Here is a 195,383-nt window from a genome sequence, read left to right as displayed (position 1 = left end):
GTCCGCTACAACACTCGACGAGGCCACTCCGCCCTCGGCGGACACCCACCCATCACCCGACTGACCGCCTGAGAACAACGTGTCAGGTCACTACACCTAGCCGGCGTCGAAGTAGGAGGTCTCCAAGTAGTCGTGCACCGCCTTCGCGTGCACTCGGAACGAGCGGCCCACCCGAACGGCCGGCAGCTCGCCACCGTGCACCAAGCGGTACACGGTCATCTTGGACACCCTCATCAACGACGCCACTTCGGCCACCGTGAGGAATTGCGTGCCGGCCACGGCCGGTCCTCCGTCGTGCGACGAGTTCTTCGAACCCGACCCGGACGGCTTGTCCACTGATTCCATGAAATTCACATACCTCCGGCACGTCCGCGCCGCCGGCTTCCCCTCCGGCGGAACAGACACGCACGTGCTGCGACCGAGCTTAGCGGGACACCTGTGACTTCTGCGACGGGTGGGGGTGGATTTCGTCCGAATTACCGACGGGGCCGACCCGATCAGCCGAGGAGCGGAGTCCCGTCGGGCGGGATCCCCAGCACCACGCTGCGTGCCTTGGCCGCCTCCACGGCGTCCAACACCGCGGCGCGGAACCCGCGTCGTTCCAGTTCGGCGAGGGCGGCGGCCGTCGTTCCCCCCGGCGAGGTGACCCCGGCGCGGAGCTCGGTGGCCGACTCGTCGGACCGGTCGAGCATCGCGGCCGAGCCCACCATGGTCTGCGTCACCAGCGTCGTCGCCGTCTCGCGTGTCAGACCCAGCCCGACGGCCGCGTCCACCATGGCCTCGGCCATGAGGAAGAAGTAGGCGGGCCCGGAACCGGACACCGCCGTCACCGCGTCGATCTTGTCCTCGGCGACCACGGCGGTGCGGCCGACGGTGCCCAGCAGCTTGCGGACGGCCTCGATGTGCTCTGACCGCGCGTGCCGACCCGGGGCCAGCACGCTCATCGCCTCGCCGACGAGCATGGGGGTGTTGGGCATGACCCGCACGATCGGGATGCCCGCGGGCAGCTTGGGCTCGTACCGCGACGCCGGCACTCCCGCGGCCATCGAGACCACGATCTGCTCGCGCTCGCCGTTGAGCTCGGCCTTCGACATCTGGGTGACGACGGAGTCCACGTCGTCCGGCTTGACCGCGACGACGATGACGTCGGCGCCCTCCACGGCGTCGACCACGCTGGTCGCACGGATGCCGAACTGCGTCGCCACGGCCTCGGCGCGCGCCGGATGCTTCTCCGCCAGCACCACCGAGCCCGTCGGCAGTCCCCCCTCGATCAGCCCGGCGATCAACGCCTCTCCGATTCGGCCGCCACCGATCACCGCGATTCTCGTCATGGGTGACAGGTTCTCACGGCGCCGATCAGGCCTGCGGGAGCGGCACCATCGCCAGCTGACGGCTCTGCACCACCAGCGCGCCGGTCTCGTCGACGACGGTGTGGTCCTCCTCGAACCACTGTCCCCCGACGACGGCCGACGAGGACGTCACGCGCAGCCATCCCGGCGTCGGGGTGCGGCGCAGGTACGTCGTCAACTGCACCGTCGGCGCCCACCCGAACAGCCCGCGGTTCATCGTGACCGGCGGGCAGATGTCGCCCGTCATGACGGCGAAGAGCGCGGCGGTGGCGGGATCGTCCTCGTCGTCCGGTCGCGGGCGCACCCACATGCGGATCTCGGCGGATCCCTGTGCGCCCGTGAGGAAATACGCGGCGGTCGGATCGAGCCGCATGTCGCAGCCGCGGGCGACGTGGACGACGTCGGCCATCGGATGTCCGGGCGCGACGCGGGCGGCGGCGTCCGGCGGGGTCGGGTCCATCGCCAGGGCGGACGCGAGCGGCCCGTCGTGCTCCCGGTGAACCGGCGCGGCGGTGTCCGGTGTGCCCAGGGTGACGACGCACCGCACGGCGGGTCGGTCGCCCTGGCTCAGGACGGCGTCGACGTGGGCGACGCGGCGACCGCGCTTGTGGATCGTCGTGGTGACGGTCACCGGACCGGGATCGGGCGCCGCGAGGTAACTCGCACTCACCGCGAGCGGCGAGAGCACGGCCGGGTCGTCGTCACTCGCGAGACGCTGCGACGCGGCCGCGGCACACACCGCCATCATCGCGCCGCCGTGCACCTTGGGTCCGATGGTCCACGTCGGATCGATCGTGCCCGCGAAGACGTCGGTCTCGACCCGCTCCAGCGTCGTCAGGTCTCGGAACGGGGCATCGGTCACGACGTACTCGGTTCTGCCGGGGCGGACCGTGAGGGCCGGCCGAGGTGGGTGCGGGCGAAGGCGAGCGACCGTTCGAGGGCGGTGGAGCGCTCGGCCGCCGTGCGGGCGTTCTGGGTGTTGATCTCCACCACCGCCTGCCCGTCGAAGCCTCGCTCGGCGACGCGGCGCAGGACCTGCGCGACGGGCTGGGTGCCGTCACCGGGCACCAGGTGTTCGTCGACGGACGCGCCGCGGCCGTCCGCGAGATGGAAGTGTGCGAGCCCGCGACCCATGCGGTCGGCGAGGTCGACGGCGTCGAGTCCCGACGTCGCGGTGTGCGAGAAGTCCAGTGTGTAGTGCGCGAAGCCGACGTCCGTCGGGTCGTACGACGGCGCGAAGGCGGATACGCCCAGTCCCGGCCGACCGCCACGCCGCTCCAGGCGCCGCGCCGAGCCGGTCACCGCGCCGAACAGTCGATCGAGCCGCATCGGGAACATGTTCTCCACGGCCACCACGACACCGTCGGACGCCTCCTCGAGCTCCGCCGTCTGCTCGGCGAAGCCATCGACGTACGCGCGCTGCCACCGGAACGGCGGGTGCACCACCACGGTGCGCGCACCCAGCGCCTCGGCGGCGTGGACCGTCTTGGCCAGCTTCGCCACCGGGTCCGACCCCCACACTCGCTGGGTGATGAGCAGGCACGGCGCGTGCACGGCCAGCACCGGAACGCCGTAGGTGCGGGAGAGACGGCGAATCGCCGCGGGGTCCTGACTGATCGGCTCGGCCCACACCATCAGCTCGACGCCGTCGTACCCGAGCTCGGCGGCGAACCGGAACGCGGACTCGGTGTTCTGCGGATAGACCGACGCCGTCGACAGCCCGACCGGAGTCGTCGGCCGACTCGGTGGCACCGTCATGTGGACAGCATGAAGGCCAGCGGGCCCAGCGTGACGAACACACCCACCACCACCGCGAGCAGGATCGAGACGATGTCGTCGGTGCGGCGCAGCACACGCACCACGGCCACCAGACCGACGATCACGAAGAACGCCAGCACCAGCGCGACCCACGGGAGCATCTCCCACAGCCGCTCGAAGCCCTTGAACAGCAGCGCGCCGAGCACGATCGCGACGGCGCCCTGCCCCACCAGCGACAACCACTGCCGGACCGGTCCGCGCGACCGGGCGGGAGCGGGGGTGTCCGCCGCCTCGTCGGGCGCGGTCTCGCTGTCCGTCTCTGCGTCGGCAGCTGCCTCGACGTCGGCGTCGACGCGGGTGAGCACGGTGGTCTCCGGCTCGGCGTCCTGCTCGAGGCCGAGATCCAGCTCGGGCTGGGGTTCGGGCTCCGGCTCGAGCTCCGGTTCAGGCTCCGCACGCCGGTCCGGGCGCGCGACGGAGTCGCGCAGCCGGTCCCCCGCCACGCTGGGGGCGCCCGAGAAGAGGGCGGGCTCCTCCTGCGGGACGAAGGCCGGGGTGGGACGACGACGGGTCTCCGTCTCGGCCACCGGCTCCGGTTCGGGCTCCACCACCGGCTCGGGCTCCGGCTGGGACTCCGCCACCGGCTCGGTCTCCGGCTGGGACTCCGCCACCGGCTCGGTCTCCGTCTCGACCGGGTGCTCCTCGGCGACGGCCGGGGTCTCCTCGGTGCGGTCCTCGTCGACCCTGTTCTCGTCGGCCCGGTCCTCGTCGGCCCGGTCCTCGTCGGCCGGCGCCTCGTCCCGGATGACGGGAATCTCACCGGTCAGCTCGGCGACCGAGATGCCGCCGGCCATGCCGCGGCGGCGGCGGCCGCCCGTGCCCACGGTCGCGCCGTTGCGGGCGAGCAGTTCCGCCACCGACACCGGGCCGGTGGTGCCGCCTGTGTTGTCGTCGGTCATCTCGCGCCCTGTCTCACTCACCTGGTCGTTCTCGTCGGTCGGTCTCGGTCGTTCGGTTCCGGTGGGGCCACTCGCCCGGTCACGTCGCCGTCGTCGGCACGACGTCACCGAACGACTCGGTGTCCAGCTTGCGCAGGATCAGCCCCTCACGCAGCGCCCACGGGCAGATCTCGAGGGTGTCGAGTGACAGCGCGCGCATGGCCGCCTCGGCCACCAACGCGCCCGCCACCATCTGCCGTGACCGGTCGGCGCTGACTCCCTCGAGCTCGGCGCGATCCGCCGCCGTCATTCTCGAGATGAAGGAGATCACCTGACGGAGGCCGTCCGCGGTCAGCGTGCGCTTGACCCGCGGGCCGGCCGCCGACGGTGCCGCTCCGGTCAGTCTGGCCAACGAACGGAAGGTCTTCGACGTTCCCACGGCACGGTCCGGCAGCCCGGGGGCGAGGACGGCCTTCGCCGGTTCCACCAGTTCGGCGTCGAGCCAGTCCCGCAGGACGGCGACGCGACGTTTGCCCGGCGGGTCCTCGTCCAGCCAGTCGCGGGTGAGGCGCCCGGCGCCGAGTTGGAGGGACATCGCGACGTCGGGGTTCTCGTCGATACCCGTGCTGAGTTCGAGCGATCCGCCGCCGATGTCGAGGTCGAGGATCCGGCCGGCGCTCCAGCCGAACCAGCGGCGCACGGCGAGGAACGTCAGACGCGACTCGTCCTCGCCGGAGAGAACCTGCAGGTCGACACCGGTCTCGTCGCGCACGCGGCCGAGCACGGCGTCGGAGTTGCGCGCGTCGCGCACCGCGGACGTCGCGAAGGCCATGAGTTCACCGCAGCCGGACGATCGGGCGATTCCGGCGAAATCGGCCACGGTCCGCATGAGTCGGTCGGCGCCCTGGGCGGTGATGTCGCCCGCGTCGTCCGTGTTCTCCGCGAGGCGCAGCGCAGCCTTGGTGGAGCTCATCGGTGTCGGGTGACCACCACGATGGGCGTCGACCACGAGGAGATGAACGGTGTTGCTTCCGACGTCGAGCACCCCTAGCCGCACATCGAACACCGTACTGGGTCTAGCGTCGTGGCCTGTGACACGTGCTCCGAAGGATGTCACCGAGCGTCCGGCCGACGTGCTGGAACCGGTGGCGACGGCCAAGCTGGATCCGGCGCCCGAGGTGCCGCCCGACTTCCCGCGCGAGTGGGTGGAGTTCACCGATCCCACCGACCCCGCCCACCTCGTTCGCGTCGACATGACGTGGTTGCTGTCGCGGTGGACCTGCGTCTTCGACACCCCCGCCTGCCAGGGCACGGTGCCGGGCCGGCCGGACGACGGCTGCTGCTCGCACGGCGCGTTCCTCTCCGACGACGACGATCGGGCCAAGCTCGATCGGTCCGTGGCGATGCTGACGGAGGAGGACTGGCAGTTCTTCGACAAGGGCCACGGCAAGAAGGGCTACACCGAGATCGACGACCTCGAGGGCGAGCAGGCGGTGCGCACCCGGAAGTACAAGGACGCGTGCATCTTCCTCAACCGGCCGGGCTTCGCCGGCGGGATCGGCTGCGCCCTGCACCGCATGGCGCTGCGCACCGGCGTCGAACCGCTGACCGTCAAGCCCGACGTCTGCTGGCAGTTGCCCGTCCGACGCACCCAGGACTGGGTCACCCGCCCCGACGGCGTCGAGATCCTGCAGACCGTGGTGGGCGAGTACGACCGGCGCGGCTGGGGCGAGGGCGGCGCCGACCTGTCCTGGTACTGCACCGGGTCCCCCGACGCGCACGTGGGCAGCAAGCCCGTGTGGCAGTCCTACGCTCCGGAACTCACCGAGCTCCTCGGCATCGACGTCTACACCGAGCTCGCGGCGCTGTGCCGTCGGCGGGAGGGGCTGGGCCTGATCGCCGTCCATCCCGCCACGCGCGAGGCCTCCCGGACCTGAGGCCGCACCTGCCGGGCTACTCCTCGAGCTTGTAGCCCAGTCCGCGCACGGTGACCAGGTGCACCGGCTTGGCCGGGTCCGCCTCGATCTTCGAGCGCAGCCGCTTGACGTGCACGTCGAGCGTCTTGGTGTCGCCGACGTAGTCCGCGCCCCACACCCGGTCGATCAACTGACCGCGCGTCAGCACACGACCGGAGTTGCGCAGCAGGTACTCGAGCAGGTCGAACTCCTTGAGCGGAAGGGTGATCGTCTCACCGTTCACCTGCACCACGTGCCGCTCGACGTCCATCCGCACCGGGCCGGCGGACAGGACGGAGGTGTCGTCGATCTCCTCGGTGTCGGCGCCGCGGCGCAGCACGGCCCGGATCCGCGCGATCAGCTCGCGCGAGGAGTACGGCTTGGTGACGTAGTCGTCCGCTCCCAGCTCGAGGCCGACGACCTTGTCGATCTCGCTGTCGCGGGCGGTGACCATGATGACCGGCACGCCCGAGCGGCTCCGCAGGTGCTTGCAGACGTCCGTGCCGCTCATGCCGGGCAGCATGAGGTCGAGCAGGACGATGTCCGCCCCGGACCGGTCGAACTCGGCCAGTGCGGACGGGCCGTCGCCCACCACCGTCGCCTCGAACCCTTCCTTGCGCAGCAGGAAGGCCAACGGGTCGGCCAACGATTCCTCGTCCTCGACGATCAGCACACTCGTCACGGGATGTCCTTTGCGGTCATGACGGTTCTCCGTCGTCTTCGATGTGAGCGGGGATCAGCAGGGTGAAGGTGGACCCGGTGCCGGGCTTGCTCCACAGCTCGATGCGGCCGTTGTGATTGGCCATGACGTGTTTGGCGATCGCGAGTCCGAGGCCGGTCCCGCCCGTCGCACGCGACCGGGCCTTGTCCACGCGGAAGAAGCGTTCGAACACCCGCTCCTGATGCTCCTTGGCGATGCCGATGCCGCGGTCCGTCACCGACAGCGCCACCATGCGCTGGCCGTCGACGTCGCGCTGGGAGCGGGTGACCGTGACCGGCGCTCCCTGCGGGGAGTAGGCGATGGCGTTCTCCACGAGGTTCGACAGGGCCGTCACCAGGAGTGTCTGATCCCCCAGCACCTCGAGCCCGCTGGGGTGATCGGTGGTGACCGTGATGCCCGCGGCCTGGGCCTTCAGCTCCGAGCGGGCGAGGGCGTTGCGCACGACGGTGTCGACGTCGACCACGTCGAGATCGGGCAACTTCTCGGCGCCCTGCAGCCGGGAGAGGGAGATCAGCTCGCTGACCATGTTGCCGAGCCGGGTGGACTCGTCGAGCATGCGCTCGCCGAAGTGATGCACCGACGCCGGATCGTCGGCCGATTCCAGCAGGGCCTCCGCCAGCAGGCCGATGGCCCCCACCGGGGTCTTGAGCTCGTGACTGACGTTGGCGACGAAGTCCCGACGGGTCGCCTCCATCCGCACCTGCTCGGAATCGTCGTCGGCGAACAGGACCACGAAGCGTCTGTCTTCCCGACTGAGCAGCTGCGCGGTGCCGCGGACCGCGATGCCGGGCCGGCCTCGCTGATCGAGGACCGTGAGGTCGACCTCGACGCCCTCCCCCGTCTCGAGGACGCGGGTCGCGGCCTTCCACGCCCGCTCGTCGAGCGAGCGAGCCCGCACCAGGCCCAGTTCCTCCGCGCGCGGGTTGAAGAGCACGACGTCGTGGAACTGGTCGACCACGGCGATCCCGCTCTGCGCGGCGAGCACGATGAGGTCGAGGACCTGGGACATCGTCAGCCCGTTCTCGCGCTTGAGCCGCTGCGCCCGCACGGACGTCAGATAGGGCACCAGCACGCCACCGACCAGGTAGCCACCGAACGCCGCGACGGCGACGAGGATGACGACGGTCGGGGTGTTCACGGGCGAATCGTACGGCGGTCGGAACGGGCGTCGTCGCACGGTGGGCCGGGTTTTCCCGACGTCACACGGCGTCCGACGCCCGTTCGCGCAGCGTTCACGTGGGGGCTACTTTCCGCCCTGGTTCGCCACGGCGGCCGCGCCCGCCGCAGCGGCCTCCGGATCGAGGTAGACGCCACCGGGCGTCGTCGGGACGAGCTTGTCGCCGGACTCGGTGAGGTCGTACTGCAGCGGGATGCCGGTGGGGATGTTGAGCGCGGCGATGTCGGCGTCGGAGATGCCGTCGAGGTACTTCACCAATGCGCGCAACGAGTTGCCGTGCGCGGCCACCATGACCGTGCGACCCGCACGCAGCTCGGGGACGATCGTCTCCTCGTAGTACGGAACGAACCGCTCGACGACGTCCTTCAGGCACTCCGTGAGCGGGACCGTCTCGAGGTCCGCGTAGCGGGGATCGGCGTCCTGGCTGTACTCGCTGCCGGCCTCGATCGGCGGGGGCGGGGTGTCGTAGCTGCGGCGCCACAGCATGAACTGCTCGTCGCCGAACTTCTCCTTCGTCTCCGCCTTGTTCAGACCCTGCAGCGCGCCGTAGTGGCGCTCGTTGAGACGCCAGTCGCGCACCACCGGGATCCAATGCCGATCGGCCGCGTCCAGCGCGAGGTTCGCGGTGCTGATCGCGCGGCGCAGCAGCGAGGTGTACAGCACGTCCGGCAGCACCCCGGCGTCCTTGAGCAGTTCACCGGCGCGCCGCCCCTCGGCCTCGCCCTTCTCGGTCAGGCGCACGTCCTGCCACCCGGTGAACTGGTTGGACGCGTTCCATTCGCTCTCGCCGTGGCGCAGAAGGATCAGAGTTCCGATGCTCATGGCGTCAGTTTCTCACGAGCGCCGACCGGCCACGTCGTACGCACGGACGCTCGTTCGACGAACGCATGGACTTCGCACGAACACTGTCACCGGACGCCGTCCCACACCTCCCGCGTCGCCGCGCGCGGATCGTCGACCGTGGTGCCGGGGAACATCTTCACCGTCCGCGCCGTGCCGTACCGCCCCCAGCCGGGGTTGCCGGTGCGGACGAAGTCGACCCAGGCGCGGTGCATCTCGTCCGCCAGCGCCTGCGGCGGTGTGGGGCCGGTGATGCGGGCGGTCTCCGGCTTGTCCAGCACGTCGAACACGAACGGCAACTCCAGCGCGTGGCAGGCCCCGAGGTTCCCGTCGAAGAGCGGCGAACGCCAGGTGAACTCGTAGACGTGCGCGGGGTGGGCCTCCGCGATCCGCACGGCCGGCATCCGGAAGAACCAGTCCGTCATGATCGCGATCATCAGCTCGCCCGGCGAGGCGTCGGGCAGCTGCGCGCGGTAGACGTCCAGAGCCGCGGGGTTCAGTCGGTACCCCGCGAGGATCGCCGCGAGATAGTCCTCGGTGATGTGCGGGACGATGCCCGCGGGCACCAGGAAGAAGGCGTGCTCCTCGCTGGTGGTACCGATCAGGATCTCCACCTCCGCACCCGCGCCGTCCGCGATGCGCGAGTACGGCTCCGCCGGGACCACGTCGCCGTCGACGTAGGGCTGGAAGGCCATCATCTTCAGCGCCAGCTCGCCCCACGCCCCCGACGCCGCCTCCGCCGCCACCCGGTCCGACAGCGACCGCTGCGCGTCCAGCAGTGCATCCACCGAGACGGATCCGAAGCCGTCGACCGAGGGCTCCACCGACAGCGACGACGCGAGCGCCGCGGCCACCCTGCTCGCGGTCTCCTCCGCGATCACGTTGTGTCCGCCGCCGCTCTGCAGGATCGCGCGGCGGAACAGGCCCTCGGCGCGGGGCATCGCGAGCAGCGTGGCGACGCTCATCGCCCCCGCCGACTCCCCCGCCACGGTCACCTGCGCCGGGTCGCCGCCGTAGGCCGCGATGTGATCGCGCACCCACTCGAGGGCCGCCACCTGATCGAGCAGACCGCGGTTGGCCGGAGCGCCGTCGATCCGCGCGAACCCGTCGACACCGAGGCGGTAGTTGATCACCACCGCGACCACGCCGTCGCGAGCGAACGCCGATCCGTCGTAGGCCGGAACGGCGTTGCTGCCGTTGACGAACGCCCCGCCGTGGATCCAGACGTACACGGGCGCGGACCCACCCGGGTCCGGGGTGTACACGGCGACGTTCAGACAGTCGTCGCCGGCGACCTCCGGCTCGCTGAGGATCTCGCTGGTCGGCGGCCGGTACCCGACCTTAGGAACCGTGGCGCCGTGATCGAGAGCGTCCCGCACCCCGTCCCACGAGGGCGGCGCCGTGGGTGCTCGAAACCTGTTCGGTCCGAACGGCGCCGCCGCGTAGGGCACCCCGAGGAACGCGGTGACACCGTTCTCGGTGCGTCCGCGCACCTGGCCCTGGGGTGTGTCGATCGTGGTCGTGTCCATGGCTCATTACTACCGTGCCGCGCGAGTTTTCCCACGGAATCGAGCCGAGATCGACGATCTCGCAGAAGCGGCCACAATACTGTGTCGAAACGCGCACCACCCCCGCCCGCACGAGGCGGACGGGGGTGGCGGGAGGAGAAACGGTTCCTAGACGGTCTCGGCGGCCCGCAGGTCCTTGCGCAGGATCTTGCCGGAGGCCGACTTGGGCACCGTGTCGATGAACTGCACGCGGCGAACCTTCTTGTGCGGCGCGACCTTCTCCGCGACGAAGGAGATGACGTCGTCCTCGGTGAGCGACGCGCCCTGCTGCAGCACGACGAACGCCTTCGGCACCTCCTCGCCCTCGTCGTCGAGCACACCGATGACGGCGGCGTCGGCGATGTCGGGGTGGGTGAGAAGGAGCGACTCGAGCTCGGCCGGCGGGACCTGGTAGCCCTTGTACTTGATGAGCTCCTTGAGGCGGTCGACGATGCTGACGTTGCCGTTGCCGTCCACGACGGCGATGTCGCCGGTGTGCAGGTAGCCGTCGGAGTCCAGGGTGTCCGCGGTGGCCTGCTCGTTGCGCAGGTAGCCGACCATGACGTTGGGTCCCTTGATCCACAGCTCGCCGGGCGCGCTGACCTCGGCGGACCCGGCCGCCGGGTAAGCGACCTCCTCGCCGGTGGCGGGATCGACGATCTTGTTCTCCGAGTTGGCCACGGCCGCACCGCAACTGCTGAGCGGCACGTCGTCGCCGTCGAACGGGATGGCGTGCGAGACCGGGCTCAGCTCGCTCATGCCGTAGCCCTGGCGGACCTTGGTGTGCAGCCGCTGCGCGACGGCGTTGCCCAGGTTCTCGTCGAGCGCTGCGGCGCCGGAGAAGACGCAACGGACGCTGGAGATGTCGTACTGCTCCACCAGCGGGTGCTTGGCCAGCGCGACGGCCACCGGCGGTGCGATGAAGAGGAAAGTGATCTTCTTCTCGGTGGTCAGGCGCAGGAACATCTCGAGGTCGAACTTCGGCATGGTGACCAGCGTCGCGCGGACCTTCAGGCCGAGGTTCAGCAGCACCGTCATGCCGTAGATGTGGAAGAACGGCAGCACGGCGAGCAGGACGTCGTCCCGGCCGGCGCCCATGCGCGGCTGGACCTGCGAGACGTTGGCGACGAGGTTGCGATGGGTCAGCATCACACCCTTCGGCCGCCCGGTGGTGCCCGAGGAGTACGGCAGCACGGCCAGGTGGGTGGCGGGGTCGAAGCTCACATCGGGAGCCGAGTTGCCCTCCGTCAGCAGGTCTTTCAGCGACTCGTGCCCTTCCGCGCCGTCGAGCACGACGATCCGGTCCGCGGCGAGGCCGACCTGCTCGGCGGCGGCCTTCGCCTGCGGCAGCAGCGGAGAGACCGTGAACAGCATCGTGGCCTCGGAGTCGGTGAGCTGCTTGGCGATGTCGTCGGCCGTGTACAGCGCGTTGACCGTGGTGGCGACGGCGCCGGCGCGCAGGATGCCGTGGAAGACCGAGGCGAAGGCCGGCACGTTGGGCGAATGCAGCGCGACGACGTCCCCGACCTGCACGCCGCGGGCGGCGAGTGCGCCGGCGACGAGGTCGATGTGGGCGACGAGGGTGCGGTAGTCGGTGACGGCGCCCGACGGTCCGTCGATCAGGGCGGGACGCGACAGGTCGTCCTCGCTCAGGTCGCCGAAGAGGAATTCGTGGACGCTCTTCTCGGGGATCTCGACGTCGGGATACGGGCTGCGGAAACTCATGGATCTCCTCGATACGGCGCGGGGACGACTACGGGGTGAATCTTAGTGTGCACGCCCGGTCACACCAACGGTGATTGCCTCCGTCGGGTGACAGGTGTCACAACCGCAGCGTAGTCGAGGGATGTCCGATTCGAGGACCGGTCCGTCGGGATACGACCGGCCCGGTCCGTCGGGATACGACCGGCCCGGTCACCGCGGATTCGGCCAGCCCCCGGTCGACTCCTGCGGCTCCACCAGGTGACGGAACGCCTCCAGGTTGTGCAGCGACTCGCCGCGGGAGACGCGCCACTCCCACTCGCGGCGGATCGACGCGGCGAATCCGAGCTCGAGCAGGACGTTGAAGTCGCCGTCGGCGGCCTCGAGGACCTGACCCAGGACGCGGTCGATCTCCTCGCCCGTCACCGCGTGAGTGGACATCCGACCGACCAGGTAGACGTCGCCGATCTTGTCGATCGTGTAGTGCACGCCGTACAGACGTCGGTTGCGCCGCAACAGGTATCGGTAGACACCCTCGAAGTTCTCGTCGGGCTTGCGGCAGACGAACGCCTCGACGCGCACTCCGTGGTTCCCGACGGTGAGCAGCGTGGTGGTCTTGAGCTTGCGCTCGCCGGGCAGTTCCACGACGAACTCGGTGGCCGACGCCCGGTGGTGATCCAACTCGCGGTCCGCGAGCACGTCGGCGATCAGCGCCGCCGTCCGCTCGATCGTCCCTGCCCGGTCGTTCGTTCCGTCCTGTGTCGTCATCGCGCTCCCACCGATCCCGCTCGCCGCATCCTCCACAGCCCGCGCGGGCGGCGGGGGGAGAACTCTCCGGTCGGCCGGTCCACGCCGCCGGTGCGGCCGAACCGCCACGCCGCGCGCTCGTACGTCTCGAGCAGCCCGTCCGCGGTGTGGTCCCACGAGAAGTTCCGTGCGTGCCGTGAAGCATTCGACGCCAGGTGCCCGCGCAGATCGTCGTCGCGCAACACCGAGTCGAGGGCGTCGGCCCACTGCGTGACGTCGTGCCCGTCGACCAGTACCCCGGTCTCACCGGACCGCACGGCCACGCCGAGGCCACCGACGTCGGCGGCGACGACGGGAACGCCACAGGCCTGCGCCTCGATCGCCACGAGCCCGAAGGATTCCGAATAACTGGGCACCGCAACCAGGTCGGACGCGCGGTAGACGTCGGCGAGTCGCTCCGGCGGCTGCGGCGGCAGGAACGTCACCCGATGCGCGATACCGAGGGAGCGAGTGAGGTCGATGAGCGAATCCGGCCGCTCGAGACCGGTTCCCGACGGGCCCCCGACGACGAGCACGCGCAGCGGCCGTCCCGGGTCGCGATCGACGAGCACGGCGGCGGCCGCGACGAGGACGTCGGGCGCCTTGAGCGGCTGGATGCGTCCCACGAACGTCACGACGATCTCGTCCTGCGCCAGACCGAGACTCGCGCGGGCGGCGCCCCGGTCCCCGGGCGAGAACAGCGTGAGATCGGCTCCGGGAGCGACGATGTCCACGGTGTCCTCGTCCGCTCCGTAGGCGGCGACGAGCGCCTCCTTCTCGTCGGCGGTGTTGGCGGTCAGGCGGTCCGCCTCGGCGACCACCTGCCGTTCGCCGATCTCCCGCGCCGCGGGTTCGGGACGATCGCCCGCCGCCACCGACCGATTCTTCACCGCGGCGAGCGTATGGGCGGTGTGCACCAACGGAATTCGCCACCGATCGCGGGCGAGCCAGCCCACCTGACCGGACAGCCAGTAGTGGGAGTGGACGATGTCGTAGTACCCGGGCTCGTGCCGCGCCTCCTCGCGCAGGACACCGGCCGCGAACGCGCACAGCTGCGTCGGCAGGTCGTTCTTGTCGAGTCCCTCGAAGGGCCCCGCCGCGATGTTGCGGACCAGGACACCGTCGGCCGCCTCGACCACCGGCTCGTCGCGGGACGACGTGGCCCGGGTGAAGATCTCCACCTCCACGCCCCGCGCGGCCATGGCCTTCGCCGTGGCCAGGACGTAGACGTTCATGCCGCCCGCGTCCCCGGTACCCGGCTGCGCCAGGGGAGACGTGTGCAGCGACAGCACGGCTACCCGGTCGGGACTGCGTCGGCGGACCACCGTTCCAGTGTGCCCTGTCCGGTTCCGGCGGGGCGCCACGGGCCGTTCCGGTGGGACGCCCGGCCCGGTTCCGGGCGGACCGCACCGGCGCGGTCAGAGGCGGCCGAGCGCCTCGGTGAACGCCGTCGTCTCGGCCAGGAACCGCGCCGGATCCGCCACGAACGGGCCGTGGTCGACGCCGTCCCACCACGACGTCGTCGCACCGGGAACGAGCTCGGCGGCGTGGCGACCCGAGGCGACGTCGACGACGGTGTCCGCCGTGCCGTGCAGGACCAGCGTCGGCACGTCGAGGGCGCGCAGGGTGGCGTCGTGATCGACGTCGCGGGCGAAGACGGCGGACCGGACCCGCGGCCGCGTCGTCAGGGACGTGCCGAACAGCGCCTGAGTGGCGACGCCGCTCGCGTCGGGACCGGTCAGTGCGGTACCGAAGCTGCCGAGCGCGCGAATCGCCACGCGCGCGTCCTCGCTGGTCGCGCCGGGGATGGCGGCCCGCATGGCGCGGCCGACGGTGCCGCCCGGCTTGTCGCGGCCGATCGAGGTGATGGCACCGACGAGAATCACGCCCGCGACGGCGGCGGTGCCGTGGACCGAGAGGTAGTCGCACAGCACGAGCCCGCCGTAGGACCACCCCAGCAGGACCGCGCCGGAGCGAACGCCTTCCTGTTCGAAAATCGCGTGCAGGTCGCCGGCCCAGAGCGCGCTGTCGTCGTAACCCGACTCGGGGGCGCCCGAGTAGCCGTGTCCGCGCAGGTCCACGGCGATCACCCGGTGGCGCTCGGCGAGGTCAGCGAGCAGCTCGTCGCCCCAGCACGCGGAGTTCTGCGCCCAGCCGTGGACCAGCACGAGCGGCCGAGCCGCCGCATCGCCGGTCACCCGATACACCAGCGACGTGCCGTCGCGCCCGAACGCTTCTCGTATGGCCATGCCACCAACCTAAGGGGACCGACGTTGTGGGATCTCAGGAAGCCCGGCCGGGCGGGTCGACCGGTCGGTGCAGCGTCGTAACGTCGCTGGCTGCACACGAATTCTCGCAGGGGGTCTGTCGTCGTGACCGAGGTGCACCAGCGTTCCGTCTCACCGAAGACCGGTGAGTGGCGCGATCTGAACCGGTACTACTGGCCGTGGGCGCTCATCGCGCCGATGCTGCCGGCCATCGCCGTCGGCCTGGTCTACGGCCTGCAGTGGTGGGCGCCCGACGTCTCGCAGATCGCGTGGTGGTCCGGGCCGATCTTCCTGTACGTGATCGTGCCCATCGCGGATCGCCTCGTCGTGCCGTTCGACGAGAACCCGCCCGAGGATCTGGTGGAGGCCCTCGAGGCCGACTTCTGGTACCGCGGCTGCGTCTACGCCTACATCCCCATGCAGTTCTTCGGGGTGATCTTCTCGAGCTACCTGCTCACCGCGGACAGCCTGACCTGGCTCGGCCTCGAGGACGGGTTGCCGCTGGTGTCGAAGATCGGCCTGGCCCTGACGGTCGGCCTGGTCGGCGGCATCGGCATCAACACCGCCCACGAGCTGGGGCACAAGCGCGTCGACTACGAGCGCTGGCTCTCGCGCATCGTGCTGTCGCAGACCTTCTACGGGCACTTCTACGTCGAGCACAACCGCGGCCACCACGTCCGGGTGGCCACGCCCGAGGACCCGGCGTCGTCCCGCCTCGGCGAGACGCTGTGGCGGTTCTACCCGCGCTCGATCGTCGGCGGCTTCCGCTCCAGCTGGACCCTGGAGAAGGAACGCCTGGCTCGGGAGGGCAAGCGCACGTTCTCGTGGTCGAACCAGAACCTCACCGCGTGGCTCATGAGCGCGGTGCTGTGGGCCGCCCTGTGCGCGATCTTCGGCCCGGACCTGCTGCCGTTCCTGGTGCTGCAGGCGGTGTACGGCATCTCGCTGCTCGAATCGGTCAACTACCTCGAGCACTACGGTCTGCTGCGCCGGACCAAGGAGAACGGCCGCTACGAGCGGTGCACCCCGGAGCACAGCTGGAACAGCGACTACGCCGTCTCGGACATCTTCCTGTACCACCTGCAGCGGCACAGCGATCACCACGCCAATCCCACCCGTCGCTACCAGGTGCTGCGCAGCATGCCGGAATCGCCGCAGCTCCCGGCCGGTTACGCGCCGCTGATCCTGGTGGCGTACTTCCCGCCGCTGTGGCGGGCGCTGATGGACCGCCGGGTGGTGGCGCACTACGACGGCGACGTCACGCGCGCCAGCATCCAGCCCGGCAAGCGGGAGAAGTACCTGCGCGCCTTCCCGCCCGCCGGGACCTGAATCAGGCGCCCGCGCCGATCTTGCGCATCGTCCCCACCGGATCGGCGTAGATCGGCCCAGGGACACCGCCGCGGCGGCGTAGTCCTGCACGCGCTTGCCGAAACCGGTCACTCTGATCGATCCCGTGGTCGACCCCGTCGTGGCCAGGGCGCTGTGCCGGGCGAACGACGCCTCCACGCGCTCCATCGCGGGCGGGTAGGCCGTGAACGCCTGCCCGCCCACCTGCACGCTGTCGGGATTGAGGACGTCGTGCACCAGGGCGAGAGCCCGGCCCAGCGCGTCCGCGCGCTCGTCGAGCAGCTGCTGCGCCGCCGCCACACCGGTGCGCGCGGCCAGGTACACCGCGGCGATGGACCGCTCCGTGGGCGGGAGGACATCCGCGCGGTGGGCCGCGGCGACGATCGCCCGGTCGCTGACCGTGGCGTCGAGGCATCCCGTCCGGCCGCAGTCGCACACCGCCGACGAGCCCGTCGGCAGGTGCGCGATCGAGCCGGGACCGCCCGACGGCGTGTGGACCCGTCCGTCGATGCTGATGGCGAGACCGCTGGTCTCGCGCGCGTAGAAGTACAGTGACGTGCCGCTCTCGCGGGCCGGTCCGGCCGGCCCACCGAGCAGCAACTCCGACGCCGCCATGGCCTCGACGTGGGGTGCGACGGAGACGACGCTGCCGAGGCGTTCGCCGAAGGCGGCGCCCACGGGGGCCTGAGTCCAGCCGAGTCGCGGGTGGTCCACCTTTCCGGTCCGGGTGTTCACCCGGCCGCCGATGGCCACGCCCACCAGCAGGATGCGCCGCCGATGCCAGCGTCCGACGAACGCCGCCGCACTCTCGGCGAGCGATCGCAACGCGCCCGGGGCCGCGCCGGCGGGCGTCGCCACCTCGACGCCGCCCAGCACCACACCGCGCAGGTCGACGGCGACGATGCGAGTGGTGGTGGCGCCGATGTGGACGCCGAGCGTGCACTGGCCCTCGTGATCGATCTCGACCGGAATGCGCGGACGACCCACGGCGCCGGCCGTGGACAGATCGGCACGCTCACGGAGCAGGCCGGCGCCGATCAGCGCTGTGACGTGGCGGTTGACGGTCGCGGTGGAGATTCCCGTGTCGCCGACGACGACGTCACGAGAGACGGGTCCGCGGCGGACGACGGATCGGAGGACGACGGACGCCGGTGCGTCGGACACCCGCATCTCGGGCGCGATGACACGGGCGGGACTGCGCCGTAGCGGGTGCGCTGCGGCAGTGCGGGAACGGGAGCGAAGCGACGCCGCGGAACGGGCGTGCACGGTCGGAACAGACATGGGTCCCTCGTCGGTACTGGAGGTGGACGGGCTGACAGGCCGGTCCACGACCGGCCACCGATGGCCGATCCGTACGCGAGGAGCGCGCGGTCAGGCCGAGAAGCCGCCGCGACAACACAGTTCACGAGCAAGGGGCAGACGGGAGCCCAGCGCCGCGGTCACATACGTGACCCGGGGAGCGGAGGTCCGAGGGGCTGCCATGTGGCCGAAACTAGCACCGAAACCGGCGACCTGCAGCACCACCGGTTCCGCTCGAGGTGATTCCAACCGTCGACACACCCCTGGTCGGCACCGATCATCACGCCATGGAGATCGTGAAGCTCGGCGCGAACATCGGTGCACGTATCGACGGTGTGACCGTGGCCGGAGACCTGCCCGACGACGTCGTCGCCGCCGTGTACGACGCCCTGCTCGAGCACGAGGTCGTCTTCTTCCGTGATCAACATCACGTCGACGAGCAGGTGCAGTACGCGTTCGCCGAGCGTCTCGGCGTCCCCACCACCCCGCACCCGACGGTGCGCTCGCGAGGCGTCCGCACGCTCGCCATCGACTCCACGTACGACAAGGCGAACAGCTGGCACACGGACGTCACCTTCGTCGATCGCATTCCCAAGGCGTCGATCCTGCGGCCGGTCGCCCTTCCGCCCTACGGCGGCACCACCACGTGGGCCTCGACCACCGCGGCCTACGAGCAGATGCCGCCCGCGCTGCAGGCCCTGGCCGACTCCCTGTGGGCCGTCCACACCAACGTCTTCGACTACGCCGCCACCGCCGCGGAGAAAGCGATTTCCCCCGAGGCCGCGCGGTACCGGCAGGAGTTCCGCAGCGAGTACTTCGAGGTCTCCCATCCGGTGGTGCGCGTGCACCCCGAGACCGGCAAGCGGTCCCTCGTGCTCGGCCACTTCGCCAAGTCCTTCGACGGTCTCTCCTCGAAGGAATTCCGGGCCGTATTCGACCTGATCCAGGACCGCGTCACCCGGCTCGAGAACACCGTGCGGTGGTCCTGGCAACTCGGCGACCTCGCCATCTGGGACAACCGCTCCACCCAGCACTACGCCGTGGCGGACTACGACGACCAGTACCGCCGCCTCGAGCGCATCACCCTCGCCGGCGACGTTCCGGTGTCGGTCCACGGCGAGTACTCACGCGTCGCGGCGGGTGACGCGTCGGGATACAGCGCGCTCCCGGGCCCCGACCGGCTGGCCGGCTGAGCGGTCCTACGCTGAACTCATGACTGCACCCGACCCGTCCACCACCCCCACCGCCGTCGTCACCGGAGCCAGCTCCGGCATCGGCGAGGCCACGGCACGAAAGCTCGCGGCCGACGGGTACCACGTCGTCGTCGGCGCCCGGCGCGTCGATCGGCTCGAGACCTTGGCGGAGGAGATCGGTGGCACGGCCCTCGCGCTGGACGTCACCGACGACGACTCCGTGGCCGCGTTCGTCTCCGTCCTCCCCCGCGTCGACGTCCTGATCAACAACGCGGGCGGCGCCAAGGGCCTCGCCCCGGTGGCCGACGCGGACCTCGACGACTGGCGCTGGATGTGGGAGACCAACGTGCTGGGCACGCTGCGCATGACGCGGGCCCTGCTGCCCAAGCTGATCGACTCCGGCAACGGTCTGATCGTGTCGATCACGTCGATCGCCGCGTTCGAGACCTACGACAACGGCGCCGGCTACACCTCCGCCAAGCACGCCCAGGGCGTGTTGCACCGGACCCTGCGCGGCGAGTTGCTCGGGCAGCCGGTGCGGCTGACGGAAATCGCGCCCGGCGCCGTCGAGACGGAGTTCTCGCTCGTGCGTTTCGACGGCGACGCCGATCGCGCCGCCGAGGTCTACCAGGGCATCGACCCGTTGGTCGCCGCCGACATCGCCGAGATCATCGGTTTCGTCGCGTCCCGTCCGTCGCACGTCGATCTCGACACGATCGTCGTGCGGCCGCGCGATCAGGCGTCGGGCGGCCGCTTCGCCCGTCGGGAGTCCTGAGACCGATCAGGCCAGCGCGCTCCACGACTGCCAGGTGGCCCAGTCCACCGCCCAGTCGTAGATGTCGCCGTCGGCGGCCGACAGATCGATCCGCGTGCCGCTGACCTCCACGGGGTCGCCGTACATCGCCATCTGGAAGTACGTCTGCGCGTCCTCCGTCGAGAGGTTGATGCAGCCGTTGGTGACGTTCGACGAGCCCTGCACGCCGGTGGTCAGCGGGTTCGCGTGGATGAACTCGCCGTTGTTGGAGATGCGCGTGGCCCAGCGTTCCCGCACGTTCTCGTAGTACGGCGGGTTGGACATCAGGAAGTCCTCGTACTTCTCGGTGACCACGTGGATGCCGCTGCGGGTGACGTTGCGGTCCTCGTTGCCCTGGCCGTAGCTCACCGGGATGTCCATGACGGTCTCGCCGTCGCGAACCACCTGCATGCGGTGGCTGGTCGCGTCGGCGATCACCACCTGGTTGCGGCCGATGGAGAAGTCGAGCGTGACGTCGGACTCGCCGTAGGCGCCGTCGCCGTAGTTCACGCCGTACAGCTTGGCGTCGACGTGGACGGCGGTGCCGGGCGCCCAGTAGTTCTGCGGGCGCCAGTGCAGTCGGGAGCCCTGCTCGTCCGGCAGCCAGGCCCACGATCCGACCGTCGGCGGCGTCGTGGTCACCGTGATCGCCTTCTCGACGGCCGCCTTGTCGGCGACGACGTCGTCGAACGTGAGGATGATCGGCGCCGCGACGCCGACGGTCTGGCCGTCGCCGATGTTGGTCGACACGGACGTGACCGACGACGGTTGCACCGTGGTCACCGTGCCTTCGACGGGCACCGTCTTACCGTCGGTGCCGACGGCGGAGCCGGACCAGGTGTACGTCGCGCCGTACCCGAGGGGCTCGCCGACGGTGAACGCGGTGGACGACGGATCGAGCGAGCCGGTCACCGCGCGCCCGTCGGCGGTGGTGAGGGCGACGCCCTGCAGGGTCCCGCCGGTCACCGACACCGAGATCGGCGCCGTCGGCGCGACGTCCGTCGCATCGGGTCCGGGGGTGTACGTCACCTGCGCGACGGGCGCGGCCCCGGTGGTCGGGGCGGCCGCCTGGCCGCCGCCCGACGAGCCCCCCACGGTGCAGCCGGCCACCAGCGCGACGACGGCGAGCAGCGCCGTGATCACGAGAGCGACCGCGAAACGAATCCTGTTCACTCGGACCAGAATACCGCCGGGTACGACACGGTCAGTCCAGCGAGCAGTTCACCAACCGGCATTCCGGCGTGAGCGTGATCCCGTACTTCTCCCGCACTCCGGCACGTACGTGCGAGGCGAGAGCCACGACGTCGGCCGCCGTGGCGTCGCCCCGATTGGTGATCGCGAGGACGTGGCGGGTGGACAGCGTCGCCGTCCCGCGCCCGAAGTGCGCGCCGTAGCCCCGGTGGAAGCCGGCGTGCTCGATCAGCCACGCGGCACTGAGCTTGATGCCCTTGGGGTCCGTGAACTGGGGCGATCCGAGCGCGTCGGTGGGAACGGACTCGACGATGGGGTTGAGGAAGAACGATCCGACGCTCCAGGAGTCCTGGACGGCGACGTCCCACACCATGCCGCGGTCGGTCCGCAGGGCGACGACGGCGTCGCGGACCTCGCGGGCGGACACACTGTCGCCGATGCGCACGCCGAGGCGCTCCGCCAGGGCCGCGTACCGCACCGGTGCCGACATCTCGCTGCGCTGGAACCGGAACGTGACATCCACCACGACGTAGCGATCGGTGTACTTGAAGGCCGACGATCGGTGCGATCCGAAACCGCAGCGGGCGTTGTCCCAGACCTCGACCTCGCCGGTCTGCCGGTCGAGGATCGTCACCGTCTCGAGCCATTCCGACGTCGACGTTCCGTACGCGCCGACGTCCTGCACCGGGGTACCGCCGGCCGTGCCGGGGATGCCGGACAGCGCTTCGGGACCGGCGAGGCCGTGGTCGAGTGCCGTTCGAACCACCAGGTCCCACTCCACGCCGGCGTCGACCCGGATGCGGGTGTCGTGGACCTCGAGGCCCGTCGTCGCGATCCGGACCACCGTGCCGTCGAAACCCTCGTCGCCGACCAACAGGTTCGATCCGCCGCCGAGCAGCAGCATCGGGGTGCCCGCGGCGTCGGCCTCCCGGACCGCACGCACCAGCTCGGCGGACGTCGTCGCCGTGACGAGAGTGCGGATCGGGCCACCCACCCGGATGGTGGTGAGGTCGCGGAAGCACACGGGATCGCCGGTGCTCGGGCCCGTCGCGAGGGGGGCGGTACTGCTGGTCACCGGTGTGACGGTACCCGGCCGGTCCGGAGCATCGCATCGTCGCACCTACCATGGAGGAGATTCAGCGTCAGCTTTTCGGGAGGATCACGTGCAGGTCACCAGCGTCGGACACGCCGGGTTCCACATCACGACAACGGCCGGAACCATTCTGTGCGATCCGTGGGTGAACCCCGCCTACTTCACCTCGTGGTTCCCGTTCCCGGACAACTCGCAGCTCGACTGGGACACCCTCGGCAACTGCGACTACCTCTACGTCTCGCACCTGCACAAGGACCACTTCGACCCGAAGCACCTGGCCGCGCACGTGAACAAGGACGCCGTGGTGCTGCTGCCGGACTACCCGGTGCCGGATCTGAAGACCGAGCTCGAGAAGCTCGGTTTCCACACCTTCGTCGAGACGACCGATTCGGTGAAGCAGACGGTGTCGGGGCCGAAGGGCGAGCTGGACGTCATGATCGTGGCGCTGCGGGCGCCCGCCGACGGGCCCATCGGCGACTCCGGCCTGATCGTGAGCGACGGCGAGACCGTCGCGTTCAACATGAACGACGCCCGTCCGGTGGACCTGGACATGATCACCGAGGCCTTCGGACACGTCGACGTGCACATGCTGCAGTACTCCGGGGCCATCTGGTACCCGATGGTCTACGACATGCCGCAGCGCGCCAAGGACGCCTTCGGCACACAGAAGCGGCAGCGGCAGATGGACCGGTGTCGGCAGTACATCGAGCAGGTCGGCGCCACCTGGGTCATCCCGTCCGCCGGCCCGCCCTGCTTCCTCGACGACGAGCTGCGCGGCCTCAACGACGTCTACGACGACCCGGCCAACATCTTCCCGGACCAGATGGTCTTCCTCGATCAGATGCGCAAGCACGGCCACGACAAGGGTCTGTTGATGATGCCCGGGACCACCGCCGACTTCACGGGGTCCGAGCTGAACGAGCTGGTCCACCCGCTGCCCACCGATGAGGTGGAGGCCATCTTCACCACCGGCAAGGCCGACTACATCGAGGCGTACGCGCAGCGTCAGGCCGACGTGATCGCTGCCGAGAAGGCCGCGTGGGCGCCCGCCGATGGCGAGCCGCTGCTCGGCCCGTTGCGCGAGCTGTTCGAGCCGATCATGGCCCAGACCGACCAGATCTGCGACGGCATCGGCTACCCGGTGGAGCTGGCTCTGGGCGGCGAGACCGTCGTGCTCGACTTCCCCAAGCGGATCGTGCGCGAGCCGATCCAGAACGAGAAGTTCCGCTACTCCTTCGAGATTCCCGCCGAACTGGTGCGCACGGTCGTGCGCGACGACGAGCCGGACTGGGTCAACTCGATCTTCCTGTCCACCCGCTTCAAGGCCAAGCGCGTCGGCGGCTACAACGAGTTCCTCTACACGTTCTTCAAGTGCCTCACCGACGAGCGCATCGCCTACGCCGACGGGTGGTTCGCCGAGGCCCACGACGACTCGGCCACCATCGTCAAGGACGGCTGGGAGATCCAGCGTCGCTGCCCGCACCTCAAGGCGGATCTGGGCAAGTTCGGCGTGATCGAGGGGAAGACGCTCACGTGCAATCTGCACGGGTGGGACTGGAACCTCGAGACCGGCAAATGCCTGACCTCCAAGGGCCACGAGCTGCGGTCGCAGAAGGTCTGATCCGCACGGCCGTTCGACGCGCTAATCTCACCGAATGCCACGCAAGTTCGACCACACCGTCCCGTCCACGCTCTCCGCAGCGCAGGTGCACGCCGCGCTGACCACCGAGGGGTACTGGCAGGCCCGGCTTGATGCGATCGGTGGGCCCAAGGCGACGCTCGACGAGGTGGTCGTGCAAGGCGACACCCCGGACACGCGCACGGTGCGGGCGGCGATGACGCAGGCCATCGCCGAGGAGTTCCTCCCCAGCGCGCTCACCAGCATTCGGTCCGGCGACTTGGTGATTCGCCGCGTCGAGTCCTGGGGGTCGCTGGACGCGCAGGGCTCGGCCGGGCGCTTCGAGGCGAAGGTCGAGGGCGCCCCGGCCACCATCACGGGCACGCTGACTCTTCGGTCGACGGGATCGGGTTGCACGATGACCGCGACGGGCGCCGCAGAAGTCAAGGTCCCGCTCATCGGCGGGAAGATCGAGTCCGCGGTGATCGAGCACATCCTCGCCCTCATCGACGCCGAGCAGGAATTCACCGACACCTGGGCTCCCGAGCACACCTGATCGGTCGGGCTGTCTCGGCCCGGCTTCGTGACGGACCCCATGCACCCACCGGAAAGCCGGATGACCAGCGCAGATTTCCCGCGCCTCGAGGCCACCGGTAGCCTTGCCGCTCATGGCACGACGCATGAACTACTCCGCACGTCTCCCGTTCACCACCGAGCAGGTGTACGGGGCGCTGACGTCGCAGAGCTACTGGGACGCGATCGTCGAGGAGTTGCGCAAGTACTCCGAGAACGAGATGACGTCGTTCACGGTGTCGGATGCCGGCATCGACGTGACGATGCGCCACATCATTCCGCGCCACACGCTGCCGGACATCGCGCAGACGGTGATGAAGAAGGACATGGTCATCACGCGCAACATCCATCACGATGCGTACGGCGAGACCACCTCGGGCAAGTACGACGCGTCGATTCCCGCCGGGCCGGGGTCGCTCACCGGCGTCACCGAGCTGTTCGCCACGGAGACCGGATCGACTCTGCGCACCACCAGCGAGGCGAAGGTCTACATCCCGTTCGTCGGCGGCAAGCTCGAGCAGCTCATGCTGGTCAACCTGCGCGACCTGTGGAGCGGTGAAGCCGAGGTCACGCACGACTGGCTGAAGAAGAACGCCTGACCCGTGCCCGGCGCCGGGTCCGGTCCGCAGGGTGTCGTCACCCGTGGCACCACCAACATCAACCGGCTGAGACGGAGCGACCGTCGCCTGGTCCACCACCCGACCGTGCGAGCTGTGCTCCGCGCGCCTGCGCACCCCTTGGTGGTCGACCTCGGCTACGGCGCCAGCCCGGTCACCACGGTGGAACTCGCGCAGCGGCTCCGCACCGTCCGTCCGGACGTCGCCGTCGTCGGCCTGGAAATCGATCCCGGCCGGGTGGTGCCGGACCGTGACGGTGTGCGCTTTCGGCACGGAGGGTTCGAGCTCGCGGGATTGCGTCCACACCTGGTCCGCGCCTTCAACGTGCTGCGGCAGTACCCGGAGGACGCGGTGTCGGGTGCGTGGGCGCGGGTGACGTCGTCACTCGCGGAGGGCGGGCTCCTGATCGACGGCACCTGCGACGAGCTCGGCCGACGCGCCGCGTGGGTCACCGTCGGCGCGGACGGTCCGCGGTCACTCACCCTGGCGTGGGACCCGTTCGATCTGCCCCGCCCCTCCGACATCGCGGAGCGGCTGCCCAAGGCGTTGATCCACCGCAACGTGCCCGGCGAGCGCATCCACGACGTCCTCCTGCGGGCCGATCGCGCGTGGGACGTCGCGGCCCCTCTCGCCGTCTACGGTCCGCGGGTGCGCTGGCGCCACGCGGCCGATCTGCTGGCTCAGCAGGGCATGCCGCTGCGGCCGTTCCGCCGGCGGCTGCGGGACAACGTGCTCGAACTGCCCTGGTCGGCGGTGGCACCGGCGTAGGTCCCCCGTCGACGCCTCAGCGCAGGGACGCCTCCACCCGATCCCGCACGCGGTCCCCGGCCTCGTCCGCGCGTCTGCGCAGGGTGGTGGGGTCGAGCCGGCCGAGCATCAACCCGTCGGCCACCACCTCGTCGAGGGTGAACTGGGAGATGCCGCCGGCGGCAAGGTCGAGCACCGTGCGGGTGGGGGTGGTCATCCGGAAGGTGCCGGTGAACTCGATGTCGTCACCGACGAGCCGACCGCGGTGCAGAGCGAGCCGCTGATCGTGCGGACCGGCGGTGCCCGCGACCCGGACGTGGACGAACTGCGGATGCAGGCTGCCCATGCCGTGCAGTTCGGACGCGCTCTGGTGCGAGATGACCGCCGACGCACCGAGCCAGGCACACCACTTGGAGAATTCCTCGAACGCGTGCCGCGGCCAGTCCGCCACGCGCAGCAGGTCCGCCTCGACCACCGTCCAGGACCCCTCGCTCACGCGGGTGGCGATGTCGGCCGAGCGGTACCCGGCGTCGAGCGCCTGGGCGCGGGTGAAGAACCCGTCCTGCTCCGTCACGAGGCAGTCGAGCCGCTCCACCACGTCGTCTCCGGACATGGTCACAGACTACCCGCGATGTGTCGCCTGTCACAGCGCGGGGCGCCTCACGTGTGGTCGTGTCACCCATCCCGTCCTCAGAGTTGCCACACCAACGTCCCGCACAATGGTCTGCATGACGACTTCCGCTCCCCGGCGACGCTCCCGGCTCCCTCTCGTCGCCGCCGTGGTGGTGATCGCCTTGGTCGCCGCGCTGATCGGCGGTGAGGTGTACGCCCGTAACCGCGTGAGCCAGTGCCTGGCCACACAGTTCCAGAACGACCTGGGGTCCAAGGTCGACGTCGACCTCGGTTGGCAACCCGTGTTGCTGTCCCTGGTCACGAAGTCGTTCTCGTCCGTCGACATCTCGAGCGACGACTCCCGCTTCGGACCGGCACAGGACATGCAGGTGCGCGCGACCGTGAACGACGTCGACCTCGAGACGTCGGAGACGTCCGGCGGCACCATCGGGTCCTCGACCGCGGACGTCGTCTGGTCCACCGACGGCATCCTGGCGACGCTGCAGCAGCAGGGCATCGGCTCCGTGGTCTCGGGCGTCACCGCGGACCCCGGCGCCGGGACGCTCCGCTTCGACATCGTCGGCGGCCTGGCGGCGTTGACCGTCGCACCCACCGTGTCCGGCGACACCATCGACGTCCGCACCACGGACGCGTCGATCCTCGGCATCGGCATCCCGACGGATCTGGCGGACAGCGTCGTCGGCATCCTCACCGACAGCCTGACCACGTTCCCGCTGGGCATGACGCCGGACACCCTGACCGTCACCGACACCGGGATCGAGCTGACCCTCTCCGGCGGGCAGTACCAGATCCCTCCGGCGCAGGCGGACAGCGGCGAGCAGGCTCTCAGCTGCTGACGGGGAATCCGTCCAGCACCGCGCGGGTGCCCGAGAGCCCGAGGCGGGTCGCGCCGGCCTCGATCATGGCGTGCGCGGTGTCGGCGTCGCGGATGCCACCGGACGCCTTGACGCCCAGGCGTCCCCCGACGGTCTCGGCCATGAGCTCGACCGCCCGGACCGACGCCCCGCCGGCGGGATGGAAGCCGGTGGACGTCTTGACGAAGTTCGCACCGCCGCGCTCGGCGGCCCGGCAACACTCGACCACGGCGGTCTCGCCCTGCGGCGACGCGAGCAACGCGGCGGACTCGATGATGACCTTGAGGACGGCGGTGTCGCCCATGGCCTCGCGCACGGTGATCACGTCGGCCAGCACGGCGTTGAAGTCCCCCGCGACGGCGGCGCCGACGTCGATGACCATGTCGACCTCGGCGGCACCCTGCTGCACCGCCAGGCGGGCCTCGGAGCCCTTGATCAACGAGTGGTGCTTACCAGACGGAAAGCCCGCGACGACGGCGACCACCAGGTCACCGGTGTTCCGCAGCGGCAGCATCGACGGCGACACACACACCGCCAGCACGCCGAGCTCGGTGGCCTCGGTGACCAGCTCCCGCACGTCGGCGTCGGTGGCCTCGGGCTTGAGGAGGGTGTGATCGACCAGTCGGGCAACGGCGTCGCGGGTGAGCTCCATGGTGGCCATGCTCGCATGCGACCGGTGCGAACCAGCTCCGCGCTCGGTGAAAGACTGTCGGGCATGTCGCACGCCTCCCGCTACGTCGTCACCCTCGGCTGTCCCGACCGCACGGGCATCGTCGCGCGCATCGCGACGTTCCTCGCCGACCTGGGCGGATCCATCGTCGAGGCGGCGTATCACGCCGACGCCGACAGCGGCTGGTTCTTCACCCGTCAGGCCGTGGACGCCGCGTCGATCGACATCGGGGTCGACGAGCTCCGGGAGCGCTTCGCCACCGTGGCGGCGGAGATCGGGCCGGACACCGAATGGGCCGTGCACGACTCGTCGATCCGCAAGCGCGTGGTCCTGCTGGTGAGCAAGGAGGGACATTGCCTCCACGATCTGCTCGGCCGCGCGGCCGGCGGCGAGCTGCCGGCCACCATCGACGCCGTGATCGGCAACCACCCCGACCTCGAGGCGGTCACCCGGGCGCACGGGACCCCGTTCCATCACGTGCCGTTCCCGTCCGACCCGGCCGAGCGTGGGCCGTCGTTCGCCCAGCTGCGGGAGTTGGTCGACTCCTACGATCCCGACGCCGTGGTGCTCGCGCGGTTCATGCAGGTGCTGCCCGAGGACCTGTGCGACCACTGGGCGGGTCGAGCCCTGAACATCCACCACAGCTTCTTGCCGTCGTTCGTCGGCGCGCGGCCCTACCACCAGGCGTTCGCGCGCGGAGTCAAGCTCATCGGCGCCACCTGCCACTACGTGACGGCGGAACTCGACGCGGGTCCGATCGTCGAGCAGGACGTCATCCGCGTCGACCATGCCGACGCGGTGTCGGACATGGTCCGTCAGGGCCGCGACATCGAGAAACTGGTCCTCGCGCGCGGACTGCGCTGGCACCTCGAGGACCGCGTCCTGGTGCACGGCCGCAAGACGGTGGTGTTCAGCTAGCGGTCGGCCAACCGGACCAGGGCGGCGTCGAATTCCGCGATCGCCTCGACCGACGCCATGTGGCCGACGCCGGGCAGTTCGATGAGCTCGTCGAGCACGTTCGCGCGGTCGAGCTTCTCTGCTAGACGACGGGACTGGATCGGCGGCGTCAGGCGGTCCTCGGTTCCCACCACCACGACGGTGGGCACGTCGATGTTGGTCACCGCGTCCGCGATGTCGACGGTGCCGAGGACGGCTCCCCACATCCCGCGGGTGCGCGGGGCACACTCCCGGACGACGCGTTCGCAGAACGCCACCTGCGCCGGGGTGGATCGGGCGCCCATCGTGGCGTAACGCAGCGCTCGCGTCGACAGCCGCGTCGCCGGCAACGGCAGGGCCGATCCCAGCACCGACGCCGCGAGACGGGCCGGCACCTGCGGTACGCCGGGCGGCAACGGAATGACGGTCGTCTCGCGGACCAGCGAGTCGCTCGCCGTGTCCGCCAACAGGATTCCCTTGGCCCGCTCGCGTACCTGGGTGGGGTATCGGGATGCCCAGGACATCACCGACATGCCGCCCATGCTGTGTCCGGCGATCACGGCGGGTGCACCCGGGCGCACGGTGGCGGCGAGCACGGCGGCGAGGTCGTCGCCGAGGACGTCGGGGTCCAGTGGACGCGTCCCGACCTCGCTGCGGCCGTGGCCGCGCTGGTCGTAGACGACGACGCGGAACTTGTCGGCGAGGTCGTTGATCTGCGGCGCCCAGAAGTCGGCCGAGCACGTCCACCCGTGGCTGAGGACGATCGGGGTGGCATCGGGATCGCCGTACTCGAGAACGCGGAGCCGGGCACCGTCGTCCGTGACGACGTCGACCGTGCGCGGTGCGACGTCGGGCGCCCGCAGCAGCACGTCGGTGTCCGCGAGCCGCGCGGACGGTGGCGGCGACGAGCGTCGGCGGCGGAGCAGGACGCCACCGATCACGAGGGCGCCCGCCAGCACGGGAACGGCCCGGACGACGGATTTCTTCTCCGTGGACATGGCCGTAACCCTAGGTCACGTCTTTCTCGGCTTCTCGGTGACATCGCTCCCCGCCGCCCGTCGCGCACCGTCGACCAGCCCGTTGACGGTGGCGGTCAGATCGTCGATCCGGGCGACGGCGTCGCGGTAGATCGTGGTGTCGTCCGGGTCGCGTTCCGCGCGATCGAGGCGCTCGCGCAGGTCGGCGAGCGGCTGACGCAGGTCTTCCCCGGCCGCGATGACGAGGTCCTTCTGCGCGCGGTTCGAGGAGTCGACGGCGTCCATCATCGCGTTGAACCGCACCGCGAGCGCCGCCAGTTCCCGGTCGCCGACGACGGCCACCGGCGCGAGGTCCGCCGTGGTCACCACCCGCTCGAACGCGAGCCGCAGCCGCCGGACCGGCCGGAGCCCCGTCGTCAGCACGACGGCGGTGAGCACGTAGGCGACCAGCCACACCGCCGCCGTGAAGATGACCAGCGCGACGTCGAGTCGGCGCAGCTGGGCGTGCAGCGTGTCGAGGGAGTTGGCGACCATGACGACGCTCGCCGGTCCCCCGGCGTCGCCGTCGCTCCCGGTGCCGGGAGCGGTCACGTAGCCGATGGTCCAGTCCCCGACGTCGACGAACGCGACGGTGTCGGTCGCGCGTGACGCGAGCTCGCGGGCGAGGGACGACGGTCCGCCGTCGGAGGCCAGGAACGGGCCGTGGCCGCCCACCGGGTAGGAGGTGAGGAGCGCGCCGTCACGGTAGATCGCGTCGACCGGGGCGCTGCCGTCCATCGGCCGGAACAGGGTGGTGGCCGTCGCGAGGCGTTGTTCCGTGGCGGAGGCGGTGACGATGCCGGTGATGCGCGAGGTGAGTTCGGTCTGCACACGCGAGGAGAGGAGATGCTGGGCGGCGACGTGGGTGCAGAGCGAGAAGCCGGCCAGCAGGACGATGGTCGTGAGGCCGATCTGCACGCGCAGTCGGTGGACCAGGGACCACCGTGCGGTGTCGGGCCACCACCTCCGCCGGACGGTGTGCGGCCACCGGGTGCGCCGGAAGGCGGGCATGGTGGGCAGTGTCCTCCGCGCACCTGAGACCAGCCTGAGCCGGCAATGTTCGGGTAGCCGAACTCTTGCGTCCGGTGTCCCCTACACTGACCGCCATGTCCGATCGACTCGCGTTTCGTGCGGCGGTTCCCGGCCGCACCCGCTCGGTGATGCTGCTGGGCCCGGCGTTCGTCGCCGCCATCGCCTACGTCGATCCGGGCAACGTCGCGGCCAACCTGACGGCCGGCGCGCGGTACGGGTATCTGCTGGTCTGGGTGCTGGTGGCCGCGAACGCGATGGCGGTACTGGTCCAGTACCTGTCGGCCAAGCTCGGCCTGGTCTCCGGGCGCTCCTTGCCCGAGGTTCTCGGCGACCGGATGCGCCCGTGGCCACGACGCGCGTTCTGGGTGCAGGCCGAGGCGGTGGCCGTCGCCACCGACATCGCCGAGGTGATCGGCGGAGCCATCGCCCTGCGGCTGCTCTTCGGCATCCCGCTTCCGATCGGCGGCCTGATCACGGGCGTGGTGTCGATGATCGTGCTGGCCGTCCAGTCCCGACGCGGCCAGCGCACGTTCGAGTTCGTCGTCATCGGCATGCTCGCGGTGATCACCGTCGGCTTTCTCACCGGGCTCTTCTTCTCCGACGTCGACGCCGCCGGAGTCGCGGGCGGCCTGATCCCCGGCTTCGACGGCAGCGGGTCGGTCCTGCTGGCCGCAAGCATGCTGGGCGCGACGGTGATGCCGCACGCCATCTACCTGCACTCGGCGTTGGCGCGAGATCGGCACGGGGTGGAGACGGATCCCGTGAAGCTGGATCGGCTGCTGCGGGTGACCAAGTGGGACGTGACGTTCGCGTTGATCGTCGCGGGCACGGTGAACATCGGCATGCTGCTGCTCGCGGCGTCCTCGCTGCTCGGCCGCGAGGGCACCGACACCATCGACGGCGCGCATGCCGCGATTCAGAGCACGCTCGGGCCGTCGGTGGCCGCGGTCTTCGCCGTCGGACTGCTGACGTCGGGCCTCGCCTCGACCGCCGTCGGCTGCGCCGCGGGAGCGGAGATCATGAAGGGCCTGCTGCGCAAGCGGATCCCGCTGCAGCTCCGGCGCGTCCTGACGTTGATTCCCGCGCTGATCGTGCTGGGTGCGGGTGTCGATCCCACGCTGGCTCTCGTGCTCAGTCAGGTGGTGCTGAGCATGTGCATCCCGTTCGCCCTGATCCCGCTGGTCCGCCTCACGTCGGACCGTGGCGTCATGGGCGACCGGGTGAACTCGCGCACCACCGTGACCCTGGCGACGCTGGCCACCGGGGCGATCGTGGCCCTGAACGTAGCGTTGCTGTGGCTGACCGCGACCGGCCGGGCCTGACCTACCAGCGCGGTCCGCGCTGGATGTCGTCGACCTTCGGGCGGACGTCCACCAGGTACACACCCATGGCGACGACGGCGATGATGCCGATGAAGTTGATGACGGGCACCACGAGAAGCACGAGCAGAGCGATGACGAGGATCGCGATCCATCCCTGCTTGCTCAGCTTGTCCGCGGCGGTGAACGCGTCCCCGCGCTGACGGACGGCGTGGAACAACGCGAACGCGACACCGAACAGCGCGATGAGCTGCAGGACGTACTCGATGGCGCTGGTCGCGCTGGTGGCGAGGGGCATACGTCCGATTCTAGAGCGACCGCGGCCCCCGCGCACGAGCGGTGCGCGGGGGCCGGGACGCGTCGGCGGAGCCGATCAGCTGGTGCTCTTCTTGGCCGGGGTGGCCTTCTTGGCGGGGGTCTTCTTCGCCGGGGTGGTCGACTTCGCGGCCGGGGTGGTCTTCTTGGCCGGCGTCTTCTTGATGGGCGAGTTCGCGTCGTTACGCGTCTTGCCCTCGACCGTGCCGGCGGCACCGGAGACCTTGTCGGAGGCCTTCTGGCCGGCCGTCTTGGCCTTGCTGCCGGCCTCGTCGAGGTTCTCGCTGACCTCGTCGGCGCCGTCCTTGATGGCCTCGGCGGCCTCGTCGGCGCCCTCCTGGACTCGCGTCGAGGCGCGGCCCGCCAGCGCGGCGGCGCGCTCACCGACGGCGCGGGTCTGCGAGGCGACGGTGCCGAGGGTGTCCTCGGTGAGGTCGACGGCGTCGTTGGCGGCCTTGTTGGCGCGCTCGAGGCCCTCCTCGATCTGCGGGTTCTTGCGGATGCGCTCGACGGTCTCCTCGCCGCGCTCCGCGAGGGCGGTGTAGAGGTCGGACGCCACCTTGAGGTACGCCTCGGCGACCTTGCGCAGCTCCTCGGGGGTGAAGCGCTCGCGCAGCTCGGCGATCTCCTCCGGCAGTTCCTGCGGCAGCGCCTCGAGTCGGTTCCGGAGCGTCTCGACGCTCTCGGTCACGTCTTCCTGCAGGTCCGCGAGGCGGGCGCGGGCGGTGTCGACGCGGTCGCCCACGTCGGCCTGCGTGCTCTCGGCGCGATTGCGGACCTGGGCCACCACATCGGCCACGGCCTGCACCACGGCGTCGCCGGCACCCACGGCGGCGTACAGCGGGGTCTTGACGTTGTCGAACTTGGGATCGGTCATGTCACTCTCCTGTGGTCGTTGGGGTCATCGGGGTGCGGCCGGGAGTCTCGTCCTCGGGTCCGGCGTCGTTCTCACGCCGGAACGAGTAGTAGATCTCCAGCAGCACCTGTTTCTGCCGTTCGGTGATGGATTCGTCGCCGTGAACAGCGTCGACGACGGGACTGTGCGGCCGCTCCTCGAGCAGACCGGCGCGCACGTAGAGGACCTCCGAGGACACCCGAAGACCCTTCGCGATCGAGGCCAGTACCTCCGCGGACGGCTTGCGCAGCCCACGTTCGATCTGACTCAGATACGGATTGCTGACACCGGCCGTTTGGGCGAGCTGACGCAGGGACACCTGCGCCGACTCCCGCTGCGACCGGATGAAGCTCCCGATGTCCGACGTCGCGGTGCTGACGACTCGCGCCGCGAGATCGCCGGGAGACGACTGCGCGTCGCCACCGCTGTCGGTGTCCGAGTTCGCCATCGCTGCACCTCCCGTGATCGGCCGTGCCGTGCGAAGACCACGATAACGAGGGGTGCTAGCAAGAGCAAGCACTTTGCTAGCAGTGTGTGCGTAACGCCGATCACACCGGCGCGTCAGTGCCCGAAGAGCAGGTCCGACGCCGTGTAGATGGCCAGTCCGGCGAGCGACCCGACGACCGTGCCGTTGATGCGGATGAACTGCAGATCCCGCCCGACCTGCAGTTCGATCTTCCGCGACGCCTCGTCGGCGTCCCAGCGCGCGACCGTGTCGGTGATGACGGTGGTGATCTCGTCGGTGTAGTTCTCGACGATGTAGCGCACACCGGCGAGCAACCACCCGTCGGCCTTCTCCCGCACGGCGGTGTCGTCCCGCAGCCGCAGCCCGAACTTCTGCACGTTCTGGGCGATAGTCGCGCGCAGCGTGCTGTTCGGATCGTCGACCGAGTCCACGATGAGCCGTTTGGCCACCTTCCACGACGCCGCGGCCAGCCCGGTGACCTCGTCGCGGCCCATGATCTCCGACTTGATCGACTCGGCCTTCGCGATGGTCTCCGGATCGTGCTGCAGATCGTTCGCGAAGTCGACGAGGAACTTGTCGGCCGCCAGACGCAACTCGTGCTGCGGGTTTGAGCGCACCTTCCACGTGAAGTCGACGAGTTCGCGGTGGATGCGCTCGCCGAGCAGCACGTCGACGAACTTGGGCGACCACGACGGGGAATCGCGACTGACGATCCGATCGATGGTCGGCAGGCTGTTCTGCGCCCACTCGTGGGCACGCTCGGCCAGCAGGTCGACGAGCGGCTTCTGCCGGTTCTCCTCGAGCAACGACGCGAGCACTCGCCCGATCGGCGGGCCCCACTGCGGATCGCCGAGTCGCTTGACGATGGTGTTGTCGATGACCTGCTGGATGTCCTCGTCGTCGAGCACGTCGAGCACGCCGCGCAGCACGGTGGCCGTCTCCTCGGCGACGCGCTCGGCGTTCTTCTTCTCGGCCAGCCAGGTCCCGAGCCGCAGGGGAACCCGCGCGGCCTGCACCTTCTGCGTCACGACGTCGACGGCGAGGAAGTTGGTTCCCACGAACGAGCCGAGGCTCGCGCCCAGCTGGTCCTTCTTGCGCTTGATGATCGCGGTGTGCGGAATGGGCAACGCGAGCGGATGCCGGAACAAGGCGGTCACCGCGAACCAGTCCGCCAGAGCACCCACCATGCCCGCCTCGGAGGCGGCGCGCACGTAGCCCACCCAGTCGCCCGCGCCGCGACTTTCCTGCCAGCGGCAGTAGAGGTAGACGACGGTGGCGAACACGAGGAAGCCCGTGGCGACGCCCTTCATTCTGCGGAGATCCCGCCGCTTGACGTCCTCGTCGAAGCTCATCAGTTGCACCGGCCCATTCTGCCCGTCGCCGCGGGCACTAAACTGGACGGGCGCGCCCGACCAGGGCCGTGAGCGTCGAACACGTGCGCCGATCCCGACCGGATCGGATGAGTGCGTCGGATCGGGACGGAGCAACCACGCGTGGCGAGCAGATCGGCAGCCGAGGCCGACGACGGGGACGGAAAGCCGGACGGCCGCAAGCGCCGGTGGCGCGAGCACAAGATCGCACGCCGGGAAGAGCTGGTCGACGGCACCCTGGCCGCCATCCGCGCCCGCGGGCGGTCCATCGGCATGGACGAGATTGCGTCCGAGATCGGCATCTCGAAGACCGTCCTCTACCGGTACTTCACCGACAAGAACGATCTGACCAACGCCACGCTCGAGCGGTACGTGGAGACCACCCTCGCGCCCCGCATCTACGAGGCGATCGCCGTCGACGTCGACGAGTACAACCTGACCCGTCGCGTGGTCACCGCGTACGTCGAGACCGTCGCCGACGATCCCGAGGTCTACCTCTACGCGATGAGCACCAGCTCGGGCCCGAACCGCGACGTCGTGGCCGAGTCCGAGCGGATGATCGCCGAGTTGCTCTCGACCGTGCTCGGGGAACGGCTGCGCCGCATGGACATGGACTCCGGCGGGTCCTTGCCGTGGGCCTACGGCATCGTCGGCGGCGTCCAGCTGGCCACGCACTGGTGGATCTCGAACCGGTCGATGTCGGCGACCGATCTGATCGACTACCTCACGATGATGGTGTGGGGCGGCATCCATGGCGTCGCCGCCGCGGGCGGGTCGCCGGCACGGTTCAACTCGGTCGACCACCCGCTCGTGGACGGCGCCGTCGACGACAGCGCGGGTCAGCCCCGGTCGTAGTCGTCGTCGTCCAGCGGGACGTCGAGATTCTGCTCGACGAAGTCCGCGTCCGACACCTCGAGCCGGGACAGCGACCCGGGCAGGTCGGCGGCGTCGGGGGTCAGGTCTCGCTGCTGCTCGAGAGCATCCTCGATCGGCAGTTCGGTGCTGTTCTCGGTCGGCTGGGTCACGGGGTCGCTCCTCTCGCTCGTCCGGTCACTGCGGCGGTTCGGTCCGGTCTAGCCGGTCCTGTCGATCGGCACGGTCACGGCGATGACCCCGGCCGTGCCGATCATGAGCACTCCGACGAGTGCGCCGAGCGCCACGGAGCTCAGCGCAGCGGCGACGAACAGCGCCATGCCCACGCACAGGGCGAGCAGCACGACGGCGCCCGCGCCGGCGGATTCGAAGAGGCAGGTGGCCTCAGCCGTCTCCGCCGCTCGGGCCGACGATTCTACCGGCGGGGGCACGGTCGTCACCGGGGGTCCTCGTTCACGGGAAGTCCTCATTCGTGTCGCGTTCGGTGTTCGCCATCCCGGTACCCGACGGGGCGGGGCCTCAATCTCCGCACCGGCCGAGGTGGCGGGAGTCACCCGCGGCGGCACGGTCGTGGCCGGGCCGAGGCGCCGTTTCCGGTCCCCCGCGCCCGGGTAGCTCTGCTGACATGACCGAATCGACCGCATCCCCCTCGCTCACCGGCCGCACCGTGGCCTTCCTCGCCACCGACGGCGTGGAGCAGGCCGAGCTCACCGACCCCCGCACCGCCCTCGAGGAGGCCGGCGCCACCACCGTGCTGATCTCCTTGACCCACGGCGAGATCCAGGCCTACGAGTCCGACGTGAACCCCGCGGACACCTTCGCGGTCGACGCCGTGGTCGCGGACGCGTCGATCGACGACTACGACGCGTTGGTGCTGCCCGGCGGCACCACCAATCCCGACGCCCTGCGTACCGACGCCGACGCCGTGGCGTTCGTCCGGGACTTCGTCGGCAGTGGACGTCCGGTCGGCGTCATCTGCCACGGGCCGTGGACGTTGGTCGAGGCCGACGTCGTGCGCGGACGCACCCTGACGTCCTACCCGAGCGTGCGGACCGACATTCGCAACGCCGGCGGCACCGTCGTCGACGAGGAGGTCGTGGTGGACGGCAACCTGATCTCCAGCCGGAACCCCGACGACCTGCCGGCGTTCGGAAAGGCCCTGGTCACCGCGGTGGCCGAGGCGGAGGGGCGTCCGAGCGGGGCCTGACTCAGGACTCGTCCGTGGGGGCCGGGAAACCCCCGGTCGCCACCGGCCCCCAGGTGTCGATCGAGATGCGCAGGATCGACTTGCCCTGGGTGCGCATGGCCTCGCGGTACTCGTCCCAGTCCGGATGCTCGCCGGCGATCGAGCGGTAGTAGTCGACCAGCGGCTCCACCGAATCCGGCAGGTCGAGCACCTCGGCGGTGCCGTCGATCTGCACGTAGGGTCCGTCCCAGTCGTCGGAGTGGACGCACAGCGTCACCGACGACGAGTGGCGGATGTTCACCGTCTTGGCCCGCTGCGGGTAGGTGGAGATCACGATGCGCCCGGCGTCGTCCAGACCGCACGTCACCGGCGAGATCTGCAGGCCACCGGACCGACGATGGGTCACCAGCGTCGCCCGATGCCGGTCGGCGACGAAGCGGTGCAGGGTCTCGAGGTCGACGCGCTCGGCGGTCGCGTACTTCCGTGCCATGCCCCGAGCTTAGGGGGACGGGTTCGAGGCGGCGAGCATCCCGCCCGCGCGCACCAGCTCGGCGACCGAGTCGGCGTCGGTCGGGCGACCCAGCAGATAGCCCTGGGCGCGTCGGCACCCGCAGCGCAGCAGGGTCGCCAGTTGCCTCGGCGTCTCGACGCCCTCCCCGATCACGTCCAGGCCGAACGCCTCGGCCACGGACACCACCGCCCCGATGACGGCCTCGGATCGCGCCACCGGCAGTCCCGCGACGAACGATCGGTCGATTTTCACGCCGTCGAGAAGCGGGAAGCGCGTCACCGAGCCCAGCGACGATTGCCCGACACCGAAGTCGTCCAACAGGATTCGTATCCCACGCTCGTGCAGGCCGCGCAGCGCCGCCCGCACGGTGTCGCTGTCCTCGAGCCACACCGACTCGGTGATCTCGATGCCGAACGTGGACGGATCGAGTCCGGAGTCGGTCAGCGCGTCGTCCACGGTGGCGAGAAACCCCGGCATCCGCAGCTGCAGGGGGCTGACGTTCACCCGCAGGTCGACCGAGGGCGGTCTGCGCTCCGCGCCCGCGCCGAGCAGACGTTGCCACGCGGCGGCGTCCCGGCACGCGCGCCGCAACACCCGCTCGCCGAGCGCGGCGATCAGCCCGGCCTGCTCGGCCGCCGGCACGAACTCGTCGGGACCCAACGGACCGAGTGTCGGCGACGTCCTCCGCGCCAACGCCTCGACGCCGACCAGGACGCCGATCTCGATGTCGAACACCGGCTGGTAGACGACGGTCATCTCGTCCGCGTCGATCGCGGCCCGCAGGTCGGTCGCGACGGCCCAGCGTCGTTGCAACGCGCCACCGGCCGCGGAGTCGAAGACCTCGACGTGGCCCGGTCCGCGACGCTTCGCGGCACTCACGGCGATGTCCGCCTCACGGACCAGGTCGGCGGCGGTTCGGTGGCCGTGCCCGACGGCGACGCCGGCGCACGCGGTGACGACGGTGTCGCGTCCGTCCACGGAGATGGGCTCGGCGAACACGGCGAGCATCGACGCAGCCAGTGCGGTCGCGTCGAACGTGCTGGTGAGGCCGGGACAGACGACCGCGAACTGGTCCGCCCCGAGTCGAGCCACCGCGTCACCGGGTCGTGCGGCGCCGCTGAGGACGGGCGCCACGGCGGCCAGCAGGGCGTCACCCGCCGCGAAGCCGAAGGTCTCGTTCACACTGCGGAACCCGTCGAGGTCGATCAGCACCACCGCCGTCAGACGACCGTCGGCCCGTCCGACGGCCAGAGCGTCGTCGAGACGGCGGTATCCCGACGTGCGGTTGTCCAGCGAGGTCACCGGGTCGACCAGACTGCGGTGCCGCAGTCGGTTCTCGAGGTCCGTGCGGTGCACGGCGGCCCCCAGCACGTCGGCCAGGATGATCAGCACCGTCAGCGCGTCCGGCGTCACCACACCGGTCGATTCGCGGTAGACGGCGAGGACGCCCCAGTTCTCGGGCGACCCCGGAACCGGGACGGCGGCCGCACTGCGCAGGCCGAACTGCTGCATCTCGGAGGTGTCGAATCGCGTCTCGCGGGCCGTGTCGACGCACACGACCGGACCGCCCTCGCGCATCGCGTATCCGGCGATCCCGCTCGCGCGGACCTGCACCCCGTCGAGTTCCTCGGTGGTGCGGCCGGTCGCGCCCAGGACCGCCATCTTCTCGCCGTCCGGGCTCGGCCGCAGGATGAGGACGTGCTCGGCGTCGAACAACGGCGGCACCGTCTCGAGGATCGCGTTGGCCAGGTGATCCGTGCTGCCGGTGACGGAGATGCGATGGAGGGCGGACACCACCCGCTGTTCCAGCGCGCGTCGACGCACGTCGCCGGAGACGTCCTGCAGGTCGACCTCCGCCGGCGGGTCGGGCGAGACGGAGGTGCGGCTGACGACCACCATCGCGACGTCGGATCCCCGGCCGGCGTCGACCATCCAGGCCGACGCGATCAGCTCGCCCGGAACCTCCGCGGGGTCGGTGACGGCGCCGGACCAGAAACCGCTGCGGCGGGCCGCGTCGACGATGGCGGCCAGCACGGGCGAGATCGCGTCCGCTCCCGGCGCCAGCGAGTCCCGCGCCGACGGATTGGCGTAGCGGAGCACACCTGACTCGACGATCATCACCCCGTTGGCGGCGGTGTCGGCCACGGCGGCGACGGCCGCCACCAGCGCGTCGGTCACGGTCGGTCCGCGGTCCAGGCGAGCAACCGGTCCACCGGCCAGGTGGTGACGATGCGCTCCGGCGGGATGCCGACGGCCGCCGCCCTGGCACAGCCGAGTCCCAGCCAGTCGAGTTGGCCGGGCGCATGCGCGTCGGTGTCGATCGCGAACAGGCAGCCGATCTCGAGAGCGAGCTCCATCAGCCGCTCCGGCGGGTCCCGACGTTCCGGCCGACTGTTGATCTCGACGGCGGTGCCGGCGTCGCGGCAGGCCTCGAACACCGCTCGGGCGTCGAACGTCGATTCCGGCCGGGTCCCGCGTCCGCCCTCGACCAACCGGCCCGTGCAGTGGCCCAGCACGTCGACGTCCGGGTCGGTGACCGCGGCGATCATCCGCGCGGTCATGGTGGCGCTGTCGGCGCGAAGGTGCGAGTGCACGCTGGCCACCACCACGTCCAATTCCGCGAGCAGCTCGCGATCCTGGTCGAGGCTCCCGTCGTCCAGGATGTCCACCTCGATTCCGGTGAGGATGCGGAATTCCGGGCCCCCGTCCGCCTCGACCGCGCGCGCGAGGTTCGCGAGCAGCTCGAGTTGGTCTCGCAGACGGTCCGCGGACAGGCCGTTCGCGACGGTCAGGCGCGGCGAGTGGTCCGTGAGCGCCCAGTACTGGCGGCCGAGGCGACGCGCGGTCGCGGCCATCTCCGACGGCGGGCTGCCCCCGTCCGACCAGTTCGAGTGCGTGTGCAGATCACCGCGGACCGCTGCGACGAGCTCGATCGCCGCGGCGGAGAACTCGCCGCCGGCATGCGGGCCGATCGGTTCGGCGTCGGCCCGCAACTCCGCGAGATAGTCGGGCACGTCCCCCGCCGCGGCGGCCGCGGCCACGGCGGCCGTCTTCGGTCCGATGCCTCGGAGCGACGTCCAGTCACCCCGGCGGGCGATCTCCACCCGACGCTCGGGGGTCAGGGCCGCGAGCACGTCGGCCGCGTTGCGGTAGGCCTTCACTCGGCGCGTCTCCGCCCGGGCGCGCTCGAGCCAGAAGGCCACCTCGCGGAGCGCCGCGACCGGGTCCGACGAATCGGGGTTCATGATGGGCCGAGAATACCCGTGGCCCCGACCGGAGGAATCCGATCGGGGCCACGGGCCGGTCCTGCCGGTGCGTTATCCGCGCACGTCGACCACGTGAGCGGACGGCTCCCACCGAGCGGCCCCCATGACGCGAGCGACGGCGTCGCCGACCCGCAGCGTCAGACGGCTGCCCCGGTCCTCGCACGCCACGTCGAGCGCGGCGACGACCGTGAGCGCGGCGGTGCCGAAGAAGTCGACGGCGGTGAGGTCGAGCACCACGTCGTCGGCGGGCGCGTCGCGCAGGGCGTCACGTAGGTCGGCCGCGTTGGCAAGGTCGATGCTGCCGCCGACCCGGTACGTCGTCGTGGTGTCGGTGCGGCTGACGGTGAGGGTTCCGTCGGACAGGGGAAGAACGGTGGTACGGGGATCGGATGCGATCGTCGAAACGGTCATGAGTGACTCCAAGTGCCGATCGAGCTGCTGAGCACGGATCTGCGGGTGCCGCCCGGAGTGGACTGCGAGAAGAGCAGCCCCGGCGGGAGATGTCCGGCCGCGAGAGAAAGGCGGGGGACTCGAGAAAAGGGATCTACGGCAACCATCGACGGTGCTTCGTACGTCGGCTGCTGACTCAACCTGCTGACGAACCTACGCCGGTTGGAACTCGATGCCAACCGGTTTCCCGATTCGGGGCCGCGGGTAGCCCCTCCCGGTACTCCGTCGCGGTGGGCCTGTCGTCCACCGTGGGTACCCGCCGAGGAAGCACCGGTCGGCCACCGATACATTCGCAGCAGAGCGTCCGCCGCGCACCGTCCGCGCGGGGGACCGGAAAGCGGGAAACCTCATGACACGGGCCATCACCACCGACCCCGACTCCGCCGGGTCGGCGTCGACCATCGAGCTGGGAGTGCTCGCCGACCCGAGCCAGCTCTCCGTCACGCGTGCGGTCGCCGCGGCCCTCGCGGCACAGGAGGACTTCGACCTCGACAGCATCGCGGACATCCGCCTGGCCATCGACGAGTCGTGCAGCCGCCTCATCGTCCGCGCCACGCCGGGGGCCCGTCTGGTCTGCGCGTTCACGCCCGGTCCTGACGTGCTCGACGTCGCCGTCACCACCACCACCGAGCCCGGTGCCGATCTCGACGCCAGCGGTTTCGGCTGGCACGTGCTCAACGCGCTGACCGACACGGTGTCCACCTCTCAGACCGAACACGAGGGCGTGGTGTCCACGACCATCGAGTTCTCCAAGCGCAAGCACGGCCTGGACGAGTGACGACCAGCGAACGCAAGCGCAAGTCCCGCCGGTCGGCCGACGAGTACGCCGACGTCGCGGAGAAGTTCTCGGCCATCGGCGCGCTGCCCGAGGGCGACCCGCAGCGCCGCGTCCTCCGCGATCAGCTGGTCACCCGGTGCCTCCCGCTCGCCGAGCACATCGCCCGCCGCTTCGACGGCCGCGGCGAGGCGCACGACGATCTGGTGCAGGTCGCGCGCGTCGGCCTGGTCAACGCGGTCGACCGGTTCGACGTCGAGCGCGGCTCGGACTTCGTGTCCTTCGCGGTGCCGACGATCATGGGCGAGGTCCGTCGTCACTTCCGCGACGCCGGGTGGGCCGTCCGCGTACCCCGCCGCATGAAGGAGCTGCACCTGCAGCTCTCGCGTGCGGTGGCGGACCTGTCGCAGACGCAGGGCCGGTCCCCGACCGTGTCCGAACTGGCCGAGTACCTGGATCTCGACCGGGACGAGGTCGCCATGGGTCTCACGGCCGGCAACGCGTACCAGACCCTGTCCGTGGACAGCGCGTCGAGCGGCAGCGACTCCGAAGGACTCTCCCTCGCGGACACCCTGGGTGACTACGACAAGGAGATGGAGAACGTCGAGAACCACGAGGCGCTCCGTCCCCTGCTCGAGAAGCTGCCCGAGCGCGAGCGAAACGTGTTGTTGCTCCGGTTCTTCGGCAACATGACGCAGACGCAGATCGCGGACAAGATGGGCATCTCGCAGATGCACGTGTCGCGGTTGCTCGCTCGCACGCTCGCGCAACTGCGCGAAGAGCTGCACTAGCCCTTCACGCGCGCCCCACAGTTCTCGCCATGAGTTCGAGCACCGGGTGGTCGGGATCGGCCACCGAGATCCTGCGCGTCGACCCGTCGGTGTCCTTCGCCGACGTCGACACGTACGCCAAGCCGGGATTCACCGGATCGAAGTCGGACGGCAAGGCGTGGCTGGACTCGCGCGCCACCGATCTGCGCGAACTGCAGGAGAAGCTGTACGCGAACGGACGCTCCGGCGATCACCGCTCCGTGCTGCTCGTGCTGCAGGGGATGGACACCTCCGGCAAGGGCGGCATCGTCAAACACGTTCTGGGACAGGTGGAACCGCAAGGTGTGGACCACACGTCCTTTGCCGCGCCCACCGAGGAGGAACGCTCCCATCCGTTCCTCTGGCGCATCGAGAAGGCCCTGCCCGCCGCGGGGCGGATCGGAGTCTTCGACCGCTCGCACTACGAGGACGTGCTGATCGTGCGGGTGCACGACATGGTTCCGCGCGAAGTCTGGGAGGCCCGGTACGACGAGATCAACGCGTTCGAGAAGCGCGTGGTCGAGTCCGGCACCACGCTGATCAAGGTCGCACTGGCGTTGTCGAAGGACGAGCAGCGGGAACGGCTCGCGCGACGCCTGCGGCGGCCGGACAAGTACTGGAAGTTCGACCCGTCGGACGTCGCCGAGCGGGGCTACTGGAACGACTACATGGCCGCCTACGACGCGGTGTTCGAGCGAACCTCCACCGAGTACGCGCCGTGGCACGTGGTGCCCTGCGACCGCAAGTGGTACAGCCGGGTGGCCGTCACCGAACTGCTCGTCGAAGCCCTGCACGGCTTCGACCTCGACTGGCCCGCAGCGGACTTCGACGTCGAAGAGCAGCGCCGCCTGCTCCGGGAGAGCTGACGGCGCTGCCTTCGAACGGTTCGATCCGAGAGTCGCGGTTGCTACGGGCGATCAGAGAGTCGCGGTGTCGATGACGAAGCGGTAGCGCACGTCCGACTTCACGACGCGGTCGTAGGCCTCGTTGATCTTCTCGCCGGGGATGACCTCGATCTCGGCGCCGATGTGGTGCTCGGCGCAGAAGTCGAGCATCTCCTGGGTCTCGGCGATGCCGCCGACCATCGAGCCGGCGAACGAGCGTCGGTTGGCCAGCAGGTTGAACGCCGGCACCTCGAGCGGCTTCTCCGGCACGCCCAGCTCGACCAAAGTGCCGTTACGGGCGAGCAGTCCCAGGTAGTCGCCCATCGGCAGGTTGGCCGAGACGGTGTTCAGGATCAGATCGAACTTCCCGCGCAGATCCTTCAGCGCGGTGGTGTCCTTGGTGGCGTAGTACTCGTCGGCACCGAGGCGCTTGCCGTCCTCCTCCTTGCTCAGCGTCTGGCTGAGCACGGTGACGTGGGCGCCGAGGGCGTGGGCGATCTTGACGCCGATGTGGCCCAGGCCGCCCATGCCGATGATGGCGACCTTCTTGTCGGGGCCCGCACCCCAGTGCTTGAGCGGGGAGTACAGCGTGATGCCGGCGCACAGCAGCGGTGCGGCGACGTCGAGGTCGACGCCCTCCGGGATGCCGAGGACGAAGCGCTCGGTCACGACGATCTGCGTCGAGTAGCCGCCGTGGGTGAACTCGCCCTCGTAGGTCTCCGAGTTGTAGGTCTGCACCACACCCTTGGTGCAGTACTGCTCGTCCCCGTCCTGGCACGCCTCGCACTTGCCGCAGGAATCGACGAAACAGCCGACGCCGACGCGGTCGCCCACCTTGCGAGTGGTGACCTCGGAGCCGACCTCGGCGACGATGCCGGCGATCTCGTGTCCGGGCACGACGGGGTACGTGGTGCCGCCCCACTCGTTGCGCGCGGTGTGGATGTCGGAGTGGCAGATGCCGGCGAACTTGACGTCGATGAGGACGTCGTGCGGGCCGAGCTCGCGTCGCTCGATGGTGGTCTTCTCGAGCGGAGCATCGGGTGCGGTGGCCTGGTAAGCGGTAGCTGTGGACATGTCCACATGCCTACCCGTGCATCGTTGACTCGTAAACAACACCGGGCCAGGGTCACCTCGGAATGTCCGTGTCGTCCGAAAACTCCCGCGTGTCGACGCGGTGTGGTCGGGTCGGTCGCTGGGGTACCGCGCGGTTCTGTCCGGTCAGGCGGTGGCGGCGCGGAATCCCAGGAAGCCGACGTAAACGGCCAGGCCCACCAAACCGATCTTCCGCGTCGCGGGGATCGCGATCGCCGTCCCGATCGCCAGTTCCGACGCCCCGTTTCGGTAGGTCCACGTCCGCGTGTCGTCCGGGAACACCGGCTCGGTGATCGGACGGAAGGCGTCGGGAGCCACGAAGTGCGCTGCGCCCGTCGCCGCCAACGCGACTCCGGCGACGGTGGGGAGGGTGATGGATGCCATGGCCGAACTGTAGTACCCCACCTACCGTGTTCTCATGGCCGACGCGCGCGCTGTGGACCGCACCCGATCGCTCTTCCGTCCCGACACCCCGAGCACCCTCCGCGCCGACGGCGTCCTCGACGTCCGCCGACCCGAGAACGGCCCCACCGAATCACGAGCCGCCCAGCGCCTCATGCGATTCGGTCCCCTCGCTTCGATCTACGAACGGGCCTGGCGCCCGCTCTTTCGTCTCTGGATGGGCGTGAGCGGACCCACCGTCGACGTCGAGCGCACGTTCGCCGTCCGCGATCTGGGACTCGTCGACGACGGCACGCGCGTCGTGCTGGACGTCGCCTGCGGACCGGGCAATTTCACCCGGTTCCTCGCCGATTCCCTCGCCGACGCCGGTCGCCGCGACGCCCTGGTGATCGGCCTCGACGACTCCGAACCGATGTTGGCCCGCGCCGCCTCGGACACGGTCCGCACAGTGCGCACCGACAGCACCGGCAGCACCGATCTCGCCGACCACGTCGCCTACGTCCTCGGCGACGCCCGCGAGCTGCCCTTCGAGGACGGCTCCGTCGACGCCGTCTGCTGCTACGCCGCGCTCTACCTCGTCCCCGAACCGATGCGGGTGTTCGCCGAACTCGTGCGTGTCCTGCGGCCCGGTGGCCGCCTCGCCGTCATGACCACCGTGCGCCGCGGTCCCGCCGTGGTGGCCGACGCCATGGCGACGGCGGTCCGTCCGAGCGGGCTCACGGTGTTCGGTGCCGACGATTTCACCGACGTGCTGCACCGAGCGGGCTTCGAGGCGGTGGAGCAGCGCATCCACGGCGCGGCGCAGTTCGTCACCGGCCGCAAGAGATAGGGACTCCCCGGGAAGCTACGCCGCTCCGGTGTCCGCCCCGTAGTCCGACACCAACCACTGATCGCCGTTCTTCTCCACGGTCACCGTGAGCAGGGTCGGGACGGCGCCCGGCTCCGGCTGCTGCAGGTTCTGCGTGGTCTGCGTGGCGAAGACCTTCACGGTGTACACGTTGCCGTCCTGCGCGGTCACCGTGGCGGCGTTCACGGTTCCCGAGGCCACCACCTGCGAGTCGGTCATGATCTGCGTGAGGACCTCGCGAACGCCGTCGAAGCGTTCCCGCAGCGCGTCCGTCGTGCCCTCCTCCACACCGGCGAAGAAGCCGTCGATGTTCGTGTGGTCGTAGGTCAGGGACCGTTCGGTGTACCCGCGGGCCACGTCCACGGCGGCGGCGCGGTCGGCGTCTGCCGCCCGCTCGGCGTCCAGCGCTCCCGCGGCCGACCGCCACTGCCAGGCGGCGAGCGCGGCGACGATCACCTCGAGCGCGGCGACGACGGCGAGCACCACGGTCAGACGACCCCCGCGGGTGCGGCCCGTCGGACCGCCGGTCGATTCGGCAGGGGTGGTGGACTCGGCGGCGGCCGACTCGGCCGTGGATTCCCCGGCGCCGTCGCGGTCGACGAAGTCGGACTCGGAGAGGTCGGTGTCGACTCGAGTGGTCATGGTTGTCCTTTCGATCCGGAAACGGGGCGGCCGGATCACGTCTGCAGTGGGTCAGTTCGGCGGCAGGGTGACCGCGACGCGGGCGGGACCACCGCGCGGGAACACCTGCTCGAGCATGGTCACGAGGGAACCCGCGTCCACGCGCACGGGGCGGATGGTCCGGGTGGCCGGGCCGAGAACGGTGGCGATGTACCCGATGTCGGGAAGGAGCGGGCCGAGGTACTCGGAGATCTTCGGCACCAGTCGGGCGAGTTCGCCGTCCCACACGGTCTCGCCCACGTAGGAGTAGTCCTGATAGGAGCCGATGAGGTGCTCGAGTCCGCTGCCCGAGAGCTCGAGCTCCGGCACGATGTCGGCGAGGCGCGGACCCAACGAGTCGGCGTAGGCGTTCTCGCCGAGAACCTGCAGGTTGTAGTACAGGCTGCGGGCCACGTCCTGCTTGTCGCGCAGGGTGAGCGAGAGCAGGCGCAGGACCTCGACGATGTTGTCGATCTCCGGCTCCCGTCCGCGCGTCGCGGTGTCGAGCGTGTCGACGATGCCGCCGATCGCCTCCGAGTCGATCTCCCGAGTCAGCGCCTCGGCCACAGCCAGGGTGTCGCTGACGCTCGGCGAGACGACCACGTTGCCGGTGTCGACCGTGTCACCGTCGGCGAGGTACGGCCCGTCGGCGGTGCGCGGACGGAAGTCGAGGAACTGCTCGCCGGCCGCGGAGAGGTTCGACACGCGCACCTCCGTGTCCTGCGGGATCGGCTCGGCGGCGTCGACCCGCACCACGGCCTCGAGACCGTCGCGGCCGGCGTCGATGCGTTCGACCCGTCCGATCGCGGCACCGCGCAGGGTGACCTGCGAGGTGTCGATCAGGCCACCGGAGGTGGTGAGCGGCACGGTGATGCTCAGGTGGTCCCGCCGCGGATCCATGTCCAGCACTCCGAGCGCGAGATAGGCGACGCCCAGCACGGCGACCGCCGTCAGCGCGCCCACGGACAACAGTGACTTCATCGCACGAATCCGATCCCGCGGAGGACCGCGATCATCTCGTTCGCCCGGTCCACCGGCGCCGCGCCCGGTGCGGGCGGACCGGACACCGACGCGATCCGCACGTTCGGCGCCCCGGAGAAGAACGGCACCAACCGCTCCCGCAGGAGGGCGTCCATGCGCGACGCCAGCATCGGCGCGGTCAGGTCGGCCGTGGCGAGCGTGCGCACCATCGGCTGGATCGTCGAGATGACGGAGCGCAGGTCGCCGTACACCGGGTTGATCACGCCCCCGATGCTCCGGGACATGTAGCCGAGGTCGATGAGGGAGTCGACGACGACGAGCAGCGAGTCAGCAAGGCCGCCAACGCGATCGGGCCCGGTGGTCAGCATCGTGTCGAGCGTGTCGGTCCGGGCCCGGAAGGAGTCGAACACCGTCTCCGCGGCGCCGAGGATGCGGTCGAGTTCCGCGTCGCCGTTCGACAGGTCGGTCAGCGCCTGACGTGCCTTCTCGTTGATGAGATCCACCGTCTCGGGTGGGGGGATCGCGCGGTTGAACCGGTCGATCGACCGCTGGAAGTCGACGATGTTGCCGCCGGCCACCACCTCGGACAGCCCGCGCAGGACGTCCTCGACGTTGTCCGCCGGGTCCGTCCGCTCGAGCGGGATGGTGTCCCCGTCCTGCAGGGTGCCGCCCTGCGGGGCATCCGGCGCGGGTCGCTGGAGCGAGACGTAGATCTCGCCGAGGATGGTTCCCTGGCGCAGCTCCGCGCGGGTGGCCGCAGGCAGGTCGACGGTCCGGTCGATGTCGACGGCGGCGACGGCCGTGGTGCCGACCAGCGTCACCGAGTTCAGCAGTCCCACGTCGACGCCGTCGAGCACCACCTTGGCACGATCCGGCAGGTTCAGCACCGAGGAGAACTCGATGTCCACTCGGTACGTCGGACCGGGGACGTAATTTCCCGGCAGCGGCAGGTCCGCGATGGACGCGCCGCAGCCGGCGACGGAGAAGGCCGTCACGGCGGCGATACCCGCGGCGACCGCGCGGGCGGCGATACCGCGCAGGAGCGGTCTCGAGTGTCGTGTCATCGGGTGCCTGCCGTTCCCAGGACCATCGGGACGAGGTCGACGGCGACCGAGGTCCCGTCGACCGGCGCGACCTTGGGCGGAACGAACGTCAACCGGGCCGCGCCGGTGGCCGTGTCGGTGAGCGCGGCGGTCTGCTCCGCCGCCCGCGGGACGCGGGAGAGAATGCTGGCGATGTCACCGGCGCGGTTGACCACGATCGCGACGATGGGGATCACGACGTCGAGCACTCGGTAGAGCGTCGGCGCGACCTTCGGGAGCACGCGCTCGAGGATCGGCAGGAACTCGACCGTGCGGTCGATGCCCGTGGCGAAGTTCTCCGAGAACTCCCCCGCCGCACCGAGGCCCTGCTTCAGGTTCGCGACGAGCTGCGCGATGTCCGGCCACCTCTCGACCAGGGTGTTGGTCAGCAGGTCGATGTTGTCCATCATCCGGCGGACCTGGGTGTCCTTGTTCGCCGGATTGCCCACCAGCGCCGAGATCTGCGACAGCGCCGTGCCCAACTCGTCCCCGCTGCCCTCGAGCGCGGTGTCGAGGGCCCGGAGCGTGTCGCCGAGCACCTGCTCCTCCGGCGGCCGCGGCGCGACCGGATCGGTGGTGGAGGTGGTGCCCAACAGCTCCGCCCCCAGATCGTTCACCGCCGTGAGGGTGTCGCTGATGCCGATGGGCGTGCGGGTGCGATCGAGCGGAATGCACGTCCCGCGGTCGAATCGGGCGCCGTCCCGGTAGGGCGTCGTCAGCTCCAGGCGACGGTCGGTGACGATCGAGTCGGAGAGCGTGACGGCCCCGACGTCCGCCGGAAGGGCGAGGGTCTCGTCCACCGCCATGGTGACGCGGACGTGGTCGCCGCGTGGCTCGATGCGGCGGACCTCCCCCACCGGGATGCCGAGCATCGTCACGTTGTTGCCCTCGTACAGGCCGACCGAGTCCGTCATGTCCGCGCACATCTCGGTGCGGGTGGTCGTGACGAGCCGGGCGGCGGACGACGCCGCGGTGCCGGCTCCGACGACCAGGACGGCGACCAGACCGACGATCACGACCTTGCGTGCTCCGGCCACGTCAGCACCCCCTTCCCGGGACGGGCACGCACAGCGTGGTACCCGTGATGACGTCGTCACCGCGATCGACGACGGCACCGGCGTCGGTCGCGAAGATCTCGGACATGGAATCGGTGAACTCGCGCCCGGCGGTGATGGCGTCGTCGAGCGTCACGGTCTGCTCGCGCAGGGTGGCGGCGAGCGCCTCGAGTTCCTCGATGGTCGGGCCCAGTCCCTGGTCGAGCGCGACGATAGGCCGGTGCAGCAGGGTGAACAGGCGGCGCAGTTTCTCCGACGCGGCGACCACGTCGGCCCGCTTGGCCCCGAGCTTCGAGGTGATGGTGGCGAGCTTGTTCAGCAAGGACAGCAGCACCTCCCGGTCCGTGGCCAGGGCACCGAGGTACTCGTCGGTGACGTTCAGGCCGCGGGTCAGATCGTCCTGACGGTCCGCCAGGGCGGCCGTCAGGGACGTGAGGTTGTCGGTGATCCGGCGGATCGACTCGGGCTGCGCCTGCACGGCCGCGTCGAGCTCGACGATGTTCTCGCGCAACGTCTTTCCGTTCAGATCGCGCAGGATGGGCGTGGCCGCCTCCACGGTGTCGGAGAGGGAGAACGGCACCGTGGTGTGCTCGATCGGGATGCGCCCGTCCGGCAACTCGCCCGTTCCGCCGGGGCGGAGCGCGAAGTAGTGACCGCCCACCGGCGTGAGGAGCCGGACGCCCATCGACGTCGCGTCGCCGAGCTCGACGTCCTCGCGGACCTCGAAGGACACCTCGACGTGGTCGTCGGCCAGCCGCATCCCGGTGATCGTGCCCACGGAGATTCCGGCGATGCGGACGTCGTCGCCGGCGTGGGCTCCCCCGGTGTTCTCGAACGCGGCCGTATAGGTCCGGTGACCCAGCGGCAGGACGTAGACGATCGTCGTCGCGACCACGGCGAGCACCACGACCACCACACCGACCAGGCCCCACACCGTCTGACTGCCCGCTCGGAGCGAACTCATCGACACACCACCAATCGCTGAGTGCCGAGCACGACCGAGCCGATGCCCGGGATGTCGGCCTGGCCCGACGAGCAGGCGTAGACCTCGCCCCCGCCCGGGCCACTCGCCGGCTGCCCCTCGGCGCCACCGGACTGCAGCGACCGGTCGACCCCGCGCAGGAGACTCGGCACCAACGCGAGCAGGTCGACGATCTGCTTCGCCCCCGGCACTCGCCGGCGGAACAGCGCGTCGACGGGGCCGTACTCCGAGTCGTAGGTGTCGCGGAGTTGCTCGGCGATGTTCAGGAACGGGCCCTGGCCCGCGTTGATGTCGTCGAGATTGGCGATGAGCGTGTCCGCCTTGTCGGCGAAGGACGACACGACGCGATCGAGCTCCGCGAAGAGCCGGCCGAGTTGCTCGGACCGCTGACCGACCACGCCCGAGATCGCCCCGAGGTTGCGGACCAGGAGCACGATGATCTGCTCGCGCTCCTTCGTGTACGTGGTCAGCCCGTCGAGATCCCGCAGGACCGGCCCGAGTCCGGCCCCGTCGCCCTGCACCAGGTCCAGCACGTTCTGCGTGAACCGATTGACCTGTTCGGTGTCGATGGTCTCGAAGATCGGCTGGAAGCCGTCGAACAGCGTGGTGATGTCGAACGAGGGCACGGTGTTCTCGGGCGCGAACGACGCGCCGGACGCGAGCGGCGTCCCTGCCGTGTCGTCCTGGATCAGCTCGAGGTACCGCTGACCGAGCAGGTTCTGGTAGCGCACCGCGGCCTTGGTGGTGCTGGTGACGGGACGGTTGCCGTCCACCTCGAAGCTCACCCTGGCGCGGTCCCCGTCGAGGTCGATCCCGGTGACCGAACCGACCAGCACGCCGGACAGGCGCACGTCGTCGCCGGTGTACAGGCCGGAGACGTCGTCGAACCGAGCGTCGAAACGCGCACGGTCGGGGCCGGTACTGCCCCCGAGCGCGTTGCCGATCAGCACGAGGCAGAGGATCGCCACCAGCGCGAACACGGCGAGCTTGACCACCGTCGCGACGGGAAAGACCACGGCGGAGGACCGGCTCACGGCGTCGCCCCCGCCCGGCCCAGGAACGCCTCGACCGGTCCCGCCATCGTCGGCATCGAGTTCACGATCACCTGCAGTTGCAGCTGGGTGCGGCCGTCGACCGTCGGGAACGCGTCCTCGACGCCCTGCAGGACGTTCGGCACCCGCTGGTAGGCGGGGGCGAGGGTGCCGGCGGACAGGGCCACCGGGATGAGAACGTCCAGCAACGTGTCGAGCAGCGGTGCCAGATACGGTTGGTTCTCGCGCAACAGATCTCCCAGAGGAATGCTCAGCCCGCTGCCGAGTCCGGTCATCGCCTTGATGGCCCGGTCCCGGTTCACGGGATTCTCGAAGTACTCGCTCGAGTCCACGACCTGAGCGATCACGTCGACCAGCGGGCCGATGGATTCACGCAGACCGTCGCCGAGCTCGGCGCCGCGCACGAGCTTCCACGACAGCGGCGAGCGTTGCGTCTCGGCCATCATCTGCGCGGTGTCGAAGAAGGGCTTCAGGCCGTCGCCGAAGTTGGTCGAGACGCGGGACATCAGGTCCAGGACGCGGTCGGTGTTGTCGGCGTCGAGGACGTCGGTCAGGTCGGCGAGCCGCCGGAACACGCCGGTGACGGTGGCGGTCTCGCTGTCGTCGCCGAGTTCGACGGTGGCGTCCTCTTCGAGGGGCGCGCCGCGCCCCTCGGAGAACAGCTCGATCACCGTGGCGCCGAACACCGTGGCCGAGGAGAACCGTGCCGTCAGGTCGTCGGTGAGCACCTCCGCCACGGCCGGTTCGATGTGCGCGTGGACGCGCTGCCGCCCGAAGCCGACCGGCTCGATCTCGTCCACCCGACCGACGGGCAGGCCGCGGTACTTCACGTCGGATCCGACGGCCAGGCCGTCGCCGACGCTCGCGCTGTCGAAGGTCACGTCGAACCGGGACTCGAACTCGCCACGGGCGTAGGACGTCAGGACCACACCGACGAGCACCAGAATCACCGCCACGGCGAGGCCACGCACCCGGAGTGCGCGCGGGCCCGCGGACCGCTTGGAGAGGTCGTCGAAGACTGCCATGGCGCTACCCCGAGATCCTGATGCCGACGTCGGAGCCCCAGATGACCACGGTCATGACCATGTCGAGGACCACGATGACGATGAGCGAGGCACGGATGGCCCGCCCCGACGCGCGGCCGACACCCTCGGGACCACCGGTGGCGTAGTAGCCCTGGTAGCCGTGGATGAGGATGACGGCCGCGACGAACACGGTGGCCTTGAGCAGGGACCAGCCGAGGTCGGGCAGGCTGAGGAACGTCGAGAAGTAGTGGTCGTACGTGCCGGACGACTGGTTGCCGAACAGGTTCACGATCAGCGAGCACGAGACGTAGGCGAGCACCAGCGTCAGCAGGTAGAGCGGCACGATGGTGAGGACGCCGGCGATCACGCGGGTGGTGACCACGAAGGGGATCGAGCGGATACCGACCACCTCGAGCGCGTCGATCTCCTCCGAGATCCGCATCGCGCCGATCTCGGCGGTCATGCGGCACCCGGCCTGCGAGGCGAAGCCGATGGCCGCGATCATCGGGGCCAGCTCGCGGGTGGTGGCGTAGGCGGAGATGAAGCCGGTCAGCGGGCCCATGCCCACCAGGTTCAGTGCGTTGTAGCCCTCGATGCCGATGGACGATCCCACGGCGACACCGAGGATCACCAGCACCGATACCGTGCCGCCGCCGACCACCAGGGCGCCGCTGCCCCAGGTGATGTCGGTGAGCACCAGCATGGTCTGGCGGCGGTAGGCGCGCAGGGTGTGCGGGACGGCGGCGAGCACCTGCCACACGAAGGTGAGTTGATGGCCCAGGTGCTCGGCGGCCGAGAGGGGCATGCGGACCACGCGGGCGCCCGAGCGGCGCAGGCCCGGGGTGCCGAGCGGTGAGTACCGTGCAACGGTCATCGCGTCACCCGAGCCGTTGCGGGAAGAACATGGTCACCAGCTGGGTGGCCAGGACGTTGACGACGAAGGCCGCGATCACCCCGACGACGACGGACGCGTTCACCGCGTTGGCGACGCCGCGCGGTCCGGCCGTGGCCTCGAACCCGCGCTGGCATGCGACGAGGACGACGATGATGCCGAAGATCTCCGCCTTGACCATCGAGACCACGAGGTCGGTGGTGGAGGCGAAGGAGGCGAACGACGCGAGGTAGCTGCCGGGCGTACCGCCCTGGAATCCGACGTTGACCACGTAGCCCGACACCAGGCCGATGAAGATCACCAGCGAGCAGAGCAGGGGCGCGACGACGATCATCGCGGCCAGTCGCGGTGCGGCGAGGCGGCGGACGGGATCGATGCCCATGACGCGCATCGCGTCGATCTCCTCGCGCACGGTGCGGGCGCCGAGGTCCGCCGCGATGGCGGAGCCGGCGGCCCCGCCGAGCAGCAACGCGGTGACGATCGGGGCGCCCTGACGGATGACGCCCAGTCCGCCCGCGGCGCCCGAGATGGAGGTGGCGCCGATCTGCGAGGTGAGGCTGCCGACCTGGACGGAGACGATGACGCCGAACGGAATGGACACCAGGACGGCGGGCAGCACGGTCACGGTGACCATGAACCAGGCCTGATCGAGCGCCTCCCGCCACGCGAATCGCAGCGCCACGAGATCGCGAGCGAGATAGCCGAACGCGGCGGCGGTCAGGTCGGCGAACCGTCCGAACGTGCGCATGCTGGTGACGACGCGCGATCGCGCCCACGTGCCTGCCCGCTTCTCGGACCGTGCCCTGGCTTCGGTGCCGGCGATGGTGACCCCCCGGTGTGTGCTGTTCCCCCCGGTCCGCGATGTCCCCCGCGAACCTCCGAAAAACTAGCCGCCCGAAACAGGGCCGAGGTCGGTTTACGCCGGGTTCCGTGACGGGATACAGACGACGGCCCGGCCCCCCGGGACTTCCCACCGAGTCGGTGGGAGCGGGGGTCCGGGCCGTCGTGACGTGTCGTCAACGGTGTCTCGGAGGTCACCGAACCGGTCGATAGTCGCCGGTCAGGACACGATGCGTCCGTTCTCGTACGTGTAGAAGCCCTGCCCGGTCTTCTTGCCCAACAGACCGCCCTCCACCATGCGCAGCAGCAACGGCGGAGCGGCGTACAGCGGTTCCTTGTACTCCTCGTACATCGAGTCGGCGATGGACTTCACCGTGTCGAGACCGATGAGGTCGGACAGGGTCAGCGGTCCCATCGGGTGGGCCAGGCCGAGCACGGTCGCCTTGTCGATGTCCTCGCGAGTGGCGAAGCCCGACTCCACCATCCGGACGGCCGCGAGGAGGTACGGCACCAGCAGCGCGTTGACGACGAAGCCGGATCGGTCCGTCGCGCGGACCACCTGCTTGCCGAGCACGTCGGCCGCGAAGCGTTCCGCGCGGGCGACCACCGCGTCGGACGTGACGAGCGACGGGATCAGCTCGACCAGCGGCAGCACCGGTACGGGATTGAAGAAGTGCAGCCCGACCACGCGCTCGGGGCGGGCGGTGGCGGTGGCGATCCGGGTGATGGGGAGCGACGACGTGTTGGAGGCCAGCACGGCGTCGGCGTCGGTGACGACGCGGTCGAGTTCGGCGAAGATCTCGGTCTTGATGCGCTCGTTCTCGAGCACGGCCTCGACGACGATCTGCCGGTCGGCGAAGTCGCCGAGGTCGGTGGTGAACCGCAGGCAGTCGGCGGCCTGGTCGCGTTCGCGCTCGGTGATCTTGCCGCTGGAGACGCCGCGATCGAGGGACTTGCGGATACGGGCACGACCGGCGTCGACGAGGTCGGCGGTCTTCTCGAACACCAGGACGTCGACGCGAGCGCGAGCGCACACCTCGGCGATGCCGGCTCCCATCTGCCCGGCGCCGACGATGCCGACGCGCTCGATCTTCTCGCTGGACACTACGAACTCCTTCGTTCGCCCTCACCAGCCGCAGACCGTCGGCCGGGGTCGGCGCGCGACAACGGCGACAGGTGAGGTGGGGGTAACTCTGCTGGGGTACGGGCGAAGCCCATGGGTACGAGTCAGGCGGCCCGCAACGGAAGCTGCGGACCGCCTGACTGGTGCGAAGAAACCTCGGAGAGGCGGCTCAGCTCAGTGGAACTGGCCCTCTTCGGTGCTGCCCTTGAGGGCGGCGGTCGAGGTGTTGGGGTCGACCGTGGTGGCGATGCGGTCGAAGTAGCCCGCACCGACCTCGCGCTGGTGCTTGATGGCGGTGAAGCCACGCTCGGCGGCGGCCTTGAACTCGCGCTCCTGCAGGTCGACGAAGGCGGTCATGCCCTCGCGGGCGTAGCCGTGGGCCAGGTCGAACATGCCGTAGTTGAGCGAGTGGAAGCCGGCGAGGGTGATGAACTGGAACTTGAAGCCCATCGCGCCGAGCTCGCGCTGGAACTTCGCGATGGTGGCGTCGTCCAGGTGCGCCTTCCAGTTGAAGGAGGGCGAGCAGTTGTAGGCGAGGAGCTGGTCCGGGAACTCGGCGCGCACCGACTCGGCGAACTTCTTGGCGACCTCGAGGTCCGGCACGCCGGTCTCCATCCAGATGAGGTCGGCGTAGGGGGCGTAGGCCTTGGCGCGAGCGATGCAGGGCTCGATGCCGTTCTTGACGCCGAAGAAGCCCTCGGCGGTGCGGGTGCCGTCGAGGAACTCGCGGTCGCGCTCGTCGACGTCGGAGGTGATGAGCGTGGCGGCCTCGGCGTCGGTGCGGGCAATGATGACCGACGGGACGTCCGCGACGTCGGCCGCGAGGCGAGCCGAGGTCAGGGTGCGGATGTGCTGCTGCGTCGGGATGAGCACCTTGCCACCGAGGTGGCCGCACTTCTTCTCCGAGGCGAGCTGGTCCTCCCAGTGCACACCGGCGGCGCCGGCGGCGATCATGGCCTTCTGCAGCTCGTAGGCGTTGAGCGCGCCACCGAAGCCGGCCTCGGCGTCGGCGACGATGGGGGCGAGCCAGTTGCTCACCGAGGTGTCGCCCTCGATCTTGGCGATCTCGTCGGCGCGGAGCAGCGCGTTGTTGATGCGGCGCACGACGGACGGCACGGAGTTGGCCGGGTAGAGGCTCTGGTCCGGATAGGTGTGGCCGGAGAGGTTGGCGTCACCGGCGACCTGCCAGCCGGAGAGGTAGATGGCCTTGAGGCCGGCGCGCACCTGCTGCACGGCCATGTTGCCGGTGAGGGCACCGAGGGAGTTGATGTAGTCCTCGTTGTTCACGAGGTCCCAGAGGATCTCCGAGCCGCGACGCGCGAGGGTCGCTTCCTCGACGACCGTGCCCTGGAGGTCGGTGACCTGCTGGGCGGTGTAGTTGCGCTCGACACCCTTCCAGCGAGGGTTGGTGTCCCAATCCTTCTGGATCTCTTCGGTGGTCCTGGGGGTACCGGTGGTCGACATCGACAGCTCCGTCTCTTCGGTTTCGTCCGCCGACGGCCACGTGCGCCGACCCCGCAGGGTCTTCGCAGGGTTGTCAGGCGGATCGGATGTACGAGACCACGATGGCACAGGCGAAAAATGGTGTCTACCTGCTGAGACTGTAAAGTTCGGCTAAGCAGTACGAGCATACTGCGAATGTTGCGAAGATCGGCGTCGCCAAGACGCCGCCGACCTACCCGCCGGTAACCGCATCGCCGCACGTCGGGAACGAAATGCACGAAAGCCCGTCGGCGGCGCGCGGGCCCCATGCCGTCGCCGGCGCCGCACTCGGCGCCGGCGCGCACTGTGACCGACGTCACCGTACGTTCGTACTGTTTGCCCCCGCCGGCGGGGCTTCTAGGCTCGGTCCATGGCCCGGACGTACGTCGGCGCGCGGTTGCGCCAGCTGCGCGTCGAGCGCGGACTGTCCCAGGCCGCCCTCGCCGCGCGCCTCGACATCTCCGCGAGCTACCTCAACCAGATCGAGCACGACGTCCGGCCCCTCACCGCCGCCGTCCTCACCCGCATCACGACGGCGTTCGGCGTCGACACCACGTTCTTCTCCACCCAGGACGACACGCGGTTGATCGCCGAACTCCGCGAGGTCACGCTCGACCAGGACGTCGCCGTGCCCACCGACGTCGACGAGCTGGCGGCGTTCGTCTCCGCGCATCCCGGCCTTGCGCGGGCGATGGTGGACATGCACAGCCGGTACCGCAACACCTCCGCACAGCTGGCGGCGGCCACCGAGGACCGGTTCGCCGACGGCAGCGGCAGCGGGGCGATCTCCAAACCGCACGAGGAGGTCCGGGACTACTTCTACCGGCGCCAGAACTATCTCGACGAACTCGACACCGCCGCCGAGGATCTGGCCAACCGGCTGCGTTTCCACCGAGCCGACATCGCCGCGGAGATCGCCAAGCGGCTCCGCAACCTCTACGACGTGCACATCGTCGAGCGCATCGACCTCGGCGAGGGCGTGCTGCATCGGTTCGATCCCCGCACCCGGCTGCTCGAGATCTCGCCGCGACTGTCCGGTGGGCAGAAGGTCTTTCGCTTCGCCGCCGAGCTCGCCTACCTGGAGAACGGCGATCTGATCCGCCGTCTGGTCGACGAGGGCAACTTCTCCGGCGAGGAGTCCCGCGCGCTCGCGAGCCTGGGGCTGGCGAACTACTTCGCCGCGGCGACGGTATTGCCCTACACCAGGTTCCACGAGGTGGCCGAGGACTTCCGCTACGACATCGAGCGGCTGTCGGCCTACTACGCCGTGAGTTACGAGACCGTCTGTCACCGACTCTCGACGTTGCAGCGTCCGTCGCTACGCGGCGTGCCGTTCTCCTTCGTCCGCGTCGACCGCGCCGGCAACATGTCGAAACGCCAGTCCGCCACCGGGTTCCACTTCTCGTCGAGCGGCGGCACGTGCCCGCTGTGGAACGTCTACGAGACCTTCGCCTACCCCGGCCGCATCATGACGCAGATCGCCGAGATGCCCGACGGGCGTCGCTACCTGTGGATCGCCCGCACCGTGGAACGACGCGCGGCGCGGTACGGCGAGCCCGGCAAGACGTTCGCCATCGGCCTCGGGTGCGAGCTGCGGCACGCGTCGCGACTCGTCTACGCCGACGGCCTCGACCTCGACACCGCGCGCGGCGCGACCCCGATCGGCGCGGGGTGTCGGGTGTGCGAACGCGCGCACTGCCCCCAGCGCGCGTTCCCGCCGCTGGGGAAAGCGCTCGACATCGATGCCCATCGCAGTTCGGTGTCACCGTACGTTCTGCGGGACCGGTGACGGGCCGGTCCCGTAGCGTCGGCCGCATGACCGGTCGCATCCCCGCTGGCACGCTGTCCACGCTCCGCCCGATCAACTTCGCGATCGCGCGTCTCGCGAGCCGTGTGGTGGGGGCACCGGACATGCATCTGTTCTCCACGCTCGGGCAGACCCGCGGACTGTTCCGTGCGTGGCTGGTCTACAGCGCCCGGCTGATGCCCTTCGGCACGCTCGCACGGCGGGACGCGGAGACGGTGATCCTCCGCGTGGCCGCCGTCCGCGAGTGCGGGTACGAGCAGGACCACCACCGCCGGCTCGGGCGGCGGGCCGGCCTCACCGCCGCGGAGATCGCGGCACTGGAGCACACCGACGCCGGGACGCACGGGGACCTCGACGAGCGGGCTCGGACCGTCGTGACCGCCGTCGACGAACTCCTCGCCGAGCAGGACCTCGCCGACGCCACGTGGACGCGGCTCGGGGCGTACCTGACCGACCGTCAGCGCATCGAGTTCGTCCTGTTGGTGACGCAGTACGACGGGCTCGCCACCACGATTCGCACCCTGCGTATTCCCCGCGACTACACGTAGCGGGAACGGCAACACCCCGGCCGCTCGCGAGCGGCCGGGGTGTTAACGTCGGACGATCAGAAGTTGATCATGTGCCCGGCGAGACCGTGGATGGCCTCCTGCAGGGCTTCGCTGAGCGTCGGGTGCGTGTGGACGTTGCGGGCCAGCTCGGTGGCGGTGAGATCCCACTTCTGCGCGAGCGTGAGCTCGGGCAGCAGCTCGGAGACGTCGGGGCCGATGAGGTGGCCGCCGAGCAGCTCGCCGTGCTGCGTGTCCGCGATGAGCTTGACGAAGCCCGTCGGATCGCCGAGGCCGTGCGCCTTGCCGTTGGCCGTCATGGGGAACGTGGCGACCTTGATGTCGTGGCCCGCGTCCTTGGCCTGGGCCTCGGTGAGACCGAAGCTGGCCACCTGCGGCTGGCAGAACGTCGCGCGCGGCATGAAGCGGTAGTCGTCGATCGGCAGCGTCTCGGCCCCACCGATGGTCTCGGCGGCGACGACGCCCTGCGCCTCGGCGACGTGCGCCAACTGCAGCTTGGCGGTGACGTCACCGATCGCGTAGATGTGCGGGACATTGGTGCGCATGACCGAGTCGATGGCGATCGCGCCGCGGTCGGTGAGCTCGACGCCGGTCTTGTCCAGGCCGTAGCCCTCGACGCGGGGAGCGAAGCCCACGGACTGCATGACCTTGTCCACGGTGACCGTCTCGGTCTCGCCGGACTTGTTGTTCTTGATCGCGACGGTGACCTTGCTGCCGTCGTCGTCGATGCTCTGCACCGCGGCGCCGGTCATGATCTTCACGCCGAGCTTCTTGTACTGCTTGGCAATCTCCTTCGAGACGTCCTCGTCCTCGTTGGGGAGCGCACGGTCGAGGAACTCGACGATGGTGACGTCCACGCCGTAGTTCTTCAGGACGTAGCCGAACTCCATGCCGATCGCGCCGGCACCCACGATGAGGATCGACCCCGGCAGATCCTTGGTCATGATCTGCTCTTCGTAGGTGACGACGTTCTCGCTCAGCGAGGTGCCCGGCAGCAGCTTGGTGGTGCTGCCGGTAGAGATGATCGCGTTGTCGAACGTGACCGTCTCGGTGCCGCCCTTGCTCAGCTCGACGGAGATGGTGTTGGCGTCGGTGAACGAGCCCTTCCCGTCGAACTGGTCGATCTTGTTCTTCTTCATCAGGAAGTGGATGCCCTTGACGCGGCCCTCCGCGACCTTGCGGCTGCGATCGTAGGCAGCGCCGAAGTCGAACGACACGTCACCGGAGATGCCGAACTGCTTGGCCTCCTTGGTGAACAGGTGCGCCAGTTCGGCGTTGCGGAGCAGAGCCTTGGACGGGATGCATCCCACGTTGAGGCACACCCCGCCCCAGTACTTCTGCTCGACGATGGCGGTTTTCAGGCCCAGCTGCGCCGCGCGGATGGCAGCGACGTATCCACCGGGACCGGCTCCGAGGACGACGACGTCATAGTGTGAGGTCACGGTGCCTCACCTTAGTCCCGTTGCCTCCGCCACACGAGGCGCGGTCCGTGAACCGGGCTTTTCGTGCTTAGTGTTCGTTCCGGGCAGGCCGGTCGTGTCGGTGTCGCTCAGTCGGGGATCATGTCGAACGTGTCGGGGTTGGGGCCGGTGCGGCCGTCCTCGCCCTTGTCGAGCGCGGAGATCTCCTGGATCTGCCGGTCGTCGAGCTCGAAGTCGAAGATGTCGAAATTGGCCTCGACGCGCTCGCGGGTGACGGACTTGGGGAAGACGATGTCCCCGCGCTGGATGTGCCACCGCAGCGTGACCTGGGCGGTGGACTTGCCCACGTCCTTCGCGATGCGCTCGAGTTCGGAATCGTCCAGCACCTTGCCCTGGGCGATGGGCGACCACGCCTCGGTGGCGATGCCGTGCTCGGAGCCGTAGGCCCGCACCTGCTCGTTGCCGAAGTACGGGTGCACCTCGATCTGGTTGACGGCCGGCACGGTGTCGGTCTCCGCGGCCAGCTTCTCGAGGTGGGGCACCTGGAAGTTGGAGACGCCGATGCTGCGGGCCCGGCCGTCGCGCTGGAACTCCTCGAGCACCTTCCAGGTGGAGACGTAGTCGCCGTCGTAGCGGGTGGGCAGCGGCCAGTGGATGAGGAACAGGTCGACGTAGTCGGTGCCGAGCTTCTCGAGGGTCTCGTCGAAGGAGCGGCGGGCGTCGTCGGGGCGGTGGAAGCCGTTGTTCAGCTTGCTGGTGATCCACACCTGGTCGCGGTCGACGCCGGAATCGCGCACACCCTGCCCCGTTTCGGCCTCGTTGCCGTACATCTGGGCGGTGTCGAGGTGCCGGTAGCCGACCTCGATGGCGGTCCGCACGGCGTCGGCGGTGTTCTCGGGCTCGATCTGGAACACGCCGAAGCCCAGCTGGGGGATGCTGCGGCCGTCGTTCAGGGACACGGTGGGAACTGCACTCATGATGTTGGGAACTCCTCGTCTCGACTTGCGGTACTGCTCGGGTACCCCGGACTCGCGGCGATCACGCCCCGGGACCGGCCGCGGGGCGCGATGATGGCGGCATGACCGACTTCAACGAGCAGGTCATCGGCGAGTTCCGGGAGAACGGCGGCCGGGTGTCCACCGCCGGCTTCGGGGACAACCTGGTGGTGTTGCACTCCATCGGCGCACGCAGCGGCGAGGTCCGGCTGAACCCGCTGTTCGCGCTGCGGGAGGACGACTCGTGGTTGGTGGTCGGGTCGGCCGCGGGCTCGCCCAAGGATCCCGCGTGGGTGCACAACCTCCGCGCGCATCCGCGGATCGAGATGGAGGTGCCCGGCGCGACGCCCGGGACGGACGAGGTGCGGACGGTGGAGGTGGACGTCACCGAGATCGACGCCGACGGGTCCGACCCGTCGGCGTGGACGCAGCGGTGGGACCGGTTCACCGCGGCGTCCAGCGGCTTCCTCGACTACCTGACGACGGCGGAGGGTCGGCGATTCCCGATCTTCCGGTTGACGCCGGTGTCCTGAGGGGTCAGACCCAGGTCTCGCCCGCGACGCGCCGGAAATTACCGGCGACGACGGCGTCGATCGCAGCGTCGTCCCACCCGCGGGAGCGGAGGACGTCCGGCAGGGTGCGGGTGTCCTCCGGCGGAACCCACTGCAGCGGACCGTACGCGGTGTACTCGGGTCCGAAGGCGTCCGGGTGCGCCGCCACTTCCGCGACGAAGTCCTCGTGGTCGAACGAGAAGTCCGAACCGAGGCCCACGTGGTCGATGCCGAGCAGGTCCACCCCGTACTCGACGTGGTCCGCCATCGCCTCGACCCGCGCGGCGCCGTCGTCGATTCCGTTGACGCCGACGAAGATTCCGACGCCGTTGATGCCGACGACGCCTCCGGTCTCGGCGCACGCGCGAGCCTGCTCGTCGGTGATGTTGCGCGGATGTTCCCACAGCGCAGCGAAATTGGAGTGGCTGTAGATCATGGGTCGCTCGGTGACCGCGGCGATGTCCAGGCCGGTGCGACGGGAGCAGTGGGATCCGTCGGCGGCCATGCCGGCCGCGTTCATCGCGCGCACCAGGTCGCGTCCGTAGGCAGTCAATCCGGTGTCGGTCGCGTCGAGACACCCACAACCCGCGGCGTTCTCGTGGTTGTAGGTCGGGAGCATCGACCGCACACCGAGGCCCACGAAGTACGCGACGTTGCCCGGATCACCGTCCAGCGGGGCCGAGTCCTCCAGGTCGAACGCCAGGCCCAGCACCCCGTCGGCCCAAGCCGCGTCCACGTCGTCGACCGCCCGGACGAGGCGGAATCGCGGGTCACCGTCCGCGCGGGCCGACCACCGCTCGATCAGGGCGGTGCTCGCCGCGCGATCCTGGGGCGAGTACCCGACGTTCACGGACAGGTACGCGCCGGTGCCGTACCGCGTGAGCGGAGCGATCTCCGCCTCGGGGTCGAGCGGCAGGCAGGTGTGCTGTTCCCACAGGCGCATGGTGGGTCAGCATGTCACGCGACAGGGCGGTGCCGCTCGGCGCGTCAGCGGCGGTGCCGCCCTGCGCGTCAGCGGCGGTGCCGCCCTGCGCGTCAGCGGCGGTGGTCCTTGTCGGCGCTCAGGGCGGCCCGGATCAGCTCGACGGGTGCGGGCCGTTCCACCGACGCGGTGGTGACGGCCAGGCCGTGCACCATCCAGTGGCGGGCGTGGATCGCGCGGGCCAGCCGGAGCCGTCCGCCCAGGTCGCCGACCGGCACGGCGGTGGCGCCGGTGGAGCGGACGGCGTCACCGGAGTAGATGCGCAGACCGGACCCCGGATCCGCGACGGGCGACCGCAGGACGGACGCCGCCACGCGGTCGGCGAGCAGACGCAGGCCGCGGCGACCGCGGCGGGTGCCGACGACCATGCCCACCCCGACACCGTCGGCGGTGGCGAGCAGGCGGGCGATGTCCGCGGCGCGCCAGTGGCGATCGGCGCCGGGATCGTCGACGACGACGATCCGGTCGAACCCGAGCACCTCGACGGTGGTCGCGCCGGTGACGGGACGCACCGTCGCCGCCGGGAGGACGGTGCGGACGGCGTCCTGGACGGCCTGGGATCCGGCGCGATCCGCGGCGACGCAGACCAGCGTGCCGGCGGTCGCGGGGTCGGCCGCCAGGGGCCGGGTGGTCATCCCGAACGGCCGGGGACGAGCGGTCTCGTGCTCGGTCTCGTGCGATACGGACATACGATCACCTTCGGTCGGCCCGTCCCGGTGGTTCGGCGGGCTACAACTGTTCCTACACCGCAAACCTACCATTTCCCCGTTTTAGGCGCCATTGTTCGATCAACGGACGGTTCTCGCAGTCGGGTGTGGCCGCCCACAGCCGGGCACAATGGGGCCGGTGACGGACCCCTACCTCTGGCTCGAGGACGTGACCGGCGCCGATGCGCTCGAGCACGTAACCTCCCGCAACCGCCGGACCCTCGCCGAGTTCGCCGACGACGCGGAGTTCGCCCGCCTCGAACAGCGCCTGCGCGACATTCTCGACACGGATGCGCGCATCCCGTACGTCCGGCGCCGGGGGCAGCATCTCTACAACTTCTGGAAGGACGCCGCCCACCCCCGCGGGCTCTGGCGGCGGACCACCCTCGAGCGATACCGCACGGACGATCCGGAGTGGGACGTCGTGCTCGATCTCGACGCCCTGGCCGCCGACGAGGACGAGAACTGGGTGTGGTCCGGCGCGCAGGTTCGTCGGCCTGACTTCGACCGCGCCCTGATCGCGCTCTCCCGCGGCGGCGCGGACGCCACGGTGATCCGTGAATTCGACCTGGAAAAAAGGGCTTTCGTCCCCGCCTCCGAGGGCGGCTTCACCGTTCCCGAGGCCAAGACGGACATCGGGTGGATCGACGCCGACACCGTCTACGTCGGCACGGACACCGGGCCCGGCAGCCTCACCACGTCCGGCTATCCCCGCCGGGCGCAACGGTGGCGGCGCGGCACGCCACTGCACGACGCGCCCGTGGTGGTCGAGGGCGACCCCACCGACGTCGCCGTGTCGGTGTGGTTCGACCCCACCGAGGGTCACACCCGCACCGTCGTCTCGAGGGCGACCGGGTTCTTCGACAGCGAGGTCTCCGTCCTCGGCCCCGACGATCGACCGATCCGTATCGACGCCCCCACCGACGCGTCGGTGTCGCTCCACCGCGAATGGTTGACCATCCGCATCACCACCGCATGGACGCTCGACGGCGTCCTGCACCCGGCCGGCACGCTGCTCGTCGCGCGCATCGACGACTGGATCGCCGGCGACCGTCGGGTGCGCACCGTGTTCCGACCCGACGCCCACACCTCGCTGCACCAGGTGGCCTGGACCGAGAACCACCTGCTCCTCGTCGTGCTCGAGGACGTGCGGTCCGCGGTCGTCGTCGTCACGCTGAACGACGACGGACTCGAGACCGAGCGCCTCACCGGCCTGCCCGAGAACGCGTCGGTGAGCATCGTCGGCACCGATCCCGACGACGGTGGGGACGAATTCTTCCTCGACGTGGGCAACTACGTGACGCCGTCGACGCTGGTGTGGGGAACCGTGCAGGGACAGCGCGAGGTGCTGCGCCGATCCCCCGCCTTCTTCGACGCCGACGGGCTCACCGTCGATCAGTTCTTCGCGACATCCGACGACGGCACGCGCGTGCCGTACTTCGTCGTCCATCGCGCGAGACCGGACACCGGGACCGACGGAGAGGCCGAGACCGAGGCGGCACCGGGTCCGACGCTGCTCTACGCCTACGGCGGCTTCGAGGTGTCGCTCACACCGTCGTACAGCGGCATCGTCGGCGCCGCCTGGCTCGAACGTGGCGGCACCTACGTCGTCGCCAATCTCCGCGGCGGCGGCGAGTACGGGCCGGCCTGGCACACCGACGTCCGGGTCGCCGGTCGGCACAAGGTGCACGAGGACTTCGCCGCCGTCGCAAGGGATCTCGTCGACCGCGGCATCACCACCGCGGACCGGTTGGGGGTGCGCGGCGGCAGCAACGGCGGACTGCTCATGGGCATCGCGCTGACGAAGTACCCGGAGTTGTTCGGCGCCATCGTCTGTCAGGTCCCACTGCTGGACATGAAGCGCTACCACCTGTTGCTGGCGGGCGCGTCGTGGATGGCCGAGTACGGCGACCCCGATGATCCCGACGACTGGGCCGTCATCTCCGAGTACTCGCCGTACCAGAACGTCAGGCGCCCCGGCGAATCCGGCCCGCAGTACCCGCCGGTGCTCATCACCACGTCTACGCGGGACGACCGCGTGCACCCCGGTCACGCACGCAAGATGGCGGCGCGGCTCGAGGAGTACGGCCACGACGTGTCGTACTACGAGAACATCGAAGGCGGCCACGGCGGCGCTGCCGACAACAAGCAGGTCGCCTTCACCTCGGCCCTCGCCTTCACCTTCCTGTGGCGGATGCTGACCTGATCGGTCCGCTGTATCCCCGTGCCGAACCCAGTCAGTCGGCGTCGGGATCGGCCGGGCCCACGATCGACGGGTCCGGCCGACCCACCACGTCGTGATCCTTGTTCGCGTAGTCGAATCGGGCCAGGACGTGGCGCATCGACTCGAGCCGGGCGCGCTTCTTGTCGTTGCTCTTCACCGTGATCCACGGTGCGTGGTCGGTGTGCGTCAGGCGGAACATGTCCTCCTTCGCCTGCGTGTACGCCTCCCACTTGTCCAGCGACGCCAGATCCATCGGGGAGAGCTTCCACTGCCGCACCGGGTCCACCTGGCGGATCGCGAAGCGGGTGCGCTGCTCGGACTGCGAGACGGAGAACCAGAACTTGGTGAGGTGGATGCCGTCGTCGACCAGCATCTTCTCGAACAGCGGCACCTGCGCGAGGAAGCGGTGGTACTCGTCGTCGGTGCAGAACCCCATCACGCGCTCGACGCCGGCGCGGTTGTACCAGGAGCGGTCGAACAGCACCAGCTCGCCGGCGGCGGGCAGGTGCGCGACGTAACGCTGGAAGTACCACTGCGTCGACTCGCGCGTCGACGGCTTCTCCAGCGCGACCACCCGCGATCCGCGCGGGTTGAGGTGCTCGGTGAACCGCTTGATGGTGCCGCCCTTGCCGGCGGCGTCGCGGCCCTCGAAGACGATGACGTGCCTACCCCCGGTGGCCTTGATCCAGTTCTGCAGCTTGAGCAGCTCGATCTGCAGCAGACGCTTCGTCCCGTCGTATTCGCTGCGGGGGAACCGATGGTCGTAGGGATACCCCTCGCGCCACGTGTCGACGGCGCGGCCGTCCGGGGCCACCAGCACCGGATCGTCGTCGTCGTCGTCCGAGACGGACCAGCCGGACCCGTCCGGCGTGGCGGACGGGACGAGAGCAGGGGGGAACGCCGGGCGATCGGTCACGCCCGGCACCGTACGAGCCGTCGGGAACCGGCCGGTGACGTCCGCGTGAACGACGCGAGCCCCGCCCGTCACGGGGCGGGGCTCGGTCGGACGTTCCGACGCGGTCGGGCTCAGGTCGGGTCGGCCTCGCTGCTTCCGCTGCCGGTGCCGGCGCCGTCGAACAGGCCGGAGAACAGGTCACCGATGCTGTCGAAGAAGCTCTCGAAGATCGCGTCGAATCCGCCGGACAGGGTCTCGAGAAGAGTGCCGAGGAATTCCATCTGCCGTTCGTTCCTTTCTCGGAGGCGATCACCGCGCCGGATGCGGGCAACCTGTGAACACCGTCCGAATCAATCACGATCACTCGGCCGGCGGATGCCCTTTCGTCCGAAAAGTCACCATTCTCGGTGTGCGCCTCGTCCCGGTCGATCTCACCGTTTTCCGGGCTCGATCGGGTTCGGCGATCAGCTCGTCTCGTCGACCAGCCAGCCGCACGGGGTCGCCAGGTCCTTCGCCTCGTCCGGGCCCATCGAACCCGGCTCGTACGGGCGAACGTCCGGTCGGGCGTTCAGCAGCGGGGCGGCGACGTCCCACACGCTGGCCAGTCCGTCGGGACGGGTGAACAGCGACCGGTCGCCGTCGAGCACGTCGAGGATGAGCCGCGAGTACGGGGAGAGCGGTTCCGCGTCCGACACCGTGGACAGGTCGAGCGACATGCGACCGATGCCCAGGTCCTCGCCGGGGCCCGGCTCCTTCACCGTCATCGCGATGTCGACGCGGCCGTCGCCGGAGAGGTCGAACGACAGCACCGCGCCGTCCTCGGGTAGGTGCTTCACCGGTCCGTCGGGACGGCGGAACACCAGCGACACTCGTTGTGTGCTGGTGCCCAACATCTTTCCGGTACGGAGGACGAACGGCACGTCCCGCCACCGGTCGGTGTCCACCCACAGCCGGGCCGCGACGTAGGTGTCGGTGGTCGAATCGTCCGCAATGCCCTCGACGTCGGTGTAGCCGCGGTACTGCCCCAGCACCACCTCGGCCGGATCCAGCGGACGGAACGCGGCGATCACCGACTCGCGCGCGGTCTGCAGATCCTCGGCGCCGAGGCTGAGCGGCGGCTCCATCGCCACCTCGGCCGCCACCTGGAACAGGTGGGTCACCAACATGTCGAGGACGGCGCCGGTGGCGTCGTAGAACTCGGCGCGGTCGTCGATGTCCAGCGTCTCGGGGACGTCGATCTGCACCTGCTCGACGTGTTCGCGATTCCAGATGCCCTCGACCATGCCGTTGGCGAATCGCAGAATGTGCAGATTCTGGGTGTTCTCCTTGCCCAGGAAATGGTCGATCCGATAGACCTGCTTCTCGTCCAGCACGTCGTGCACCGCGGCGTCGAGTTTCTCGAAATTCTCCTGCGAGGTACCGAACGGCTTCTCGTAGACCACCCGCGCACCCTCGGCCAGACCGTGCTCGCCCAGCGCCGCGGTGTAATCCAGAAAGGTCGACGGCGGCAGCGCGATGTAATGGACCAGTTGCACGTCGCCGCCCAGTTCGTCCGTCACGTCGGACACCACCGACGGCAGATCGCCGGCGTCGTCCACGGAGAAACCGCGCCCGGCGAAGCGCACGCGCTCCGCGAAGTCCGACCACACCGACTCGTCGATCCGGTCGACGCCCTCCCCCGGACCGAACTCCTCGAGCGCGCCGCGGACGTGGGTGCGGAACTCGTCGTCGGTCTTGCGGCCGCGGCCGTTGCCGATCAGCGCCCAGTTCTCCGGCAGCAACCCCTCCTGCGCCAGCTCGTAGAAGGCGGGCAGCACCATGCGTTTGGCGAGGTCGCCCGTGGCGCCGAAGAGAACGAAGACGGTCGGGGTGGTCGCACCGGAGTCAGCCATGCGCGGGGGATGCCCGGTTCCGCCGGAAACCGAACCTGCGTGTGGCCGATACCCTCGCTGCGGTGAGCAGACACGTCTTCGACGGCGACATCTCGGGCTTCGGCACGCAGAGCGGCACCCGCATCGTGGTGGGGCATTGGACGGCGTCGCCGCTCGGCGAGTTCACCGACGTCATGGTCGAGTTCGCCGACGGCGAGCGGCTGCTGCTCGCCCCGTCCATCGAGGTCCGCGACTTCGTCACGGCCACCTACACGTTCGATCGTCACGAGATCGTCGACGTGGTGCACCGGCGGGTCGGCGATCGGGTGAGCGTCGAGGCCGGCGAGCTCGCGCTCGAGTTCACCGTGGGCTCGGTGACCCTGCTGGGTCGGCTGCTCGCCGTGATGCCCGACGCCGTCGTCACCGCACCGTGGTTCTGCACGATCAGCGACCCGATCGCTCGCGTCCTGCTGTCCGGCGTTCGCACCCGCGGCACCGCCGGCGGCGGGCGGCGCGAGTACTACGGGGCACGCGGTCAGCACCGCATCGTGTCGGCGTCCGCCTCCTGGCGCGGGGACGACCTGGGCGGCCTCACCCGCGTCGAGCCGCCCGTGCGCTTCGGCTTCGGGTCGACCCCCGCGGCCCCCGGGGTGACGGCCGTGCGCACCACCGTCGTGGTGCGCTGAGCGAACCCGCCGGGCCCGACCGGGCGGGCGCGGATGCCCACAACTCGGTCGAATCGACGGGATCCCGTCTGCACGGGCGACCTGTGGGCAACCACGCCCGGCGCGCCGGAAGGCGTCCGGCCGGGCGCACTAGAATGTGCCGGTCAGACCCCGTCCACCCGGCATTCGATCAGGAGAAGATCCGTGACCGCGCACGTCGAAGAACTGCAGTTCCAGGCCGAGACCCGGCAGCTGTTGGACCTGATGATCCACTCGGTCTACTCCAACAAGGATTCGTTCCTCCGTGAGCTGGTGTCCAACTCGTCCGACGCGTTGGACAAGCTGCGCATCGAGGCGTTCCGCGACAAGGACCTCGGCGTCGACACCTCGGATCTGCACATCGATCTGGAGATCGACAAGGACGCCCGCACGCTCACCGTGCGGGACAACGGCATCGGCATGAGCCGCGACGAGGTGGTCGACCTCATCGGCACGCTCGCCAAGTCCGGTACCGCGGAGGTCCGCGCCAAGCTGAAGGAAGCCAAGGACGCCGCCGCGTCCGAGGAGCTGATCGGCCAGTTCGGCATCGGCTTCTACTCGACGTTCATGGTCGCCGACACCGTCACCCTCGTCACGCGCAAGGCGGGCGAGACGACGGCCACCAAGTGGGAGTCGTCGGGCGCCGGCACGTACACCATCGAGGAGGTCGAGGGTGCCCCGCAGGGCACGTCGGTGACGCTCGCTCTCAAGCCCGCGGACGAGGAGGACCACCTCCACGACTACACGTCCGAGTGGAAGATCCGCGAGCTGGTGAAGCGGTACTCCGACTTCATCGCCTGGCCGATCCGCATGCAGGTGGAGAAGACCACCGGCGAGGGTGACGAGAAGACCACCACCCTCGAGGACGAGACGATCAACTCCATGAAGGCGCTGTGGACGCGCTCGAAGGACGACGTCTCCGACGAGGAGTACACCGAGTTCTACCGCCACGTCAGCCACGCCTGGGACGAGCCGCTCGAGGTCATCCCGATGAAGGCGGAGGGCACGTTCGAGTACCAGGCGCTGCTGTTCGTTCCGACGCGGGCGCCGTTCGATCTGTTCATGCGCGAGTCGAAGATCGGTATCCAGCTCTACGTCAAGCGCGTCTTCATCATGGACGATTGCGAGGAGCTCGTCCCCGAGTACCTGCGCTTCGTCAAGGGTGTGGTCGACGCGGCCGACCTGTCGCTGAACGTCTCCCGCGAGATCCTGCAGCAGGACAGGCAGATTCGCGCGATCCGTCGTCGCCTCACCAAGAAGGTCCTGTCGACGATCTCGGACCTGCAGGCGAACGAGCCCGAGAAGTACGCGACGCTGTGGTCGGAGTTCGGCCGCGCGCTCAAGGAGGGTCTGCTCTCCGATCCGGACAACGTGCAGACCATCCTGGGCCTGTCGTCGTTCGCCTCGACGCACAGCGACGAGAAGCCGACCACGCTGGCGGACTACGTCTCTCGCATGAAGGACGGCCAGGACACCATCTACTACATGACGGGCGAGACCCGTCAGCAGGTGGAGAACTCCCCGCACATGGAGGCGTTCGCCGCCAAGGGCCTCGAGGTGCTGATCCTCACCGACCCGGTGGACGAGATGTGGACCGGCTCGGTGCCGGAGTTCGACGGCAAGGCCTTCCGCTCCATCGCGAAGGGTGCCGTCGATCTCGGTGACGACGAGAAGTCCGAGGAGCAGGACGCGAAGAAGGAGCAGTTCGCGGACCTCACCTCCTGGATGGCCGAGGCCCTGTCCGACGACGTCAAGGAGGTCCGCCTCTCGACGCGCCTGACCACGTCGCCGGCCTGCATCGTCGGTGACGACTTCTCCCTCAGCCCCACCCTCGAGAAGATGTACCGCGCATCGGGTCAGGCCGTACCGAAGACCAAGCGCATCCTCGAGATCAACCCGGATCACGCCCTCATCACCGCGCTGGAGAAGGCGCACGCGGAGAAGAAGGACACCGAGCAGCTCACCGAGACCGCCCGGTTGCTGTACGGCACGGCCCTTCTCGCCGAGGGCGGCGAGCTCGAGGACCCGGCGTCGTTCGCCAAGCTCCTCGCGGATCGGTTGACGCGCACGCTCTGACGACGGCCGGGGGTGCGGCTCACGCGACCGCCGCGTGCCACGCCGCACCCCCGTCGTGCAGATGACGAGCAAGGATCACCGCGGCCGCGGCCACCGACACGCAGGTGGTCGCGGTGATCGCCCACCCCGTCGTCGCGGGTGTCGACGACGCCAGTCCGAGCAGCACGGACGACGCCACCGCCGTGACGAGCAGGTCCACGAAGATCGGGCGCGCCGCCGGGCCCCGCGTGGTCGGCGCGCGCCACCCGGCCCGCAGGGCACACCCGACGAAGACCGCGATCACGACGACGCCGCTCGCCACCCCGTCGGTGCGTCCGATCGCCACCGCCGCAGCGATCGCGCACGGCGCCGCGAGCACCGACGCTACCGCGGCGCGCGCGGACAGGTAGCGCCGCAGACCGTCGGGCACGGTCACGATGGCGCCGACCGTCTCGGGGCACGTCCACACGGCATGCGCCAGGCCCGTCGTCGCGAGCACCGCCGGAACGGCCAGGACCGACACCAGTTCGGTTCCGGTCAGCGCGGCCGCCCCGACGCCCGCCGTGGCCACAGCGGGCGGGAACACCTCGCCCCACCGCCGCGACCGGACCAGCTCGACCACGACGGCCCGCATCACGGGGAATCTGCCCCACCGCACCTCGTCGGGCACCTCGGTCCCTCCGTCGTCAACACTGCTCAACACGGCGTCGGTACGGCGGATCGCGACGGCCGTCACGATCGTCGCTGCCACCACGGAAACCGGAATCGCCATCACGGGGCCCCTGGCACCCGCCGCGGTGACGACCCCCGCGCCGACCGCCAGGACGAGGCGCGGCGCGCGGCCGGGCAGCAATGCCGCGACGGCCGTCACGGCCCGGATCGACACCGCCGCGCCCGCGACGATCACGGGGACCGCCGACCCGAGCGAGACCGAGGCCCCGGCGCCCGCACCGAGCACCACCGCCGGGCCGCCGCGCACAGCCGCCCACAGCCGCGCCGTCACCGCACCTGCGACGAACGCCCGGCCGGAGATCGGCACGCCACGAAGATGCTGCGGCAGAACGAAATTCGGCGCCGGCGGGAGCGTCGATCCGGCGAGGGCGGACCACCACGGCCACGCCGCGACCGTCAGCAGCGTGAGACGGACGGCGTCCGACGACGGGATCCTGACCGTGACAAGCACCGCCGTCGTCAGCGCCGCGGCCACGAATTCGGCCGCGAACCACGCCACACTGCGGGCGATCGGGCGACGTGCCCCGGGGTGGTGCGCGGCGACGATCGCCGGGGCGGCGGTCACCGTCATGTCGTGTCCGCGTCGGGGCTCGACCCCGACTCACCGAGCCGAAGGATTTGCGTCGCGCCGTCGGTGGTGCGCTCGGCGCGGTGCGTGCAGAGCACCACCGCGCCGCCGCGCCGTCGGACGCCCTCGATCTGTCGGGTGACGACGTCCATGGAGTCCTCGTCGAGGGCCTCGAACGGTTCGTCGAGGATCACGAGGGCCGGCCGGTGCAGCACTGCGGCCGCCACGCCGACCTTCTTCCGCTCTCCAGTCGACAAGGAGGCAATCGGCGTCGCGGCACACGCGCCGAGGCCGAACGCGTCCGGCGCCGTCTCCCGTACCCCACGCAGTCGAGCCAGCAACCGCAGGAACTCGACGGTCGTGAGCGCGCCGGGTGCCGCGAGACCGGCTGCAGCGTAACCGATTCCATTGCGATCACCGCCCGCCGCCTCGGTGACGGCAGACCCGTACGCGACGGCCCCCGGTTCGGACCGCCGCAGTCCCGCCAGGGTGCGCAGCACGGTCGACTTCCCCGTCCCGTTCGGACCCGTCACGGCGACGACGTCACCGGGCCGGGCGGTCAGGTCGAGGCCGCGAACGAGCGTGCGCGTGCCCACCCGCAGCGTCAGGTCCCGGACGGCCAGCACGACGGTCTCGTCGAACCGGGGCCCCGGCTCCCGCGTCACCGGATCGTCGCGGATCGGACGGCCGCCACCCGATCCGCGTAGGCCCGCCGCTCACGGTCCGTGCGGACCGGGGTCCATGGGTCGCGGCTGCGCACCGTGACCCGCACCCCGTCGCCCGACGCGGTCGCCCGCACCTCGACCGGGAAGCGGGACGCCACGAGACGGACGCCCAGCAGCCGATACAGCACGACGCTGCCGAGACGGAGCTGGATCTCACCGTCCCGGACGATGAGACGGTGACCGCCGGTGAGGGCGGCCAATCGGTCCGCCGCGACGTCGAGACCTACGCGAACCGTCCACGTGACCGGCTCGCAGTCCGTCGGCACGGCGCTCAGAAGTCGCCCGCCCGACGACGCTGGTTCAGACGCACACCCAGTGCCCCCACCACGAACGGAATCACCACGGTCAGTACCGTTTCCATCAGAACAATCCTCCCAACACGCCGCCCACTGCTCCGGCCACCAGACCACCCGTCGCACCGGTGAGGGCACCCGGGCCGCAGCCCACTCCACCCGCCGCGGCCCCGGTGACGCACCCACCCACCGCGCCCGCAGCGGCGCCCTTCGATCCGCCGCTGGTGATCTGCGAATACACGCCCGATCCGACGCAGCCCCCGTCGTCGTTGCTCAGAATGCACCCGGCCGCGGTGTACTCGGGGACGGTGTACTCGGCCGATGGTGCCTGCGCGATCGCTGGCGGTGTCACCGTTTCGGCGGACGCGGTGCCCGCGGCGACCGTACTCCACACACCGAACGCGATCGCGGCGACGGTGAGACCACCGCCGAGGGTCGATCGTCGTCGTGCCTGCATGGTTCCTCCTGTCGTCGTCTGCCTGACGCCGGCGCGATCGTGCGCCCGGCAGCAGCGACGCTACGAAGGAAAAGTGCTGCACCACAATGACATGCACGCACGTTCGGGGTTTCCCGACATCGGCGCACGGCGTCGCTGCGGTAGGGTCCGCCCATGGGGACGCACGTCGTGGTGGTGGGGGCCGGACTGTCGGGACTGACGGCGGCCCGAGAGCTGAGCAGGCGCGGAATCGCCGTGACGGTGTTGGAGGCAGCGGACCGTACGGGCGGCAAAGTTCTCGGCCGGACGATCGGTGGCGCGCACGTCGATCTCGGCGCCCACTGGGTGGGCGGGTCGCAGGACGCGGTGCTCACCCTCGCCGCGGAGCTCGGCATCGCGACAGCCGCCGAGCCGCTGCCGAACCGCCGGTCCCGGCAGATCTTCGCCACCGCGGACCGGGTGCGGCGGCACGCGCTCGAGCTGCCGCTGCTGCCGCCGCGCGACCTCGCGGCGGTGGGCGTCGGGGTGGCCCGCCTCGCCCTCGCGGTGCGGCGGGACCGGCCCAGCCCGCTCGAGACCGCGCTGCCCCTCACCGAACGGTGGTTCCGCACCCCCGTCACGCAGGGCGTCGCCCTGACGTTCTTCCGCCTGATCTTCGGGGCGGACCCGGATCAGGTCCCCGCACGAGCAGTCCTGGACTACCTCGCCGCCGCGGACGGACTGCGGTCCATCGCGTCGGTACGGGACGGCGCGCAGGAACGCTTCTTCGTCGACGGGACCAGTGCCCTGATCGACGCGGTGGCCGCAGACATTCGCGGTGACGTCGTCACGGGCGCTCCCGTCCGCCGCATCGAGCACGACGCGGACGGGGTCACCGTCCACGCGGACGGACGGACGGTGCCCGGGTCGCACGTGGTGCTCGCGCTCCCGCTGCCCGAAGTTCCGGCCGTCGAGTTCGATCCTCCACTCCCGGAGGCAATTCGACTGCGCCTCACCCACAGCCGGATGGGCGAGTACGCCAAGACGGTGGCCGTCTACGACCGGCCGTGGTGGCGCGACGCGGGACTCACCGGGACCGCCCTGCTGACATCGGGACCGCTGCAGATGGTGGTGGACGGCCACCCGGACCGGTCCGACGTCGGGGTTCTGGTCGCCTTCAGCGGCGGGCGCGCCGCGGCGGACCTCTTCGCCCGACCGAACCGGCGGGACATCGTGCTCCGCGAACTCGTCCGCCTCTACGGCGACGACGCCGCCCGACCGCGCGAGATGGCGGACATCACCTGGTCGGCCGAACCGTGGCTGCGCGGTGCTCCCACCGCGCTGCCCCCGTCGGGCGGGCGGTTCCGGGCCGCCGACCTCACCACCGAGCGTATTCGCTGGGCCGGAACCGATCTGGCGGACCGCTGGCCGGGCTACCTCGACGGCGCGGTGCGCGCGGGCCGTGCGGCGGTGGTCGGGATCGGACGGACCTAGCGGGCGATCAGGCGGCGCGGTGCCGCCGTGCGCCGGATCGCGGGCGCCACCGGGCGTCCGCGCAGCAGTCCGTCGACCGACCCGGCCTCGAGCGCGCGGCGATACACCGCGGCGGCGCCGCGGACGGCGTCCACGGTGTGGTCGACGTCCTCGTCGGTGTGCGCCGCGGACACCACGAACGACTGCCCGAGCACGCCGCGGAGGATCAGCTCCTGCAGGAACAACGTTCGGAAGGCCTGGGACGGAACACCGTCGGCGTCGGCGGTGGTGAAGACGAGGCAGCTCGGTCGGCCCTGAACCCGGACGTGGTCGCCGATGCCCGCCTCGGTGCACACGTCCGTCACGGCGTCGGCCAGCCGAGCGCCGGCCCGCTCCATCGCCGCCACCGGAGCCTCGGTCTCGTAGGCGCGGACGACGGCGCGGAAGGCGGCCAGCCCCAACGTTTCCGGCCCGTGCGTGGTGGACAGGAGGAACACGCGATCGGCATCGGTGTCCAGCCCGCCGAGCTGCATGAGGTCGCGTCGACCGGCGAGTGCCGAGATCGGGACACCGTTGCCCATCGCCTTGCCCCAGCAGGAGAGATCCGGGGTCACGCCGTACACGGACTGCGCACCCGCCGCCGACCACCGGAATCCGGTGATCATCTCGTCGAACACCAGCACCGCACCGTGCCGATCACACAGGGCACGAACGGATTCCAGGTACCCCGGCTCCGGCTCGGCCAACGCGCCGGCCGCTTCCATCACCACGCACGCGACGTCGTGCTCGGTGAGCAGCCGCTCGAGCGTGTCCACGTCGTTGTACGGAAATCGGTGCACCACGCTCGCCGGGATGCCGGCGTTCATCTCGGTGGTACCGATGAACCAGTCGTCCACCGAGAAGAACGGCTGCCGGCACACGGCGATGTCGGTGCGGCCGGTCGCCGCGCGGGCCAAGCGCACCGCCGCGGTGGTGGTGTCCGAGCCGTTCTTCGCGAACTTCACCATCTCGGCCGTGGGAACCGTTCGTAGGAAGTCCTCCGCCGCAGCCACTTCCAGGGCCGTGGGGCGGGAGAAGTTGGTCCCCGCCGCGACGGCCTCGGTCACCGCGGCCACCACCCCGGGGTGCCCGTGGCCGAGGGTCACCGAGCGCAGACCCATGCCGTACTCGACGTAGCACCGCTCGTCCGCGTCCCACACGCGGGCACCCGCGCCGCGGGTCAGCACCGGAGCCAGTCCTTCCGGGTACTGGTCCGAGCCGCGGGCGTAGGTGTGGGCGCCGCCGGGTACGAGGCGGTGCAGTCGGTCCTGCAGTTCCGTGGAACGGGGGAGAGTCATCGGGACACCTCGCGGGTCGTCGGGACGGGCGGGGCGCCGGGTGAATTCGGGTGGGTCGGGGCGACCGCCGGGGTGGAGGGGGGCCGGGGCGACCGCAGTGCCGTGACGACGAACCAGGTGGCGACCGCCCACTCGGACACCAGCACCCCCAGAACCATCGTCAGGACGGATCCGGTGACGGCGGTGATCGCCAGGGCAATGCCCGCCGTGGCGACGCCGACGACGGCGCCCGTGAACACCGTCGACGTCCGCCGCCGCGCGGGCAGCACAGCCGTGGTCACGTACGAGGTCAGCGTCGTGGCCGGCAGGATCCACGCCATGATGCGCAGGAGGTCCACGGCCTGCTCGAACCCGGAACCGTAGACGACGCGCACGGCCAGGGGCGCCGCCACGGTGATCGCCGCGGCCGCGACGACGGCCACCGCGACGCAGCCCACCGCGCCGCGGTGGACGCGGCGGTCGAAGTCGGCGTCGCCGCTGCGCCGCACCATGCGGGGCAGCAGGGCGAATCCGATGGGGTCGAGCACCGACTGCCCGGCGCGCACCAGGCGGTCCGCGGCCGAGAACACGCCCAGCGACGCCGCGTTCAGCACCGCCGAGTAGGCGGCGGCCCCGCCCTGCCCGTACCCGGTGAGCAGCAGCCGGGACGCGAGAACCGGTGCGGCCGTGCGCAGGACCGACCCGACGGCGACAGTCGGTTGCAGTCGCCCGATGCGGCGCTCGGCGTCGATCCAGGTCGCCGCGACGGTGACCGACGACGACGCACCGAGACAGGCGAGCGCGACCTCCGGCGTCGGGAACCGCGGCAGGGCGAGCAGCAGGATCACCAGATAGGTGACCCGACCGGCGGCCTGATAGGCCGTCGAGGCACCGAAACGTCCGTGGCCGATCAGCAGCCAGTCCTCCGACAACGACCAGATGCCGCCCGCCACCGCCCCCACCAGCAGCATGCGCGGAGCGCCGTGCAGGCCGGCGGACCACCCGACGGCGAGCGCGACCACCAGCGCCCCGAAGATCGCGGCGCGGACCACGGCGTAGGCACCGCGCACACGCGGGAGGTCCGCATCGTGCACCCGAGCCGAGAAGTACTGCGTGGCACCGAGATCGACCAGGACCGACCCCAGGAAGTAGGCCGACATACCCACCGCGACCAGCCCGACCCCTTCGGCGCCGAGCAGTCGGGCCGTCAGCGGCAGGGTGATCAGAGTGACGAGGAACTGCCCGTACGTGCCGAAGCCGACGAGCAGGACGTCGCGAAGCAGTCGCACCGTCAGCGCCGCCGCAGTCCGCGGATCACCGCTCCCGCGCGCACCTGCACCCGCGTGAGCACGGCACCGAGGATGCGTCGATCCCCGGCCACCACGTCGCTCGGCCGCACGTAGTCCGGCATCTCCCGCGCCAGACGATGATGCATGCGCATCGACTCGCTGAGCTTGCTGTAGCTCGACGTGCGGCTGCACAGATTGAACGTCGAGTCCCGCCAGGCGGCGTCCACCGTGTCGACGCCGTGGAAGTCACCGAACGCGCCCATGCGTGCGAACAGATCGACGTCCATCGGGAAGACCAGATCACCGCGGAATCCGCCCACGCGGTCGTAGAGGTCCCGCCGGAACATCGTGGCCGCGGTGGGTCCGAACTCCGCCGGCCCACGCCGCACGATCACCCCGGCCAGGTCCTTGCCGGGCCGGCGGCCGAGCAGGCCGGGCAGCCCCAGCCCGGTCTCCTTGACCGCGCCGTCCTCGTCGATCACCTCGAACCGCGAGGACACCACCGACACCGCCGGGTCGTCCAGCACGGCCTGCTGCCCGGCGAGCGCGCCGGGACGCAGCACGTCGTCCGCGCAGACCACCTTGACCAGTCGCCCGGTCGATCGCCGGACCACGGCGTTCCAGTTGTCCCCGATCGACAACAGCCGACGGTTGCGCTCCACGCGCACCCGCGGATCGTCGAACGAGCGGGCGATCTCACCGGTGTCGTCGGTGCTGGCGTTGTCGAGCACCAGCACTTCCATGTCGACGTCCTCGGCGAGAACCGAACGCAGAGTGGTGCCCAGCGTTCGACCCGCCTGATAGGCGGGGATACAGACCGACAGCGGTGCGGTCATGCGCGTCGTCCTTCCGTGAGGAGGGCGAGGTCGACGAACGCCACGTCCGGATGCGCGGCGGAGACCTCGGCGAGCAGATCCGGAACGGTGACGACGACGCGGTCCGGCCGGGTCGTCGCCAACCAGTCGGGACCGACGATCGGCACGGTCGTCCCCGGCATGCGCCGACCCCACTTCGCGGGAGAGGCGTCGACCGTCGCCCGAATCGTGGACGAGTCGACACCCGCCAGCGCGAACAGGGCCACCGCGCGGGACGCCGCGCCGTAGGCGGCGACCGACACCCCGGCGGACGCGGCGTCGTCGACCGCCCGACGCAGCGCCGACACCTCGTCGATCAGGGCGTCGCCCAGCCCGGCCAGCGCGGCCGGATCGGTCACGCCGAGCAGCTGCTCGTCGGCCAGCACGCGGCGAGCGCACGCGAGATCGGCGCCCACGGCGCGCACGTCGGCGTCGATCGGTCGAGCCGTGACCAGCAGCGTGCCGCCGTACAGCTCGGACTCCCAGCAGCCGGTCGGCACGAGCCCCGCGGCGTAGAGCGCCCGCTGCAGGGCGGTGAGCGACCAGTAGGCGAAGTGGCCGTGCCGCACCGACGTCCACTGACGCTGTCGCAGGATGGTGCCGAGCGAATGGATCTGCAGCACCAACACCCCGCCGGGCGCGAGCCGAGCCGACCGTTCCCGGAGAGCCGCAGCCTGATCCGCCTCGTGCATGAGGCCGAGACCGTCGACGATCAGGGTCGCCTTCGCGTCGTCCGCGGAGGCCGGGAGCGCGTCGCGCACGCCGCGGGCTCGCAGGCCCGGCAGCCAGGATCCACCGTGCGGGCTGCCGTATTCCCGCACGACTGTCGTCTCGGTGAGCCAGCCGCGCGCCGCGATCTCCTCGACGGCTCGCTCGCCGGCAATACGCACCGCGTCCGGCTCGACCCCCCGGGGCTCGTCCGCCGTCGTGTCGTCGCCGGGCAGCTGGGCCAGACCGCACGCGGTGCACAGAGCGAGCTGCAGGACGTGCCGCGGATCCGTCACGGGGTCGGTCACCGCGGGCGGGAAGTGATCGGCGGCCGGCACCGTCCCGAGATCGAGCACCGTCGTGGGGTCCGCCGCGCCGCAGACTCGGCAGAACGCGGTCACGACGCGACCGTTCGGTCGACCCGGGTCAGACTGGAGACATGCGCGTCGTCACCACGCCCCTGCCGGACGTCCTGGTCTTCCTGCCCACTCCCCACCGCGACGATCGCGGCTTCTTCACGCGGACCTTCGACACGGCGATCTTCGACGCCGCCGTCGCGGAACACACCGGCCTGTCCGTCCGGGCGGCGGACTTCCGCCAGGATTCCCAATCCCGTTCCGCCGGCGGCGTTCTCCGGGGACTGCACGGTCGCGGCGGCCGCGGCGAGACCAAGCTGGTGCGGTGCGCTCACGGCGCCGTGCAGGACGTCGTGGTCGACGCGCGGCCCGACTCCCCCGGCCGCGGCCGGTCCCACACCGTCGTGCTCGACGACGTCGAGTTCGCGCACCTGCTGGTGCCACCGGGTTTTCTGCACGGGTTCCTCACGCTGAGCGACACCGCGGACGTCTGCTACCGCATCGACCGGCCGCACGATCCCACCGAGGACGTCGGGGTGCGCTGGGACGATCCGGAGCTCGCGATCGATTGGCGCGCCGCACCCGAGTCGCTCAGCGCCCGCGATGCGGCGGCCGGCTCGTGGGCGGATCTGCTCGCGCGCTGACCGGTGCGGCCTCGGGTCAGCCATGGCGCGCCGCCATCGCGGTGCGATGCAATGTCGCCGCGGCGGTGCGATGCAAGGTCGCGTCGAGTTCGCCGACGCGCTGGAGTTCGGTGATGCGCGCCAGACGCGTGAAGCGGTTCGACAGAGCGTCCGCCGTGAGACCGTGGCGCCGGTACGACTCGGCCAACTCCACCGCGCCGTCGCGAATGCCCCAGTGGGCCACGAACTCCGGCAGGATCCGACGCGCCGCGGAGAAGTCCACCCGGTACGAGCGCGGGTCCGCTCCGTACTCGCCGGTGATCACCACCTCCGCTCCCGTCACCTCGGCGACCGTCTCCGCGATCTGCGCGACGGTGACGTTGTTGGCCTCGGTCCCGATGTTCAGCGCCCGACCCCGCACCCGCGCTGCAGGCGCCTCGAGAGCCGCAGCGAACGCGGCCGCGATGTCGCGCGCGTGCACCAGTGGACGCCACGGGGTGCCGTCGGACTTCACCACCACCCGGCCGGTGAGCACGGCCGACGCCGTGAGGTCGTTGACCACGATGTCCGCCCGCAGCCGAGGCGAGAAGCCGAACGCCGTGGCGTTGCGCAGGAACACCGGAGTGAAACCCTCGTCGGCCAGCGCGGCGACGTCGTCCTCGACGCGCACCTTGCTCACCGCGTACGGCGTGAGCGGACGCAGCGGGGCGTCCTCGGTGACGGCGTCCGCGCCGGCGGCGCCGTACACCGAGCAGGTCGACGCGTACAGGAATCGCTCCACCCCGGCGTCCTTGGCCGCGCGCGCGAGCCGCACGGACGCATGGTGATTGATGTCGTGCGTGATGTCCGGAGCCAGCGTGCCGAGGGGGTCGTTGGACAACGCCGCGAGATGGACGACGGCGTCGAATCCCCCAAGGTGGTCGACGGTCACGTCCCGCAGATCGAGCCGCAGCACGTCGGGTTCCGCCGGCGCCGGGCCGAGGACACAGTCGGCGAACCAGCCCGTGTCGAGACCGACCACGGTGTGACCGCGTTCGATGAGCAGCGGCACCATGACCGTGCCGAGATACCCCTGATGTCCGGTGACGAGTACGTGCATTACCGCTCCACCTCGAAATGTCCTGCGCCGCCGACGGTCAGCAGCATCTTCTCCACGACGAATCCCTCCGCGTACCGGCTACGGCACTGCACGCCCCGGAGCCGCGCCACCGCGAGGAAGGTCTCGTCGTCGTACCAGTCGTGGCCGTGCTGCGAGCGGTAGTGCGCCGCCAGCAGCTCGACCTTGCGCCGAGCCACGCTGTCCTGCAACGGAATCAGGACCGGAGTGCTCGGCAGGTCCGATTCCCACTTGACGATCTCGTAGCCCAACACCAGGTGATTCCGGAACGTGGTGGGCACCAGTTCCGCGAGCAGGCGGTGATCCTGGTGCGCGTCCGCACGCTGGGGGGCGAGCACCAGGTCCGGCTCGCACGTGCGTCGGAACGCCTCGAGGCCCTCCTTCACTGTGTTCCAGTGCTGCGGTGACCGCCCGTCCGGCACGCCGAGCACCGTGAGGTGCACCGTGGCGCCGGAACAGAAGTCCGCCAACGCGGCCCGTTCCTCGTCCTCACGGTCGGTTCCGCCACCGGTGAGCACCAGGGCGTGGACCTCGGTGACCGACGACGCGCAGAGCGTCAACAGGGTGCCGCCCGCGCCGATCGCGATGTCGTCGGGATGGGCGCCCACCACGGCCACCGATCGAATCGGCCCCGGTGAGAGCGTGATCATGCGACGTCGGCGGACGCCCGTGCGGATCGCTCCCACACGGCCCACGGGCGGATGCCGCGTCCGTAGTCGAGGTCGAGTTCCGCGCGCTCCTTGAACGTGTCGGCGGGCTTCCAGAAGCCGTCGTGGCGGTAGCCGAACAGCTCCCCCCGGCCGGCGAGCGCCATGCACGCGTCGCCCACCAGATCGCCGCCCGGTGGGATGTGGTCGAACACGGCCTGGCTGAGGACGAAATACCCGCCGTTCTCCCAGATCGGGAATCGGCTGACCGGCACGATCTCCTTGATCTCGCCGGCCTCCGACACGTCCACGCAGTGGAAACTCGACTGCGGCGGCACCACCAACATCGACGCCACCGCACCCGACGCGTGGTACTTCTCGATCATCGTGTCGAGCGGGGCGTCGGTCAGCACGTCCGAGTAGTTGGCCAGGAAGTACTCGTCGTCCCCGAGGTGCTCGCGCACCCGGCGCAGACGCTCGCCGATCGGCGACTCGACACCCGTGTCGACGAACGTGATCGACCAGTCGCTCATGTCGGTGGCCAGCAGCTCCACCTTGCCGTCGCGCAGCACGAAGTCGTTGGACTCCTCCTCGTGGTAGTCGAGGAAGAACTGCTTGATGGCCGCGGCGCCGTAGCCCAGGCACAGGACGAACTCCGTGTGCCCGTAGTGCGCGTAGTACTTCATGATGTGCCAGAGCAGGGGTCGCGGACCGACCATCTGCAGGGGCTTGGGGATGGTGTCCCCGTCCCCGTTGCGCATCCGCATGCCGTATCCGCCGCAGAACAGAACGACCTTCATGACAGTGCCTCCACGGGCTCGTCGGTGGGCAGGGTGACGCGGGAGAGATCGGCGGTGTGCAGGGTCGGCAGCGGGAAGACCACCCGGCCGCCCCACTCGCCGACGTATCGCAGTTGGTCGGTGAGCTCGCGCTCGAGGTTCCACGGCAGCACCAGCACCACGTCGGGGCGGTCGGCCGCGATCCGATCCGGATGGTGGATCGGGATGCGGGTGCCCGGGGTGAAGCGGCCGTGCTTGTACGGGTTCCGGTCGACGGTGTACTCGAGCAGGTCGGGGCGGACGCCGCAGTAGTTGAGGAGCGTGTTGCCCTTGCCCGGTGCGCCGTAGCCGACCACGCGCTCGCCCCGACGACGGCACTCCAGCAGGAACCCCAGTACGGCGGCGCGCGCATCGCGGGCGGCGGACTCAAGGCCGCGGTAACCCTCCACCGCGTGCAGACCGGCCCGTCGCTCCTCCGCCAGGATCTCCAGGGTGCGCTCACTGGGCGGGCCGGCGTTCGCGGACGGTGTCGCCCACAGGCGGATCGATCCACCGTGCGTCGGCAGCGACTCGACGTCGATCACCGTCAGGTCGCCCTTCTCCAGGGCGCGCATGGCCGTGAGCACCGTCCAGTACTGGAAGTGCTCGTGGTAGACGGTGTCGAACTGCGCCTCGGCCACGAGCTTCAGTGCGTGGTGCACCTCGATGGAGACGAGCCCGTCGTCCGCCACCAGCGTGCGCAGCCCCTCGGTGAAACCGCGGACGTCGGGAATGTGGGCGTAGACGTTGTTGGCCACCACCATCGACGCGGGCCCGTGGTCCGCCCGCACTCGGGCGGCGGTCTCCGGGTTCAGGAACGACGTCTCGGTGGGGACCCCCGCGTCGCGTGCCGCGGCACCGACGTTGACGCTGGGTTCGATTCCCAGACACCGGATTCCACGCTCGACGACGTTCCGGAGCAGGTAGCCGTCGTTGCTGGCCACCTCCACCACGAAGGCGTCGTCGCGCACCCCGAGGGCCATCCGCTCGGCCGCCTCGTCGACGAAACGGCGAGCGTGCTCGACCCAACTCGACGAGAAGGACGAGAAGTACGCGTACTCGGTGAAGGTGTCGTCCGGGCTGACCAGGGCCGGGATCTGCACCAGCAGACAGTCGCGGCAGACGCGGACGTGGAGGGGGTAGGTGGGCTCGGGATCGTCGAGGCGGTCCGCCGTGAGGAACGATTCGCACGGCGGGGTGGCACCCAGGTCGAGGACGCTCTCGAGGTCACGCGACCCGCAGAGGCGACACAGCACTTTCGGCATTCCTTCGGGACGGCAGTCGGTGGCTTCTCACGACACGTGCCCGCCCGGCGTCGTGACCCGGACCCGTTCGCATCCCCCGACGCCGTAACGAATCGCATGACTGCATTTGTACGATTCGTACGCATTCTGCCACATAAACAGGTTATGCGCCTGGTTACGGGTCGAAGAACCGTCCGAACGGATGACGAAAACAGACCGAACGCGCTGGTGAGGGGTCACGACGATCGCGCCGAGGACGCGTGAGTACGCCCGGTTCGCGACGTGCCGATCTCACTCCTCGGGGGTGTGCAGTCCCGCCCGCTCGTCCCGCTCCGCCCACTCGACCAAGGGCCGGAGGTCGTACACCGCGTCGTCGATCCCCGCGTGCAGGTCGCCCAGCTCGGCGAACCGCGCGGGCACCGTGTGCATCGTGAAGTCGTCGGGTGAGACCTCGGGAATCTCGTCCCACCGCACCGGCGTCGACACCGTCGCCCGCTCGGTGCCGCGCACCGAGTACGCACACGCGATGGTGTGATCGCGGGCGTTCTGATTGAAGTCCAGGAAGACCTTCGACGGGTCCCGGTCCTTGCGCCACCACGTCGTCGTCACGTCGTCGGGAGCACGTCGTTCCACCTCGCGGGCGAATGCCAATGCGGCCCGACGCACGTCGCCGAATCCCCAGTCCGGCCGAATCCGCACGTAGACATGCAGCCCGTGACCACCGGAAGTCTTCGGCCAGCCCACGGCGCCGAGCTCGTCCAGCACCTCGTGGACCACCCCCGCCACCCGCCGCACCCGGTCGAACGAGCACTCGGGCATGGGATCGAGGTCGATCCGCCACTCGTCGGGGCTCTCCACGTCCGCCCGACGGCTGTTCCACGGATGGAACTCGACGGTGGACATCTGCACCGCCCAGATCACGTGCGCCAACTCGGTCACGCAGAGCTCGTCCGCGGTGCGGTTGTACCGCGGGAACGTCACCCGCACCGTCTCCATCCAGTCCGGGGCACCGCGGGGCAACCGCTTCTGGTGCACCTTCTCGCCCGCGAGGCCGTCGGGAAATCGGTGCAGCATGCAGGGACGCTCGCGCAGCGCGGTGACGATGCCGTCGCCCACCGACAGGTAGTACTCCACGAGGTCGCGCTTGGTGGCCCCGCTGGCCGGGAAATAGACACGATCGGGATTGGACACCCGCACCGTGCGGCCGCCCACCTCGAACTCGATCGCCGGAGACGCCGCCATCGCCCGAGCCTAGGTCAGCGACTCGTCGAGAGCACGAATCGCGTCCGCGAACCGGCCGGGCAGTTCCTGCGGCGGGTTGTGACCGCAGTCCAGTTCGCGCACGTCGACGAGGTGCGTGAAGTGCCGGGCGTGATCGAGAGTCCCGTAGAGCGCGACGACGGTGTCCTCCGTGGGATCGAGCACCACCGTAGGGACGTCGATCGACGGACCCGCCGCCAGGCGCTCCTGCGTCGCCGCGTACGCCGGGTCCCCCTCGGCCATCCCGTGCCGGTGCCGATAGCTGTGCACGACGACGTCCACGAAGTCCGGATTGTCGAACGACGATGCCGTGGCGGCGAATTCGGAGTCGCCGAACCGCCACGTCGGCGACCAGTCCGTCCACAACGTCTGGGCGATCTCGGCACGGTAGGCGGTCAATCCTGCCCGACCCCGCTCCGAATGGAGGTAGTACTGATACCAGTACCGCTTCTCCAGGTGCGGCGGTGCCGGCGTCGCGAGTGCGCCCGCCTGGATCAGATAGCCGGACGCGCTGACCAGGCCCGACACCTCGTCGGGCCACAGCGCGGCCACCGCGCACGCGGCCCGGCCGCCCCAGTCGTAGCCCGCCACGATCGGGCGGTCCAGACCCAGGGAGGCGATCAGCTCTCGCAGGTCGTGCGCCAGCGCCGCCTGCTCCCCGGAGCGCGGGGTGGCGTCGTCCAGGAACCGGGTGGCGCCGAAGCCGCGCAGGTACGGGACCACGACGTCGTGACCGGACTCGGCGAGGAGGCGGGCCACGTCGTCGTACGAGCGGGTGTCGTAGGGAAAGCCGTGGAGCAGGACCACCGGCCGGCCCGACGGATCGCCGTACCGGTCGAACGCGATGTCGAGGACGCCCGCAGCCACCATGCTCGTCACCATTCCCCGCGGCCCGCGGCGGCAACCACGGCGACGCAGTGCTCGGTGAAGCGGGCGCGGTCGACGGGCAGGTCACCGTCCAGGAACGCGGTGAAGAGCGAGGTCAGCGCGCCCACCACGGCGGTGGCCGTCAGCGTTCTGGTCGCGGCGTCCGTCTCCCTCGGCAGCTGCGCCTCCACGAGAGCCACGAAGTGCGGCACGGTGCGCGTGCCGATGCGGCCGAGCGCACCGTCGCCGAACGGGGCGGACAGCAGCACGCGGCCGTACTCGGGCCGGTCCAGCACCAGGTCGGTGAAGGCGTGCACGGCCCGGCGCGCCCGCTCCGACGGTCGACGCGCCCGCCCGACCGCGGCGACCAGCGCTTGCTGCGCCCGGTCGGCCACCAGGGCGTAGACCTCCCGCACGAAGGCATCGCGGTCGGTGAAGTTCTCGTAGAAGTACCGCTCGGTGAGGCCCGCGCGCGAACAGACGGCACGCACACTCACCGACGGCCCCTCGGCCGCCCCGAGCAGCTCCACGCCCGCGGCCAGCAACGCCTCGCGTCGGCGCGCGCGTCTCGCCTCCAGGTCCACTCTCGTCCTCACCGTTGACGGCCGTGCGCACCGACTCTACGGTGACAACATGTGTAGTCAGCCGCTCGGGCCGGACTCGCTCACGTGGCGGTACTTCGGCGATTGGCGCGGCATGCTGCAGGGGCCCTGGGCCGGGTCGATGCAGAACATGCACCCCGGCCTCGGCGCCGCGGTCACCGAACACTCCACCTTCGAACTCGAGCGGTGGGAGCGGATCATGCGCTCGCTCTATCCGATCGGCGGGGTGGTCTTCGACGGTGCCCGCGCGGTCGACACCGCGGCGCGAATACGTCGCTACCACAACGACATCAGCGGGTTCGACGCCCACGGACGCCGCTACCACGCGCTCGACCCCGACACCTTCTACTGGGCGCACGCGACCTTCTACGTCGGCACACTGCGGACCGCGGAGTACTTCATGGGCGGACTCACCGAGGCGCAGCACGAACAGCTCTTCACCGAACACCGGCAGTGGTACGCCCTGTACGGCATGAGCATGCGCCCCGTCCCCGCCACCCGCGCGGACTTCCAACGCTACTGGGACTACATGTGCCGCGAGGTGCTCGAGAACACGCCCGCGGCCCGCGTGGTGCTGGACCTCTCCGAGCTCCCGCGCCCACCGTTCCTGCCCTGGCTGCCGGCCCGCGTGTGGGCCCTGCTGCGGCCGGCCGTCGCGCGGTCCGCCGTGCGTCTGACCGTCGGGCTCTACGACCCCTCGGTCCGAGAATTGTTGGGCTACAGCTGGTCCGAGGCCGACGAGCGCTGGTTCCGCCGCGTCTGCCGTGCCGTCAAGTTGGCCTTCCGCCTCGTCCCCACCCGCCGTCGCCTGCACCCCCGCGCCCGAGCCGGCGTCGACCGCGCCGCCGGGCGGCTCCCCGCCGACGCGCCCCTGCCCGAGACCCCGGACCGCAACCTCCCCCTGCCGGACCGGCGGGACAGCCCCCGGCACTACGTTCCCGGCCGCTGACCGCGCGAGTTCTCCCGCAGAATCGTCACCGGTTCCGCGGATTCGCGGACCGCGCCCCGATCGTGTGGCAGAACTCGCGTGTAGTCCGCGGCACGCAACCCCCTCTGCTGCGCCCCGGGGACAGTGGTCGCACCATCCCCGGGCTCCGACACGAGCGGCCTCGCGCCCCGAGCGCTGCAGCACACTTCGGTCATGGGGGTCGTCACCAGAGCTCAACTCGTCGCCGGAGGGCTGCATCAATCCACCGTCCACCGGCGGGTGGCCAGGGGGACGTTGCACCGCCTGCTCCCCGGGGTGTACTCCACCGAGCCTCCCGATTATCGCGGACGCTGTGAAGCAGTCGTCCTCTGGAAGCCGGACGCCGTCCTCAGCCACGACACCGCCGCCTGGTGGTGGGGCCTGGTGGACGACGAACCCGACCTGGTCCACGCCACCGTTCCCCCGTCCGGGACGGCGGGTGGACCGCCGTGGGTCCGCATTCACCGACGCCTCCTGACCGACGTTCGACTGCTCGGTGACATTCCCCTCGTGTCTCCGGAGCACGCGATCCTCGATCTGGCGACCACTCGTAGCCGACGGGATTTTCAGAAGATCATCGACCGGGCGCTCAGCCTGAAGATTCAGTGGCGCACGCTGGCCGCCCTGTGCGACGAGGCCCGCGGCAAGGCCGGAATGCGGGTCCTGCGTGAGGAACTCCGACGCGCCTGCCCGGGAACGCTGTCCGAAGCCGAGCGGCTACTGGCGCGAACCCTCTCGGCCCGGTCCTTCCGAATGGAGATCAACGCCGCCGTCGGCCCGTTCTACGGAGACCTCGTCTGCCGACGAGCCCGCGTGATCGTGGAAGTGGACGGACGCGAATTCCACACTGCGGCAGCGGTGTTCACCAGCGACCGGAAACGTCAGAACGCCCTCGTGCTCGACGGGTGGTTGGTGCTGAGGTACTCGGTCGCGACCGTGTTGGCGACCCCCGATGCGGTCGCCGACGAGGTCATGGCCGTCGTGCGGCGGCGCCGGTCGCTGGCGCGTGGCTGATGCCACCTCGGGCGCGAGTTTCCCACACGATCGGGCCCGGGCCCGCGGATCCGCAGATTCACGCACGATCGTGCGGCAGAACTCGCACCCCCCCCCCGGGGTGTACCGCACCCGGACGGAGAACTCACCACACACACGCCGACGCCCGGCCCACCGCGAAGGTGGACCGGGCGTCGAACGAGTGGAGCAGGACTCAGAAGTCCATGCCGCCCATGCCGCCGGTCGGATCGCCCGCGGGCGCTCCGGCCTTCTCCGGCTTGTCGGCGACGACGGCCTCGGTGGTGAGGAACAGAGCCGCGATCGACGCTGCGTTCTGCAGGGCCGAGCGGGTGACCTTGACCGGGTCGTTGATGCCGGCAGCGAGCAGGTCCTCGTACTCGTTGGTCGCGGCGTTGAGGCCGTGGCCGGTGGGGAGGTTGCGGACCTTCTCCGCGACGACGCCGGGCTCGAGGCCGGCGTTGAACGCGATCTGCTTCAGCGGTGCCTCGAGGGCGACGCGCACGATGTTGGCACCGGTGGCCTCGTCACCCGAGAGGGTGAGTCCGTCCAGAGCCGGCGACGACTGCAGCAGAGCCACGCCACCACCGGCGACGATGCCCTCCTCGACGGCGGCCTTGGCGTTGCGCACGGCATCCTCGATGCGGTGCTTGCGCTCCTTGAGCTCGACCTCGGTGGCAGCACCGGCCTTGATGACGGCGACGCCGCCGGCCAGCTTGGCCAGACGCTCCTGCAGCTTCTCGCGGTCGTAGTCCGAGTCGGAGTTCTCGATCTCCGAGCGGATCTGCGCGACGCGACCGGCGATGGCGTCGGCGTCGCCGGCACCCTCGACGATGGTGGTCTCGTCCTTGGTGACGACGACCTTGCGAGCCTGGCCGAGCAGCTCGAGTCCGGCGCCCTCGAGGGACAGGCCGACCTCTTCGCTGATGACCTCTCCACCGGTGAGGATGGCGATGTCGGCGAGCTGAGCCTTGCGGCGGTCACCGAAGCCCGGGGCCTTGACGGCGACGGACTTGAAGGTGCCGCGGATCTTGTTGACCACGAGGGTGGACAGGGCCTCGCCCTCGACGTCCTCGGCGACGATCAGCAGCGGCTTGCCGGACTGGATGACCTTCTCCAGCAGCGGCAGCAGGTCCTTGACCGTGGAAACCTTGGAGCTGACCAGCAGGATGTAGGGATCCTCGAGGACGGCTTCCTGACGCTCGGCGTCGGTGACGAAGTAGCCCGAGATGTAGCCCTTGTCGAAGCGCATGCCCTCGGTGAGCTCGAGCTGCAGGCCGAAGGTGTTGGACTCCTCGACCGTGATGACGCCTTCCTTGCCGACCTTGTCCATGGCCTCGGCGATGAGCTCGCCGATGGACGCGTCGCCCGCGGAGATACCGGCGGTAGCAGCGATCTGCTCCTTGGTGTCGATCTCCTTGGCGGACTTCAGCAGGGACTCGGTGACGGCGGCGACGGCGGACTCGATGCCGCGCTTGAGGCCGAGCGGGTTCGCGCCGGCCGCGACGTTGCGCAGGCCTTCGCGGACGAGTGCCTGAGCGAGGACGGTCGCGGTGGTGGTTCCGTCACCGGCGACGTCGTCGGTCTTCTTGGCGACTTCCTTGACCAGCTCGGCGCCGATCTTCTCGTACGGGTCCTCGAGCTCGATCTCCTTGGCGATGGAAACGCCGTCGTTGGTGATCGTGGGGGCGCCCCACTTCTTCTCGAGCACGACGTTGCGACCCTTGGGGCCCAACGTCACCTTGACTGCGTCGGCGAGGCTGTTCAGCCCACGCTCGAGGCCACGACGTGCCTCTTCGTCGAACGCGATGATCTTGGCCATTGCGAAGTGATCCTCCGGATTGGGGGTGACACGCGAAGCGACCGCGGTTGGGGCCGCTCCAATTCCAATTCCGGCCGAGTCGGTGCCCGCGACGGACGACCAGGGGTGTCGACAATTCCCGATCTCACCTCTTCGACCTGGCACTCACACTACACGAGTGCCAGGCCCGATTCTGGCACTCGACCCTGCCGAGTGCAAGCCCTCGAGGCGCCGTCAGAATCCGGCGATGCAGGCCCGCCCGGTCGAGAGGTCCAGCGCGAAGGAGTTGAGGCCGGCGCAGTTCACACCCGTCTCGGTCGACGCGCTCGCGCCGCCGCCGTAGCCCGCCACGGCGACGGCCGTCCCACCGTTCGAGGCCGCGGACCGGCTGATGCCGCCGCCGAGCGCGAACGCGTAGGACGTGCCGGCGCCGGACACCGCACTGAGCGCCGTACCGAAGCCGGTGGCCGTCGCGTTCGCCGCGCCGCCGTTGGCGACGGAGACCGCGGTGCCGCTGTCGCTCGCGTCCGACCGTGCGACGCCCGGCGCGGTGGCCTTGGCCCCGCAGCTCGCCGTCCCGTCGACGCGAATGTCGTTGGCGGACGGGGGCGAGACGCACGTGACGGGAGCCGCGACGGCGGTCGAGGTGCCGAGCACCGCACCGAAGGACAGGACGGCCGAGGTGGCGGCGACGGCAGCGGCGGCGCGGCGGACGCGGGAGGAACGGGCGGACGAGAAGGCAGCGAACAGCGTCACGAAGAACTCCTGAAAACGGCGAGCGAAACGGCGAGAGAATCCGCCCCGGGGCGGGCGTGCAGGGCGAACCCTACCGGCCCCGTCCCGGCCACGAGGGACGCTCGACGTAACGATTCGGTATGCACCCGCGGACGGGGTCAGTGCACGTGATCGCGCCAGTCCGCCGGCACCCGCTCGGCCGGCCCGGGCACGGTCTGCTCACGCGGATGATGATGCGGCGCAGCGAGTTCCGGTCCCGTGGTCATCACCTCGCGGCGGGCCTGTCCGCCGTTGGCGGTGCGCTCGACCAGGACGGTCCGCAGCCCCTCGGACGCACCATAGACCGCGGCGCCGAGGCCGGCCGGTCCGCCGCCGACCACGACCAGGTCGTAGAAGTCCTCGGCGGGAGTCGTCCCCAGTCCGAAGTACTCGGCCAGTTCGGTGTCGGTGGGATCGACGAGCAACGACCCGTCGGCGCAGACGACCACGGGCAGCGTGCGGTCGTCGCGGCCCGCGGCGGCGAGCAGCCGAGCGCCCTCGGGTTCGTCCGCGAGGAACCACCGGTGCGGAAGTCGGTTGCGCGCGAGGAACTCTCGCATCTCGCTGGACCGCGACGCCCACCGGCCGGCGATCACCTTGGTCTCGGTGACCGGTCGCAGATCCGCGCCGCGCCAGGACTCGAGCAGCGCGTCGATCACCGGGTACAGCTTCTCCTCGGGTGGGTCCTACGGCTCGAGGAGGTAGTGGTCGAGGTCGACGACGTTGATGGCCTCGATCGCGGCGTCGGTGTCCGCGTACGCCGTCAGCAGCACGCGGCGCGCATGCGGGAAGACGTCCATGGCCTGCTCGAGGAACTCGAGCCCGCTCATCCCGGCATCCGATGGTCGGCGAGGAGCACCGCCACCTGGTCACCGCGGAGCGCGATCTCGCGGAGGGCGTCGAGGGCCGATTCGCCCGATTCGGCCCGCACGATGCGATAGCCCTCGCCGTACTTGCGACGCAGATCGCGCGCCACCGCCCGCGACACCGGCGGATCGTCGTCCACCGTGAGCAACACGGGCTTCGGCGCGGTCATCGTGCTCGCTTTCGACGAGAGGTCGCCCGGGGCGTCGTACGCCCACCGTCGGCACGGTGCGGTCCCCGAGTGCTGCGGGTCGGTGGCGGCGCCGTCCGCTCGGCGGCGGCGCGCGAGGAGTGCGCGGACCGGCCGCGCACGATGCCGAGGAATTCCTGGCGCAGATCGGTGTCGTCCTGGTCGTCGTCGATGGGCCAGGCGAGGAACACCTGCGTCGACGGCGCGTCCGTGACCGGCCGGAACACCAGATCGCGACGGCTGTGGAGGCGGGCGAGGGAATGCGGAATCACCACCGGACCGACACCCGCCGCGACCATCTCGAGCGTCACGGCGACGTCGTCACCCGCGTCCTGCAGCGACTCGCCGTCGAGCTCGGCGAGCGCGATCTCGTCGTACGCCGCGACGGGATGGTCCTTCTGCACGACGACCACCGCCACCTCGGCGTACAGCGGGACGACGTGGAGACCCTCGCGCTCGGCGGGCTCGCGGACGAAACACATGTCGACCCGTCCGTCGCGCAGGGCGGCCAGTTGGTCGGGCTGCTCGATCACCTCGGTGGTCAGGTCCGTGTCCGGGAATCGCTCCGCCCAGATGCGGGTCCACTTGGTCACGGTGACGCCGGGAACGAAGCCGATACGCAGTGCGCGTCGGCTCTCGCGGGCCGGCTCCGCGCGTCGTCGATCGTCGTCCGCGACGACGGCACGGGCGTGCGTGAGGAGGGACTCGCCGGCCGAGGTGAGGCGGGTTCCCGCGTCGTCGGTGACGAACACGCGCTCTCCGACATCGGCTTCCAGGTCTCGAATTGCCGCACTCAGGCGCTGCCGGGAGATGGAGAGCGCACGCGCCGCGCGACCGAAGGCGCCGATCTCGGCGACCGCGAGGAACCAGCGCAGGACGGTCGCATCGTTCACCCGATCAGGGTAGGTCACCGCGACGACAGGCAGGGGTCGCTCGGGACCGGCACCCCGATAGGGTGGTGCCGTGAGCACCGGAGACGCGTCCCAGACGATGAAGCCGCTGACCGCAGCGGGCAAGCTCGGCATCTACCTGCCGGCGGCGCCGGAGGATTTCCGCTCCGGCAGCATCAGTCGGGCGGACCTGGACGCGCTCCGCGCCGATCCGCCGGAGTGGCTGCGGGAACTGTGGGCGACCGGCCCGTTCCCGCGCGACGTGGTCGCGCGCAAACTCGGGGTCACCAACACCGCGCTGGCCCGCAACGGGGTGTCGGACGCGATGACGCAGGAGCAGATCGACGCACTCGTCGGGGAGGAACCCGAGTGGTTGATCCGCGAGCGCGCGAACCTGGTGGAGGTACAGCGCGAGGCGACTCGCGTGAAGGAGAAGGAGATCGAGCGGCGCGAACGCACCAACCGGCCACCCAAGAACCGCTGACCGCACCCCGGCAGGTCGGGTCGGGCCCGACAACGGCCGAGCCCGCGCCGAATCGGACCGCGTCGACTCAGACCGCGGCGGAGCGACGACGCACGAAGCTGACGCGCGCGTCCTGGTGTGCCGTCCGGCGAGCGGACACCTCGTCGAGTCCACCGACCAGCGCGGACACGAGTCCCGCGGGATCGGTGAGCCACTGGCGTTCGATGGCGGCCACCTCGTCGGGCAGCAGGAGCCCGGTGTAGCGCAGGTCGGTGACCCACCGGTCGATGTCGCCGTGGTCGATCGACTCGAGCGCGGCGCGGTCCACGCCGGCCTCGAATTCGTCGCAGAAGACGGCGCGCACCAGGTCGGTGTGGCCAGGGTTGACCGTAGGACGTCGGTTCTCGAGTAGCTCGTACATCCGCATCTCCCCGATACGAGGCGCCGCGTGGACGCCGTCCAAACTGGGTGTAACGAGTACGGGAACGTGAGCGATACAACAATCCCGGTCGTTGACGAGAGCGTACGCCGCACAGGGCCATTGCGCAGACCCTCGTAACAATTCGTGACCTGCCACAAACACGAATGTCATGGATACCGTTCGTTTCGTTTGTACGGTCTCCACAAAATTTCCCGCGAGCCGTTGTTCGACCATTGTGCGGCTCGGCGTGTCGGACCCGGTGTGTCGGCGGCCGCCGGGGCGCATACTGCGCAGATGACCGCCCTCGCCGCGATCGCCGCGCTGCTCGCCGCCGCGATCCACACCTACATCTTCGTCCTCGAGTCCGTGACCTTCGAGACCGCCGGACGGCGTGTGTTCGGCGTCCGTGACGACGCCGAGGCCCGCATCGTGCGCCGCTGGGCCTTCAATCAGGGCTGGTACAACCTGTTTCTCGCCGTCGGCGCGGCCGTGGGCGCGCTGGTGCTCGCGTTCGGGGACGGGCACGTCGGCGCCGCACTCGTGCTCTTCGCGTGCGGATCGATGGCCGGGGCGGCCTCGGTGCTCGCCGCCACCGACCGCGCGCTTCTCCGTCCCGCCGCGATCCAGGGCGGCCCCAGCGTGGTGGCCGTAGTCGCGGCGGCGATCACCCTGATCTGACGGGAGCCGGCCCGACCGGTTCGCATCAGGTCGAGAGCAGAATTCGCACGGCCACGGCGCCGTCGCCCACCACCGCGGCGACGTGCCGCCGCACCGTGGCGAGTTCGGTGGCGGCAGCGGCCGGCGACGCGTCCGCTTCGGTCCGCGCGATGATCGAGATGACCGGGATGCGCGCCCCGTCGACTCGCTCCCACCGCAGGCGGGGCCGCGCCGACCGAATCCCGGGGAGTTCCCGTGCGACGTCCGCGGCCTGCTTGGCGACGGCGCGCAGATCGACGGTGACCGAACCCGGCACCGACGGGTCCGCGCTCAGCGTCAGGTCGCGTCCGGCGGACGAGGGAAGTCGGCGCAGCAGGGACCAGAGCAGAATCAGCACGAGGACGACACCCGCGCCGCCCAGCGCCCACGGCCACCACGCGTCCTGCTGACGGTCGGCGACCACCCCGACGTCCAGAGTGTCGAGCGTGAACGGCAACGATCCCCGCTGCCACAGGGCCGCACCCACCCCGAGCGCGACCAGAGCCGCCCCGAGAATCAGCACGCCGAGCCGATCGAAGAACGCGGTACTCCGCTTCACGACGTCGCCCCCTTCGTCTCGGCCGACGACGTACCCGCGACGGTCGGGGCATCGGCATCGGTATCGGCGGACGTCGTTCCGGTCGACGACCCGGTCGACGATGCCGCCAGCTTCGCGCGGTCGCGGCGATGGATCCAGACGTCGTCGGCGATGCCGCTGGGGCGGTACCGGCGACCGCGCCACTTCAGCGACGCCAGGATCATGAGGACGCCGAGCACGGCGGCAGCGATGCCGACCGGCACCATCCAGGACTGCGGCCCGAGTCCGTCGAGGTAGTTCAGGGCACTCGTCGTCCAGGGCTCGCCGGGCACGACGTTCCACACCACGAGAGCGTCGCGGATCAGCACCGCGGCTCCCGCCAGCAGCGCGAGGGTCCACAGCAACGCCCAGGGCGTCGCTGCGGGCGCGGCCAGCGGTCGCGGAGCGGGCAGCAGGTCGGCGGTGGACCCGGCGGCGGCAGCGAGGTCACGGTCGCCGGGCGCAGCGAAGTCGCTCACGCGCACGTCGACCGATTCGGCGCGCAGGCCGGAGTCGGTCATGCCGCGTGCGACGTCGCGTCGGAGGTCGTCGGCCACGGCGACGGCCGGACGCGGCCAGCTCACGGTGCAGTCGGCCGCTGCCCGCACGACGCGCCCCTCCTGGGTCACCTTCACTCGCGACGGGCGGCGCCCGAAGGTGCCGCCGCCCGAAACTATGCCGGACGTCCGGGTGAGGGACGCGTCGGCGATGCGCTCGATCGCGCGGTCGAGAACGGTGAGCGACCCGCGCTCGCCGGGCTCGGCGAGGGGCGCCCGGTCGGCGTCGGCGACGCCCGCCCCCGTACTCCGCGCGTCGTCCCGATCAGCCACGGCCGCGGCCGCGCAGCAGGGATTCGGGATCGAAGTTGCCGTCCCGGTAGGCGCCGACGGCGAAGCCGATGGCCCCGAGCACGAGCGCGACCAGGAAACCGGTGAACCCGCCGGCGGCAGCCGCGACGGCCAGCAACAAGCCGGCCAACAGTCCGATGGTGGAGGAGGTCATGGTGCTCCGATCGTGGAGGGGAAGAGTGGCAGGACGGGATTTCTCACGGGTGCGGGGGGGAGATGTCGACGTACGTCCGTCGGCGTGGGAGCGCCTTGCCTGCCCTGCGGACGAGTCGGAGGACCCGGCGGGACGTCGAGGTGACCACGACGACGTCGACCGGGCGAGCCGGCCGAGTCCGCTCGCCCTCGACCCCGAATCGTCGGTCGATGTCGGCGAGCGCTCGCATCAGGACGTCGGCGTCGCCGCCCGCGTCGGGGTGGTGCTCCCGAACCGCCGCACGACGAGCGTCCCGGTAGGCGCGCTCGTCGTGCGTCGGTCGTCGATCGTCGGTCACGGGGCGGGAGTACCCCCGCCGGGTTCGCTCGACTCCGAGATGGCCGGCGAGTCGGCCGGCACGACGTCCTCGACGAGCACGTTCACCGGCTTGTCGACGACGGCGCGCACCGCTCTACGCACCGCGTCGGCCGTGTCGCGCACAACCGAGTCGGTGGTGACGGCGATGTGCACCTCGGTGGCGTCGTCCCGCACGGCGACGCCCGAGACGCGACGCCCCGGCAGGTAGGTCCCGATTTCGCCGAACACGCCGCCGTGCAGGAACGCCACGCCGGGAACCGCGATCACGGCCGCAGCCACGCGGTCGGCGATGTCGTCACCTGCCGGAGCTGCGCCGGTCATCGGACGCGCGCGGGAGCGGGCTCGTCGTCGTCGTTGTCCTCTTCGAACAGGTAGACGTCGTGAACGGTGATGTTGACCTCGGTGACCTCGAGGCCGGTCATGCGCTCGACGGCGTCGATGACGTTGCGGCGGATGCCTGCGGCGAGGTCCGCGATGGAGACGCCGTAGTCGGCCACGATGTCGATGTCCACGGCGGCCTGGCGCTCGCCGACCTCCACGGACACGCCCTGCGAGTGGTTGACGCGGGCGCCGGGGATGCGCTCGCGCAGCGCGCCGATGGCGCGGGTGGCGCCGCCGCCGACAGCGTGAACGCCGTTGACCTCACGGGTCGCGATGCCCGCGATCTTCGAGACCACGACGTCGGCAATGGTGGTGCGGCCGTCGGACGCGACCAGCGCGCCGGTCCCCTCGCTCGACGAGGAGTTCGTGGACTTGTCCAGGGTCGAGTTCGCCGCCGAGGTGTTCGAGGTGGTCGAGCCGGTCGATGCAGTCATCTCCGAATCATCCTTTCAGGTCGTTGGTGTCAATCGTGGGTCGCGGCTCGATCGGAAAAGCGTGCACCCATGTGACGTATGCCACAAGAAGTGGTGTTCAATCCTCGGACTGGTCCCCCGACGCCGCGGAACCGAATAGGGGGCATGCAGGCGACGAACTCCGCTGCCGCCGCGAGCACGGACGATTCCGCCGATCTCGTGAACGCGGCCGTGCTCGGCGACCGGGCGGCGTTCGAGAGTCTCGTGCGTACCCACGGTCCGGCGATGTACCGCTTCGCCCGGAACATGGTGCGTGACGACGGGCTGGCCGAGGAGATCGTGCAGGACGCGTTCGTCGCCGCCTGGAAGAGCCTGGAGCACTACCGGTCGGAATCGGCGCTGCGGACCTGGCTGTTCGGCATCGTCAACCACAAGGCCATCGACGCGACGCGGCGGCGCGTGCCGCGTCCCGCGGAGGACTGGTTGTTCGAGGACGCAGTGGGCGACGCCGTCGCGGCCGACGATCCGGCCTCGGTCGCCACCGGTTCCGACTTCCTGGTCGCTCTCCGCCGCGCGCTGTCGGACCTGCCGGAAGTTCAGCGATCGTGCTGGTTGCTCCGTGAAGTGGAGGGAATGACCCACGTCGAGATCGGGGAGACGCTGTCGATGTCCCCGTCCGCGGTCCGCGGACAGGTCAGCCGAGCTCGACGAACTCTGAGCGAAAGGATGGCCCCATGGCGGTGACACTCGACGACGGCGCCGGTGCGGACCCGATCCTCGACCGCGCGGCGCGAGAACTACGGGACGAGGAGACCCCCTCCTGGGTGACCGCCAGCGCGGCCATCCTCGCAACACTGCGGCGCACCACTCGCCGCACCACCCCGATCGACGCCGCCTTCCCGTCCGAGGCTGCGGGCGACACGCTGCGGATCGGCGATCACGTCGTCCGGCTGGCCGTCCTCCGCGCCCTGGGCGGCCTGCCCAGTCGAGTCCGCGCGGTGGAACTCGACGTCGACGGCCGACGACTGATCGGGGCGAGTCTCGACATCGCCATTCCCTACCTGCAGGACCTGGACGAGCTCGTCGCGGCCATCGAGACCCGTGTCGTCGACGCCCTGGCCGAGGTGGTGGGGGTCCGGGTGTCGCCCACCGACGTGCGAATCCACGTCGTCGACGTCGTCGATCCCTGACGTTCGCACCCGCGGGCAGAGGGTCCGGCTACAGTGCGGTCGATGCCGTGACGTCCGGTCACGGACACCGACGACGGGACCGATTCGCCATGTCCACCTCTCTGTCCGCCACCATCGACGTCCAGGCCCCGCCGGCCGCGGTGTGGGCGGTGGTCTCCGACCTGAAGCGCATGGGCGAGTGGAGCCCGCAGTGCAAGAAGATGACGGTGCTGGGCGGCGAGCCGAAGCTGGGCACCCGCACGATCAACCTCAACAAGCGCGGTCCCCTGGTCTGGCCGACGTCGGCGAAGGTGGTCCGGTTCGAGCCGGAGCGTCGCCTGGCGTTCCGGGTGACGGAGAACCACACGATCTGGTCCTACGAGTTGGAGCCGACGGAGACGGGCACCCGCGTGACCGAGCGTCGTGAGGCACCGGGCGGGACGACGGCGGTGTCCAACCTGCTGGTTCGGCTCGCGTTCGGCGGACAGCGCAACTTCGACGGTGAGCTCGAGCGGGGGATGAACGCCACGCTGGCCAAGATCAAGGCAGCCACGGAGTCGTAACCGCTGCGATCGGGACGAATCCGGCGTCGCGTCCGTACGGTGGAGGCATGACTCGCCGACCGGCCGCCCTGACCGCCGTCGCCCTTGCGGCGGGACTCGCCGCGGCCGCGTGCAGTTCGGCCGCGTGCAGTTTCTCGGAGGCGGGGGCGGACAGCAGTCCCGCCACCACGACCGCCCCGCCGATCGCGGACAAGGCACCGCCGCCGGTGTCGGTGGAAGTGGTGGCCGACGGGCTCGATCATCCGTGGGACGTCGCGAAGGCGCCCGACGGGACCATCGTCTTCACCGAGCGCGCCGGCTCGTTCACGGCGGTGCGTCCGGGGGCGGAGCCCACGCCGATGTCGGCGGACCTGTCGGACCTCGTCGCGTCGTCGGAGACCGGGTTGATGGCGCTGGCGCTGTCACCCGATTTCGAGCAGGACCGCACCGCGTACACGTGCCAGGGCATCGAGTCGGGCGGTGGCCGCTCCGTCGGGGTGGTGGCCTGGACCGTCGCCCCCGACTGGTCGGGTCTGACTCGCGAGCGCACGGTGATCGACGGGTTCCCGGTGTCGACGGGTCGGCACGGCGGATGCCGCATCCTCCCGGCCGACGACGGCACGCTGTTGATCGGCACGGGCGACGCGGCGCAGCCGTCGGTTCCGCAGGATCGAAACTCGCTGGGCGGCAAGGTGTTGCGTGTCGACGCCGCCACGGGTGCGCCGGCGGCCGACAATCCGGATCCGGCGTCGCCGGTGTTCACGCTCGGTCACCGCAACGTCCAGGGACTCGCGGAGCAGCCCGGCACCGGCCGCCTGTACTCGGTGGAGCAGGGCAGTTCACGCGACGACGAGGTCAATGTGCTGACCCCCGGCGGCAACTACGGGTGGTCGCCGGACCGTAGTGGATCCGGGTACGACGAGTCGGTGCCCATGACCGATCCGGACCGCGTGCCGGGCGCACGGGGTGCGGTGTGGAGTTCGGGGCCGAGCACCGTGGCGACGGCGTCCGGAACGTTCCTCACCGGATCGGATTGGGGCGCCTGGGACGGGGCACTCGCCGTGGGAGTGCAGAAGGGTCAGCAGGTGCTTCTGCTCCGCCTGTCCGAGGACGGCGCCACCGTCACCGAGCAGACCACCCTGCCGGAACTGGGCGAGTTCGGTCGGATCCGGACCGTCTCGGCGCAGCCCGACGGCTCGCTGCTGGTGACCACGGACAACGGAGAGACGGACTCCGTCCTGCTCGTCGCACCACAGACGTGACCTCGACACCGTTTCGAGGCCCGATCGTGATGCGCTGTCGCTACTTGCGGCGTTTCACGGGGTGGGGGCTCGGGTAGCCGATTGCCGACGTCGCGCCTGGACTTCGGGTCGACGGAGAGTCTCGAGTCGGAAGAGGTATGGACATGGTCGAGCTCGGTTGGATTGGTTGGATCATCATCGGCGGTCTCGCGGGTTGGATCGGCAGCAAGATCATGAAGACGGACGCGCAGCAGGGCATCATTCTGAACGTCGTTGTAGGCGTTGTGGGTGGACTCATCGCTGGCTTCGTGGCGAGCCGCGTCTTCGGCATGGAAAGCGGAGGCTGGATCTACAGTTTCGTAGTCTGCTTGATCGGTGCCTGCGCACTTCTGTTTGTTGTCAAGGCGGTCACCGGGCGTCGTTCGCGCGTCTGATCCGTCTCCGGACCGTTCGGGGCCCCTCACGTAATCTCGTGAGGGGCCCCGAGCCGTCTCCGCGGCCCGGTCGGTTCCCCACGCCGGCACATCCATACGACGTAAGAGGAGATCGTGGCCCGACGCCCCGTCCCAGCAGGCACCCCCGAACCGACCGGCCTCGGCCACGTCGTGGATCTGATCCGCTCGTCGATTCCGCCGCTGCATCCTGCGGGCGCCCCGTTCGTCGCCGCACCGCTCGCCGTGGCCGCACTCGGCCGTCGTCGCCGTGCGGTGCGCACCGCCTCGCTCCTCACCGCAGGTGCGATGGCCGGCTTCTTCCGCCACCCGCCGCGCGTGCCCCCGAACCGGGCGGGCGTCGTCGTCGCTCCCGCCGACGGCGAAGTGGCGTTGGTCGACGTCGCCGTGCCCCCGGCGGAGCTCGACCTCGGGACCGAGCCGCTGCCGCGCGTCAGCATCTTCCTGTCGGTGCTGGACGTCCACGTCCAGCGTGTCCCCGTGTCGGGCGAGGTCGTCGACGTCGTCCACAAGGCGGGCCAGTTCCTCTCGGCGGATCTCGCCGACGCCAGCGTGGTCAACGAGCGCACCTCGATGCACCTGCGGACCCCGGCCGGGCACGATCTCGCCGTCGTACAGATCGCCGGCCTGCTGGCTCGGCGGATCGTCAACCAGGCGTCGGCGGGTGACACCCTGACCATCGGCGACACCTACGGGCTGATCCGCTTCGGCTCCCGCGTGGACACCTACTTTCCCGAGGGATCCCGCTTGGCGGTGCTGCCGGGCCAGCGCGCGGTCGGCGCCGAGACCGTGCTCGCCGAACTGCCGTGATCGCCGCGGAGGACTCGTCCGCGTCCGACGGAGAGGGTGGGCGTACCGGCCCCGTTCGGCTGTTGCCGAGCGCGGTCACCGTTCTCGCGCTGTGCGCCGGGCTCTCGGCGGTGAAGTTCGGCCTCGACGGCCGACTCGGGTTGTCCCTGGCCATGATCGGCGCCGCGGCCGTGCTCGATTCGCTCGACGGACGCATCGCGCGGATGCTCGACGCGACGTCGCGCATGGGGGCCGAACTCGACTCCCTCGCCGACGCGATCTCCTTCGGCGTCGCCCCGGCCCTGGTGCTGTACGTGACGCTGCTCGAGGGCAGCAGCGGCGGGTGGGTCATCGCGTTGATCTACGCGGTGTCGATCGTCCTGCGCCTCGCGCGGTTCAACACCCTCATCGACGACGACTCCCGACCCGCGTTCGCCGGGGAGTACTTCGTGGGGGTCCCCGCGCCCGCCGGGGCCCTGATCGCGCTGACTCCGCTTGCCGTGCAACAACAGTGGGGCACAGGGTGGTGGTCCTCGTACTACGTCGTCGCCACCTGGGTGGTGCTGTCCGCGCTGCTCATCGTCAGTCGTATTCCCACCCTGGCCCTCAAGAGCGTGTCCGTGCCGCCACGCATGGCGGCCATCCTGCTCGTCGCGGTCGGCGTCGCCGGCGCAGCCCTGATCACCTTCCCGTTCGTGTTGCTCATCGTGCTGATCGCGATGTACCTGGCGCACATCCCGTTCGCGATCCGCTCGAAGCGGTGGGTCGCGGCGCGTCCGGAGACGTGGGAGGCCAAGCCCGCCGAGCGCCGCGCGGTGCGTCGGGCCGCGCGTCGGGAACGGCCGGGCATCGTGCGTCGACGCCGCCCGGCGCGCGCCGGTCGGAGCTCGGCGCGGCTGCGGCTGCGCCCACCGGTTCCGCGGGACGACCGATGAGCACTCCCGAGCTGTCCCTGACCGTCCGGCTCACCACCTCGGCCGCCGACGCGCGTCGCGGCATCGTCCGTATCCACCCCGAGGCGTTGACGGCACTGGGGCTGCGCGAATGGGACGCGGTGGAACTCGTCGGATCCCGCCGGACGGCCGTGGTGGTCGCCGCGACGGCCGGCGCCATCGGTGGAGTCGCCGCGACGGCCGGCGCCATCGGTGGAGTCGCCGCAAGCACCGCCTCGACCAGCGGTATCGCGTTGCTCGACGACGTCACGCTCTCCAACACCGGTCTGACCGAAAACGCCACCGTGGTCGTCCGCCCCGTCCGGGTGGTGGGCGGGACCACGGTCACCGTGCACGGCGGCACGGCCGTGGCCGCGCTCGACGACGTGACGTTGCGACGCGCCCTGCTCGGCAAGGTGGTCACCGCGGGCGACGCGGTGTCCCTCCTGCCCCGCGACCTGGGCCCCGGCACGTCCACGGCGTCCGTCTCGACGACACTCGCACGCACCGTCGGCGTCGCGTGGACCACCGAGCTGCTCACGGTGACCTCGACCGATCCCGCGGGGCCGGTCAGCATCCAACCGAACACGTCGGTGACCCGCGGCGCGGGTGCGGCGTCGGGGTCCGGTTCGTCGGACGCACGGCCCGGCCGAGTCGCCGAACCCGAACCGCAGGCGCCGGAACCACCCGTCGCCGTCGACGATCTGGTGGGGGCGAGGGAGCAGGCCGCCACCCTGAGCGAGTGGCTGGAACTGGCCCTTGACCGGCCCGACCTGCTGCGCACCCTGGGCGCCTCCGCGCGGCTGGGCGTGCTGGTCACCGGTCCCGGCGGCGTCGGGAAAGCGACGATGGTGCGCGCCGTCGCCGCGACGCGCCGGATCGTCGAGATCGACGGCCCCTCGGTGGGATCCACCGCCGCCGACGATCGGCTGGCCGCGGTCTCCCGCGTGATCGAGACGGCGCGGTCCGCAAAAGAACCCACCGTGCTGCTCGTGACCGACGTCGACGCGTTGCTGCCCACGGAGACCGAGCCCGTCTCGACGCTGCTGCTCGACCGGTTGCGCGCTGCCGTCGACTCACCGGGAACAGCCCTGGTGTGCACGACGTCTCGCCCGGACGCCGTCGATGCACGGCTGCGCGATCCCGACCTGGTCGACCGGGAACTCACACTGCCCCTGCCGGATTCGGCCGGCCGCGCCCGCCTGCTCGACGTGCTGTTGCGCGACGTACCGACCGAGAGGATCGCGACGGGGGAGATCGCGCTCCGGACACCGGGTTTCGTGGTGGCCGACCTCGCTGCTCTCTGCCGGGAGGCCGCGGTACAGGCCGCGGCCCGTGCGCATCGCTCCGACGAGGCGCCGGTGCTGACCCAGGAAGATCTCGTCGGTGCTCTGGCCGTCATCAGGCCGCTCTCCCGTTCGGGCACCGAGGAACTGGTGGTCGGGAGTCTCACGCTCGACGACGTCGGCGACATGGTCGAGACCAAACAGGCACTGACGGAGGCGGTCCTGTGGCCGCTGCGTCACCCGGACTCGTTCGCCCGCCTCGGCGTGGAGCCGCCGCGTGGTGTTCTGCTCTACGGTCCGCCCGGGTGCGGCAAGACCTTCGTGGTGCGCGCTCTCGCCAGTTCCGGCCAGCTCAGCGTCCACACCGTCAAGGGCGCCGAGCTGATGGACAAGTGGGTGGGCTCGTCGGAGAAGGCGGTGCGCGAGTTGTTCCGGCGCGCACGGGACTCCGCGCCGTCGCTGATCTTCCTCGACGAGGTGGACGCGCTGGCGCCTCGCCGTGGCCAGAGCAGCGATTCCGGAGTCGGGGACCGCGTGGTCGCCGCGCTGCTCACCGAGCTCGACGGCGTGGAGCCGCTGCGCGACGTCGTCGTCCTGGGGGCGACCAACCGGCCCGAACTCATCGACCCCGCTCTCCTGCGACCGGGCCGACTGGAGAAGGCGGTCTTCGTGCCGCCGCCCGATGCCGACGCGCGGCGGGCCATTCTGGCGACGGCAGGCCGCTCGGTCCCGCTGGCCGAGGACGTCGACCTCGGCGCTCTCGCCGAGGATCTCGACGGTTACTCCGCCGCGGACTGCGCCGCTCTGCTGCGGGAAGCTGCGCTCACCGCGATGCGCCGCGACGTCGACGCCGCCGTGGTGACTGCGGACGACGTCGCACGGGCGTGCGACGCCGTCCGGCCGTCACTGGACGCCGCTCAAGTCGCGGCGCTGCAGGCATACAGCATCTCTCGCTAGGAACGCGATCAGCGCCAGGCGCCGAGCACCTCGGTCGCGCGCTCGGCGAGCACCGCCTGGAACAGCGGACCGAAGCTGACGCGGCCAACACCCAGGGCAGCGAGCGCCGACGGGGTGTTCTTCACCGGGTGGCCGATGGCGTTGACCGGCAGGGGCAGCTCGGCGGTGAGGCGCTTCTGGTCGTCGTCGGAGTGGAACCCGACCGGGTACAGGGAGTCGGCGCCGGCCGCGGCCGCCAGCTTCATCCGGGCGATGGCGCGGTCGACGCGATCGTTCTCGTCGCCGACCTGCTTGACGAAGAGGTCGGTGCGGGCGTTGATCACCACGTGCACATCGGTGGCGTCGGACGCGGCGCGCAGTGCGCCCACCAGGTCGGCGTGCTCCTGCGCCTCGCGGAGTCGGCCGCCCTCGCCGTGCACGGTGTCCTCGATGTTCAGGCCGACGGCGCCCGCGTCGATCAGGCCCTCGATCAGCCGCGTCGGGTCCTCGCCGTAGCCGGACTCGATGTCGACGGAGATCGGGACGTCGACCGCGGCGGTGATCTGTCGGACGCGGGTGAGCAGATCCTCGAACGTCATGCCCTCGTTGTCGGACTTGCCCACCGAGTCCGCGACGGGGTGCGAACCCACCGTCAACGCCGAGAACCCGGCCGTGACCGCCAGATTCGCGGACCAGGCGTCCCACACCGTCGGGAGGATGACCGGGGTGCCCGGAACGTGCAGGTCGAGGAGCGTGGTGGCCTTCTGCGCGAGTGTCGTCATGCTGGGTACGAACCCCCTCCGCCCGACGCGCATTCCCGGTGCGCCGAGCGGGACCGATAGGTTCGATGCAGTGAGACGACTGCGCGCCGACCTCCCCGCCGCCGGGGCCGTTCCCGCTGTCGCCGCGTGCGCGTCCGGTGCGCTCGTCGCCGTGGCATGGTCCGGTCCCCGCACCGCGCAGTGGCCGTTCGCCGCCGGCGTCGACGATCTGGTCCGCTGGCAGTCCGCCCAGTCGACGGCGACGATCGTCGGCCAGGTCCTGGCCGTGGTCGTCGCGGCACTGTTCCTCGCCGTCGCCGGACGCGCTCGGCGGTTGCCGTGGATCCTCGCCGTCGTCGCGATCGTGCTCCTCGCGTTCACCAAGGTCGCCATCCCCCAGTCCGCGAGTCTGTCCGTCCTCATCGCCCTGCACGGAGTGAAGTCCGTGTCCGCGGGGGTACTGCTCGGACTCGCCCTGCACGGGGTGCGCCGGTCACGCCTCGGCTGGTTCGCACTCGCGACGGGTCTGCTCGGCGGGACGGCAGTGGCCGTCGCCTCGACGCGGGCCACCACCGACGGCTTCGTGGCGCTGCGAATCGACAGCAGCAGCGTGTTCGGCGAGCCCGCCTGGTGGCTGGTCGGCGCCGCCGTCGCCGCGGCCGTGGCCGCCGCCACCCTGCCGGGGCCGGACCAGCGACGGACCGAGTCGGTGCCCGACGTGCCCGACGTGCCGAACCGCGACCTTCTCCGGCTCGTGCTCTACGCCGTTCTCGTCGCCGTCGTGTGCCGGGTCGGCGTCGACGTCGTGGGCACCGGCGAGTACTCCCTGGCCTTCGCGATCGCCGCGCTGGTCGTCACCCTCGTCGTGATCGACCGCGTGGCCGCCCGCTGGGACGCACCCGAAGCCCGCACCGTCGTCGCGACCGTCCTCGCGACCACCGCCGCCGTCGCCTCGTGGAACACGCTGGCCAGAACCGCGTCGTCCGTCACCGTCCTGCTCGCCGTCGGTCTCGTCGGGCTCGTGGTGGGGGCGCTCGCGGCGTGGCTGCTGCCGGTCGGGCGCGTCGCGTCGTGGATCGCCGCCGTGGCACTCGCCGCCGCGCCCGCCGCCGCGAGCCTGCTGGACGTCGAGCCCGCCCCGGCCGTCGCCCTGGGTGTCGTGGCGGTCGCCCTGCCGGTCCTGCTCGTCGGCGCGGCGGGGTCACCCGGCTCGCATCATCCCGACCGGCCTCCGGCCTTCCCGCACGCACCACACCCGACGGTCAGGCCTCTCGCCCTCGCTCTTCCGGGCTTCGCGCTGCTGCTGTCGACGGCGGCGCCGGTGCCTCCGTTGCTGCTCGATCAAGTCGCCATCGACGACTTCCTGGCCACGCTGGGCCCGGCGGAACCGGTCAGCCCGGGAACGGTCACGGGAATCGGTATCTCTCTCGACGGCATCTCGGTCGACCCCACCCCCACCTACCTACTCCTCGGGGTGTCGGTGGCGGCGGTCCTGCGGCTGGTCACACTGTCCCGACGCGGCTGATCGCCCACATACCCCTACCCCCCGTGGGTATCCCTGCCGGAACGGTGCCGCCACCGGGCACGTAAGATGGGGTTGCACGGTCGTCCCGGAACGCCGGTCCTCACGGCGCCATCGATTCGTCCGACACCCCGCCGCCCCCACGCTACCGACGGAGTGCCACTTGCTTGCTGTTCTCGTCGCCCACGCCGTCGCCGCGGTCGTGGCGCCCCTGCTGGTCCGGTGGTGGGGGCGCAACGCCTTCCTCGCCCTCGCTCTGGTGCCGGCGGCGTCCCTCGGCTGGGTGATCGGGAACTGGGACAACGAGCAGCGTCTGGACATCGAGTGGGTGCCCGGGCTGTCGATGGACATCGACATGCGGTTCGACTCTCTCGCCGCCGTCATGAGCGTGCTCATCCTCGGCATCGGCACGTTGATCCTCGTCTACTGCGCTCGCTACTTCGAGGACGACGAGCCCCGCCTGGGCATCTTCGCCGCCGAGATGGTCGCGTTCGCGGGCGTCATGTTCGCGCTGGTCACCAGCGACAACATGCTCATGCTCTACATCTTCTGGGAACTGACGACGGTGTTGTCGTTCCTGCTGGTCGGCCACTACGCCGAGCGTGCCTCCTCGCGGCGCGCGGCCACGCAGGCCCTGCTGGTCACCACCGCCGGCGGCCTGGCGATGCTCGTGGGCATCATCGTGCTGGGCGAAATGGTCGGCAGCTACAACCTCTCTGACGTCGTCGCCGCGGCGCCGCGCGGGTGGCTCGCCGGCGTCGGCCTGGTCCTCGTCCTGGTCGGCGCGCTGAGCAAATCGGCCATCGTGCCGCTGCACTTCTGGCTCCCCGGCGCCATGGCCGCGCCCACGCCCGTCAGCGGATACCTGCACGCCGCGGCCATGGTCAAGGCCGGCATCTACCTGGTCGCCCGGCTCGCGCCGGGGTTCGCCGACGCCGGTCCGTGGCGCGTCACCATCGTCTCGCTCGGCCTGGCCTCGATGATCGTGGGCGGCTACCGCGCGCTCCGGGCGTACGACCTCAAGCTGGTGCTCGCGTTCGGCACCGTCAGCCAGCTGGGCTTCCTCACCGCCATCGTGGGCATCGGCACGCGCACGGCCATGCTCGCCGGACTGGCGATGGTGATGGCCCACGGCTTCTTCAAAGCGGCCCTGTTCATGGTGGTCGGCATCATCGACCACACCACCGGCACCCGCGACGTCCGCAAGCTCGCCCATCTGGGCAGTCGGGCGCCGGTCCTCTGCGTGACGGGTGTCGTCGCCGCGGCCTCGATGGCGGGCCTGCCCCCGTTCCTCGGATTCGTCGGCAAGGAATCCGCCTTCGAAGCGGCCATCGACTCCGAGGCGATGAGTCCCGGCGCGTCGGCGGTGGTCCTCGGCGTGATGGTGCTCGGGTCCATCCTCACCGTGGCGTACAGCCTGCGCTTCGTCTGGGGCGCCTTCGGCCGGAAGAAGCTGCGCGCGCCGAGCGCCGCGGTGGCGGGCATGCACGCTCCGGGCGCGTTCTTCCTCACCCCGCCGGTGCTGCTTGCCGCCCTGGGGTTGGCCGCCGGCCTCGCCGCGCCGGTGATGGACCGGCTGCTGTCCCCGTACGCCGAGACGCTGCCGTCGTACGGCGCGAAGGTCTACCACCTCGCGCTGTGGCACGGCTTCTCGATCCCGCTGTACATGACGGCGATCGTGATCGTGGTCGGTGTCGCGCTCTACAAGGTGCACAAGTCGATCGCGCGTGCCGTGCCGCCCTCGCCGCTGAACGCCGACCGCATCTACGACCGCACGCTGCAGCTCATGGACTCCCTGTCGCTGCGCATCACGGGGTCCACGCAGCGCGGCTCGCTGCCGGGGACGCAGGCGGTGATCCTCGGCACGCTCGCACTGTTCCCGCTGATCTCTCTGCTGGTCCACACCCGCAAGGGCATCGAGACCCGACTGGCCGACTCACCCCTGCAGTTCGTGATCGGCGCGATCATGATGGCCGCAGCCGTCGGCGCCGCGGTGATGCGGAACCGTCTGGCCGCGGTCCTGCTCGTGGGTGTCACCGGATACGGCGCCGGCCTGCTGTTCGCCATCCACGGCGCTCCCGACCTCGCGCTCACCCAGTTCCTCGTCGAGACCCTCACGCTGGTCGTCTTCGTCCTGGTGCTGCGCAAACTTCCTGCGGAGATCGACGAGGGCCGCTCGTTCGGCCACAAGGGTCTGCGCATCCTGCTCGCCGCCGCCGTGGGTCTGACGGTGACCGCCGTCGGCGCCTTCGCGATGAACGGCCGAACCACTCGCCCGATCGCGGACTACTTCCCGGATCTGGCGTACGACTTCGGCGACGGCAACAACGTGGTCAACGTCATCCTGGTCGACATCCGCGCGTGGGACACGTTCGGCGAGATCTCGGTGCTGCTGGTGGCCGCCACCGGCGTCGCGAGCCTCGTCTTCCGAAATCGCCGCTTCGGCAGCGCACCCCGCGTCTCCGACGCGCCCGCGTCGATTGACTCCCGCCAGGCGGCCTCCGAGATCACCTGGCTCTCCGGCAGCGACCTCATCGATCCGAAGCACCGTGTGCTCGTGCTCGAGGTCACCACCCGCCTGGTCTTCCCCACCGTGATGGTGCTGTCCATCTACTTCTTCTTCGCCGGACACAACGCGCCGGGCGGCGGTTTCGCCGGCGGCCTGACGGCCGGTCTGGCGCTGGTTCTGCGCTATCTGGCGGGCGGTCGGTACGAGCTCGGCGAGACCCTGCCGTTCGACGCCGGGAAGATTCTGGGCATCGGACTGCTCTTCGCCGGCGGCACCGCGCTGGCCTCGATCCTGCTGGGCGCGCCTGCGCTGTCCTCGGCCACGTTCGAGGCGACGCTGCCCTTGCTCGGCGACATCAAGATGGTCACGGCCCTGTTCTTCGACGCCGGTGTGTACCTCATCGTCGTCGGCCTCGTGCTCGACGTGCTGCGCAGCCTCGGCGCGCGCCTCGACGCCCAGATCGAAACGAGCCAGCAATGAGCGCGAACCTCGCCGTCCTGGCACTGGTGGCCGTCCTGATCGGCACCGGTGTCTACCTCATGATCGAACGCAGCATCGTACGGATGCTGCTCGGCCTGCTGTTGATGAGCAACGGCATCAACCTGCTCATCCTCGCCTCCGGCGGCCCCGGCGGTAATCCGCCCGTCGTCGGCCGCATCTCGGAGGTCGCCGACGGCGACGCCGACGCGCTGGCCCAGGCCCTGATCCTGACCGCGATCGTCATCACGATGGGCATCGCCGCGTTCGTCCTGGCTCTCGCCTACCGGTCGTACACGATCAACGTCGCGGACGTGGTCGAGAACGACCCCGAGGACACCAAGGTGTCGCAGCGGCGCAGCCCGGCCGAAGCGCCCGACCGCGACAAGTCCGACGACCCGGTCACCGGCGAGCCCGGTGAGGCCGGCGACGCCTTCGACAAGGACGGTAACCCCATTCCGCTCGATCAGATCGCCAACCGCGAGGACCTCGTGGCCTACGAGGACCTGCACGAGGGCCACTTCCGAGACGACGACGACACCACCACCGGCGGAGGACGACGATGACCGTGCCGTCCTCGTGGGTGGGTCCCCTGACGCCCCTTCCCGTCCTGATCCCGCTGTTGGCCGCGGCCCTGACGCTCATTCTGGGGCGCAAGCCGCGCGCACAGCGCGCGGTCACCATCGCCGCCCTCGTCGGCGTGGTCGTGGTGTCCGTGCTCCTGCTCTTCCTGGCCGACCGCGACGGCACCAGCGCGCTGCAGATCGGTGGCTGGGAGGCGCCGTTCGGCATCACTCTGGTGGTCGACCGCCTGTCGGCCATCATGCTGGTGGTGTCGGCCGTCGTCCTGCTCGCCGTCATCGTCTACGCCGTCGGTCAGGGCATTCGCGACGGTGACGCCGAACAGCCGGTGTCGATCTTCCTGCCCACCTACCTGGCCCTGACCGCGGGTGTCTGCAACGCGTTCCTCGCCGGCGACCTGTTCAACCTGTTCGTCGGCTTCGAGGTCCTCCTCGTCGCGTCGTTCGTCCTCTTGACGCTCGGTGCCAGCGCGGAGCGGGTCCGTGCCGGTGTGTCGTACGTGATGGTCTCCGCGGTCTCGTCGATGGTGTTCCTCATCGGTGTCGCCGTCGTCTACGCCGCGACCGGAACGCTCAACTTCGCCCAGCTCGCCCTTCGCCTGCCCGACGTTCCGCAGGGTACGAAGATGGCCCTCTTCGCCATTCTGCTCGTGGCCTTCGGCATCAAGGCGGCCGTCTTCCCGCTGTCCGCCTGGCTCCCGGACTCCTATCCGACGGCACCTGCGCCCGTGACGGCGGTGTTCGCGGGCTTGCTCACCAAGGTGGGCGTCTACGCGATCATCCGGACCCACACGCTGCTGTTCACCGACGGGTCGATGGACAACGTCCTCATGATCGCCGGACTGCTCACGATGGTGATCGGCATCCTCGGTGCGATCGCGCAGAGCGAGATAAAACGTCTGCTGTCCTTCACGCTGGTCTCGCACATCGGTTACATGATCTTCGGCGTGGCGCTCTCCTCGACCGCGGGGCTCGCCGGTGCGGTCTACTACGTCGCGCACCACATTCTCGTGCAGACCACGCTCTTCCTGGTGGTGGGCCTGATCGACCGGCAGGCGGGCTCGTCGTCGTTGCGCCGCCTCGGTGGTCTGGCCGCCGCGAGTCCCCTGCTGGCGATCATCTTCCTGATCCCCGCCCTCAATCTCGGTGGCATCCCGCCCTTCTCCGGGTTCGTGGGCAAGGTCGCGCTGCTCGAGGCCGGTGTGGACAAGGCGTCCGCCCTGGCCTGGATCCTCGTCGCGGGCAGCGTCGTCACCTCGCTGCTGACGCTGTACGTGGTGGCCCGCGTGTGGACCAAGGCGTTCTGGCGTGCGCGGGCCGACGCCCCCGAGGGCGGTCTCTCGGACAACTCGCCGACGGCGTTGCTCGACAACGCCACCGACGTCGAGTTCGAGAATCGCGACGATCCGGGACGGATGCCCGTCGGCATGCTGGCCCCCACCATCGCGTTGGTCGCCGTCGGCCTCTCCCTGACCGTCTTCGCCGGACCGTTCATCGGCATCAGCAACCGCGCCGCCGACGAACTGCGCGCACCCTCGGTCTACGTCACTGCCGTCCTCGGCGGCATCGACGATCCCGTCACCTACGCGACCGGGGAGGAACCGCGATGACGCTGATGCACCGCGAACTCGCACTGAAGCTCGCCCTGGTCACCTGGCTCACCGCCGTGTGGGTGCTCCTCTGGGGCAACGTGTCCGTCGCCAACATCGCCGGCGGCATCGTCGTCGCCCTGTTCGTCACCACCGTGCTGGCCCTGCCCACGGTTCCGGTGGAGGGTCGCGTTCATCCGCTCTCGGTCGTTCGGCTGGTCGGGGTTCTCGTCTACTACGCCCTGGTGTCCAGCGTGCAGGTCGCCTGGGCCGCCGTCCGTCCGGGTCCGAACCCCGTCAACGCCGTTCTGCGCTACCCGGTCCGCATCAAGTCCGACCTGGTCCTCACCTTCATGGTCGACTCGCTGAACATGGTGCCCGGCACCTTGGTTCTCGAGATCGACCGCGCGGAGCGCGTGCTCTACATCCACGTGCTCGACGTCGCCAAGCCCGACGCGATCGACCAGTTCCGCACCATCGTCCGGGTCTACGAGGACGCGTTCATCCGTGCGTTCGAGCGTGACTCCGAGTGGCACCCCGCCGTGGTGCACACCACGCGGGACGACGAGGACACCGTTGTCGAGACCGCGCACGACATCACCACCGACTACTCCGCAGGACCCGACGGGAAGGATCGCCGATGACCGTCGTCCTCACGGTGTCCGGTGTCATGCTCGCGGTCGCCGGCCTCATCGTGGCGTACCGCCTGCTGGCCGGACCGAATTCGCTCGACCGCCTCGCCGCCGTCGACACGCTCATCGCACTGGTGATCTGCGGGGTGATGGTGTGGTCGGTCTACAGCCGCGACACCACGCTGGTCCCGTCGATCGTCGCCCTCGCCGTCGTGGGCTTCGTCGGCTCCGTGAGCGTCGCCCGATTCCGCGTGGCGGACACCCCGGAAACGGCACGAGCGGCCCGCCGTCCCGTCCATCCCCCGGTACGCGACTCCGCGAACCGGACCGACGAGAGCGAGCCCCGATGAGCACCTTGTCCGACATCGTCACCGGAACCCTGATCTTCCTCGGGTCGCTGCTCGCCCTGACCGCCGCGATCGGAGTGGTGCGCTTTCCCGACACACTGTCGCGGATGCACGCCGCCACCAAGCCGCAGGTCGTCGGGCTCGTGCTCATTCTGCTGGGCGCGTTCAACAGCCTGCGGGGCAACGTGGACATCTGGATGATCGCGCTCGTGGGCATCTTCACGGTGCTCACCGCCCCGATCATCGCCCACACGGTCGGCCGGGTCGCCTACCGCGAACAACGGATGCGGTCCGACCTGTTCATGGTCGACGAGCTCGAGGCCCAGGGCGCCGAGAAGGCCGAGAACGCCGACGGCCACGACCGGGACGCGGCCGACGACCCGACCGACACCGACCGTCAGGGCTGACGCAGCTCGTCGATCAGGGAATCGACGACCGCCGTCAGGTCACCGGCGTTCGCCTGCGCCACCGCGCGCTGGCGTTGGTACGACGCGCCGCGGCGCGGGATGTCCGCGACGGAAGCCAGCTCGTCGGCGCACCCGAGCGAGCGGGCGACGGGGGCGAGACGCTCCAGCAGATCGTTCAGGTCGTCGGTGACCAGCCGCTCGTTGCTGTCGGCGTCGAGGATGATCTCGGCCTCGAGTCCGTAGCGAGCGGCGCGCCACTTGTTCTCCTGGACGTGCCACGGCGGCATGGTCGGCAGGGTCTCCCCGGCGTCGAGCCGACGGTCGTAATCGACCACGAGACAGTGGATCAACGCCACCAGCGCCGCGAGTTCACGCTTGGTGGAGACGCCGTCGCACACCCGGATCTCGAGGGTGCCCAGCCGCGGCACCGGACGGATGTCCCAGTGCATCCCGCCGAGTTGGGAGATCACGCCCGTCTTCATCTGGTCGTGCACGAAGCCCTCGAACTGCGACCACGTCTCGAACTGGAACGGCAGTCCCGCGGTGGGCAGCTGCTGGAACATCAGGGCGCGGTTGCTGGCGTAGCCGGTGTCCGAGCCCGCCCAGGTGGGCGACGACGCCGACAGCGCCAGCAGGTGCGGGTACTGCAGCAGGAGCGCGTTGAGGATGGGGAACACCCGGTCCGCGGACCGCACGCCGACGTGGACGTGCACCCCCCAGATCAGCATCTGCCGACCCCACCACTGCGTGCGCTCGATCAGCTCGTCGTAGTTCGGCGACCGCGTGAGCTGCTGCGACGACCACTCGGCGAACGGGTGGGTGCCGGAACAGAACAGGTCGACACCCAGTGGGTCGGCCGCGCGGCGGACGAGGTCGAGCGACTCGCTCAGATCGTCCATCGCCTCGCCGACGGTGTCGCAGACGTCGGTGACGAGTTCGACGGTGTTGCGCAGCAACTCCTTGGTCACACGGGGGTTCTCGGCGAGGGCGCCCACCCCCTCCATGACCTCGGCGGCAGTGTTGGACAGATCGCGCGTCTGCTTGTCGACGAGCGCGATCTCCCATTCCACGCCGATGGTCGACCGCGCCGACCCGACGAACGGAACCTCGACCGGACCGGCCGCTCTACTCGGCTTCGACCACGGCGCAGGCGACACGGCCGCCTGCGTCACCCGTGGCCAACGTGGTGGCATCCGGCACCGCGGCACCGTCCGGGAGGGTGTAGCGCGTGGGGATGTTGGCGAAGTTGTCCGCACCCGCGTGCACGATCACCGCGACGCCGCCGGACAGGTCGTCGAGCGTGACCGCGTCGGTGGTCGTGGTCAGGGTGGCCGTGCCGTCCTCGCGCGCCTGCAGCGAGGTGAGGTCGCCGCTGGCGGGGTGGCCGGTGTTGCCGCCCACCTGCAGGTGACCGCCCGCGGACAGGAAGTCGCCGGGCTCGCCGCCGGTGGGAGCGACGGAGTTCGGCTCGCACACGGGGTTCTGGTGCATGTGCAGACCGTGGAAGCCGGGGGTCAGGCCCTCCGCCTCGACGGTGACCTTCAGGTGCCCGTCCTCTTCGGTGAAGGACACCGTGCCCACGGACGCGCCGGACGGATCACGCAGGTCACCGGTCATGTCGGCGGACGCCGTCGCGTCGCCGCCCTCACCCTCGCCGCCGTGGGACTCGCCGCCGTGCTCCGCCGCGTAGTCGGCCGGAGGTGCGGAACTGGTGAAGACGGGAGGGGTGGTGCCCGGAACGTCGCTGGGGTTCTCGTTCGCGCTGCACGACGCGAGGGCGAGGACGGCGACGGCGGCGAGGGGCGTCGCCACGATCGTTGTGCGCTTCCAGCTGGCCATGGTCACTCTTCTCCTGCGTCCGGACGAAACGGGCGGTGGTGCGGTTCCCCGTCTGGTACCCGGGGGTCTCGCCGACGACTCTAGTCGGCGCTATCGAGTGACGATGACGACGATCCCCGGCGACGCGTTCGCGATGCCGGCGAAGCGCGGCTCGGACCCGAAACCGAGTGTCCCCGCGATGCGCTCGGCCTGCGCCTGCTGACCGGGAACGGCCGGGTCGTAGTAGACGGTCGACGCGGCGATGACTCCACTGGAGTAGTTGCCCGTCTCCCCGACCGCGAAGCCGGCCGATTCGAGCCGGGTGGCCGTCTCGGCCGCGAGCCCGGAGACCTCGCTGTTGTTGAGGACGCGGATGGGGCTCGCGGAGGACGCTCCGGACGTCGTCGCGGTGGTGGTCGTCGTCGGCGACCCGGAGGTCGCCGACGGCGGGGCTGTCGCGGAGGGCGCGGAGGTCCCCGTCGGCGCGGCCGTCGCGGTCGGGACAGCGCTCGTGTCCGCGGCCGGGGCGGCGGCCGTCTCCTCGGAATCCGAGCCGGTGAGCGAGAAGATGCCGATGCCCGCGAACACGACGGCGAGGGACAGCAGCACCATCGCCAGGGCCCGCAGCGGCGGGCCGGAGGAGGTGTCGTCGGGGCGGGTACTCACGGGGGTCGAGCTTAGGCGACGGCTCAGATCTCGAAGCCGAGGCGGCGTGCGGCGCGGGCCTTCTGTCGACTCGCGCGCAGACGCCGCAGACGCTTGACCAACATGGGGTCGGCCGCCAGCGCCTCCGGCTTGTCCACCAGGGCATTGAGCACCTGGTAGTAGCGGGTGGCCGACATGTCGAACAGTTCCTTGATCGCTTCTTCCTTGGCGCCGGCGTACTTCCACCACTGTCGCTCGAAGGAGAGAATGTCGTGTTCCCGACGCGTGAGCCCGTCGTCAGGCTCGTCGGCAGGGGCCTCGGACCCGTGACTACGCGCAGCAGCGCTGTCCATCTCGCTCCTCGTCCGTCCGCATCACGGGCGGTGAATCACACCCGTGTCATCTTCGGTGGCAATCTAACCACGCGGGGGCCGGCGACGACGGTCGCGGCGGGCCCAACACGCCGCGACGGGTGGGCCGGTAACCTTCTGCCCCATGGCCATCTTCCCGATCCGGATCGTCGGCGACCCGGTGCTGCACACCCCCACGCAGACCGTGACGGCCTCGCCCGACGAGATCGCGCAGCTGATCGCGGACATGTACGAGACGATGGACGCCGCCAAGGGCGTGGGCCTGGCCGCGAACCAGGTGGGCGAATCGCTGCGGATGTTCGTCTACGACTGCCCCTTCGAGGACGAGAACGGCACCGTCACCCGCCGCCGCGGCGAGGTCGTCAACCCCGTTCTCGAGACGTCGGAGATCCCCGAGACCATGCCCGACCCGGAGGACGACGACGAGGGCTGCCTCTCCGTTCCCGGTGAGCAGTACCCCACCGGCCGCGCCGACTGGGCCCGCGTGACCGGCACGGACGCGGAGGGCAACCCCGTCACCGTCGAGGGCCGCGGATTCTTCGCCCGCATGCTGCAGCACGAGACCGGCCACCTCGACGGGTTCCTCTACGTCGACGTCCTGGTCGGCCGCCACGCCCGCGCGGCCAAGAAGGCGATCAAGAAGAACGGCTGGGGCGTGCCGGGCCTGAGCTGGGTTCCCGGCACCGTCGCCGATCCGTTCGGTCACGACGACGACTGACGTGCGCGTCTCCGTCGGCGACCGGGTGGTGGTGCGGTACCGGCGGCAGGACGCGGCGGGCGCGCCGCCGCTGAGCGACGTCCTCGGCATGCTGGCCGACCTGTCTCCGGACACGCTCACCGTCGTCCGCGAGTCGGGCGAGACCGTCGCGATCTCCCGCGGCGACGTCGTGGTCTGCAAGCCGATCCCACCGAAACCCGTGCGCGCCAGTGCGATCCGCGCACTCGAGCGCGCCGCGGCCGACGCGTGGCCGGGGATCGAGCAGGACCTCGTCGGCGGCTGGATGCTGCGCGCGGGGCACGGGGTGTCCCAGCGGGCGAACTCCGCCCTCCCGGTGGATCCGACGGTGGCGACGGGGGATCTGCTCGCTGCGCTCCCCGCGGTGGTCCGGTGGTACGCCGACCGCGGCCTCACCCCGCGGCTGCACCTCCCCGATCGCATCCTGCGCATCCCGGCGGGCTGGCGGGCGGGTCCCGACGTCTCGGTGCTGACCGCGCCGGCGACGGTCCGTCCCGCGGCCGGCAGCACCGTCGCGGCGACACCCGACGCCGCGTGGTCGGCCCACCATCCCCGGTTCGCGGACGTCCCGGATGTGCTCACCGCCGTGCGGGGCGGCGACGTCGCGTTCCTGTCTCGACCCGACCCGCAGGGGTCGTACGAGACCGCCGCGGTCGCCCGGGCCGCCGTCACCGCCATGCCCGACGGCACCCGGGTGGTGAGCATCGCGGCGGTGGCGACGCGTCCGGACCTTCGTCGTCGTGGTCACGCGGCCGCAGTGTGTCGGGACGCGCTGTCGTGGGGCGCGGAACGGGGCGCGGTGACCGCCCTTGTCCAGGTGGAATCGGGGGGCGGTGCCGCGACCGCGCTGTACGCGGGGCTGGGGTTCACCGAACACCACCGATACCGGTACGCGCAGCCGGCGGACTGAGCGGCCGACCGCTCCCGCTACCGTTGTCGCCCATGCGCCTCGCCACGTGGAACGTCAATTCCGTCCGCTCCCGGGTCGACCGGATCGTGGACTGGCTGGGGCGCTCCGAGGTCGACGTCCTGGCGATCCAGGAGACCAAGTGCAAGGACGAGCAGTTCCCCTACCAGCGCTTCGCGGACATCGGCTACGAGGTCGCCCACGTGGGGCACAGCCAGTGGAACGGCGTCGCGATCGCCTCGCGTGTGGGCCTGACGGACGTGCGCACGGAGTTCGAGCACCAGCCCGGGTTCCACAAGGACCCGGCGGAGACGCCGGTGGTCGAGGCCCGCGCGCTGGGCGCCGTCTGCGGTGGGGTGCGGGTGTGGAGCCTGTACGTCCCCAACGGCCGCACCCTCGACGATCCGCACTATCGCTACAAGCTCGACTGGCTCGCCGCGCTGCGGGACGACGCCCGGTCGTGGTTGGACGCCGATCCGCAGGCGCAGGTGGCGTTGGTCGGCGACTGGAACGTCGCCCCGACGGACGACGACGTGTGGGATCCCGCGCTGTTCGAGGGCCGGACGCACACGTCCCCGCCCGAGCGGGCGGCGTTCGAGGCCGTCGTCGACGCCGGATACGCGGACGTCGTGCGGCCGTTCACACCGGGACCGGGCGTCTACACGTACTGGGACTACACGCAGCTGCGCTTCCCGCGCCGCGAGGGTCTGCGCATCGACTTCGTCCTCGCCTCACCGGCCCTCGCCGCGCGGGTCGTCGGCGCGGAGATCGACCGGCAGGAACGCAAGGGCAAGGGTGCGAGCGATCACGCGCCGGTGCTCGTGGACCTCTCGGCGACCTCCGAGACACGGCCGGCCTCCGCGGCCTCCGCCACACGGTCGGCCTCCGCGGCCTCGGGATCCTGATCGGCGACCAGCGGGAGGTACTCCGGCTCCGCGCCGATGACCCGTCGGACCATCGCGCACGCGGGCCAGACGCGCAGGTCGCCCATGCGGAGGATGTCGAGGGCGCCGCGGACCAGGACGGCCGCCCACCCGTGGTCGCCGTACTGCTCCTTGACCACGGTGTGCCGCAGGATCACGGTGCTGCCGATCACGTCGTACGCCAGGATCCCGGCGAGGTCGCCGTCGACCGTGAGCTCGACACGCGACAGTTCCGGATTGTCGGCGACGAGACTGTCACTCATCACACCATTGTGAACACAGATCTGTGACTTGTGTGAACAGAGTGACGACTGTTGCCGAATCGCGACCCGGCAGGGAGGTCGCGCCGTTTACTCCGGTGCCATCAGGTCGCGGTACTGCGGGTTCTCCGCGACGAAACGCTGCACGTAGGTGCAGACGGGCTTGACCTTCCACCCGTAGCCCCGGGCGGCGTCGAGCGAGCTACGCACCATGATGCCCGCGAGCCCGCGGTGGCCGAAGTCCTCCGTGATCACGGCGTGGAGGAAACTCACGACGGGGGCACGCCGGGACCGACCGGCGGACTCCACCGGGTAGTAGCCGACGATGCCGACGAGATCCCCGTTCAGCCGGAGCTCGAACCGGTTCTGGTGGGGGTTGTCCGTGACTTCGGTGACGGGAGCGTCGGACAGCATGGCATCTCCTGGCAGCCGAGGGTGGGCACGATGGATCGTGTGACCTGAACCACTATTCCACAGTATCCGTCGGCGTGCCGGGCTCTCCGCGATATGCGAGGCGAACTCACAGGAAACACCCGCCGGTAAGGTGCGCGGTGTGAGTGCCTCCCACCTGCTGCCGCTGCCGGCCCCGGGCGAGACGCCGCGTCGCGTCCTCACCATCGCGGGCACCGATTCGGGTGGCGGGGCCGGTATCCAGGCGGATTCGCGCACCATCGCCCTCTGCGGCCTGCACGCCTGCGTCGCCGTCGCGGCGGTGACCGTGCAGAACACGGTCGGAGTCAGCGGGTTCCACGAGATTCCTCCGCAGATCGTCGCCGATCAGGTGCGCACCGTCGTCTCGGACATCGGGGTGGGCGCCGCCAAGACCGGAATGCTCGCCTCCACCGAGATCATCGAGGCGGTCGCCGACGTGGCGCTCGAACTCGGCATCGGCCGCGACACCGCCGTCCCGCTCGTCGTCGACCCGGTGTCCGCCTCCATGCACGGCGATTCGCTCCTGCACGCCGACGCGCTCGACGCCGTCCGGCACCGGCTGATCCCCCTGGCGACGGTGGTCACGCCGAACCTGGACGAGGTGCGGCTCATCACCGGCATCGACGTGGTCGACGACGCGACGGCCCGTGCCGCGGCGGAGGCGCTGCACGGCCTCGGCGCGCAGTGGGCGGTGGTCAAGGGCGGGCATCTGCGCACCTCGTCCACGAGCACCGATCTGCTCTACGACGGCGACCGCATGCTCGAGTTCACCTCGCCGCGGCTGCCCACCGGCAACGACCACGGCGGCGGGGACACCCTGGCCGCGGCGATCGCCTGCGCGCTGGCCCACGGCCGGTCGGTGCCCGACGCCGTCGCGTTCGGAAAGGAGTGGGTCACCCGGTCGCTGGCCGCGGCCTACGACCTCGGCGCCGGCCACGGCCCGGTGTCACCGCTCTGGCGCCTGCACGAGCCGGTTGATGCGTAGCCCGTCCGGCACGCCGTCGAGCTTCGGCGAGAACAGCCCCCGCCGATAGGGTTTCGCGGACAGGCGCAGCGCCGCCAGTACCTCCGGCGACACCGTGTCCAACGCCGCCGACGAGATCATGACGTTGCCGTCCGCGCCCGCCTGCATGACCCGGGCCGACACCGTGACGTCGACACCCAGCCAGTCGGACCCCACCGCGCGCGGCCGGCCGGTGTGGATGCCGACGCGCATCCGCGGGGTGTACCCGTCGACCGAGACGCGGGCGAGTGCGTCCCGTGCGTCGAAGACCGCTCCGACGGCGTTGTCGGCACTCGGGAACACCGCCATGACACCGTCGCCGAGCCTCTTGACGATGTGACCGCCGCGATCCTGCATCGGTCGCTCGACGGCGCGTGCCACTTGCTTGAGCAGGATCAGCGTCGCCGCGTCGCCGGCGGACAGCGACCACGTCGAGAACCCGACGAGGTCGGTGAACACGATCGTGACGTCGCGCTCACCCCGACCGCGGCCGGTGCGTTCGAGCAGCGCCTGCCAGACCTGCAGGGCGCCGAGCGAGACCTCCTTGGCCGCACCGGGTTCCTCGCTCTGCAGGCGATCGGTGACGCGGGCGACCAGCCGCGCGGTCCCCGGTCCCGCCGTCGACAACGGGTCGCCGAACGTCGGGTCTCCGGGGAGCACGCCCCGCAGTGTCCGGACCGCGTCGACCACGCGGTCGGTCCGGTTCACCGTGCGCGCGGTGTCGACCACCGCGCGGAGCGCCTCGCGGGCGGACGGGCTCACTCGCCCCGACTCACTGGCTCTGTCGCGCGGCGGTGCGCTGCTCGCCCACGGGCACGCCGTTCGGACCCGTCACGGACTCGGCGTAGGTGCCGATGCCGTAGGCGACGGCCTGCGAATTCACCGCCAGCGCATCACGATTCACGTTCTCCAGGGTGTCCTCGGGAGTGTGGTAGTTCGGATCGAAGGCCTCGTTCGCGGTGCCGCCCCACCGGGCCGCCTGCTCCTCGGTCTTGATGTCGTCGGCACCGCTGAACACCCCACCCGCCGGGATGCCGCGCTCGATGAAGGGCCCGTAGTCGGACCGGCCGTCGAAATCGGTGCCGTCGGCGTCCTTCGCCGCGAGACGCTCCTCGAACGTGCGCTCGATGGCGTCCGACCCGGCCGGGCCGGCGGGCGCGCCCTCCTGGTCGGAGTCGTCACCGTCGTAGACCAGGTAGCCGGGGTTGTTGGACCCCACCATGTCGAAGTTGAGGTACAGCGCCAGGGCGGCCGCGTCGTCGTCCGAAAGACCCTCGACGTACTTCGTCGATCCCACGAGGCCGAGTTCCTCGGCGCCCCAGAAGCCGAAGCGGACGGCGTTGGTGGTCTGCGGCGCACCGCCCATGCGCAGGGCGGACTCGAGCACCGCGGCGACGCCGGTGCCGTTGTCGTTGATACCGGGGCCCTCGGGCACGGAGTCGAGGTGGGCACCCGCCATCACGATGTTGTCGGTGTCCCCGGTGGTGGTCTGCGCGATCACGTTGCGGCTGGTGGTGGTGGTCGTCTCGGAATCGACCGCGACGGTCACCTCGCCGCCGCCGGCGGCCAGCGCCGCACCGTCCTCGCGGCTGACACCCAGGGCCGGAATGCGGGCGTCGGCCTTGCTGCCGAGGGTGCCGGCGTCGAGCGGACCGTCCTCGTTGTTGGCCACGACCACGGCCGCGGCGCCCAGGTCGGCGGCGACGATGCCCTTCTGGGCGAACGGGCAGCTGCCGCGGGAGACGAGGACGACGGCGCCCGTCACCGGCAGCCCGTCGTAATCGGTGGCCTCGCAGCCCGGGGTGTCGTCGGTCGGCGCCACCACGAGCGGCGCGGTGACGGTCCCCGCGGGCGAGTAGGTGAACGCGTTCGACGGCACCTCGCGGTCCCCGGCGCGCAGCGAGTTCGAGCGCAGGTCGTAGCTGTCGAAGGAGAAATCGGGGGTCTCGACGTCGAACCCGGCGTCGCGGAGCAGACCGGAGACGTAGTCCACGCTCGCGTCGTATCCGGGGGTGCCGGCGGCGCGGTTGCCGCCGTTCGCCTCGGCGATCGACGTCAGCTCCTCGAGGTGCTCGACGACGGCGTCGAGTGTGACCGCGTTCGCCAGCGCGTCGCCGGTGACCGGGGCACCGAGACCGTCGGCGGCGGCGCCGGACGACTGCGCCGACGACGACCCCGCAACCGAGGTGGTCGCGGGGTCGTCGGTGGAGCTCTCACCGGAGCAGGAGGCCAGCGTCAGGGCGCCGACGGCGCAGGCGGCGACGGACATCGCGAACCGGGTGCGTTGCGTCCTCATGGCCGTCACCTTAGTGCGGTCCGCCCGGTCGCGCGGGTGGTCCGAGCGGGCCCGTCAGGCGTCGCGCTTGTTCACCACCGCGATCGACGCGCCGAACACGATCGCGACGAAGGCGGCAAAGTACAACAGGCTCGCCCAGGGACCCCAATGGAAGTCCACCCCGCCGGGGGCGCCGAGGAAGTTGTTCGCGTTGGTGAAGGGCAGGAACGGCATGATGTCGCGGCCGATGCTGCCGAACAGGTTGAACAACGATTCGACCAGCAGCGGCCACAGGAGCAGCAGGGCCACCGCCGCGGCCGACTGGCGCAGCAACGCACCGACTCCCACCGCGAGGAAGACGCAGAGGAACGCGTAGATCGGAACGCTGTAGATCGAGCGCCACGCGTCGCCGCCCTCGAGCACCAAGGCCTGGCCGGCGTCGGGTCCGGCGAAGGACTTGGCCAGATAGAAGCCGCCGAGCGCGAGGACGAAGGACAGGGCTGCGCCGACGACGCCGATCAGCAGGGACTTCGTCACCAGCACCGACGCACGAGAGGGGATGGCCTGGAACGTGGTTCGGATCAGGCCGAAGCGGTACTCGCTGGTGATGGCGAGCGCGGCCATGATCATCAGCACCAGCACGCCGAAGCCGCTGACGCCGGTGACACTGTCGGCGACGGTGGGCAGGAAGGGCTGGAAGTCCGGCGGGTTGCCCGAGGCGAGCGAGTTCTCGTAGGAGCCGTACGCCGAGCGGGCGGAGATGCCCAGGATCGCGGCGATGCCCAGCCCGAGGGCGACGATCGCCACGGTGCACCACCACGGCGACTTGGTCGTGGTCAGCTTGATTCGTTCTGCGGCAAGCACACTCATCGCAGTGCTCCTCCCATGGTGTCGGTGGTGGTCCGGGCGCCGGCGGAATCGTCCGCGCCGTGGTACTGGACGTCGTCGCCCGTGAGCTTCATGAACGCTTCCTCGAGCGAGCCGTGCTGCGAGGACAGCTCGTGGAGCACGATCTGGTGACGCGCGGCGATGTCGCCGATGGCCTCGGTGGTGGAATCCGCCACCACCAGAGCGGGCTTGACCTCGTCCACCCCGCCGGGTTCGCGCACGGTCAGGCCGGCGGAGGTCAGCGCGCTGCGCAGGGCGTCGAGCTGCGGACTGCGCACGCGGACCGAGGATTCCGACGCGTGGTCGACGAAGTCCTGCACCGACGAGTCGGAGATCAGACGGCCGCGACCGATGACGATCAGGTGCTCGGCGGTCAGCGCCATCTCCGACAGCAGGTGGGACGAGACCAGCACGGTCCGCCCCTCGGCGGCCAAGCGCTGCATGAACTTTCGGATCCAGACGATGCCCTCGGGGTCGAGTCCGTTGACCGGCTCGTCGAACATGAGCACCTTGGGATCCCCGAGCAGGGCGCCGGCCAGACCGAGCCGCTGCGACATGCCGAGGGAGAACCCGCCCGCCTTCTGCTTGGCCACCTCGGACAGGCCGACCAGGCGCAGCACCTCGTCCACCCGGGAGGCCGGGATGCCGTTCGAGGCGGCCATCCACTGGAGGTGCGCCTTCGCGGATCGGTTGGGGTGCACCCACTTCGCGTCGAGCAGCGCCCCGACGGTCTGCAGCGGGTTGGTCAGCTCCCGGTAGGGCCGACCCTCGATCAGCGCGGTCCCGGCGGTCGGCTGGTCGAGCCCGAGGATCATCCGCATGGTGGTGGACTTGCCGGCGCCGTTGGGTCCGAGGAACCCGGTCACGATGCCCGGCCGGACCGTGAAGGTGAGGTCGTCGACCGCCTTCTTCGCCCCGAACTGTTTGGTCAATCCCGTCACTTCGATCATGGTGACCACCCTGCCGCGCGCACCACCGCGCGCGCATCAGGCCCCGGTCCCCATTTCGAGTCGTCCGAAAGGATGACCCCGGGCGCCGACGGTATCGGGGGCACTCGGGGTCGATCGGGGTCGGTCAGGGGAGATCGGGCGAGGACGCCTGTGCCCAGAAGCGTTTCGGGATCCGACCGGCCGTCCGCGCCGCCCGGCCCGCCCGGACCGCGTCCGCCATCGCCGACGCCATGAGCTCGGGGTCGCGGGCCCGCGTGACGGCCGTCGCCAACAGCACCGCGTCGCACCCGAGTTCCATGGCGAGCGCCGCGTCGCTGGCCGTCCCGATGCCGGCGTCGAGCACCACCGGGACCCCGGCCGCCTCGGTGATCATGGCGATGTTGTGGGGATTGCCGATGCCCAGCCCGGTGCCGATCGACGACCCCAGCGGCATGACGGCCGCGCACCCGACGTCCTCGAGGCGACGGGCGAGAATCGGATCGTCCGTCGTGTACGGCAGGACGACGAACCCGTCGTCGACCAATCGCTCGGCCGCGCGGACCAGTTCGACGGCGTCGGGCAGCAGCGTCCGTTCGTCCGCCACCACCTCGAGCTTCACCCAGTTCGTCTCGAGCGCCTCGCGGGCCAGCTGGGCGGTGAGCACGGCCTCGTCGGCGCCGCGGCACCCGGCCGTGTTGGGCAGCACCGCGATGTTCAACCGGCGCAACAGATCGAGCACACCGGTACCCCCGGCGGCGTCGACGCGGCGCATCGCGACGGTGGTGAGTTCGGTTCCCGACGCCACCAGCGCGGCCTCGAGCACCGCCAGGTTGGCGGCACCTCCCGTGCCCATGATCAAGCGCGAGTCGAAGGACCGGCCGTCGACGACGAGGGGGTCAGCCACCCTGGACCGCCGTGAGCACCTCGACGGTCCACCCGCGTCCGAGTTCGTCGTCCCACCGCGACTTCGGCAGCACCGCACCGTCCACCGCGACGGCGATGCCGGTGTCGGGCAGCCCGAGGACCCCGAGCATGGTCCGGACGGACGTGCCGGGGTCGAACTCGTGGTCCTGGCCGTTGACGGTGACACCGAGTGGGATCACGACAGTGCTCCTGTTCTGGGGAGGTTCGATGGTCCGAGGACGGGGGACGGTCCGGACCCGCCGGACCGTCGGGTGAGCGCGCAGCAGGCGGCCACGGGCAGCGGCTCGCCCTGCAGCTCGGCCACCACCGCGTCGGCGGTGACGGGGGCGAGCAGCATGCCGTTCCGGCCGTGTCCGGTGGCGACGATCGTGCGGTCGTCCACCGCGCCCACGAGCGGCAGGTTGTCGAGGCTGCCGGGACGCAATCCCGCTGCAGCCTCGGCGAATTCGTAGTCCGCGATGCCGGGCAGGACCCGCTCGGCGTCGGCCAGCAGATCGCGCACCCCGGCCACGGTGACCGCGGTGTCGTCACCGTGCTCGTACTGCGTGGCCCCGACCACCAACCCGTCCGCACGCGGAACCAGATACACGGCGCGGCCGTTGACCGTCGCTCGCACGGTGCGCGCGGGCGTCGGCACCGACCCGGCGCGGCGACGCAGGCGCAGGATCTCGCCCTTGACCGGCCGTACCGACACACCCGGCAGCAGAACGGAACTCGCCCACCCCGCGGCGACCACCACGCGATCCTCCGCCACCGCCGCGGGATCGACCACGTCCGTCGTCGTCACGCGCACGCCGAGGGCTCGGCACGAGTCGGCCAACGCCGCCAGCACCGCCCGGTTGTCGACGGACAGCTCCGTCGGACACGACAGAGCCGCGCGGCCCCCGACCCCCGGCTCGACGGCCCGCAGCGCCGGCCGCGACAGCATCTCCACAGCGTGGCCGCGCGCCCCGACCCACTCCGCGATCGTCGTCAGATCGGCCACGTCGGCGGAATCGAAGGCCACGGTGAGGGTCCCCCGCGCGGTGACCACGTGCTCACCCAGCTCCGCGGCCAGACCGCGCCAGCGCTCCAGCGACGCGGCCCCGAGCGCCAGCAGGTCGTCCTCGCCCGGCCAGCCCTCGGAGAGCGGGGCGAGCATGCCGCCGGCGACCCAGCTGGCGCCGTCGGGACGGCCCGGCTCGCCGCGGTCGAGCAGGTGGACCGGATGACCGGCGAGGGCCGCGGCGCGGGCGACGGTGAGACCCACGACGCCGCCACCGATCACGGCCACCGACTCGCGCACCGGCGTCGCGGCGGGCGGAAGCGGAGTCGGGTTCACTGGTGCCATCCCCTCCCTGCGCCGGCATGATCCGGGTCAGGTGATTACGGTCTGGGCGCTTCCGCCCCCGGGCGGACGGCCCACTCTCAGCCCCCTGCGGGACTCCCGTGCGGTCTCGTTCTCTCGGCGACAGACTACCGTCGACCCCGTGACCACCACACGGCCCTCCGCCCGCGAACGGCTCGCCACCGCGCGGTTGTACCTGTGCACCGACGCCCGCCGCGAGACCGGTGATCTGGCGAAGTTCGTCGACGCGGCCCTGACCGGCGGCGTCGACATCGTCCAGTTGCGCGACAAGGGCTCGGCCGGCGAGGCGCATTACGGTCCGCTCGAGGCCAAGGACGAGCTGGCGGCGTTGGCCGTCATCGGCGCCGCCTGCCGACGGCACGGTGCACTCCTGGCCGTCAACGACCGGGCCGATCTCGCCCTCGCCGCCGGTGCCGACGTGCTCCACCTCGGCCAGAACGACCTCCCGACGCACTACGCGCGGCAGATCCTCGGGCCGGACGTGGTCATCGGACGGTCCACCCAGAACCGGGCGCAGGCGACGCTGGCCGACATCGAGGACGGCGTCGACTACTTCGCGGTCGGTCCGGTGTGGGCGACGCCCACCAAGCCGGGCCGATCGGCCGCCGGTCTCGACGTGGTCCGCGAGGTGGCGGACTCGCACCCCTCGCGGCCGTGGTTCGTCATCGGCGGCGTCGACGCCGAGAACACGCGCGAGACGCTGGCCGCGGGCGCGTCGCGCATCGCCGTCGTCCGGGCGATCACCCGCGCGCGCGATCCGGAAGCGGCCGCCCGCGAGCTGGTCTCACAGCTCGGCGGCTAGAGCCGGACTCACCGCTCGCCGGACGGACTCGTCCGCGGTGATCACCACCGTCGTCCCGACGGCCGACTCGGCCGCCCGCGAGGCGTCGACCGTCTCCTCCACCCGGTCCGTCGTCACCACCGCCACGATCCAGCCGAAGCCGCGCTCACCGAGGTCGACGGTGCGCGGCGGCACCTCGTCGACGTCCGGGCCGAGCACCGCCCGCACCGGAACCGACCGCAGGGCCGGCCAGCTCTCGGCGAAACTCGGGTGCAGCGGCAGGGACTCGACGTCGTCCTCGGCCACCCACCGCAGCTCGGTGCTCTCCCCGTTCGGCACCGTGTCGAGCTGCGCGGCCGCGTCGGCCACCACCGTCGTGTAGGACCAGCCGGAGTCCTCGGTCCACGTGACCCGCTCGCCGCGCACCGTCAGCGACTCCCCGGCGATGCCGGCTTCCTCACCGGCCTCGCGCACCGCGGCGCCAGCGGGCGACTCGTGACTGTCGATCGCGCCGCCCGGCAACGCCCAGGTCCCCCCGTGATGGCTCCACCCGGCTCGGTGTTGCAGCAGGACCGTCGCGTGCCCCGACGGCCCCGGCGCCCGCAGCAGCAACCCCGCCGCGCCGTGGCGACCCCACCGCCGACTGCCGTCACTGGCGAAGACCCAGCCGTCCCCGTCACCACGCATCGCTCACCCTCCGGACGTCGGCACTCCTCCCGGACAGCTTATGGCGCGGACGGCTCGCAGCGCGGCCACGCAGGACACCGGTGGAGAGACGGCGAGGGGCCTATGCTCGAGGCCGGGTCCGTGGCGCGCGGGCCCCGCGAGGGCGAGGAGGCGAGACTCACCGTGCAGTCGAGTGCGCTCACCCTCCGCGCGCCGGTCGACACGCGCTCCGAACGCACCGAGTTCCTCCGCTCGACCCCGGTTCGGTTTCTCCTGGTGGGCCTGCTGGTCGTGGCCACGCTGATCACGACGGCGTTGGTCACCAGCGTGTCCGTGTCCGATCGTGAGCGGACCCTCGATCAGCTGCTCGCCCGCACCGAGCCCTTGTCCGATGCCGCCCAGAACCTCTACGTCCAGCTCTCGGTCGCCGACGCCACCGCAGCCACCGCGTTCCTCGCGGGCGGCCTCGACACCGGTGACGTCCGGGACCGCTACACCGAGGCGCTCGGCGCCGCCGCCGGCGAAGTGGTGCGGGCGTCGACGGGTCTCGCCGCCGAAGACGCGGCGTCGCGGAGTCTGCTGTCCTCGATCTCGACCAACCTGCCGACGTACGCCGGACTGATCGAGACGGCCCGCACCAACAACCGCATCGGCAATCCAGTGGGCGCCGCCTACCTCGCCGAGGCGTCGACCCTGATGCAGTCGACGGTCCTGCCGTGGGCGGAGAGCCTGCATTCCGGGAAGTCCGACGACGTGTCCGCCGTTCAGCGACGGTTCGCGACACCGCCGTGGACTGCTCTGCTCTTCCTCGTCGTCTCGGTCGTGGTGCTGCTCGGGGCGCAGGTGTATCTGGGGCGTCGGACCCGGCGCACGATCAACCTCGGATTCAGCGCCGCCGCGGTGGCCGTGGTGGTGCTGCTGGGATGGATGCTGGTGGCGGGACTGGTGTCCTCGACCGCGACCGATCGCGCGCTGGAACGCGGCGCCGAACCCCTCGATCGGCTGACGTCGAGTCGAATCCTGGCGCAGCAGGCCCGGACCGACGAGACGATCGGCATGACCCGCCGCACCGCGAACGACGACTACGAGAAGTCCTACTCCGAGTCCGTGGCCGCCCTCTCGGACACCCTCGCCGCCCTCTCCCACGACGAGACCACACGCACCGCTCGCATCGACGAGACCCGCACGCTGGTCGCGATCTGGTCCTCGGCGCACGACCGGATGAACGCCGCACTGGACGTCGGGGACTTCGACGCCGCCGTCACCATCGCGACGGGGCCGGCGCCGGGCGACGCCGCCGATGCCTTCGGTCGCCTCGACGCCGCGTTGGTCCAGGAGATCGACGCGTCACGAACGTCGTTGCGCGACAACGTCCAGCGCGCGTCGGGCGTGCTGACCGGACTGACCGTCGGCGCGGCCGTGACGTGCGGACTGGCCGCGCTCGCCGTCGTCGCCGGCATGTGGTCGCGCATCCGGGAGTACCTGTGATGCGGCGGGCGCGCACCGCGTCGGCGGCGGTGGCGGCGCTGGCGGCACTGCTGACCGGGTGCGCCGACAACACGCCGGTGCCCGCCGCACCGGCGACCGCGACGGTCGCGCAACCGCTTCCCGACGGCGCCACCACGAATCCCACGCCGACCACCACCGCACCGGCACCGGACTGCGGCGACCCGCGGGCGAGCCTGCAGCCGGACTACGCCACACCCGACGGCGCCGGTCGACCGTCGCCGAACGTCGACGCCATCCGTGCCCGCGGCCGCCTGATCGTCGGACTCGACACGGGCAGCAACCTGTTCAGCTTCCGCGACCCGGTCACCGGCGAGATGGCCGGCTTCGACGTCGACATCGCCCGCGAGGTCGCCCGCGATCTTCTCGGTGATCCGAACCGCATCGAGTACCGCATCCTCTCGTCCGCTCAGCGACTCGACGCGCTCGCGGCCAACGAGGTCGACATCGTCGTCAAGACCATGACCATCACGTGCGCACGCCGCGAGCGGGTCGACTTCTCCTCGGAGTACTTCCGGGCCGATCAACGGGTGCTGGCGGTGGCCGGTTCGGGCATCCGCGGTATCGACGACCTCGCCGGGCGACGGGTGTGCGCGGCCGCGGGAACCACGTCCCTGCAACGGATCCAGCGTCTCCAGCCCACCGCACAGGTGGTCAGCGTCCCCAGCTGGGCCGACTGCCTGGTGGTGCTGCAGCAGGGCGCGGTCGACGCGGTCAGTACCGACGACGCGATCCTCGCCGGCCTCGCCGCGCAGGACCCGTATCTGCAGATCGTCGGCGGGTCGATCGCCGCGGAGCCCTACGGCATCGGCATCACCAAGGGCCACGACGACGTGGTCCGGTTCGTCAACCGCGTCCTCGAGCGCCTGCGGAACGACGGCACGTGGAACGCCCTCTACGCCCGCTGGTTGAGCGTGCTCGGTCCCTCCCCCGGCGCGCCGTTCCCCGTCTACGGTGGTGCATCGTGACCCGGGTGGAGGGCGAGGGCGAGGCCGCCGAGACGCGTGCTGCCGCATCGGACTTCGAGGGCACCCGGGCCGCCGTGCCCGACTTCGAGGGCACCCGGGCCGCCGTGCCGGACTTCGAGGGCACCCGCGCCGCCGTGCCGGACCTCGAGGGCACCCGCGCCGCCGTGCCCGATCTCGAGGGCACCCGGGCCGCCTCGCCGGACACCGATTCGTCCCGCCGAACCACCGCGCCTCGCCCGTCCCGTCGGGTGCGCACCGGGTCGCGTCGTCGGCTCGGCGGGGGGCTGGTGGAACTGCCGCGCATCCCCGAGGTCGATCCGGCGACGGCCATCATGTCCGACCCGCGGGTCCCGGAGAGCAAGCGGTTCTGCTGGAAGTGCGCGGCGCCGGTGGGACGCAGCGTCGACGGACGGCCGGCGAACCCGACCGGTGACTGCGCCCGGTGCGGAACACATTTCGACTTCGCGCCCTTGCTCGATCCCGGCGAGATGGTGGCCGGACAGTACGAGGTGCAGGGGTGCATCGCCCACGGTGGACTGGGGTGGATCTACCTCGCGATCGACCGCAACGTCAGCGACCGCTGGGTGGTCCTGAAGGGACTGCTGCACTTCGGCAACGCCGAGGCCCACGCTGTCGCCATGGCGGAGCGCCAGTTCCTCGCGGAGGTCACGCACCCCGGCATCGTCAAGATCTACAACTTCGTCGAGCACCCTCGAAAGACGCCCGTGGGCAGCACATCCGGTGGTGCGGCGGACACCACCGGATACATCGTCATGGAGTACGTCGGCGGTCGAACGCTGCGGCAGATCATGACCGACGACCCGTCGCGCACCAAGCTGCCCGTCGAGCAGGCCATCGCGTACCTGCTCGAGGTGATGCCCGCGATGGCGTACCTGCACTCGATCGGGCTGGCGTACAACGATCTCAAGCCCGAGAACATCATGGTCTCGCAGGATCAGATCAAGCTGATCGACCTCGGGGCGGTCAGTCCCCTCGAGGGCTACGGGTATCTCTACGGGACGGCGGGGTATCAGGCGCCGGAGATCGTCCGGACCGGCCCGACGGTGGCCTCGGAGATCTACACGGTCGGCCGCACCCTCGCCGTCCTCACCCTCGACATCGCTTCGGAGAAGGGCCGATACGTCGACGGGCTGCCCGACGACGCGCCCGTCCTGCAGGAGTACGAGTTCTACGACAGGTTGCTGCGCCGGGCCGTGCATCCCGATCCGAGCGCACGGTTCCGTTCCGCCGACGAGCTCGCGAGCCAGCTCAGCGGCATCCTGCGCGAGATCCTGTCGCAGCAGACCGGCAAGACCCATCCCGGACTGTCCACCGTCTTCTCCCCGCAACGCACCACGTTCGGAACCGACGAGCAGGTCGCCGTCACCGACGTCTACATCGACGGACGGCACCGCGTGGCACGGCTGGACCCACGGGACGTCGTTGCGGCGCTGCCGGTTCCGCTGATCGACACGTCGGACCCCAGTGCCCAGCTCATCGCCGCCGCGGTGCACAGCGAACCGCACCAGACCCTCGATTCGCTGCGCCTCGCTCGGGAGAACGGGGTTGACCGCGTCGTCGGCGACGAGGCGCTCGGCTCCGTCGAGGCCGTGCTCACCGAAGCGCGCGCCTATCTCGACCTGGGCGAGGGCGACGCCGCGGCCGAGGTGCTCGCGCGGCTCGACGCGGTGACGGGCAACTGGCGCGTCGACTGGCACCGGGGCACGGCGGCCCTGCTCGGCCGGAGCTTCGTCGACGCTGCACGGCGATTCGACGCCGTCCTGTCGGCGGTGCCCGGGGAGATCGCACCGAAACTCGCGATGGCCGCCACCGCGGAGCTGCTCGCCCAGCAGACGGGCGACGAGGACCACGACACCTGGTGCGCCACCGCCGAGACCATGTACACCTCCGTCTGGCGCACCGACCGCACCATCGTCAGCGCAGCGTTCGGGGTGGCCCGTCGGATGACCGAGCGGGGCGCCGTCCTCGACGCGATCTTCACCCTCGATCAGGTGCCGCCGACGTCGCGGCACTACTCGATGGCGCGCATGACCAGTGTGCTCACCCTGCTCTCGGGTCCCGTCGAGGACATGACCGAGGGGGCTCTCGCCGAAGCCGCCCGCCGCATCGAGGCACTGCCCGCCCGCGAGCCCCGTGCGCTGCAGCTCCGCACCGTCGTCCTCGGGACCGCCCTCGACTGGATGGAGTCCGGGCGGGAGCCGGAGACCTCCCGGCGGATCCTCGGCGTGCCCTTCACCCGTGACGGTCTCCGGACGGGCGCCGAGTCGGCTCTGCGCGCCCTGGCCCGGACCGCCCGGAGCCGCTCCCACCGCTTCGCCCTGGTCGACCTCGCCAACGCCGTGCGGCCCCAGTCGCTGCTCTGACCCCCACCCCGCTGCGCAGCGCACGGTGATCTGCGCAGGTTCCCGCCAGTTGCGCAGGTTCCCGCCAACTGCACTGGTTGCAACCGGTGAGAGTGACCAGAACCTGCGCAGGCTGCGAACCTGCTCCCCTTCCAGCAACCTGCTCCTGCTGCAACCGGAGCACCTTGCTGGAACCGGAGCAACCTCGAGCCCCGCCCCGCCCGCTGCGCAGCGCGCCTCGACCTGCGCAGCTTTCCACCAGCTGCGCGGGTTCCCGCCAACTGCACTGGTTGCAACCGGTGAAGGTGACCGAAACCTGCGCAGCGCCCCGCAACCCGCGCCCCGCCCCCACCCCTGGGGGCGGTCCCGTGGACGCCACGCCCCCATCTTCCGTACGGTGGAGGGAACGTCGAGACCCCGGCGTCGATCGTTGTCGTTCGTACGTGAGGGGAGTTCGTTGACGCGAACCCACGTTCCCGACTTGCTCGGGGTGGAGGTCCAGATGCAGTTCGCGCCGGTACGCCGTCTCGAGGACGGAGCGTTGGCCGGGGCGGAGCTCCAGGTCCGAGGTCCCAGCGGTACCGCTCTCGGTACTGCCTCCGCACTGCGCCACGCCGCGCAACTGATGGGCCAGCGCGCCGATCTGGACGAGTACAAGCACCGCCACGCCCGCACGCCGCTCGCGCGGACCGTCGCCGACCACCTGCCGCTGCTGGTGACCGTCGACTCCGAGTCGCCGCTGGCTGCGGAGCCGGCCACCGAAGGCCTCGAGCGCACCATCGTCACGGTCGACGCCACCGACGTGCTGCGCAATCCGCATCGCGCGCTGGCCCGGGTGGTGTCGGCGCGGGCGTCGGGCCGCCTGGTTGCGCTCGACGGCGTCGGAGTCGACGTCCAGGCCGCGACGCTGCTGTCGCTGATCGAGCCGGACATCGTGGTCACCGCGGCCGAGCTCCATTCCGGCTCCGCGGGGACGGACATCGGCGCCACCGCCCACGCGCTCAGCGCCTACGTCGAGCGCAGTCACGCCGTGATCGTCGCGGAGGGAATCGACGACGACGCCGCGCGGCTCGCCGCCCAGACCGTCGGCGCGACGTACGGCATCGGAGCCCTCTATCCACCGGTCGACGACCCGGCGGGTCTGCTCACCGAGGACGTCGTCCCCATGCCCCACGCACCGGTATGGACCACGCCGATTCCGGCCGAGACGACGCCGTACGCGATCGCCTCCGAGCACGCGACGCCGCGGCGCGGCACCAAGCGCGTTCTGGTGCAGATGAGCAAGTCGCTCGAGAAGCAGGCGGTGGCGGCCGGGTCCGCCATGCTGGCGCTGGGGACGTTCCAACACGCCACGCACTTCACTGAGCGGACGGCGCAGCGCTGGCGTCATTTGGCGGACACCATCGGGTTCGCCGGCGTCTACGGCGTCGGTCTGACGCAGATGCTCGACGGCAACACCCAGCACGCGCCGCTGGATCCGGCCGACGACATGGTGAACGAGTGGACCGTCGTCGTGCTCGGGCCGCATCACGCGGCGTTGCTCTCGGCGCGGGACCGGCACGACAACGGCCCCGACCTCGAGCGCACCTTCGACTTCGTGCAGACCTACGACCGCGCGACGGTCACCCAGGCGGCGCACGCAATCATGCACCGTTTCACACCGTAGGGCCTACGAGGTCAGCGCCAGGGCAGCGCGGGCGATGGCCAGTTCCTCGTTGGTGGGCACGACCAGCACGGTGACCGCGCTGGAGTCGGCGGAGATCACCCGTGCGTCCTTGCTGCGCACGGCGTTCCGCTCCTCGTCGACCACGATGCCGTAGTTCTCCAGGTCGGCCAGGGCCGCGGCGCGGACCTCGGGTGAGTTCTCGCCGACGCCGGCGGTGAAGGTGACGACGTCGACGCGTCCGAGGCCGATCATGTACGCCCCGAGGTACTTTCGTAGCCGGTGGACGTAGACGTCGAAGGCGAGCCGGGCGTCGTCGTCACCCTCGTCGACCAGTCGGCGGAGCTCACGGAAGTCGGTGACGCCCGACAGGCCCTTGATGCCGGAGCGCCGGTTCAGCAGCGTGTCGATGCCGTCGACATCGAGGTCGGCGCTGCGGCGCAGGTGCATGACGATGCCCGGATCAATGTCCCCGCTCCGGGTGCCCATGACCAGCCCTTCGAGCGGGGTCAGGCCCATCGAGGTGTCCACGGCCGCGCCGCCGCGCACCGCCGACGCGGACGCCCCGTTGCCGAGGTGGAGCACGATCTGGTTGAGCGACTGCGGTTCCCGCTCCAGGAACTCCGCCACCCGGCCGCTCACGTACTCGTGGGAGGTGCCGTGCATGCCGTAGCGCTTGATACCGTGCTCGCGGGCGACGTCGCGGTCGATCGCGTAGGTCGACGCCGCCGCGGGCAGGGCGTGGAAGAAGGCGGTGTCGAACACGGCGACCTGCGGTACGTCGGGCAGCTCCCGACGGGCCACCTCGATGCCCTTCACGTTCGCCGGATTGTGCAGGGGCGCGAGGGCACTGAGCCGGTCGACGGTGGCCACGACGTCGTCGTCGATGAGCGTCGGCTCGCTGAACACGGTGCCGCCGTGGACCACCCGGTGACCGACGGCCGTCACGCCGGCGTCGGCGAGCGACAGACCGGCCTCCGCCATGGTCTCGAAGGCGGTCTTCAGAGCCGCGTCGTGATCGGCGATCTCGAGCGTCCGCTCGGTGGTCTCGCCCCGGTAGGTGACCGCCACCGTCGCGTCGGACTCGCCGATGCGCTCGACGATGCCGTGCAGCACACCGTCGGCCCGGTCGACGTCGACCACCTGGAACTTCACCGAGCTGGACCCGGAGTTGATCACCAGAACGGTCACTGGTCGGCCCCCTGCGCCTGAATGGCCGTGATGGCCACGGTGTTCACGATGTCCTGGACCAACGCACCGCGGGAGAGATCGTTGACCGGCTTCTTCAGTCCCTGCAGCACCGGTCCCACCGCGACCGCGCCCGCACTGCGTTGCACGGCCTTGTACGTGTTGTTGCCGGTGTTGAGGTCGGGGAAGACGAAGACGGTGGCCTGCCCGGCGACGTCCGAGTCCGGCAGCTTGGATTTCGCGACCGACGGGTCGATGGCGGCGTCGTACTGAATCGGCCCCTCCACCAACAGGTCCGGCGCCCGGTCGCGCACCAGCTCCGTGGCCTCGCGCACCTTCTCGACGTCCGCGCCCGAACCGGAATCACCCGTCGAGTAACTCAGCATGGCCACCCGCGGCTCGATGCCGAACATCGACGCCGTCTGGGCGGACGAGACGGCGATGTCGGCGAGCTGCTCGGCGGTGGGATCGGGGACGACGGCGCAATCACCGTACGCGAGAACGCGATCGGCGAGGCACATGAGGAAGATCGACGACACCGTCGACACCCCCTCGCGCGTCTTGACGATCTCGAAGGACGGCCTGATGGTGTGCGCCGTGGTGTGCGCGGCCCCGGACACCATTCCGTCCGCGATTCCCTTGTGCACCATCATCGTTCCGAAGTACGAGATGTCCGCCATCACCTCGCGCGCCTTCTCCGGGGTCATGCCCTTGTGCTTGCGGAGCTCGGCGTACTCGGCCACGAAGTCGTCGAAGTACTCCGAGGACGTCGGGTCGAGCACGGTGGCCGCGGAGAGGTCGACACCCAGCTCGCCCGCTCGCCGGGTCACTGCCGTCTCGTCCCCGAGGATGGTCAGGTCGGCGACCTGCCGCTGGAGCAGACGTCCCGCCGCACGCAGGATGCGGTCGTCGCCGCCCTCCGGGAGAACGATGTGCCGGCGGTCGGCGCGAGCGCGGTCGATCAGCCGGTACTCGAACATCTGCGGCGTGACCACCGACGGCATGGCGACGTCGAGCCGGCCCAGGATGTCCTCCGCCCCGATGTGCTGCTCCACCACCGCCAACGCCGTGTCGACCTTGCGCTGCGAACCGACGGCGACGCGGCCGCGGGTGTTCGCGGCCACGCTGGCTGTGTCGAAGGTGCCGAGCTCGGTGGTGAGAATCGGGAGCCGAGGCTGCAGGCCCGCAATGAGCTTGGCGATCATCGGATGCGGTTCCAGCCCACCGTTCATGACGATGCCCGCGAGCGAGGGGAACCCGTCGGCCTCGTGCGCGTTCACCAGGGCGAGCAGGACCTCCGAGCGGTCGGCGGGAGCGATCACGACGACGGCCTCGGTGAGCCGCTCGAGGATGTGCTCGGCCGTCATGCCGCCCACCATCACCCGCAGCGCTTCCCGTTGCAGCAGTTCGGGATCGCCGCTGTAGAGCTCCCCGTCGACGGCGGTGAGCAGCTCGTCCATGGTGGGCGCGACGAGCAACGGCACCTCGGGCAGAGCCCAGGCCGGGACGTCGTCGGTGGCGAGGCGGCCGATGACCTCGTCCAGGGCGTCCGGATCGCACCGGTTGGCGACGATTCCCGCCAGATGTGCTCGGTGCGTGGACAGTTCGGACCGGCACAGGTCCGCGAGCTGGGCGATCTCGCCCGGCGTGCGCTCCGAGCCGCGCAGCGCCAGCAGGACCGGCAGGCCGAGGTTGACGGCGATGCGGGCGTTGAAACCCAACTCGCTGGGACTGGCGACGTCGGTGTAGTCGCTGCCGATCACGACGACGGCATCGCACTGGGCCGCCACCTCGTGGTAGCGGCGAACGATCTCGGCCAACGCGGCGTCGGGGTCGGCGTGGACCTCGTCGTACGTCACCCCCAGCGACTGGTCGTAGGTCGTGTCGGCCGTGGTGTGGTCGATCATCAGCTCGAGGATGTAGTCGGTTTCCGACGACGACCGCGCGATGGGGCGGAACACCCCCACCCGCGCCGTCGACGCCCCGAGCATGGTCAGCAGACCCAGCGCGATGGTGGACTTGCCGGTGTCGCCTTCCGGCGACGCGATGTAGACGCCACGAACTGCGCCGCTGGACTCGGTGTCGGCCATGCCGACCACCCTAGTTCAGCCGAGTCGGCGCAGTCGGGGCTCGAGATCGGTCCGGAACAACTCCAGGAATCGGCGCTGATCGTGCCCCGGGGCGTGGAAGACCAGGTGGTTCAGACCGGCATCGACGTACTGCTTCACCTTCTCGACGGCCTCGTCCGGGTCGGACGCGACGATCCACCGCTTGGCCACCTGCTCGATCGGCAACTCGTCGGCCGCCTTCTCCATCTCGATCGGGTCGTCGATGGAATGCTTCTGCTCCGGCGTCAGCGACAGCGGCGCCCAGAATCGCGTGTTCTCGAGCGCCGCGTCGGGATCGGTGTCGTAGGAGATCTTGATCTCGATCATGTGGTCGATCTCGTCGACGGACCGCTCCTTCTTCTCCGCACCCTCGGCCACCGCGGGCAGCAGCTTGTCGGTGTAGAGCTCCATGCCCTTGCCGGAGGTGCAGATGAACCCGTCGCCCGCCCGGCCGGCGTAGCGCGCCACCACCGGACCGCCGGCTGCCACGTACACGGGGACGCCGCCGTCGGGCACGTCGTAGATCGACGCGCCGGACGTGCGGTAGTACTCGCCGTCGAAGTCCACGCGGTCGCCGAGCCAGAGCTCGCGCATGAGCGAGACCGCTTCCCGCAGCCGCGCGAACCGCTCCTTGAACTCGGGCCACTCGCCGGAGAAGCCGGTGGCGATCTCGTTGAGGGCCTCGCCGGTGCCGACTCCGAGGAAGATCCGGTTCGGGTACAGGCAGGCCATGGTGGCGAACGCCTGCGCGATCACGGCGGGGTTGTAGCGGAAGGTCGGGGTCATCACCGAGGTGCCGAGCTGCAGGCGTTCGGTGCGCTCGCCCACCGCCGTCATCCAGGCGAGGGAGAACGGCGCGTGCCCGCCCTCGTGGCGCCACGGCTGGAAGTGGTCGCTGACCGTGGCGGAGTCCATGCCGGCGGCCTCGGCCGCGACTCCGAGCTCCACCAGCTCACGCGGGCCGAACTGCTCGGCGGACGCCTTGTATCCCAACTTCAGTTCCCGTGCCACGCCGCGCTCCTCGCTCGTCGACCACCACTGCCGCCCTCGAATGTAGGCGCTGGGGCGTCCGACCCGGCAGCAGGGACCGTGCCTGGCTGCACACAACTCCGTCGACGCGACGGGTTCCCGCCTATCGGGCGCCCTCGTGTGCACTCCCGCAGCATGGGCGCGCGCCTAGGGTCGAGCCATGGCTACCCCGCCCGGCCCCGCCCGCACCGACGAGCTGGCCGAACAGATCGTCGGCACCTACTTCGCGCTGCGCGCGGCCATGACGATCCTCGCCGTGGGCCTGCCGGTGGTGCTGATCGGCTGGTCGCTGCTCGGTTCCGCACTCCCGGTCCTCGGTTCGATCAGCGAGTACTACTGGAGCCCGGCGCGGGACGTCTTCGTCGGCGCGCTCGTCGGCACCGGCATCACCCTGATCTGCTATCGCGGCTACGGCCCACTCGAGAACCGGCTGCTCAACGTCGCCGGGACGCTTCTCGTGGTCGTCGCGCTGGTACCGACGGACCCGCCCGGAGACGAAGCGTTCGGACTCCGGATGGCAGTGCACGCCGCCGCGGCGGTGGGCTTCTTCGTCACCTTCGCCGCGTCCGTGTGGTGGTGCGCCGACGACACCCTGGGCTCCTCCGACGATCCCGCCCGCCGCATCCGCCGCTACCGCACCGCCTACCGCGTGGTGGCGTTCGTCGTGGTGATCGCTCCTCTGACCGCGCTCGCCATCGTCCTGCTCTCCGGGCAGGGTGCGCTGGCGGTGCTGGTGGTCGAGGCCGTCGCCGTGGTCACCTTCGGCGGGTACTGGGCGCTGAAGTCGTACGAACTTCGCGGGACGGAACTGGTCGAACCGCTGCGCTGAGTCTCCGACACCGACGTCGTCAGAACCCGACATCGTCAGAACCCGACGCCGGCGAACGGGGCACGATCGGTCGCGAACAGCGCGTCGGCTGCCGCGGCCGCGCTCGCGTCCCCGGTGATCAGACCCGCCGTCGCGAGCGCGCGCCACGACGTGCCGCCGAGCAGCACCGCCGCGAGCTCGCGGACGTGCACTCGCACCGCACCGGGCCCGTCGACGCGGCGGACTCCGTCCGGTCCCACCTCGACCGTCCCGGCGTTCTCGGGCAGCTCGTCGTCGTCGACGGTCACGGTGACCGGCGACCCGGAACCGTAGGTTCGCGCGGCGAGCGCCGCGTGGACGTCGAGGATGCGCAGCCACGTCTCGTCCGAGGTCGACTGCAGCCGCACCGCCCGGCGGTCGTGCACCAGCAGCGGCAGCACGGTGTCGACGGGCAGCGCGGGGAACGTGATGCGATCCACCAGGTCGAGTCGGAGCAGGAACCGGAGAAGATCAGCGAAGACGGCGTCCGTGGGGGCATGCAGGTCCTCGACGACGACGCGACGGTCCGCACCCGACCACCACTGCGACGGGTCCGTCGGCCGGTAGCGCACGTACCCGTCGTCGCGACCATCGGTGGAGTGCACCGCGACCCACACCGGCTTGTCGTCCTCGCGCAGCCGATGCGCCGCCCACCAGATCGGCAGCCGCGAGACGAAACCCGGACGGGCCGAGGGGTTCTCGTCGAGGATGGCGGCCTGCCGATCGAGCGACCCCTCGCGGTCGACCAGGCGGGTGGTTCCCGACGTCGCCACCCCGTCCCGTAGACGGGCGCGGGCGGTGATCACCTCGGCACGAACCGACGACGTCGCGACGCCGTAGCCGTAGCGGCCGTAGATGACCGCCTCCGATGCTCGCAGCGTGGCGACGACGTGGCCGGCGTCCCGCGCGTCGCGCAGCTGGCGTCGCAACAGGGCCGAGACGATGCCGCGGCGGGTGTGGGTCGGCAGGACGCCGACGTGGGTGACGGCGAGGTGGGAGACGGCGGCGCCGCCGGGGAGGGTGAGGGTGCCGACGCCACCGTCCGTGGTCCCGACGAGGGTCGACCCGTCGTACGCGCCGTAGGTCAGGCCCGGCTCGCGGAGGGTGCTCACGACGTCCCGCGTGACCGGCAGCGACGGCAGGCCCACCATCGCGGCGCGGAACACCTGCTGGGACGCGAGCAGCTCGTCGGGGGTGTGCAGTACGCGGATCTCGACCATTGCGCCAGAGTAGGTCCGCGGTGCATCGCGGCCGCGACGGGGCAGAATGGTCACCGTGACCGCGAAACCAGCCGACCACCGGTGGACGTACCTCATGGACATGGACGGCGTCCTGGTCCACGAGGAGCACCTCGTCCCGGGAGCCGACCGCTTCCTGCAGGAGTTGCAGGACACCGGCACGCCGTTCATCGTGCTGACCAACAACTCCATTCGCACGCGACGCGACCTGCAGGCGCGCCTGCGCCGCACGGGCCTGGAGATCCCCGAGGAGTCCATCTGGACCTCCGCGCTGGCCACCGCGACGTTCCTGCACAACCAGCGGCCGGGCGGCACCGCCTACGTGGTCGGCGAATCGGGCTTGACGACGGCACTGCACGACATCGGCTACATCATCACCGACATCGACCCGGACTACGTGGTGCTCGGCGAGACGCGCACGTACTCGTTCGAGGCGATCACGACGGCGATCCGACTGGTCGAGCGCGGCGCCCGCTTCATCGCGACCAACCCCGACGCCACCGGCCCGTCGCGCGACGGGTCGCTTCCCGCAACGGGTTCCGTGGCGGCCCTCATCACGCGCGCGACCGGTCGCGAGCCGTACTACGTGGGCAAGCCGAACGCGCTGATGATGCGGTCGGCTCTGCGGGCAATCGGCGCGCACTCGGAGAACACGCTCATGATCGGCGACCGCATGGACACCGACGTGGTGTCCGGGCTCGAGGCGGGACTGCAGACCATCCTGGTGCTCACCGGCATCTCGACGCGGGCGTCGGTGGAGATGTATCCGTTCCGTCCGACGCGGGTCATCGAGTCGGTCGCGGACCTGGTGGGCCACACGGAGACTCCGTTCGGATGACGTTCCTCTACTCCCGTCCCGATCGCAGCGTGGTGGCGTCGGGAGCGCGGCAGTCGTTCGATCACGTCGACGACGCGCGCGAGGCGCTCGCCGACGGGGATGCGTCGGTTCTGGTGGGCGCGTTCGGATTCGACGCCGCCACGCTGTGCGCGCTGGTCGAGCCGGTCACGTTCGATCGGTACGACAAGCCACGCGTCCCGGCCGGCGACCTCGACCTTCCGGGGGCGGTGATCGCCTCGCGCAATCCGCCGCCGGAGAAGCACGTGGACCGAGTACGCCGCGCGCTGACCATCCTGCGGCACCCGGGCGGAGCGCTGCGCAAGGTGGTGCTGGCCCGCTCGATCACCCTGGTCTTCGACCGCACGCTGGACCCGATCACGTTGGCGAACAGTCTCATCGCCGCGAATCCGGGACACAACGGGTTCTGCGTCGACCTCACCGCCGCGGGCGGGCCGTACTTCGGTCGCCACCTCGTCGGCGCGTCGCCGGAACTGTTGGTCCGCCGCACCGGGCGGGAAGTGGTGTGCCGGCCGTTCGCCGGGACCGCTCCGCGAGGTGCCGATCCCGACGCCGACCGGGCATCCGGCGAGACGTTGCTGGCCAGTGCGAAGAACCTCGCCGAGCATCGGTACGTGGTCGACGCGATCGCCGCCGCGCTCGCTCCCCTGTGCGACGACCTCGACGTGCCCGCCGAGCCGACGCTGATCGGTACCCCCGCGGTGTGGCACCTCGCGACGCCCATCACCGGCACCCTGCGCGACTCCGCCACCAGCGCACTGGATCTCGCGCTGTCCCTCCATCCGACGCCCGCCGTCGCGGGCAGCCCCACCGACCTGGCCCTGCGCACCATCGACCTGGTCGAGTCCGGCCGCAGCCGCGACTTCTACGCCGGTGCCGTCGGGTGGTGCGACGCGTCCGGTGACGGCGAATGGATGGTGGCCATCCGCTGCCTCGACATCGCCGCCGACGGTCGCAGCGGCGTCGCGACGGCCGGCGGGGGCATCGTCGCCGACTCCGATCCCGACGCCGAACTCGACGAGACCACGGCGAAGTTCGCGACGGTCCTCGCGCCTTTCGGACTCGCCTGACGCCGGACCACCGACCCGTCAGGCCCCGCCCGCCAGCGCTCCCTCGACGTCGCCGAGCAGGTCGGCCACGTCCTCGAGACCGACGGAGATACGGACCACACCGTCCGAGATGCCGACCGCGGCACGACCTTCCGGACCCATCGAGCGATGGGTCGTCGTCGCCGGATGCGTGGTCATGGTCTTGGCGTCGCCGAGGTTGTTCGAGATGTCGACGATCTTCAGGCCGTTGAGGAACCGGAACGCCCGCTCCTTGCCGCCCTCGAGCTCGAAGGTGACCACGGTGCCGCCGCCGGACATCTGGGACATCGCCAGCTCGTGCTGCGGGTGCGACTCGAGGTACGGGTACCGCACCCAGGAGATCCCGGACTGCGTCTCGAGGAACTCCGCCACGGCCAGCGCGGACGCGGTCATCCGCTGCACCCGCAGGGCCATCGTCTCGAGTCCCTTGAGCAGAGTCCACGCGTTGAACGGACTCAGCGCCGGACCCGTGTGCCGCATGAGCGTCTGCACCGGGCCGTCGATGAACTCCTGCGAGCCAAGAATCGCGCCGCCGAGCACACGGCCCTGGCCGTCGATGTGCTTGGTACCGGAGTAGACCACCACGTCGGCCCCGAGATCGAAGCTGCGCTGCAGGATCGGCGTCGCGAAGACGTTGTCCAGCACCACTTGTGCGCCCGCGGCGTGCGCCAACTCGACCACCCGCCGCACGTCCACCAGCGACTGCATGGGGTTCGACGGCGTCTCGAAGAACACCGCCGTGGTGGGCACCGACAGGGCCTGCTCCCACTGGTCGAGATCCTCGCCGTCGACGAAGACGGTCTCCACACCCCAGCGCGGCAGAATTTCGTTGCACACCACGAAGCACGACCCGAACAGGCTGCGCGCCGCCACCAGACGGTCCCCGGCCTTCAGCAGCGCACCGAGCGCGGTGAACACCGCCGACATACCGGAGGACGTCGCGAACGCCGCCTCCGCACCGTCGAGCAGACGGATGCGCTCCTCGAACATCGACACCGTCGGATTGCCGTACCGCGAGTAGACGAAGTGGTCGACGTCACCGGTGAACGCCTTCTCCGCCGCCTCTGCGCTCCCGTAGACGAAGCCGGAGGTGAGGTAGAGCGCCTCGGCGTTCTCCTCGAACCCGGACCGGTTCAGCCCGCCGCGCACCCCCAGGGTGCCGGGGCCGACGCCGTCGGGAAGGGGCTTGGAGAATCCACCGCCGCGAGGGATCACTTCTGCCGCCACGCGAGGCCGACCGCACGCCACCCGGCGCCGCCACGGTGACCGTCGGCGTCCGTCGCGCCCTCGAAGCCGTCCAGCACGTTGTACGCCGGCGTGATCCCGGCAGCCGTCGCCGCCTCGGCGGCGCCGATGGACCGCTGACCGGAGCGACACAGGAAGACGACGGGGCCGGACTCGACCCCGGAGGCGCGCAGCTGCTCGACGAACTGCTCGTTCGGCCGGCCGTCGGGATAGCTCACCCACTCCACGAAGGCGGTGCGCTTGTTCAGCGACGAGGTGTCCGGCACGCCGACGTACGTCCACTCCGCGTGCGTGCGGACGTCGACCAACGACGCGTTCGGATCCGAGGCCAGCATCTCCCAGGCCTGCTCGGGCGTGATGTCTCCTGCGTAGCTCACGGCCCCAGTTTCGCACACGCCGTCACACCGGACCCGCGCGCGACCCCGCCCGATTTGTCGCATAGTCGCAGCGCAGGGCGATATCGGGGCAAGATGTTCCGATGAGCGACACCGCTGCTCCGGGGAGCGAAGCCACCGCGTCTGCGCAGGGCGCCGCCGGAACCGACTTCACGCACAAGCAGATCCTGACCATCATCTCCGGGCTGATGCTCGGAATGTTCCTCGCGGCGCTGGATCAGACGATCGTCTCGACGTCGATCCGCACGATCGCCGACGACCTGCAGGGGTTCTCGATCCAGGCGTGGGTCACCACGGCGTACCTCATCACCGCCACGATCTCGACCCCGCTCTACGGCAAGCTGTCCGACCTCTACGGCCGCAAGCAGTTCTTCCTCGCCGCCATCACGATCTTCGTGATCGGGTCGGCTCTCTGCGGTTTCGCGACGTCGATGTACCAGTTGGCGGCGTTCCGCGCCGTCCAGGGTCTCGGCGCCGGCGGCCTGTTCTCGCTGGCCCTGACGATCGTCGGCGACATCGTCCCGCCCCGCGAACGCGCGAAGTACCAGGGCTACTTCCTCGCCGTGTTCGGCACGTCGAGCGTGCTCGGTCCGGTCATCGGCGGCGTGCTCTCCGGTGCCGACGAGATTCTCTCCGTCACCGGCTGGCGGTGGGTGTTCTTCGTCAACGTGCCCATCGGCGTCGTCGCGTTGTTCGTCGTCGCCAAGGTGCTCAACCTGCCGCCGCGCCGCGGCAACGCCGTCGTCGACTGGGGCGGCGCCGCCGCGCTCGCGGTGGGCCTGGTCCCGCTGCTCATCATCGCCGAGCAGGGCCGCGTCTGGGGCTGGGGCTCCGGACGCGCGGTGATCTGTTACGTGATCGGCGCGCTGGGCATCGCCGCGTTCGTCGCGGTCGAAATCCGGATGAAGTCGAACGCCCTCATCCCCATGCGCTTCTTCCGCAATTCCACGTTCAGCATCGGACTGCTGCTGTCGGTGGTCACCGGTGCCGCGATGTTCGGCGGCATCACCCTGCTGCCGCAGTACCTGCAGGTGGTGAAGGGATCGTCGCCGACCCTCGCCGGATTCCAGATGCTGCCGTTGGTGCTCGGCATCATGATCGCGTCGGTCTTCTCCGGGCAGATGATCTCCCGGACCGGCCACTACCGGCCCTACCCGATCATCGGCACCACCCTGATGACGGTCTGCATGTTCGCGTTCTCGTTCATCCGCTACGACACCCCGCTGTGGGCGATCATGCTGGCGATGTTCGGCTTCGGACTCGGCAACCTGATGCAGCCGCTCACCCTCGCCATCCAGAACTCGCTACCGCCGCAGGACATGGGCGTCTCGACGTCGTCGGCCACGTTCTTCCGCCAGATCGGCGGCACCATCGGTGTCGCGGCGTTCCTGTCGCTGCTGTTCTCCCGCGTCACCGACACCATTCGCGACGCGCTGATCTCGGCCGCCGCGACGCCCGAGTTCCGGTCCGCCGTCGGCGAGGCGGCGCAGAGCAGCGATCCGACCGTCGCGGGGCTCGCGCAGGGACTGGCGTCGGGCGACGGGTCGGCGGCGGGCGGCGTCCTGGAGGACACGTCGTTCATCCAGAAGCTGCCGACGGCGCTCGGTGACCCCTTCCGAATCGGCTTCTCCGACGCGATGGATCAGGTGTTCGTCGCCGCCGGTGTGCTGCTGGCCGTCGGTTTCGTCATCAACCTGTTCCACAAGGAGATCCCGTTGCGCACGCAGGGTGGGCTGGCCGCCCAGCGGTCGGAGCTCGCCGAGCCCTGACCCGGACCCGGTGCCCCGGGGGGGGGAGCATCCTCGCGTCAGCTGCTGCAGATCTTCCAGGCCCCGTCCTGACGCACGGCGTTCCAGGTCAGGGTCTGCTCGCTCCCGTCGAGGGTGACGGTGACGTCCACCTCGGCGGCGTCGCCGTTCACCCGCACCTCGTCGATGGTGTCCAGGTCCACGGACTCGGCGTCGCGGAGCGGGGCGTTCGTGATGCCCGCGCACTGCAGGGACGCCAACCGGTCTCCGTCGTTCTGCCCGGCGGCCTCGACGTACTCCGCGACCACCGTGCCCACCCGCTGGTTCTCGCTCACGTTGTCCTCGGGCGAGCGGGTCAGCGAGAGCACCGCGACGATGATCGCCACCACCGCGACCACCGCAGCCGCCGCGAGGAACGGGGCTGCGGTGGTGCGGGCGGCGGGTTCGGGCTCGGGTGTGGTCATGCCCGGCAGTCTCTCACCCCTCCAGCGTCGGGTAATCGGTGTAGCCCTCGGCGCCGCCGCCGTAGAAGGTGCTCTCGTCGGGCGTGTTCAGCTCGGTGTCGTGGGTCCATCGCGTCACCAGATCCGGGTTGGCGATGAACGGGCGCCCGACGGTCACCGCGTCCGCCACGCCGTCGGTGACCAGGGAGACGGCGTCGTCTCGGGTGGTGGGCTTCTCGAAACCGGTGTTGAGCACCAACGCGCCCGACCATGCCGACCGGATCTTGCCGAGGAACGGGTCGTCCGGCGCGATGAGCACGTGCAGGTAGGCCAGGCCGAGGCCGTCGATGCCGTCGAGCAGCGCCTCGTAGGCACCGGTGGTGTCGTCCTCGGCGATGCCGCTGGCCGTGGACCCGGGAGAGATGCGGATGCCCACGTGTCCGGCGCCGATCGCGTCGGCGACGGCGCGAGTCACCTCGACCACCAGGCGTGCGCGGTTCTCGGGGCTGCCGCCGTAGGTGTCGGCCCGGGTGTTGGCGCCGTCGGCGAGGAACTGGTGCAGCAGGTAGCCGTTGGCGGCGTGGATCTCGACGCCGTCCAGACCGGCCGCGATCGCACGCCGGGACGCGTCGACGAACTCGGCCACGATGCCCGGCAGTTCGTCCGTCTCCAGCGCGCGCGGCGTCGGGATCGGCTGCTCCCCGGATGCGGTGACCATGTCGATGCCGGGCGCGATCGCCGACGGGGCCACCGACTCCTCACCGGTGTTGTCCGGGTGCGAGACACGTCCGGCGTGCATGAGCTGCACGACGATTCGACCACCGCCGCCGTGGACGGCGTCGGCGATGCGCGCCCATCCCGCCTGCTGCTCGTCGGTGTGGATGCCGGGAGTGTTCAGGTAGCCCTTGCCGACGGCGGACGGCTGGGTGCCCTCCGACACGATCAGCCCGGCACCGGCGCGCTGCCGGTAGTACTCGACGTTGAGGTCGTTCGGGGTGCCGTCGGGCTCGCTGCGGTTGCGGGTGAGCGGGGCCATCCAGACTCGGTTGCGGGTGGCGATCGCCCCCGCGTCGAGCGGCTGGAGAATTGGAGAATCGGGGCCGAGTGCGGTCACGGGTGGGGCCTTTCCGGGGGTTTCGTCGGACCGTGACTATTCGTAGCCACAACGGCGCGGCGACTGTTCGATGCCTGCTCCCTGCCGCTGACCTGGCGGACCAAGGCCCCCACCTGTTCATTTATGCTTGGCTGTCCGCCCCGTTCGACCGTGAGGTAGATCCACGCTGATGACTGACCAGACCCGCCCGCTTCGTGTGGCCATCGTGGGCGCCGGCCCGGCCGGAATCTACGCCGCCGATGCCCTGATGAAGTCGGACCACAACGTGTCCGGTCCCGGCGTGAGCATCGACCTCTACGAGCGCATGCCCGCTCCGTTCGGCCTGATCCGCTACGGCGTCGCGCCGGACCACCCGCGCATCAAGGGCATCATCACCGCGCTGCACAAGGTGCTCGACAAGCCGCAGGTGCGCCTGCTGGGCAACATCGACTACGGCACAGACATCGACCTGCCGACCCTGCGTCGCTTCTACGACGCGGTCATCTTCTCCACCGGCGCCAACGCCGACCGTGAGCTGAAGATCCCGGGCATCGACCTCGACGGCAGCTACGGCGCTGCGGACTTCGTCTCCTGGTACGACGGTCATCCCGACGTCCCGCGCACCTGGCCGCTCGAGGCGGAGAAGGTCGCCGTGCTCGGCGTCGGCAACGTCGCTCTCGACGTCGCGCGCGTGCTGGCGAAGACCGGCGACGAGCTGCTCCCCACGGAGATCCCGGCCAACGTGTACGAGGGTCTCAAGGCCAACAAGGCCGTCGAGGTGCACGTGTTCGGCCGCCGCGGTCCCGCGCAGGCCAAGTTCACTCCGCTCGAGCTGCGCGAGCTCGACCACTCGCCCAACATCGAGGTCATCGTCGCGCCGGAGGACATCGACTACGACGAGGGCTCGGAGAAGGCCCGCCGCGAGTCCAAGCAGGTCGACATGGTGGCCAACACCCTGCAGGACTGGGCCATCCGGGACCACGGCGACCGCCCGCACAAGCTGTTCCTGCACTTCTTCGAGTCCCCGCACGAGGTGCTCGGCGAGGACGGCAAGGTGGTCGGCCTGCGGACCGAGCGCACCGAACTCGACGGCACCGGCAACGTCAAGGGCACCGGCAAGTACACGGACTGGGACGTCCAGGCCGTGTACCGCGCCGTCGGCTACCTGTCGCAGAACATCGCCGACCTGCCGTTCGACGAGCTGGCGGGCACCATTCCCAACGAGGCCGGCCGCGTGCTCAACAACGACGGCACGCCGTTCCCGTCCACCTATGTCACCGGCTGGATCAAGCGCGGCCCGGTGGGCCTGATCGGCCACACCAAGGGCGACGCCAACGAGACCGTCGCCAACCTTCTGGCCGACGCACCGTCGTTCACCGGCGCGGAGGAGCCCGCCGAGGACGCGGTGACGGCGTTCCTCGAGTCGAAGAACATCCCGTTCACCACGTGGGACGGCTGGTACCGGCTCGACGCCCACGAGCGCAGCCTGGGTGAGCCCCAGGGGCGCGAGCGGGTCAAGGTCGTCGAGCGCGAGGACATGCTCCGCGCCAGCGAGCCCGACAAGATCTAGATTCGGACCGCCAGCAGGCGTCCCTCACGCTCCTCCTTGCGAGCGTGCTCGTTGAAATCCGGTGCGGCGCACGCGAACAGCGTGCGCCCATCGGATCCACCGAAACCGCAGGCGAACACGCCGGTGTCGAAGGTCAACTCGTCGACGACACCCTCGCCCTCGCGGATCTGCACGATCCGCTGGTTGAGCGCGTCGGCCGCCCACAGCGTGCCGTCCGGTCCCAGCGCGCACCCGTCGGGTGCCACCACCACCTCGCCGATTCCCGTCGCCATGTCGGTCGACTCCGGCATCGGGCCCAGCACCGCCCAGTCCCGACGCGGGCCGAGTGCGCCGTCGGCACCGATGCGGAACGCGGAGATCCGGTTGCCGAGGGTCTCGTCGACCAGCAGGTCGCCGTCGGCGGTCACCGCCATCCCGTTGGGGAAGTGCAGGTCCGTCGCGTCCTCGTGAACCGAGCCGTCGGGCTCGACGCGCAGGAGCGACGCCGTCTCGATCGGGGCCATGTTCATGAGGTCGAAGCCGAAGTTGCCGACGTAGGCGCGACCGTCGGCGTCGACGTGCATGTCGTTGGCGTGGCCGGTGGCGTGCGCCGACAGGTCCGCGTGCACGGCGAGGCTGCCGTCGTGCTCGCGGCGCAGGACCTTCCGGTCACGCATCGACACCACGAGGAGTCGGCCGTCGGGCAACCAGCCGAGGCCCGACGGCTGCTCCGCCACCTCCGCCTCCACGCGGACGTCGTCGCCGTCCTCGGTCGCGGACAGCACCTGGCCGGTGTAGAAGTCGGACACCCAGATCCGGCCGTCGTGCCACCGCGGGCACTCGAAGTAGGTGTAGCCCTCCAGCACGACTTTCGGTTCGGCCTTCATGAATCTCCTCGAATCTCGTCGATCACCCACGGTGGGTCGTACGTCGTAAGCCTCTGTGAGGCATCCTGACAGACGTGTTCGACAGCCACGTCCACATCAGAGATCCTCGATTTCCGCTGGTGAACAACGAGACCTACCAGCCGGAGTCGTACACGGTGGCGGACTACCTCGCGGACGTCGACGGGCTCGGGGTGACCGGTGGCGCCGTCGTCTCCGGCACGTTCCAGTCGAAGGACACGACGTTCCTCGAGGCCGCGCTGGACGAGCTGGGGCCGGGCTGGGTGGGAGTGGTCCATCTCGCCGACGACGCCACCGACGACGACATCGCCGCTCTCGACCGCGCCGGCGTCCGCGCCCTGCGCTTCCACCTGCGGCGCGGGGTGTCGGACCTGTCCACGATGACCCGCCAGGCCGTCCGGGCGCACTCCGTCGCGGGATGGCACGCCGAGTTCTACGTCGACGCGGGCCTGCTCCGCACCCTCGAACCCGTGATGTCGAAACTGCCCGCGGTGAGCATCGACCACCTCGGGATGTCCGAGGACGCCATGCCGTACCTGCTGCAGCTGGTCAATCGCGGGGCCCGCGTGAAGGCGTCGGCGTTCGGCCGCATCGACCACGACCCGCTCTCGGCGATGCGCCGCATCCACGCCGTGAGTCCCGAGGCCCTCATGTTCGGCTCCGATCTCCCCGGCACCCGAGCGCGGCGGCGATTCGAGCCGGCGGACCTCGACGTCATCGCCGAGGCCGTCGGCGGGGATCTGCAGGCCGTGCTGGTGGGCAACGCGAGGGCCTGGTACCGGCAGCGGTAGCGCTGCGCGTCAGAGCAGGACGGCGAGCAGCCAGGTCCCGGCGGCGAGGAGCGCACCGAACAGTTCGACGAGAACCGACAGGCCCACCGCCTTCGTGGCGTGGACCGTCGACCGCCAGGCCGACCCCGCGGTGCGACTGCGCGGCAGCTCCGCCAGGAACACCCCCAGCGGGAAGCCCAGGAACAGCCCCACCACCGGGACGACGAAGAACCCGACGATGCCGACCACACCGCCGACGACGATCGAGCGCGTCGGCACGCCGGCGTCCCGCAGGCGACGGCCGGGCCACAGGTACTTCACGACGCCGGAGATCACCAGCAGCGCCGCGGCCACCCCGAACACGGTCCACGCCGTCGTCGTCGCGGTGACGAACGCCCACACACCGATCGCCGCGAGGATCAGCAGCACGCCCGGCAGGACGGGCACGACGATGCCGATCAGGCCGACGACGATCGCCAGCCCGACGAGCAGTTCGCCGCCCGCGCTCACGTCGCCGAGACCGGCCTGACCCGACTCGCCGCGGTGCGGGCACGATCCCGTGCGGTCTCGACGTCCGCGGCCGTCGCGTAGGCGACGCCCATCCGTCGTCGCGCGAAGCTCTCCGGCTTGCCGAACAGCCGCACGTCGGATTCGGGGACCCGCAGGGCGTCGTCGACACCCTCGAACGCGATCCCGGCCTCGTCGAGACCGCCGTAGATCACGGCCGACGCGCCCGGCGAACGCAGCGAGGTGTCCACGGGCAGGCCGAGGATTGCGCGGGCGTGCAGCTCGAACTCCGAGAGCCGCTGCGTACCCAGCGTGACCAGGCCGGTGTCGTGCGGCCGCGGGCTGACCTCTGAGAAGAAGACGTCGTCGCCCTGCACGAACAGCTCGACGCCGAACACCCCGCGCCCACCGAGCGCCGTCGTGATGGTGCGCGCCACCTCGCGCGACGCCTCCAGCGCGACCGGCGACATCGGCTGCGGCTGCCACGACTCGACGTAGTCACCGGACTCCTGCAGGTGCCCGATCGGCTCGCAGAAGTACGTCTCGATCTCGCCGGACTCGTCGGACGCGCGCACCGTGAGTTGCGTGATCTCGTAGTCGAAGTCGACGAAGCCCTCGACGATCACCCGGCCGAGCGCCACCCGGCCGCCGGCCTGTGCGTGATCCCAGGCCGCCTGGACGTCGTCGTCACCTCGGACGACCGACTGCCCCTTGCCCGACGACGACATCACCGGCTTGATCACGGCCGGAAATCCGGTGCGCGACAACACCTCTCGCACCTCGTCGACGCTGTCGGCGAAGCCGTAGGGGGACGTCGGCAAGCCCAACTCCTCCGCCGCGAGACGACGGATGCCCTCCCGGTTCATCGTCAGCTGCGTCGCGCGCGCCGTCGGCACCACCGTGGTGACACCGCGCTGCTCGACGACGGCCAACGCGTCCGTGGCGATGGCCTCGATCTCGGGGACGATCAGGTGCGGCTGCTCGGCGTCGATCACGGCCAGCAGCGCGTCGGGATCGCTCATGTTCACCGTGTGCGCGCGGTGCGCGACCTGGTGGCCGGGCGCGTCGGCGTACCGGTCGACGGCGATCACCTCGACCCCGAGCCGCTGCAGCGCGACGATCACCTCCTTGCCCAGCTCACCCGAGCCCAGAAGCATCACCTTGGTCGCGGACGGGGACAGCGGAGTTCCGAGCCGGAGAGTCGTCACAGCAGGCATGCTATCGGGCATGGCGGACACCACCGACCTGCTGACCTACCTCCAACGCGGCCGCGACGCGGTGCTGTGGAAGCTCGACGGCGCCTCCGAACACGACATCCGTCGGCCCCTCACCCGCACCGGCACCAATCTGCTGGGACTCGTCAAACACCTCGCCGCCGTGGAGTCCGGCTACCTGGGTGCGGTGTTCGCGCGGCCGTTCCCCGAGCCGATCCCCTGGGCCGGCGCGGACGTGGACGCGAACGCGGACATGTGGGCCACCCCCGATCAATCCCGCGCGGACCTGATCGATCTCTACCGCCGCGTGTCCGCCCACGGCGACGAGACGGTGCGGCTCCTCGGTCCCGACGCGGAGGGGTCGGTGCCGTGGTGGCCCGGGCGCGGTCCGGTGACCGTGTCCTTCGTGCTGGTGCACCTGATCGCCGAGACCCATCGGCACGCTGGCCACGCCGACATCGTGCGGGAACTGGTCGACGACTCCGCCGGCATGAGCGCCGGCAACTCGAACCTCCCCGACGGCGACCGCGACTGGTGGGCCGACTACCGCGGGCGGGTGGACGGGGCGGCGGAGAGGTATCGGTGACGTCCGTGGGTTCCAGTTGCGCAGGTTCCCGCCACCCTCACCGGTTGCAACCCGCGCGCCTGACCGGAACCTGAGCAGGTGCGGCAGGACACGACCATCCGGTCCCCCGACCCGCACGATCGGGTCACGGCTCGGGCGCCCCGTCGTGGTTAGGGTCGGCGCATGACTTCAGGTGGGCCTCTGGCCGGGATCAAGGTCGTCGAACTCGCGGGCATCGGACCGGGACCGCATGCCGCGACGCTCCTCGCCGATCTGGGAGCGGACGTGGTGCGGGTGCAGCGGGCGGGTGCGCTGCCGGGCGAGGGCGCGACCGGTGATCCGTTGATCCGGAACCGCCGCATCGTCGAGGCCAACCTCAAGGATCCCGCGGACCTGGACCGCGTGCAGCGGCTGGTGGACCGCGCCGACGTGCTCATCGAAGGGTTCCGCCCCGGCGTCACGGAGCGTATGGGCCTCGGGCCGGAGGACACGACGGGCCGCAACCCCCGCCTGATCTACGGCCGCATGACGGGGTGGGGTCAGGACGGACCGTGGGCCCAGACGGCGGGCCACGACATCAACTACATCTCCGTGACCGGCGTGCTGCACGCGATCGGACGCGAAGGCGAGCGTCCGGTGCCGCCGCTGAACATGGTCGGCGACTTCGGCGGCGGCTCGATGTTCCTGGTCACCGGCATTCTGGCGGCGCTGGTGGAACGGGCGTCGTCGGGTCGCGGGCAGGTGATCGACGCCGCGATGGTCGACGGCACGGTGGCGCTGTCGCACATGATCTGGGGGTGGCGCGGCATCGGCATGTGGTCCGACGAGCGCGGCGCGAACCTCCTCGACACCGGCGCACCCTTCTACGACACGTACGAGACCGCCGACGGCAAGCACGTCGCGGTGGGCGCGCTCGAGCCGCAGTTCTACGCTGCGCTCCTGCAGGGCCTGGGCCTCGACCCGGGTGCGCTGCCGCACCAGCTGGACCGCGATCGGTGGCCCGAACTGCGGAAAACCTTCACCGACGTCTTCGCCTCCCGCACCCGCGACGAGTGGGCCGCCACCTTCGACGGGACCGACGCGTGCGTGACGCCGGTGCTCACGTTCGGGGAGGCGTCGTCGCATCCGCAGATGGCGGCGCGCGAGAACCTCGTCGACGTCGACGGCATCACCCAGCACGCTCCCGCGCCGCGCTTCTCCCGGACCGTGCCGACGCGGCCGGAGGGCCCGGCCCGCACCGCCGCGGATCCGGACGAGATCTGGACCTGATGGACGCCGCCGCGTGGGACGCGAAGTACGACGGACGCACCCCGTCGCCCGGGTCGCCGCCCGACGACGTGCTGGTCGAGTTCGTCACCTCGCGTCCGCACGGCCGGGCGCTGGACCTCGCCTGCGGTCACGGTCGCAACGCGCTGTGGTTGGCGACGCGGGGATGGCAGGTCGACGCGGTCGACTTCAGTGGCGTTGCGCTCTCGGGGGCGGCGTCGGTGGCCGCGACGGCGACGCGGTCCATTCGCGAGCGCGTCCGCTGGGTCCACGCGGACGTCACGACGCTCGTTCCGCCGCGTGAGTACGACCTCGTCGTCGCGTCGTATCTGCACCTGCCGCCGGACGTCCGACGGACGGTGCTGAAGGCGGCGATCGGAGCCCTGAAACATGAGGGAATCCTCATCGTGATCGGTCACCACACGGACAATCCGACGACGGGTGCGCCGGGGCCGTCGGATATCGAGATCCTGTACACACCAGGCGATCTCGTCGCCGATCTGCCCGCCGCCGCGATCGTCGTCCGGGCCGACACGACGTCGCGCCGAGTGGGTGACGCGACCGCACTCGACACCGTTCTGGTGGCGTCGGTTACCGACGAGTAATCCCCTGTTGGCAGGGCCCCACCGTCGGCGTACTATGGCGTCAAGTTACTGGCGAGTAGCAAGCGCCGGGTGCTCACCGAAGGCGGTACCGACGAGGGCGGACCGCACCACCTAGTACGGAGACGCAGTCACATGGGCCACTACAAGAGCAATCTGCGAGACCTCGAGTTCAACTTGTTCGAGCTCTACGCCCTCGACAAGACGCTCGCGTCCGGGGAGTTCGGCGACCTGGACGTCGACACGGTACGGGAGATGCTGGTCGAGGTCCGTCGCCTCGCCGAGGGCCCGCTGGGCGAGTCCTTCGCCGACGCGGACCGCAACCCGCCCACCTTCGACCCGGAGACGCACACCGTCACGCTGCCGGAGTCGTTCAAGAAGTCCTACCGCGCGCTGCAGGAGGCCGGCTGGGACCACCTCGGCCTCGACGAGGAGCTCGGCGGCCTGCCCGCCCCCCGCCAGGTGTTCTGGGCCGTCGCGGAGATGCTGCTCGGCTCGCAGCCGGCCGCATTCATGTACGCCGCCGGCCCCGGCTTCGCGCAGATCCTCTACGACAACGGCAACGACGAGCAGAAGCGCTGGGCCCAGCTCGCCTCCGAGCGCAACTGGGGCGCCACCATGGTGCTCACCGAGCCCGACGCCGGATCCGACGTGGGCGCCGGCCGCACCAAGGCCATCCAGCAGGAGGACGGCACCTGGCACATCGAGGGTGTGAAGCGCTTCATCACCTCGGCCGACTCGGACGATCTGTTCGAGAACATCTTCCACCTGGTTCTCGCTCGCCCCGAGGGTGGCAAGCCCGGCACCAAGGGCCTGTCCCTCTTCTTCGTGCCGAAGTTCCACTTCGACTCCGAGACCGGTGAACTGGGCGAGCGCAACGGCGTCTTCGTCACCAACGTCGAGCACAAGATGGGTCTGAAGGTCTCCGCCACGTGCGAGCTCACCCTCGGCGGCCACGGCATCCCGGCCAAGGGCTGGCTCGTCGGCGACGTCCACAACGGCATCGCGCAGATGTTCGACGTCATCGAGCACGCCCGAATGATGGTGGGCACCAAGGCCATCTCGACCCTGTCCACCGGGTACCTCACCGCGCTGGACTACGCCAAGCAGCGTGTCCAGGGTGCCGACCTGACGCAGATGACCGACAAGACGGCCCCGCGCGTCACCATCACGCACCACCCCGACGTCCGTCGTTCGCTCATGACCCAGAAGGCCTACGCCGAGGGTCTGCGCGCGGTGTACCTCTACACCGCCGCCCACCAGGACGAGGCTGCGGCGCAGCACGTCTCGGGTGCGGACAAGGACACCGCGTACCGCGTGAACGATCTGCTGCTGCCGATCGTCAAGGGTGTCGGGTCCGAGGTCGCGTACGAGCAGCTCGCACAGAGCCTGCAGACCCTGGGTGGGTCGGGCTTCTTGCAGGACTACCCCATCGAGCAGTACATCCGCGACGCCAAGATCGACTCGCTGTACGAGGGCACCACCGCCATCCAGGCGCAGGACTTCTTCTTCCGGAAGATCGCCCGCGACCGCGGCGTCGCCCTCGCTCACGTTGCCGGGCAGATCAAGTCGTGGATCGACAGCGAGGCCGGCAACGGTCGCCTGAAGAGCGAGCGCGCCCTGCTGAACACCGCGCTCGAGGACGTCCAGGGCATGGTGGCCACGCTGACCCAGCACCTCATGGGTGCGCAGGAGCAGCCCACCGAGCTGTACAAGGTGGGTCTCGGCTCCGTGCGTCTGCTGCTGAGCGTCGGTGACCTCATGATCGGCTGGTTGCTGCTGCGCCAGTCCGAGATCGCCCTCGCCGCGCTCGACAACGGACCCAGCGCCAAGGACAAGCCGTTCTACGAGGGCAAGGTCGCCGTGGCGTCGTTCTTCGCCAAGAACATCCTCCCGCGTCTGACCAGCACCCGTCAGATCCTCGGCGACCTCGACAACGACGTGATGGAGCTCGACGAAGCCGCGTTCTGATTCGTTCGTTCTCCCCACCCCTCGGCCGCACCGTTCTCCGAAATGGTGCGGCCGAGGCGTTTGTGGAGCCGATGCGCGGCAACCCGTCCCGGACCCCCGGGACAGGCCCGGTCGGCGATCGAGGAGGACGACGATGGCAGCAAACAATGGCCCCGTGGCCGCGCGGCCGGGCTACGGGCGGTCACCGGTGCAATGGGGTGCCCTTCTGGTGGGCATCGTGTTTCTGGCGGTCGGGATCCTCGGCTTCGTGCCGGGCGTCACGACGAACTACGACAGTCTGAGCTTCGCCGGGCATCACTCCGGCGCGATGCTGCTGGGGATCTTCGCGGTGTCGATCCTGCACAACATCGTGCACCTGTTGTTCGGGGTCGCGGGGATTGCCATGTCCCGCACTCCTGCGAGCGCACGGACGTATCTGATCGGTGGCGGGGTGATCTACCTCGTGCTGTTCGTGTACGGCCTGGTGATCGACCACGACAGTTCGGCGAACTTCGTGCCCGTCAACAGCGCCGACAACTGGCTGCACCTGGTCCTCGGGGTCGGCATGATCGCGTTGGGCTTCGTCCTGCCGCGTGCAGTCCGTACCGCCACCACCGCCACCCCGCGGAGGTAGGCGGGCCAACTGCTCAGGCTCCCGCCACCCGCGCAGGGTGCAACCGGTGAGGGTGGCGGGAACCTGCGCAGGTGGGCTCACCCCTCGGGCGGCGCCGACCGGAGGATGCGCTCGGCGTGCCGGATCACGGGCGCGTCGACCATCTTCCCGTCGACGGTGAACACCCCGCGCTCCGTATCGGCGGCCGCGAGAACCCGCCGGGCCCAGCCGATCCGGGCCTCCGACGGGGTGTAGCACTCCCGAATCACCGCGGCCTGCGCCGGATGCAGCGCCACCTTGGCGTCGAACCCCACGGCGACGGCGTCGGCGGTCTCCGCGCGAAGCCCGTCCAGGTCGGCGATGTCGAGGTAGACCGAATCCAGGGCCGCCCGCCCGAAGGCCTTCGCCGCGAGCAGCACCGACGACCGCGCGTGCTGCGCCACGTCCCGATACGACCCGTCCGCCCAGCGCGAGGACTCTCCCCCGAGTGCGGCGATGAGATCCTCGGCACCCCACATCACGGCCACGACCCCGTCGGCGGCGGCGACCTCGGCCGCGCGCACCACACCCAGCGGAGTCTCGACCAGGGCCACCACCTCACGACCGCCGAGCGCCCGAACGTCCTCGGCCGATTCGCATTTGGGCACCATCACCCGCCGGTACGACGTGCGGTCGAGCGCGGCGAGATCGTCGGCGAACCCGTCGGTGGTGCGAGCGTTCACCCGCACCACGGTCCGAGCCGGGTCCAGCGGGTTCTCGATCACCGCCGTCCGGGCGGCGGCCTTGTCGGCGGGCGCGACGGCGTCCTCGAGGTCGAGGATCACCACGTCGGCCGCGGCTGCCGCCTTCGCGTACCGCTCGGGCCGATCGGCGGGGCAGAACATCCACACCGAGCTCACCGGACCGGCACTCACGCGCTCGGCTCTCGCCGCACCAACGTCTTCCGGCTGGCCGTCGCCACCACGACGCCGTGCTGGTTGCGCCCGGTGTGCTCGAACGTCACGATGCCTTCACCCGGCCGCGACGACGACTCGCGCTTGGCCGCGATCAGCGTCTCGGCGTACAGCGTGTCACCGTGGAACAACGGCTTGGGAAAAGCGATGTCGGAGAATCCGAGGTTCGCGACGATCGTGCCCTGCGTCAGCTGCGCCACCGACAGTCCGACCAGCGTGGAGAGGGTGAACATCGAATTGACCAGGCGCTCACCGAAGGTGGTGTCCGCGGCGTAGGCGGCGTCGAGGTGCAACGCCTGCGTGTTCATCGTCAGGGTGGTGAACAGGACGTTGTCGGCCTCGGTGATCGTGCGTCCGGGCCGGTGCTCGTAGACGGTGCCGATCTCCATCTCGTCGAACCACAGCCCGCGCTGGACGACGCGGACCGGGTCGCCGGTCACAGGCCCACCTGGCGCGCGATGAGCATCAGCTGGACTTCGGTGGTGCCCTCGCCGATCTCGAGGATCTTGCTGTCCCGGTAGTGCCGGGCGACCGCGTACTCGTTCATGAATCCGTAGCCGCCGTGGATCTGGGTGGCGTCGCGGGCGTTGTCCATCGCGGCCTCCGATGCCACCAGCTTGGCGATCGCCGCTTCCTTCTTGAACGGCTTGCCGGCCAACATGAGTGCGGCGGCGTCGTAGTAGGCGGTGCGGGCGGCGTAGGCGCGGGCCTCCATGCGGGCGATCTTGAACGCGATGGCCTGGTTGCGTCCGATCGCGGTGCCGAACGCCTCGCGCTCGCGGGCGTACTTCACGCTCTCGTCGACGCAGCCCTGCGCCGCGCCGACCGCCAGCGCGGCGATCGCGATGCGGCCCTCGTCGAGAATCCGCAGGAACCCGGCGTAGCCGCGTCCCTCTTCCCCGAGCAGGTTCTCCGCGGGCACCCGGACGTCGGTGAACGTCAACGGGTGGGTGTCGGAGGCGTTCCATCCCACCTTGTCGTAGGCGGGTCCGGCCTCGAACCCCGGTGTGTTCGTGGGCACGAGGATCGAGGAGATCTGCGCCTTGCCGGAGGCGTCTCGGCCGGTGACCGCGGTGACGGTGACCAGCTCGGTGATGTCGGTTCCGGAGTTGGTGATGAACTGCTTGGAGCCGTTGATCACCCAGGAGTCACCGTCGCGCACGGCCGTGGTGCGGGTGCCGCCGGCGTCACTGCCCGCGCCGGGCTCGGTCAGGCCGAAGGCACCGAGTGCGCGGCCGGACGTCAGGCGCGGCAACCACTCCTGCTTCTGCGCCTCGGTGCCGAACCGGTACACCGGCATCGCACCCAGAGACACCCCGGCTTCGAGGGTGATGGCGACGCTCTGGTCCACCTTGCCCAGTTCCTCGAGCGCCAGGCAGAGGGCGAAGTAGTCGCCACCCATGCCGCCGTACTCCTCGGGGAACGGCAGGCCGAACAGGCCCATGTCGGCCATCCCCCGCACCACCTCGTACGGGAACGTGTGGTCCCGATCGTGCTGCGCGGCAACGGGAGCGACGACCGTGCGGGCGAAGTCGCGGACCGTCTTGGCCAGCTGGGTGTACTCGTCGGGCAACGAGCCCGTACTCAGGTCGGTCATGCCGCGTTCTCCTCGGGGGACGTGTCGGGGGACGTATCGGTGCGCAGCTGCGCCAGGACTTGGTCGACGGCGACCTGCTCGCCGCGGGTGACGAACACGGTCGCCACGCCGTCGGCCGGGGCCGTGAGTGCGTGTTCCATCTTCATCGCCTCGACGACGACCACCACGTCGCCGGCGCGGACCTCGGCGCCGTCGGCCACGGGGGTGGCGATGACGGTGCCGGGCATGGGGCTGCGGATCTCGTCGGACGCGGCGGCCGCGTCCGCCTCGGCGAGGTCGACCTCGGCGGCGACTCGCAGGCGACGACTGCCGCCCGCACCGGCGACCCACACCGAGTCCACGTCCGATACCACCGTCACGGTGTGCCGCAGACCGTCGAGAACGACGCTCACGTCGCCGCCGTCCACCGACACCGCGAGTGCGCGGTCCGATCCGCCGTCGACGGTGACGACGGCGTCGGTCGGGGAGCCCGCGAAGGTCACGACGCGACGGGTCGTGCCGTCGTCGACGACGACGGTGATCGGCGCCCGACGTCCCCCCGCCCGCCATCCCGACGGGACGGTCCACGGATCGACCTCGCCGGTGGGCCACGACGACGCCCACCCGACCGTCGCCGCGGCGATCAGCACCTCGTCGGGCACGTCGGGCGCGGCGTAGTCGGGGACGACGCGGTCCAGCAGCCCGGTGTCGAGCCGTCCGGCGACCACGTCGTCGGTGCCGAGCAGGTAGGTCAGGAAGTCGATGTTGGTGCCCACACCCAGCACTGCGGTGCCCGCCAGTGCCCTGGTCAGGATGCGCAGCGCGTCGGCGCGATCACGGCCACGTGCGATCACCTTCGACAGCATGGGGTCGTAGTCGCTGCCCACCACCGACCCGACGGTGAGCGAGGAGTCCACGCGGACCCCGGGTCCGGTCGGTTCCACGAGCCCGACGACGGTGCCGCCCGTGGGCAGAAACCCCCGCGCCGGGTCCTCGGCGTAGACGCGTGCTTCGACTGCGTGACCGGTGAGGGTCACCTCGTCCTGCGTGACCGGCAACCGCTCCCCCGCCGCCACCCGTAATTGCAGCTCGACCAGGTCGAGCCCCGTGACCTCCTCGGTCACCGGATGTTCCACCTGCAGACGGGTGTTCATCTCCATGAAGAAGAACTCGTCCGGCGCGTCGGCGGACACGATGAACTCCACGGTTCCGGCGCCGACGTAGTCGACGCTGCGCGCCGTCGCGCACGCCGCCGCACCGATGCGAGCGCGCGTGGCCTCGTCGAGCAGCGGCGACGGAGCTTCCTCGATCACCTTCTGGTGCCGACGCTGCAGCGAGCATTCCCGCTCGCCCAGGTGCACCACCGAGCCGTGCGCATCGGCCATCACCTGCACCTCGATGTGCCGGGGAGAGAGCACGAATCGCTCGAGGAACAGCGTGTCGTCCCCGAACGACGACGCGGCCTCCCGACGTGCCCGCTCGAGCGCCGGGCGCAATGCTTCCGCGGACTCGACGACGTGCATGCCCTTGCCGCCGCCGCCGGCCGACGGCTTGATCAGCACCGGGAAACCGATCTCCGGTGCCGCGGCGACCAACTCGTCGTCCGTCAACCCCGGCTCGGCGATACCCGGCACGACCGGAACGTCGAACGCGGACACGGCCTTCTTCGCGGTGATCTTGTCGCCCATCGTGCGGATCGCCCCGGTGGGCGGACCGACGAACACGATGCCCGCGCGCTCGCACGCCGCGGCGAATTCGGCGTTCTCCGAGAGGAATCCGTACCCCGGGTGGATCGCGTCGGCGCCGCTCCGGCGCGCGGCGTCGATGACCGCGTCGATGCTGAGGTAGCTCTCTCGCGCGGACGCCGGGCCCAGGCGCACCGCGGTGTCGGCGGCGCGTACGTGGAGGGCGTCGCGGTCGGCGTCGCTGTACACCGCGACGGAGCGAATACCCAACCGCCGCAACGTCCGACACACGCGGACGGCGATCTCGCCGCGGTTGGCGACGAGCACGGTGGTGATGTCTGCAGTCATGGCTACCGTCACATCCTGAACACGCCGTAGGACACGGGCGGCAGCGGCGCGCCCGCGCAGACCGAGAGTGCCAGCGCCAGTGTTGTTCTGGTGTCGGCCGGGTCGATGATGCCGTCGTCCCACAATCGCGCGGTCGAGTGGTAGGGATTGCCCTGCTCCTCGTACTGCGCGCGGATGGGGGCCTTGAACCGCTCCTGGTCCTCCTCGGTCCACGGCTCCCCGGACGCGGACTGCTGATCACTGCGCACCGTGGCGAGCACCGACGCCGCCTGCTCGCCGCCCATGACGGAGATCCGCGCGTTCGGCCACATCCACAGGAAGCGAGGCGAGTACGCGCGCCCGCACATCGAGTAGTTCCCCGCGCCGTAGGAGCCACCGATCACCACCGTCAGCTTCGGCACCCGCGCGCACGCGACGGCGGTGACCATCTTTGCGCCGTGCTTGGCGATGCCACCGGCCTCGTACTCCCGGCCGACCATGAAGCCGGTGATGTTCTGCAGGAACAGCAGCGGGATGCTGCGCTTGTCGCACAGCTCGATGAAATGCGCTCCCTTGACGGCGGATTCGCCGAAGAGCACCCCGTTGTTGGCGACGATGCCCACGGGATGTCCGGCGATGTGCGCGAAGCCCGTCACCAGCGTCGTGCCGTACTCGGCCTTGAACTCCGCGAACTCGCCCGCGTCGACCAGCCGGGTGATGACCTCGTGCACGTCGTACGGCGTGCGCGGATCGGTTGGCACGACGTCGTACAACTCGGTCTGGTCCGCCGCCGGGCGGGGCGCGATCGTCTCCCACGGCGCCGCGGACTTCGGTCCCAGCGTGCCGACGATGGCCCGGACGCGTCGCAACGCATCACGGTCGTCGGCCGCGAGATGATCGGCCACCCCGGAGACCTTCGCGTGCACGTCGCCGCCGCCGAGCTCCTCCGCGGTGACCACCTCACCGGTCGCGGCCTTCACCAACGGCGGCCCGCCGAGGAAGATCGTGCCCTGATTTCGCACGATCACCGCCTCGTCGCTCATCGCCGGGACGTACGCACCGCCCGCGGTACACGAGCCCATCACCGCCGCGATCTGCGCGATGCCCTGCGCGCTCATGGTCGCCTGGTTGTAGAAGATCCGGCCGAAGTGGTCGCGGTCCGGGAACACCTCGTCCTGCATCGGCAGGAACGCACCGCCCGAATCGACCAGATAGACGCAGGGCAGCCGGTTCTGCAGCGCGATCTCCTGCGCGCGCAGATGCTTCTTGACCGTCATCGGGTAGTAGGTGCCGCCCTTGACCGTCGCGTCGTTGGCCACCACCATCACCTCGCGGCCGGCCACCCGCCCGATCCCGGCGACGACACCGGCGCCCGGGCACGCGTCGTCGTACATCCCGTTCGCCGCCAGCGGGGCCACCTCGAGGAACGGGCTGCCGTCGTCGAGCAGCGTGTCGACGCGGTCACGCGGCAACAACTTGCCGCGCTCGACGTGCCGCGCGCGGGCCTTCTCGCTTCCGCCGCGGGCCGCCGCGTCGGTGACCGCCCGCAACTCCTCGACCAGCGCGAGGTGCGCGTCGCGATACGCACCTGTCCGAACCGCCATGTGCCACCGTCTCTCGGTTAATCGTCCTTAACCAAGACGGTAAACGATGATTAACCGAAAGTCCACGAGCGCGGACTCACTCCACGAGGCGGCGGAACCTGCTCCCCTGGAAGACGATGGGAGCGACCCCGCTGTGGACGTCGAGCCCGTGGATGCGCAGGAGCACGATTGCGTGATCGCCGGCGGGAACCTGCTGCTCGACGGTGGTGTCCAGCCAGGCCGACGCCCCTTCGACGAAGACGGCCCCGTCGTCGCTGGTCGAGGTGGTCAGCCCGGCGAAGCGGTCGCCGGTCTTGGCCGCGAGCGTCCGCACGGCGACGTCGTGCGCCTCCCCGAGCACGCTGATGCCGAGGTGCGACGCGGCCGCCAGGCGCGGCCAGGTGCTCGACGTGTTCTGGATGCAGAAGGCCACGAGGGGCGGATCGATCGACACCGAGACGAAACTGCTCGCCGCCAACCCCACGCGCTCGCCGTCGATCTCCGCCGCGATCGCCACGACCCCGCTGGGAAACGTGCCGTAAGCCCGGCGCAACGTGTCCTGGTCGAGGTCCGTGGTGGAGGCGAGACTCATGAACTCCACGGTAGGTCCGCGCTCACCCGGCCGCCACCACCCGCGGGGGTGGACCGTGCAAGGTCACAGGCCCGGGGTTCGGATCACGGTGAGCGATACCGGCGCTATTCACACCTCACGATGGGCACCGGGTCGTACTTCACGGTGCGCGTGGTGCGGGAGAGCTCGGCGCCCGTGGCGGCGTCGGTGACGACGCGGGTGTCGCTCGTCGTGAAGCCCGGCGCGCCGCTCGACGCGATGCACTGCGGCCCGCGCGGCAGTCGGATGGTGTCCGGCGACGTCGGCGCGGACCGTGACCCGGTGATCGACTCGACGTCGACGGTCTTGGTGCCCCAGATCCGCACGGTGACGGACGACGAGTCGGCGAACGATTCGATCACCGCGCCGGTCTCGAATGGGTTGCGGAACTTCAGGTCGATCGCGCCCTCGAAGACCGTCGCTTCCCGCGCCTCGGGGTAGCGGGAGATGTAGTAGCTGTGTTCGGTGTGCTCGACGTCCTCCATGCCGGCGAAGTAGGAGGCGTTGTAGAGCGTGGTGGCGAACTGGCTGATGCCGCCGCCGACGGCGCGATCGGGCCGACCGTTGTCGATGATGCCGGACTCGACGAAGCCCTGCGCCGTCCCGCGCGGCCCGGTGTAGCCGTTGAGCGAGAACGTCTCGCCGGGTGCGACGACGGCACCGTTCACGATGTCCGCGGTCAGCCCGATGTTCACGCCGGACGCGTACTCGAATCCGCCGGTGGTGTACTCGGCCACCACTTCTCGGATGCCGAGGCCGTTCGCCTGCTCGGTGGTCACCGCGGGTGCCTGCGGTCCGTACTGCGCGTCGACCGACCGCGCGGGGCCCGTGCCGGCCAGCAGGTCGGGCAGGTTCTCGAGCGTCTGCGGCCACTGCACGGCCACGCCCTCTTGCGACGGCACGACGACGGGCCGGCCCGAGGAGAAGTCGAAGCGCGCGTTCACCGGGCGCGTCTCCGTCTCGGCCAGTCCCGGCGCCAGGATGCGGATCGCGGCGTCGGTGTCGTAGATCGGATCGAGTCCGCCGTCGTCGTTCGGCTCGAAGCGCAGCACCTCGCCCACCCGCTCGGGCGGCAGCTCGGTGACGGCGTTCTCCCGGCCCGTGACGACGACGGGAGCGGACACGGCCGGTGTGGCCACCTCGTCGACGGCATCCCGGACGCCCTGCTCGGTGACGGTCACGGCCTGCTCGTCGTAGGGGAGGTCGACGGTGTCTCCCGTCGCCCAGTCCCGTTCGAGGGTGGAGGCGGCCGCGTCGACGTCCAGCGTCCGTCCCGTCACCGGCAGGACCGGAACCGGTGTGGCGGCGTCGAACACCACGCCGCCCTCCACGGGCGCCCGGTCCACGACGGGACGGAGGTTCTCGACGGCGGCGGTCAGGGCGGCGTCGTCGACCGACGAGACGACGCCGATCTCACGCGAGCCGAAGAACGACGTCAGCCGCGTGATCGGCGACAGAGGCTGGTCACCGGCCCGGTCGAAAGTCCCGGCCCAGTCGATCCCGAGGCCGGCGGCGGCGGGGACGATCTCTGCGGTGGCGTCGTCCGCCCGGACCGGGACGGGCTGATCGGCGCGGGAGCCGAGACGATCGCGCAGCAGAGCTTCCGCATCTTGGGGGCTCCGACCGCCCACGTCGACTCCGGCCACGGTCACACCGCGCGGGATGTCGCCGGTGGAGGTGAACCAGTCGGCCGCGTAGAGCACGACTCCCACGGCGACGACGGCGCCGGCGACCACGGCCACGGGCTTCCACGCCGGCGACGTGCGCGAGTGTTGCTGGTTCACGGCCCGAGCCTACCGAGAAGGCCCCGCAGCGCTGCCGGGTCGGGGGTCGGGCAGCACTGCGGAGCCACCCCCTCTATCGGGGCGGGTCGGGAAGCGTTACAGCCGCAGCCCTGCCCGCGAACGGCTCCCCGGTTCCGGCGGGGCACCTCCGATCGGGGGCGCCGGATCGAAACCGGGGAGCCGCTCGTCACGACGCTCGGCTCGACAAGACCCCGGACAGCACGAAGGGACCCGGCCACCCCTCGTTGCCGGGTCCCTTCGTGTACGCGAGAACCGGTCAGGCGGCCTCGACGATGGCGGTGATCCCCTGACCGCCGGCAGCGCAGATGGAGATCAGGCCGCGGCCGGACCCCTTCTGCGACAACATCTTCGCGAGCGTCGCCACGACACGGCCGCCGGTCGCGGCGAACGGGTGACCCGCCGCGAGGGAGGAGCCGTGCACGTTGAGCTTGCTCCGGTCGATCGAGCCGAGTGCGCCGTCGAGGCCCAGACGCTCCTTGCAGTACTCGTCGCTCTCGAAGGCCTGCAGCGTGGCCAGCACGACGGACGCGAAAGCCTCGTGGATCTCGTAGTAGTCGAAGTCCTGGAGCGTCAGGCCGTTGCGCTCGAGCAGACGCGGGATCGCGTAGGTGGGGGCCATGAGCAGGCCGTCCTTGTACGAGCCGTTGCCGTGGACGTAGTCGACGGCGGCGAACTCGGAGTCCACCAGGTGGGCCAGCACGGGAAGGTTGTGCTGCTCGGCCCACTCGTCGCTCGACAGCAGCACGGCGGACGCGCCGTCGGTGAGCGGGGTCGAGTTGCCGGCGGTCATGGTGGCGTCGCCCAGCGAGGTGCCGAAGACCGGCTTGAGCTTGGCCAGCTTCTCCTCCGACGAGTCGGGACGCAGGTTGTCGTCGCGGGTGAGGCCGAGGTACGGGGTGATCAGGTCGTCGAAGAACCCGGAGTCGTACGCCGCGGCCATGTTGCGGTGGCTCGCGGCGGCCAGCGCGTCCTGATCCTCGCGGCGGATGCCGAACTCCTTGGCGGTCTCTGCGGCGTGCTCGCCCATCGACTTGCCGGTGCGGGGCTCGCCGTTGCGCGGAATCTCGATGCCCAGCATGGACGGGCGCACGTTCGCGAGCAGCTTGAGGCGGTCGGTGGTGCTCTTGGCGCGGTTGAGCGAGAGCAGGAACTCCCGCAGCTCGTTGTTCACGCCGATGGGAGCGTCGGAGGTGGTGTCCACGCCGCTGCCGATGCCGGACTCGATGCGGCCGGCCGCGATGGCGTCACCGACCGCGATCACGGTCTGCATGCTGGTGCCACAGGCCTGCTGCAGGTCGAAGGCCGGGGTGTACGGGCTGAGCGCGCTGCCGAGTACCACCTCGCGGGTGAGGTTGAAGTCGCGCGGGTGCTTGAGGACGGCGCCACCGCCGACCAGGCCCAGCCGCTCGCCCTGGAGGTTGAACCGACTCACCAGACCGTCGACGGCGGCGGTCAGCATGTCCTGGTTGGACGCGTTCGCGTACGCCTTGTTCGAGCGGGCGAACGGAATTCTGTTGCCACCGAGGATCGCGACGGGGCGCTTCTCTGTACTGGTCACTGCTTCGTTCTCCCTGTGCGCGGAGGGTACGGCCGCCTTGTGGCCGCATCGTCGTGGACTCTATTCTTACTCACCGGTAAGTTACTTGTCGACACCACCCGACAAGTCGCGAAACACGACATTCCCCGAGACACGAAGGTGAGACATGGCAGCCACCAAGGGAGCCCCCGACCTCTACTCGCAGTTCCTGTCCTCGGCACCCGGCGCGTTCCTCGCGAAGCAGGCCGGACTGCCGCAGCCGGAGACGCTGCGCCGCTACCAGCCGGGTGAGCCGCCGCTCGCCGGACCGATCCTGATCGGCGGCAGCGGGCGCCTCGCCGAGCCCCTGCGCGTCCTGCTGTCGGACTACCCCGTCGCCAGCGCGCACGACGACAAGCTTGGCGCCCTGGTCTTCGACGCCACCGGAATCGCGTCCATCGAGGAACTCGAGCAGCTCTTCCAGTTCTTCTCCCCGAACATCAAGCGCCTCGGACCGTCGAGCCGCGTCGTGGTGCTCGGCACCACGCCCGAGGAGACGTCGTCGGTCGACGAGCACATCGCCCAGCGTGCGCTCGAGGGCTTCACCCGCAGCGTCGGCAAGGAACTGCGCCGCGGCGGCACCTCGCAGCTGGTCTACGTCTCTTCTGACGCCGCACCCGACCTGTCCGGTGTCGAGTCGACCCTCCGCTTCCTCCTCTCGGCCAAGTCCGCGTTCGTCTCCGGCCAGGTCATCGCCGTCGGCAAGGACTCGTCCACCGCTCCCGCGTCGTGGGACAAGCCCCTCGAGGGCAAGGTCGCCCTGGTCACCGGCGCCGCGCGCGGCATCGGCGCCACCATCGCCGAGGTCCTCTCGCGCGACGGCGCGCACGTCATCTGCGCCGACATCCCGGCTGCCGGTGAGGCGCTGTCGGAGACGGCCAACAAGGTGGGCGGAACCTCGCTGGCCCTCGACGTCACCTCGCCCGACGCCGCCGACGTCCTGGCCAAGCACGTGAAGGAGCGTCACGGTGGCCTCGACATCGTGGTGCACAACGCCGGCATCACGCGCGACAAGCTGCTCGCCAACATGGACGACGCTCGGTGGAACTCCGTCATCGGGGTCAACCTCGCTGCGCCGCACCGCATCACGTCGTCGCTGGTGAAGTCCGGCACGCTGAACGAGGGTGGCCGCGTGATCGACGTGTCCTCCATCGCCGGCATCGCGGGCAACCGCGGCCAGACCAACTACGGTGCGTCGAAGGCCGGCGTCATCGGCATGGTCCACGCCGAGGCACCGGAGCTGGCGAAGAAGAACATCACCATCAACGCCGTCGCCCCCGGCTTCATCGAGACCGCGATGACGGCGGCCATTCCGTTCGCCACGCGCGAGGCGGGACGACGGATGAGCTCGCTGCTGCAGGGCGGCCAGACCGTGGACGTGGCCGAGACCATCGCCTACTTCGCGAGCCCCGCCTCCAACGCCGTGACCGGCCAGATCGTGCGCGTGTGCGGTCAGTCCCTGATAGGAGCCTGACGTGGGTGACGTGATTACGCTCGACGCTCCGCCGCGCATCCGCGACGTCTACGCGCGCGCCGCGCTCGACTCGGTGCCGATCCTCGGCGGCGGCAAGCGGACCCGGTCCGTGCCGAGTACGACGCTGAAACTGGCCGGGGTACGGGTGGATCCGGACAACCTGGCGGCGTACTGCCGGGTGACGGGCCTCCGGCTGACGGATGCGCTCCCCCTCACCTACCCGTTCACGCTGGTGTTCCCGACCGTCATGTCGCTGATGGTGTCGAAGGACTTCCCGTTCGCCGCCATGGGGTCGGTCCACGCGGAGAACGTGATCGAGAGCCTGCGTCCGGTGTCCGTGCTCGAGCCGCTGGACGTGACCGTGCACGCGGAGAACCTGCGCGAGCACCGCAAGGGCCTGCTGATCGACCTGATCAGCGAGGTCGCCGTCGGACGCGAGACGGTGTGGCGGCAGACCTCGACGTTCCTGTCGCTGCAGAAGACCTCCCTCTCGGGCGGCCCGCGCGAAGCGCCGCCGGCCGACGAGGTTCCGCCGCCGCCGCTCACCACGCTGCGGCCGGACCAGAAGGTCATCTCGAAGTACGCCGCGGTGTCGGGTGATCGCAACCCGATCCACGTTTCGTCGTTGGGCGCCAAGGCCTTCGGGTTCCCGCGCACCATCGCCCACGGAATGTGGAGCGCCGCGGCCGTTCTCGGCGCGGTCGACGGCCGCATCGCCGAATCGACCACGTACACGGTGAAGTTCGGCAAGCCGATCGTGCTGCCGGCGAAGGTCAACGTCTACGCGGACCGGGCGGGCGAGCACGGGCAGTGGGACCTGGCGCTGAAGCACCCGAAGAAGGGCTACCCCTTCCTGACGGGCACGCTGCGCTGACCTGATCGACGCAGAACCGATCGACACGGGAGCACGGCCACCCTTCGAGGTGGCCGTGCTGTCGTGCGTCAGGACGCGCGGAGACCGCGCCAGGCGAGTGTCTCGAGGAGTTCGGTGGCCTGGTGGACGTCCACCTCACCGCCGGCCACGCGGTCCGCGACCGCCTCGCCGGCGCCGACCAGCGCCACGGCCATGAGCCCGAAATCGTGCTCCGGGCCCGGGTCCTTGGTGCTCATCTCCAGCAACGACGCCGTGAGGGCGATCAGCCGGTCACGGCTGCTCTGCACCTGGCCGGCGAACGCCTGCTGCCCGATCGCCTGACGGTAGAGCACCATCCACGACGACCGATGCTGGTCGACGAATGTCAGGAACCCCACCAGGGCCTTGCGAAGCTGCTCACGCGGGCTGAGCGACGGGTCCGCCGCCGGCGTCATGGCCTGGACGAACTCGAGGCCCTCACGGTGGATGCAGGCAGCGAACAATTCGTCCTTGCTGCCGTAGTACAGGTACAGCATCGGCTTGGAGATCTGCGCTCGCGCGGCGATCGAATCCATCGACGTGGCGTGAAAGCCGTTCTCGGAGAACACCTCGATGGCCGCGTCGAGCATCTGCTGTTCGCGGACGGCGCGCGGCAACCGCTTGGTTCCGCCAGCCATGCGCCCTCCCGCGGTCGTCGGTGCAATCCCCGACCTTACTCGACGGTCAGCTCGCTCACACGCATCCCTGGGCCGCCTTGGCCCGCAGGACCGTCGCGACCTTCTCGTTCACCTGCGCATCGGTCAGCCGACCCGTCGCCACCGCGTCCTCCAGGCGGTCGAGCACGTCCGGGACGGCGTCCGTCGTGATCCACAACGCGACGTCGGCGCCGGCGACCAGCGCCGCCTCCACCGCCTCCTCGATGCCCAGGCGGGAGGTGATGGCCGCCATGCCGGACAGATCGTCGGTGAAGATCGGGCCGTCGAACGGTGCCGCGCCGTACCCGGTGCCGTCGCGCAGCAGCGCCATCGCCGCCGGGCTGATGCTGGCGGGCTCACCCGGCGCCGTCAGTCCGGGGACGTCCAGGTGGCCCACCATCGCGCCGACGCCCGGCCGGGCCAGCTCGCGGAACGGCACCAGATCGCGGGTCTGCAGGTCGCCGAGCGGCGGGGTCGTGACGGCGCCGGTGTGCGAGTCACCCGACGCCGCACCGTGGCCGGGGAAGTGCTTGATCACGGGCAGCACGCCCGCGTCGCGCAGACCGCGCGCCGCCGCATCGGCGTAGACGACGACGGTCGCCGGATCGTCCGAGTACGACCGGTCACCGATCACGGTGTCGTCCGCCTGCGAGCTGACGTCGACGTCGGGCGCGAAGTCGACGGTGATGCCGAGGTTCCGCAGCCCCTCCCCGCGCTCGCGCCACATCGCATAGGTCTGCTCCGGCGTCATCGTCGCCGCGGTCTCCCGCGCACTCGGGATCGAGCCGAGCAGGTCCTCTGCCCGCGAGACGCGTCCACCTTCCTCGTCGATGGTCACCATGACGGGAATCGACGCGGCCTCCTGTACCTGCGCGACGCCGCCGCCGGCGAGCATGCTCGGCTCGGTCCAACTGCCCACGAACACGCCGCCGACCTGCTCGGCCCGCACGACCGCCAGGGCGTCGTCGGTCCCGGTGACGCCGACGGTCAGCAGTTGCGCCAGGCGCTGCCGTTCGGTGAGGGCCGCCACCGCCTGCGCACAGCTGTCCGTGGTGGCCGGGGGTGCGGCCGCCGACCCGGACGACACGGCCGAGGACGTCGGACCCGCCGATTCCGAGGCCGATGCGGGGGACGGGGCGGAAGCCTCCGGTGCGTCGCTCTGCGACCCCGATCCACAGGCCGCCAGCGCGACGGTCGACACGGCCAGGAGACAGGTCAGGCGGTATCCGGGCATGTCCGAAACGTTATCGCGATGGCCGCGCGGGTGATGCGGTGCGCCGGTAAGGTGCAGGCCACGACCCCCAACCCCGTCGGGAGGACCGCCATGTCCTGTGACGTCATGTTGATCGCCTACGACGGGTCGGACAACGCCCGTCGCGCCGTCCAGTACGCCGGTCGCTTCCTCCAGTCCGAGCGGGCCATCGTCGTCACCGCCTGGGAACCGATGGTGCGCCAGGCCGCCCGTATGTCGGGACTGTCGGGGGTCATGGCCCCGGAATGGTTGCCCGACGAGACCACCGAGGACATCGCGCTGTCCGACGCGCGCGCCACCAATTCCGAGGGACTCGAGCTCGCGGCGCGCGCCGGGATCAACGCCGACGGCCGGTGCGAGGAGTCGCACTCCGCCATCTGGACCACCATCGTCGAGGTGGCCGACGAGGTGAACGCCGACATCATCGTCACCGGTACCCGCGGTCGCACCGGCCTGCGGTCGCTGCTGCAGTCGTCGGTGGCCGATCTCGTGCTCAAGCACAGTCATCGCCCCGTTCTCATCGTTCCGCCCGGCCGCTGACACCCGGACGGCAAGCCGTCCTGGTACGTTGAGCGCGTGAAATCCGCAGCCGTGAGTGCCCTGGTCGGAGCCGTGCTGGGCGTTGCCGTGGTCTTCGGCGCCACCGCCGCCGCCTCGTCGAACAGCCGTCCCGAGATCGACCGGTCGGGCAACGCGGATTCCTCGCTGCTCAACCAGGTCGAATACGGCAGCCGCTGACCGCTCCCGCACCGCCCGACGGCCCCCGGGAGCCGGTCGTCGCACCGGTCGGCGCGGCGGTGCACTCCGTCGCGCCCGTCGGCGCTCGGTGGCGGCTCTGGTCCGCCCTCGGCGCGCTGATCCTGTCGTTCCTGCAGGCCCCCGGCCTGATCGTGGCCGACACCAAGTACGACCTCACGCAGAACCCGCTCGGGTTCCTCTCCCGCGCGTCGCACCTGTGGACCTCCGATGCGCCGCTCGGTCAAGTGCAGAACCAGGCGTACGGGTACTTCTTTCCCCACGGCGCGTTCTTCGCACTCGGTGACGTTCTCGCCGTGCCCGGCTGGGTCACGCAACGCCTGTGGTGGGCGCTGCTGCTGTTCGCCGGGTTCTGGGGCATCGTGCGGCTCGCCGAGGCGCTCGGCATCGGCAGTCGCGGATCGCGGGTGGTCGCCGGGCTGACGTTCGTGCTGGCCCCGCGGGTGCTCACCACCCTGGGCTCCATCAGTTCCGAGTCGCTGCCGGTGATGCTGGCGCCGTGGGTTCTGATTCCTCTGGTGCGCGTCTTCTCCGGGCGGGCGATCGACGTCCGTCGCGCCGCCGCGTCCTCCGCCGTCGCGGTCGCCCTCATGGGTGCGGTGAACGCCGTGGCCACCGCCGCGGCCACGCTGGTCGCCGTCGTCTGGTGGCTCGCGCACCGACCCGACGCGCGGTGGTGGCAGTTCACGCGCTGGTGGATCGCGGCGCTGCTCGCGGCGACGCTGTGGTGGATCGTGCCGCTCCTCGTTCTCGGCGGGGTCAGCCCACCCTTCCTCGACTACATCGAGTCCGCCGGCACGACGACGCAGTGGGCCTCCCTGACCGAAGCCGTCCGCGGCACCAGCAGTTGGACGCCGTTCGTCTCGCCGGAACGCATCGCCGGTGCGATCGTCGTGACGCAGCCGGCCGTCGTCCTCGCCTCCTGCGTCGTCGCCGCCGCCGGGCTCGCCGGCCTCGCCATGCGGTCGATGCCCGCGCGCGGACGGCTCACGCTGATCCTCCTGATCGGTGTGGTGGGCATGGCCGCCGGGTACGTGGGCGGGCTGGCCTCGCCGGTGTCCGAACCGGTGCGCGCGTTCCTCGACGGGGTGGGCGCACCCCTGCGCAACATCCACAAGCTCGAGCCATTGATCCGCCTGCCCCTCGCCCTCGGTGTCGCCCACCTGCTCCGGTTCGCCCCGCTGCCGGGCACCGTGTCCTCGCCGCGGTGGCGCCGCGCCGCCCGCCACCCGGAGCAGAACCCGCTGCTGGCCTTCGCCGCGCTGATCCTCGTCGCGCTCACCGTCGCGACGTCGCTGGCCTGGACGGGACGCCTCGCCCCGCGGGGTGCGTACCCTGCCGTGCCCGACGCGTGGTCGCAGGCGGCACAGTGGTTGACCGACCGTGCGGGCGACGACCCGGCCCGATCACGCGCCCTCGTCGTCCCCGGCGCGCCGTTGGCGTCCCAGCTCTGGGGCCTGACCCGCGACGAACCGATCCAAGCCCTGGCGTCGTCGCCGTGGGCGGTGCGCGACGCCGTGCCGCTGGTGCCGCCGGGCGCGATCCGCGCGCTCGACGCCGTGCAGCGGCTCCTCGCGAACGGCCGGTCGTCGGCCGGACTGGCCGCCACCCTGACGACGATGAACGTGCGACATCTGGTGCTGCGCAACGATCTCGACCCCGAGACCTCGCGGTCGACCCGGACGTCCACGGTCCACCAGGCGATCGAGGGATCGCCCGGTCTGCGCCGCGTCGCGACGTTCGGTGACGACGTCGGCCCGGGTGACGTCGAGGGCATCGTGTCGGACTCCGACCTGCGTCCGACGTACCCGGCGATCGAGATCTTCGAGGTCGATGCGGGTGACACGCCGGCCGGGCCCTACACCGTGACGGCCGAGTCGGTGCCGCGGGTGCAGGGCGGGCCGGAGGTCGCGGCGCGCCTGGACGACGAGCGCGAGCGCGGCGGTATCGCCCCGGTCCCGGCGGGCCCGATCCTGCTCGACGGCGACGCGCGGGCGGCGGGCCTGCCCGTGGACGACGTGCTGGTCACCGACACCCCGGTCGAGCGCGAGGTCGACTTCGGTTCGGTCGACGATCACAGCAGTTCCGTCCGTGCCCCCGACGACGCGCGGCGCACCCTGAACGCCGTCCCGGACTATCCGGCCGGGCCCACTCCGCCGGTCACGGGATCCTGGCGCGGCGCCCGAATCACCGTGTCCTCCTCCGCATCCGACGCCACCCAGTTCGGCGGAGCGTTGCCGGGCGCGAATCCGGCCGCGGCGGTCGACGGCGACCTCGTCACGGGGTGGATCAGCAACGGCCTCGAGAACGCCGTCGGGCAGTGGCTCGAGCTGCGCCCCGACACCCCGCTGACATCGGGTCTGCTCGAATTCCGCACCACCGCAGGGTCGCTCGGCTCCCCGGTCAAGTGGGTGGAGATCGCCACGGACACCGGCACGTCCGCCGCGCGGATCACCGAACCGGGTGAGCCCGTGGTGGTCTCGCTCCCCGCAGGTCGCACGACGTTCGTCCGCATCACGGCGACGCAGACCGAGGACGGGTCGCGCGGAGCCCAGTTCGGCATCGCGGACCTGCGGCTCACGGACTTCTCCGATCCCGCGGCGCCCCGGCCGATCCGCATCGAGCACCGCACCGACCTGCCCGCTCCGGCACCGGGCGTGACCGTGACGGGATGGTCACTCGCGCAGGAGCTTCCGGGCCGCGCGGCGTGCATCGACACGCCCGATCGAGTTCGCTGCGCCGGCGGCGTCGGCATCGACCCCGAAGAGGTCGATGCGTTCCAGCGAACATTGTCGGTTCCGCAAGGCACGGCGGTGACGCCGGAGGTCCGGGTCCGCGGACGGCCCGGCTCCGCGCTCGAGGATCTTCTCGCCCGCGACGGACGCCCCCGCGCACGCGGCGCTTCCGAGGTGACCGACGTCCGCGGTTCGGCGTTCGCCCTCACCGACGGAGACGACCGCACCAGCTGGACCGCGTCGCCGGATGCGGTCGAGTCCCGCGCCGGCACGTACCCCACGGTGACGCTGACCCTTCCGCGACGGGCGCGGGTCGACGGCCTCGCGCTCACGCAGTCGCTCGGCACCCTGCCCGCGCACCCCACCCGCGTCGTCGTCGATCTCGGCACCGGACCTCAGGTGCGCGAGATCGATCCCGACGGCACCACCGACGTCGACCTGGAGCCCGCCGAGACCGACCGCATCGTGCTGTCCCTGCTCGACTGGGACGACGTTCTCGACCGCACCGCCCTCGGCTTCGACCGCATCCGCCCACCCGGACTCGCCGAGATCGCCGTGCGGTCGGACGATCCGTCTCTGTCCGCGGCCGGGACCGACCCCGACACCCCCGTCGTTCTCCCGTGCGGCGAGGGCCCCACGCTGACCGTCGCCGGGCAGCTCGTCCGCACCGCGGTGACCGCGCCCGCCTCGGCGCTCGCGTCGGGCGTCCCGGTGCCCGCGACCGTGTGCGCGGGCGACGTTCCCGTCGCCGCGAACGTCTCCAATCCGATCCCGCTCCCGGCGGGCGCGCAGTCGGTGTCGGTCGATCCCGGGGACGCGTTCGTCGTCGACTCGGTGACGCTGCGCAGCGCGCCGCTGCGCGCGTTCCCCGCCGCCGGGCCGAACCCCGTCGCGGTCGCCGCCGGCGAATGGACCGAACACACCCGACGCGTGACGCTCGCGGGAGCCGAGAAGGACCGCATCCTGGTGGTTCCGGAGAGCACATCGGTCTGGCGCGCGACGCTTCCCGACGGCACCGTGCTGACACCGGTGGTGGTGAACGGGTGGCAGCAGGGCTGGGTGGTGCCCGCCGGCGTCTCCGGTGAGGTCACTCTGACGTTCCCCGCCGACACCACCTACCGAACGGCCCTGGTCGCCGGTCTGATGCTGACGGCCGCGCTGATCGCGTTCCTGCTCGTCGGACCTCGGCGTGTCGACGACGCCGCGACGCCGGTCCGCCCCTGGCGCGGCCTCGTCGCCGGGTCTCTCGGCCTGGCCGGTGCGGCCTGGGTGATCGGCGGACTCGCGGGGCTCGGGCTGGTCGCGGCCCTCGCCGCCGCGCTCGTCGGGGTGCGCTCACGGTTCGGTCCGGTGGTCGGCGGTCGCAGCGCCGTCGTCGTCGCCGGCGTCGGGTTCACGCTCGCCGGGGCGATGCTCTCGACGGGACCCTGGCGCGCCGCCGACGGCTACGTCGGCCACTCCGCGGTGATTCAGGGGGCCGCGGTGCTGGCGGTGGCGGCACCGGCGGTCTCGGTTTTGCTGGCCACGGCTGCGGAGTCGTCTTCGCTCGCCGGCCGCACCGCCCGTCTGCGCCGTTCCCGATCGCGGACGAACACCCGCACCGGCTCCTCGATCAAGGCGTAACCGGCCGCGGCCACGGGGACGGTCAACACCAGGGTCGCGGCGGCCACCAGCGGGAACTGTCCCGCGAACGGCGAGATCCCCAACACCGGGAACACCACCGCGAGGACCGCGAGGTGCCACACGAAGATGCCGTAGGACCACCGACCGATCGTCACCGCGAACTCCCCACCGAGCCACCGCGTCCGGACCGACGTGCCCAGGACCAACGGAGCCAGCAGGCAGAAGGAGACGAGGGCGCCGAGCGAGACCTTGACGGCGAACTGCCACGCGGCGGGCGTCGTCAAGTCCTGCTCACCGGCCACCGGGGTGGCCGCGACGGCGAAGGCGACGGCGGCGACCGCGAGCAACGTCCAGCGTCGATCGGCGATGCGGGCCAACCGAGGACGCACCGATCCGGCCGGTCGGGCGGCGACCTCCGCGGCCGTCTCCGCGACGATCATGCCCGCGGCGAACCAGGACAGATAGCCCGGAAGCCAGTTCTCGATGTTCACCCCGTCCACGGTCGCGATCGGCAGGAACGTCCACGCCGTCGACGCCGCCGCGACACCCAGGAGCACGGGCACCCGCCACCGTGCGCGCGGACCGGACAACCGCACCAGGAGCCACCCGAACAGCGGGAGGAGGAGATAGAACGCCACCTCCACCGACAGCGACCACATCTGTGTGAGCCCCTGGGTGAGCGAGAGCGGGACGAAGACCTGCACCAACGTCAGGTTCGCGAGCCACAGCCCGAGACCGCCACCCGCGCCCGGCAGCAGCGCCAGCACCAGGATCACCACCACCCAGTAGACGGGCAGGATGCGTGCCGCGCGGTGCAGCAGATACCGACGCGCCGACGGCTCGGGACCGAGTCCCCGCGCCGCCGCCGAATGGGGGCGCCAGAGCAGGAAGCCCGAGAGCGCGAAGAACACCGCCACGGCGAGGTCCAGCCGGCCGAGCAGCGGACCCACCACCGGAACGGAGAACGTGCCCGTCTGGAACGCGACGTGGGTGAGCAGGACGCCCACCGCCGCCAGACCGCGCATCCCCTCGAGCGCCGGGACGAAGCCGGCCACCGGGCCCGTCGGCACGCGCGCCGCCGTCGCGTCGGGCGTCGTCGCCGATACGGAAGGAGCGTCGCTGGTCATGGTCCTGCCCAGTGTGCCTCACAGGTCCCGCCCACTCGTGGGCGATACGTTAGGGTTCGGGCAGTTCCGACCGCGCTCGACCACCTGACCACAGGAGTTCATGTCCATGGCGAGAAGTTCGTCGGCATCCGCGTCGACCCAGTCTCCGAAGCGCGTGCTTCCGTCGATCCTCATCGGCCTCGGCGTGTTCCTGCTGGTCGTGGCGATCCTCATCCCGCTCTACACGGTGGGACGGCTCGAGAAGACCCCGCTGGACCTCGAGATCACCACCGTCGCCACGGGCACCGGGTCGGTCCTCGACTCCCGGTCCCTCTCCGCGGGCCCCGCACGGGTCGACGAGAACGTTCCCCTGGTCTCGCAGCGCTTCGTCACCACCGAGGAGCCGTCGGACTCCGACCGCATCACCGTGCAGGCCGGCTCCACGCTGCGCCGCACCGACCGGCAGGGCGACACCGGCCTGCTCACCGCCGTCGTCGACCGCGTGACGATCGACCGTGTGTCCTCCATGCCCGTCGACCCGGTCGGCTCCATCCAGAGCCAGGCGGACCAGCCGGCCACCGAGGTCCCGCACACCGGTCTGCAGTACAAGTTCCCGTTCGACGCGCAGAAGCAGACGTACCCGTTCTTCGACACCGTGGCGCGGAAGTCCTTCGACATGACCTTCGTCGAGGAGACGCAGATCGAGGGTGTGACCGTCTACCACTACACCCAGACCATCCCGGCGCAGGACCTGTCGCAGGTGGTCGCGTCGCCGACCAACAAGCTCGCTCTGCCTGCCAGCACGTGGGGCGTCGAGGGTGGCGACCAGACCATCACCATGACGCGGTTCTACGAGAACACCCGCGATATCTACGTCGAACCCACCACCGGCGTGATCGTCAAGGGCCAGGAGGACGTGCACCAGTACTACGCACGCCGCGCCGGCACCCCCGAGGTGGACGTGATCCGCGCGCCGATCGCCTTCGACGACAACACCGTCGAGTACCAGCTGGGCCGCGCCCGCGACGGCATGGACCAGATCGCGCTCATCGGCCGCACGATCCCGATCGTCGCCGGCGTCGTCGGTCTGATCTCCCTGATCCTCGGCCTCGTCCTGCTGCTGCGCGGCGGACGCGGCACCGGCCGCCCCGCCACCGCGACCGGACCCGCACCGGACGCCCCGACGCAGGCGTACGACGCGCGCGGCACCGACGGTCCCGGCCACGACTGGACCACCGACCGCACCGAAGAGATCCCGCGCACCAACCTGCGCAAGGACTGACCGGTCAGGGGTGCAGGATCGTCACCCCGGCCGCGTCACCGAGGGCGTCCAGCGCGAGCTGGGCGCCCTCGAGTGGTTCTCGGCGCGCGATCATCGAGGCGACCGCGTCGATCGGCAGCGTGCGCAGCAGCTCCGGGTAGTCGCGCGCGGGCATGCCGTGACTGCCCATGACGTCCAGCTCGCGGGCGATCACCACGTCCATCGCGGTGTGCGCACCGTCGGGCAGCAGTCCCACCTGCACGTGGCGGCCGCGTCGGCGCAGCGACCGCAGCGCGGCGTTCATCAGAGCCGGGTGGCCCGAACACTCCAGCGCCACGTGCAGCTCCGACGGCATCGTGGTGTCCGCGTCGGCCGCACCCAGCCGTCGCGCGAACTCCAGAGCGTCCGGCGACCGATCCACCGCCGTGACGTGGGCACCCGCCTGCGCGGCGACGATCACCGCCGACAGGCCCAGACCACCGCACCCGAACACTCCCACCCGTTCACCGGCGACCACCCGAGCCCGACGATGCACCGCCCGCCACGCCGTCGCATAGCGGCAGCCGAGGGTGGCGGCGACGTCGAACGACACCGCGTCGGGCAGCGCAACCAGATTCGTCTCCGCGTAGCGCACCGCGACGAATTCGGCGAAGGATCCGTCGTGCGTGAACCCCGGCTGCTCCTGGCGTGCGCACACCTGCTGCTCGCCCGCCGCGCACTCGGCGCACCGACCGCACGCGCACACGAACGGCGTGGTCACCCGCTGCCCGAGCCACGCGCGGTCCACCTCGCTGCCCACCGACACCACCGTGCCCGCGAACTCGTGGCCCGGCACGAACGGCAACGGCACGCCGTCGTCGTGCCCCTGCCAGGCGTGCCAGTCGCTGCGGCACACCCCGGTGGCCGCCACCGCGATCACGGCGCCGTCGGGTGCCGCGTCCGGCCGCGGCACCTCTTGCATCTCTCCGGGCCGGCCGAACTCCTCGATCACCAGTGCGCGCATGCGTCCTTCTCTACACGGGGCGCGGGAGGGTGGGGTGCGCAGGTTCCAGTCATCTGCTCAGGCTGCAACCAGTGAGGATGACGGGAACCTGAGCAGGACCCGCACCGCCGCGAACTTGCTCCCCTTACAGCAACTTCCTCCGGCTACAACCGGAGCACCTTGCGAGAACCGGAGCAACTACGACCCCCACCCCACCCGCGCAGGTTCCAGCCACCTGCTCACGCTGCAACCAGTGAGGATGACGGGAACCCGAGCAACTACGACCCCCACCCCACCCGCGCAGGTTCCAGCCACCTGCTCACGCTGCAACCAGTGAGGATGGCGGGAACCTGAGCAGCCCCGAAACCCGACGCGAGAACCGTCCCCGGAGTACGCTCCGCGCAACATCAGCAGCAACTCCGGGGAGCTCGCATGGCCGAGAGGACCGATTCGCGCGACATGGTCATCATCCACAGCGTGTTCCGCCGGGAGCTTCGGTTGGCCCCGGACATGGTGCGGGCGGTGCCGGACGGGGACACCACCCGCTCGGGCGTGGTGAGCGAGCACCTCACCGACCTGCTCGATCTGCTGCATCACCACCACGAGGGCGAGGACCAGCTGCTCTGGCCGAAGCTGCGTGAGCGGGCCGCGGAATTCACCGATCTGTTCGACTCCATGGACGCCGATCACGGCAGCATCGGGAGCTCGATCGACGCAGTGCAGTCGGCCCTACGGGACTGGTCCGGAACGGCCGACCGCGCGCACGGTGACAGGCTGGCCGAGGCGCTCGACGCCCTGCTGCCCCCGCTGGTCGACCACCTCGACCGTGAGGAGGAGCGCATTCTGCCGCTGGTGGACCAGCTGCTCACCCCGGAGGAGTGGGGCGAGCTCGGCGCCCGCGGGTTCGGCCTGTTGCCGCCGCAGAAGGCGATGATCGTGCTGGGGCAGATGGCCGAGGACACCCCGGAGGAGAACTGGGACGTCTTCTTCTCGCACCTGCCCGAGCCGGTGCAGCAGGCGTACACCACCATCGGCGCACCCGCCTACCTCGACTACGTCGGCACCGTCCGCCGCTGAGCCGATCTCAGGCCCGCTTGGCCACCGTGTTCGTGACCGACCCGATCCTGTCGATCGAGAGCGTCACTCGATCACCGGGCTGGATCCACCGGTCCAGCTCGAGCCCGCAGCCCGACGGCAGGGTGCCGGAGGACAGCACCTCTCCCGGACCGACGGACTCCCCGCGGCTGGCGTAGGCGAGTGCTTCGGCGATCGACCAGCGCGCTCCGGCGGTGGAGGTCGAGGACCACACCTCGCCGTTGACGGTGACGGTGCCGCCGAGATCGTCCAGTACGGGCAGGATCTCGTCCGCGGTCACCACCTCGGCACTCATGGAGCTGGCGAACGTCTTGGTCTTGATCACCGGGCCGAACAAACCCTGGCGCTGCTCCACCCACTGCGTGTCGCGGGCACTGAAATCGTCGAACACCACGAAGCCCCCCAGGGCGGCCTCCGCCTCGGCGACGGACGCATCACGCACCGGAGAGGCGACGATCGCCGCGAACTCGAGCTCGAAGTCGAGCTTCTCGGTGTAGTGCGGCCAGGGCATCGGATCGCCGTCACCGACGATGGAGAGGTGATTGCCCGTGTAGTACACCGGGTGTCGGCCGAATTCGGGTCCGGGAGCCATGGGCGGGAACGTCTTCCGGGTCACCGCGCGGTAGGCCTTGGCCAGCGGGACCACCGCCGGCAGGTTGTGCCGAACCAGGGTCTCGGCTGCCTGGTTCCAGTGCTTCTCCCACCCGGCGAAGCACCGCAGCGACCGCGGTTCGAAGGCCGTCGACGCCGTGCGTTCGGTCGACGGCGCACCGTCGCTCACGGCCCGCTCGATCGCCGTCCGTGCCGCATCGCGCACCCGCTCGCCGCCGGCGAGGAACTCCACGACCGTCGTCGGCACGTCGTCGGCGCCGCCGGTGTCGTACCACCGATCGGTCGCCTCGTGCAGGACGTCGACTCCGGTCCGTCCCCGTCGAATTCTCATCGAGACACCCCCTCCGACGATCCAAACACACCGCCGGGGAGGGCGGCCACGGCTGTCGTCACAACGGTTGCCACCGCCGCACCGCACACGGCCACAACGACCAACGACGTCGTACCGTCCGCGACGAGCAGGATTACGGCGGCCTGCCCGATGACGACCAGCCACGCCAGCGCCGCCGGTCGCGTGTCACCGCGCGCGACGGACGCGACGAGCGCGCACTGCACCATCGACAACAACGCGCCCTGAGCTGCGAACATCCACAAGAGCGGCGCGGCGGCGGCGTACTCCGGTCCGAGGACGACGGTCACCAGCGGCGCGGCCACGGCGGCACCGGCAACGACGACCGTCCCGATCGCGGCCAGCACGGCCAGCGCGCTGCGCACCGCGGCGGTGGACGAGCGCGGGTCCGCCATCCGGGGGTAGAGGACGACACCGACGGCCTGTGGCAACCAGAACGCACCCTTGGCGGCGACGGCCCCGAGGGCGTAGATCCCGGCCTGATCGGCGTCGAGCACGCGGCGGGCGAGCAGCAGATCCACCGACGTCAGCAGCACGATGACCAGCTGGACCTGTGACGCCGCGAGGACGTCCCGCACCCGACCCACCGCCGCGCCCGCGGCGACGTCCGCCCGCCGGTCGGCGACCAGGCGCGCGAGGACCACCGCCGCTGCCGACCCGGCGGCGCTCGCGAGCAGTGCGGGACCGGCCGACGCCCCGAGCGCGAGTGCGACGACGGCCGGCGCCACCTTGCCCACGCCGGCGGCGCCGAGCACCAGGCCGAGGTCCCGGAATCGCGAGCCCCCCTGCAGCACACCTTGTTCCGCGGCGAGAAGCACCAGGACGGGCGCGCTCGCAACGGCGGCGGCGACCGTGGGCAGGGCGATGTCGAGCATCATCGACAGCAGCGGCGCCGCCACGAGCGCCACCCCGGCCACCGCCCACGCGCACCGTCGTCCGGTTCGCCGCAACGACGCTCGCGGCCGTCCCCGCACCGCATCCCGCGCGATCACCGTCTGCACCGCGAGCGCCGGCACCGCGAGCACCAACTGCGCCGCGAGCAGCGGACCGAACTCGCCGTAGCCCGTCGGTCCCAGCAGATCGGCCGCCACCACCTGCAGGGCGTACGACGCGAGGTTGGCGAGCATCGATCCCGCCGTCACCATGCTCACCCCGGCCGCCACGGCGGAGGCGCGCGCAGGGATCATGCCCTCATGATGGCAGGGACGACGGCACCCGCCCGGGCAGGGACGACCCTGCGCGCCCGGGTGGGTGTCCTCGTCTGGTCCTTCTCGCTGGCGGCGCTCGCGCTCGGTCCGCTGCTCGGGGCCCTGTTGCCCGGCGGCGGTCACCTGCTGCTGCGCGACGGCGTGACGACGCCCCGATCCCACCTCACCGACTCGGCGCTCGGCCTCGGCGAGGGTGCGGCGCGGGCGGTCCCGCAGGACGCGGTGGTGGCCGTGGCGTCGTCGGTGATCGACGGCGGCGCGCTCGTGGTCGGCATCCTGCTGCTCGCCCTGACGGGCGCCGGCGTCGGGGCCGGTGTTCTGATCGCGCGGCTGCTGGACACGATGGCCGCGGCGCCGCGGATGGTCGCGGCCACCGTCGCGATCTGGAACCCGTACGTCGCGGAACGACTCCTGCAGGGCCACTGGAGCCTGCTCGTGGGATACGCCGCGCTCCCGTGGACCGTCGTCGCCGCCGCAGCCCTGCGCCGCGAGATCGGGCCGCGGAGCGTCGCCGCGATCGTGCTATGCCTCGGGATCGCCGGTCTGACTCCCACCGGACTGCTGATGAACGCCCTTCTCGCGGCGGCGGTCGTCCTCGCCCCGGGTGCACCCCGCCGCCTCGCGACCGGCATCGTCCTGTCCGCGACCGCGCTGCTGTCGGCGCCGTGGTCCGTGGCCGCGCTGACGTCGGGGGCCGGGGCGGCGTCGGACCCGGCCGGGGTGGCCGCGTTCGCCGCGCGCGCCGAACCGGGCCTCGGCACCGTCGGGTCTCTCGCCGGCCTGGGTGGCATCTGGAACGGCGACGCGGTGCCGTCGTCACGCACCACGTGGTGGGCGCTGGTGGGCACGGCCCTTCTCCTGGTGGTCGCCGCCGCGGGCGTGCCGGCTCTGTGGCGGCGTCGCTCGCCCGTGATCGTCGCCGTGACCGGCCTCGGCCTACTCGCCGTCCTGGTCGCGGCCCTCGCGGCGACACCGCTCGGTCTGGACGTCGGGCGGTGGGCCGCCGAGTCCGTCCCCGGTGCGGGCCTGCTGCGCGACGGCCAGAAGTGGGTCGCGCTGTGGATGCCGGGTCTGGTCCTGGCGGCGGCTGCCGGGGCGTCGTCCGCGGTGCGTGCGGGGGTGGCGTCGCTTCTCGTCGTCGCCGCCCTGCCGGATCTCGCGTGGGGCGTGGGCGGGGCCCTGCGCCCCGTGCAGTACCCAGACGACTGGACCCGGGTGGCCGCGACGATCGGCGCGTCCGAGCAGGACGTGGCGGTGCTGCCGTCGGGCACCTTCCGGGTGTTCCCGTTCAGCGGCGACGTCCCGGTGCTCGACCCGGCCCCACGGTGGCTGGCGGCCGACGTCCTGCAGACCGGCGACCTCCCCGTCGGCGGGCAGGTCGTGGCGGGCGAGGGCGAGCGAGCCCGCGAGGTGGAGGACCAGCTGCTGGCCGGACGGGCTCCCGACCCGAGCCTCGGCGTGGGTTGGGTCCTGATCGAGGCCACCTCACGGGGCGAGTTCGGTCGCGTCGACGAGGCGCTGGGCGCGCTCGACGCGGTCCACGCCGGCCCGGACCTGCTCCTCTACCGCGTTCCCGACGCGCTCACGCCGCCCCCGGCCGACCGCACCGCGGCCGTCGCCACCCACCTGCTGTGGGCGGGCCTCACCCTCGCAGCGGGTGCGATCGTGGCGGCCGGGACGGTCCGGTCGCGTCGCCGATGACCAGACCCGCGACCATCGTGCCGTCGGCCCGGTCCCGCAGCACCGACGCCACCGCGTCGGCGCACTGCCCCCAGGAGAAGTCCTCGGCGCGATCACGGGCCTTCTCCCCCAGCTGACGACGCCGCGCGTCGTCGTCGATCAGGTCCCTGACGGCATCGGCGAGATCGTCGACGTCGCTCGCGCGCGCCCGCCACTCGTCGCCGACGAGCGCGCCGGTGACGCCGTCGACCACCGAGTCGGTCAGTCCCCGCGAGTGGCGATAGCCGACCGTCGGCACGCCGTGCTGCGCGGCCTCGACGACGGCGAGGCCCCAGCCTTCCTTGCGCGAGGGCAGGACGTGGACCCAGGCCCGCGCGAGGATCTCGTGCTTGCGACGCTCGGTCACGTGGCCGTGGAAGGTGACCGCGTCGGCAACGCCGCGGCTACGCGCGTGCGCCCGCAGCCGGTCCTCCCACCAGCCGCCCCCGACGACGTCGAGTCGCAGGCTGGGCCGCTGGGCTCGGAGGCGGGCGACGACGTCGATCGCGTCCTCGATCTGCTTGTGCGGAACCAGGCGGGACAGCACGGCGAGCGTGGGGTCGGACGCGCGCATGGCTGCGGCACCCGTCTCGAGGCCCGCGGGCAGGTCGTCGACGCCGTTGCGGACCACCGCCACCCGGTCGCGGTCGACGCCGAGCGCGACCAGTTCGTCCGCCGACGGCAGGGAGACGGTGAGGTACTGCGCCGATCGGTGGACCCGCGGCGACACGCGCGATTCGAGGAACCACCCCAGGCGCGCCATGACGCGGCCGGCGACGGGCCACTGCTCGCGGTGGCAGTGATGGACCAGGACCGTGACCGGAGCCCGCGTCACCAGGCGGGCGAAGAAGGGGATGCCGTTCTGGGTGTCGACGACGGCGTCGGGACGCAACCCGGCCAACGAGCCGATGCCCCAGCGGCCGGCCAGGATCGCGGCCAGGGCGCGCGGGTAGACGGTGAGCCGTCCCCCGGCCCGGCTGATGCGAATGCCGTCACGCATCTCCGACCTCGGCGCGCCGGGGTACGCGGCCGTGCGCAGCGTGACCCGCACGCCCTGCGCGGCCAGGCCGGCGCCGACGTGTTCGAGATAGCGTTCGCTGCCACCGCCCTGGGGATGGCCGGTGTCACGCCAGCACAGCAGCAGAACCTCACGTAGCTCGCTCACACCGTCACCTCCCCGGTCGTCCGGGGGTCGAGTATGCCAAGCTCGGTCGGTCCGTGTGCGGCCGGACGGTTACAGTCGGCAGCCGTGCCGACCCGCCGCAGCGCCCCACGTTCGGTGACGGCCGCCGTCGCCCGCCGCGCCACGCTGGCCCGCTCGGTGTCGCTGATCCGTCAGTTCGGCTACGAACAGTCGGACCCCGCCCGCTTCTACGGCGCCCTGGCCGACGACACCGCGCGCATGGTGGACGACCTGTGGCGCGGCGCCACCGACACCACGCTGAACGGACGCACCGTGCTCGACGTCGGTGGTGGCCCCGGTTACTTCGCGGACGCGTTCGCCGCCGCGGGCGCGACGTACGTCTCCGTCGAACCCGACGCCGGCGAGATGCACGCCGCGGGTCTCGATGCGCGCGGTTCCGTGCGCGGCTCGGGTACCGCGCTGCCGTTCCGCACGAACAGCGTGGACCTCTGCCTGTCCTCGAACGTCGCCGAGCACGTCGCCCGCCCGTGGGACCTGGCGGAGGAGATGCTGCGCGTCACCCGCCCCGGCGGCATCGTCGTGCTGTCCTACACGCTGTGGTGGGGCCCGTTCGGGGGACACGAGACGGGGCCGTGGCACGTCCTGGGCGGGGAGTACGCCGCGCGCCGGTACGCCCGCGTCCACGGCCGGGAGCCGAAGAATCGCTTCGGAACGTCACTGTTCCCCATTCGGGCGTCGCACGGATTGCGTTGGGCGCGAACGACATCGAACGGGGAGCTGCTCGCCGCGTTCCCCCGGTACCACCCGCGCTGGGCCTGGTGGAGCGTGCAGGTACCGGTGTTCCGGGAGGCGGCGGTGAGCAATCTGGTGTTGGTGCTGCGCGCGCGCTGACGGTTAGGGTGGCTCGGATGACCGCCCCGCGCACCCGCCCCACGTCCGCCGCCGGTCGCCCCGCTCGGGGTACGCGAGAATCGCGCGTCCTCGCTCTCGACATCGGCGGGACCAAGTTCTCCGCCGCGCTGGTCGGGGACGACGGGCGTCCGGGGGATCCCGTCGTCGTCCCGACTCCCACCGAGAACGTCTGGGCGGCGTGCGAGGAACTGCTGCTCACCGTCGTCGCCGACGCGGACGTCGAGATCGACGACGTCGCCGCCGTCGGCATCGCCTCGGCCGGTCCGGTGGACACCGTGGCCGGGACGGTGAGTCCGATCAACATCGCCGAGTGGTACGACGGCTTCGGGATCGTCGACGCGGTCCGCGCCGTCTTCTCCTCCGCCGCAGTCGAACTCGCTCTCGACGGGGCGTGCGCGGCGCTGGCGGAACACCGTTTCGGCGCCGCCCGCGGGCACGAGAACGTGCTGGGCATGGTGGTCTCCACCGGCATCGGGGGTGGGGTGATCCTCGGCGGTCGTCCGGTGTCCGGACGCAGCGGCAACGCCGGACACGTGGGCCACATCGTCGTCCCCGGCTCGGTCGATCCGTGTACGTGCGGCGGCGTCGGCTGCGTCGAGACCGTGGCCAGCGGTCCCAACGCCGTGCGCTGGGCACGCGAGAACGGCTGGGCCGGCGAAACCGGGAAGGACCTGGCGGACTCCGCGCGCGAGGGCGACCCCCTCGCCGTCGCGGCGTTGCAACGCGCCGGTGTGGCGCTGGGCCAGGCGATCTCGTCCGCGGCGGCGCTGCTGGATCTGGACGTCGCCGTGGTGGGCGGCGGTTTCAGCGCCGCCGGCGACGCGCTCTGGAACCCGCTCCGGGAGACCGTGGCGCTGCACGCGCGCCTGGGCTTCCTCGCCGACTTCACGGTGGTCCCCGCCGAACTGGGCGGCATCGGAACCCTCACCGGCGCAGCGGTTCTCGCTCGCAGCGCCGGCTAGACCGCACCGGGCCACAGACGACCGACCCTCGGACGGGCGTGCCCGACTGCACACGAGTCGGTCGGATCGCCAGGTTCCCGTCGGTTCGGTCGACTCGAGTGCAGTGGCGCATGCCACGTCACGAACGCCCCGACCGCGAGGGCCGGGGCGTTCGTGAAGTAACCGGGGAGATCAGGCGTTCAGCCGCTGCTTGAGCGCCTCGAACTCGTCCTTGATGCCGGTGGGGAGCTTCTCGCCGACGAAGTCGAACCACTCCTCGATCAGCGGGATCTCCTGCTTCCACTCGTCGACGTTCACCGCCAGCGCCTCGGCGACGTCGTCCACGGAGACGTCGAGTCCGCTGATGTCGAGCGCGTCGGCGGTCGGCACGACACCGACGGGAGTCTCCACACCCGCGGCCTTGTGCTCGATGCGCTCGACGATCCACTTGAGCACGCGAGAGTTCTCACCGAATCCGGGCCACAGGAAGCGCTTGTCGTCGCCGCGGCGGAACCAGTTGACATAGAACACCTTCGGCAGCTTCGACTCGTCGGCGTTCTTGCCGAGGTCGATCCAGTGCTGGAAGTAGTCACCGACGTTGTAGCCGAGGAACGGCAGCATGGCCATCGGGTCGCGGCGAATCGCGCCCACGGTGCCCTCGGCCGCGGCGGTCTGCTCCGAGCCCACGGTCGCGCCCATGAACACGCCGTGCTGCCAGTCGCGCGCCTCGGTCACCAGCGGAACCGTGGTCTTGCGGCGGCCGCCGAACAGGATGGCCGAGATGGGCACACCCTGCGGGTCGTCCCACTCCGGAGCCATCGACGGGCACTGCGACATCGGCACGCAGTAGCGCGAGTTGGGGTGCGCGGCGTTGGTGCCGGACTCCGGCGTCCAGTCGTTGCCCAGCCAGTCGGTGAGGTGCTGGGGCTCGCCCTCGAGGCCCTCCCACCACACGTCGCCGTCGTCGGTCAGGCCGACGTTGGTGAACACCGCGTTGCCCTGGTCGATCGTGCGCATCGCGTTGGGGTTGGAGTCCCAGTTGGTGCCCGGCGCCACGCCGAAGAAACCGAACTCGGGGTTGACCGCGTAGAGGCGGCCGTCCTTGCCGAAGCGCATCCAGGCGATGTCGTCGCCGATGGTCTCGGCGCGCCAGCCGGGCACGGTGGGCTGGATCATCGCGAGGTTGGTCTTGCCGCACGCGGAGGGGAACGCCGCCGCGATGTAGTAGGCCTTGTCCTCCGGCGAGATCAACTTGAGGATCAGCATGTGCTCGGCCAGCCAGCCCTCGTCGTGGGCCATGGCGGAGGCGATACGCAGCGAGTAGCACTTCTTGCCCAGCAGCGCGTTGCCGCCGTAGCCGGAGCCGAAGCTCCAGATCTCGCGAGACTCCGGGAAGTGCGAGATGTACTTGGTGTCGTTGCACGGCCAGGGCACGTCCTGCTCGCCCTCGGCCAGCGGCGCGCCCAGCGAGTGCAGCGCCTTGACGAAGAAGCCGTCCTCGCCGAGCTTGTCGAGCACCGCCGAGCCCATGCGGGTCATCACACGCATGGAGACCACGACGTACTCGGAGTCGGTGAGCTCGACGCCCAGCTTGGGGTCCTCCGCGTCGAGGGGGCCCATGCAGAACGGAATCACGTACATGGTGCGGCCGCGCATCGAGCCGCGGTACAGCTCGGTCATCGTGGACCGCATCTCGTCCGGCGCCATCCAGTTGTTGGTGGGGCCGGCGTCGATCTCGCGCTCGGAACAGATGTAGGTGCGGGACTCCACGCGGGCGACGTCCGACGGATCGGAGTTGCCGAGGAAGGAGTTGGGCTTCTTCTCCGCATTCAGGCGGGTGAAGGTGCCGGCCTCGACGAGCTGGTCGGTGAGCCGCTCCCACTCCTCGTCGGACCCGTCGGCGAACACGATCCGGTCGGGTTCGGTCAACTCGGCGACCTCGCGTACCCACGCCAGCAGGCCGGCGTGCGTGGTCGGCGGGGTGCCGTCGGTTCCGTCGAGACGCGGAAGAGTCGCGGTCATCTTGTCTCCAATACGCGGGCTGATCCCGGGCGCCCTGCGCGCGTTCGAGTTTTGCGAACGCGTCAGCGCAGGGCCACGAGTGTCCTGGACCTAGAGGTTAACGCCGTGACGACACCGGAAGGGCACTCGGGTATGTCCGATCTGTCACAGAACCGATTCAGTAACATCCGCGAAAAGCGGGTTATGTCAGGACATTTGAGGTCCCCTCCGTCACAAGGATCCCCGCTCCGTCACCGTCCACACCGAATCTTTTTCACCCGGCTCCCACCGGACGAAATCCCCGTCGTCCTCGAAGGTGGTCACCCGATCCACCGTGCCGTCACCGTCGAGGTCCGCCGCGATCACCAGACCGGCCTCCCCCGAGGCGAGATCGGCCCGGAACACCATGGTGTCGACCACGCCGTCACCACCCGCGTCGACGGTGGGATCGAACTCGAATCCGGGTGGGCCCGACTCGGCTCGCCCCGGATCGATCAGTCCGTCGGCCCACTCCATCACTCACCCCTGTTCGTCATGGGATTTCCCGTTCACGGTCCACTGCGCCCTCGCCGTTGGACGCAGCGGCGCTCGACTCGGTTCCCGGATGCCTGTCGAGCACCTCCCCGGCCGCCGGCGAGCCCGGTACGGCCCACTCGTCCAGCGCCCGGTCGAGCACGGCGAGGTCTCGCTCGTACGCCGCGGCCCGGGCCGCCGCCCGTGCCCCCACCCGGCGGATCTCGGTGTCGATTCCCGCGAGCTCGGCCTCCCGCCGAGCCGCGTCCTCCCGCGTCGCGGCCGCGGCCCGATCCGCCGCCTCGGCTTCGGCGGTCATCACCGCGACCGCCACGTCGCGCTCCCACGCCGCGGCGGTGTCCGCCACCACCTCGAACGCCCACCGTCGCTCGGCCCGCGTCCGTCCCGACGTGCGGCGGGACCACGTCACCACGACGGTCAGGGCGACGGTCACGGCTGCTCCGAGCACGACGGCGGCGACACCCCCGATGCCGAGCGCCCAGGTCAGCGCCCTCCCTGAGCCCGCGCCGGCGGACAGGGCGAGGACGACGGCCACGCCGTCGTCGGCATTCCACCGCACCTCCGGGCGTGGCCGGGTGGTGTCCGTGCGACCGAACCGGACCGGCTCGGCGGGCGCGTCGGGCGCGCCGAGCGCGGACCGCACCGCGGCGTCGGTGTCGCGGGCCAGAGCGGCGGACGCGGCGTCCACCAGAGTCGTCACCGTCGCCGCGACACCGGCGTCCCCGGCGCGACGACGAACCCGCCGGGCATCGTCGATCACGTCCGAGACCTCGGCGGTCACCGCCCGACGCGCGTCACCGAGGCGATGAGCGAGTTCCACCCGGACCCGGGCGGCCGCCCGCCGGGGGTCGGGGGCGGCGTGGCGGCGGGTCGCCGCCACGCGCCGTCGCCGGTCGCGCAGGGCCTCCACCTCGACCGCGGCCGAATCGGTCCGCGCGGTCGACAGCAGGGCGGCGCGGGCAGCGCGCACGTGGTCCGCCACCGGCATCTCCGGCTCCGTGTTCGACAACCCGTCCGACTCGGACGCGGCCAGCACGGACGACAACCCGTCGGTCGTCGCCACCACGACCCGACGAACCCGGGCCAGTCGGCGGAGGACGTCGCGTCGAATCGCGTCGGCGATCCCGTCGTCGACGACGAGCGCGGTGGCGTCCGCCGGCACGGCCCGCACGCTCTCCGCGAGGACGCGGCCCACCGGGAGAGCGGGGTCGGGCAGGACGACGACGGTCCCGGCCGACTCGACGGCGACGAGGGTGCGTCCCGCAATCGTGATCGCCCGCCGCACCGGCCCGTCGTCGAGTCCGGGCGCGACCACGAGCGCCACCGACCCGTCGCGCTCCGGCCCGTCGCCTCCCGCCGGGCCGTACCGCGCCAGCACGCGCGCCACGTCGGTGGGCCAGGGCCCGGTCACGACGCACCGCGCACGGCGATGATCGCCGGGTCGCGCAGGAACGCCTCCACCGCGGCGCGGGTGTGCGGTCGTTCCGCGGCCACGGTCTCGAGCTCCGCGCACAGCACCAGGCCACGACGCCGACGGGCCGTCTCGCACGCGTCGGTCCACCACCCGACGATCGCCTCGACGTCGTCCGCGCGCACCGTGTCGGGCTCGTCGGTCCCGAGATCGAGTCGACCCGCGACCACCAGGGTCGGGGCCGAACGCCGGGCGGCGAGAACGGCGCGGTCGGCGTCGGTGATCCCGCGCGCGACGACGTGCAGAAGGACGTCGACGTCGAGCGGCGGATCCGGGACGTCGGGCGCGTCCACGCCGTGGATCTCCCGCAGCGTGCCCGAGACCCGGCCGGACAGCGCGCACACGAGCGTGGACTTGCCGGCACCCGGCCGGCCCGTGACGCCCGTCGTGATCTCGCCCCGAGCACGGGCGACGGCCGCCGAGACGACGTCGTCGTCGGTCGCGCTCGTCAGCGCCGCGACGGCTGCCCGCGTCGCCGACGTCCACTCCTCGGTCATCGCGCCCCCCTCCGGACCGACCGTGCCCACTGCACCCGTCGCCCGACCCCCCGCCGACCGACTGCGCGTCGAATGCTCGCATGCGCGACGGGTTCGCCGCGGTCGCACGGCCACTGTGACACCGTCCGAATCGTCGCGGTTCCCGCCGGAGTCTCGACCTCGGGTCGAGACCCGACTGGGATCGAGCGTCCGAATGAGGGACACTGGTGGCCATGACAGAACCCCGTGCCCTGGACGAGCGCCCTGTCGGCGACGTCCCGACCGGCGGCTCCCGTCTCTATCCCCGGGTCACCAGTTTCCGGTCGCGGCGCGGCGCGCTGACCGAGCCGCAGCAGGCGTCGTGGGACCGCCTGTGGCCGACGGTCGGCCGCGACGTGGCCGACGAGCCGCTGGATGCGGACGCCTGGTTCGGCCGCTCCGCACCGCTGGTGCTCGAGATCGGCTCGGGCACGGGCACGGCGGCGCTCGCCATGG

Annotated in this window: 193 protein-coding genes and 4 pseudogenes (1 of these 197 only partly in view); 75 read left to right on the top strand and 122 right to left on the bottom strand. The window is 70.7% G+C overall.

The window, feature by feature from the left end; all coding sequences use genetic code 11:
• Positions 1-96 precede the first annotated feature (96 nt).
• The 6 genes from BMZ18_RS07175 to BMZ18_RS07150 all read right to left on the bottom strand — a co-directional run bounded on the left by BMZ18_RS07175 (position 97) and on the right by BMZ18_RS07150 (position 5,102).
• Positions 97-345, bottom strand: a complete 249-nt coding sequence (locus tag BMZ18_RS07175) for a helix-turn-helix domain-containing protein (protein WP_068099453.1) — start codon at positions 343-345, stop codon at positions 97-99.
• Between the two features lie 152 nt (positions 346-497).
• Positions 498-1,331: a pyrroline-5-carboxylate reductase gene (proC, locus tag BMZ18_RS07170; RefSeq protein WP_068362513.1), complete on the bottom strand. Its 834-nt coding sequence runs from the start codon at positions 1,329-1,331 to the stop codon at positions 498-500.
• 25 nt (positions 1,332-1,356) lie between these two features.
• Positions 1,357-2,211 carry a thioesterase family protein gene (locus BMZ18_RS07165; protein ID WP_068362517.1) on the bottom strand — a complete coding sequence of 285 codons (855 nt, stop codon included), beginning with the start codon at positions 2,209-2,211 and terminating at the stop codon, positions 1,357-1,359.
• Positions 2,208-3,107, bottom strand: coding sequence for a sugar phosphate isomerase/epimerase family protein (locus BMZ18_RS07160; RefSeq protein ID WP_068362520.1), 900 nt, complete (start codon positions 3,105-3,107; stop codon positions 2,208-2,210). Before BMZ18_RS07160 ends, BMZ18_RS07165 begins: the two co-directional genes overlap by 4 nt.
• Entirely contained in the window at positions 3,104-4,066 is a 963-nt protein-coding gene (locus BMZ18_RS07155; protein ID WP_068362528.1) for a Yip1 family protein, read from the bottom strand. Before BMZ18_RS07155 ends, BMZ18_RS07160 begins: the two co-directional genes overlap by 4 nt.
• A gap of 79 nt (positions 4,067-4,145) precedes the next feature.
• A complete protein-coding gene (locus BMZ18_RS07150) occupies positions 4,146-5,102 on the bottom strand; it encodes a Ppx/GppA family phosphatase (protein WP_068104831.1) in 957 nt (318 codons plus the stop codon).
• A 103-nt stretch (positions 5,103-5,205) separates the two neighbouring features.
• On the opposite strand from BMZ18_RS07150, the gene BMZ18_RS07145 reads away from it, so the two are divergent.
• Positions 5,206-5,982, top strand: a complete 777-nt coding sequence (locus tag BMZ18_RS07145; protein ID WP_068362642.1) for a DUF3109 family protein — start codon at positions 5,206-5,208, stop codon at positions 5,980-5,982.
• Between the two features lie 16 nt (positions 5,983-5,998).
• On the opposite strand, the gene BMZ18_RS07140 is transcribed toward BMZ18_RS07145, so the two are convergent.
• From BMZ18_RS07140 to BMZ18_RS07105, 8 genes are all read right to left on the bottom strand, one after another.
• Positions 5,999-6,682 (bottom strand): winged helix-turn-helix domain-containing protein, encoded by a 684-nt coding sequence (locus BMZ18_RS07140; protein WP_068362530.1) that lies wholly within the window; start codon positions 6,680-6,682, stop codon positions 5,999-6,001.
• 16 nt (positions 6,683-6,698) lie between these two features.
• Positions 6,699-7,859 (bottom strand): sensor histidine kinase, encoded by a 1,161-nt coding sequence (locus BMZ18_RS07135; RefSeq protein ID WP_068362645.1) that lies wholly within the window; start codon positions 7,857-7,859, stop codon positions 6,699-6,701.
• A 105-nt stretch (positions 7,860-7,964) separates the two neighbouring features.
• Positions 7,965-8,720, bottom strand: a complete 756-nt coding sequence (locus BMZ18_RS07130) for a phosphoglyceromutase (RefSeq protein WP_068099446.1) — start codon at positions 8,718-8,720, stop codon at positions 7,965-7,967.
• Between the two features lie 86 nt (positions 8,721-8,806).
• A complete protein-coding gene (locus tag BMZ18_RS07125; RefSeq protein WP_068362532.1) occupies positions 8,807-10,267 on the bottom strand; it encodes a carboxylesterase/lipase family protein in 1,461 nt (486 codons plus the stop codon).
• A gap of 147 nt (positions 10,268-10,414) precedes the next feature.
• A complete protein-coding gene (locus tag BMZ18_RS07120; RefSeq protein ID WP_068362535.1) occupies positions 10,415-12,010 on the bottom strand; it encodes an AMP-binding protein in 1,596 nt (531 codons plus the stop codon).
• Positions 12,011-12,199: 189 nt separating this feature from the next.
• Entirely contained in the window at positions 12,200-12,754 is a 555-nt protein-coding gene (locus BMZ18_RS07115; protein ID WP_068362648.1) for a type III secretion system chaperone family protein, read from the bottom strand.
• Positions 12,751-14,136 (bottom strand): D-inositol-3-phosphate glycosyltransferase, encoded by a 1,386-nt coding sequence (gene mshA, locus BMZ18_RS07110; protein ID WP_371828487.1) that lies wholly within the window; start codon positions 14,134-14,136, stop codon positions 12,751-12,753. The genes BMZ18_RS07115 and mshA overlap by 4 nt, the downstream gene beginning before the upstream one ends.
• A gap of 54 nt (positions 14,137-14,190) precedes the next feature.
• Positions 14,191-15,021 carry an alpha/beta fold hydrolase gene (locus BMZ18_RS07105; RefSeq protein WP_068362537.1) on the bottom strand — a complete coding sequence of 277 codons (831 nt, stop codon included), beginning with the start codon at positions 15,019-15,021 and terminating at the stop codon, positions 14,191-14,193.
• Positions 15,022-15,144: 123 nt separating this feature from the next.
• On the opposite strand from BMZ18_RS07105, the gene BMZ18_RS07100 reads away from it, so the two are divergent.
• Complete coding sequence (locus tag BMZ18_RS07100; RefSeq protein ID WP_068362538.1) at positions 15,145-16,368, top strand: alkane 1-monooxygenase; 1,224 nt, start codon at positions 15,145-15,147, stop codon at positions 16,366-16,368.
• Between the two features lies 1 nt (position 16,369).
• On the opposite strand, the pseudogene BMZ18_RS20305 reads toward BMZ18_RS07100, so the two are convergent.
• Positions 16,370-17,667 (bottom strand): annotated as a pseudogene (locus tag BMZ18_RS20305) (ROK family protein).
• Between the two features lie 305 nt (positions 17,668-17,972).
• On the opposite strand from BMZ18_RS20305, the gene BMZ18_RS07090 reads away from it, so the two are divergent.
• Positions 17,973-18,878, top strand: a complete 906-nt coding sequence (locus BMZ18_RS07090; RefSeq protein WP_068362650.1) for a TauD/TfdA dioxygenase family protein — start codon at positions 17,973-17,975, stop codon at positions 18,876-18,878.
• A 19-nt stretch (positions 18,879-18,897) separates the two neighbouring features.
• Entirely contained in the window at positions 18,898-19,653 is a 756-nt protein-coding gene (locus BMZ18_RS07085) for an SDR family NAD(P)-dependent oxidoreductase (protein ID WP_068362545.1), read from the top strand.
• 6 nt (positions 19,654-19,659) lie between these two features.
• Here BMZ18_RS07085 and BMZ18_RS07080 read toward each other — a convergent pair whose 3' ends face one another.
• Both BMZ18_RS07080 and BMZ18_RS07075 read right to left on the bottom strand, forming a co-directional pair.
• Entirely contained in the window at positions 19,660-20,844 is a 1,185-nt protein-coding gene (locus BMZ18_RS07080; RefSeq protein WP_442978378.1) for a L,D-transpeptidase, read from the bottom strand.
• Positions 20,845-20,875: 31 nt separating this feature from the next.
• Complete coding sequence (locus tag BMZ18_RS07075) at positions 20,876-21,937, bottom strand: UDP-N-acetylmuramate dehydrogenase (RefSeq protein WP_235606388.1); 1,062 nt, start codon at positions 21,935-21,937, stop codon at positions 20,876-20,878.
• Positions 21,938-22,025: 88 nt separating this feature from the next.
• Between BMZ18_RS07075 and BMZ18_RS07070 the strand changes: the two genes are divergently transcribed.
• The 4 genes from BMZ18_RS07070 to BMZ18_RS07055 all read left to right on the top strand — a co-directional run bounded on the left by BMZ18_RS07070 (position 22,026) and on the right by BMZ18_RS07055 (position 25,531).
• Complete coding sequence (locus BMZ18_RS07070; RefSeq protein ID WP_068362556.1) at positions 22,026-23,576, top strand: Rieske 2Fe-2S domain-containing protein; 1,551 nt, start codon at positions 22,026-22,028, stop codon at positions 23,574-23,576.
• 34 nt (positions 23,577-23,610) lie between these two features.
• Positions 23,611-24,129: a DUF2505 domain-containing protein gene (locus BMZ18_RS07065; protein WP_068099436.1), complete on the top strand. Its 519-nt coding sequence runs from the start codon at positions 23,611-23,613 to the stop codon at positions 24,127-24,129.
• 112 nt (positions 24,130-24,241) lie between these two features.
• Positions 24,242-24,745, top strand: a complete 504-nt coding sequence (locus BMZ18_RS07060; RefSeq protein ID WP_068099435.1) for a DUF2505 domain-containing protein — start codon at positions 24,242-24,244, stop codon at positions 24,743-24,745.
• Positions 24,746-24,748: 3 nt separating this feature from the next.
• The gene (locus tag BMZ18_RS07055) at positions 24,749-25,531 is read left to right on the top strand and encodes a methylase (protein ID WP_068362557.1); all 783 of its coding nucleotides are present in this window, start codon (positions 24,749-24,751) and stop codon (positions 25,529-25,531) included.
• 16 nt (positions 25,532-25,547) lie between these two features.
• Here the strand turns inward: BMZ18_RS07055 and BMZ18_RS07050 are convergent, their stop codons facing one another.
• Entirely contained in the window at positions 25,548-26,123 is a 576-nt protein-coding gene (locus BMZ18_RS07050; protein ID WP_068362656.1) for a type IV toxin-antitoxin system AbiEi family antitoxin, read from the bottom strand.
• Positions 26,124-26,229: 106 nt separating this feature from the next.
• On the opposite strand from BMZ18_RS07050, the gene BMZ18_RS07045 reads away from it, so the two are divergent.
• On the top strand, positions 26,230-26,979 hold the full coding sequence (locus BMZ18_RS07045; protein WP_139203866.1) for an LmeA family phospholipid-binding protein: 750 nt from the start codon (positions 26,230-26,232) through the stop codon (positions 26,977-26,979).
• Here the strand turns inward: BMZ18_RS07045 and deoC are convergent.
• Positions 26,969-27,658, bottom strand: coding sequence for a deoxyribose-phosphate aldolase (deoC, locus tag BMZ18_RS07040; RefSeq protein WP_068099433.1), 690 nt, complete (start codon positions 27,656-27,658; stop codon positions 26,969-26,971). The genes BMZ18_RS07045 and deoC overlap by 11 nt on opposite strands.
• Positions 27,659-27,712: 54 nt before the next feature.
• Between deoC and purU the strand changes: the two genes are divergently transcribed.
• The gene (gene purU / locus BMZ18_RS07035) at positions 27,713-28,585 is read left to right on the top strand and encodes a formyltetrahydrofolate deformylase (protein ID WP_068099432.1); all 873 of its coding nucleotides are present in this window, start codon (positions 27,713-27,715) and stop codon (positions 28,583-28,585) included.
• Here the strand turns inward: purU and BMZ18_RS07030 are convergent.
• The gene (locus BMZ18_RS07030) at positions 28,582-29,601 is read right to left on the bottom strand and encodes an alpha/beta fold hydrolase (protein ID WP_068362560.1); all 1,020 of its coding nucleotides are present in this window, start codon (positions 29,599-29,601) and stop codon (positions 28,582-28,584) included. The two genes, purU and BMZ18_RS07030, sit on opposite strands and share 4 nt — an antisense overlap.
• 15 nt (positions 29,602-29,616) lie before the next feature.
• Positions 29,617-30,630, bottom strand: coding sequence for a HAMP domain-containing protein (locus BMZ18_RS07025; protein WP_082833693.1), 1,014 nt, complete (start codon positions 30,628-30,630; stop codon positions 29,617-29,619).
• A gap of 95 nt (positions 30,631-30,725) precedes the next feature.
• Between BMZ18_RS07025 and BMZ18_RS07020 the strand changes: the two genes are divergently transcribed.
• A complete protein-coding gene (locus BMZ18_RS07020; RefSeq protein ID WP_068362563.1) occupies positions 30,726-31,973 on the top strand; it encodes an Nramp family divalent metal transporter in 1,248 nt (415 codons plus the stop codon).
• Between the two features lies 1 nt (position 31,974).
• On the opposite strand, the gene BMZ18_RS07015 is transcribed toward BMZ18_RS07020, so the two are convergent.
• From BMZ18_RS07015 to BMZ18_RS07000, 4 genes are all read right to left on the bottom strand, one after another.
• Entirely contained in the window at positions 31,975-32,268 is a 294-nt protein-coding gene (locus BMZ18_RS07015) for a DUF2516 family protein (protein WP_068099428.1), read from the bottom strand.
• Positions 32,269-32,343: 75 nt separating this feature from the next.
• On the bottom strand, positions 32,344-33,162 hold the full coding sequence (locus BMZ18_RS07010) for a heparin-binding hemagglutinin (protein ID WP_068362565.1): 819 nt from the start codon (positions 33,160-33,162) through the stop codon (positions 32,344-32,346).
• A 1-nt stretch (position 33,163) separates the two neighbouring features.
• Positions 33,164-33,628: a helix-turn-helix domain-containing protein gene (locus BMZ18_RS07005; protein WP_068362566.1), complete on the bottom strand. Its 465-nt coding sequence runs from the start codon at positions 33,626-33,628 to the stop codon at positions 33,164-33,166.
• A gap of 113 nt (positions 33,629-33,741) precedes the next feature.
• On the bottom strand, positions 33,742-34,998 hold the full coding sequence (locus tag BMZ18_RS07000) for a DUF445 domain-containing protein (RefSeq protein ID WP_082833692.1): 1,257 nt from the start codon (positions 34,996-34,998) through the stop codon (positions 33,742-33,744).
• 141 nt (positions 34,999-35,139) lie between these two features.
• Between BMZ18_RS07000 and BMZ18_RS06995 the strand changes: the two genes are divergently transcribed.
• A complete protein-coding gene (locus tag BMZ18_RS06995) occupies positions 35,140-35,871 on the top strand; it encodes a TetR/AcrR family transcriptional regulator (RefSeq protein WP_068362567.1) in 732 nt (243 codons plus the stop codon).
• On the opposite strand, the gene BMZ18_RS06990 is transcribed toward BMZ18_RS06995, so the two are convergent.
• Both BMZ18_RS06990 and BMZ18_RS06985 read right to left on the bottom strand, forming a co-directional pair.
• Positions 35,856-36,041, bottom strand: coding sequence for an Rv3202a family protein (locus tag BMZ18_RS06990; protein ID WP_068099424.1), 186 nt, complete (start codon positions 36,039-36,041; stop codon positions 35,856-35,858). The two genes, BMZ18_RS06995 and BMZ18_RS06990, sit on opposite strands and share 16 nt — an antisense overlap.
• Positions 36,042-36,089: 48 nt before the next feature.
• Complete coding sequence (locus BMZ18_RS06985) at positions 36,090-36,329, bottom strand: hypothetical protein (protein ID WP_068099423.1); 240 nt, start codon at positions 36,327-36,329, stop codon at positions 36,090-36,092.
• Between the two features lie 185 nt (positions 36,330-36,514).
• Between BMZ18_RS06985 and BMZ18_RS06980 the strand changes: the two genes are divergently transcribed.
• Complete coding sequence (locus tag BMZ18_RS06980) at positions 36,515-37,096, top strand: type 1 glutamine amidotransferase domain-containing protein (RefSeq protein ID WP_068099422.1); 582 nt, start codon at positions 36,515-36,517, stop codon at positions 37,094-37,096.
• Position 37,097: 1 nt separating this feature from the next.
• On the opposite strand, the gene BMZ18_RS06975 is transcribed toward BMZ18_RS06980, so the two are convergent.
• From BMZ18_RS06975 to BMZ18_RS06960, 4 genes are all read right to left on the bottom strand, one after another.
• A complete protein-coding gene (locus tag BMZ18_RS06975) occupies positions 37,098-37,565 on the bottom strand; it encodes a PPOX class F420-dependent oxidoreductase (RefSeq protein ID WP_068099421.1) in 468 nt (155 codons plus the stop codon).
• 9 nt (positions 37,566-37,574) lie between these two features.
• Entirely contained in the window at positions 37,575-39,764 is a 2,190-nt protein-coding gene (locus BMZ18_RS06970; protein ID WP_068362569.1) for a putative bifunctional diguanylate cyclase/phosphodiesterase, read from the bottom strand.
• Positions 39,761-40,831, bottom strand: coding sequence for a PHP domain-containing protein (locus BMZ18_RS06965; protein ID WP_068362571.1), 1,071 nt, complete (start codon positions 40,829-40,831; stop codon positions 39,761-39,763). The genes BMZ18_RS06970 and BMZ18_RS06965 overlap by 4 nt, the downstream gene beginning before the upstream one ends.
• 72 nt (positions 40,832-40,903) lie before the next feature.
• A complete protein-coding gene (locus BMZ18_RS06960) occupies positions 40,904-41,263 on the bottom strand; it encodes an STAS domain-containing protein (protein ID WP_068362573.1) in 360 nt (119 codons plus the stop codon).
• Positions 41,264-41,651: 388 nt separating this feature from the next.
• On the opposite strand from BMZ18_RS06960, the gene BMZ18_RS06955 reads away from it, so the two are divergent.
• The 3 genes from BMZ18_RS06955 to BMZ18_RS06945 are packed head-to-tail and all read left to right on the top strand — an operon-like array spanning position 41,652 to position 43,752.
• On the top strand, positions 41,652-42,080 hold the full coding sequence (locus BMZ18_RS06955; protein ID WP_068362576.1) for an ATP-binding protein: 429 nt from the start codon (positions 41,652-41,654) through the stop codon (positions 42,078-42,080).
• Positions 42,077-42,868: a SigB/SigF/SigG family RNA polymerase sigma factor gene (locus BMZ18_RS06950; RefSeq protein ID WP_068362578.1), complete on the top strand. Its 792-nt coding sequence runs from the start codon at positions 42,077-42,079 to the stop codon at positions 42,866-42,868. Before BMZ18_RS06955 ends, BMZ18_RS06950 begins: the two co-directional genes overlap by 4 nt.
• A gap of 29 nt (positions 42,869-42,897) precedes the next feature.
• On the top strand, positions 42,898-43,752 hold the full coding sequence (locus BMZ18_RS06945; RefSeq protein ID WP_068362580.1) for a PPK2 family polyphosphate kinase: 855 nt from the start codon (positions 42,898-42,900) through the stop codon (positions 43,750-43,752).
• 51 nt (positions 43,753-43,803) lie between these two features.
• On the opposite strand, the gene BMZ18_RS06940 is transcribed toward BMZ18_RS06945, so the two are convergent.
• Together BMZ18_RS06940 and BMZ18_RS06935 are read right to left on the bottom strand one after the other, a co-directional pair.
• Positions 43,804-44,844: an NAD(P)-dependent alcohol dehydrogenase gene (locus tag BMZ18_RS06940; RefSeq protein ID WP_068104817.1), complete on the bottom strand. Its 1,041-nt coding sequence runs from the start codon at positions 44,842-44,844 to the stop codon at positions 43,804-43,806.
• Between the two features lie 144 nt (positions 44,845-44,988).
• Positions 44,989-45,246, bottom strand: a complete 258-nt coding sequence (locus BMZ18_RS06935; protein WP_068099415.1) for a DoxX-related protein — start codon at positions 45,244-45,246, stop codon at positions 44,989-44,991.
• A 34-nt stretch (positions 45,247-45,280) separates the two neighbouring features.
• Here BMZ18_RS06935 and BMZ18_RS06930 point away from each other — a divergent pair, with 34 nt between their 5' ends.
• Complete coding sequence (locus BMZ18_RS06930; RefSeq protein WP_068362585.1) at positions 45,281-46,093, top strand: class I SAM-dependent methyltransferase; 813 nt, start codon at positions 45,281-45,283, stop codon at positions 46,091-46,093.
• A 15-nt stretch (positions 46,094-46,108) separates the two neighbouring features.
• Here BMZ18_RS06930 and BMZ18_RS06925 read toward each other — a convergent pair whose 3' ends face one another.
• From BMZ18_RS06925 to aceA, 11 genes are all read right to left on the bottom strand, one after another.
• Positions 46,109-46,753, bottom strand: a complete 645-nt coding sequence (locus BMZ18_RS06925; protein WP_082894990.1) for an Rv1363c family protein — start codon at positions 46,751-46,753, stop codon at positions 46,109-46,111.
• Positions 46,754-46,804: 51 nt separating this feature from the next.
• Complete coding sequence (locus BMZ18_RS06920; protein ID WP_068362587.1) at positions 46,805-47,752, bottom strand: MlaD family protein; 948 nt, start codon at positions 47,750-47,752, stop codon at positions 46,805-46,807.
• Positions 47,749-48,816, bottom strand: a complete 1,068-nt coding sequence (locus BMZ18_RS06915) for an MlaD family protein (protein ID WP_068362590.1) — start codon at positions 48,814-48,816, stop codon at positions 47,749-47,751. The genes BMZ18_RS06920 and BMZ18_RS06915 overlap by 4 nt, the downstream gene beginning before the upstream one ends.
• Positions 48,813-49,871, bottom strand: a complete 1,059-nt coding sequence (locus BMZ18_RS06910) for an MCE family protein (RefSeq protein ID WP_068362591.1) — start codon at positions 49,869-49,871, stop codon at positions 48,813-48,815. The genes BMZ18_RS06915 and BMZ18_RS06910 overlap by 4 nt, the downstream gene beginning before the upstream one ends.
• 1 nt (position 49,872) lies before the next feature.
• Positions 49,873-50,853, bottom strand: a complete 981-nt coding sequence (locus tag BMZ18_RS06905; protein WP_083400184.1) for an MCE family protein — start codon at positions 50,851-50,853, stop codon at positions 49,873-49,875.
• Positions 50,850-51,905, bottom strand: a complete 1,056-nt coding sequence (locus tag BMZ18_RS06900; protein ID WP_244516443.1) for an MCE family protein — start codon at positions 51,903-51,905, stop codon at positions 50,850-50,852. The genes BMZ18_RS06905 and BMZ18_RS06900 overlap by 4 nt, the downstream gene beginning before the upstream one ends.
• Entirely contained in the window at positions 51,902-52,948 is a 1,047-nt protein-coding gene (locus tag BMZ18_RS06895; RefSeq protein ID WP_068362595.1) for an MlaD family protein, read from the bottom strand. Before BMZ18_RS06895 ends, BMZ18_RS06900 begins: the two co-directional genes overlap by 4 nt.
• A gap of 4 nt (positions 52,949-52,952) precedes the next feature.
• Positions 52,953-53,822 (bottom strand): MlaE family ABC transporter permease, encoded by an 870-nt coding sequence (locus BMZ18_RS06890; RefSeq protein ID WP_068362597.1) that lies wholly within the window; start codon positions 53,820-53,822, stop codon positions 52,953-52,955.
• Positions 53,823-53,826: 4 nt separating this feature from the next.
• Positions 53,827-54,588 (bottom strand): MlaE family ABC transporter permease, encoded by a 762-nt coding sequence (locus BMZ18_RS06885; protein WP_068099406.1) that lies wholly within the window; start codon positions 54,586-54,588, stop codon positions 53,827-53,829.
• A 312-nt stretch (positions 54,589-54,900) separates the two neighbouring features.
• Positions 54,901-55,785 (bottom strand): 3-hydroxybutyryl-CoA dehydrogenase, encoded by an 885-nt coding sequence (locus BMZ18_RS06880; protein ID WP_068362599.1) that lies wholly within the window; start codon positions 55,783-55,785, stop codon positions 54,901-54,903.
• 192 nt (positions 55,786-55,977) lie between these two features.
• A complete protein-coding gene (gene aceA / locus BMZ18_RS06875) occupies positions 55,978-57,267 on the bottom strand; it encodes an isocitrate lyase (protein ID WP_068099404.1) in 1,290 nt (429 codons plus the stop codon).
• A 388-nt stretch (positions 57,268-57,655) separates the two neighbouring features.
• On the opposite strand from aceA, the gene ramB reads away from it, so the two are divergent.
• The gene (gene ramB, locus BMZ18_RS06870; RefSeq protein WP_068099403.1) at positions 57,656-59,074 is read left to right on the top strand and encodes an acetate metabolism transcriptional regulator RamB; all 1,419 of its coding nucleotides are present in this window, start codon (positions 57,656-57,658) and stop codon (positions 59,072-59,074) included.
• Positions 59,075-59,100: 26 nt separating this feature from the next.
• Positions 59,101-59,640 carry a carboxymuconolactone decarboxylase family protein gene (locus BMZ18_RS06865; RefSeq protein ID WP_068362601.1) on the top strand — a complete coding sequence of 180 codons (540 nt, stop codon included), beginning with the start codon at positions 59,101-59,103 and terminating at the stop codon, positions 59,638-59,640.
• A gap of 56 nt (positions 59,641-59,696) precedes the next feature.
• Here the strand turns inward: BMZ18_RS06865 and lpdA are convergent, their stop codons facing one another.
• Complete coding sequence (gene lpdA / locus BMZ18_RS06860; protein WP_068099401.1) at positions 59,697-61,100, bottom strand: dihydrolipoyl dehydrogenase; 1,404 nt, start codon at positions 61,098-61,100, stop codon at positions 59,697-59,699.
• A 107-nt stretch (positions 61,101-61,207) separates the two neighbouring features.
• Positions 61,208-62,056 (bottom strand): aldo/keto reductase, encoded by an 849-nt coding sequence (locus tag BMZ18_RS06855; RefSeq protein ID WP_068362602.1) that lies wholly within the window; start codon positions 62,054-62,056, stop codon positions 61,208-61,210.
• Positions 62,057-62,157: 101 nt separating this feature from the next.
• On the opposite strand from BMZ18_RS06855, the gene BMZ18_RS06850 reads away from it, so the two are divergent.
• Complete coding sequence (locus tag BMZ18_RS06850; RefSeq protein WP_068362605.1) at positions 62,158-62,607, top strand: nitroreductase/quinone reductase family protein; 450 nt, start codon at positions 62,158-62,160, stop codon at positions 62,605-62,607.
• 4 nt (positions 62,608-62,611) lie between these two features.
• Here BMZ18_RS06850 and BMZ18_RS06845 read toward each other — a convergent pair whose 3' ends face one another.
• Both BMZ18_RS06845 and BMZ18_RS06840 read right to left on the bottom strand, forming a co-directional pair.
• Complete coding sequence (locus tag BMZ18_RS06845; RefSeq protein ID WP_068362608.1) at positions 62,612-63,568, bottom strand: dipeptidase; 957 nt, start codon at positions 63,566-63,568, stop codon at positions 62,612-62,614.
• 92 nt (positions 63,569-63,660) lie between these two features.
• On the bottom strand, positions 63,661-64,296 hold the full coding sequence (locus BMZ18_RS06840; RefSeq protein ID WP_074922046.1) for a hypothetical protein: 636 nt from the start codon (positions 64,294-64,296) through the stop codon (positions 63,661-63,663).
• 148 nt (positions 64,297-64,444) lie between these two features.
• On the opposite strand from BMZ18_RS06840, the gene BMZ18_RS06835 reads away from it, so the two are divergent.
• On the top strand, positions 64,445-66,520 hold the full coding sequence (locus tag BMZ18_RS06835; protein ID WP_082894992.1) for a prolyl oligopeptidase family serine peptidase: 2,076 nt from the start codon (positions 64,445-64,447) through the stop codon (positions 66,518-66,520).
• A 31-nt stretch (positions 66,521-66,551) separates the two neighbouring features.
• On the opposite strand, the gene ppk2 is transcribed toward BMZ18_RS06835, so the two are convergent.
• From ppk2 to BMZ18_RS06825, 3 genes are all read right to left on the bottom strand, one after another.
• Positions 66,552-67,358, bottom strand: a complete 807-nt coding sequence (gene ppk2, locus BMZ18_RS06830) for a polyphosphate kinase 2 (protein ID WP_371828488.1) — start codon at positions 67,356-67,358, stop codon at positions 66,552-66,554.
• Positions 67,359-67,564: 206 nt separating this feature from the next.
• Positions 67,565-67,714: a hypothetical protein gene (locus BMZ18_RS19660; protein ID WP_156511610.1), complete on the bottom strand. Its 150-nt coding sequence runs from the start codon at positions 67,712-67,714 to the stop codon at positions 67,565-67,567.
• Positions 67,715-67,897: 183 nt separating this feature from the next.
• Positions 67,898-69,325, bottom strand: coding sequence for a glucose-6-phosphate dehydrogenase (locus tag BMZ18_RS06825; protein WP_068362617.1), 1,428 nt, complete (start codon positions 69,323-69,325; stop codon positions 67,898-67,900).
• Between the two features lie 62 nt (positions 69,326-69,387).
• Here BMZ18_RS06825 and BMZ18_RS06820 point away from each other — a divergent pair, with 62 nt between their 5' ends.
• Positions 69,388-69,990 (top strand): hypothetical protein, encoded by a 603-nt coding sequence (locus tag BMZ18_RS06820; RefSeq protein WP_068362620.1) that lies wholly within the window; start codon positions 69,388-69,390, stop codon positions 69,988-69,990.
• Between the two features lie 183 nt (positions 69,991-70,173).
• Positions 70,174-72,084 carry a molecular chaperone HtpG gene (htpG, locus tag BMZ18_RS06815; RefSeq protein WP_068099388.1) on the top strand — a complete coding sequence of 637 codons (1,911 nt, stop codon included), beginning with the start codon at positions 70,174-70,176 and terminating at the stop codon, positions 72,082-72,084.
• 19 nt (positions 72,085-72,103) lie between these two features.
• Here the strand turns inward: htpG and BMZ18_RS06810 are convergent, their stop codons facing one another.
• The 4 genes from BMZ18_RS06810 to BMZ18_RS06795 form a co-directional block, all read right to left on the bottom strand.
• On the bottom strand, positions 72,104-73,366 hold the full coding sequence (locus tag BMZ18_RS06810) for a hypothetical protein (RefSeq protein WP_068362625.1): 1,263 nt from the start codon (positions 73,364-73,366) through the stop codon (positions 72,104-72,106).
• Positions 73,363-74,028, bottom strand: a complete 666-nt coding sequence (locus BMZ18_RS06805) for an ABC transporter ATP-binding protein (RefSeq protein ID WP_068362626.1) — start codon at positions 74,026-74,028, stop codon at positions 73,363-73,365. The genes BMZ18_RS06810 and BMZ18_RS06805 overlap by 4 nt, the downstream gene beginning before the upstream one ends.
• A complete protein-coding gene (locus BMZ18_RS06800; RefSeq protein ID WP_068362628.1) occupies positions 74,025-74,354 on the bottom strand; it encodes a hypothetical protein in 330 nt (109 codons plus the stop codon). Before BMZ18_RS06800 ends, BMZ18_RS06805 begins: the two co-directional genes overlap by 4 nt.
• 94 nt (positions 74,355-74,448) lie before the next feature.
• Positions 74,449-74,838 carry a hypothetical protein gene (locus tag BMZ18_RS06795; RefSeq protein WP_068099384.1) on the bottom strand — a complete coding sequence of 130 codons (390 nt, stop codon included), beginning with the start codon at positions 74,836-74,838 and terminating at the stop codon, positions 74,449-74,451.
• A 153-nt stretch (positions 74,839-74,991) separates the two neighbouring features.
• On the opposite strand from BMZ18_RS06795, the gene BMZ18_RS06790 reads away from it, so the two are divergent.
• Positions 74,992-76,290, top strand: a complete 1,299-nt coding sequence (locus BMZ18_RS06790) for a flavin monoamine oxidase family protein (protein ID WP_068362636.1) — start codon at positions 74,992-74,994, stop codon at positions 76,288-76,290.
• On the opposite strand, the gene BMZ18_RS06785 is transcribed toward BMZ18_RS06790, so the two are convergent.
• Genes BMZ18_RS06785 through BMZ18_RS06770 form a run of 4 tightly spaced genes read right to left on the bottom strand, consistent with a single transcriptional unit; the run spans position 76,287 to position 80,837 of the window.
• The gene (locus tag BMZ18_RS06785; RefSeq protein WP_068362639.1) at positions 76,287-77,606 is read right to left on the bottom strand and encodes a glutamate-1-semialdehyde 2,1-aminomutase; all 1,320 of its coding nucleotides are present in this window, start codon (positions 77,604-77,606) and stop codon (positions 76,287-76,289) included. The genes BMZ18_RS06790 and BMZ18_RS06785 overlap by 4 nt on opposite strands.
• Positions 77,603-78,874, bottom strand: a complete 1,272-nt coding sequence (locus tag BMZ18_RS06780) for a lipopolysaccharide biosynthesis protein (protein ID WP_074922044.1) — start codon at positions 78,872-78,874, stop codon at positions 77,603-77,605. The genes BMZ18_RS06785 and BMZ18_RS06780 overlap by 4 nt, the downstream gene beginning before the upstream one ends.
• 2 nt (positions 78,875-78,876) lie before the next feature.
• A complete protein-coding gene (locus BMZ18_RS06775) occupies positions 78,877-79,710 on the bottom strand; it encodes a glycosyltransferase family 2 protein (RefSeq protein ID WP_068099380.1) in 834 nt (277 codons plus the stop codon).
• Positions 79,707-80,837 carry a class I SAM-dependent methyltransferase gene (locus BMZ18_RS06770; protein ID WP_068361480.1) on the bottom strand — a complete coding sequence of 377 codons (1,131 nt, stop codon included), beginning with the start codon at positions 80,835-80,837 and terminating at the stop codon, positions 79,707-79,709. The genes BMZ18_RS06775 and BMZ18_RS06770 overlap by 4 nt, the downstream gene beginning before the upstream one ends.
• A 38-nt stretch (positions 80,838-80,875) precedes the next feature.
• Here BMZ18_RS06770 and BMZ18_RS06765 point away from each other — a divergent pair, with 38 nt between their 5' ends.
• Positions 80,876-81,436, top strand: coding sequence for a dTDP-4-dehydrorhamnose 3,5-epimerase family protein (locus BMZ18_RS06765; RefSeq protein ID WP_068361483.1), 561 nt, complete (start codon positions 80,876-80,878; stop codon positions 81,434-81,436).
• Positions 81,437-81,452: 16 nt separating this feature from the next.
• Here BMZ18_RS06765 and BMZ18_RS06760 read toward each other — a convergent pair whose 3' ends face one another.
• From BMZ18_RS06760 to BMZ18_RS06730, 7 genes are all read right to left on the bottom strand, one after another.
• On the bottom strand, positions 81,453-82,514 hold the full coding sequence (locus BMZ18_RS06760; protein ID WP_068361486.1) for an NAD-dependent epimerase/dehydratase family protein: 1,062 nt from the start codon (positions 82,512-82,514) through the stop codon (positions 81,453-81,455).
• Positions 82,514-83,182 (bottom strand): PIG-L deacetylase family protein, encoded by a 669-nt coding sequence (locus BMZ18_RS06755; RefSeq protein ID WP_068104806.1) that lies wholly within the window; start codon positions 83,180-83,182, stop codon positions 82,514-82,516. Before BMZ18_RS06755 ends, BMZ18_RS06760 begins: the two co-directional genes overlap by 1 nt.
• Positions 83,179-83,979, bottom strand: a complete 801-nt coding sequence (locus BMZ18_RS06750) for a glycosyltransferase family protein (RefSeq protein WP_068099376.1) — start codon at positions 83,977-83,979, stop codon at positions 83,179-83,181. The genes BMZ18_RS06755 and BMZ18_RS06750 overlap by 4 nt, the downstream gene beginning before the upstream one ends.
• Positions 83,976-85,253, bottom strand: coding sequence for a class I SAM-dependent methyltransferase (locus BMZ18_RS06745; RefSeq protein WP_211267470.1), 1,278 nt, complete (start codon positions 85,251-85,253; stop codon positions 83,976-83,978). The genes BMZ18_RS06750 and BMZ18_RS06745 overlap by 4 nt, the downstream gene beginning before the upstream one ends.
• Before the next feature lie 279 nt (positions 85,254-85,532).
• A complete protein-coding gene (gene ligD / locus BMZ18_RS06740; protein WP_074922043.1) occupies positions 85,533-86,483 on the bottom strand; it encodes a non-homologous end-joining DNA ligase in 951 nt (316 codons plus the stop codon).
• 9 nt (positions 86,484-86,492) lie between these two features.
• The gene (locus BMZ18_RS06735) at positions 86,493-87,371 is read right to left on the bottom strand and encodes an alpha/beta fold hydrolase (protein WP_211267471.1); all 879 of its coding nucleotides are present in this window, start codon (positions 87,369-87,371) and stop codon (positions 86,493-86,495) included.
• A gap of 5 nt (positions 87,372-87,376) precedes the next feature.
• Complete coding sequence (locus BMZ18_RS06730; RefSeq protein WP_068361493.1) at positions 87,377-87,952, bottom strand: TetR/AcrR family transcriptional regulator; 576 nt, start codon at positions 87,950-87,952, stop codon at positions 87,377-87,379.
• A 49-nt stretch (positions 87,953-88,001) separates the two neighbouring features.
• Here BMZ18_RS06730 and BMZ18_RS06725 point away from each other — a divergent pair, with 49 nt between their 5' ends.
• Positions 88,002-88,919 (top strand): oxygenase MpaB family protein, encoded by a 918-nt coding sequence (locus BMZ18_RS06725; protein ID WP_068361496.1) that lies wholly within the window; start codon positions 88,002-88,004, stop codon positions 88,917-88,919.
• A gap of 192 nt (positions 88,920-89,111) precedes the next feature.
• Positions 89,112-89,951, top strand: coding sequence for a DUF559 domain-containing protein (locus BMZ18_RS06720; protein ID WP_068361499.1), 840 nt, complete (start codon positions 89,112-89,114; stop codon positions 89,949-89,951).
• Positions 89,952-90,144: 193 nt separating this feature from the next.
• Here BMZ18_RS06720 and groL read toward each other — a convergent pair whose 3' ends face one another.
• From groL to BMZ18_RS06700, 4 genes and pseudogenes are all read right to left on the bottom strand, one after another.
• Complete coding sequence (gene groL / locus BMZ18_RS06715; protein WP_068099370.1) at positions 90,145-91,770, bottom strand: chaperonin GroEL; 1,626 nt, start codon at positions 91,768-91,770, stop codon at positions 90,145-90,147.
• A 213-nt stretch (positions 91,771-91,983) separates the two neighbouring features.
• Positions 91,984-92,505, bottom strand: coding sequence for a DUF6764 family protein (locus BMZ18_RS06710; protein ID WP_068361501.1), 522 nt, complete (start codon positions 92,503-92,505; stop codon positions 91,984-91,986).
• 257 nt (positions 92,506-92,762) lie between these two features.
• Positions 92,763-93,559, bottom strand: a pseudogene (locus BMZ18_RS19880) (response regulator); the annotation flags it as partial.
• Positions 93,556-94,470: a LysR substrate-binding domain-containing protein gene (locus tag BMZ18_RS06700; protein WP_244516442.1), complete on the bottom strand. Its 915-nt coding sequence runs from the start codon at positions 94,468-94,470 to the stop codon at positions 93,556-93,558. The pseudogene BMZ18_RS19880 and the gene BMZ18_RS06700, both read right to left, overlap by 4 nt.
• A 70-nt stretch (positions 94,471-94,540) precedes the next feature.
• Between BMZ18_RS06700 and BMZ18_RS06695 the strand changes: the two genes are divergently transcribed.
• Positions 94,541-94,951 carry a DUF5997 family protein gene (locus BMZ18_RS06695; protein ID WP_371828486.1) on the top strand — a complete coding sequence of 137 codons (411 nt, stop codon included), beginning with the start codon at positions 94,541-94,543 and terminating at the stop codon, positions 94,949-94,951.
• A 67-nt stretch (positions 94,952-95,018) separates the two neighbouring features.
• On the opposite strand, the gene BMZ18_RS06690 is transcribed toward BMZ18_RS06695, so the two are convergent.
• Positions 95,019-95,351: a hypothetical protein gene (locus BMZ18_RS06690; RefSeq protein ID WP_068361503.1), complete on the bottom strand. Its 333-nt coding sequence runs from the start codon at positions 95,349-95,351 to the stop codon at positions 95,019-95,021.
• Positions 95,352-95,645: 294 nt separating this feature from the next.
• Here BMZ18_RS06690 and BMZ18_RS06685 point away from each other — a divergent pair, with 294 nt between their 5' ends.
• Positions 95,646-96,029, top strand: coding sequence for a DUF1304 domain-containing protein (locus BMZ18_RS06685; RefSeq protein WP_068361505.1), 384 nt, complete (start codon positions 95,646-95,648; stop codon positions 96,027-96,029).
• Between the two features lie 25 nt (positions 96,030-96,054).
• Here the strand turns inward: BMZ18_RS06685 and BMZ18_RS06680 are convergent, their stop codons facing one another.
• From BMZ18_RS06680 to BMZ18_RS06655, 6 genes are read right to left on the bottom strand one after another with little or no spacing between them, the layout of a single operon-like run.
• Positions 96,055-96,606: a hypothetical protein gene (locus BMZ18_RS06680; protein ID WP_068361508.1), complete on the bottom strand. Its 552-nt coding sequence runs from the start codon at positions 96,604-96,606 to the stop codon at positions 96,055-96,057.
• Complete coding sequence (locus BMZ18_RS06675) at positions 96,603-97,454, bottom strand: Asp23/Gls24 family envelope stress response protein (protein WP_068361511.1); 852 nt, start codon at positions 97,452-97,454, stop codon at positions 96,603-96,605. The genes BMZ18_RS06680 and BMZ18_RS06675 overlap by 4 nt, the downstream gene beginning before the upstream one ends.
• Positions 97,447-97,626, bottom strand: a complete 180-nt coding sequence (locus BMZ18_RS06670) for a DUF2273 domain-containing protein (protein WP_068099361.1) — start codon at positions 97,624-97,626, stop codon at positions 97,447-97,449. Before BMZ18_RS06670 ends, BMZ18_RS06675 begins: the two co-directional genes overlap by 8 nt.
• A gap of 43 nt (positions 97,627-97,669) precedes the next feature.
• Entirely contained in the window at positions 97,670-97,963 is a 294-nt protein-coding gene (locus BMZ18_RS06665) for a hypothetical protein (protein WP_068361514.1), read from the bottom strand.
• A complete protein-coding gene (locus tag BMZ18_RS06660) occupies positions 97,960-98,304 on the bottom strand; it encodes a hypothetical protein (protein ID WP_068361518.1) in 345 nt (114 codons plus the stop codon). The genes BMZ18_RS06665 and BMZ18_RS06660 overlap by 4 nt, the downstream gene beginning before the upstream one ends.
• Complete coding sequence (locus BMZ18_RS06655) at positions 98,301-98,798, bottom strand: Asp23/Gls24 family envelope stress response protein (protein WP_082894931.1); 498 nt, start codon at positions 98,796-98,798, stop codon at positions 98,301-98,303. The genes BMZ18_RS06660 and BMZ18_RS06655 overlap by 4 nt, the downstream gene beginning before the upstream one ends.
• Before the next feature lie 144 nt (positions 98,799-98,942).
• On the opposite strand from BMZ18_RS06655, the gene BMZ18_RS06650 reads away from it, so the two are divergent.
• The 8 genes from BMZ18_RS06650 to BMZ18_RS06615 all read left to right on the top strand — a co-directional run bounded on the left by BMZ18_RS06650 (position 98,943) and on the right by BMZ18_RS06615 (position 106,145).
• A complete protein-coding gene (locus BMZ18_RS06650; protein ID WP_068361521.1) occupies positions 98,943-99,521 on the top strand; it encodes an RNA polymerase sigma factor in 579 nt (192 codons plus the stop codon).
• Positions 99,512-99,967, top strand: coding sequence for a hypothetical protein (locus tag BMZ18_RS06645; protein WP_068361527.1), 456 nt, complete (start codon positions 99,512-99,514; stop codon positions 99,965-99,967). The genes BMZ18_RS06650 and BMZ18_RS06645 overlap by 10 nt, the downstream gene beginning before the upstream one ends.
• Positions 99,968-100,056: 89 nt before the next feature.
• On the top strand, positions 100,057-100,509 hold the full coding sequence (locus tag BMZ18_RS06640; RefSeq protein WP_068361587.1) for an SRPBCC family protein: 453 nt from the start codon (positions 100,057-100,059) through the stop codon (positions 100,507-100,509).
• 47 nt (positions 100,510-100,556) lie between these two features.
• A complete protein-coding gene (locus BMZ18_RS06635; protein ID WP_068361530.1) occupies positions 100,557-101,750 on the top strand; it encodes a PQQ-dependent sugar dehydrogenase in 1,194 nt (397 codons plus the stop codon).
• A gap of 143 nt (positions 101,751-101,893) precedes the next feature.
• Positions 101,894-102,163: a GlsB/YeaQ/YmgE family stress response membrane protein gene (locus BMZ18_RS06630; protein ID WP_068361590.1), complete on the top strand. Its 270-nt coding sequence runs from the start codon at positions 101,894-101,896 to the stop codon at positions 102,161-102,163.
• Positions 102,164-102,277: 114 nt separating this feature from the next.
• Positions 102,278-102,991, top strand: coding sequence for a phosphatidylserine decarboxylase (locus BMZ18_RS06625; RefSeq protein ID WP_068361532.1), 714 nt, complete (start codon positions 102,278-102,280; stop codon positions 102,989-102,991).
• Positions 102,991-103,905, top strand: a complete 915-nt coding sequence (locus BMZ18_RS06620) for a CDP-alcohol phosphatidyltransferase family protein (protein ID WP_068361593.1) — start codon at positions 102,991-102,993, stop codon at positions 103,903-103,905. Before BMZ18_RS06625 ends, BMZ18_RS06620 begins: the two co-directional genes overlap by 1 nt.
• Positions 103,902-106,145: an AAA family ATPase gene (locus BMZ18_RS06615; RefSeq protein ID WP_068361535.1), complete on the top strand. Its 2,244-nt coding sequence runs from the start codon at positions 103,902-103,904 to the stop codon at positions 106,143-106,145. Before BMZ18_RS06620 ends, BMZ18_RS06615 begins: the two co-directional genes overlap by 4 nt.
• 8 nt (positions 106,146-106,153) lie before the next feature.
• On the opposite strand, the gene BMZ18_RS06610 is transcribed toward BMZ18_RS06615, so the two are convergent.
• Positions 106,154-106,906: an isocitrate lyase/PEP mutase family protein gene (locus BMZ18_RS06610; protein WP_068099352.1), complete on the bottom strand. Its 753-nt coding sequence runs from the start codon at positions 106,904-106,906 to the stop codon at positions 106,154-106,156.
• Positions 106,907-106,976: 70 nt separating this feature from the next.
• Here BMZ18_RS06610 and BMZ18_RS06605 point away from each other — a divergent pair, with 70 nt between their 5' ends.
• The 7 genes and pseudogenes from BMZ18_RS06605 (at position 106,977) to mnhG (ending at position 114,949) form a co-directional block, all read left to right on the top strand.
• Positions 106,977-108,410 carry a hypothetical protein gene (locus tag BMZ18_RS06605; RefSeq protein WP_068361538.1) on the top strand — a complete coding sequence of 478 codons (1,434 nt, stop codon included), beginning with the start codon at positions 106,977-106,979 and terminating at the stop codon, positions 108,408-108,410.
• A 160-nt stretch (positions 108,411-108,570) separates the two neighbouring features.
• Positions 108,571-111,396 carry a Na+/H+ antiporter subunit A gene (locus BMZ18_RS06600; RefSeq protein WP_068361541.1) on the top strand — a complete coding sequence of 942 codons (2,826 nt, stop codon included), beginning with the start codon at positions 108,571-108,573 and terminating at the stop codon, positions 111,394-111,396.
• A complete protein-coding gene (locus BMZ18_RS06595) occupies positions 111,393-111,959 on the top strand; it encodes a Na(+)/H(+) antiporter subunit C (protein WP_068099349.1) in 567 nt (188 codons plus the stop codon). Before BMZ18_RS06600 ends, BMZ18_RS06595 begins: the two co-directional genes overlap by 4 nt.
• Complete coding sequence (locus BMZ18_RS06590; RefSeq protein WP_068361544.1) at positions 111,956-113,584, top strand: Na+/H+ antiporter subunit D; 1,629 nt, start codon at positions 111,956-111,958, stop codon at positions 113,582-113,584. The genes BMZ18_RS06595 and BMZ18_RS06590 overlap by 4 nt, the downstream gene beginning before the upstream one ends.
• Entirely contained in the window at positions 113,581-114,207 is a 627-nt protein-coding gene (locus BMZ18_RS06585; protein WP_068361547.1) for a Na+/H+ antiporter subunit E, read from the top strand. The genes BMZ18_RS06590 and BMZ18_RS06585 overlap by 4 nt, the downstream gene beginning before the upstream one ends.
• A pseudogene (locus BMZ18_RS06580) lies at positions 114,204-114,455 on the top strand (monovalent cation/H+ antiporter complex subunit F); the annotation flags it as partial. The gene BMZ18_RS06585 and the pseudogene BMZ18_RS06580, both read left to right, overlap by 4 nt.
• An 86-nt stretch (positions 114,456-114,541) precedes the next feature.
• The gene (mnhG, locus tag BMZ18_RS06575; protein WP_068361550.1) at positions 114,542-114,949 is read left to right on the top strand and encodes a monovalent cation/H(+) antiporter subunit G; all 408 of its coding nucleotides are present in this window, start codon (positions 114,542-114,544) and stop codon (positions 114,947-114,949) included.
• On the opposite strand, the gene BMZ18_RS06570 is transcribed toward mnhG, so the two are convergent.
• From BMZ18_RS06570 to napA, 4 genes are all read right to left on the bottom strand, one after another.
• On the bottom strand, positions 114,940-116,142 hold the full coding sequence (locus BMZ18_RS06570; RefSeq protein ID WP_082894933.1) for a glutamate--cysteine ligase: 1,203 nt from the start codon (positions 116,140-116,142) through the stop codon (positions 114,940-114,942). The genes mnhG and BMZ18_RS06570 overlap by 10 nt on opposite strands.
• Positions 116,075-116,788: a superoxide dismutase[Cu-Zn] gene (gene sodC, locus BMZ18_RS06565; RefSeq protein WP_068361599.1), complete on the bottom strand. Its 714-nt coding sequence runs from the start codon at positions 116,786-116,788 to the stop codon at positions 116,075-116,077. Before sodC ends, BMZ18_RS06570 begins: the two co-directional genes overlap by 68 nt.
• A 90-nt stretch (positions 116,789-116,878) precedes the next feature.
• Positions 116,879-117,433, bottom strand: coding sequence for a LytR C-terminal domain-containing protein (locus BMZ18_RS06560; protein WP_371828485.1), 555 nt, complete (start codon positions 117,431-117,433; stop codon positions 116,879-116,881).
• 23 nt (positions 117,434-117,456) lie between these two features.
• Complete coding sequence (napA, locus tag BMZ18_RS06555; RefSeq protein WP_068099346.1) at positions 117,457-117,765, bottom strand: nucleoid-associated protein NapA; 309 nt, start codon at positions 117,763-117,765, stop codon at positions 117,457-117,459.
• A gap of 142 nt (positions 117,766-117,907) precedes the next feature.
• On the opposite strand from napA, the gene BMZ18_RS06550 reads away from it, so the two are divergent.
• The 3 genes from BMZ18_RS06550 to BMZ18_RS06540 are packed head-to-tail and all read left to right on the top strand — an operon-like array spanning position 117,908 to position 120,331.
• Entirely contained in the window at positions 117,908-118,501 is a 594-nt protein-coding gene (locus BMZ18_RS06550; protein WP_068361553.1) for a peptide deformylase, read from the top strand.
• A gap of 1 nt (position 118,502) precedes the next feature.
• Positions 118,503-119,429, top strand: a complete 927-nt coding sequence (locus BMZ18_RS06545; RefSeq protein ID WP_068361556.1) for an N-acetylglutamate synthase, CG3035 family — start codon at positions 118,503-118,505, stop codon at positions 119,427-119,429.
• A gap of 32 nt (positions 119,430-119,461) precedes the next feature.
• Positions 119,462-120,331 carry an exodeoxyribonuclease III gene (locus BMZ18_RS06540; RefSeq protein ID WP_082894934.1) on the top strand — a complete coding sequence of 290 codons (870 nt, stop codon included), beginning with the start codon at positions 119,462-119,464 and terminating at the stop codon, positions 120,329-120,331.
• On the opposite strand, the gene BMZ18_RS06535 is transcribed toward BMZ18_RS06540, so the two are convergent.
• Entirely contained in the window at positions 120,232-120,612 is a 381-nt protein-coding gene (locus BMZ18_RS06535) for a GNAT family N-acetyltransferase (protein ID WP_068361559.1), read from the bottom strand. The genes BMZ18_RS06540 and BMZ18_RS06535 overlap by 100 nt on opposite strands.
• A gap of 87 nt (positions 120,613-120,699) precedes the next feature.
• Positions 120,700-121,023 (bottom strand): GNAT family N-acetyltransferase, encoded by a 324-nt coding sequence (locus BMZ18_RS06530; RefSeq protein WP_068361562.1) that lies wholly within the window; start codon positions 121,021-121,023, stop codon positions 120,700-120,702.
• Between the two features lie 139 nt (positions 121,024-121,162).
• On the opposite strand from BMZ18_RS06530, the gene thiD reads away from it, so the two are divergent.
• On the top strand, positions 121,163-122,026 hold the full coding sequence (thiD, locus tag BMZ18_RS06525; RefSeq protein WP_244516441.1) for a bifunctional hydroxymethylpyrimidine kinase/phosphomethylpyrimidine kinase: 864 nt from the start codon (positions 121,163-121,165) through the stop codon (positions 122,024-122,026).
• Here the strand turns inward: thiD and BMZ18_RS06520 are convergent.
• The 7 genes from BMZ18_RS06520 to thiO form a co-directional block, all read right to left on the bottom strand.
• Entirely contained in the window at positions 121,988-122,806 is an 819-nt protein-coding gene (locus BMZ18_RS06520) for an adenylate/guanylate cyclase domain-containing protein (protein ID WP_068361564.1), read from the bottom strand. The two genes, thiD and BMZ18_RS06520, sit on opposite strands and share 39 nt — an antisense overlap.
• A gap of 10 nt (positions 122,807-122,816) precedes the next feature.
• The gene (locus BMZ18_RS06515) at positions 122,817-124,340 is read right to left on the bottom strand and encodes a M28 family peptidase (protein WP_211267472.1); all 1,524 of its coding nucleotides are present in this window, start codon (positions 124,338-124,340) and stop codon (positions 122,817-122,819) included.
• 54 nt (positions 124,341-124,394) lie between these two features.
• Entirely contained in the window at positions 124,395-125,189 is a 795-nt protein-coding gene (locus tag BMZ18_RS06510; RefSeq protein ID WP_068361568.1) for an ABC transporter permease, read from the bottom strand.
• Complete coding sequence (locus BMZ18_RS06505; RefSeq protein ID WP_068361612.1) at positions 125,186-126,157, bottom strand: ABC transporter ATP-binding protein; 972 nt, start codon at positions 126,155-126,157, stop codon at positions 125,186-125,188. Before BMZ18_RS06505 ends, BMZ18_RS06510 begins: the two co-directional genes overlap by 4 nt.
• Positions 126,158-126,281: 124 nt before the next feature.
• The gene (locus BMZ18_RS06500; protein ID WP_068361572.1) at positions 126,282-127,040 is read right to left on the bottom strand and encodes a thiazole synthase; all 759 of its coding nucleotides are present in this window, start codon (positions 127,038-127,040) and stop codon (positions 126,282-126,284) included.
• Positions 127,033-127,239: a sulfur carrier protein ThiS gene (thiS, locus tag BMZ18_RS06495; RefSeq protein WP_068099338.1), complete on the bottom strand. Its 207-nt coding sequence runs from the start codon at positions 127,237-127,239 to the stop codon at positions 127,033-127,035. The genes BMZ18_RS06500 and thiS overlap by 8 nt, the downstream gene beginning before the upstream one ends.
• Complete coding sequence (gene thiO / locus BMZ18_RS06490) at positions 127,236-128,390, bottom strand: glycine oxidase ThiO (protein WP_082894935.1); 1,155 nt, start codon at positions 128,388-128,390, stop codon at positions 127,236-127,238. Before thiO ends, thiS begins: the two co-directional genes overlap by 4 nt.
• A gap of 139 nt (positions 128,391-128,529) precedes the next feature.
• Between thiO and thiE the strand changes: the two genes are divergently transcribed.
• Positions 128,530-129,210: a thiamine phosphate synthase gene (thiE, locus tag BMZ18_RS06485; protein ID WP_068361575.1), complete on the top strand. Its 681-nt coding sequence runs from the start codon at positions 128,530-128,532 to the stop codon at positions 129,208-129,210.
• On the opposite strand, the gene BMZ18_RS06480 is transcribed toward thiE, so the two are convergent.
• Positions 129,193-129,876 carry an NUDIX hydrolase gene (locus BMZ18_RS06480; protein ID WP_068099336.1) on the bottom strand — a complete coding sequence of 228 codons (684 nt, stop codon included), beginning with the start codon at positions 129,874-129,876 and terminating at the stop codon, positions 129,193-129,195. The genes thiE and BMZ18_RS06480 overlap by 18 nt on opposite strands.
• A 120-nt stretch (positions 129,877-129,996) precedes the next feature.
• On the opposite strand from BMZ18_RS06480, the gene BMZ18_RS06475 reads away from it, so the two are divergent.
• From BMZ18_RS06475 to BMZ18_RS06460, 4 genes are all read left to right on the top strand, one after another.
• On the top strand, positions 129,997-131,343 hold the full coding sequence (locus BMZ18_RS06475) for a GlnX family signal transduction membrane protein (protein ID WP_211267473.1): 1,347 nt from the start codon (positions 129,997-129,999) through the stop codon (positions 131,341-131,343).
• Complete coding sequence (locus tag BMZ18_RS06470; RefSeq protein WP_074922057.1) at positions 131,343-132,329, top strand: glutamate ABC transporter substrate-binding protein; 987 nt, start codon at positions 131,343-131,345, stop codon at positions 132,327-132,329. The genes BMZ18_RS06475 and BMZ18_RS06470 overlap by 1 nt, the downstream gene beginning before the upstream one ends.
• 74 nt (positions 132,330-132,403) lie before the next feature.
• Entirely contained in the window at positions 132,404-134,713 is a 2,310-nt protein-coding gene (locus tag BMZ18_RS06465) for a serine/threonine-protein kinase (protein WP_068361624.1), read from the top strand.
• A gap of 436 nt (positions 134,714-135,149) precedes the next feature.
• Positions 135,150-136,358: a DICT sensory domain-containing protein gene (locus BMZ18_RS06460; protein ID WP_342028279.1), complete on the top strand. Its 1,209-nt coding sequence runs from the start codon at positions 135,150-135,152 to the stop codon at positions 136,356-136,358.
• 3 nt (positions 136,359-136,361) lie between these two features.
• Here the strand turns inward: BMZ18_RS06460 and BMZ18_RS06455 are convergent, their stop codons facing one another.
• Genes BMZ18_RS06455 through fgd form a run of 3 tightly spaced genes read right to left on the bottom strand, consistent with a single transcriptional unit; the run spans position 136,362 to position 140,662 of the window.
• Positions 136,362-137,546 (bottom strand): acetate kinase, encoded by a 1,185-nt coding sequence (locus BMZ18_RS06455; protein WP_068360233.1) that lies wholly within the window; start codon positions 137,544-137,546, stop codon positions 136,362-136,364.
• The gene (gene pta / locus BMZ18_RS06450) at positions 137,543-139,633 is read right to left on the bottom strand and encodes a phosphate acetyltransferase (RefSeq protein ID WP_068360380.1); all 2,091 of its coding nucleotides are present in this window, start codon (positions 139,631-139,633) and stop codon (positions 137,543-137,545) included. Before pta ends, BMZ18_RS06455 begins: the two co-directional genes overlap by 4 nt.
• Positions 139,634-139,648: 15 nt before the next feature.
• Complete coding sequence (gene fgd, locus BMZ18_RS06445) at positions 139,649-140,662, bottom strand: glucose-6-phosphate dehydrogenase (coenzyme-F420) (protein ID WP_068099333.1); 1,014 nt, start codon at positions 140,660-140,662, stop codon at positions 139,649-139,651.
• Between the two features lie 178 nt (positions 140,663-140,840).
• On the opposite strand from fgd, the gene BMZ18_RS06440 reads away from it, so the two are divergent.
• Entirely contained in the window at positions 140,841-141,509 is a 669-nt protein-coding gene (locus BMZ18_RS06440; protein WP_068360236.1) for a hypothetical protein, read from the top strand.
• Positions 141,510-141,544: 35 nt separating this feature from the next.
• Here the strand turns inward: BMZ18_RS06440 and BMZ18_RS06435 are convergent, their stop codons facing one another.
• Positions 141,545-142,747, bottom strand: coding sequence for a GNAT family N-acetyltransferase (locus BMZ18_RS06435; protein WP_068360239.1), 1,203 nt, complete (start codon positions 142,745-142,747; stop codon positions 141,545-141,547).
• Between the two features lie 94 nt (positions 142,748-142,841).
• On the opposite strand from BMZ18_RS06435, the gene BMZ18_RS06430 reads away from it, so the two are divergent.
• A complete protein-coding gene (locus BMZ18_RS06430; RefSeq protein ID WP_068104775.1) occupies positions 142,842-143,603 on the top strand; it encodes an HAD-IIA family hydrolase in 762 nt (253 codons plus the stop codon).
• Positions 143,600-144,691, top strand: a complete 1,092-nt coding sequence (locus tag BMZ18_RS06425) for an isochorismate synthase (protein WP_068360242.1) — start codon at positions 143,600-143,602, stop codon at positions 144,689-144,691. The genes BMZ18_RS06430 and BMZ18_RS06425 overlap by 4 nt, the downstream gene beginning before the upstream one ends.
• An 18-nt stretch (positions 144,692-144,709) precedes the next feature.
• Here the strand turns inward: BMZ18_RS06425 and BMZ18_RS06420 are convergent, their stop codons facing one another.
• Together BMZ18_RS06420 and BMZ18_RS06415 are read right to left on the bottom strand one after the other, a co-directional pair.
• Positions 144,710-145,921, bottom strand: coding sequence for an O-succinylhomoserine sulfhydrylase (locus tag BMZ18_RS06420; RefSeq protein WP_068360382.1), 1,212 nt, complete (start codon positions 145,919-145,921; stop codon positions 144,710-144,712).
• Positions 145,921-146,331, bottom strand: coding sequence for a rhodanese-like domain-containing protein (locus BMZ18_RS06415; protein ID WP_068099325.1), 411 nt, complete (start codon positions 146,329-146,331; stop codon positions 145,921-145,923). The genes BMZ18_RS06420 and BMZ18_RS06415 overlap by 1 nt, the downstream gene beginning before the upstream one ends.
• A gap of 101 nt (positions 146,332-146,432) precedes the next feature.
• On the opposite strand from BMZ18_RS06415, the gene BMZ18_RS06410 reads away from it, so the two are divergent.
• Positions 146,433-148,118, top strand: coding sequence for an MDR family MFS transporter (locus BMZ18_RS06410; RefSeq protein ID WP_068360246.1), 1,686 nt, complete (start codon positions 146,433-146,435; stop codon positions 148,116-148,118).
• Between the two features lie 38 nt (positions 148,119-148,156).
• Here the strand turns inward: BMZ18_RS06410 and BMZ18_RS06405 are convergent, their stop codons facing one another.
• Together BMZ18_RS06405 and BMZ18_RS06400 are read right to left on the bottom strand one after the other, a co-directional pair.
• Positions 148,157-148,561 (bottom strand): Rv0361 family membrane protein, encoded by a 405-nt coding sequence (locus tag BMZ18_RS06405; RefSeq protein ID WP_068360247.1) that lies wholly within the window; start codon positions 148,559-148,561, stop codon positions 148,157-148,159.
• A 13-nt stretch (positions 148,562-148,574) separates the two neighbouring features.
• A complete protein-coding gene (locus tag BMZ18_RS06400) occupies positions 148,575-149,654 on the bottom strand; it encodes an alkene reductase (protein ID WP_082894859.1) in 1,080 nt (359 codons plus the stop codon).
• A gap of 169 nt (positions 149,655-149,823) precedes the next feature.
• On the opposite strand from BMZ18_RS06400, the gene BMZ18_RS06395 reads away from it, so the two are divergent.
• The gene (locus BMZ18_RS06395; protein ID WP_068360251.1) at positions 149,824-151,203 is read left to right on the top strand and encodes an FAD-dependent oxidoreductase; all 1,380 of its coding nucleotides are present in this window, start codon (positions 149,824-149,826) and stop codon (positions 151,201-151,203) included.
• Here BMZ18_RS06395 and BMZ18_RS06390 read toward each other — a convergent pair.
• On the bottom strand, positions 151,200-152,069 hold the full coding sequence (locus BMZ18_RS06390; protein WP_068360253.1) for an SMP-30/gluconolactonase/LRE family protein: 870 nt from the start codon (positions 152,067-152,069) through the stop codon (positions 151,200-151,202). The two genes, BMZ18_RS06395 and BMZ18_RS06390, sit on opposite strands and share 4 nt — an antisense overlap.
• Before the next feature lie 74 nt (positions 152,070-152,143).
• On the opposite strand from BMZ18_RS06390, the gene BMZ18_RS06385 reads away from it, so the two are divergent.
• Positions 152,144-152,878 (top strand): amidohydrolase family protein, encoded by a 735-nt coding sequence (locus BMZ18_RS06385; RefSeq protein ID WP_068360255.1) that lies wholly within the window; start codon positions 152,144-152,146, stop codon positions 152,876-152,878.
• 9 nt (positions 152,879-152,887) lie between these two features.
• Here the strand turns inward: BMZ18_RS06385 and BMZ18_RS06380 are convergent, their stop codons facing one another.
• Positions 152,888-153,367 carry a DUF456 domain-containing protein gene (locus BMZ18_RS06380; RefSeq protein WP_068360258.1) on the bottom strand — a complete coding sequence of 160 codons (480 nt, stop codon included), beginning with the start codon at positions 153,365-153,367 and terminating at the stop codon, positions 152,888-152,890.
• Positions 153,364-154,521, bottom strand: coding sequence for a formate-dependent phosphoribosylglycinamide formyltransferase (gene purT / locus BMZ18_RS06375; protein ID WP_244516446.1), 1,158 nt, complete (start codon positions 154,519-154,521; stop codon positions 153,364-153,366). The genes BMZ18_RS06380 and purT overlap by 4 nt, the downstream gene beginning before the upstream one ends.
• A 70-nt stretch (positions 154,522-154,591) precedes the next feature.
• Between purT and BMZ18_RS06370 the strand changes: the two genes are divergently transcribed.
• The 5 genes from BMZ18_RS06370 (at position 154,592) to BMZ18_RS06350 (ending at position 159,595) form a co-directional block, all read left to right on the top strand.
• Positions 154,592-155,164, top strand: a complete 573-nt coding sequence (locus BMZ18_RS06370) for a DinB family protein (protein ID WP_068360261.1) — start codon at positions 154,592-154,594, stop codon at positions 155,162-155,164.
• Positions 155,165-155,326: 162 nt separating this feature from the next.
• Positions 155,327-156,412 carry a CaiB/BaiF CoA transferase family protein gene (locus tag BMZ18_RS06365; protein ID WP_068360264.1) on the top strand — a complete coding sequence of 362 codons (1,086 nt, stop codon included), beginning with the start codon at positions 155,327-155,329 and terminating at the stop codon, positions 156,410-156,412.
• Positions 156,412-157,014 carry a class I SAM-dependent methyltransferase gene (locus BMZ18_RS06360; protein ID WP_068360267.1) on the top strand — a complete coding sequence of 201 codons (603 nt, stop codon included), beginning with the start codon at positions 156,412-156,414 and terminating at the stop codon, positions 157,012-157,014. The genes BMZ18_RS06365 and BMZ18_RS06360 overlap by 1 nt, the downstream gene beginning before the upstream one ends.
• A gap of 132 nt (positions 157,015-157,146) precedes the next feature.
• Positions 157,147-158,982, top strand: a complete 1,836-nt coding sequence (locus tag BMZ18_RS06355) for an acyl-CoA dehydrogenase (RefSeq protein WP_068360270.1) — start codon at positions 157,147-157,149, stop codon at positions 158,980-158,982.
• Between the two features lie 133 nt (positions 158,983-159,115).
• A complete protein-coding gene (locus BMZ18_RS06350; RefSeq protein ID WP_068360272.1) occupies positions 159,116-159,595 on the top strand; it encodes a DUF4383 domain-containing protein in 480 nt (159 codons plus the stop codon).
• 77 nt (positions 159,596-159,672) lie between these two features.
• Here BMZ18_RS06350 and BMZ18_RS06345 read toward each other — a convergent pair whose 3' ends face one another.
• The 8 genes from BMZ18_RS06345 to BMZ18_RS06310 form a co-directional block, all read right to left on the bottom strand.
• The gene (locus BMZ18_RS06345; RefSeq protein WP_068360395.1) at positions 159,673-160,458 is read right to left on the bottom strand and encodes an HpcH/HpaI aldolase/citrate lyase family protein; all 786 of its coding nucleotides are present in this window, start codon (positions 160,456-160,458) and stop codon (positions 159,673-159,675) included.
• A 26-nt stretch (positions 160,459-160,484) separates the two neighbouring features.
• A complete protein-coding gene (locus tag BMZ18_RS06340) occupies positions 160,485-160,916 on the bottom strand; it encodes a MaoC family dehydratase (protein ID WP_068360392.1) in 432 nt (143 codons plus the stop codon).
• Between the two features lie 47 nt (positions 160,917-160,963).
• Positions 160,964-162,124, bottom strand: coding sequence for an acyl-CoA dehydrogenase family protein (locus tag BMZ18_RS06335; RefSeq protein WP_068099310.1), 1,161 nt, complete (start codon positions 162,122-162,124; stop codon positions 160,964-160,966).
• Positions 162,121-164,136: an acetyl-CoA carboxylase biotin carboxylase subunit gene (locus BMZ18_RS06330; protein WP_068360274.1), complete on the bottom strand. Its 2,016-nt coding sequence runs from the start codon at positions 164,134-164,136 to the stop codon at positions 162,121-162,123. The genes BMZ18_RS06335 and BMZ18_RS06330 overlap by 4 nt, the downstream gene beginning before the upstream one ends.
• A gap of 8 nt (positions 164,137-164,144) precedes the next feature.
• Positions 164,145-165,719, bottom strand: a complete 1,575-nt coding sequence (locus tag BMZ18_RS06325) for a carboxyl transferase domain-containing protein (protein WP_068360275.1) — start codon at positions 165,717-165,719, stop codon at positions 164,145-164,147.
• A 76-nt stretch (positions 165,720-165,795) separates the two neighbouring features.
• Positions 165,796-166,290 (bottom strand): flavin reductase family protein, encoded by a 495-nt coding sequence (locus BMZ18_RS06320; RefSeq protein ID WP_068104769.1) that lies wholly within the window; start codon positions 166,288-166,290, stop codon positions 165,796-165,798.
• Between the two features lie 104 nt (positions 166,291-166,394).
• Positions 166,395-168,092, bottom strand: a complete 1,698-nt coding sequence (locus tag BMZ18_RS06315; protein WP_068360277.1) for a VanW family protein — start codon at positions 168,090-168,092, stop codon at positions 166,395-166,397.
• Positions 168,093-168,369: 277 nt separating this feature from the next.
• The gene (locus BMZ18_RS06310) at positions 168,370-169,671 is read right to left on the bottom strand and encodes an acetyl-CoA C-acetyltransferase (protein WP_068360278.1); all 1,302 of its coding nucleotides are present in this window, start codon (positions 169,669-169,671) and stop codon (positions 168,370-168,372) included.
• A gap of 145 nt (positions 169,672-169,816) precedes the next feature.
• Between BMZ18_RS06310 and BMZ18_RS06305 the strand changes: the two genes are divergently transcribed.
• Complete coding sequence (locus BMZ18_RS06305; protein ID WP_068099305.1) at positions 169,817-171,163, top strand: 3-oxoacyl-ACP reductase; 1,347 nt, start codon at positions 169,817-169,819, stop codon at positions 171,161-171,163.
• Position 171,164: 1 nt separating this feature from the next.
• Positions 171,165-172,037: a MaoC/PaaZ C-terminal domain-containing protein gene (locus BMZ18_RS06300; RefSeq protein ID WP_068360279.1), complete on the top strand. Its 873-nt coding sequence runs from the start codon at positions 171,165-171,167 to the stop codon at positions 172,035-172,037.
• Between the two features lie 68 nt (positions 172,038-172,105).
• Here the strand turns inward: BMZ18_RS06300 and BMZ18_RS06295 are convergent, their stop codons facing one another.
• Together BMZ18_RS06295 and BMZ18_RS06290 are read right to left on the bottom strand one after the other, a co-directional pair.
• Entirely contained in the window at positions 172,106-172,693 is a 588-nt protein-coding gene (locus tag BMZ18_RS06295; RefSeq protein WP_068099303.1) for a TetR/AcrR family transcriptional regulator, read from the bottom strand.
• A 55-nt stretch (positions 172,694-172,748) separates the two neighbouring features.
• The gene (locus tag BMZ18_RS06290) at positions 172,749-173,945 is read right to left on the bottom strand and encodes a glycoside hydrolase family 3 N-terminal domain-containing protein (RefSeq protein WP_068360281.1); all 1,197 of its coding nucleotides are present in this window, start codon (positions 173,943-173,945) and stop codon (positions 172,749-172,751) included.
• Positions 173,946-174,035: 90 nt separating this feature from the next.
• On the opposite strand from BMZ18_RS06290, the gene BMZ18_RS06285 reads away from it, so the two are divergent.
• From BMZ18_RS06285 to BMZ18_RS20300, 3 genes and pseudogenes are all read left to right on the top strand, one after another.
• Positions 174,036-174,503: a universal stress protein gene (locus BMZ18_RS06285; RefSeq protein WP_068104768.1), complete on the top strand. Its 468-nt coding sequence runs from the start codon at positions 174,036-174,038 to the stop codon at positions 174,501-174,503.
• A gap of 36 nt (positions 174,504-174,539) precedes the next feature.
• A complete protein-coding gene (locus tag BMZ18_RS06280; protein WP_072681274.1) occupies positions 174,540-174,701 on the top strand; it encodes a DUF2613 domain-containing protein in 162 nt (53 codons plus the stop codon).
• 59 nt (positions 174,702-174,760) lie between these two features.
• Positions 174,761-178,015, top strand: a pseudogene (locus BMZ18_RS20300) (DUF3367 domain-containing protein); the annotation flags it as partial.
• 908 nt (positions 178,016-178,923) lie between these two features.
• Here the strand turns inward: BMZ18_RS20300 and BMZ18_RS06270 are convergent.
• Positions 178,924-180,204 carry an acyltransferase family protein gene (locus BMZ18_RS06270; protein ID WP_074922040.1) on the bottom strand — a complete coding sequence of 427 codons (1,281 nt, stop codon included), beginning with the start codon at positions 180,202-180,204 and terminating at the stop codon, positions 178,924-178,926.
• Positions 180,205-180,310: 106 nt separating this feature from the next.
• Here BMZ18_RS06270 and pgfA point away from each other — a divergent pair, with 106 nt between their 5' ends.
• Positions 180,311-181,465 carry a cell envelope lipid trafficking protein PgfA gene (gene pgfA, locus BMZ18_RS06265; protein ID WP_068360398.1) on the top strand — a complete coding sequence of 385 codons (1,155 nt, stop codon included), beginning with the start codon at positions 180,311-180,313 and terminating at the stop codon, positions 181,463-181,465.
• 4 nt (positions 181,466-181,469) lie between these two features.
• Here pgfA and BMZ18_RS06260 read toward each other — a convergent pair whose 3' ends face one another.
• Positions 181,470-182,447 (bottom strand): alcohol dehydrogenase catalytic domain-containing protein, encoded by a 978-nt coding sequence (locus tag BMZ18_RS06260; protein WP_068360286.1) that lies wholly within the window; start codon positions 182,445-182,447, stop codon positions 181,470-181,472.
• A 411-nt stretch (positions 182,448-182,858) separates the two neighbouring features.
• On the opposite strand from BMZ18_RS06260, the gene BMZ18_RS06255 reads away from it, so the two are divergent.
• Positions 182,859-183,503 (top strand): hemerythrin domain-containing protein, encoded by a 645-nt coding sequence (locus tag BMZ18_RS06255; RefSeq protein WP_068360288.1) that lies wholly within the window; start codon positions 182,859-182,861, stop codon positions 183,501-183,503.
• Positions 183,504-183,510: 7 nt separating this feature from the next.
• Here BMZ18_RS06255 and BMZ18_RS06250 read toward each other — a convergent pair whose 3' ends face one another.
• Positions 183,511-184,464, bottom strand: coding sequence for a fumarylacetoacetate hydrolase family protein (locus tag BMZ18_RS06250; protein WP_068099298.1), 954 nt, complete (start codon positions 184,462-184,464; stop codon positions 183,511-183,513).
• Positions 184,461-185,669: a polysaccharide biosynthesis protein gene (locus BMZ18_RS06245; RefSeq protein WP_139203865.1), complete on the bottom strand. Its 1,209-nt coding sequence runs from the start codon at positions 185,667-185,669 to the stop codon at positions 184,461-184,463. Before BMZ18_RS06245 ends, BMZ18_RS06250 begins: the two co-directional genes overlap by 4 nt.
• 6 nt (positions 185,670-185,675) lie before the next feature.
• Between BMZ18_RS06245 and BMZ18_RS06240 the strand changes: the two genes are divergently transcribed.
• Entirely contained in the window at positions 185,676-187,391 is a 1,716-nt protein-coding gene (locus BMZ18_RS06240; protein ID WP_244516440.1) for an MmpA family trehalose lipid delivery protein, read from the top strand.
• Here BMZ18_RS06240 and BMZ18_RS06235 read toward each other — a convergent pair.
• Positions 187,333-188,574 carry a glycosyltransferase family 4 protein gene (locus BMZ18_RS06235; RefSeq protein WP_068360291.1) on the bottom strand — a complete coding sequence of 414 codons (1,242 nt, stop codon included), beginning with the start codon at positions 188,572-188,574 and terminating at the stop codon, positions 187,333-187,335. The two genes, BMZ18_RS06240 and BMZ18_RS06235, sit on opposite strands and share 59 nt — an antisense overlap.
• A 114-nt stretch (positions 188,575-188,688) precedes the next feature.
• Here BMZ18_RS06235 and BMZ18_RS06230 point away from each other — a divergent pair, with 114 nt between their 5' ends.
• Positions 188,689-189,444, top strand: coding sequence for a class I SAM-dependent methyltransferase (locus BMZ18_RS06230; protein WP_068360292.1), 756 nt, complete (start codon positions 188,689-188,691; stop codon positions 189,442-189,444).
• 17 nt (positions 189,445-189,461) lie between these two features.
• Positions 189,462-190,427: an ROK family protein gene (locus BMZ18_RS06225; protein WP_082894860.1), complete on the top strand. Its 966-nt coding sequence runs from the start codon at positions 189,462-189,464 to the stop codon at positions 190,425-190,427.
• Between the two features lie 171 nt (positions 190,428-190,598).
• Here BMZ18_RS06225 and BMZ18_RS06220 read toward each other — a convergent pair whose 3' ends face one another.
• The 4 genes from BMZ18_RS06220 to BMZ18_RS06205 all read right to left on the bottom strand — a co-directional run bounded on the left by BMZ18_RS06220 (position 190,599) and on the right by BMZ18_RS06205 (position 194,909).
• Entirely contained in the window at positions 190,599-192,428 is a 1,830-nt protein-coding gene (locus BMZ18_RS06220; protein ID WP_068099296.1) for a phosphoenolpyruvate carboxykinase (GTP), read from the bottom strand.
• Between the two features lie 210 nt (positions 192,429-192,638).
• A complete protein-coding gene (locus BMZ18_RS06215) occupies positions 192,639-192,923 on the bottom strand; it encodes a DUF6802 family protein (RefSeq protein WP_068360294.1) in 285 nt (94 codons plus the stop codon).
• 16 nt (positions 192,924-192,939) lie between these two features.
• The gene (locus tag BMZ18_RS06210; RefSeq protein WP_074922038.1) at positions 192,940-194,352 is read right to left on the bottom strand and encodes a hypothetical protein; all 1,413 of its coding nucleotides are present in this window, start codon (positions 194,350-194,352) and stop codon (positions 192,940-192,942) included.
• Positions 194,349-194,909, bottom strand: coding sequence for an ATP-binding cassette domain-containing protein (locus BMZ18_RS06205; RefSeq protein WP_139203864.1), 561 nt, complete (start codon positions 194,907-194,909; stop codon positions 194,349-194,351). The genes BMZ18_RS06210 and BMZ18_RS06205 overlap by 4 nt, the downstream gene beginning before the upstream one ends.
• Positions 194,910-195,121: 212 nt before the next feature.
• Between BMZ18_RS06205 and trmB the strand changes: the two genes are divergently transcribed.
• Positions 195,122-195,383: the 5' portion of a tRNA (guanosine(46)-N7)-methyltransferase TrmB gene (gene trmB, locus BMZ18_RS06200; RefSeq protein ID WP_068099292.1), read on the top strand. 491 nt of this gene lie beyond the right edge of the window; the window shows 262 of its 753 coding nt (coding positions 1-262); its start codon is at positions 195,122-195,124; its stop codon lies beyond the right edge, outside the window.

This window comes from Rhodococcoides kroppenstedtii (genome assembly GCF_900111805.1).
GTDB classification, from domain to species: domain Bacteria; phylum Actinomycetota; class Actinomycetes; order Mycobacteriales; family Mycobacteriaceae; genus Rhodococcoides; species Rhodococcoides kroppenstedtii.
This window is presented reverse-complemented; position numbering and strand designations above follow the sequence as displayed.

Bases quoted from the DNA above. Each gene is read 5' to 3' on its own strand.
- BMZ18_RS07065 (WP_068099436.1), top strand. From the start codon at position 23,611: ATGCCACGCAAGTTCGACCACACCGTCCCGTCCACGCTCTCCGCAGCG.
- ligD (WP_074922043.1), bottom strand. From the start codon at position 86,483: ATGGCGGCGTCTCCGGCGATCGAGTTCGAGGTGGGCGGCCGCACGGTG.
- mnhG (WP_068361550.1), top strand. From the start codon at position 114,542: ATGAGCACCTTGTCCGACATCGTCACCGGAACCCTGATCTTCCTCGGG.
- BMZ18_RS06750 (WP_068099376.1), bottom strand. From the start codon at position 83,979: ATGAAGGTCGTTCTGTTCTGCGGCGGATACGGCATGCGGATGCGCAAC.
- BMZ18_RS06345 (WP_068360395.1), bottom strand. From the start codon at position 160,458: ATGTTCTGCCCCGCCGATCGGCCCGAGCGGTACGCGAAGGCGGCAGCC.
- BMZ18_RS06755 (WP_068104806.1), bottom strand. From the start codon at position 83,182: ATGATCACGCTCTCACCGGGGCCGATTCGATCGGTGGCCGTGGTGGGC.
- BMZ18_RS06505 (WP_068361612.1), bottom strand. From the start codon at position 126,157: ATGATCGAAGTGACGGGATTGACCAAACAGTTCGGGGCGAAGAAGGCG.
- BMZ18_RS06435 (WP_068360239.1), bottom strand. From the start codon at position 142,747: ATGGTCGAGATCCGCGTACTGCACACCCCCGACGAGCTGCTCGCGTCC.
- BMZ18_RS06720 (WP_068361499.1), top strand. From the start codon at position 89,112: ATGGGGGTCGTCACCAGAGCTCAACTCGTCGCCGGAGGGCTGCATCAA.
- BMZ18_RS06775 (WP_068099380.1), bottom strand. From the start codon at position 79,710: ATGACCGCACCGCTGTCGGTCTGTATCCCCGCCTATCAGGCGGGTCGA.
- BMZ18_RS06890 (WP_068362597.1), bottom strand. From the start codon at position 53,822: ATGACCGTTGCACGGTACTCACCGCTCGGCACCCCGGGCCTGCGCCGC.
- BMZ18_RS07105 (WP_068362537.1), bottom strand. From the start codon at position 15,021: ATGGCCATACGAGAAGCGTTCGGGCGCGACGGCACGTCGCTGGTGTAT.
- BMZ18_RS06250 (WP_068099298.1), bottom strand. From the start codon at position 184,464: ATGAGAATTCGACGGGGACGGACCGGAGTCGACGTCCTGCACGAGGCG.
- BMZ18_RS06810 (WP_068362625.1), bottom strand. From the start codon at position 73,366: ATGACGGTGACCGCCGCCCCGGCGATCGTCGCCGCGCACCACCCCGGG.
- BMZ18_RS06440 (WP_068360236.1), top strand. From the start codon at position 140,841: ATGGCTACCCCGCCCGGCCCCGCCCGCACCGACGAGCTGGCCGAACAG.
- BMZ18_RS06630 (WP_068361590.1), top strand. From the start codon at position 101,894: ATGGTCGAGCTCGGTTGGATTGGTTGGATCATCATCGGCGGTCTCGCG.
- BMZ18_RS06885 (WP_068099406.1), bottom strand. From the start codon at position 54,588: ATGCGCACGTTCGGACGGTTCGCCGACCTGACCGCCGCCGCGTTCGGC.
- BMZ18_RS06535 (WP_068361559.1), bottom strand. From the start codon at position 120,612: ATGAGTGACAGTCTCGTCGCCGACAATCCGGAACTGTCGCGTGTCGAG.
- BMZ18_RS06410 (WP_068360246.1), top strand. From the start codon at position 146,433: ATGAGCGACACCGCTGCTCCGGGGAGCGAAGCCACCGCGTCTGCGCAG.
- BMZ18_RS06320 (WP_068104769.1), bottom strand. From the start codon at position 166,290: ATGAGTCTCGCCTCCACCACGGACCTCGACCAGGACACGTTGCGCCGG.
- BMZ18_RS07160 (WP_068362520.1), bottom strand. From the start codon at position 3,107: ATGACGGTGCCACCGAGTCGGCCGACGACTCCGGTCGGGCTGTCGACG.
- BMZ18_RS06895 (WP_068362595.1), bottom strand. From the start codon at position 52,948: ATGGCAGTCTTCGACGACCTCTCCAAGCGGTCCGCGGGCCCGCGCGCA.
- BMZ18_RS06795 (WP_068099384.1), bottom strand. From the start codon at position 74,838: ATGCAGGCACGACGACGATCGACCCTCGGCGGTGGTCTCACCGTCGCC.
- BMZ18_RS06290 (WP_068360281.1), bottom strand. From the start codon at position 173,945: ATGCCCGGATACCGCCTGACCTGTCTCCTGGCCGTGTCGACCGTCGCG.
- BMZ18_RS06370 (WP_068360261.1), top strand. From the start codon at position 154,592: ATGGCGGACACCACCGACCTGCTGACCTACCTCCAACGCGGCCGCGAC.
- BMZ18_RS06590 (WP_068361544.1), top strand. From the start codon at position 111,956: ATGACCGTGCCGTCCTCGTGGGTGGGTCCCCTGACGCCCCTTCCCGTC.
- BMZ18_RS06790 (WP_068362636.1), top strand. From the start codon at position 74,992: ATGGGGACGCACGTCGTGGTGGTGGGGGCCGGACTGTCGGGACTGACG.
- proC (WP_068362513.1), bottom strand. From the start codon at position 1,331: ATGACGAGAATCGCGGTGATCGGTGGCGGCCGAATCGGAGAGGCGTTG.
- BMZ18_RS06825 (WP_068362617.1), bottom strand. From the start codon at position 69,325: ATGGCTGACTCCGGTGCGACCACCCCGACCGTCTTCGTTCTCTTCGGC.
- BMZ18_RS06975 (WP_068099421.1), bottom strand. From the start codon at position 37,565: ATGGCACGGAAGTACGCGACCGCCGAGCGCGTCGACCTCGAGACCCTG.
- BMZ18_RS06585 (WP_068361547.1), top strand. From the start codon at position 113,581: ATGACGCTGATGCACCGCGAACTCGCACTGAAGCTCGCCCTGGTCACC.
- BMZ18_RS06965 (WP_068362571.1), bottom strand. From the start codon at position 40,831: ATGAACCCCGATTCGTCGGACCCGGTCGCGGCGCTCCGCGAGGTGGCC.
- BMZ18_RS06550 (WP_068361553.1), top strand. From the start codon at position 117,908: ATGGCCATCTTCCCGATCCGGATCGTCGGCGACCCGGTGCTGCACACC.
- BMZ18_RS06350 (WP_068360272.1), top strand. From the start codon at position 159,116: ATGGCAGCAAACAATGGCCCCGTGGCCGCGCGGCCGGGCTACGGGCGG.
- BMZ18_RS06725 (WP_068361496.1), top strand. From the start codon at position 88,002: ATGTGTAGTCAGCCGCTCGGGCCGGACTCGCTCACGTGGCGGTACTTC.
- thiO (WP_082894935.1), bottom strand. From the start codon at position 128,390: ATGGCACCAGTGAACCCGACTCCGCTTCCGCCCGCCGCGACGCCGGTG.
- BMZ18_RS06690 (WP_068361503.1), bottom strand. From the start codon at position 95,351: ATGTACGAGCTACTCGAGAACCGACGTCCTACGGTCAACCCTGGCCAC.
- BMZ18_RS06510 (WP_068361568.1), bottom strand. From the start codon at position 125,189: ATGAGTGTGCTTGCCGCAGAACGAATCAAGCTGACCACGACCAAGTCG.
- BMZ18_RS06645 (WP_068361527.1), top strand. From the start codon at position 99,512: ATGGCGGTGACACTCGACGACGGCGCCGGTGCGGACCCGATCCTCGAC.
- BMZ18_RS06390 (WP_068360253.1), bottom strand. From the start codon at position 152,069: ATGAAGGCCGAACCGAAAGTCGTGCTGGAGGGCTACACCTACTTCGAG.
- BMZ18_RS06225 (WP_082894860.1), top strand. From the start codon at position 189,462: ATGACCGCCCCGCGCACCCGCCCCACGTCCGCCGCCGGTCGCCCCGCT.
- BMZ18_RS07155 (WP_068362528.1), bottom strand. From the start codon at position 4,066: ATGACCGACGACAACACAGGCGGCACCACCGGCCCGGTGTCGGTGGCG.
- BMZ18_RS06670 (WP_068099361.1), bottom strand. From the start codon at position 97,626: ATGACCTCCTCCACCATCGGACTGTTGGCCGGCTTGTTGCTGGCCGTC.
- BMZ18_RS07125 (WP_068362532.1), bottom strand. From the start codon at position 10,267: ATGGACACGACCACGATCGACACACCCCAGGGCCAGGTGCGCGGACGC.
- BMZ18_RS07050 (WP_068362656.1), bottom strand. From the start codon at position 26,123: ATGTCCGGAGACGACGTGGTGGAGCGGCTCGACTGCCTCGTGACGGAG.
- BMZ18_RS06865 (WP_068362601.1), top strand. From the start codon at position 59,101: ATGACCGGTCGCATCCCCGCTGGCACGCTGTCCACGCTCCGCCCGATC.
- BMZ18_RS06470 (WP_074922057.1), top strand. From the start codon at position 131,343: ATGCGGCGGGCGCGCACCGCGTCGGCGGCGGTGGCGGCGCTGGCGGCA.
- BMZ18_RS07000 (WP_082833692.1), bottom strand. From the start codon at position 34,998: ATGAGCTTCGACGAGGACGTCAAGCGGCGGGATCTCCGCAGAATGAAG.
- BMZ18_RS06245 (WP_139203865.1), bottom strand. From the start codon at position 185,669: ATGATCCCTGCGCGCGCCTCCGCCGTGGCGGCCGGGGTGAGCATGGTG.
- BMZ18_RS06945 (WP_068362580.1), top strand. From the start codon at position 42,898: ATGAGTTCGAGCACCGGGTGGTCGGGATCGGCCACCGAGATCCTGCGC.
- BMZ18_RS06960 (WP_068362573.1), bottom strand. From the start codon at position 41,263: ATGACCGTTTCGACGATCGCATCCGATCCCCGTACCACCGTTCTTCCC.
- BMZ18_RS06920 (WP_068362587.1), bottom strand. From the start codon at position 47,752: ATGAAGTCACTGTTGTCCGTGGGCGCGCTGACGGCGGTCGCCGTGCTG.
- BMZ18_RS06220 (WP_068099296.1), bottom strand. From the start codon at position 192,428: ATGACCGCGACTCTTCCGCGTCTCGACGGAACCGACGGCACCCCGCCG.
- BMZ18_RS06305 (WP_068099305.1), top strand. From the start codon at position 169,817: ATGGCAGCCACCAAGGGAGCCCCCGACCTCTACTCGCAGTTCCTGTCC.
- napA (WP_068099346.1), bottom strand. From the start codon at position 117,765: ATGGACAGCGCTGCTGCGCGTAGTCACGGGTCCGAGGCCCCTGCCGAC.
- BMZ18_RS07120 (WP_068362535.1), bottom strand. From the start codon at position 12,010: ATGAGTTTCCGCAGCCCGTATCCCGACGTCGAGATCCCCGAGAAGAGC.
- BMZ18_RS06935 (WP_068099415.1), bottom strand. From the start codon at position 45,246: ATGGCATCCATCACCCTCCCCACCGTCGCCGGAGTCGCGTTGGCGGCG.
- BMZ18_RS06595 (WP_068099349.1), top strand. From the start codon at position 111,393: ATGAGCGCGAACCTCGCCGTCCTGGCACTGGTGGCCGTCCTGATCGGC.
- BMZ18_RS07130 (WP_068099446.1), bottom strand. From the start codon at position 8,720: ATGAGCATCGGAACTCTGATCCTTCTGCGCCACGGCGAGAGCGAATGG.
- BMZ18_RS06685 (WP_068361505.1), top strand. From the start codon at position 95,646: ATGACCGCCCTCGCCGCGATCGCCGCGCTGCTCGCCGCCGCGATCCAC.
- BMZ18_RS06650 (WP_068361521.1), top strand. From the start codon at position 98,943: ATGCAGGCGACGAACTCCGCTGCCGCCGCGAGCACGGACGATTCCGCC.
- BMZ18_RS06405 (WP_068360247.1), bottom strand. From the start codon at position 148,561: ATGACCACACCCGAGCCCGAACCCGCCGCCCGCACCACCGCAGCCCCG.
- BMZ18_RS06425 (WP_068360242.1), top strand. From the start codon at position 143,600: ATGACGTTCCTCTACTCCCGTCCCGATCGCAGCGTGGTGGCGTCGGGA.
- BMZ18_RS07090 (WP_068362650.1), top strand. From the start codon at position 17,973: ATGGAGATCGTGAAGCTCGGCGCGAACATCGGTGCACGTATCGACGGT.
- BMZ18_RS06285 (WP_068104768.1), top strand. From the start codon at position 174,036: ATGTCCTGTGACGTCATGTTGATCGCCTACGACGGGTCGGACAACGCC.
- BMZ18_RS06615 (WP_068361535.1), top strand. From the start codon at position 103,902: ATGAGCACTCCCGAGCTGTCCCTGACCGTCCGGCTCACCACCTCGGCC.
- BMZ18_RS06295 (WP_068099303.1), bottom strand. From the start codon at position 172,693: ATGGCTGGCGGAACCAAGCGGTTGCCGCGCGCCGTCCGCGAACAGCAG.
- BMZ18_RS06835 (WP_082894992.1), top strand. From the start codon at position 64,445: ATGGGGCCGGTGACGGACCCCTACCTCTGGCTCGAGGACGTGACCGGC.
- BMZ18_RS07115 (WP_068362648.1), bottom strand. From the start codon at position 12,754: ATGACGACACAGGACGGAACGAACGACCGGGCAGGGACGATCGAGCGG.
- BMZ18_RS06850 (WP_068362605.1), top strand. From the start codon at position 62,158: ATGACCGACTTCAACGAGCAGGTCATCGGCGAGTTCCGGGAGAACGGC.
- BMZ18_RS06855 (WP_068362602.1), bottom strand. From the start codon at position 62,056: ATGAGTGCAGTTCCCACCGTGTCCCTGAACGACGGCCGCAGCATCCCC.
- deoC (WP_068099433.1), bottom strand. From the start codon at position 27,658: ATGGCCACCATGGAGCTCACCCGCGACGCCGTTGCCCGACTGGTCGAT.
- BMZ18_RS06335 (WP_068099310.1), bottom strand. From the start codon at position 162,124: ATGACCGACCTGAGTACGGGCTCGTTGCCCGACGAGTACACCCAGCTG.
- BMZ18_RS07005 (WP_068362566.1), bottom strand. From the start codon at position 33,628: ATGGCGAACTCGGACACCGACAGCGGTGGCGACGCGCAGTCGTCTCCC.
- BMZ18_RS06905 (WP_083400184.1), bottom strand. From the start codon at position 50,853: ATGAGTTCGCTCCGAGCGGGCAGTCAGACGGTGTGGGGCCTGGTCGGT.
- BMZ18_RS19660 (WP_156511610.1), bottom strand. From the start codon at position 67,714: ATGGAATTCCTCGGCACTCTTCTCGAGACCCTGTCCGGCGGATTCGAC.
- BMZ18_RS06325 (WP_068360275.1), bottom strand. From the start codon at position 165,719: ATGGCGGTTCGGACAGGTGCGTATCGCGACGCGCACCTCGCGCTGGTC.
- BMZ18_RS07015 (WP_068099428.1), bottom strand. From the start codon at position 32,268: ATGCCCCTCGCCACCAGCGCGACCAGCGCCATCGAGTACGTCCTGCAG.
- BMZ18_RS06530 (WP_068361562.1), bottom strand. From the start codon at position 121,023: ATGCTGTCCGACGCTCCCGTCACCGAAGTCACGGACAACCCCCACCAG.
- BMZ18_RS06340 (WP_068360392.1), bottom strand. From the start codon at position 160,916: ATGGAGATCGGCACCGTCTACGAGCACCGGCCCGGACGCACGATCACC.
- BMZ18_RS07030 (WP_068362560.1), bottom strand. From the start codon at position 29,601: ATGTCCACGGAGAAGAAATCCGTCGTCCGGGCCGTTCCCGTGCTGGCG.
- BMZ18_RS06980 (WP_068099422.1), top strand. From the start codon at position 36,515: ATGACCGAATCGACCGCATCCCCCTCGCTCACCGGCCGCACCGTGGCC.
- BMZ18_RS07025 (WP_082833693.1), bottom strand. From the start codon at position 30,630: ATGCCCGCCTTCCGGCGCACCCGGTGGCCGCACACCGTCCGGCGGAGG.
- BMZ18_RS06395 (WP_068360251.1), top strand. From the start codon at position 149,824: ATGACTGACCAGACCCGCCCGCTTCGTGTGGCCATCGTGGGCGCCGGC.
- BMZ18_RS06255 (WP_068360288.1), top strand. From the start codon at position 182,859: ATGGCCGAGAGGACCGATTCGCGCGACATGGTCATCATCCACAGCGTG.
- BMZ18_RS06430 (WP_068104775.1), top strand. From the start codon at position 142,842: ATGGACATGGACGGCGTCCTGGTCCACGAGGAGCACCTCGTCCCGGGA.
- BMZ18_RS06610 (WP_068099352.1), bottom strand. From the start codon at position 106,906: ATGACGACACTCGCGCAGAAGGCCACCACGCTCCTCGACCTGCACGTT.
- BMZ18_RS06955 (WP_068362576.1), top strand. From the start codon at position 41,652: ATGACACGGGCCATCACCACCGACCCCGACTCCGCCGGGTCGGCGTCG.
- sodC (WP_068361599.1), bottom strand. From the start codon at position 116,788: ATGGCCAGCTGGAAGCGCACAACGATCGTGGCGACGCCCCTCGCCGCC.
- BMZ18_RS06930 (WP_068362585.1), top strand. From the start codon at position 45,281: ATGGCCGACGCGCGCGCTGTGGACCGCACCCGATCGCTCTTCCGTCCC.
- BMZ18_RS06915 (WP_068362590.1), bottom strand. From the start codon at position 48,816: ATGACACGACACTCGAGACCGCTCCTGCGCGGTATCGCCGCCCGCGCG.
- BMZ18_RS06925 (WP_082894990.1), bottom strand. From the start codon at position 46,753: ATGACCACTCGAGTCGACACCGACCTCTCCGAGTCCGACTTCGTCGAC.
- BMZ18_RS06515 (WP_211267472.1), bottom strand. From the start codon at position 124,340: ATGAGGACGCAACGCACCCGGTTCGCGATGTCCGTCGCCGCCTGCGCC.
- BMZ18_RS06735 (WP_211267471.1), bottom strand. From the start codon at position 87,371: ATGGTGGCTGCGGGCGTCCTCGACATCGCGTTCGACCGGTACGGCGAT.
- BMZ18_RS06270 (WP_074922040.1), bottom strand. From the start codon at position 180,204: ATGACCAGCGACGCTCCTTCCGTATCGGCGACGACGCCCGACGCGACG.
- BMZ18_RS06330 (WP_068360274.1), bottom strand. From the start codon at position 164,136: ATGACTGCAGACATCACCACCGTGCTCGTCGCCAACCGCGGCGAGATC.
- BMZ18_RS07060 (WP_068099435.1), top strand. From the start codon at position 24,242: ATGGCACGACGCATGAACTACTCCGCACGTCTCCCGTTCACCACCGAG.
- BMZ18_RS06205 (WP_139203864.1), bottom strand. From the start codon at position 194,909: ATGACCGAGGAGTGGACGTCGGCGACGCGGGCAGCCGTCGCGGCGCTG.
- BMZ18_RS07045 (WP_139203866.1), top strand. From the start codon at position 26,230: ATGGTCTGCATGACGACTTCCGCTCCCCGGCGACGCTCCCGGCTCCCT.
- BMZ18_RS07010 (WP_068362565.1), bottom strand. From the start codon at position 33,162: ATGACCGATCCCAAGTTCGACAACGTCAAGACCCCGCTGTACGCCGCC.
- BMZ18_RS06240 (WP_244516440.1), top strand. From the start codon at position 185,676: ATGATGGCAGGGACGACGGCACCCGCCCGGGCAGGGACGACCCTGCGC.
- BMZ18_RS06360 (WP_068360267.1), top strand. From the start codon at position 156,412: ATGGACGCCGCCGCGTGGGACGCGAAGTACGACGGACGCACCCCGTCG.
- BMZ18_RS06845 (WP_068362608.1), bottom strand. From the start codon at position 63,568: ATGCGCCTGTGGGAACAGCACACCTGCCTGCCGCTCGACCCCGAGGCG.
- BMZ18_RS06365 (WP_068360264.1), top strand. From the start codon at position 155,327: ATGACTTCAGGTGGGCCTCTGGCCGGGATCAAGGTCGTCGAACTCGCG.
- BMZ18_RS06765 (WP_068361483.1), top strand. From the start codon at position 80,876: ATGCGCGTCGTCACCACGCCCCTGCCGGACGTCCTGGTCTTCCTGCCC.
- purU (WP_068099432.1), top strand. From the start codon at position 27,713: ATGTCGCACGCCTCCCGCTACGTCGTCACCCTCGGCTGTCCCGACCGC.
- BMZ18_RS06215 (WP_068360294.1), bottom strand. From the start codon at position 192,923: ATGGAGTGGGCCGACGGACTGATCGATCCGGGGCGAGCCGAGTCGGGC.
- BMZ18_RS06540 (WP_082894934.1), top strand. From the start codon at position 119,462: ATGCGCCTCGCCACGTGGAACGTCAATTCCGTCCGCTCCCGGGTCGAC.
- BMZ18_RS06760 (WP_068361486.1), bottom strand. From the start codon at position 82,514: ATGCACGTACTCGTCACCGGACATCAGGGGTATCTCGGCACGGTCATG.
- BMZ18_RS07085 (WP_068362545.1), top strand. From the start codon at position 18,898: ATGACTGCACCCGACCCGTCCACCACCCCCACCGCCGTCGTCACCGGA.
- BMZ18_RS06480 (WP_068099336.1), bottom strand. From the start codon at position 129,876: ATGCGTGGTGACGGGGACGGCTGGGTCTTCGCCAGTGACGGCAGTCGG.
- BMZ18_RS06840 (WP_074922046.1), bottom strand. From the start codon at position 64,296: ATGTCCGTATCGCACGAGACCGAGCACGAGACCGCTCGTCCCCGGCCG.
- pta (WP_068360380.1), bottom strand. From the start codon at position 139,633: ATGGCCGACACCGAGTCCAGCGGCGCAGTTCGTGGCGTCTACATCGCG.
- ramB (WP_068099403.1), top strand. From the start codon at position 57,656: ATGGCCCGGACGTACGTCGGCGCGCGGTTGCGCCAGCTGCGCGTCGAG.
- BMZ18_RS07175 (WP_068099453.1), bottom strand. From the start codon at position 345: ATGGAATCAGTGGACAAGCCGTCCGGGTCGGGTTCGAAGAACTCGTCG.
- purT (WP_244516446.1), bottom strand. From the start codon at position 154,521: ATGCTTCTGGGCTCGGGTGAGCTGGGCAAGGAGGTGATCGTCGCGCTG.
- BMZ18_RS06785 (WP_068362639.1), bottom strand. From the start codon at position 77,606: ATGACTCTCCCCCGTTCCACGGAACTGCAGGACCGACTGCACCGCCTC.
- BMZ18_RS06570 (WP_082894933.1), bottom strand. From the start codon at position 116,142: ATGCCACCACGTTGGCCACGGGTGACGCAGGCGGCCGTGTCGCCTGCG.
- BMZ18_RS06655 (WP_082894931.1), bottom strand. From the start codon at position 98,798: ATGACTGCATCGACCGGCTCGACCACCTCGAACACCTCGGCGGCGAAC.
- BMZ18_RS06940 (WP_068104817.1), bottom strand. From the start codon at position 44,844: ATGTCCACAGCTACCGCTTACCAGGCCACCGCACCCGATGCTCCGCTC.
- aceA (WP_068099404.1), bottom strand. From the start codon at position 57,267: ATGTCGACCACCGGTACCCCCAGGACCACCGAAGAGATCCAGAAGGAT.
- BMZ18_RS06660 (WP_068361518.1), bottom strand. From the start codon at position 98,304: ATGACCGGCGCAGCTCCGGCAGGTGACGACATCGCCGACCGCGTGGCT.
- groL (WP_068099370.1), bottom strand. From the start codon at position 91,770: ATGGCCAAGATCATCGCGTTCGACGAAGAGGCACGTCGTGGCCTCGAG.
- pgfA (WP_068360398.1), top strand. From the start codon at position 180,311: ATGGCGAGAAGTTCGTCGGCATCCGCGTCGACCCAGTCTCCGAAGCGC.
- BMZ18_RS07020 (WP_068362563.1), top strand. From the start codon at position 30,726: ATGTCCGATCGACTCGCGTTTCGTGCGGCGGTTCCCGGCCGCACCCGC.
- BMZ18_RS06635 (WP_068361530.1), top strand. From the start codon at position 100,557: ATGACTCGCCGACCGGCCGCCCTGACCGCCGTCGCCCTTGCGGCGGGA.
- BMZ18_RS06355 (WP_068360270.1), top strand. From the start codon at position 157,147: ATGGGCCACTACAAGAGCAATCTGCGAGACCTCGAGTTCAACTTGTTC.
- BMZ18_RS06260 (WP_068360286.1), bottom strand. From the start codon at position 182,447: ATGCGCGCACTGGTGATCGAGGAGTTCGGCCGGCCCGGAGAGATGCAA.
- BMZ18_RS06640 (WP_068361587.1), top strand. From the start codon at position 100,057: ATGTCCACCTCTCTGTCCGCCACCATCGACGTCCAGGCCCCGCCGGCC.